168 protein-coding genes, 2 tRNA genes and 1 pseudogene are annotated in these 190,842 nt (G+C 45.7%); 110 read left to right on the top strand and 61 right to left on the bottom strand.

Features of this window, described 5'->3' with window-relative positions; translation table 11 throughout:
- Window positions 1–204 precede the first annotated feature (204 nt).
- On the bottom strand, window positions 205–816 hold the full coding sequence (locus H8698_RS12425; RefSeq protein ID WP_249313777.1) for a sugar O-acetyltransferase: 612 nt from the start codon (window positions 814–816) through the stop codon (window positions 205–207).
- 187 nt (window positions 817–1,003) lie between these two features.
- Between H8698_RS12425 and H8698_RS12420 the strand changes: the two genes are divergently transcribed.
- Window positions 1,004–3,073: a hypothetical protein gene (locus H8698_RS12420; protein WP_249313776.1), complete on the top strand. Its 2,070-nt coding sequence runs from the start codon at window positions 1,004–1,006 to the stop codon at window positions 3,071–3,073.
- A gap of 36 nt (window positions 3,074–3,109) precedes the next feature.
- On the opposite strand, the gene H8698_RS12415 is transcribed toward H8698_RS12420, so the two are convergent.
- Entirely contained in the window at window positions 3,110–4,147 is a 1,038-nt protein-coding gene (locus H8698_RS12415) for a tyrosine-protein phosphatase (protein ID WP_249313775.1), read from the bottom strand.
- A gap of 187 nt (window positions 4,148–4,334) precedes the next feature.
- On the opposite strand from H8698_RS12415, the gene H8698_RS12410 reads away from it, so the two are divergent.
- The 3 genes from H8698_RS12410 to H8698_RS12400 all read left to right on the top strand — a co-directional run bounded on the left by H8698_RS12410 (window position 4,335) and on the right by H8698_RS12400 (window position 8,937).
- On the top strand, window positions 4,335–5,732 hold the full coding sequence (locus H8698_RS12410) for an NCS2 family permease (protein ID WP_249313774.1): 1,398 nt from the start codon (window positions 4,335–4,337) through the stop codon (window positions 5,730–5,732).
- Between the two features lie 167 nt (window positions 5,733–5,899).
- Complete coding sequence (locus H8698_RS12405) at window positions 5,900–7,015, top strand: trypsin-like peptidase domain-containing protein (RefSeq protein WP_249313773.1); 1,116 nt, start codon at window positions 5,900–5,902, stop codon at window positions 7,013–7,015.
- A 23-nt stretch (window positions 7,016–7,038) separates the two neighbouring features.
- A complete protein-coding gene (locus tag H8698_RS12400; protein WP_249313772.1) occupies window positions 7,039–8,937 on the top strand; it encodes a copper amine oxidase N-terminal domain-containing protein in 1,899 nt (632 codons plus the stop codon).
- A gap of 72 nt (window positions 8,938–9,009) precedes the next feature.
- Here H8698_RS12400 and H8698_RS12395 read toward each other — a convergent pair whose 3' ends face one another.
- The gene (locus H8698_RS12395; RefSeq protein ID WP_249313771.1) at window positions 9,010–9,693 is read right to left on the bottom strand and encodes a TIGR00266 family protein; all 684 of its coding nucleotides are present in this window, start codon (window positions 9,691–9,693) and stop codon (window positions 9,010–9,012) included.
- 129 nt (window positions 9,694–9,822) lie between these two features.
- Here H8698_RS12395 and H8698_RS12390 point away from each other — a divergent pair, with 129 nt between their 5' ends.
- From H8698_RS12390 to H8698_RS12310, 17 genes are all read left to right on the top strand, one after another.
- On the top strand, window positions 9,823–10,071 hold the full coding sequence (locus H8698_RS12390) for a TM1266 family iron-only hydrogenase system putative regulator (RefSeq protein WP_249313770.1): 249 nt from the start codon (window positions 9,823–9,825) through the stop codon (window positions 10,069–10,071).
- A gap of 84 nt (window positions 10,072–10,155) precedes the next feature.
- Window positions 10,156–11,574, top strand: coding sequence for a [FeFe] hydrogenase H-cluster radical SAM maturase HydG (hydG, locus tag H8698_RS12385; protein WP_249313769.1), 1,419 nt, complete (start codon window positions 10,156–10,158; stop codon window positions 11,572–11,574).
- A gap of 11 nt (window positions 11,575–11,585) precedes the next feature.
- On the top strand, window positions 11,586–12,788 hold the full coding sequence (hydF, locus tag H8698_RS12380; RefSeq protein ID WP_249313768.1) for a [FeFe] hydrogenase H-cluster maturation GTPase HydF: 1,203 nt from the start codon (window positions 11,586–11,588) through the stop codon (window positions 12,786–12,788).
- Window positions 12,789–12,834: 46 nt separating this feature from the next.
- Window positions 12,835–12,996: a rubredoxin gene (gene rd, locus H8698_RS12375; protein ID WP_177679534.1), complete on the top strand. Its 162-nt coding sequence runs from the start codon at window positions 12,835–12,837 to the stop codon at window positions 12,994–12,996.
- Window positions 12,997–13,027: 31 nt separating this feature from the next.
- Window positions 13,028–13,633 carry a flavin reductase gene (locus H8698_RS12370; RefSeq protein ID WP_177679536.1) on the top strand — a complete coding sequence of 202 codons (606 nt, stop codon included), beginning with the start codon at window positions 13,028–13,030 and terminating at the stop codon, window positions 13,631–13,633.
- 72 nt (window positions 13,634–13,705) lie between these two features.
- Entirely contained in the window at window positions 13,706–14,872 is a 1,167-nt protein-coding gene (locus H8698_RS12365) for an FprA family A-type flavoprotein (RefSeq protein WP_249313767.1), read from the top strand.
- 127 nt (window positions 14,873–14,999) lie between these two features.
- A complete protein-coding gene (locus H8698_RS12360) occupies window positions 15,000–15,299 on the top strand; it encodes a YerC/YecD family TrpR-related protein (protein ID WP_177679540.1) in 300 nt (99 codons plus the stop codon).
- Window positions 15,280–16,401: an ATP phosphoribosyltransferase regulatory subunit gene (locus tag H8698_RS12355; protein ID WP_249313766.1), complete on the top strand. Its 1,122-nt coding sequence runs from the start codon at window positions 15,280–15,282 to the stop codon at window positions 16,399–16,401. Before H8698_RS12360 ends, H8698_RS12355 begins: the two co-directional genes overlap by 20 nt.
- Entirely contained in the window at window positions 16,388–17,023 is a 636-nt protein-coding gene (gene hisG / locus H8698_RS12350; RefSeq protein ID WP_177679544.1) for an ATP phosphoribosyltransferase, read from the top strand. The genes H8698_RS12355 and hisG overlap by 14 nt, the downstream gene beginning before the upstream one ends.
- Window positions 17,024–17,029: 6 nt before the next feature.
- Window positions 17,030–18,319 carry a histidinol dehydrogenase gene (gene hisD, locus H8698_RS12345; protein WP_249313765.1) on the top strand — a complete coding sequence of 430 codons (1,290 nt, stop codon included), beginning with the start codon at window positions 17,030–17,032 and terminating at the stop codon, window positions 18,317–18,319.
- A 12-nt stretch (window positions 18,320–18,331) separates the two neighbouring features.
- Window positions 18,332–19,408, top strand: coding sequence for a histidinol-phosphate transaminase (gene hisC / locus H8698_RS12340; protein ID WP_249313764.1), 1,077 nt, complete (start codon window positions 18,332–18,334; stop codon window positions 19,406–19,408).
- Window positions 19,405–19,995: an imidazoleglycerol-phosphate dehydratase HisB gene (gene hisB, locus H8698_RS12335; RefSeq protein WP_177679807.1), complete on the top strand. Its 591-nt coding sequence runs from the start codon at window positions 19,405–19,407 to the stop codon at window positions 19,993–19,995. The genes hisC and hisB overlap by 4 nt, the downstream gene beginning before the upstream one ends.
- Window positions 19,996–20,640 (top strand): imidazole glycerol phosphate synthase subunit HisH, encoded by a 645-nt coding sequence (gene hisH, locus H8698_RS12330; RefSeq protein ID WP_249313763.1) that lies wholly within the window; start codon window positions 19,996–19,998, stop codon window positions 20,638–20,640.
- On the top strand, window positions 20,637–21,362 hold the full coding sequence (gene hisA / locus H8698_RS12325) for a 1-(5-phosphoribosyl)-5-[(5-phosphoribosylamino)methylideneamino]imidazole-4-carboxamide isomerase (protein WP_249313762.1): 726 nt from the start codon (window positions 20,637–20,639) through the stop codon (window positions 21,360–21,362). Before hisH ends, hisA begins: the two co-directional genes overlap by 4 nt.
- Window positions 21,359–22,117: an imidazole glycerol phosphate synthase subunit HisF gene (gene hisF, locus H8698_RS12320; RefSeq protein WP_249313761.1), complete on the top strand. Its 759-nt coding sequence runs from the start codon at window positions 21,359–21,361 to the stop codon at window positions 22,115–22,117. The genes hisA and hisF overlap by 4 nt, the downstream gene beginning before the upstream one ends.
- Before the next feature lie 23 nt (window positions 22,118–22,140).
- On the top strand, window positions 22,141–22,788 hold the full coding sequence (gene hisIE, locus H8698_RS12315; RefSeq protein WP_249313781.1) for a bifunctional phosphoribosyl-AMP cyclohydrolase/phosphoribosyl-ATP diphosphatase HisIE: 648 nt from the start codon (window positions 22,141–22,143) through the stop codon (window positions 22,786–22,788).
- Window positions 22,785–23,618 carry a histidinol-phosphatase gene (locus H8698_RS12310; RefSeq protein ID WP_249313760.1) on the top strand — a complete coding sequence of 278 codons (834 nt, stop codon included), beginning with the start codon at window positions 22,785–22,787 and terminating at the stop codon, window positions 23,616–23,618. Before hisIE ends, H8698_RS12310 begins: the two co-directional genes overlap by 4 nt.
- Before the next feature lie 44 nt (window positions 23,619–23,662).
- On the opposite strand, the gene H8698_RS12305 is transcribed toward H8698_RS12310, so the two are convergent.
- The 5 genes from H8698_RS12305 to H8698_RS12285 all read right to left on the bottom strand — a co-directional run bounded on the left by H8698_RS12305 (window position 23,663) and on the right by H8698_RS12285 (window position 26,712).
- On the bottom strand, window positions 23,663–23,893 hold the full coding sequence (locus H8698_RS12305) for a KH domain-containing protein (RefSeq protein ID WP_177679654.1): 231 nt from the start codon (window positions 23,891–23,893) through the stop codon (window positions 23,663–23,665).
- A 37-nt stretch (window positions 23,894–23,930) separates the two neighbouring features.
- Window positions 23,931–24,176, bottom strand: coding sequence for a 30S ribosomal protein S16 (gene rpsP, locus H8698_RS12300; RefSeq protein ID WP_177679656.1), 246 nt, complete (start codon window positions 24,174–24,176; stop codon window positions 23,931–23,933).
- Window positions 24,177–24,279: 103 nt separating this feature from the next.
- Window positions 24,280–25,620, bottom strand: coding sequence for a signal recognition particle protein (gene ffh, locus H8698_RS12295; protein ID WP_249313759.1), 1,341 nt, complete (start codon window positions 25,618–25,620; stop codon window positions 24,280–24,282).
- 21 nt (window positions 25,621–25,641) lie between these two features.
- On the bottom strand, window positions 25,642–26,010 hold the full coding sequence (gene ylxM / locus H8698_RS13445) for a YlxM family DNA-binding protein (protein ID WP_346726848.1): 369 nt from the start codon (window positions 26,008–26,010) through the stop codon (window positions 25,642–25,644).
- Between the two features lie 102 nt (window positions 26,011–26,112).
- Window positions 26,113–26,712 (bottom strand): TetR/AcrR family transcriptional regulator, encoded by a 600-nt coding sequence (locus tag H8698_RS12285; RefSeq protein WP_249313758.1) that lies wholly within the window; start codon window positions 26,710–26,712, stop codon window positions 26,113–26,115.
- A 218-nt stretch (window positions 26,713–26,930) separates the two neighbouring features.
- On the opposite strand from H8698_RS12285, the gene H8698_RS12280 reads away from it, so the two are divergent.
- The 6 genes from H8698_RS12280 (at window position 26,931) to H8698_RS12255 (ending at window position 35,737) form a co-directional block, all read left to right on the top strand.
- Window positions 26,931–27,635 carry an ABC transporter ATP-binding protein gene (locus tag H8698_RS12280; RefSeq protein WP_177679664.1) on the top strand — a complete coding sequence of 235 codons (705 nt, stop codon included), beginning with the start codon at window positions 26,931–26,933 and terminating at the stop codon, window positions 27,633–27,635.
- Between the two features lies 1 nt (window position 27,636).
- Window positions 27,637–29,949 carry an ABC transporter permease gene (locus H8698_RS12275; protein WP_249313757.1) on the top strand — a complete coding sequence of 771 codons (2,313 nt, stop codon included), beginning with the start codon at window positions 27,637–27,639 and terminating at the stop codon, window positions 29,947–29,949.
- Window positions 29,950–29,968: 19 nt separating this feature from the next.
- On the top strand, window positions 29,969–31,408 hold the full coding sequence (locus tag H8698_RS12270; protein WP_249313756.1) for an efflux RND transporter periplasmic adaptor subunit: 1,440 nt from the start codon (window positions 29,969–29,971) through the stop codon (window positions 31,406–31,408).
- Complete coding sequence (locus H8698_RS12265) at window positions 31,405–33,873, top strand: S-layer homology domain-containing protein (RefSeq protein ID WP_249313755.1); 2,469 nt, start codon at window positions 31,405–31,407, stop codon at window positions 33,871–33,873. The genes H8698_RS12270 and H8698_RS12265 overlap by 4 nt, the downstream gene beginning before the upstream one ends.
- A 154-nt stretch (window positions 33,874–34,027) precedes the next feature.
- Window positions 34,028–34,720, top strand: a complete 693-nt coding sequence (locus H8698_RS12260; protein WP_249313754.1) for an iron-sulfur cluster assembly scaffold protein — start codon at window positions 34,028–34,030, stop codon at window positions 34,718–34,720.
- Between the two features lie 18 nt (window positions 34,721–34,738).
- Window positions 34,739–35,737, top strand: a complete 999-nt coding sequence (locus H8698_RS12255) for a GGGtGRT protein (RefSeq protein WP_249313753.1) — start codon at window positions 34,739–34,741, stop codon at window positions 35,735–35,737.
- A 185-nt stretch (window positions 35,738–35,922) separates the two neighbouring features.
- Here the strand turns inward: H8698_RS12255 and H8698_RS12250 are convergent, their stop codons facing one another.
- The gene (locus H8698_RS12250) at window positions 35,923–36,762 is read right to left on the bottom strand and encodes a radical SAM protein (RefSeq protein WP_249313752.1); all 840 of its coding nucleotides are present in this window, start codon (window positions 36,760–36,762) and stop codon (window positions 35,923–35,925) included.
- Window positions 36,759–38,822 carry a pyruvate formate lyase family protein gene (locus tag H8698_RS12245; RefSeq protein WP_249313751.1) on the bottom strand — a complete coding sequence of 688 codons (2,064 nt, stop codon included), beginning with the start codon at window positions 38,820–38,822 and terminating at the stop codon, window positions 36,759–36,761. The genes H8698_RS12250 and H8698_RS12245 overlap by 4 nt, the downstream gene beginning before the upstream one ends.
- Before the next feature lie 167 nt (window positions 38,823–38,989).
- Between H8698_RS12245 and H8698_RS12240 the strand changes: the two genes are divergently transcribed.
- On the top strand, window positions 38,990–39,787 hold the full coding sequence (locus H8698_RS12240) for an AraC family transcriptional regulator (protein ID WP_249313750.1): 798 nt from the start codon (window positions 38,990–38,992) through the stop codon (window positions 39,785–39,787).
- 28 nt (window positions 39,788–39,815) lie between these two features.
- On the opposite strand, the gene H8698_RS12235 is transcribed toward H8698_RS12240, so the two are convergent.
- Window positions 39,816–40,622 (bottom strand): AraC family transcriptional regulator, encoded by an 807-nt coding sequence (locus H8698_RS12235; protein ID WP_249313749.1) that lies wholly within the window; start codon window positions 40,620–40,622, stop codon window positions 39,816–39,818.
- A 129-nt stretch (window positions 40,623–40,751) separates the two neighbouring features.
- On the opposite strand from H8698_RS12235, the gene H8698_RS12230 reads away from it, so the two are divergent.
- Entirely contained in the window at window positions 40,752–41,936 is a 1,185-nt protein-coding gene (locus H8698_RS12230; RefSeq protein ID WP_249313748.1) for a sn-glycerol-1-phosphate dehydrogenase, read from the top strand.
- A 36-nt stretch (window positions 41,937–41,972) separates the two neighbouring features.
- On the opposite strand, the gene H8698_RS12225 is transcribed toward H8698_RS12230, so the two are convergent.
- On the bottom strand, window positions 41,973–43,556 hold the full coding sequence (locus H8698_RS12225) for a hypothetical protein (protein WP_249313747.1): 1,584 nt from the start codon (window positions 43,554–43,556) through the stop codon (window positions 41,973–41,975).
- A gap of 21 nt (window positions 43,557–43,577) precedes the next feature.
- Window positions 43,578–44,009: a copper amine oxidase N-terminal domain-containing protein gene (locus tag H8698_RS12220; protein ID WP_249313746.1), complete on the bottom strand. Its 432-nt coding sequence runs from the start codon at window positions 44,007–44,009 to the stop codon at window positions 43,578–43,580.
- Window positions 44,010–44,201: 192 nt separating this feature from the next.
- On the opposite strand from H8698_RS12220, the gene H8698_RS12215 reads away from it, so the two are divergent.
- Entirely contained in the window at window positions 44,202–45,497 is a 1,296-nt protein-coding gene (locus H8698_RS12215) for a hypothetical protein (RefSeq protein ID WP_249313745.1), read from the top strand.
- Between the two features lie 142 nt (window positions 45,498–45,639).
- On the opposite strand, the gene tet(40) is transcribed toward H8698_RS12215, so the two are convergent.
- Window positions 45,640–46,860, bottom strand: coding sequence for a tetracycline efflux MFS transporter Tet(40) (gene tet(40), locus H8698_RS12210; RefSeq protein WP_024407615.1), 1,221 nt, complete (start codon window positions 46,858–46,860; stop codon window positions 45,640–45,642).
- Window positions 46,861–47,146: 286 nt separating this feature from the next.
- Complete coding sequence (gene tet(32), locus H8698_RS12205) at window positions 47,147–49,066, bottom strand: tetracycline resistance ribosomal protection protein Tet(32) (RefSeq protein WP_003505402.1); 1,920 nt, start codon at window positions 49,064–49,066, stop codon at window positions 47,147–47,149.
- A 508-nt stretch (window positions 49,067–49,574) separates the two neighbouring features.
- Between tet(32) and H8698_RS12200 the strand changes: the two genes are divergently transcribed.
- From H8698_RS12200 to H8698_RS12175, 6 genes are all read left to right on the top strand, one after another.
- A complete protein-coding gene (locus tag H8698_RS12200; protein WP_003505401.1) occupies window positions 49,575–50,030 on the top strand; it encodes an XRE family transcriptional regulator in 456 nt (151 codons plus the stop codon).
- A 213-nt stretch (window positions 50,031–50,243) separates the two neighbouring features.
- Window positions 50,244–51,011 (top strand): class I SAM-dependent methyltransferase, encoded by a 768-nt coding sequence (locus H8698_RS12195; protein ID WP_003505400.1) that lies wholly within the window; start codon window positions 50,244–50,246, stop codon window positions 51,009–51,011.
- A 204-nt stretch (window positions 51,012–51,215) separates the two neighbouring features.
- Window positions 51,216–51,662: an RNA polymerase sigma factor gene (locus H8698_RS12190; RefSeq protein ID WP_003505338.1), complete on the top strand. Its 447-nt coding sequence runs from the start codon at window positions 51,216–51,218 to the stop codon at window positions 51,660–51,662.
- The gene (locus H8698_RS12185; protein WP_003505336.1) at window positions 51,652–51,855 is read left to right on the top strand and encodes a helix-turn-helix domain-containing protein; all 204 of its coding nucleotides are present in this window, start codon (window positions 51,652–51,654) and stop codon (window positions 51,853–51,855) included. Before H8698_RS12190 ends, H8698_RS12185 begins: the two co-directional genes overlap by 11 nt.
- A gap of 624 nt (window positions 51,856–52,479) precedes the next feature.
- A complete protein-coding gene (locus tag H8698_RS12180) occupies window positions 52,480–52,878 on the top strand; it encodes a plasmid mobilization protein (RefSeq protein WP_002569238.1) in 399 nt (132 codons plus the stop codon).
- Window positions 52,850–54,472 carry a relaxase/mobilization nuclease domain-containing protein gene (locus H8698_RS12175; protein ID WP_002569237.1) on the top strand — a complete coding sequence of 541 codons (1,623 nt, stop codon included), beginning with the start codon at window positions 52,850–52,852 and terminating at the stop codon, window positions 54,470–54,472. The genes H8698_RS12180 and H8698_RS12175 overlap by 29 nt, the downstream gene beginning before the upstream one ends.
- A 55-nt stretch (window positions 54,473–54,527) precedes the next feature.
- Here H8698_RS12175 and H8698_RS12170 read toward each other — a convergent pair whose 3' ends face one another.
- Window positions 54,528–54,746 (bottom strand): hypothetical protein, encoded by a 219-nt coding sequence (locus H8698_RS12170; RefSeq protein WP_178085375.1) that lies wholly within the window; start codon window positions 54,744–54,746, stop codon window positions 54,528–54,530.
- Between H8698_RS12170 and H8698_RS12165 the strand changes: the two genes are divergently transcribed.
- From H8698_RS12165 to H8698_RS12140, 6 genes are all read left to right on the top strand, one after another.
- Complete coding sequence (locus H8698_RS12165; protein ID WP_002569236.1) at window positions 54,658–54,870, top strand: hypothetical protein; 213 nt, start codon at window positions 54,658–54,660, stop codon at window positions 54,868–54,870. The genes H8698_RS12170 and H8698_RS12165 overlap by 89 nt on opposite strands.
- Window positions 54,860–55,609 carry a phage replisome organizer N-terminal domain-containing protein gene (locus H8698_RS12160; protein WP_002569235.1) on the top strand — a complete coding sequence of 250 codons (750 nt, stop codon included), beginning with the start codon at window positions 54,860–54,862 and terminating at the stop codon, window positions 55,607–55,609. The genes H8698_RS12165 and H8698_RS12160 overlap by 11 nt, the downstream gene beginning before the upstream one ends.
- The gene (locus H8698_RS12155) at window positions 55,606–56,460 is read left to right on the top strand and encodes an ATP-binding protein (protein WP_002569234.1); all 855 of its coding nucleotides are present in this window, start codon (window positions 55,606–55,608) and stop codon (window positions 56,458–56,460) included. Before H8698_RS12160 ends, H8698_RS12155 begins: the two co-directional genes overlap by 4 nt.
- Entirely contained in the window at window positions 56,457–56,645 is a 189-nt protein-coding gene (locus H8698_RS12150; protein ID WP_002569233.1) for a transposon-encoded TnpW family protein, read from the top strand. The genes H8698_RS12155 and H8698_RS12150 overlap by 4 nt, the downstream gene beginning before the upstream one ends.
- 111 nt (window positions 56,646–56,756) lie before the next feature.
- Window positions 56,757–58,367, top strand: a complete 1,611-nt coding sequence (locus H8698_RS12145) for a recombinase family protein (RefSeq protein ID WP_002569232.1) — start codon at window positions 56,757–56,759, stop codon at window positions 58,365–58,367.
- Window positions 58,368–58,469: 102 nt separating this feature from the next.
- The gene (locus tag H8698_RS12140) at window positions 58,470–59,558 is read left to right on the top strand and encodes an SGNH/GDSL hydrolase family protein (protein ID WP_249313780.1); all 1,089 of its coding nucleotides are present in this window, start codon (window positions 58,470–58,472) and stop codon (window positions 59,556–59,558) included.
- 43 nt (window positions 59,559–59,601) lie between these two features.
- Here the strand turns inward: H8698_RS12140 and H8698_RS12135 are convergent, their stop codons facing one another.
- Together H8698_RS12135 and H8698_RS12130 are read right to left on the bottom strand one after the other, a co-directional pair.
- Window positions 59,602–61,131, bottom strand: coding sequence for an ATP-binding cassette domain-containing protein (locus tag H8698_RS12135; protein ID WP_249313744.1), 1,530 nt, complete (start codon window positions 61,129–61,131; stop codon window positions 59,602–59,604).
- A 233-nt stretch (window positions 61,132–61,364) separates the two neighbouring features.
- A complete protein-coding gene (locus H8698_RS12130) occupies window positions 61,365–63,041 on the bottom strand; it encodes a heparinase II/III family protein (protein ID WP_249313743.1) in 1,677 nt (558 codons plus the stop codon).
- A gap of 172 nt (window positions 63,042–63,213) precedes the next feature.
- On the opposite strand from H8698_RS12130, the gene H8698_RS12125 reads away from it, so the two are divergent.
- From H8698_RS12125 to H8698_RS12080, 10 genes are all read left to right on the top strand, one after another.
- Window positions 63,214–63,540 (top strand): ArsR/SmtB family transcription factor, encoded by a 327-nt coding sequence (locus tag H8698_RS12125; protein WP_249313779.1) that lies wholly within the window; start codon window positions 63,214–63,216, stop codon window positions 63,538–63,540.
- Between the two features lie 22 nt (window positions 63,541–63,562).
- Window positions 63,563–63,784 (top strand): cation transporter, encoded by a 222-nt coding sequence (locus tag H8698_RS12120; protein WP_249313742.1) that lies wholly within the window; start codon window positions 63,563–63,565, stop codon window positions 63,782–63,784.
- Between the two features lie 23 nt (window positions 63,785–63,807).
- On the top strand, window positions 63,808–65,646 hold the full coding sequence (locus H8698_RS12115; RefSeq protein WP_249313741.1) for a heavy metal translocating P-type ATPase: 1,839 nt from the start codon (window positions 63,808–63,810) through the stop codon (window positions 65,644–65,646).
- A gap of 190 nt (window positions 65,647–65,836) precedes the next feature.
- A complete protein-coding gene (gene rsxC, locus H8698_RS12110; RefSeq protein WP_249313740.1) occupies window positions 65,837–67,189 on the top strand; it encodes an electron transport complex subunit RsxC in 1,353 nt (450 codons plus the stop codon).
- On the top strand, window positions 67,176–68,150 hold the full coding sequence (locus tag H8698_RS12105; protein WP_177679784.1) for an RnfABCDGE type electron transport complex subunit D: 975 nt from the start codon (window positions 67,176–67,178) through the stop codon (window positions 68,148–68,150). Before rsxC ends, H8698_RS12105 begins: the two co-directional genes overlap by 14 nt.
- Before the next feature lie 3 nt (window positions 68,151–68,153).
- A complete protein-coding gene (locus H8698_RS12100; protein ID WP_249313739.1) occupies window positions 68,154–68,729 on the top strand; it encodes an RnfABCDGE type electron transport complex subunit G in 576 nt (191 codons plus the stop codon).
- 1 nt (window position 68,730) lies between these two features.
- Complete coding sequence (gene rsxE / locus H8698_RS12095; RefSeq protein WP_249313738.1) at window positions 68,731–69,339, top strand: electron transport complex subunit RsxE; 609 nt, start codon at window positions 68,731–68,733, stop codon at window positions 69,337–69,339.
- Complete coding sequence (gene rsxA, locus H8698_RS12090; protein WP_177679787.1) at window positions 69,340–69,924, top strand: electron transport complex subunit RsxA; 585 nt, start codon at window positions 69,340–69,342, stop codon at window positions 69,922–69,924.
- A 23-nt stretch (window positions 69,925–69,947) separates the two neighbouring features.
- Window positions 69,948–70,766 (top strand): RnfABCDGE type electron transport complex subunit B, encoded by an 819-nt coding sequence (locus H8698_RS12085; RefSeq protein ID WP_249313778.1) that lies wholly within the window; start codon window positions 69,948–69,950, stop codon window positions 70,764–70,766.
- Window positions 70,767–70,955: 189 nt separating this feature from the next.
- Window positions 70,956–74,324: a carbohydrate-binding protein gene (locus H8698_RS12080; protein WP_249313737.1), complete on the top strand. Its 3,369-nt coding sequence runs from the start codon at window positions 70,956–70,958 to the stop codon at window positions 74,322–74,324.
- Between the two features lie 66 nt (window positions 74,325–74,390).
- Here H8698_RS12080 and H8698_RS12075 read toward each other — a convergent pair whose 3' ends face one another.
- Complete coding sequence (locus tag H8698_RS12075; RefSeq protein ID WP_249313736.1) at window positions 74,391–75,428, bottom strand: sialidase family protein; 1,038 nt, start codon at window positions 75,426–75,428, stop codon at window positions 74,391–74,393.
- A gap of 132 nt (window positions 75,429–75,560) precedes the next feature.
- Entirely contained in the window at window positions 75,561–78,773 is a 3,213-nt protein-coding gene (locus tag H8698_RS12070) for a GDSL-type esterase/lipase family protein (protein WP_249313735.1), read from the bottom strand.
- 259 nt (window positions 78,774–79,032) lie between these two features.
- Between H8698_RS12070 and H8698_RS12065 the strand changes: the two genes are divergently transcribed.
- A complete protein-coding gene (locus H8698_RS12065) occupies window positions 79,033–80,370 on the top strand; it encodes an MATE family efflux transporter (RefSeq protein ID WP_249313734.1) in 1,338 nt (445 codons plus the stop codon).
- Window positions 80,371–80,376: 6 nt separating this feature from the next.
- Here H8698_RS12065 and H8698_RS12060 read toward each other — a convergent pair whose 3' ends face one another.
- The 5 genes from H8698_RS12060 to glgB form a co-directional block, all read right to left on the bottom strand.
- Entirely contained in the window at window positions 80,377–82,785 is a 2,409-nt protein-coding gene (locus H8698_RS12060; RefSeq protein WP_249313733.1) for a glycogen/starch/alpha-glucan phosphorylase, read from the bottom strand.
- A 16-nt stretch (window positions 82,786–82,801) separates the two neighbouring features.
- A complete protein-coding gene (gene glgA / locus H8698_RS12055; RefSeq protein ID WP_249313732.1) occupies window positions 82,802–84,223 on the bottom strand; it encodes a glycogen synthase GlgA in 1,422 nt (473 codons plus the stop codon).
- 100 nt (window positions 84,224–84,323) lie between these two features.
- Entirely contained in the window at window positions 84,324–85,436 is a 1,113-nt protein-coding gene (gene glgD, locus H8698_RS12050) for a glucose-1-phosphate adenylyltransferase subunit GlgD (protein ID WP_249313731.1), read from the bottom strand.
- A 54-nt stretch (window positions 85,437–85,490) separates the two neighbouring features.
- Entirely contained in the window at window positions 85,491–86,699 is a 1,209-nt protein-coding gene (locus H8698_RS12045; protein WP_249313730.1) for a glucose-1-phosphate adenylyltransferase, read from the bottom strand.
- Between the two features lie 17 nt (window positions 86,700–86,716).
- Entirely contained in the window at window positions 86,717–88,699 is a 1,983-nt protein-coding gene (gene glgB / locus H8698_RS12040; protein ID WP_249313729.1) for a 1,4-alpha-glucan branching protein GlgB, read from the bottom strand.
- Window positions 88,700–88,948: 249 nt separating this feature from the next.
- On the opposite strand from glgB, the gene H8698_RS12035 reads away from it, so the two are divergent.
- Window positions 88,949–90,817 carry a glycoside hydrolase family 13 protein gene (locus tag H8698_RS12035; protein WP_249313728.1) on the top strand — a complete coding sequence of 623 codons (1,869 nt, stop codon included), beginning with the start codon at window positions 88,949–88,951 and terminating at the stop codon, window positions 90,815–90,817.
- Between the two features lie 149 nt (window positions 90,818–90,966).
- Window positions 90,967–92,430, top strand: coding sequence for a M23 family metallopeptidase (locus H8698_RS12030; RefSeq protein ID WP_249313727.1), 1,464 nt, complete (start codon window positions 90,967–90,969; stop codon window positions 92,428–92,430).
- Window positions 92,431–92,506: 76 nt separating this feature from the next.
- Here the strand turns inward: H8698_RS12030 and H8698_RS12025 are convergent, their stop codons facing one another.
- From H8698_RS12025 to H8698_RS12015, 3 genes are all read right to left on the bottom strand, one after another.
- Window positions 92,507–93,577: a uroporphyrinogen decarboxylase family protein gene (locus H8698_RS12025; RefSeq protein ID WP_249313726.1), complete on the bottom strand. Its 1,071-nt coding sequence runs from the start codon at window positions 93,575–93,577 to the stop codon at window positions 92,507–92,509.
- Window positions 93,578–93,890: 313 nt separating this feature from the next.
- Entirely contained in the window at window positions 93,891–94,037 is a 147-nt protein-coding gene (locus H8698_RS12020; protein WP_177677364.1) for a hypothetical protein, read from the bottom strand.
- A gap of 67 nt (window positions 94,038–94,104) precedes the next feature.
- On the bottom strand, window positions 94,105–96,450 hold the full coding sequence (locus H8698_RS12015) for a SpoIIE family protein phosphatase (RefSeq protein ID WP_249313725.1): 2,346 nt from the start codon (window positions 96,448–96,450) through the stop codon (window positions 94,105–94,107).
- 231 nt (window positions 96,451–96,681) lie between these two features.
- On the opposite strand from H8698_RS12015, the gene H8698_RS12010 reads away from it, so the two are divergent.
- The 5 genes from H8698_RS12010 to H8698_RS11990 all read left to right on the top strand — a co-directional run bounded on the left by H8698_RS12010 (window position 96,682) and on the right by H8698_RS11990 (window position 100,003).
- Window positions 96,682–97,818: a glycoside hydrolase family 27 protein gene (locus tag H8698_RS12010; protein ID WP_177677368.1), complete on the top strand. Its 1,137-nt coding sequence runs from the start codon at window positions 96,682–96,684 to the stop codon at window positions 97,816–97,818.
- The gene (locus H8698_RS12005; protein WP_177677370.1) at window positions 97,815–98,006 is read left to right on the top strand and encodes a hypothetical protein; all 192 of its coding nucleotides are present in this window, start codon (window positions 97,815–97,817) and stop codon (window positions 98,004–98,006) included. The genes H8698_RS12010 and H8698_RS12005 overlap by 4 nt, the downstream gene beginning before the upstream one ends.
- A gap of 119 nt (window positions 98,007–98,125) precedes the next feature.
- Window positions 98,126–98,503 carry a GntR family transcriptional regulator gene (locus H8698_RS12000; protein ID WP_249313724.1) on the top strand — a complete coding sequence of 126 codons (378 nt, stop codon included), beginning with the start codon at window positions 98,126–98,128 and terminating at the stop codon, window positions 98,501–98,503.
- Window positions 98,496–99,197, top strand: a complete 702-nt coding sequence (locus tag H8698_RS11995; protein ID WP_177677374.1) for an ABC transporter ATP-binding protein — start codon at window positions 98,496–98,498, stop codon at window positions 99,195–99,197. Before H8698_RS12000 ends, H8698_RS11995 begins: the two co-directional genes overlap by 8 nt.
- Entirely contained in the window at window positions 99,191–100,003 is an 813-nt protein-coding gene (locus tag H8698_RS11990; RefSeq protein WP_249313723.1) for a hypothetical protein, read from the top strand. Before H8698_RS11995 ends, H8698_RS11990 begins: the two co-directional genes overlap by 7 nt.
- A gap of 62 nt (window positions 100,004–100,065) precedes the next feature.
- On the opposite strand, the gene H8698_RS11985 is transcribed toward H8698_RS11990, so the two are convergent.
- Window positions 100,066–100,866: an AraC family transcriptional regulator gene (locus H8698_RS11985; protein WP_249313722.1), complete on the bottom strand. Its 801-nt coding sequence runs from the start codon at window positions 100,864–100,866 to the stop codon at window positions 100,066–100,068.
- A 134-nt stretch (window positions 100,867–101,000) separates the two neighbouring features.
- Between H8698_RS11985 and H8698_RS11980 the strand changes: the two genes are divergently transcribed.
- From H8698_RS11980 to H8698_RS11955, 6 genes are read left to right on the top strand one after another with little or no spacing between them, the layout of a single operon-like run.
- Entirely contained in the window at window positions 101,001–102,332 is a 1,332-nt protein-coding gene (locus H8698_RS11980) for an oxidoreductase (RefSeq protein ID WP_249313721.1), read from the top strand.
- Window positions 102,333–102,350: 18 nt separating this feature from the next.
- Window positions 102,351–103,106 (top strand): 3-ketoacyl-ACP reductase, encoded by a 756-nt coding sequence (locus H8698_RS11975; protein WP_249313720.1) that lies wholly within the window; start codon window positions 102,351–102,353, stop codon window positions 103,104–103,106.
- A 17-nt stretch (window positions 103,107–103,123) separates the two neighbouring features.
- Window positions 103,124–105,070, top strand: a complete 1,947-nt coding sequence (locus tag H8698_RS11970; protein WP_249313719.1) for an FAD-binding protein — start codon at window positions 103,124–103,126, stop codon at window positions 105,068–105,070.
- Window positions 105,063–105,821: a sugar phosphate isomerase/epimerase family protein gene (locus H8698_RS11965; RefSeq protein WP_249313718.1), complete on the top strand. Its 759-nt coding sequence runs from the start codon at window positions 105,063–105,065 to the stop codon at window positions 105,819–105,821. The genes H8698_RS11970 and H8698_RS11965 overlap by 8 nt, the downstream gene beginning before the upstream one ends.
- Window positions 105,822–105,834: 13 nt before the next feature.
- A complete protein-coding gene (locus tag H8698_RS11960) occupies window positions 105,835–106,644 on the top strand; it encodes a sugar phosphate isomerase/epimerase family protein (RefSeq protein WP_249313717.1) in 810 nt (269 codons plus the stop codon).
- 21 nt (window positions 106,645–106,665) lie between these two features.
- A complete protein-coding gene (locus tag H8698_RS11955) occupies window positions 106,666–107,631 on the top strand; it encodes a Gfo/Idh/MocA family protein (RefSeq protein ID WP_249313716.1) in 966 nt (321 codons plus the stop codon).
- A 36-nt stretch (window positions 107,632–107,667) separates the two neighbouring features.
- On the opposite strand, the gene H8698_RS11950 is transcribed toward H8698_RS11955, so the two are convergent.
- The 7 genes from H8698_RS11950 to H8698_RS11920 are packed head-to-tail and all read right to left on the bottom strand — an operon-like array spanning window position 107,668 to window position 112,323.
- Complete coding sequence (locus H8698_RS11950) at window positions 107,668–108,387, bottom strand: PHP domain-containing protein (protein WP_249313715.1); 720 nt, start codon at window positions 108,385–108,387, stop codon at window positions 107,668–107,670.
- On the bottom strand, window positions 108,384–108,710 hold the full coding sequence (locus H8698_RS11945; protein ID WP_249313714.1) for a DRTGG domain-containing protein: 327 nt from the start codon (window positions 108,708–108,710) through the stop codon (window positions 108,384–108,386). Before H8698_RS11945 ends, H8698_RS11950 begins: the two co-directional genes overlap by 4 nt.
- A 20-nt stretch (window positions 108,711–108,730) precedes the next feature.
- Window positions 108,731–110,014: a [Fe-Fe] hydrogenase large subunit C-terminal domain-containing protein gene (locus H8698_RS11940; protein ID WP_249313713.1), complete on the bottom strand. Its 1,284-nt coding sequence runs from the start codon at window positions 110,012–110,014 to the stop codon at window positions 108,731–108,733.
- Between the two features lie 36 nt (window positions 110,015–110,050).
- Entirely contained in the window at window positions 110,051–110,476 is a 426-nt protein-coding gene (locus H8698_RS11935) for an ATP-binding protein (RefSeq protein ID WP_249313712.1), read from the bottom strand.
- 4 nt (window positions 110,477–110,480) lie between these two features.
- The gene (locus H8698_RS11930) at window positions 110,481–110,831 is read right to left on the bottom strand and encodes a hypothetical protein (protein WP_249313711.1); all 351 of its coding nucleotides are present in this window, start codon (window positions 110,829–110,831) and stop codon (window positions 110,481–110,483) included.
- 34 nt (window positions 110,832–110,865) lie between these two features.
- Complete coding sequence (locus H8698_RS11925; RefSeq protein WP_249313710.1) at window positions 110,866–111,576, bottom strand: CpsB/CapC family capsule biosynthesis tyrosine phosphatase; 711 nt, start codon at window positions 111,574–111,576, stop codon at window positions 110,866–110,868.
- A gap of 18 nt (window positions 111,577–111,594) precedes the next feature.
- On the bottom strand, window positions 111,595–112,323 hold the full coding sequence (locus H8698_RS11920) for a polysaccharide biosynthesis tyrosine autokinase (protein ID WP_249313709.1): 729 nt from the start codon (window positions 112,321–112,323) through the stop codon (window positions 111,595–111,597).
- A 200-nt stretch (window positions 112,324–112,523) separates the two neighbouring features.
- On the opposite strand from H8698_RS11920, the gene H8698_RS11915 reads away from it, so the two are divergent.
- Both H8698_RS11915 and H8698_RS11910 read left to right on the top strand, forming a co-directional pair.
- On the top strand, window positions 112,524–112,913 hold the full coding sequence (locus tag H8698_RS11915) for a Fur family transcriptional regulator (protein WP_249313708.1): 390 nt from the start codon (window positions 112,524–112,526) through the stop codon (window positions 112,911–112,913).
- Between the two features lie 57 nt (window positions 112,914–112,970).
- The gene (locus H8698_RS11910) at window positions 112,971–113,522 is read left to right on the top strand and encodes an NADH peroxidase (protein WP_177680218.1); all 552 of its coding nucleotides are present in this window, start codon (window positions 112,971–112,973) and stop codon (window positions 113,520–113,522) included.
- Window positions 113,523–113,786: 264 nt separating this feature from the next.
- Here H8698_RS11910 and H8698_RS11905 read toward each other — a convergent pair.
- From H8698_RS11905 to H8698_RS11830, 15 genes and pseudogenes are all read right to left on the bottom strand, one after another.
- Window positions 113,787–114,101 (bottom strand): annotated as a pseudogene (locus tag H8698_RS11905) (helix-turn-helix domain-containing protein); the annotation flags it as partial.
- A gap of 265 nt (window positions 114,102–114,366) precedes the next feature.
- The gene (locus tag H8698_RS11895) at window positions 114,367–115,764 is read right to left on the bottom strand and encodes an aminotransferase class I/II-fold pyridoxal phosphate-dependent enzyme (protein WP_249313707.1); all 1,398 of its coding nucleotides are present in this window, start codon (window positions 115,762–115,764) and stop codon (window positions 114,367–114,369) included.
- Window positions 115,765–115,771: 7 nt separating this feature from the next.
- Window positions 115,772–117,178: a hypothetical protein gene (locus tag H8698_RS11890; RefSeq protein ID WP_249313706.1), complete on the bottom strand. Its 1,407-nt coding sequence runs from the start codon at window positions 117,176–117,178 to the stop codon at window positions 115,772–115,774.
- Window positions 117,179–117,196: 18 nt separating this feature from the next.
- Window positions 117,197–118,399: a hypothetical protein gene (locus tag H8698_RS11885; protein ID WP_249313705.1), complete on the bottom strand. Its 1,203-nt coding sequence runs from the start codon at window positions 118,397–118,399 to the stop codon at window positions 117,197–117,199.
- Window positions 118,400–118,418: 19 nt separating this feature from the next.
- Window positions 118,419–119,381, bottom strand: coding sequence for a 2-dehydro-3-deoxygalactonokinase (locus tag H8698_RS11880; RefSeq protein WP_249313704.1), 963 nt, complete (start codon window positions 119,379–119,381; stop codon window positions 118,419–118,421).
- Window position 119,382: 1 nt separating this feature from the next.
- Window positions 119,383–120,039, bottom strand: coding sequence for a bifunctional 4-hydroxy-2-oxoglutarate aldolase/2-dehydro-3-deoxy-phosphogluconate aldolase (locus tag H8698_RS11875; RefSeq protein WP_249313703.1), 657 nt, complete (start codon window positions 120,037–120,039; stop codon window positions 119,383–119,385).
- Between the two features lie 11 nt (window positions 120,040–120,050).
- Window positions 120,051–120,902 (bottom strand): deoxyribonuclease IV, encoded by an 852-nt coding sequence (locus H8698_RS11870; protein ID WP_249313702.1) that lies wholly within the window; start codon window positions 120,900–120,902, stop codon window positions 120,051–120,053.
- A 14-nt stretch (window positions 120,903–120,916) separates the two neighbouring features.
- The gene (locus H8698_RS11865) at window positions 120,917–121,264 is read right to left on the bottom strand and encodes a histidine triad nucleotide-binding protein (RefSeq protein WP_177680225.1); all 348 of its coding nucleotides are present in this window, start codon (window positions 121,262–121,264) and stop codon (window positions 120,917–120,919) included.
- A gap of 18 nt (window positions 121,265–121,282) precedes the next feature.
- A complete protein-coding gene (locus H8698_RS11860) occupies window positions 121,283–121,801 on the bottom strand; it encodes a shikimate kinase (RefSeq protein WP_249313701.1) in 519 nt (172 codons plus the stop codon).
- Between the two features lie 14 nt (window positions 121,802–121,815).
- Complete coding sequence (locus H8698_RS11855; RefSeq protein ID WP_249313700.1) at window positions 121,816–122,808, bottom strand: CAP domain-containing protein; 993 nt, start codon at window positions 122,806–122,808, stop codon at window positions 121,816–121,818.
- An 18-nt stretch (window positions 122,809–122,826) separates the two neighbouring features.
- Window positions 122,827–123,885 (bottom strand): 3-isopropylmalate dehydrogenase, encoded by a 1,059-nt coding sequence (leuB, locus tag H8698_RS11850; protein ID WP_249313699.1) that lies wholly within the window; start codon window positions 123,883–123,885, stop codon window positions 122,827–122,829.
- Between the two features lie 15 nt (window positions 123,886–123,900).
- Window positions 123,901–124,386: a 3-isopropylmalate dehydratase small subunit gene (locus tag H8698_RS11845; RefSeq protein WP_177680229.1), complete on the bottom strand. Its 486-nt coding sequence runs from the start codon at window positions 124,384–124,386 to the stop codon at window positions 123,901–123,903.
- 14 nt (window positions 124,387–124,400) lie between these two features.
- Window positions 124,401–125,663, bottom strand: coding sequence for a 3-isopropylmalate dehydratase large subunit (leuC, locus tag H8698_RS11840; RefSeq protein WP_249313698.1), 1,263 nt, complete (start codon window positions 125,661–125,663; stop codon window positions 124,401–124,403).
- 22 nt (window positions 125,664–125,685) lie between these two features.
- Window positions 125,686–127,845, bottom strand: coding sequence for a ferrous iron transport protein B (gene feoB, locus H8698_RS11835; RefSeq protein WP_249313697.1), 2,160 nt, complete (start codon window positions 127,843–127,845; stop codon window positions 125,686–125,688).
- Window positions 127,842–128,075, bottom strand: coding sequence for a FeoA family protein (locus H8698_RS11830; protein WP_177680232.1), 234 nt, complete (start codon window positions 128,073–128,075; stop codon window positions 127,842–127,844). Before H8698_RS11830 ends, feoB begins: the two co-directional genes overlap by 4 nt.
- Window positions 128,076–128,375: 300 nt before the next feature.
- Here H8698_RS11830 and H8698_RS11825 point away from each other — a divergent pair, with 300 nt between their 5' ends.
- Window positions 128,376–128,747, top strand: coding sequence for a helix-turn-helix domain-containing protein (locus H8698_RS11825; protein ID WP_249313696.1), 372 nt, complete (start codon window positions 128,376–128,378; stop codon window positions 128,745–128,747).
- 20 nt (window positions 128,748–128,767) lie between these two features.
- Here the strand turns inward: H8698_RS11825 and H8698_RS11820 are convergent, their stop codons facing one another.
- The 5 genes from H8698_RS11820 to H8698_RS11800 are packed head-to-tail and all read right to left on the bottom strand — an operon-like array spanning window position 128,768 to window position 133,737.
- Complete coding sequence (locus H8698_RS11820; RefSeq protein ID WP_249313695.1) at window positions 128,768–130,078, bottom strand: O-antigen ligase family protein; 1,311 nt, start codon at window positions 130,076–130,078, stop codon at window positions 128,768–128,770.
- Window positions 130,023–131,126, bottom strand: a complete 1,104-nt coding sequence (locus H8698_RS11815; protein WP_249313694.1) for a glycosyltransferase — start codon at window positions 131,124–131,126, stop codon at window positions 130,023–130,025. The genes H8698_RS11820 and H8698_RS11815 overlap by 56 nt, the downstream gene beginning before the upstream one ends.
- Window positions 131,127–131,140: 14 nt before the next feature.
- Complete coding sequence (locus H8698_RS11810; RefSeq protein WP_249313693.1) at window positions 131,141–132,334, bottom strand: glycosyltransferase family 4 protein; 1,194 nt, start codon at window positions 132,332–132,334, stop codon at window positions 131,141–131,143.
- Between the two features lie 16 nt (window positions 132,335–132,350).
- Window positions 132,351–133,100, bottom strand: a complete 750-nt coding sequence (locus H8698_RS11805; RefSeq protein WP_249313692.1) for a GNAT family N-acetyltransferase — start codon at window positions 133,098–133,100, stop codon at window positions 132,351–132,353.
- Between the two features lie 4 nt (window positions 133,101–133,104).
- Window positions 133,105–133,737, bottom strand: coding sequence for a sugar transferase (locus H8698_RS11800; protein WP_249313691.1), 633 nt, complete (start codon window positions 133,735–133,737; stop codon window positions 133,105–133,107).
- Window positions 133,738–134,025: 288 nt separating this feature from the next.
- Here H8698_RS11800 and H8698_RS11795 point away from each other — a divergent pair, with 288 nt between their 5' ends.
- The 7 genes from H8698_RS11795 (at window position 134,026) to H8698_RS11765 (ending at window position 145,459) form a co-directional block, all read left to right on the top strand.
- Complete coding sequence (locus tag H8698_RS11795) at window positions 134,026–134,496, top strand: hypothetical protein (RefSeq protein WP_249313690.1); 471 nt, start codon at window positions 134,026–134,028, stop codon at window positions 134,494–134,496.
- Window positions 134,497–134,602: 106 nt separating this feature from the next.
- Complete coding sequence (locus H8698_RS11790; protein WP_249313689.1) at window positions 134,603–136,147, top strand: S-layer homology domain-containing protein; 1,545 nt, start codon at window positions 134,603–134,605, stop codon at window positions 136,145–136,147.
- Between the two features lie 124 nt (window positions 136,148–136,271).
- Window positions 136,272–137,924 (top strand): S-layer homology domain-containing protein, encoded by a 1,653-nt coding sequence (locus H8698_RS11785; RefSeq protein ID WP_249313688.1) that lies wholly within the window; start codon window positions 136,272–136,274, stop codon window positions 137,922–137,924.
- A gap of 6 nt (window positions 137,925–137,930) precedes the next feature.
- Window positions 137,931–140,072: a Tex family protein gene (locus tag H8698_RS11780; protein ID WP_249313687.1), complete on the top strand. Its 2,142-nt coding sequence runs from the start codon at window positions 137,931–137,933 to the stop codon at window positions 140,070–140,072.
- A 161-nt stretch (window positions 140,073–140,233) separates the two neighbouring features.
- On the top strand, window positions 140,234–141,346 hold the full coding sequence (locus H8698_RS11775; RefSeq protein ID WP_249313686.1) for an ABC transporter ATP-binding protein: 1,113 nt from the start codon (window positions 140,234–140,236) through the stop codon (window positions 141,344–141,346).
- An 89-nt stretch (window positions 141,347–141,435) separates the two neighbouring features.
- Window positions 141,436–144,411, top strand: coding sequence for a carbohydrate-binding protein (locus tag H8698_RS11770; RefSeq protein ID WP_249313685.1), 2,976 nt, complete (start codon window positions 141,436–141,438; stop codon window positions 144,409–144,411).
- A gap of 133 nt (window positions 144,412–144,544) precedes the next feature.
- The gene (locus H8698_RS11765) at window positions 144,545–145,459 is read left to right on the top strand and encodes a nucleotidyltransferase family protein (RefSeq protein ID WP_249313684.1); all 915 of its coding nucleotides are present in this window, start codon (window positions 144,545–144,547) and stop codon (window positions 145,457–145,459) included.
- A 101-nt stretch (window positions 145,460–145,560) separates the two neighbouring features.
- On the opposite strand, the gene H8698_RS11760 is transcribed toward H8698_RS11765, so the two are convergent.
- Window positions 145,561–145,636: transfer RNA gene (locus H8698_RS11760), tRNA-Thr, on the bottom strand.
- A gap of 408 nt (window positions 145,637–146,044) precedes the next feature.
- On the opposite strand from H8698_RS11760, the gene H8698_RS11755 reads away from it, so the two are divergent.
- The 4 genes from H8698_RS11755 to H8698_RS11740 all read left to right on the top strand — a co-directional run bounded on the left by H8698_RS11755 (window position 146,045) and on the right by H8698_RS11740 (window position 152,727).
- Window positions 146,045–148,510 (top strand): hypothetical protein, encoded by a 2,466-nt coding sequence (locus tag H8698_RS11755; protein WP_249313683.1) that lies wholly within the window; start codon window positions 146,045–146,047, stop codon window positions 148,508–148,510.
- A 222-nt stretch (window positions 148,511–148,732) separates the two neighbouring features.
- A complete protein-coding gene (locus H8698_RS11750; protein WP_177680350.1) occupies window positions 148,733–148,927 on the top strand; it encodes an alpha/beta-type small acid-soluble spore protein in 195 nt (64 codons plus the stop codon).
- 217 nt (window positions 148,928–149,144) lie between these two features.
- Window positions 149,145–152,525, top strand: coding sequence for a carbohydrate-binding protein (locus H8698_RS11745; RefSeq protein WP_249313682.1), 3,381 nt, complete (start codon window positions 149,145–149,147; stop codon window positions 152,523–152,525).
- A 126-nt stretch (window positions 152,526–152,651) separates the two neighbouring features.
- Window positions 152,652–152,727: transfer RNA gene (locus H8698_RS11740), tRNA-Lys, on the top strand.
- Window positions 152,728–152,858: 131 nt separating this feature from the next.
- Here H8698_RS11740 and H8698_RS11735 read toward each other — a convergent pair.
- Genes H8698_RS11735 through H8698_RS11725 form a run of 3 tightly spaced genes read right to left on the bottom strand, consistent with a single transcriptional unit; the run spans window position 152,859 to window position 154,753 of the window.
- Entirely contained in the window at window positions 152,859–153,953 is a 1,095-nt protein-coding gene (locus H8698_RS11735) for a tyrosine-type recombinase/integrase (protein ID WP_249313681.1), read from the bottom strand.
- A gap of 16 nt (window positions 153,954–153,969) precedes the next feature.
- Window positions 153,970–154,395 carry an ImmA/IrrE family metallo-endopeptidase gene (locus H8698_RS11730; RefSeq protein WP_249313680.1) on the bottom strand — a complete coding sequence of 142 codons (426 nt, stop codon included), beginning with the start codon at window positions 154,393–154,395 and terminating at the stop codon, window positions 153,970–153,972.
- A 28-nt stretch (window positions 154,396–154,423) separates the two neighbouring features.
- Window positions 154,424–154,753 (bottom strand): helix-turn-helix domain-containing protein, encoded by a 330-nt coding sequence (locus tag H8698_RS11725; RefSeq protein WP_177680345.1) that lies wholly within the window; start codon window positions 154,751–154,753, stop codon window positions 154,424–154,426.
- 372 nt (window positions 154,754–155,125) lie between these two features.
- Here H8698_RS11725 and H8698_RS11720 point away from each other — a divergent pair, with 372 nt between their 5' ends.
- Genes H8698_RS11720 through H8698_RS11700 form a run of 5 tightly spaced genes read left to right on the top strand, consistent with a single transcriptional unit; the run spans window position 155,126 to window position 156,795 of the window.
- On the top strand, window positions 155,126–155,347 hold the full coding sequence (locus tag H8698_RS11720; protein WP_249313679.1) for a hypothetical protein: 222 nt from the start codon (window positions 155,126–155,128) through the stop codon (window positions 155,345–155,347).
- Window positions 155,331–155,498, top strand: coding sequence for a helix-turn-helix domain-containing protein (locus H8698_RS11715; RefSeq protein WP_177680343.1), 168 nt, complete (start codon window positions 155,331–155,333; stop codon window positions 155,496–155,498). The genes H8698_RS11720 and H8698_RS11715 overlap by 17 nt, the downstream gene beginning before the upstream one ends.
- 17 nt (window positions 155,499–155,515) lie before the next feature.
- On the top strand, window positions 155,516–155,779 hold the full coding sequence (locus H8698_RS11710; protein WP_249313678.1) for a hypothetical protein: 264 nt from the start codon (window positions 155,516–155,518) through the stop codon (window positions 155,777–155,779).
- Window positions 155,780–155,784: 5 nt separating this feature from the next.
- Window positions 155,785–156,051: a hypothetical protein gene (locus H8698_RS11705; RefSeq protein ID WP_249313677.1), complete on the top strand. Its 267-nt coding sequence runs from the start codon at window positions 155,785–155,787 to the stop codon at window positions 156,049–156,051.
- Window positions 156,052–156,795 (top strand): hypothetical protein, encoded by a 744-nt coding sequence (locus H8698_RS11700; protein WP_249313676.1) that lies wholly within the window; start codon window positions 156,052–156,054, stop codon window positions 156,793–156,795.
- Window positions 156,796–156,869: 74 nt separating this feature from the next.
- On the opposite strand, the gene H8698_RS13440 is transcribed toward H8698_RS11700, so the two are convergent.
- Window positions 156,870–157,061: a DUF6774 domain-containing protein gene (locus H8698_RS13440; RefSeq protein ID WP_346726847.1), complete on the bottom strand. Its 192-nt coding sequence runs from the start codon at window positions 157,059–157,061 to the stop codon at window positions 156,870–156,872.
- A gap of 345 nt (window positions 157,062–157,406) precedes the next feature.
- Here H8698_RS13440 and H8698_RS11695 point away from each other — a divergent pair, with 345 nt between their 5' ends.
- The 25 genes from H8698_RS11695 to H8698_RS11575 all read left to right on the top strand — a co-directional run.
- On the top strand, window positions 157,407–157,784 hold the full coding sequence (locus tag H8698_RS11695) for a hypothetical protein (RefSeq protein ID WP_249313675.1): 378 nt from the start codon (window positions 157,407–157,409) through the stop codon (window positions 157,782–157,784).
- Window positions 157,777–158,175 (top strand): hypothetical protein, encoded by a 399-nt coding sequence (locus tag H8698_RS11690; RefSeq protein WP_249313674.1) that lies wholly within the window; start codon window positions 157,777–157,779, stop codon window positions 158,173–158,175. Before H8698_RS11695 ends, H8698_RS11690 begins: the two co-directional genes overlap by 8 nt.
- Complete coding sequence (locus H8698_RS11685; protein WP_249313673.1) at window positions 158,162–158,530, top strand: HNH endonuclease; 369 nt, start codon at window positions 158,162–158,164, stop codon at window positions 158,528–158,530. The genes H8698_RS11690 and H8698_RS11685 overlap by 14 nt, the downstream gene beginning before the upstream one ends.
- Before the next feature lie 49 nt (window positions 158,531–158,579).
- Window positions 158,580–158,861, top strand: coding sequence for a hypothetical protein (locus H8698_RS11680; RefSeq protein WP_249313672.1), 282 nt, complete (start codon window positions 158,580–158,582; stop codon window positions 158,859–158,861).
- 291 nt (window positions 158,862–159,152) lie between these two features.
- Entirely contained in the window at window positions 159,153–160,037 is an 885-nt protein-coding gene (locus tag H8698_RS11675; RefSeq protein WP_177679982.1) for a rolling circle replication-associated protein, read from the top strand.
- A gap of 199 nt (window positions 160,038–160,236) precedes the next feature.
- Entirely contained in the window at window positions 160,237–160,797 is a 561-nt protein-coding gene (locus tag H8698_RS11670) for a helix-turn-helix domain-containing protein (RefSeq protein WP_177679983.1), read from the top strand.
- A 33-nt stretch (window positions 160,798–160,830) separates the two neighbouring features.
- The gene (locus H8698_RS11665) at window positions 160,831–160,998 is read left to right on the top strand and encodes a hypothetical protein (protein ID WP_177679984.1); all 168 of its coding nucleotides are present in this window, start codon (window positions 160,831–160,833) and stop codon (window positions 160,996–160,998) included.
- Window positions 160,999–161,269: 271 nt separating this feature from the next.
- Window positions 161,270–161,551: a hypothetical protein gene (locus tag H8698_RS11660; RefSeq protein WP_249313671.1), complete on the top strand. Its 282-nt coding sequence runs from the start codon at window positions 161,270–161,272 to the stop codon at window positions 161,549–161,551.
- Window positions 161,552–161,563: 12 nt separating this feature from the next.
- On the top strand, window positions 161,564–163,285 hold the full coding sequence (locus H8698_RS11655; RefSeq protein WP_249313670.1) for a portal protein: 1,722 nt from the start codon (window positions 161,564–161,566) through the stop codon (window positions 163,283–163,285).
- Complete coding sequence (locus H8698_RS11650) at window positions 163,285–164,715, top strand: phage terminase large subunit (protein WP_249313669.1); 1,431 nt, start codon at window positions 163,285–163,287, stop codon at window positions 164,713–164,715. Before H8698_RS11655 ends, H8698_RS11650 begins: the two co-directional genes overlap by 1 nt.
- Before the next feature lie 568 nt (window positions 164,716–165,283).
- Complete coding sequence (locus H8698_RS11645; protein WP_177679988.1) at window positions 165,284–165,592, top strand: hypothetical protein; 309 nt, start codon at window positions 165,284–165,286, stop codon at window positions 165,590–165,592.
- Between the two features lie 22 nt (window positions 165,593–165,614).
- The gene (locus H8698_RS11640) at window positions 165,615–166,775 is read left to right on the top strand and encodes a hypothetical protein (protein ID WP_249313668.1); all 1,161 of its coding nucleotides are present in this window, start codon (window positions 165,615–165,617) and stop codon (window positions 166,773–166,775) included.
- A gap of 387 nt (window positions 166,776–167,162) precedes the next feature.
- A complete protein-coding gene (locus H8698_RS11635) occupies window positions 167,163–168,128 on the top strand; it encodes a N4-gp56 family major capsid protein (protein WP_249313667.1) in 966 nt (321 codons plus the stop codon).
- A gap of 172 nt (window positions 168,129–168,300) precedes the next feature.
- The gene (locus H8698_RS11630; RefSeq protein ID WP_249313666.1) at window positions 168,301–170,250 is read left to right on the top strand and encodes a hypothetical protein; all 1,950 of its coding nucleotides are present in this window, start codon (window positions 168,301–168,303) and stop codon (window positions 170,248–170,250) included.
- 231 nt (window positions 170,251–170,481) lie between these two features.
- On the top strand, window positions 170,482–172,044 hold the full coding sequence (locus tag H8698_RS11625; RefSeq protein WP_249313665.1) for a protein kinase family protein: 1,563 nt from the start codon (window positions 170,482–170,484) through the stop codon (window positions 172,042–172,044).
- Between the two features lie 119 nt (window positions 172,045–172,163).
- Window positions 172,164–172,508 (top strand): type II toxin-antitoxin system RelE/ParE family toxin, encoded by a 345-nt coding sequence (locus tag H8698_RS11620; protein WP_177677431.1) that lies wholly within the window; start codon window positions 172,164–172,166, stop codon window positions 172,506–172,508.
- The gene (locus H8698_RS11615; RefSeq protein ID WP_249313664.1) at window positions 172,509–172,820 is read left to right on the top strand and encodes a helix-turn-helix domain-containing protein; all 312 of its coding nucleotides are present in this window, start codon (window positions 172,509–172,511) and stop codon (window positions 172,818–172,820) included.
- Between the two features lie 161 nt (window positions 172,821–172,981).
- Entirely contained in the window at window positions 172,982–178,738 is a 5,757-nt protein-coding gene (locus H8698_RS11610; protein WP_249313663.1) for an LPD3 domain-containing protein, read from the top strand.
- 218 nt (window positions 178,739–178,956) lie between these two features.
- The gene (locus tag H8698_RS11605) at window positions 178,957–179,088 is read left to right on the top strand and encodes a nucleotidyltransferase domain-containing protein (RefSeq protein ID WP_249313662.1); all 132 of its coding nucleotides are present in this window, start codon (window positions 178,957–178,959) and stop codon (window positions 179,086–179,088) included.
- A gap of 487 nt (window positions 179,089–179,575) precedes the next feature.
- Window positions 179,576–180,412 carry a hypothetical protein gene (locus H8698_RS11600; RefSeq protein ID WP_249313661.1) on the top strand — a complete coding sequence of 279 codons (837 nt, stop codon included), beginning with the start codon at window positions 179,576–179,578 and terminating at the stop codon, window positions 180,410–180,412.
- 728 nt (window positions 180,413–181,140) lie between these two features.
- Window positions 181,141–187,098, top strand: a complete 5,958-nt coding sequence (locus H8698_RS11595) for an RHS repeat-associated core domain-containing protein (protein ID WP_249313660.1) — start codon at window positions 181,141–181,143, stop codon at window positions 187,096–187,098.
- Between the two features lie 14 nt (window positions 187,099–187,112).
- A complete protein-coding gene (locus H8698_RS11590; protein WP_249313659.1) occupies window positions 187,113–187,568 on the top strand; it encodes a DUF4829 domain-containing protein in 456 nt (151 codons plus the stop codon).
- Between the two features lie 270 nt (window positions 187,569–187,838).
- Complete coding sequence (locus tag H8698_RS11585) at window positions 187,839–189,215, top strand: RHS repeat-associated core domain-containing protein (RefSeq protein WP_249313658.1); 1,377 nt, start codon at window positions 187,839–187,841, stop codon at window positions 189,213–189,215.
- A 205-nt stretch (window positions 189,216–189,420) separates the two neighbouring features.
- Window positions 189,421–190,104, top strand: a complete 684-nt coding sequence (locus tag H8698_RS11580) for a hypothetical protein (RefSeq protein WP_249313657.1) — start codon at window positions 189,421–189,423, stop codon at window positions 190,102–190,104.
- A 223-nt stretch (window positions 190,105–190,327) separates the two neighbouring features.
- Window positions 190,328–190,842, top strand: a 515-nt coding sequence (locus H8698_RS11575; RefSeq protein WP_249313656.1) for an RHS repeat-associated core domain-containing protein, incomplete at its 3' end; no start/stop codon positions are given.

The following is a 190,842-nucleotide window of genomic DNA, read 5'->3' as shown; positions in this document are numbered from 1 at the left end:
CAAAAAGTAACGTGGCGCCTACGCTGTTCGCTTGTAAACGCGCTCACGACGCTTTGGCTTGCTAACAACTTTTTGCGGGTGCGCCTGCGGCGTAAAAGATATCTAAATTGTTCACTATTTCCAACAAAGCGAACACACCTTATGACGTGCTCTTTTTCGTTATACAATCAAGCCGACGCGGATTAAACGCATCGGCTTTAATTTTTACAAATTTGCTAAATCAATTTTTCTGTTTTTAAAGTAATATTCTTTGTCGTGTTCATTAATTTTACGCAGTATCCTGCAAGGATTTCCAACGGCAACAACGTTGGGCGGCAAATCCTTTGTTACAATACTCCCTGCGCCGATAACAACATTATCTCCGATAGTAATTCCCGGTAAAACTATTACACCTGCGCCAAGCCAGCAGTTTTTTCCGATATGTACCGGTGCATTATATTGATATGCCTTTTCTCTCAGTTCAGGCAAAATCGGGTGTCCCGCCGTTGCAATGGTAACATTCGGCCCAAACATGGTATAGTCCCCCACGTAGATATGCGTATCGTCTACCATAGTTAGATTAAAGTTTGCATAAATATGATGTCCCCAATGGCAATGCGCACCGCCAAAATTTGCATGGAACGGTGGCTCAATATAACAACCGTCACCGATTTCGGCAAACATTTCTTTCATCAATTTCTGCCGTTTTTCAAACTCAGTTGGACGTGTCATGTTAAAGTCGTAAAGCCGGTCAAGGCATTTTGTCTGCCGCTTCAAAATTTCATCGTTTCCGGGCAAATAAAGCTCTCCCGTGTGCATCTTATCTTTCATACTCATAGCTCAGTTTCCTCCAAATATAGGGTTATAAATCATATTCCGTCTTTTCATGTTTTAATTATCTTAACACAGATACCATTAAAATGCAAGCTTGCATATGGAGATAGCAACTATAACATTGCAATCCCTGCTTCTATGTGATATAATGCCTTTAAATGTAGACGACAAACAGAAAGGCTGTGTAAAAATGCATAAAAACCGATTTTGTGCCCCTATGATGCTTATGATGGACACCGGTATGATTACGGAAGAGGGCGCGCTTGAAGCAGCAGTAAAAGACATTGCAGAGCACGGGTTCGATGCCGTTTGTATGGAATTTCGAAACTGCATTTTGTCGGAGTCAGACCCCTTAGGCAGAAACGCCATGGAACGTGTGTGCGCCGCCGCAGAGGCAAACGGGATAGACGCTGTAAAAACAATTCCTGCACAGATGACAGATTGTGTGCGCAAGGATCCGACTATAAGGCGCCGAATTTCAAAGGCATGTCATGCCCGTGTGACAGACGGGTATTTTCGCGCTGACCTTCCGACAGCAAAAGGTAAGGCTGTAAAAATTATAAAGGCATTTTTTACAGACGGCGCGGTTAAGGACGTAACAAATCAGATAAATTGCCGCTTTGAGCTTGACGCACAGCCGTATATGCAAGGATTGTATCAAGAAGACGGAACGCTTCTTATCTATGTGGAGTTTGAAACCGACGAAATTGATTATGCCTATGAGGGCATAAAAACTTACATAGAACGCCATATTTCCCTTTACGACGGGCTGACCCTTTCGGGCTTTGCCTTGGATGAATTTGGTGCGGGGACAAAGCTGGAGCACGTATACCACACAGGGGAATGGTTTTTAAATCGTTTTTATAAGGAATTTGGCTACAGCTTTCAAGATGTGATTTATAAAATGGACACACCGGCACCCGGCGCGGCAAAGGTGCGGCATGACTATTATTACTTAACATATCTCCTTACATATGAATTTCAAAAAACAGTGCGGGACAGCTTTGAAAGGCAGTTTGGAAAAGAGATTTTCATTGGATTTCACAACACCTGGTGGGGCGAGGGAAACTCCGGCGATTTGTGGGCCGGAAATATTGGCTATTTCGGCCTGACAAAAGCGTTAAGCGGCGGTTTTGTGGACGCGCAGTATGACGCGCAGAGAACCATGCTGTCTATGACGTTGCTCAGCGAATCCTTAGCAAAATATTCCGACACGGGAATCGCCTATAACATGTGCTGGGACAGGTTTCCCAACCACGAAAAAATGGACTATTACCACCGCTACCTTGCCATGCGCAACGTCCGCTGGATTGGCCACGGATATGGCAGGACCGGCAGTTTCGGTCCGGGCTATCCCCATCACAGCACTTGGGAGGACGCAAAAATATGCACTATGAGGGAACGGAAAATGCAAGCGTTTTACAATGGCGCAGTATCGAAACCGAAGGCGGCGTTATTATACCTTTGGCAAGGGCTTTCCTATTTTAATGACAGTTCCATTCACTTTCACCGGCTGGGTATGAAAGCGTTGCTTGAAAAGGTGCAGCTTGCAGGAAATGAGCTTGACGTAATTTGCAGGTTAGACGAAGACACAGCAGACTATGACGTGCTGTTCCTGTCCTGGCCCGCCATGCTTCCCCAGGGTATGATGGAAAAAGTGGAACAATTGGCAGAAATGGGGAAACAAATCATTTTCATTGGAACGCCTGTATTTTGTGACACCGCAGGAAACGACTTGTCAAAACGATTTGAAACCCTCACCGGGTGCAAAGCCGGGGAACGGACTGCGTATGCCCAGGATTATGAATATGCTGCAAATGATTTGTGGTTTACAAAGCATAAAATTCCCATGCAGATGTTTCCGCTTGAGCCGAAATTGGCGGAAACAGTTGCGGCAATAAACGGCACTGTGTGCGGAGTAAAAAAGGGCAGCGTTTCGTTTTATTCCTTTGAGGCGGCGCTGACAGAAACGTTTGACAGTATCCTCCGTATGCTGAAAGTAAATCAAAATCCGTTTGTGCAAGACGGTGTGCTGTCAAAGCTGGCATATGGAGATGGATTTGAGATTTTCTGCCTATGCGGCATTTGGAGCAAAAAAATAACGGGCACGTTCTCCTTTAAAGGCCATGAATTTCAAGTAGATAACGCAGATTTTGTGGGGATTAAGGTATATGATAACGGTGCCGTAACCATTGCCGCACCTGCAAATTGCACTGTTTTTGTGGACGGTGAGAAAATAACGCCGGATATCATTGTTTAAAAAACCCGGGCTGCAAATAAAAGCAGCCCGGGTTTTTCAGTCTTCCGTCAATATGCTCCGTATGGTTTTTAGCTCCTGCTCCATAATTCCAGCGGAACGGAGAAAATTTTCACTTTTCTGGTTCACGGTGTCTCCCGGATAGGCGTCCAAAGCCTTTAAAAATGCCTGAAACAGCTCGGAATTCCGGCTGCGCTCTCCCCATATGGAAAGGGACGTCAGCTCATAGTCCAAATATAAATCGTTTTCCGCCATGCCCAAAATCGCACAGAGCAGAAAAATCAGCGTTCCGGTTCTGTCGGCACCGCCCCAGCAATGAATGTAAAACGGATAGTTCTTTTTATCAGTAAACAGCTGGAAAACCTTGCGGCAAACGTCCTTTTCGCTGTCTGACATAAATTCGTCATAGGCTTTCACGGGAATGAGGCAAAAATGAATATCCGGCCCAAGCGCGGAACAGGTGACCTTCCCAACTGCCTCGCCCCGCAAATCCAAATCGGTTTTCATGTTCAGGTCATGCAGCAAGGTGTTTTTGCCGGAAGCTGTGATGATGTGGTGAAACTCCATTTCACAGCCGCGAAACACAAGCCCTTGCCGGATTCGTTTTCCACCGGGCAATGGCCAGCCGCCAATGTCCCTCACATTGCTCAAGCCTCCGACGCCAATCCAGCGGGGCGGCGTAAGCGCGGTGGTAAAGCAGTATGTATCGGATGCGCAGACGGTTTCTCCGTTTTTCAAAGCACAAACCCTCCAATAATAAGTCTGCCCCAATAAAAGATTGTAAACTTTAACCGTGCCACTGCATCCGCGGAAGGTTTTTTTAGTTTGAAAGTTCTGATCCGCAGAAAGCTCAAGCCAGGTTTCAAAATCGTTGTCTTCATCAAAATCAGCCGACCAGCAAAATGATACAGGCGCAGGATTCGTGTTGTCGTCCCCCTGCTTTACAAGGTTCAGCCAGTCAATTTTTAAATTTTGACCGGCGTCTCGTTTGCCGGCAGTTTCCATAAACGTCTGCTGTGCTTCTGTCGTCTGGCTTACCACCTGGCAGTTTGCCGGTTTTTTTAACAAAATCTTCATACCAATGAAACCTCCCTCAAAGTTGTTTTATCATACCACAATTTTATTTTCCTGTCAACAAACAATCAAAATTGTTAATTTTTCACAAAATTCCAGCAATATTTTCTATTACAAAGCTGTTGAAATCCGTCGTAAAATATGTTATACTTTTCCATGTCATAAAAAATTTACAAATGGAGTTGAGAAAATGGAAAAGTTTTTTAAGCTGAAGGAACACAACACAACGGTAAAAACAGAAATTGCCGCTGGTATCACCACTTTCATGGCCATGGCCTACATCTTAATGGTGAACGCCGGCATGTTCTCTGAGCTGGGTGTTGTGTCGTACAATGCAATTTACATTGCAACTGCGATTTCAGCCGTAATCGGAACCTTGCTCATTGGCCTTTTGTCAAACCTGCCCTTAGCGCAGGCTTCCGGCATGGGACTAAACGCATTTTTTGTCTACACAGTTTGTATGGGCATGGGCCTTACCTATGCCAACGCACTGACCTTGGTCCTGCTTGACGGTATTGTCTTCATTCTTTTAACCGTTACAGGATTAAGAAAGCTTATTTTCGACGCAATCCCCAAATGTGTGAAAACAGCCATTCCGGTAGGTATTGGTCTGTTCATTGCATTCTTAGGCCTTCAAAACGCTGGCCTGATTGTAACAAACCCGTCCACAGCAGTATCTTTAGCCTCCTTTAATCTTTTAAACGGAACTGCAACATGGGCAACGGTTATGCCCTTGCTGGTAACAGTGTTTGCTGTTATTTTGATTGCTGTTCTTGCATCTAAAAAGGTAAAAGGTGCGGTGCTGTGGGGCATTATCGGCGGCTCTGTTTTATACTACGTTTTAGGTTTTACCATTCCTGGCTTTTATGACGGATTTGTTCAAAGCCTTTCGTTTAACCCGCTGACCGCATTCGGCGATTTCGGCAGCCAGGCATTCGGCAAGGTGTTTACAGAAGGATTTGATTTCAGCGCCTATCTTGCCGGCCATTCCATGGAAAGCCTTGTTATTTTGATTATTACAACCGCTTTGGCATTTTGCATGGTGGACATGTTCGATACGCTGGGCACACTGTTCGGCGCATGTTCACAGGGTAACTTGTTGGATGAAGACGGCAATGTTCCCAACATGAACCGTGCAATGCTGGCAGACGCCATTGCAACCACAACTGGCGCAATCTGCGGAACGTCTACAGTAACCACATTTGTGGAATCCTCTGCAGGCATTGCTGAGGGCGGACGGACAGGCCTTTCTTCCATTGTTACTGCCATTGCGTTTTTTATTGCCATGTTCTTAAGCCCCATTGCAGCGCTCATTCCCGGCAACGCAATTGCTGCTGCACTGATTTATGTCGGCGTTTTAATGGCAAGCGGTGTGTCGAAAATCGACTGGAAAGAAGCAGATTTTGCTGTTCCTGCATTTTTAACACTGGCAATTATGCCTTTTGCCTATAACATCAGTTATGGTATTGCATTCGGCCTCATTTCCTATGTCTTCATCAAACTGTTCACAGGGAAGACAAAAGAAATCAATGCCGGAACTTGGGTTATTTCTGTTTTGTTTGCAATGATGTTCTTCTTAACGCATTAATCATTTTTTAGGACAGCCGAAAGGCTGTCCTTTTTTTATTTTTCTTTAGCCAAAGACAAAAACAACCGCAAACGCGGTTGTTTTTTTGTATATCTGTGACAAAAAGGCTTTACACTGTGACAATGATGTGATATAATGTAACCAATTTTATTGAAAAGGGGGATTTAATGGTGAAAACAGCATTAAAAGCGCTTTTGGCTGTGACGATTTGTGTGACATGTTCCGTGGTTGTTTTAGCGGCAGACAGTGTTTCGGTTTTTGTAAACGACCAGCCAATATCTGCGGAAGCGTTCATTCAAGACGACAGTACATACGTTCCGCTGCGTGCCGTGAGTGAGGCGCTGGGCGCAAAGGTAGAATGGGACGGGAGCACCCGCAGCGTTTATATAGAAACGTCGGAGGAAACTGTTGTTCCCAACATAATTGAACAGGTCAGCAGCAGCGTAGTTGCCGTTGTAGGAAATTATGTGGGGGCAGGAGCGGCGTCCTACAGTGAATATTACTCGTTTGGCACTGGCGTAATTATCAAAAGCGGCGGCGTAATTTTAACAAACGCCCACGTGGTGCGGGACATGGAAAATCTTACGGTAATTTTTAAAAACGGTGAAAGCTATTCGGGCATCGTGCAGTATCGAGACGACGTTTCCGATATTGCAGTGGTGAAAATTGACAAGCTGGGCTTAACGCCCATTGCCATAGGTTCTTACGACGATCTGCGCGTGGGCGAAACCGTCATTGCAATTGGAACGCCGCTGTCGCTTACCATGCGGAACACCGCAACAAAGGGCATTGTCAGCGGAAAAGATGTTTCTGTTCCCGGCGAGCACTTTGCATTTTTGCAGTCAGATGCGGCAACCAATCAGGGAAATTCCGGCGGTCCGCTGATTAACCTAAAAGGAGAGCTGGTGGGGATTAATTCTATGGGTGTGCAAAATGCCGACGGCGTTTCCTGGGCCATTCCCTCCGACACGGTGCAGTATGTTTTAAAACAGTTTGAAACCAATGGCAAGGTGAATTATCCCGATTTGGGCGTTACCTTTGAGCAGTCGTGGGAGGCGAACATCGGACTGCCCACAACGAAGGGGCTCAGCGTGAAGTCCGGCGCAAACGGCGGTTTGGCGCAGGGGGACGTGGTGACGCAAATCAACGGCATTTTGGTGCATTCGTTCACTGAGCTGCACGAAGCATTAAAAGACACCTATACCGCTGGGGACATTTCCGTAACAAGAATTCGCGGAGATGCTGAAGAAGTTGTTCAAGTGACGCCGTCACTGAAAAATTAAATTATAAGAAAAGAGGGGTTTGTATGAAAAGAAAGTTATTAAGCGTAATTGTTGGGTGCATCCTGTGCCTTTCGTGCTTTACAGCATTTGCAGACGGCGCGGAAAAAGTGGAAATTCAATTTGCTGTCGGCGACAGTGTATTATCCATCAACGGCCAGAACATAGAGGTTGAAACGCCCTATATCGTTGGCGAAGGCACCACGCTGGTGCCGCTGCGCGTAATTACAGAAGCGTTTGGCGCCCAGGTGGATTGGGACGGTACAACGCAGAAAATTACGTTAACCTATCCCGACGTAAACATTGTTTTGCACATTAACAGCAAAGTCGCCCAGGTGAATGACCACAATGAAACTTTGCCCGAGCCGCCAGCCTTGAGTGCAAATGGCATTACCATGGTTCCGCTGAGGTTTATTTCTGAAACCTTTGGCGCAACCGTTGGGTTCGACGGGGCAACCAGCCGTGTAACCGTAACGAAAGAAGCCATACATAACGATACGGTACAGGGAAAAACAGAACTGGCCAAAACCGGAGACAGTTATTTTAAATGGAGCATTGATACCCCGAAAAACATGTCTATTGACTATAGAACGTCCAACGGCGATTCGGTTTTTTATATGGACGGATATGAAAACCGGTTCAGCGTTACGGCAAATTATAGCAACCCAGAAAAGGGGGATATTCAGGAAGCATTAAGTAACTTAAAGGATTTGGCGGCGGGAACCACTTTAATGAAAGCGGAAACAGGCAAGGACAGTCAGGGTAACGAATTTGCCCATGTAAAATGCAAATCCAAGGAAGAAAACGTTGAACTTAAGATGATTTATACCAAAAAGTTTGATTATATCGTTTCATCTGTTGTGTCATTAGACACGCCGAAAGAGGATGTTGCAAAAATTGACGAGTTGTTTCACAGCTTCAGTACGTGGGACGGCTCAGGCGAAGACGTTTATAATTTGTCTACAGTAGATCCCGATGGCTATTACTTATATGAAAACAACAAATTTAAACTCTCGGTGCGTGTTCCTGCCTATCTTTGCCTAAACGAGAACAGCCAGGAGGAAAATGTTTTGGAATTTAAAAGCAAAAGCTATGAACATCAGAACAGCAGATGTAGTATTGCGATTTTTTCCAAAACAGAAAACTGCACGGCAAAAAAACTTGCGGATTTAGACAAAACCTCGAATTGCGGCCGGCTGAACCCGAATTTAACCACATTTGAACAACTGCAAAATTATACTATTTCCGGTATCAGCGGGCTGCGGTATGGATATACCGTTAAAAACTCTGTGAATGATGACAAATCGTTTGCCGATGTTTTCTTTGAACTGGGCAATTATGTGTACAACATTGCGGTGGAAACCAGCGAAAAGGATACGGCAATCATTGAGCAAATTCTTCCCACTTTTAAAGTGGAAAAATTAAGCCGAGATGAAATCGGCGACATGATGCGCAATGACCCCGACTTTTCAAGGCCGCTCAGAGTGGATTTAAAATCAGTTTCTTTTGAACTTCCGGGTTCATGGCAAGAAGAAACCAATCAGGATATCTCTGATAAATCCGGACGGTATTCGGCATTTGACAGAAATACCGCTTCGCTCATTATGTTCGAAATTTATGCTAATGAAACTGCTGTGCCGGCAGCAACGGTTATGAACTATGTGAAAGATTCCATGCTGAAAGACTCAGCATTTAAAAACACACTGATAGACAAAGTGGAAGGAGTTACTTTAAACGGCGTAACGTTTCAGAAAATGCAGCTTAAATCGGTAAGCGACGACGGAGAAATCCTTTATGCTACAATTTATATCGGTGTTTCCAAGGGAAAAGTAATCCAGATAACGTTATTGGAGCCGGAACTTTTTTATAGCGGCAAAACAGGATTGAAGGTATCTGAAGTACTGACCAATATGACAGTAAAATAGCGTTAAAATAAATGTAACCTCATATACTCCTTATCGGAGTATATGAGGTTTTTTACTGAATTTTGTTTTCAATCAGTTTGATTTTTGTGGCACAAAGGGAATAATCCGCGATGCAAGCTCGTCAATGGCCATGGTCTGCAGCCAAATTTTACCAGGACCGGTAAGCGTGGTGAGCGCCAGGCCCTCGCCGCCGAACAGCAGGTTTTTAAACCCTTTTACAAATTCTACCGAATAGGTAACCGTGCCTTCAAAGGCCGCAACGTTGCCCGTATCCACCTTATAGGTTTGGCCGGGGGCCAAGTCAATTTCGCGGATGGAGCCGTCCAGCTCGCAAAACACCTTGCCGTTGCCCTTATACCGCTGAAGCAAAAATCCCTCTCCGCCAAAAAGGCCGCCCTTAATCCCAACAGTAAAGTCGGTGGTTATTTCAACGTCTGGCTCTGAGCAAAGGAACGCACCTTTCTGCGCCACAATTTCATACCCGTTGCCGATTTCAAACATTTTAATTTCTCCCGGAATGGTGGCGGAAAACGTAATCTCTTGTCCGTCGGTTCTCGCGGTGTAGGTGGCAATAAACAGCGAATCCCCCGTTAGCAGGCGACCTAAACCCTTTAACACACCGCCTTTGGCGTTGGTCATCATGTCAATTTGGTCCGTCATCCAGCACATGCCTCCAGACTGGGTGCAAACGCTTTCCCCGCGGGAAAGCTTCATGGTTACAGCGGGCAGATTGCCGCCCCAGATTTCATATTCCATTGTTTCAACCTCCCTGTTAAAATTTTTTAAATTTTTATGTTTCTTTCGTGAAAAAATAGACAAAACATGTTTTATATAGTATAATATAAATGAAATAGATTGTCAATATGAGTTGAGGGAGCAGTGCACATGGAAACGAGAGTGGCGGTCATCGGAATTGTAGTGGAAAATGAAAACTCCGTGCAGGAACTAAACACTGTGCTGCACACCTATGGAATATATATTATCGGAAGAATGGGCATTCCTTACAGGGAGCGGGGCGTAAATATTATCAGCATTGCGATCGACGCGCCGGAGGAGGTTATTTGTGCGTTATCGGGTAAAATCGGAAAGCTTCCCGGCGTCAGTGCAAAAACCGCATATTCCAATTTAAAGTAATAACCCCGGCCAATGCCGGAATTATATAAAATTTAACTGACGGGAAAGAGGGTTCTGACCCGGAAGAAAGGATGTTTTTTTATTATGTATAACCCAAAATCGTTAAAGGCGGAGGAGTTCATCGACCACAACGAGGTAGAGGACACTTTAAACTACGCCGAACAAAACAAAAACAATGTGAAACTGATTGATGAAATTATTGAAAAAGCAAAGCGGCGCAAGGGCCTTTCCCACCGGGAGGCGTCTGTGCTCATGGCCTGTGACCTTCCGGAAAAGATTGCGGAGTGCTACGACTTGGCAGAGCAGATTAAAAAAGATTTTTATGGGAACCGAATTGTAATGTTTGCGCCCCTTTACCTATCCAACTACTGTGTGAATGGGTGCGTATACTGTCCCTATCACATGAAAAACAAACACATTGCCCGCAAAAAGCTGACACAGGAGGAAATCGTCCGCGAGGTGACGGCCCTGCAGGACATGGGGCACAAGCGCCTGGCGATTGAAGCGGGGGAACACCCGGAAATCAACCCAATCGAGTATATTTTAGAAAGCATCAACACCATTTATTCCATCAAGCATAAAAACGGCGCAATCCGGCGGGTAAACGTGAATATCGCAGCCACCACCGTGGAAAACTACAGAAAGCTAAAAGACGCGGGAATTGGAACGTATATTTTGTTTCAGGAAACCTACCACAAGGAAAGCTACTTGAAGCTTCACCCCACAGGCCCCAAGCACGACTATGCCTACCACACCGAGGCAATGGGCAGGGCCATGGAAGGCGGCATTGACGATGTTGGCCTGGGCGTTTTGTTTGGCTTAGAACTTTATAAATATGAATTTGCAGCGCTTTTGATGCATGCAGAGCATTTAGAGGCAGTTCACGGCGTTGGACCTCATACCATCAGCGTTCCCAGGATAAAACGGGCGGACGACATCGACCCGGACATGTTCGACAACGGCATTGACGACGAAACGTTTGCAAAAATTTGTGCCCTGATCCGCATTTCTGTTCCCTACACGGGCATGATAATCTCCACCAGGGAGAGCAAGGCCGTGCGCGAAAAGGTGATTCGCCTGGGCGTTTCCCAAATCAGCGGCGCTTCCAAAACCTCTGTGGGCGGATACAGCCAGCCGGAACCGGAGGAGGAAAACTCCGCCCAGTTCGACGTAAGCGACCAAAGAACGTTAGACGAGGTTGTGAAATGGCTGATGGAGCTGGGCTATATTCCGTCGTTCTGCACAGCCTGCTACCGCGAGGGCAGAACGGGAGACCGGTTTATGAGCCTTTGTAAATCCGGCCAGATCGCAAACTGCTGCCACCCCAACGCGCTGATGACGCTGAAAGAATTTTTAATGGACTATGCATCAACCGAAACCCGAAAAATTGGCGAAGCGCTGATAGCGGCTGAGGTAAACAATATACCGAAAGAAAAGGTGCGGGAAATTTGCCGCGACCATTTAGAAAAAATTGAACACGGCATCCGTGATTTCAGGTTTTAGGAGGGAGCGCTGTGGGACTGAATAACACCCCCTCCGGCGAGCGGATTCACATTGGCTTTTTCGGCCGCAGGAACGCAGGCAAATCCAGCGTGGTGAATGCAGTGACGGGGCAGGAGCTTTCCGTGGTTTCAGACACCTTGGGCACCACAACAGACCCAGTTTATAAATCCATGGAGCTGCTTCCCATGGGGCCGGTGATGATAATTGATACCCCGGGGTTTGACGACAGCGGCGATTTAGGCGCCCTGCGTGTGAAAAAGACAAAGCAGGTGCTGAACAAGTGCGACGCGGCGGTGCTGGTAATTGACGGCACAATAGGACGATCCAGCTGCGACAGCCAGTTGCTCGCCATTTTTAAAGAAAAAAATATTCCTTATGTGATTGCATATAATAAACAAGATCTTGCAAAAAAACAAGACCTTGCGGAGAATGAAGTAAGCGTAAGCGCAGAAACAGGCCAGGGGATTTTTGAGCTGAAAGAAACAATTGCCCGGCTGATTAAAACAGATGCAGACACAAAACGGATTGTGGGCGACCTGATTTCCCCGGGGGACACTGTGGTTTTAGTGACACCAATCGACGCTGCCGCCCCCAAGGGCAGACTGATTTTGCCCCAGCAGCAAACCCTTCGCGACATTTTAGACGCAGACGCTGCAGCGGCAGTGGTCAAGGAAACACAGCTAAAAGAAACGCTGGAAAATTTAAAAACACCGCCGTCTTTAGTGATTACTGACAGCCAGGCCTTTGGTTTTGTGTCAAAAATTGTGCCGCAGAATATTCCTCTTACATCTTTTTCGATTTTAATGGCAAGATATAAAGGATACCTAAAAGGTGCGGTACACGGCGTGGCAATCATAGAAAGCTTAAAGGACGGCGACACAGTTTTAATTGCAGAGGGCTGCACCCACCACCGCCAGTGCGACGACATTGGCACGGTGAAAATCCCGGGGTGGCTGAAGTCCTACACAGGCAAAGAACTTACGATAAAAACCGTTTCGGGAACAGAATTTCCGGAGGATTTATCCGGGACATCCCTCATCATTCATTGCGGCGGATGCATGCTCAATGAACGGGAGGTGCGCTTTCGCATGAAGTGCGCAGAAGACGCCGGCATCCCCATGACCAACTACGGCGTGGTGATTGCCTACATGAAAGGGATTTTGCCCCGCAGCTTAGAAATTTTGCCGGACATTGCAAAGGTTTTAACCAAATAACCAAAGCTTATTTTAAATTTATTTTTTATAACAGGAGGTTTTTCTAATGGAAAAATTTGTATGCGACGTATGCGGTTATGTCTACGACCCGGAGGCTGGCGACCCGGACAACGGAATTGCGCCGGGAACATCATTTGAAAACTTGCCGGAGGATTGGGTTTGTCCTCTTTGCGGCGTAGGCAAAGACCAGTTTTCAAAAGCGGAGTAACACAATTACCAACATCGAAAGGGGGACGCAAATGGACAACAGCGCATTTTTTAAAATCGGATATGGCCTGTATGTGCTCACAGCGGCAGAAAACGGCAAGGACAACGGCTGCATTGTGAACACCGTCATTCAGGCGACGAACACGCCGAACCGGCTGGCGCTTGCTGTAAACAAGCAAAACTACACCTGTGAAATGATTTCACATACAAAGCAATTCAACATTTCAGTGCTCTGTGAGGGAACAGACTTTAACATGTTCAAACGGTTTGGGTTTCAAAGTGGGAAAGACACGAATAAATTTGAGGGCTTCAACGACGTGAAACGAAGTGAAAACGGCGTTTATTATGTCACGAAGACCACCAATGCATATTTCAGCGGAAACGTTACCAACGAGATTGACATGGGAACACATCTGCTTTTCACTGCAGATGTTTTAGAGGCTGAAGTGCTTTCAGAAAGGGAAACGGTAACCTATACCTATTACCAAGACCACATCAAGCCAAAACCGGAAGAGAAAAAGGCGGCAAAGGGCTGGCGGTGTAAAATCTGCGGCTATGTCTATGAGGGCGAGGAACTGCCCGAAGACTTTGTTTGCCCCATTTGCAAGCACCCTGCATCAGATTTTGAAAGAATTTAACCCATCTGCGCCCATGCAACTGCGTTACTTTGCATGGGCGCTATCGTGATAACAGTCAGGAGGATTCATACAGTGACAAACAGACAAATAACCGATTCTATTTTTTATGCAGGAGTAAACGACAAAACTCTTGATTTGTTTGAAAGCCAATATGTCGTGCCAAACGGCGTGACATATAATTCATACGTGATATTAGACGACAAGTGCGCCATTATGGACACGGCGGATAAGCGTGCGTCAACGGAATGGAAACAAAACATAACAGAAATACTCGGTGACAGGAAGCCGGATTACTTAGTGGTTCTGCACTTAGAGCCGGACCATTCTGCAAACATTCAAAACATATGCGAGCATTACCCGGACATGAAGCTCATACTCAGCGCAAAGGCCAAGGCCATGCTGCCGCAGTTTTTTGATGAGGATTTAACAGACCGTTGCATTGCTGTAAGCGAGGGAGACGAGCTCTCCTTAGGCCGCCACACCTTAAAATTTATTATGGCTCCAATGGTGCACTGGCCTGAGGTCATGGTTGCCTATGAAGCAAGCGAGAAGATACTTTTCTCAGCCGACGCATTCGGCAAATTCGGCACGCTGGACACCCAGGAAGACTGGACGTGCGAAGCCCGGCGGTATTATTTTAATATTGTGGGGAAATATGGCGCTCAGGTTCAAACATTGCTAAAAAAGGCAAAAACACTGGAAATTGAAACAATTTGTCCCCTTCACGGCCCTGTTTTAACGGAGGACTTAGAATATTACATCGGAAAATATGACCTGTGGAGCCGTTACGAACCGGAGGACGACGGCGTTTTCATTGCCTGCGCGTCGATTCACGGAAACACCATGAACGCCTGCAGAAAGCTTTCCGAAATTTTAACGGAAAAAGGCGCAAAAAAGGTTGTGGTAACAGATTTAGCCCGGGACGACATGGCCGAGGCCGTTGAAGATGCATTCCGCTACGACAAAATTGTGTTTGCGGCAGCAAGCTACGACGCCGGCGTGTTTCCCTGCATGGAGGAGTTTCTTCACCACTTGAAGGCAAAAAACTTTCAAAACAGAAAAGCCGCCATTGTGGAAAACGGCTCATGGGCGCCGTCGGCAGGCAAAGTAATGCGCACCATGCTGGAGGGCATGAAAAACATTTCAATTTGCGATAACGCGGTGACAATGAAAACTACCATGAAAGAAAACACCGTAAACGAAATGGAACAACTGGCAGAGGAGCTGCTGGCAAAATAATCTATATTTATTTGGCGGAAACAAATTTGTTTCCGCCTTTTTTGTTAAATTTATGAAAATCGGGTTGACTTTAGCGATTAACTGTGCTATCATATTAGTGTGCTAAAGCGATAAAGGAGGCGGAAAAATGGAAAAGTTTCAGACAAAACTGACGGATAATTTGTTTCACGCAGTGTTAAGCCTTAAATCTGTGGAGGAATGTTATAAATTTTTTGAAGATGTCTGTACGATTAAAGAAATTCAGGAAATTGCCCAGCGGCTGGAGGTCGCGCGGCTTTTAAAAGAGGGAAGGGCCTATAACGACGTGGCGAAGGAAACAGGAGCCAGCACGGCTACCATCAGCCGCGTGAACAAGTGCATTTCCTACGGCAGCGGCGGATATACAATTGTATTGGAGAGATTAAGCAATGAAGCAGACAGCAAATAGTGCAAAAAGCGGCCCGGCAGCCTTGCAGGGGCTAAAAGAGCTTTACCGCGAATTTGGCTATACCCAGTTTAAAATGAGCAAGTTTGAAGAGTATGACACCTATGTGCAGATTAAAGACTTTTTAATCAGCGACAAAGTCATCACGTTTACCGATACCAACGGAAAACTGCTGGCAATGAAGCCGGACGTTACGGTGTCTATCATAAAAAATTCAGACGACGCACAAACCTTTGTGCAAAAGGTTTATTATAACGAAAACGTGTACCGCGTATCCGGCGGCGCCCACGCGTTTAAAGAAATTATGCAGGCGGGACTGGAGTGCATTGGCAGTATTGATACCTATAATATTTGCGAGGTCATTATGCTTGCGGTGAAAAGCCTGGAATTTATCAGCCCGAACTTTGTGCTGGACATTTCCCACATGGGGTTTGTATCGGGCTTTTTGTCTGCGGCGGGCTTTACCGCGGAAGAAACAGCGGCAGCTTTAAACGCGGTGAGCGAAAAGAACGTGCCGGAGCTTGTCAATGTCTGCGAGAAAAAGGGCCTCTCAAAAAAACTGACAGAAAAAATTACCGGACTTGTTTCAGTTTATGGGCCGGTGAAAGACGTGATAAAAAAACTGGACCAGCTTTGCATCAATGACGAAATGAAAGCGGCAGCGGATATACTTTCTGCCATTTGCGACGCACTGACGGAATGTGGGCTGGACGATAACGTGCAGCTGGATTTTTCCGTGGTGAACGACATGAACTACTATAACGGCATTGTGTTCCGCGGATATATAGAAGGAATTCCGGCAGGGGTTTTAAGCGGCGGACAATATGACAAGCTGATGCACAAAATGGGAAAATATGCCGATGCCATTGGATTTGCCGTGTATTTAGACCAATTAGAACGCCTGGTGGGAGGCGAAGACGGGTTCGATGCAGACGTTCTGTTAACGTATGACGATACCTGCACCCCTGCGTCGGTGCTGAAAAAAGCCCGGGAAATTACGAAAGCAGGCGAAACCGTTTTGGTGCAGAAAAACGCACCTGACAAAATCCGGTGCAGGAAGAAAATCGTATTAAAAAAAGGGGGCACTCAGGTTGAAAACGGTTAACATCGCCCTGCCCAAAGGCAGACTGGGGGAAAAGGTTTTAAACATGTTAGACCAGGCAGGCTTTTCGTGCCCCGAAACAAAGGAAAACGACCGGCGCCTGATTTTTGAAAGCGAACAGGCCGGCATTCGATATTTTTGGGTGAAGCCCTCCGACGTGGCTATTTATGTTGAGCGCGGTGCGGCGGATATCGGCATAGCGGGAAAAGACATTTTGCTGGAATATAAACCCGATGTGTATGAACTTCTGGATTTGAACATCGGCGTGTGCCGCATGGCTGTGGCGGCGAAAAAGGGTTTTCGCGACCACACAGACAGAACCCTTCGCGTGGCAACAAAATTTCCCAACATTGCAAGGGAATTTTATGAGAAAAAGGGACGCGACATTGACATTATCAAACTCAACGGCTCCATTGAACTGGCGCCGATTTTAGACCTTTCCGATGTAATTGTGGACATTGTTGAAACGGGAACGACGTTAAAAGAAAACGATTTAGAACCCACAGAAACGGTGGTGCCGGTTTCCGCAAGGCTGGTTTGCAACAAGGCGAGCTTTAAGTTTAAAAACAGTCAGATAAAAAAGGTTATGAACGCGTTAAAGGTTCAGTGTGAGGAAACGAGGTAAAAAACAATGATACAGATTTTAAATTATGATAAAATTCGCTGTGACAAAATTACCCGCGACGAAATTTTTGCGCAGGCAGAAGAACAGACGAACGTGGCAGATGTGGTTTCGGAAATTATCAAAACCGTAAGGGAAGAGGGCGACAGCGCACTTTTTGCCTACTGCGAAAAGTTCGACAAAGCCGTTTTAGACAGCCTTGAGGTGCCGCAAAGCGAGATAGATGCAGCCTTTGCGCAAATGGACGAAACCTTTATCAAGGTGCTTTCCGAAGCGAAGGAAAACATCACACAGTTCCACTCCCGCCAGGTGCGCAGCAGCTTTATTATCAACGAAACAGACGGCGTGGTAACGGGCCAGAAGATTATTCCAATCGAAAAGGTCGGGCTTTATGTGCCCGGCGGCACGGCGGCCTATCCCTCGTCGGTGCTGATGAACGCAATTCCGGCAAAAATCGCCGGAGTAAAAGAAATTGTTATGGTCACGCCGCCCACCGGCGGAAGCGTGAATCCCGCCATTTTAGCGGCGGCAAAAATCGCCGGGGTAGACCGCGTTTTTAAAATCGGCGGCGCCCAGGCCGTGGCGGCGCTTGCCTACGGAACGGAGTCTGTTCCGAAGGTGGACAAAATTGTCGGCCCGGGCAACGCCTATGTTGCCGAGGCAAAACGCCAGGTGTTCGGCAGGGTGGCAATTGATATGATTGCCGGTCCCAGCGAAATTTTAGTTGTCGCGGATGAAAAAAGCAATCCAAAATATGTGGCGGCAGACCTTTTATCCCAGGCAGAGCACGACAAAAACGCCAGCGCCGTGCTGATTTGCACGAGTCAAGAATTGGCTGTTGCTGTGCAGCAGGAAATTGAAATGCAGCTGTCTTCGCTCCCAAGGGAAGAAATCGCCCGGGCGTCTATTGAAAGCAATGGGAAAATTATTGTGACAAGCTCCATTGCAGATGCAATTTCCGTAGCCAACGAAATTGCTCCGGAGCACCTGGAGCTGTGCATGGATAATCCCTTTGATTATTTAGATAAAATTAAAAATGCAGGCTCTATTTTTATGGGCCGGTTCTGCCCCGAAGCGCTGGGGGACTATTTTGCAGGCCCCAACCACACCCTGCCCACCAGCGGCACGGCACGGTTTTCAAGCCCGCTTTCGGTGGACGATTTTGTGAAAAAATCTCAATATACCTATTATACGGATGAAGCGTTTTCAAAAATTGCCGACAAGGTGGCATATTTTGCAGAAAAAGAGGGGCTTTCGGCTCATGCAAGAAGCGCAACCGTGAGAAAAAGCAAGCGTTAAGGGGGCGTTTTGATGAGCAGATTTTTAAATGCGTGCTATCAGGGGCTTGAAGCCTATGTTCCCGGCGAACAGCCTACCGACATGGCGTATATTAAATTAAACACCAACGAGTCGCCTTTTCCCCCGTCAGATGCGGTAATTGCGGCGGTAACGAAAGAGGAAACGGAAAAACTGCGGCTTTATCCCGACCCGGAGTGCGGCGCGCTGCGTGATGCGCTGGCCGAAAGCTTTCACACAAGCAGGGAAAACATATTTGTTTCCAACGGGTCGGACGATATTTTAAACTTTGCGTTCATGGCCTTTGCAGGTTTGGGTGGAAAAGCGGTTTTTCCCAGCATTACATACGGTTTTTACAAAGTTTTTTCCCAGCTCCACGGCATAGACTATGAAACGATTTCGTTAAATAAAGATTTTACCATCAGTCCGGAGGACTATTATCATAAAAACGCCCTTGTGGTAATTGCAAACCCCAATGCGCCGACGGGGCTGATGTTATCCACAGAGCAGGTAGAAGCGATTGTAAAAAATAATCCGGATAACGTGGTTTTAATTGACGAGGCATACATTGATTTCGGCGGAACGTCCTGCGCGCCGCTGGTGAGCAAGTATGACAATTTGCTGGTGGTTCAGACCTTTTCAAAATCCCGCAGCTTAGCCGGCGCACGGCTGGGCTTTGCCGTGGGGAACAAGGATTTAATTGCGGATTTAGAAAAAATAAAATATTCCACCAATCCCTACAGCATTAACCGTCTGTCGCTCTTGGCAGGTGCCGCGGCGGTAAATTCCCCGGCATATTACAAAGAAAAATGCGGCGAAATTGTAAAAGTAAGGGAATTTGCCAAAGCAGAATTAAAAAAACAAGGCTTTTTCGTAACCGATTCCGCGGCAAACTTTTTGTTTGTGAAAAAAAGGGGCGTAAGCGGAGAATATATTTACAGAAAACTGCGGGAAAAGGGCATTTTGGTGCGCCATTTTAATACGCCGGAAATCGCGGATTTTAACCGGATTACCGTGGGAACAAAAGAGCAGATGAATGCGCTGATTGAAGCTTTAAAAACAATAGAAAAAGAAAGTCAGGTGGAACAATGAGAACAGCAAAAATCGAACGGGCAACCGCGGAAACGGACATTTCGCTTTCGCTGAATTTAGACGGAACGGGAAAATGTGAAATTCAGTCCGGCTGCGGATTTTTAGACCACTGTTTAACGCTGTTTGCAAAACACAGCGGATTTGATGTAACGCTTGCCTGCAAGGGAGACACTTATGTTGACTTTCACCACACGGTGGAAGACGTGGGCATCTGCCTGGGAGAGGCGTTTTCTGCGGCCATTGGCGACATGCGCGGCATTTGCCGTTACGGCCACATGCTGCTGCCCATGGACGAGGCGCTGATTTTGTGCGCAGCGGACGTATCCGGCCGGGGCGTTCTGTGCTTTGACTTAGATATTCCCGCAAGCAAGGTGGGAGACTTCGACACAGAGCTGACAGAGGAATTTTTCCTGGGCTTTATCCGAAAATCCAACATTACGCTGCACGTAAAGCAGCTTAGCGGAAAAAATTCTCACCACATCATTGAAGGCAGCTTTAAAGCCTTTGCCCGTGCCCTTCGCATGGCCGTGGCAATAGACGAAAAAAACAAAGATGAAATTCCGTCTACCAAAGGGGTTTTGATTTAGATGATTGCAATTATTGATTACGGCGTTGGGAATTTGTTTTCGCTGAAAAGCTCGTTGGATTCGCAAAAGATTGATTCGGTTGTGACAGGCGACAAAGCAGTTATTAAGCAATGCGAAAAAATTATTCTGCCCGGCGTGGGCGCGTTTGCCGATGCGGCGGAGAGCTTAAAGCAATGTGGGCTCGACAAGGTTTTAATAGAAGAAGCACAAAAAGGAAAACCCATTTTGGGAATTTGTTTGGGCATGCAGCTTTTGTTTGACAAAAGCTATGAATATGGCGAGCATGAAGGCTTAGGGCTGATTTCGGGAACTGTGCGCCCCATTGCCGACGTAATTCCAAAGGGGCTTAAAATTCCCCACATTGGCTGGAACGCCCTGCATTTTCCGAAACACAAAGCAAAAAGCCCACTTTTTCGTTATGTGAACGAGGGCGAGTTTGTTTATTTTGTCCACTCGTATTACTGCGCCGACTGCGAACAAAGCGTAATTGCCGCGGCGGAATACGGCGCGCCTTTAACTGCGGCGGCGGCGGACAAAAACGTGTTTGGCTGCCAGTTCCACCCAGAAAAAAGCGGGGATGTGGGCATGAAAATTTTAAGGGCGTTTCACGAGCTTGGCGCACCGGGAAAGGAGAGGCACAAATGATTATTCTTCCGGCGATTGATTTATTTGAAGGCGCCGCTGTGCGGCTTCTGCGCGGGGACTACAACAATATGACGGTTTATGAAAAACAGCCGGAAACGGTTGCCCAAAGGTTTGAGGCCGAGGGGGCGACCCATATTCACATTGTGGATTTAGAGGGCGCAAAAACAGGCGGCACACCGAACTTAGAAACTGTGAAGCGGATTGTAAATTCCACGTCGCTGTCGGCGGAAATCGGCGGCGGAATTCGGAATTTTTCTGTCATTGAGCAATATTTAAACGCGGGGGTAGACCGGGTGATTTTAGGCACTGCGGCGGTAACGGAGGAAGGCTTTGTGGAAACCGCCGTTCAGAACTTCGGCGATAAAATTGTTGTTGGCGCAGACATAAAAGACGGGTTTGTGGCAATTCGCGGCTGGACGGAAAACTCCAAATTCACCTGCGGGAGCTTCTGTGAAAAAATGCAGAACACCGGAGTAAAAACTTTAATCTGCACCGATGTTTCCAAAGACGGGGCCATGCAGGGCACAAATTTGGCGCTTTACAAAGCGTTAACGGAAAAATATCAAATGAACATTATTGCCTCCGGCGGCGTTTCCAGCTTAGAAGATATTAAGAATTTAACGAAGACCGGCGTTTACGGCGCCATTATCGGTAAGGCCTATTACACCGGAGCAGTTTCGATTCGAGATGCTGTAAACCTTGCGGAAGGCGGTGCAGTATGATTACAAAACGCATTATTCCCTGCCTGGACGTAAAAGACGGCAGGGTGGTGAAGGGCGTAAATTTTCAGGGCCTGTCCGATGTGTCTTCTCCTGTGGAGCTGGGAAAATACTATAGTGACAGCGGGGCCGACGAGCTGGTGTTTTATGACATCACCGCGTCGGTTGAGGGCAGGGCCCTGTTTACCGACATTTTAAAGCAGGTTGCCTCCACCATTTTCATTCCTCTCACCGTGGGGGGCGGGATCAATACCCTCGCGGATTTCGACCGCGTGCTAAAATGCGGGGCCGACAAGGTCAGCGTTAACTCGGGTGCAATTAAAAACCCGTCGCTCATTGAGGAGGCGGCCAAGCGGTACGGCGACCAGTGCGTGGTTTTAAGCGTGGACATAAAGCGTGTAGACAGCGTGTTTCGCGTGTTTCAAAACGGCGGGCGGGAAAATACCGGTTTAGACGCCCTTGACTGGATTCGGCATGGCGTGGACATGGGCGCAGGGGAAATCGTGGTCAATTCCATTGACACCGACGGCGTGAAAAAGGGATTTGACATCCCCATGCTAAAAGCCGTGTTAGACATTGTAAACGTTCCGGTAATCGCTTCCGGCGGTGCCGGCGGAATTGACGATTTTGTGCAGCTTTTTCAAAAGCTTCCCGCAATCGACGCAGGGCTTGCGGCTTCTATTTTCCACTTCGGGGAGGTTACAATTCCAAAGCTGAAGGAAACCCTGCGGGATAACGGAATTGCCGTAAGGCTGTAAAATAAAAGGAGGATTTTGTGTTGATTCAGATTGACGAATTAAAGTTTGACGAAAAGGGGTTAATTCCGGCCGTCGTGGTGGACGCGGAAACAAACAAGGTTTTAACCCTGGCATATATGAACAAGGAGAGCTTAAAAATTTCAATGGAAAAGGGGCTCGCCTGTTTTTGGAGCCGTTCGCGGAAAGAATTGTGGCTGAAAGGGGAAACCTCAGGAAATTACCAGCACATTGTCTCCATCACGGCGGACTGCGACCGCGACGCGCTGACCGTTTTGGTGAAGAAAGACGGCCCGGCTTGCCATTTGGGAACAGACTCCTGTTTTAACGATTTGGTGTATGCGGGTGAAACGCCGCCGGCATTCTCGCTGGAAGGATTAATGCAGCTGATTGCAGGCCGCAAAACAGACAAAAAAGAAGGTTCCTACACCACCTATCTGTTTGAAAAGGGGATTGATAAAATTCTGAAAAAGGTGGGAGAGGAGTGCACAGAGGTTATCATTGCCGGCAAGGGAAATGACAAAAAAGAAACAGTTTATGAAATTGCAGATCTTTGTTACCACGTTATGGTCTTAATGATTGAAATGGGAATCAGCTTAGAAGACATTCACACTGAGCTGGCCTCCCGCCATGTGATTGACAAAAAGGTGAAGCAGGAGAAAATGACGAAATGATGGTAACGTCTAATTTTCACACACACACAACATACTGCGACGGAAAAAGCACGGCGGAGGAAACGGTTCTGGCCGCAATTGAGAAAGGCATGACGGCGCTGGGCTTTTCCGGCCACGCCTATACGCCCTTTGACGCAAGCTATTGCATGAGCTTGGAGGACACGGCAAAGTATCGGGCGGAAATCAACCGCTTAAAACAAAAATATGCCGGGCAGATTGACATTTACTGCGGTTTGGAAATGGACTATTTTTCGGAAGCCGATACGAACGGGTTCGACTTTTTAATTGGTTCGGTGCACTATGTGAAGAAAAACGGAGCATTTCTTTCTGTGGACGGTTGTGCATTTCAAGAAAACGTGCACTGCGGTTATCACGGCGACTATTACGCTTTTGCAGAGGATTATTTCGCCCTGGTTTCCCGTGTGGCGGAAAAAACAAAAGCGGACATTATTGGCCACTTTGATTTAATCACCAAATTTAACGAGGGGGAAAAACTGTTTTCGGAAAGCAATCCCCGTTACGAAAAGGCGTGGGATGCGGCGCTTCGCGCGCTGATTCCATCTGGCAAACCCTTTGAAATCAACACTGGGGCCATGCAGCGGGGATACCGCAGCTCGCCCTACCCAGCAGTGCCGATTTTGAAAAAAATTCAGGAATATGGCGGAAAAATTATAATTTCAAGCGACTGCCACCAGGCAGACGCGGTGGACTTTGCATTTGACACGGCCATAGAGTTTGCGAAAAAAAGCGGATTTCAATCGGCCTATACGTTGGCGGGTGCACCCAAAGCGCCCCTTTCCCTTTCTGAATTTTCGTTGGCACGGTTATAAAAAACAAACAGCCCGGCAAGCAAAACCGCTTGCCGGACTGTTTTTTATTGAACAATTTCCACTACAACGTGTTTGTTTTCACGGTTTGCAGCGGCTTTCATCACAGTTCTGATGGACTTTGCAATTCGTCCCTGTTTGCCGATGACTTTTCCCATGTCAGAGTCAGCGACCTTAAGTTCCAGAACAACTGACTGTTCGCCGTCGATCTGGTTAACGGAAACGCCGTCGGGCTCATCCACCAATGCTTTCGCAATCACTGCCAATAATTCTTTCATTTTTTTCTCCTTTTAGTGTTTCCCGCAGAACCTACAATTATTTTGTAATTCCGCTTTTTTTCAAAAGAACTTTCACAGTATCTGTCGGCTGTGCGCCGTTGCCAAGCCATTTTTGTGCTTTTTCCGCATCAATTTTAATGTCGGCAGGCTCTGTTAAAGGATTGTATGTGCCGATTTCTTCGATAAATCTGCCGTCTCTGGGATACCGGGAGTCAGCAACAACCACTCTGTAAAAAGGAGCTTTTTTCGCACCCATTCTTCTCAGTCTGATTTTAACTGCCATGTTTGTTTCACCTCCTGCAATTTGTTGTGTATGTTAAAAAATAACAAGCATAATCAATTGGGGAACTCCCCTTGATAATCCCCTGTTTTACTTTAATTATTTTTTATTTGCGCTTTTTCTTCTTTTTCAATTTGCGCATTCCCAAACCGCCGCCGGAAAACTGTTTCATCATCTGCTGCATCTGTTCAAACTGCTTCAGCAAAAGGTTCACGTCTGAAACGTTGTTCCCGCTGCCCGCGGCAATGCGGCGCTTGCGGCTGGCATTGATGATAGACGGGTTTTCCCGCTCGCGCATGGTCATGGATTTAATAATGGCTTCCACCCTGTCCAGCTTTCGCTCATCAATATCGGCATTGTCAATGGCCTTGGCGTTCACGCCGGGAATCATCTTCATAATCTGGGTCAGCGGCCCCATTTTTTTCATCTGCTGCATCTGGGCCAAAAAATCGTCTAAATTAAAGCTGTTATGGCGGATTTTGTCCTCCAGTTTGGCCGCGTCTTTTTCGTCAAAGGCGGCCTGTGCCTTTTCAATTAAAGACAGCACATCGCCGCTGCCTAAAATTCTGGAGGCCATTCTGTCTGGGTGGAATTCCTCAATGTCGGAAAGCTTTTCGCCAACACCGGCAAACTTAATGGGCTTGCCCGTAACCGCCTTAACCGACAGCGCCGCACCGCCTCTTGTGTCGCCGTCAAGCTTTGTCATTACCACGCCGCTGATTTCTAAGCGCGCGTTAAAGCTTTCGGCAATGTTCACGGCGTCCTGCCCTGTCATGGCATCAATTACAAGCAAAATCTCATCGGGGTTCACCGCGGCCTTAATGTCTTCCAGCTCCTGCATCAAATCGTCGTCAATGTGCAGGCGGCCGGCGGTATCAATAATTACAAAATCGTTGCCATGGTGTTTTGCGTGCTCCAATGCCGCAGTAGCAATAGAAACGGCAGAAACCTGTGTGCCCATTTGAAACACAGGAATGTCAATCTGCTTACCCACAACCTCCAGCTGTTTTACAGCCGCAGGACGGTAAATATCGCAGGCAACCAAAAGCGGGCGTTTATTGTGTTTTTTTCGCATAAATCCGGCAAGCTTAGCGCAGAAGGTGGTTTTACCGGCACCCTGAAGCCCCGCCATTAAAACAATGGTAGGCGGTTTCTTTGCAAACTCAATCCGGGCGCTGTCGCTGCCCATCAGCTTTGCAAGCTCGTCATTCACAATTTTTATAATCTGCTGTCCTGGGGTGAGGCTCTCTAACACGTCGGCCCCCACAGCGCGCTCAGACACATTGCCAATAAAGTCTTTCACGACTTTATAGTTTACGTCTGCCTCAAGGAGTGCCAGCTTAATTTCGCGCATCGATTCCTTAATATCTTTTTCCGTTACAACGCCCTTGCCTTTTAGCTTTTTAAGCGCCGCACCCAGCTTTTCCGACAGGTTTTCAAATGCCAAAATCAACCGCTCCTTTCATGGTCATAGCTTATCGGTAATGGAGGAAAGCTTTTCCCCAATCTGGTTTACCGCTTTTAACAATTTATCGGAATGAATGTATATTTGAATGTAGGTCTGCAAATCATGAAACATTTCCTGAATAACAACAATGTCGCCTTTTACATCTTTAAACCGTTTTGCCAGCCCCAAAGAGTCCTCAAAATCGTGAAGCTGTTTTTCGCCCCGCTTGATGGAATCGCGCACGCCCTGGCGGCTGATTCCCAGCGGCTCTGCAATTTCGGCCAAAGACAAATCCTCGTTATAATAGAGGTCTATAGCCCGTGCCTGCTTTTCCGTCAGCAAATCGCCGTAAAAGTCAAGCAAAACAGCAATAGACAAATCTTTTTCCATAAAACTTCACCTCAAAACGGTTTGGTGTAAAGCTCTAAACCTAAACACCTGTTCTATTTTACATCAATTTCATCTGTTTGTCAATAGGCTAACACAAAAAACTTATGCTGTTTCAAAAATGCCGTCTAACACGTGGGACAGGCGCAGCAAAATTCTTGTAATTTTTTCTTCCTTACTGCTGTCTGTTAAATAATTTGTATAATTGTTTTCCGACAGCCAATTGATGGTTGCCATCACCGCCGAGGCATAAAGCGTGCCGGAATAGTCGGCGAATTCATGGGGCAGTTCGGGATGAAGGGCTTTTAAAAACTCCACACAGCTTTTTTTCAGCAATACGCCAAAATCTTTGTATAGGCTGATGCTGTCTGTTTTGACTTTAAGCAGCGCCTCAAAGGTGTCTTTTTCGTCTAAAATGTAGTCATACATCTTTTTCGTAATGCGGACCAACTCATCGTGATTGTCCATTTGAAACGGTTCTTCCAAAATGTTCCGCGCCCCGTTTAAACACGATTTGCAAAGCTGTTTGGCCAAATCATATTTGTCATCGTAATACCGGTAAAAGGTAGAACGGTTAATCAGGGCGCGATCTAAAATATCTTGCACCGTAATGTCGTGAAAATCTTTCTCATTTAAAAGGGAAACCATTGCGGATTTAATATTCCGTTTTGTTTTAACCACCCTCAGGTCAATCTTTTCATTCATATTGTTCCGTCCCTTTCTATTATTTTCTTTCTGTATATCATACTATATTCCGGAAAAATATGCAACTATTTGTATCAAACGCAACGATTTAATCGTTAATATTGTGTTAATAGCTATATAAAATCAAACAAATTGTTTCATAACATACAATACGATAAAAACTGTTGATTGAAAAATTGTCCCGTCCACTTTAAACTAAAACTAAAGGGGGCGGACGCATGGAAACGGCAATTAAAATTTCTGACATGGTCAGAGAATATACCATGGGCGAAACGAAAATTACGGCGGTGGACCATATCAGCTTTGAAATCCCAAAGGGAGCCTATACCATTATTTTGGGAACGTCAGGGGCGGGAAAGTCCACGGTGTTAAACATTTTAGGCGGAATGGATTCCCCCACCAGCGGAAGCGTTTCGGTTTTGGGCAGCGAAATTTCGGGCTATGGAAAAAAAGAACTAACGCAATATCGCCGGAACATGATTGGGTTTGTGTTTCAGTTTTATAATTTAATGCCCAACCTGTCTGTTTTAGAAAATGTTGAGCTGGCAAGCCAAATTTGCAAAAACCCGCTGGACGCAAAAGAGGTGCTTTCCATGGTGGGGCTATCCCAGCGGCTTTCTAATTTTCCCTCCCAGCTATCCGGCGGGGAACAGCAGCGGGTGGCAATTGCCCGCGCCCTGGCGAAAAATCCCCAGGTGCTCCTCTGTGACGAGCCCACAGGCGCGCTGGATTATAAAACAGGAAAATCTGTTTTGGCCCTGCTTTATAACATTTGCAAAACCAGCGGAAAAACTGTTATTGTCGTTACGCACAACGGCGCGTTAGCGCCTACGGCAGACGTTTTAATCCATATGAAAAGCGGCCAGATTGAGGCTTTTGAGAAAAACGACAACCCAATCCCTGTTCAGGAGCTGGAGTGGTAATATGTTTTGGAAAAATTTCAGGCGGGAGCTCATCTTTACAACCTCGCGGCTTGTGTCCGTTGTTGTGATTGCGGCTGTTGCAGTTTTAATGTTTGTTGCGCTGTCCGGCAACACCTATAATGCGGAGCGGATTGCACAGCAATATTTTAAGAAACAAAACGTCGCGGACCTTTGGGTGACGGGGGTGGGGTTTGACCGCGCCGATTTCAGAAACGTTTCGAAAATTGATGGTATAAAAGACGTTCAGCCGCGCACCACCATTGACGCGGAAAGCCGCGATTTTGCAAACATTACCCTTGCACTTTACGCGGTGCCGGACGAGATGAATATGAATATTCCCTACATAGTGGAAGGCGAAACCTTAAGCAGAAGCCGGGACATTATGATAAGCGATGAGTTTGCCCGGGCGAACGGGCTTTCCGTGGGCGATTTTTATGAGGTGAAGCTAACTGCCACCGGCGATGTTTTAAAGCTTTATGTGTGCGCTCTGGTGAAAAGTCCGGAGTGCATGCACCATGTCAGCGGCACCAATCTGACGCCGGATTTGGCGTCTTACGGGTTTGGTTACATCAGCGAAGACGCGCTTGCACATTTAACAGGCAAAAACAACTATAACCAGATTTGCGTAACTGTAACTGACGGTGCAGATTTAGAAAATATAAAGGCTGAATTAAGCGATTGTTTAGGCACAAAGCTGGTAAACATTCTGGCATTGGAGGACAACATCAACGCCTATGAGCTTTTGGAGCTGACAAACAGCATTAAAACCATTGTGATGGTGTTCCCCTTAATATTTTTTGCGGTAGCGGCGCTGATTATGTTTTCCACCATGAGCCGCCTGATTGAAAATGCACGGCAAACCATTGGAACCTTTAAGGCCCTGGGATACGGTGACGTTCAAATTATGTGTTACTACCTTTTTTATGCGGTATTGGTGGTAATTTTAGGATATATCATTGGGGTGCTGCCCGCCCGGGCACTGTCCGGGGTGGTGCTTTCCGCCCTGTTTGGCAGTGTAGATATGCCGCCGCACGAAATTTTATATTCCCCCAGCGCGCTGGTTATCTCTTTTGTAATTACCTTTTTGGTCTGCATCGGCACCGCCTATTTTGCGGCAAAAGGTGCGCTTTCGGAAACGCCGGCGGAATGTATGCGGCCAAAACCGCCGAAAAAAACAAGAAAAACCTTGCTGGAACAAATTCCCCCGGTGTGGAACAGACTGGGGTTTAACACAAAATACATCTTCCGCAACATCATGCGGAATAAATCGAAAATGGCAATCTGCATTGTGGGTATCACCGGCTGTATGACCCTTGTGCTTACAGCTTTGGGGATTAACGACTCTGTCAGCAGCTTTATCGACCGGACGGAAACCAAACTTCAGAAATATGACCTGATGGTGACGTTAAACGGTACAGTGACAGAGGCGCAGTATAAGCATTTGGGGTATTTGCCCCAGGTGGAGGACTCCCAGTATGAAATGACAATGGGGACAAAAATTTACTCGCGGAACAACTTAGAAACGGTTTATTTCAGAGTGACGGACGACCAGCTCCATTTAAAACTGCTGGACTTAAACGGGCCGGAAACCTACGACATGCCAGTAGACGGCGTTATTTTAGGCGACGACACCGCCAAAGACCTTGCTGTTATGCCCGGCGACGAGGTTCAAATTAAATTTACCGGGGACAACCGCTATTATCCCATGCGCGTCGGCAAAATTATTCGGGGCGCCGACGGGGCCTATGTTTCAAAGACCTATTGGAATACCTTGGGAAAACCCTATACCCCCAACACCGCATATCTGAAAACGAATGATTTGGAAGCGGTTCGCAACAGGGTTGAGGATTTTGATTTTGTGGCGGGCACGGAGGACAAGGCGGCAGTGATGACATCTTTGCGCAACCAGGTGAAAGCAATCACCTCCATTGTGTATCTGTTGATTCTGTTCGGCGGCATTTTGGCCTTTGTGGTGCTTTATAATTTAGGAATTATGAGCTTTTTTGAGCAAATCCGCTCTTTGGCGACCTTGCAGGTGCTGGGCTTTTACGACAAGGAAACCAAACGGCTACTGTTAACAGAAAACATTATTTTCACTGCGGTAGGCGTAATTTTAGGCGTTCCCTTGGGAAAAGCCCTTGTGGGTGCCATTTTGGGCTCCATTGAAATGGTAAAGCTGGACGTGGCAATTGCCGTTTTGTCCTATTTTGCCGCGGGCGCCTTAACGCTTGTTTTTGCGGTGTTGGTCAACAGGGTTTTGGGCAGCAAAATCAAAACCATCGACATGCTGGGGGCATTAAAAAGCGTAGAGTAATGGGAAAGGAAGATTGTTTATGAAACAGAAAAAATATATGGCGGCGATTGCGGTTGGGCTGGCTTTCCTGCTGGCGGCAACGGGCTGCGGCAAGGAGAAAGACACAGAAACGGTGAAGCTTACAAAGGGAACGCTCCAAACAACTGTAAGGGAAACGGGCACAGTTGTATTTGACGACAGCTACACCATAACGCCCCTGTCAGCTGGGAAAATCCTTTCGGCTGACTTTGAGGAGGGCGACACTGTCACAAAAGGCCAGGTGTTATATACGGTGGATTCGGTGGATCTGTCCAACTCGATCGAACAGGCGAAGGTCAATCTCGACAAGGCAAACGAGGCCCTAAAGCAAAGCCGGCGGGCGGCAGCGGATTTAACCGTTAAAGCAAAGGCTTCGGGCTTGGTTACCGCGGTATATGTCCATGTTGGGGACTATGTTACGCCGGGAACAAAAATTGCCGACATTGTGGAAAACAACACGTTGAAGGTTACGCTTCCGTTTTCTGTGCCGGAGGGAGCCATTTCCGAGGGGGAAAGTGCCATGCTTACGCTGCAGAGCGACGGGTCTGTTGTTTACGGCACGGTGGAAAAGGTGTATGAATCCGGCCAGGGGTTTTCCGGCACCACAAGGGGTGTGAATGTTGAAATTACGCTAAATAACCCCGGCGCGCTGAAAAAGGGCGACTCGGTGGTTGCCGCCGTCGGCGGTTATGCGTCTTTGTCCGCCGCAACGCTTTTCAGCCTAACGGAACAGTCGGTTTATTCCACCCAACAGGGCGAGGTGAAAACCCTGTCTCTTAGGGAGGGCGCCCGCATAAGCGCCGGCACAGCGGTTATGACCATTAAAAACGACGCTGTGACAAACGCTGTGAACAACGCACAGCTCAGTGTGAAAGAAATTCAAACCAACATTCGGCAGCTGCAGGAAAAGCTTTCCGACTATACGCTTACCTCGCCGATTGACGGCATTGTTATTGAAAAAAAGATGAAGGAGGGCGACATTGCCCAGCCCGGTCTGGCTCTGGTAACGCTGGCCGACAACGGCAGGCTCTATGTGGACGCCGAAATTGACGAACTGTTTATTCATGAAATAAAAGAGGGGCAAAGCACCAGCGTCACGGTTTCGGACAATGGGCAAATGCAGTACACAGGCCGCGTAAAACGGATTGACGACGCCGGCACGGAGGAAAACGGCGTGACGTATTACACTGTTCGGATAGAACTGGACGATTTTACAGGACTGATTTCCGGCATGAGCATGGACGTGTGCATCAACACCGGCGAAAAGGATACACAATACCTCCCAATCGGTGCGGTGGCCGGGGGCAAGGTTCGTGTGAAGGATGGGAACAAATTTGTTGAGAAAGAGGTTCAGACAGGGATAAAAACCGATTTATACATTGAGGTTATAAGCGGGATTGATGAAGATATGGAAGTTTTGGCTGGAGGCGGTAGCAAATGAACAGGAAAAGAATAGCCGCATGTCTTCTGTCTGTGGCTGTTTTGGCGGGAACGGTTTCCTTTGTTTCGGCACAGGAAAGCACCGCGGCGGATACAAAAGCGCTGCTGGGTGCATTGGGCATTATGCAGGGGGACGACACCGGCAATTTTAACGACGGCGGGGCGCTGACGCGGGAGCAGTTTGCCAAAATCGTTGTGAGAATAGCGGATAAAGATTTTATTCCCGCAGGCGGCATTGCGCCCTTTTTTGACGTGCCGCACACCCGCTGGTCGGCGCCGTTTATCGACAGGGGCGTAACATTGGGTTATTTTAACGGTTTTCCGGATGGCTCTTTTCAGCCGGAAACAGAGGTGCTGCCGGAGCAGGTGTGCAATGTGGTGCTGAAAATGCTGGGGCGCGACGAAAGCAACGCCGGGGGAAACTGGGCGCAGTCTAAGGTGGCTGCGGCAGGCCGGCTGGGCCTGCTTGAGGGCGTAACCTATGTGATCGGGCAGCCCATTTCCAGAATTGACACGGCAAAAATCATTCAAAATGCCTTATTTACTCAAATGAAGGACTCAAAAGTTTATCTGATTGAAAAAATGGAGTGTTCCTATTTAGAGGACGTGGTGTTAATCAGCGACAAAAATACACAGTCGGGCTATGTTACAACCACTGCCGGCGTGTTTAAAAAGGCAGGGGCGGTTGGCCAGGAGGATTTGCGCCTGCGGGGAGATCTTGTTGTGGGAAAGGCAAACGAGGTAATTGCATTTTTCCCTGCAAATCAGACCTGCCGGCATGATGCACTGAAAGAAATTTATCCGGACAAAATGGTGCTTGTAAACAGCGAGCAAATTACGCAGGAGTTTTATGTAAATGCAGATACCTGCATCTATTTAGGCGGCAGTGCGCTGACCTTTGGCAAAGGCTTTTCCTCTGTGCCGAAGGGCGCTGACGTATGGCTTTACTACGATGAATATGGCACGTTAGAATATATTTTTGCAGAGGAGAGCACAGCGGCAAGCCAGAAAACGTTTGTCATTAAATCTGTATTGGACGACGGCATTACAGCTTTTGGACACAGCGGGGACGAATATGTGAAAATTGACAACGACACGGTTGTGTATGAGGGAACGCTTGCCTCGGCTTATGCACAGGCGGCAGGAACGCTCTCATTGGGCGACAAACTCACTTTTCATGAAAATGAAAGCGGAGTTTTAAAATATATCACCTTGGAACGAAACGCCATATCAGGGCCGGGATATGTGGAAGCCTTTACCGTAAATTCCGAAACGAGGGTTATCCGGGACGGACTGAGCGCGAAAAAAGGTGACGTTCTGTCAACGGACATTTGTTATTATGTAGACGGCGCAGATGTGTTATTAGCATATTCTAAAAGCATTACCGGCGTATATGAAAACGCATATCCCACAAAGGACAGCATTGCACAGGTGGAGGTTTCCGGCAAAATCTACGACGTTACGGAGCGGAGCGCTAAATCCAAGCTGTCGTCAGACGGGAACATCCCCTTTGGCGACACCGTTACCCTGCGGTTCGGCAAAGACGGAGGCGTGGCGGATGCAGTTTCGCTGAATGAAAGTGATACCTTATCGGGCGTGCTTCTCTCCTGCGCGCCGTCTGTTCGGGTTGACGCGGCGGGAAACACTGTGTCGGAATACCGGGCAAAAATTTTTACACTAGCCGGCGAAACGCAGGAGTTTGCTGTGGATAAGGACGAAACGTTGCTGAACGGATCTCCTGTCACCATATCATTTTCAAACGGAAAGGCGGCCTTGTCTGCTGCAAACAAAAAAAACGAGGTTTCGGGCACGTTTCATTGGCAGGCAAAAAAACTGGGCAACTATGTGTTGTCAAACGACCTTAAAATGATTGACGCCGCAATGAAAACGGACTATTCCAAAGCGAAAGCAAAAAAAATTTATCCCCAAAGAATTGACGGGGCGCACTTCAGCGAAAATGACATTCTGCTTGCAGAAGTGACAGACGGCGCTGTGACCGGCCTTATTTTAAATGATTATACAGGCGACCTGCTGCAATATGGAGTTGTTTTAAAGGCGCAGGGTTTGTCTTTCGGCACCAATGCCGCCGGAAGCTACAAGGTGAACATCGGCGGGGCGGAAACCGAGCTTGGCAGCAGCCAGAAAAAATTTAACGTATCCACGGGGCAAAGCATCAGCATAGATACCGACGAAAAAAACGGCGTGGTGTCGTTGAAGGCGCTGAATCGTCTCGAAGAAGCGGTGAAGTCCATTAACAATTCGTTTGTATATACAGCCTCCGGTGCGCACCGCCTGGCGGACAATGCGGTGATTTACCGGGAGATTGCAAACTCAGAATTGTCTACAGGCGTTAGGTTTGAAGTTATTTCAAAAGAGAATGTCGATTTTACGAAAAATGTAACTGCTTATTACGACAAAAAAGAAGCCGACGGCGGGCGCATTCGCGTTGTTGTCGTGCGTAAATAAATTCAATTTTGCTTTTTGCCCAAAAAGGAGAAAAAACACATCTGTTTTTTCGTCTATTTCACAGCCGAAGAAAATTGACAAATTTTTCGCACTGTGGTATAATTTATAAGGTATGACAACTGTAAAAAATGTTATTGAAAGGAGCAAATTTGTCATGAAATATTCCGCTGAAGTAGAGAGCATGTGCCCTTTGGCAAAAGGCGCATATCATGGCCCGGCACCCATTCCCCAGGAGGGAAAATGGACCCAGGCAAAAGAAATTAAAGACATTTCCGGCCTGACACACGGAATTGGCTGGTGTGCACCCCAGCAGGGAACCTGTAAGCTGACGCTTAACGTAAAAGAGGGAATCATTCAGGAGGCCCTGGTTGAAACCGTTGGCTGTTCGGGTATGACCCACTCCGCAGCAATGGCTTCGGAAATTTTAATTGGGAAAACCATTTTAGAGGCACTCAATACCGACTTGGTATGTGATGCAATTAATACAGCAATGAGAGAACTGTTCCTCCAAATCGTGTACGGCCGCACACAGACCGCGTTTTCTGAAGACGGGCTTCCCATCGGCGCAGGCCTTGAAGACCTGGGCAAGGGTCTTCGTTCCCAGGTTGGCACCACCTATGCCACACTGGAAAAGGGCCCCAGATATTTAGAGCTTGCCGAAGGGTATATTACCAAAATTGCTGTGGACGAAAACGATGAAATAATCGGCTATAAATTTGTTCACTTAGGCAAAATGATGGAAATGATTGCCAAGGGCATGGACGCCAATGAAGCTTTGGAAAAAGCAAGCGGACAGTATGGCAGGGTTGACGATGCGGCAAAGCTCATTGACCCGCGTCACGAATAATAAAGGAGGGAATCGTAAATGGCTTTATTTGAAAGTTATGAAAGAAGAATTGACCAGATTAATGCAGAATTAAATAAACACGGAATTCAGTCTTTGGAAGAAGCAAAACAGATTTGCGACGACAAGGGAATTGACGTTTATAATCTCGTGAAAAGCATTCAGCCCATCTGCTTTGAAAATGCCTGCTGGGCTTACATAACCGGTGCGGCTATTGCCATTAAAGAAGGCTGCACAAAGGCTGCCGACGCGGCTGAAAAAATTGGGCTTGGGCTTCAGTCTTTCTGTATCCCCGGCTCTGTTGCAGACGACAGAAAGGTTGGCATTGGCCATGGTAACCTGGGCGCAATGCTCCTTCGTGACGAAACAAAATGCTTTGCATTTTTGGCTGGACACGAGTCTTTTGCAGCGGCTGAGGGCGCAATTGGTTTGGCAAGAAGTGCCAACAAGGCAAGAAAAGAAGATTTAAAGGTTATTTTAAACGGCTTGGGCAAAGACGCGGCGCAGATTATTTCCAGAATTAACGGCTTTACCTATGTGCAGACAAAGTTTGATTATTATACAGGCACTGTAACCGTTGTGAAAGAAACCGCATACTCTAAAGGCGAGCGGGCCAAGGTTCGCTGCTACGGCGCAGACGACGTGCGCGAAGGCGTTGCCATCATGCATTTAGAGGGCGTGGACGTTTCCATCACCGGCAACTCCACGAACCCCACACGCTTCCAGCATCCTGTTGCAGGCACCTATAAAAAAGAATGCATCGAACAGGGCAAAAAATATTTCTCTGTGGCCTCCGGCGGCGGTACGGGAAGAACGCTGCATCCGGATAACATGGCAGCCGGCCCCGCTTCTTACGGCATGACAGACACCATGGGCAGAATGCATTCTGACGCACAGTTTGCAGGCTCGTCCTCCGTTCCGGCTCACGTTGAAATGATGGGCTTGATCGGCGCAGGTAACAACCCGATGGTTGGTATGACCGTTGCAGTTGCGGTTGCGATTGAAGAAGCGATGAAATAAATTTTATTAATAGCAAAACAGCCGCTGATATATGTGATGTTTTTAAGGACAGTTAAAAAAAGGATAGAAACGATTTGATTTCGTTTCTATCCTTTTTTTGCATAGCATGGGGTTGCACCCGTCGGATATAAGATTTTGGAATTAGCGCAACGTAAGTTTCCTGCTTGTTCCAGAACAGGACAAATTTATGATTCGTCAATTCCATTGATTGCATTCAGACCATAACTTTTTAAGATATTCACCGCGAGCTGTACATCTTGATATAATGTTTCTGCAACAGGAAGTGTGTTTACCATATTAAGTGCTTTATATCTTGAGCCGGAAAAGTGATGATACTGTAATACTTTTACTTTAATGATTCCTTTCAGATCTTTCAAAAACGACCCAATTTTATCGGACTCTTTGTCATTATATCCTTTTACAAAAGGATATCGAACTTCAATTTTGCAGTTGTTTTCACATAGAAATTTCAAATTTTCTAAAATTATGTAATTATCCTGAGTTGTACACTTTTTGTGAACATTATTATCAATGGCTTTTATATCATATAAAAATTTATCTGTATAAGGAATGATTCTTTTTAATACTTCATTGTTGACGTATCCGCAGGTATCAATATTAACGCTAATTCCATTTTGAAAAAGCTCTCTTGATAGAGCCGTTGCAAAATCCGATTGCGCAAGACATTCACCACCCGATAAAGTAACTCCGCCGCCGCTGTTTTTATAAAATTCTTTCTCTTTCATTAATTCATATACGAGTTCATCAACTTCGTATTCCTGTCCAAAAACCATAATTGCCTGTGTTGGACAATATTTTGCCGTTATTTCGCTTTTGACGTGATTACATAATCCACAATTCATACATTTATTTTCAAAAAAAGCAATTTGTTTGTTAAAAGATATGCTCTCGGGATTATGGCACCAAATACACTTTAGAGGACAACCTTTGAAGAAAACAGTTGTACGCAGACCATCCCCATCGTGTATTTCCATTCTTTTAATACCTGAAATTACGCCCTTCATTTGAATGACCTCGCTATAAACTCTTCTTTTTCTTTATCACTTAACGAAGAGAATAAAACATTCCAGCCGCAAAGCCTTACCTGTAAATTTGGATATTTTTCAGGATTCCGCTTTGCATCTTTTAAAATTTCTGTATCAAGCACATTATAGTGTACTGCAAATCCGCCGAATTCGAAATAAGTTTTCAGAGTTGAAACTAACGATTTTAAACCATTTTTCCCTTGTACTGCAGATAAAGGAAGGTCAATATCAACGATTGCACCGTTAGGAGTATTTACGGTATCAATTGTATTTAGTGACATCAAATGTGCAGTGGCTCCCATTTTATCCGCACCAAAACTTGCAGATGTATTTTGTGAAAGAGGTTCTCCTGAGAGTCTGCCGTCGGCAGATGCTGCAGTTTTCTCACCAAAATCCCAACGCCAGTCAATTGAAAAAAGTCCTAATCTGTATTTTCCGCCTTTGACATTTGGCTTCCCATTTATTGTTTCCGATAATTTATCTACGATTGATTTTGCCATATGATCTATTGTTTTATTACCGTTTCCAAATTTAGGATATCGATTTTTTATAAACAGCCTCATAGGTTCTTTATCTGTCCAGTTTGATTTTAAAATTTCTGTAAGTTCTTTTATTGTCATGAGTTTATCCTCAAAAACCGCCTTTTTGATTGCCGCAAGTGAGTCGACTGCCGTAGCAAGCCCTAATGCATTAACGGAAGAATTACAATATTTTGCGCTATTATCACAGTACAAATCACCGCCTTTTTCCAAAGAAGACGTATAGGTTGCTGAAAGAATTGGCGCTGAATGAATACTGTTATAATGTTTCTCAAACAAATCAGTACATTTCATTGCACAATTACATAAGTAAACAAGTTGGCGTTCAAATTCAGCATATAAGTCGTTAAAATTATTAAAATTGCTATCGGTTTCAAGTCCTATAGTTTTAGATGTTAACATATCTTTTCCACCGTTTAAAGCAAGTTCCAACGCTTTTGTAATATTTACTCTTGCATTACATGAGCAAGTAAGTTCATTGTAGCCGCCACACTCATAACAACCTACAACGTGGTAATTTGTAGCATCGCTGTGTTCTATACCTAATTTTTTTAAGGAGTCAATAACCTTTTTGTCTGATAAAAAGACAATGCTGTTGTTGCCACTGCGAATCCCATTAAAAGCAGATTCAATAATATCAGACGGCGTATTATCAGAGCACAGTATATGTAATTTAGTGTTGTTTGTATGAGCAAACTTATATGCATCCAAAAACAAATACGACAATTCATTGATTAAATCATTTCCGTTAATATCCGTTCCACCAATGGCGAACGGTATATTAGAAGGAGCCTCTAATCTGTCTATTTCCTTAATGAAGTCCATAATCAATCTTTTTGATTTATCAATATTCTCGTTCTTATAATAAGGAAAATATAGTTTATCAAGTCTGCCAAGTGTTCTTAAATATGTTCCCTCAAACATATGTTGAAGAACATAATAGACAATGGTGGTCTGAAGCGCCTCGTAGAAACTAGACGGAGAATTTTTACAGAGATATAAAAGTGCATTTGCCATTTCTGTTTTTCCGTTCTGCAAAGCAGCTTCGGCACAACGTTTCATAAACTTAAGCGCAGCGTCATATACTTTGATCGTATTATTGAAAAATCTGCGTTTTTTATCATCTGTTGCATATCTTTCATAATACTTTTTCAATTCTGTTCTAATTCCATATACGCCCAGAGAAATAACCCTTTCCCATTCGGCTGTTGTGTGACTGATATCAAATGTACCGGTAAATGCCAATGCGTTGCATCCGTCCGAAAGCTTATTTTTTTTTAGCTCCTCATCATATATAACCGCTCTTTTCCATGCAATCTGATTTAAAATTCCTTTGCAATTCACATTTACAAAAAAACGATTATTTTCTGGAACTGTAATTTTACAATTATCAAGCAGATAAATAATAATTTTACAATCTGCTTCCAATACATCGCATGCATCTTTTTTGCTTGAGTGCCGCTCTGCATAATCCAATAACTCTTTTCTTGCTAATGGCATAAATCTTACCAACTCCTTTTGTTACAATTGTATAATAACAGAATTATATTGTAAATATGAATTATCAAATAATTTATACTTTTCGAAACTTTAGATAAAATTTATGTTGATTTTCTCAGTATCTTATGATAAAATTTTATACAAATAAAAGAAAAGAAGACGATGTAATGGAACTTGATATAGTCGAAAATAAATTTAGTATTAGGCAAATTATAGATGTGATAAAAGCAAAGAATGAACATATTCGCAAATTACTTACCGTTAAAGACAGACACAGCGACGCATTTGTATATGTTATCTCGGGAAGCTGTACATATAACTTTAATGACAATCAAGAATTCACTGTAAATGCCGGTGATATATTTTATCTTGCTCACCACGCCAACTATACAATGTATATTCATTCAGACGAATATCAATTTATATTTTGTGATTTTGAGTTCGAAAACCATGATTTAAAAAAAAGTAATATTTATGCACCCAGTAACGCATCTTATGCAGAGAATACCTTTAGGAAACTTTTATACATATACACACATCATACAAGTATTTCCTTTTTTGAGTGTATGTCCATTTTATACGATATCTATGGTATTATTGCACTAACTGCAAGCACGAATTATATGAGCAATTCTATAAAAACAAAAATAACAGAAGCAAAAGAATATATTGATACTCATTTTAATGATTTGTCACTGAGTATTTCCGTGTTAGCAGATAATCTTGACATAAGCGATGTCTACTTTAGAAAGCTTTTCAAAAGTCAATATAATATGTCTCCATCGAAATATATAAACGCAATTCGAATAAATAATGCACAAAGACTTATGAAACATTCTTTTTTATCTTTAGAAACTTGCGCTCTTAAAAGCGGTTTTTCTTCTCTGCAATATTTCAGTCGAGTTTTTAAAAAAATGGAGGGCATATCTCCCGGAAAATATAGAAAAGAAAAGCTGAATGATTAAAATTTTTCAGCTTTTCTTACTGTTTTCTTTATTTAGCCAGGGGGCTGTTACGATACCTCCTGCGGTACTCCGTGGGAGTAATTCCCTCAAGGCGTTTAAAGCTGGAGCTAAAGTAAGAAAAACTGCCAAACCCGGTTGACAAGGCAATTTCAGAAAGGGCAGAATCACTGCCGGACAAAAGCTTTTTTGCTAACGACAGCCGCCGCTTTAAAATATATTCCCCCGGCGTCATGCCCACGGTCCTTTTAAACTTGTGGCAAATGTGATATTTGCTCACAAACGTGTGCTTTTCAATGTCGTCCAGCGTGATTTTCGCCGTAATGTTCTGGTCAATGTAAGACAGCACCGAGGAAATTATTCCGCCAAAATCAGGTGAAACCTGGGAGGCAGAAGCTGTGCAGGCTGAAAAAAGAGCAAGCAGTGCGCCGGCAAACAGAAGGTTTTTGTGTTCCTTTGCGTTGTAAACAGACTCAAAGTCTCTTTCAACCCGTTCGGCAGCCAGAGAATCAAGACGCACTGCGCCCTTTTGCAAAAGCATGGGCAGCAGTTCCGGCTCTTTTGCGGAGGCAAGCAATCTGTTGAGATATTCTTTGGGCAGATTTAAAATGGTTCTTACATATTCTGTGCCAGTGTCCGGCGTAACGCTGTGCACGTCCTCTCCGTTGATTATGTAAAACGTGCCGGGCGTCAGCGGAAATAACCTTGCGCCAATCATTACGCGCCCGCGTCCGTTCGTTACGAAAAGCAATTCAAATTCGTCCGGATGCACATGTTTTTTTCCGGAAAGCTGGTTAGGCCCTGACTGCCGGTAAATAAATTTTTCGTAATGTTCCATAAAACCGCCTCCTTCTTAAAATTTTATCACAAAGCAAATAGAAAAGCAATATTTTTAAAATATGTGCCAATATTAAGATATTATTTTCAGAATAATAAAATTAAAATAAAAGGGAAAGGAGTGTTGTGCATGCTCGAAATGGAATGCAGCTGCGTACAAAAAAAACATACCGCACCGGTGAAAACCGTAGAGGTTGGAGAACACGCAGTTGAAAAAATAGGCGAAATTCTGTCAGAATATAAAAGCATATTTTTAGTAGCGGATGAAAACACCTTTCAGGCCGCGGGGAAGCGGGCAGAGGCGCTATTAAAAGAAAAAGGGATATTATCCCACACCTTTCTTTTAGAGGCGGGGGCGCTCCCCACCGACAAGAACGTTGGACGGGTTCTGATTGAAGCAGGGTGGGACGAAGATATCTACGACATTAACCACTTTTCCAATAACCCGGACTTTATTTTGGCCGTAGGCTCAGGCTCTGTAAACGACATTTGCAGAATGGTAAGCTACCGGCTGGGGATTGAATATGGAATTTTGGGCACCGCTCCGTCTATGGACGGGTTTGCGTCGGTGGTTGCACCTTTAATTGTGGGGAACAAAAAAATTGTTTATACCTGCTCCATTGCACGCCACATCATCATTGATTTAAACATTGCCGCCGCAGCGCCGAAAGAGCTGCTTATGGCCGGCGTAGGCGATATGATTGGAAAGTATATAGCCATTTTAGACTGGGAACTCTCCCGTATGATGACCGGGGAATATTACTGCGAAAAGGTGGCCGATATGGTAATTCAGGCCACAAAAACTTGTATTGAATCCTCTGAAAAGCTGTTTGAACGCGATATTCATACCATCAAAAACACAGTGGACGGACTGATTTTGTCAGGCCTGGGCATTGCATATACCGGCAGTTCGCGGCCGGCCTCCGGCACCGAGCACATGATTGGGCAGACCTGGGAGGTTATGGATTTGGAGGAGGGCAAAACGCCTAACCTTCACGGCATTGAGGTGGGTGAGGCCACCTTTGCTGCTATGGTGATGTATGAGCGGCTTTACAGGGAAACCCAGGACGAAACGGTGAAAGCATTAATTAAAAAATATTTGCCGCTGTTCTATGAAGTGGAAACGCTGCAAAAAACGCTGAGGCTACCGTTTACGGTAACAGACAAAAAACGGTATGTAGAAGGCGTGCTGCGGGGGCGCACCTTCCGCGAACGTTACACCCTTTTAGAATATCTGCACCGGTTCGGAAAACTTGAGGATTATGCCGAACAGTCCTATGACGAGGTTATGAAAAAGTATTGCCTTAACAAATAAAAAAGCATACCGCCTTTTGGCGGTATGCTTTTGATTTTAAGAATAAATTAATTCAAAGAAATGAAATGGAACGTATGCTTTCCCATCATATAGATATGGCTGGACCTCTTTTTCATAGGAGGCTCCATTCGTAAGCAACGATCCGCCGGCAAGATAAGTAAACGCTGTTTTTTCCCCATTTAACAGAATATCTCCTGTAATCATGTTATAAATTTCCTTGTAAACCGGTTCGTGATATTTGACGGTATCAAGGGAAATGCTAATTTCATGTTTTTCATCATTTGTTTCAAAAACAAAGTTGCCGTTCTGAAAACGATACTCAATTCCTAATATTTCAACAATTTGGTCAACGTCTACAAAAATATTGCTTTTATACTCATATGCTTCAATCGCATCAATTTTGTAATGCTTTCCGTCAATGATCAAATCCGCAACGCCTATCGTGGAGCAAATGGAACTGTATTGGGAAAGAGCCATATCCTGAAAGCTGTTATAGGAAATGGCAAAGTCAAACTGATCGGTTGCATACATCAATTTACAGCTTGTAGCGCCGTGCGGTCCGCCAAAAGGGTAAAGATACACATAGGGCTGACCAAAGTCTGAGTTTTCCGGGTTTGTCACCTCTCCCAGTTCAACAGTGGTATAGCCGCTGTGAAATATTCCGTCCTGCACAAGACCACCCCTTTTCATAGCATGCAGCAGATACCGTACTTCGCCCTGCTTTGCAAGATAAGTGACGGCGTTTTCATCCTCACGTGTGTCTAAAACTTCAAAGTTATCAGAAACATACTGTTTGGCTTCTTCATAAGTCAGCATTTCAGCCAGGTCTTTTGTGTGCTTGTAAAGAGTATGGAACTGGAACTGAGCAACAAATCCGCCTTCGCCATCCAACACAAGATTTCCGGCGTATTCGCCGTTCATATAAACAGGCTTGATTCGATAAGCATCACGCAAGAAGTTTTCTGAAAACTCCGTTTCCAGTGTGCACTGGTAGGGATTTAGCTGGTCGAACGAACAGGAAAGCTGATCGTCTTTCAAGAAAAATTTCAACTTATAGTTGGGGAAATGATTCAACCAGTCAAAGTCATCTTGTAGGTAGGTCTCAAGCGAAACTGTGCGGTTTGTCTCATCCCATTTAAAATTACATAAATAATTAGAATAACCAAACTGAAAATTCTGGCTTGTTTCGTCCACGGTTCCTAAATCTTCAATACACACTGCTGTTCTTCCGCCGATGTTATAGCCGGGAACCTCATGGCCATTGAAGTACACCTGAATGTCGGTGGCATAAACGTTTCCTAGTATAGTGCCAGTCTGTCCGCGGGGAGCATCGTAACTGCCAAAGCCTTTTCTTCCGTCGCTTGATACGGTGAGCATCCGCTTCTCGTCATTATAGCTCCAGATAAACCCGTAACTGCGCTCGTTATGTTCCCAGTCGTACAAATCCTCAACAAGAATAGCCGTCTTACCGCCAATGTTATACGAGTCAATTTGCTTGCCGTTTACATAGGCTAAAATGTCCGTAGAATAAATGTTACCAACAACAGTTTCCGCCGCTGAGACCGCAGAAACGGAGTTCAGAAAAAGAAATACCAAAATCAGAGACAAAAGCTTTTTCATTTTCACCATCTCCGTAAAAGATTAATATTTATAAATTGCCACTTCCCGATTTTCCGGCACCCAGTACACTTCGCAGTGCAGGCTTTCCGCAATGGCGCGGATGGGTACCATGGTTCTGTCGCCAATGATTCTGGCAGGCACGTCTAAGGTGATAACATCACCGGGAACAAACAGCTTGTCCGAACCGATTTGAAGGCTTACAACCGTGCCGTCCGGCCCTTGAGCGTGAACGGTGCTGGTACTTTCGTCCCATAAAATGGAGGCGCCTAAAGCCTCCAAAGCGGCGCGCATGGGGACCAGCGTCCGGTCATCTACAATTTGAGGCGGCACGTCACAGGCCACCGGGCTGCCGTTAAAGGTCAGTGTAATAGGCGTTTCCTCTGCAGATGCCGTGAAAACGAACAGGGAAGCTGCTACTGTAATCGTTAATAAAAGAGCTATAATTTTTTTCATAAAAAACGTCACCTTTCTATCCTTTGTTATACTACTTATTATAAGCGCGGGGAGCCATTGTGTCAATTGTAATTATTTAAAAATGTCCGATTAATGTCCGATTTAGATAAATTTATGTCCGAAATTGGTATTGAAGTATAAAGAACGCCATTGTATACTAAAATTAATTTTAAAGAGAGAGAGGGATGCAAAATGAAAAAAATTGCTGTGATGTTTTTGTCGTTTTTTATACTGATTTCCTGGCGCATATCCGGCTTTGCGGCGTCATCTAAGGCGCATGATGAACAAGGCTGGTTTGCAAATAGTTTTGAGTCGGCGGCAGATTTATCAGATGCAAAAATCAACCTAGCGGGAAATACCTTTGAAACCCCGGGCGCCGCTGATACTGCAGGCGCAATGAACATGCAGTTTCGGGCAGACAGGAAAAACTATCAGCCGTCAATCGGGCTGAAAAATTTAATGTTTACGCCGGGCCGGGAATATGTTTTGAGCACATGGATCAAATTTAACAACGCTGAAGTGATAAAAGCGCCCAAACTGCGGTTTATGCTGTTTTATACCAGAAGGGACAACCCGGATATGTTGGTCTATAAGGATGCCGCACTGAGTGAGATTTATACAGACCGCTTTGAAACTGCGGCAATGATTGATATGTCGCCGGAGGATGCGGGTCTTGTTTCTGCCGACGGGACGTGCACACCGGGCTGGCACAAGGTTTCCATTCCATTCACGCCGCAGTCGCAGATGCTTTGGAACGCTTATATGGACGAAAGCAAAATGGCAGAATATAAAGCACAAATTCTGTTCCGGTTCGGTGCGGTATCCGATGCGGTAAACGACCCCAGGAATTTTACGGAGGACTATGTGTCTTCAATTAATGCGGAGGCAGACACGCCCGAATACTATAACAGCCTTTACATGGACATATCCTTTGATGATTTAACAATAGAGCCGAAGGAGCCGGAAGAAAAACCCTCCTTCGGCATACAAAACGTGACCAGCAGCGCAGAAGGCGCGCTTTTTATGGGACAGACCATCACGATTCATTCTGATGTGGCCGGGAGCGGCCCCGTTAAAACCGTGGTTACCCGAATCTGCCAGGAAAAGGACGGAAAAAAAGCGGCGGTTTGCACCTTAAACGGTCTGCCTGGGGAGGCTGTGCGGTTTTCTGTGCCGGACTGTGCTTTTGGCAGCGAACTGAGCGCAGAGGTAATGGCAATTTCTGAAGACGGCGCGGTATCGCAAAAGGAAACACTTGTGTTGGGAACGGTGGAATATGGCGCCGCAGCTTCGCTTTTGAAAAAGGGGGATGCCGTTGAATGGAGCGTCACAGGAAAAAGCACAAGCGGACAGTTCGGAATGGGAACTGCCATTTTAGCGTCATACGACGCAGCAGACCGTCTGGTAGCTGTTGCGTGCAGCAATGTGGAATTGAGCGGAACAGCAACACATGCGACAGTGCCGGAAGACAATGCTCATGTACGGTAAAGTATCACAAGAAAATTATGTCGAATTGACAGCCGCCTCCGCTATACCGAATAAGGAAATAAAGAGTCCTCAAATTTTGCGCTACTAAATGAAGACGAGCGGAAGTAATCTCCCGCTCGTCAGTAAACTTAACTATGCCATATCAATCCCGCTTCTTTCCCGCCACCGGCACTAAGAACAGCGCGGGCAACAGCAGGAAAGCGGTACAGACCAGCCCCCAGGGTATGGACACCTGCTGGGCTACCAGCCCCACAATAGGCCCGCCGATGATCTGCCCGAAAGAGTCCAGCTGTCCGCTGGTGGAAAAGACTGTGGCGCGCATTTTCTCATCCACATGGTCGTTCATCCAGGCGGCCAGCACAGGCTCCTTGATGGTGCGCATAAGCCCCGCCAGCAGGAACACCAACAACATGAACCAAAAGCTCCGCCCCACCGCGAAGAGAACCAGGCACAGGATATACCCGGCGCTGGTGGACATGACCACACTGGTTCGGCTGACAGTCCCTTTTTTCTCCATGCGGGCGATGAGCAACTGAGAAGCCAGAATACCTAAGCCGTTGCCGATAAGACTGATAACACCGAACCAAGTGACGCTGTTCAGCGGCCCGATAACGGGTATTACCGTGTCATCCAGAAAATGAGCGGTGGAGAGCCGGTCAAAGCCTTCACTGGCAAGTCCCCCGCATAGTGTGATTGCTAAGAGCGCCAGCAACACAGGTGCGCCTTTCACAAAGCCCAGGTTGAGCTTGAACAGGCAGACAAAGTCTTTAAGCAAGCCCTGCCGTTCCTCAATAGCAGGGGAGAAGTTGGTTTCTGGCATGATGCGAACCATCACCAGCCCCAACAACAAGCACAAACTGCCCCCCAAGATGACAGGCATTTGCAGGTTTATGTTTCCCAGCAGTGTGCCCAGCACCACGCCCAGAACGCCGCCGATTTGCCCCATTTGACTGCCCCGCAGGAACACCTTGTCTATGGGTTTGTCCTCTTCCTCCGAGGCAATCCACGCCTCCAGAGCGCCGGTGATGAAGGTATCACCGCAACCCCAGACAACCTGGGCCAGCAGAACCGGCGCGAACCACGGTAGCGCACCCTCCATCAGAAAGCCCAGGCCGTAGAGGAACATTCCAATCAGCACCGAGCGCCGACGGCTATACAAATCCGCCACCACACCGGTGGGTATCTCGAACAGAAAGCAGGAGGTCTCCAGAACCGTCCCTACCAGGACAAGCTGGAAAGCATCCAGCTGCACCACCTCCAGGTGGTACACGATGGAAAGCACTGTGGACATAGAAACCGCCAGGGAACAGACAAATCGGAACAGCAGGTAGACAGAATATGCCTTTGAATTTTTAGCAAACATGAAGTTACATTCTCCTAGTATAATAATGGTGTAGTCAAGAACGACTACTGGTTAATAGTTACAAAGTCCAATCTAATAAATCTATATAGATATAACGGAAGGAGGAGTTCCCCCTCCATCAGAAGTTATAGGACATATTTACCGTGTCTGAGGTTTCCTTAATGCACCAGACAAAATATAGAGGTATAATCACTGAAGGCAGGATCATTGACGTTTCCTCCTTGGGAGCCGGCCTTCTGGGATATTTCGCAATAGCCAGCAATGAACGCTTGCATTGCGCAAGACGTTACATTATCTTCTGAAACATATGCCGGATCTTGTCTAAACGGCTGTTCGGGCGGCGTGGCTGAAATACAGGCTCGCCGGAAGTTTCCTGATACCCTTTTAATTCTGTAATGCAGACACTTCTTCCATTTGTATAAAAATTCAGATCATTCCTATATTCACCGATACAACGGGCAGGGATTTCACCCTTAAAAATAACTTCATCTTTTTCAAGTCTGGTTGATTCAATGATTGCGCAATACTTTGGTGCATCATTATAAGCCCGTGAAAGATATTCCTGCGGTGCAAAAAGGGTAAAGGAAAGGTATGGTTCCAACAGTTGTGTCCCTGCTTTTTTCAATGCCTGCTCCAACACGACAGGCGCAAGAAAACGAAAATCAGCGGGGGTGCTGACCGGGCTGTAATAAACTCCATAATCAAAACAAATTTGGCAGTCTGTCACTCCCCAGCCATATAAGCCCTGCTCCATTCCATAACGCACACCCTCCATGACGGCATTTTGAAAACTTTGGTTTAAATAGCCGAGAGATACCTCGCTTTTATATTGTGTTCCGCTTCCAACAGGAAGCGGTGTTACAGTCAAACCAATAGATGCCCAAAACGGATTCGGCGGCACTTCAATATGAATCGTGCAGCTCGCTTTTTTTTGCGGTCTTTCCAGATAAATAACCGAAGGCTCTTTCATAGCCACGCCCACATGATATTTTTCTTCTAATAGCGAACAAATAACTTCTAACTGTACTTTTCCCAAAAAAGATAACATAATCTCATGGGTAACAGTATCAATGTCAAAATGCAAAAGAGGGTCTGTATCAGCAATCTCTGCGAGGGCATTTAACAGGGCTTCCCTTTGCTCCGGCTTTTGCGGCTCTACCGTTGTCCGAAGTAATGGCATGGGATTATCAATCCGTGTTTTGTGAGGCAGGAGTTTTTCATTTCCCAGGATATCGTTCAGTTTCAAAGTATCATCAGCTAAAATAACAATTTCTCCCGGACAGGCATGGTCAGCCGGGACGATTTCACCATTTGACGGAATACACATTTCTGTAATCTTTATTTTTTCCTTTTTTGACAGCAGCAGGGTATCCCGTAAATGGAGCGTCCCATGATACAGGCGTAAATAAGAAAGCCGTTTTTTCCGCTCTGTATACTCAACCTTAAAAACATATCCACATAATTCAGACTGAATATCGTCCGTTTCTGTAATGAAAGTTTCTATAATCGCTTCAATCAGTTTTTCTGTTCCTAAATTGTCTTTTGCACTCCCATGATAAACAGGAAACAAAGAGCAGCATCTGGTTCTTTTGCACTTTTCATATTGTAATTCCTGTATATCCAAAGAATCCTCTGCAACATATCGTTCTAATAGTTCATCGCTTCCGGAAATAATCATATCCCATTTGTCTAAATCAGAAATATCGGTCATGGTTATCTTTGGCGACAGGGAAACCTCCTGCATGACAATCATATCACTGGTAAGTTTATCTTTAATGCTTTGGTAAACACACTGCAGGTCGATCCCATTTTGGTCTATCTTATTTATAAAGATAATTGTCGGAATGTCCATTTTCTGAAGCGCATGGAATAATATACGGGTTTGTGCCTGTACGCCGTCTTTTGCTGAAATGACTAAAACAGCTCCGTCAAGGACAGATAAAGAGCGGTATGCTTCGGTTAAAAAATCCATATGACCGGGAGTGTCCACGATATTGATTTTATAATCATTCCAATAAAAAGAAGTAACCGCTGTCTGAATGGTAATTCCCCGTTGCCGTTCCAAAATCATAGTGTCTGTTCTTGTGGTCCCTTTATCCACGTTTCCCTGTTCCGCAATCGCTCCACTGGTGTATAGCAGACTTTCTGTCAATGTAGTTTTTCCTGCGTCTACATGGGCCAGAATGCCGATATTGATTATTTTCATGTGATTGTCCTCCCTTTACAGCCCCAAAGGGCATAAAAATCCCCAGCAGTAAAATACTTTTACCACTGGGGATTCTAATTTGCGGACATACACATATACAGCATACACCTATTTGTGATTGCTGTTTTTTGAATATGTCAAAATTGATAAGGCAAAAGTATTCTTAAATTGGGTACAAAAAACCAAGCCCCCACAAAAGGAGCTATCATAATTCTTTGTTCCCACTATTTGATTATAGTTTTATTTAAGAATACCTTGCCGCATATTTTTTACTCCTTTTCTGGAATGAAGCTATTATATCACATCAGTTTTAGGAAAGCAAGTACTTAAAAGAAATTTTTCTTCCCCTTATATGTAACAATCATACCGGCTTCCTGGTGTTCAGAATGGTTTCTGCTGTCTGCTGTGGTGTTTGATTGGAATTGTCCAGCCAAAAGCCGATCCGTGGTGTTGTCTGCATAAATGTATCGTATATTGATAAAATCAGCATCAGAGAGGAGGAACCATTTTGAACCAGAAACAGACGGATATTACAACAGGAAAGCAAATACGTCATCTGCGAACACAATCGGGAATGACACAGGAAGAACTGGCTGGGGAATTGAATGTTACCCGGCAGGCGCTATCGAATTGGGAGAGAGATGTTAATGAACCCGATTTAAATACGTTGAAAAAAATTTGTTTTCTTTTTGGAGTCCACATGGACGATTTTGCGAAGGAGGTAATAACAAAAATGGAAACATGTGAAAAAAAAGAGAAACGACAATTTAATAAGTATGATATGGCAATTGGACTTTTTTATGGTGTCGGGATATTTCTTGGCATTGGTATTTTCTTTGTTGGCGGTTTTATGACAATGTCGGGTGCAGGGTGGGGAGCATCACTATTTGGCGGTGGCTGTTTTTCTCTTGTATTTGGCTTGATATGCCATGCAGTTATTACATTGAGAAGAAATGACAAATGATGACATATCCTGCTTTCTAGACTTTTCGGTCATATCGCGTAAAAAAGCCGCTGCTTTTGGCTTTCCAATAGCGGCGGCAAAGGGAAATATCCTTTGAATACCTTACAGAAGAAAAGTTTTGCAGCATTATAAAAATAAAAGCCTATACCATTTTGGAAAGAAAAGATACATAATAGTCAAGACGGCAACAATCAGAAGTTATGGAGGGTAACAATGGAATATAGTAAGGAAGATTTAATGGAAGCAAAAAGGCAAATTTTGGGAGTGGGAGAGAACATGGGAACAGAGGAAAGTAAAAAAATCTGGGAGAAAAACGCACAATTTTGGGATAATGCAATGGGTGACAAATCTAATGAATTTCACAGAGAGGTAGTGCGTCCCAAAGTAACGGAACTTCTATCTCCTAATCCTGCGGATTACATTTTGGATATTGCGTGTGGCAATGGAAATTATTCTTCGTATCTTGCACAAAGAGGCGCTTCGATTGTCGCTTTTGATTACAGCAAAAAAATGATAGAATTGGCTAAAAGACGGCAATCACAATATGCAAAACAAATTGAATTTTGTGTAGCGGATGCGACCAATAGAGAAAGTATATTAGAATTAAAAAGAAATCGAGCCTTTACGAAAGCAGTTTCTAATATGGCAATTATGGATATTACGGATATTGAACCACTTCTTATGGCTGTTTATGAACTGTTGGAGGAAAGCGGAATTTTTGTCTTTGCAACGCAACACCCTTGTTTTATCACGTTGACTGAAAAATATATGACACCGCACAGTTACTATGGTATAGCGATTGAAGGGCAACCGGAGGAGCAGATTTATTATCATCGTTCCATACAAGATATTTTTAACCTTTGTTTTAGAGCTGGATTTGTCATTGATGGATTTTATGAAGAATGTTTCAAAAACAACAAAGAAATTCCTATGGTAATGATAGTAAGGCTTAAAAAGGTAAAACGTGATAGCTTAAAATAAATTCAAGTTTGCCGGATAAATAGCAAACCTGGCCGAGCCAGTCAACGGTCAAGATGAACGGGCTTCGCCCGCCGTTGACAGCCCCGCCCGGTTTTGCAGTTAGGCAGTCAAGGAGCGACAGCCTAAAGTGCTGCCGCCCCTTACTATCATAAAAAGCAACTACTAACCAGCCACAGCCCTTTTGGGAGGAAAGGGGGATTTTCCATGACCTGTACAGAAGAATATCGGGAACATATCGAGTACACTTTCCATGCCTTTTGCAAAGTCGTTATCCGAAATGCAACGATCAACGCAGCGAGGACACGGAGCAGGAAGCACAAAAGAGAAATATCCCTTGAATACCTCACAGACGAAAAGCACTACCCTTTAGGCACGACAGATGAATATTTCCAAGCCCCGGAGCCGGACGAGGAATACATACTTACCCTTTGCGGCGATACGGTCATTTTCAGCAGCGGCTTACTTGCGGAAGCCCTGTCACGGCTGGACGAACGGGAGCGGGAAATGATTTACCTGTCCTTTTTCAAGCGTATTCCACAGCACGAAATTGGCAGACAGTACGGGCGCAGCCGCAGCACAGCGGGCTACCATATCCGAAAAGTCCTACGGCAGCTCCAAGCGGAAATGGAGGGAATGGCATATGAGAAATAATAGGCTTCTCCCCTATGAAACAATCGTCCAAGCCACCAGCGGGGAGCCGGAAGCGGTGGGAACTGTATTGCAGTATTACCGCCGCCGCATACAATGTGCCGCCCGTGTGAATGGACGGGTAGACCAAGATACAGAGGACTACATCACCCAGACGCTTCTCACAGCTATTTTCAAGTTCCGCTTTGGGAGATAGCCCTACCGCCTACAACTGAATAACCGCCGCTTCGCCGGCAACCAGAAAGCAGTAAATCTATTCAACAGATTTGCTGCTTTTTTTCGTTCCTGTTTGGCATTTTTGAAAATCCCCAGTATGAAAAAACAAAAGGGAAAATTGCCGCCGCAGTTGGCAAAATCCCTTACTTATCCGTGGAGGGTATCAAAGAAAAAAATACTGCCATTGTCCGCCTTTTTCGGCTTGCGTGGTGTTGTAGGGAATAAGGGGAAATTCTAAAAATCTCCGTCCATTTTGCTTTGCGTGGTGTTGTAGGTAGTGAAAGGAAAATTTTCAAGATATGCCGGAATAGCGGGTAGCAAAGCCCTTTTGAAACGTCTTGTTAGCGGAAAGTACGGAAGCCGGGGAACGCCGGAGTTTTTCAGAGCAAGATTCTACCGCAGTACCAAAATTCGCTTATCGCTCATTTTGCCCCTGCGGGAATCTTGTTGGGGAGTGCCTTCCCCAAACCCTGCTTATGCGGCTTACGCCGCTGGAAAATCCCTCAAAATAATTTTTCGGATTTTTCAAAAACAGTTCCGCTTTACACCCTGTTTTTCTCCTATTAGTGAGAGGACACCACGCACAGCCGAAGGAGGTTTTACCATGCGAAAACGATATAACACGCCGCACCGCAGCCGGGTAGTCAAGACACGCATGACCGAGGAAGAATACGCCGAGTTTGCGGAAAGGCTTTCTGCTTACAACATGAGCCAAGCCGAGTTTATCCGGCAAGCCATAACCGGGGCAGCCATACGCCCCATCATAACCGTTTCCCCCGTCAATGACGAGTTGCTTGCCGCTGTCGGGAAGCTGACCGCCGAATACGGCAGGATCGGCGGCAACTTAAACCAGATAGCCCGGACGCTGAACGAGTGGCACAGCCCCTACCCGCAGCTTGCCGGGGAGGTACGGGCGGCGGTTTCCGACCTTGCTGCCCTAAAGTTTGAAGTCTTGCAGAAAGTGGGTGACGCTGTTGGCAACATTCAAACATATCAGCTCTAAAAATGCGGACTATGGCGCAGCGGAAGCCTATCTCACATTTGAGCATGACGAGTTTACCATGAAGCCCACCCTTGATGAAAACGGGCGGCTGATACCGAGGGAGGATTACCGCATTTCTTCCCTCAACTGTGGGGGCGAGGATTTCGCTGTTGCCTGTATGCGGGCTAATCTCCGCTATGAGAAAAACCAAAAACGGGAAGATGTGAAAAGCCACCACTATATCATCAGCTTTGACCCACGGGACGGGACAGACAACGGCTTGACCGTAGACCGGGCGCAGGAGCTGGGCGAGCAGTTCTGTAAAGAGCATTTCCCCGGACACCAAGCCTTAGTCTGCACCCACCCGGACGGGCATAACCACAGCGGCAATATCCATGTGCATATCGTCATCAACTCCCTGCGGATTTATGAAGTCCCGCTTCTGCCCTACATGGACAGACCAGCCGACACACGGGAGGGCTGCAAGCACCGCTGCACCAACGCCGCTATGGAATATTTCAAGAGTGAAGTCATGGAGATGTGCCACCGGGAGGGGCTTTACCAAATCGACCTCCTAAGCGGCAGCAAGGAACGGATAACCGAACGGGAATACTGGGCGGCAAAGAAAGGACAGCTTGCCCTTGATAAAGAGAACGCTGTCAGAGAAGCCGCAGGACAGCCGACCAAGCCCACCAAGTTTGAAACGGACAAGGCGAAGCTGCGCCGGACGATACGGCAGGCACTTTCCCAAGCTGGCAGCTTTGACGAATTTTCTTCCCTTTTGCTGCGGGAGGGTGTGACCGTCAAGGAGAGCCGGGGGCGGCTTTCCTACCTCACGCCGGACAGGACAAAGCCTATCACAGCCCGGAAGCTGGGGGACGATTTTGACAAGGCTGCTGTCCTTGTCCTGCTTACGCAGAACGCCCACAGAGCCGCCGAACAGAGCAAAGCCATACTCGAATACCCTGCCGCGGTTAAAAAGCTGTCACAAGGGGAAAAAACCACAAAAACCACCCCGGCAGACAACACCTTGCAGCGCATGGTTGACCGGGAAGCCAAGCGAGCCGAGGGCAAGGGCGTGGGCTATGACCGCTGGGCGGCAAAGCACAACCTAAAGCAAATGGCAGCTACCGTTACCGCCTATCAGCAGTACGGCTTTTCTTCCCCGGAGGAACTGGACGAAGCCTGTTCTGCCGCCTATACCGCCATGCGGGAAAGCCTTACAGAGCTGAAGCAGATGGAAAAGACGCTGAACGGGAAAAAGGAGCTGCAACGGCAGGTGCTTGCCTATTCCAAGACCCGCCCTGTCCGGGACGGGCTGAAACAGCAGAAAAACGCCAAAGCAAAAGCAGCCTACCGTCAGAAGTACGAAAGCGACTTTATCATAGCAGACGCAGCCGCCCGCTATTTCAGGGAAAACGGCATTTCCAAGCTGCCGAGCTATAAAGCCCTGCAAGCAGAGATTGAAACCCTTATCCAAGAGAAAAACAGCGGCTACAACGATTACCGGGCAAAACGGGAGGAATACCGCCGCTTACAGACTGTCAAGGGCAATATCGACCAGATTTTACACCGGGAGCGCAAGCCTGTGAAAAGGCAGGAACAGGAACGATAAAAACCGCCCCAAAATGTACCCGAACCTATACAGAACAAGGGGGCTGCCCCGTACCCTATCCGCAAATACCAAAGGATTTTTTAACGGGCTTATAGGGCAGAAAAAACCCGAAAATGATACCGAGATGATACAGAATTACCGCCGATACCGCCACACCAGCGGAAACGGCAGAAAGGAGCGCACCCATGCCAAGAATGAGCAAGAAACGGCGGCTGGAATGGTCTTTTTTCCTGCGGCAAGTGAAAGTCGGGAATTCCACCTGCGATCGTATCACATACAATGACCTCTGCCGGGGCTGTACCCATAGCTGCAAGCAGAGCTTCCGGGCGGTTATCATACTCTGCCCCCACTACTACTCCAAACGCCGGAAAAAGGAGGACAGGGACAATGGCAGATAACCGCAAGTATTACTACCTCAAGCTGAAAGAGAACTTTTTTGACAGCGACTCCATTGTGCTGCTGGAAGATATGAAAGACGGGATTTTATACTCCAATATCCTCTTGAAGCTGTACTTAAAATCGCTGAAAAACGGCGGGAAATTGCAGCTTGACGAGCATATCCCCTACACAGCGCAGATGATAGCGACACTGACCCGCCACCAGATAGGGACGGTTGAGAGGGCTTTAGAGATTTTCCGGCAGTTGGGGCTTGTGGAGCAGCTTGACAGCGGGGCTTTCTATATGACCGACATTGAGCTGATGATAGGACAGTCCTCTACCGAAGCCGAGCGGAAACGGGCTGCAAGACTGGAAAACAAGGCACTTTTACCGCCCCGGACAAAAGGCGGACATTTGTCCGACATTCGTCCACCAGAGATAGAGATAGAGTTAGAGAAAGAGATAGAGATAGAAAAAGAGAGAGAGGGAGAAACGGGACACCCCGCCCCCGCCGCTTATGGCAGATACAACAATGTGATACTGACCGATACAGAGCTTTCCGGGCTAAAAACAGAGTTGCCCGACAAGTGGGAGTATTATATTGACCGGCTTTCCTGCCATATCGCTTCCACCGGGAAACAGTACCACAGCCATGCAGCCACCATTTACAAGTGGGCGCAGGAGGACGCTGCCAAAGGCAAGGCTGCCCCGAAACAGGGCATACCCGATTATTCATGCAAGGAGGGCGAGAGCTTATGAAAAACGGAATTGAAGCTATGATTACGGACATTACAGCCACTACCGCCGAAGCGGAGGACTACACAGGCGAGGACGGGCTTTTATACTGCGGTAAGTGCCATACGCCCAAAGAAGCCTATTTTGCAGAGGGAAAGACTTGTTTCGGGCGTGACCGCCACCCGGCAGAGTGCGACTGCCAGCGGGCAGCCCGTGAAAAGCAGCAAGCCGCCGAAAGCCGACAGAAGCACCTTGAAAAAGTGGAGGACTTGAAACGCCGGGGCTTTACCGACCCTGCTATGCGGAACTGGACATTTGAGCATGACAACGGCAGAAACCCGCAGACCGAAACCGCCCGCTTTTATGTGGAGAGCTGGGAAACCATGCAGGCTGAAAATATCGGCTACCTGTTTTGGGGCGGCGTGGGGACGGGAAAAAGCTACCTTGCCGCCTGTATCGCCAACGCCCTTATGGAAAAAGAGGTTGCCGTCTGCATGACAAACTTTGCAACGATACTGGGTGACCTTGCCGCCAGCTTTGAGGGCAGGAACGAATATATTTCCCGCCTTTGCAGCTACCCTCTGCTGATACTTGATGATTTCGGTATGGAGCGAGGAACAGAATACGGGCTGGAACAGGTTTACAGCGTGATTGACAGCCGTTACCGAAGCGGCAAGCCGCTGATCGCCACGACCAACCTCACGCTGGAGGAATTGCAGCACCCGCAGGACACGCCCCACGCCCGTATCTATGACAGGCTGACTTCCATGTGCGCCCCCGTCCGCTTCACGGGCAGCAACTTCCGAAAGGAAACCGCACAGGAAAAGCTGGAACGCTTAAAGCAACTGATGAAGCAGCGAAAGGAGAGCCTATGACAGAAACGAAACAGACAAGCACCACCAAAACAGACCGCCGCCCGGACTGTGTGACGGAAATCCGCATGGGCAACTCCGTCCTTACCGTTTCCGGCTTCTTCAAGCAGGGCGCAACCGACACCGCAGCCGACAAGATGATGAAAGTGCTGGAAGCGGAAGCTGCTACACAAAAAACGGCGATTTGACCGACCATAAAGAAGCAGATTTGACGCTTTTGCCGCTATACAGACAGCCGCCCCATGTGGTACAATCAAGGTACGGAATAGTGGGGCTGGCTGTCGGAAACGGAGGATTTTATGTTAAGACAGACCAACCAACAACCAATTACCGCCCTTTACCCAAGACTATCCCATGAGGACGAGCTGCAAGGCGAAAGCAATTCCATTTCCAATCAGAAGCGTATCCTTGAAACCTATGCAAAGCAGAACGGCTTTTCCAATCTGCGCTGGTACACGGACGACGGTTATTCTGGTGCGAACTTTCAAAGACCCGGTTTTCAAGCCATGCTTGCGGACATTGAAGCCGGAAAAGTCGGGACAGTTATCGTAAAGGATATGTCGAGGTTAGGGCGAAACTACCTGCAAGTGGGAATGTACACGGAAATGATTTTCCCACAGAAAGGTGTCCGCTTCATCGCTATCAATGACGGAGTGGACAGCGCACAGGGCGACAATGACTTTGCCCCGCTGCGGAATATCTTTAACGAATGGCTGGTGAGAGATACGAGCAAGAAAATCAAAGCAGTAAAACGCTCAAAAGGCATGAATGGCAAGCCCATCACAAGCAAGCCTGTGTATGGCTACCTCATGGACGAGGATGAAAATTTCATTATTGACGAGGAAGCTGCACCCGTAGTCAAGCAGATATACAACCTCTGTCTTGCCGGGAATGGTCCGACCAAGATAGCCCGTATGCTCACAGAGCAGCAAATCCCCACGCCGGGAACGCTTGAATACCGCAGGACGGGCAGCACCCGCCGCTACCACCCCGGCTATGAGTGCAAGTGGGCGACCAATACCGTAGTGCATATCCTTGAAAACCGGGAATACACAGGCTGTCTGGTAAATTTCAAGACAGAAAAACTTTCTTACAAAGTCAAGCACAGTGTAGAAAATCCCCCGGAAAAGCAAGTGATTTTCGAGAACCACCACGAGCCTATCATAGACACCCAAACATGGGAACGGGTGCAGGAGCTTCGCAAACAGCGCAAACGCCCAAACCGCTATGATGAAGTGGGTTTGTTCTCCGGCATACTGTTCTGTGCGGACTGCGGCAGCGTGATGTATCAGCAGCGATACCAGACGGACAAGCGCAAGCAGGACTGTTATATCTGCGGCAACTACAAGAAACGCACCCATGACTGTACGGCGCACTTTATCCGCACCGACCTCTTGACCGCTGGTGTACTCTCCAATCTGCGGAAAGTGACCAGCTATGCGGCAAAGCATGAAGCCCGGTTTATGAAACTCTTGATTGAGCAGAACGAGGACGGGGGCAAACGCAGGAACGCCGCCAAGAAAAAGGAACTGGAAGCCTCCGAGAAACGCATAGCCGAGTTATCCGCTATCTTCAAGCGGCTGTATGAGGACAGCGTGACCGGGCGCATATCAGACGAGCGTTTCACAGAGCTGTCGGCAGACTATGAAGCAGAGCAACGGGAGCTGAAAGAAAGAGCCGCTGCTATTCAAGCGGAGCTTTCCAAAGCACAGGAAGCCACCGTGAACGCAGAAAAGTTTATGAATGTTGTCCGGCGGCATACCAGCTTTGAAGAACTTACCCCTACTCTGCTGCGGGAGTTTGTAGAGAAAATCGTTGTGCATGAGTGCAGCTATGACGAGAACAAGACCCGCAGACAGGACATTGAGATTTATTATTCTTTTGTTGGCAAGGTGGACTTGCCCGAATAACCGCCCGACCTATCCGACACAATGCGCAAGTGCCGGATAGGAACGGCAAAATTTTTTACACTTCTATTACTTCTTTATCGCACATCAGTAAATACTGCGGTTATGAAACTGTTTTTGTGGAGAGGAAAAGACCTAACATCCATGCAGCCACTTTGCAGAGAGCAGGAAGTTGTTGTAAATCCCTTTGCCGGAAAGGACAAAATCAACATTGTCTACTTCGGCGGTTCCATCACCGAGGGCGTAGGCGCCAGCGAGCGGGAGGAAACGTGTTACCGTGCCCTCGTAGGAAAATATTTTAAAGAAGCCTATCCGGATATTGAAGTAAACAATGTGCATCAGGGCGTTGGCGGAACCGGTTCCGATTACGGACTGATACGCTTAAGCCGTGATGTTATCAGCTATTCGCCGGACCTGGTGTTCATTGAATTCGCAGTGAATGACAACGGCAGGGACAGCAGACTGGAAATGGAAAGCATTGTAAGGACGCTGGGCAGCCTTGAGAAAGCACCCTATATCGTCTATTTATACACCACCCGGAGCAGCTTTGCCGATGTAAAACCCTACCATGTGCAGGTAGGGGATTACTACAGTATCCCCCAGATTGACTTACAGCAGGAACTGAAAGAACAAATTGCGGCAACAGGAAATCCCGTTTCCTATTATCTTCCGGACAGCGTTCACCCGTCGGATGCAGGCCACGCGGTTTATGCAAATAAAATCATTTCGTGCATGGAGTCCGGAATGTATTATAAAAAGCCCCATGTTACGGAAAACAAATTGGTGGCGGCCAGCGGTGAAACCAAAATTAATGCTGTTGCCGCAAAAGATGCGCACCTTACCGGCACATGGAGCACGGCAACCGGCAACTTTAACCGTCCCTGCATTCTGTCCGGCCAGGCGGGGGATATGGCAGAGTTCACTTTTACAGGGAACTTCTTTGGCTTAGAAAGCGGTTTAAACGATGACGGCGGTAAATATGAGGTCTATGTGGACGGAGAACTGTTCCATCAAGACCACTGCTATTATGCAAACATTCATTATAACCACTGCAGGTTTGGCTGCGCTTCTTTCACTCTCGAAAACACAGAACATACCGTTACGGTAAAAGTCCTTGGTGAAAAGGGGAACGACGCGGCAAGCGGCACAAAGGTTTGCCTGTTTCATTTGTTCTATGGTGAGATCAAGCGATAATTGTAAAGTCCCGCGCCTCATTTTGATTGGCGCGGGACTTTTTTTATTTTTTTACCAACCCATCTTTCGTCAGTTCATATACCGAGGTGCAAACCTCGCGGATAAACTTTCTGTCGTGGGAGACGCTGATAATTGCCCCGCGGAAGGCTTTTAAAATATCCCGAATGACGGGGTTTGACAGGGGAGAAAAGTTTCGTGTGGGCTCGTCTAAAATTAAAACGTTATTTTCGTCTAAAATCATTTTCAGAAAATAAAGCTTTGCCTTTTGCCCGCCGGAAAGCTCAGATGTGGCGTGGCTCATTTCGTCTGCCGTGAACTTCACACTGCCAAGAAACGTCCGCACCTTTGTGATTTCGTTTTTGTCCCCGGTTTTGCACAAAAATGCAACGGGAGTGAGGGAGCCGCAAAGCAACTCGTCATAGTTTTGGGGCATATAGGCGGCCTGAATGTCGGTGCGTTCTAAAAGCTCACCTGCTATTATTTTCAGCAGCGTAGTTTTTCCCGCGCCGTTTTTTCCGGTAATACAAATCTTTTCGTTTCCTGAAACAAACAGACGAATATTTTTTGCAAGCACTGCTTTTTCCGCCGTCAGCTCGTTTAACGAAAAATCTAAAACGGTTTTTCCGCCCGGCACAAAGGCCTGCTCGCTGAAGCTTGCCATAATTGCCTCCTCCGACTCAGGAAGCTTTGTTCTGTTTTCATACTCCTTTGAAAAGCGGTGTTCCAACGATTTTACCGCTTTCATTTTCTTTTTTAAAAGCCTGCCGCCGTGGGGGTCGCCGCGGGATATTGCGTTTTGCTGATGCTCCACCTTAGACTGGATTTTTAAAAACCGCTCCTGCTGTTTTTCATAGTCGCTTTGTTCTTTTTTTGCCACCTGCTCCTGATGAGAAAACTTTGCCGTTCGCTCCTCAATATACTGTGCGTAGGACGTTTTTGCAACAGTCCAGCGAGACACGGTTTTCCTCCGGATTTGCTCAATATGAATGACTGCGTTTGCCGTCCTCTCAATGAGCGTTTCGTCGTGCGACACAAACAGAACCGGGATTTTGCTTTCTAAAATGAACTGCTCCAGCCATGCCAGCGTATCCATGTCAATGTCGTTGGAGGGTTCGTCCAGCAGTAAAACGTCCGGCTTTAAAATAAGAATTTTCGCCAGCTGAAGCTTTACCGTTTCACCGCCGGAAAGGGTGTTAATTTTCTGGTCTGAATAGAAGAACGCAGGCTTTAAGCCCAGCAAAAAGGCGATGTCTGCTAATTCCTTAGGCGTTTGGTCAAAAAACGCCGGCAGGGAGCACAGATATTCATACACCGTTTTCCTGCTTTCCTCTGTCTCCAGTTCCTGGGCCAGATAGCCCAGCACCAGATTATTTTTGATAATTTCTCCCGAAAATTCTGCATAATCGGATACCAGACGTTCGTCGTAAATCAGCTTTAACAGCGTTGATTTCCCGTTTCCCTCCTCACCGATAATTACAGCTTTATCCCCCTGGTTTAAGGTAAACGCAAATCCGTTTACGATCTCCCGCAGGTCTTTTTTATGGGTAATGGTAAGATTTTTTATCTGCAGCATTGTCAATCCTCCTTTAACAAAAAATCTGCTTTCGGCATTGCCGAAAGCAGATAAATGCACAGATAAAAAGCCCCTTTTGGGCAAGGCGCAGGCATAATCCAATCTTTCGGCAACAAACATAAGCTTTGCCCTTTTGCAAAGCCCTTGTCACATAGAAAAATTAGATTAGTTCTGCATTGTTTCACCCATTTCTGTTTTTGATAGTTTCATTATACAAGATAACCCTTTGGTTGTCAATATGAAAACGCAAATTCTGCCTGAAACATAAAGCCGGTTTGCGGAGGAAGTACGAAGTCGATGAGATAAACCGTAGCACTGCCGCCGCCTCCGTGCTCAAGATGCCGCTGTGTTGTAACTGTTGGCGTGCCGGTTTCAGCAGTGATTCGCAAATTCCCGATTTGAACCGTGTTTTCCGTTATTTCCGGCTTGATCCTCGAAACAAACCGTTCCGTAACGGGAACAGGGCGGTAAAACGAAAATTCGTCGTTCAGCGTAACCGCGTTTTCTGAAAAACCAAAGCGTCGTTTTATGTGTTTGATTGCGTCTGTTTGATAGGCGTGTGTCAAATCAATGCAAATTCCATTTTCCGTTTTGCAAAGCGCGGCGAAAAATTCTGCGCCTTCCCGCTGGGCTTCGCCGCCTATAATGGGAACGCCGTGACCCAGTGAAGAGTTGCACAAAATGGAATACCGGGTATCGGGCTCAAAATATTGCCGGGTATATTCCCCGCAGCCCAAGTCGCAAACAAGCTGGCCGCTTTCGTCTGCAAGAATAAAGCTGCCCAGGTCGTTGTGGTTGTGGGGCTCGTCGTTGGTGCCGCCTTTTGCGGCAAAGGCATAAGTTTTGTTTCGCATTGTGAACCAGGCAGAGTCGGCAAATAAACACGACCCTGCGCTTTCGCCTGAAATCAATTTTTTGTTGTAAAACAGGAACGAAAAAGAAAACGCTCCCCATCTGCCGCAGGTGTCTAAAATGCTGTGATTTACTTTTTTCGGAATGATAAAATCGTCGCCGAATTCCGCTTTTAAAAAGTGTGTCAGCCCCAGAATATAGCTGCTGTTATCCGAGCCGTCTGCAAAGCTTACCGTCACGCTGCCCTTTAAAAACATCTGTTGCTGAAATTTTGCAATGGTTTTTACCTGCGGAAGCGCAAGCAAATTATCTGTTCCGTCAGAAAATGTCCGCAGGTGGGCGGCATAGTAGCAGAAATATCCAAACCCATAGTTCCAGTAACCAAGCCCTTCGCGGCACACCCCGTCGGACTTGTAGCTGGAAAGAAACGTCTTCATGGCCCCGTCAATCCGCGGCTTAACCGCGTAAAAAAGCTCCGGCCGCTCATACAGGAACGTAATGCCTACGCTGCCGGCGCACACCGCCGCCCAGTTGTTTGGAAACGACTCCCACCAATACCGGCCGGCATAAAAGGACTTTATAATCCGCCGGTCAAGCTCAAAGGTAATGCGGCTAACCATTAGCGGAGAAAGCCGGCCGGAGAACATGGATTTCATTTCACTTAGGCAATAACCCGTTTCCGCTGCGAACAGGTCAATAAACTCCGGCACATAGCTGTTTCTGTCTGGAACGTGGGCAGGCAGTGCCCAGGAATATTCGTCCAAAACCGCCCAAATGGTGTTTTCTAACTGTTTAAAATATGGTTCATTGTCAGGATAGATTTTGCACAGCACCGCCAAAATGTCCAGCCGTCTGCGGCGCAGGAAATACCCTTCTTCATACTCTTTTCTGCTGCCCGTTTCAAAAAAAATGCAGTAGTCTGAATAGGTTAAAAGCGAAAGCTCGCCGGTGCAGTTTTTTTTATATAACGCAGTCAGTTCCTCCCGCAAAAACTGATAGTCGTCACACTCCCGCACCTTTTTCCAAAATTCGTTGTTATTTAAGTTTGAAAATTCCATTTCTCACCGCTCCTCTTGAATAATTTAAAAAAAATATATCACAAATTCTAAAAAAAGTAAATAAAATACTTGACAAATCATAGAATATCATATATAATAACAATTGAACAAATGAGCAAGTGTTGAGGTGATAAAAATGGAAAATGAAAAGGAACTGGAAAATCAAGACTTTATGCACGCGCACAACGACACGGTGGAAAAGGTGAAAAACAACATGCCGGAGGAGGAGCTGCTCTACGATTTGGCGGAGCTTTACAAGGTTTTTGGCGACACCACCAGAATTAAAATATTATATGTGCTGTTCGAGTCGGAAATGTGCGTGTTCGACATAGCACAGCTTTTAAACATGAGCATGTCGGCCATTTCGCACCAGCTTCGGGTGCTGAAAACCTCCAGCCTGGTGAAATATCGGCGGGACGGCAAAACGGTGTTTTATTCCCTGGCCGACGACCACGTGAGAACCATTATTGGAATGGGTATGGAGCATATTGAAGAATAAAAAAAGTGAAAGGGTGGTAATTGTGAAAAAAACATTTCTTTTAGAGGATTTAGACTGCGCGCACTGCGCGGCAAAAATTGAAGACGCTGTGTCTAAAATTGACGGGGTGGAAAAAGCCACAGTCAATTTTTTAAAGTCTAACATAACGGTGGAGGCGCCCGAGGAAGCGTTTTCTGTCATTATGAAAAAAGCGGCGAAAGCGGTTTCTAAAATTGAGCCCGACTGCACCATCAAGGGCGTTTAAATGGAAAGGAGAGGTTGCAGCGCATGACGAAAAAACAAAAACGTCTATTGGGCAAAATAATTATAGCATTAGCACTGTTCATTCCCTCGCTGTTCGTTCAAAACGTACCGGTTAAATTTGCGCTCACTGCGCTGGCCTTTTTCGTTTGCGGCGGCGAGGTTGTGCTGCGGGCGGCAAAGAACATTGCCCGCGGCAATATGCTTGACGAAAACTTTTTAATGTCCATTGCAACCATTGGCGCGTTCTGCATCGGCGAATTTTCTGAGGGCGCCGCGGTTATCATGTTCTACCAGGTGGGAGAGCTTTTTCAAAGCCTTGCAGTTTCCAAAAGCCGCAAGTCTATTTCCGATTTAATGGACATTTGCCCTGAGCATGCAAATGTGCTGCGGGAGGGCGAATTTGTCAGTGTTGACCCGTCGGAGGTTTTGGTCGGAGATATGATTTTAATAAAGCCGGGCGAAAAAATCCCTGTGGATTGCTGTGTGATTGAGGGCCAATCTGACATCGACACCAGGGCCATTACAGGCGAAACGGCCCTGGCCCCGGCTGGGGAGGGCGACAAACTCATCAGCGGCAGTGTAAACTTAAACGGCGTTTTAAAGGCCCGCGCCCTGTGTGAGTTTCAAAACTCGGCGGTTTCCAAGATTTTAGAGCTGGTGGAAGCAACCAGTGAACGGAAGAGCCAATATGAAAGCTTCATTCACCGGTTTGCAGTTATCTATACCCCTGTGGTTGTGGCCTGCGCCGTGCTTTTAGCAATTGTGCCGCCGGTACTTGGCGGCGGCTTCACCATGTGGCTTGCGCGCGCGCTCACCTTTTTGGTGGTATCTTGTCCCTGCGCACTGGTTATCTCTGTGCCGCTGTCCTTTTTCGGCGGACTGGGCCGTGCATCCTCCATGGGGATATTAATTAAGGGCTCAAACTATCTGGAAGCATTAAAAAAATGCCGTGCCATTGTGTTTGACAAAACCGGTACCCTTACGTCCGGCGGTTTTTTTGTCACCGAAGTGAACCCTGAGGTCACCCAAAAGGAGGCGTTGTTAAAAATTGCGGCATCTGCCGAAAGCTTTTCAAACCACCCGGTGTCTGCCGCTGTGAAAGAGGCCTATGCAGGTGAACTTTTGCAGGCAGAGGACGTGGCAGAACTGGCGGGCAGGGGCGTTTCGGCTAAAATCAACGGCAAACAGGTTTTAGCCGGAAACAAAAAGTTAATGGAAGAATATAAAATTGAATATAAAGAAAGCAGCGCTGTGGGAACGGTAATTTACGTTGCTCAAGACGGGCAGTTCTTAGGCAGCATTGCGGTTGCAGACAAAGTGAAGGACAACGCAAAAGAACTGATTCAGCGGTTAAACGACTTAGGAATTCACAAAACGGTAATGCTTACCGGCGACCGGGAAAACGCCGCAAAAGCCGCAGCAGAAGAAATTGGCATTTCAGAATATCATGCTGAGCTATTACCCCAGGATAAAGTTGCCTTGATGAGCAAAATAATATCGGAAACAAACGGCAAGGTGATTTTTGTAGGCGACGGCATTAACGACGCGCCGGTGCTGGCCATGGCAGATGTTGCCATCTCCATGGGGGCACTGGGGTCAGACGCCGCCATAGAAGCCTCAGACATTGTTTTAACCGACGATAATTTAATGAAAATTCCCGCCGCCATAAAGCTTGCGGGCAAAACGGTGGCAATTGTAAAACAAAATGTGGTACTGGCAATCGGCGTAAAATTTGCGGTATTAATTTTAAGCGCTTTTGGATTTGCCAACATGTGGGCAGCGGTATTTGCAGATGTGGGCGTGGCGGTAATCGCCATTTTAAACGCCATGCGGATTATGAATAAACGGCTTACAAAGCTTTAAGGAAAAGCGGGGAGCAGAATCCCCGCTTTTTTTATAACTTGTCGAATTTTTAACAATTTTTGTTTCAAAATAAAGAAACAGAAAAAGTGAAAAAGTTTGGCTTTTTTATTTGATTTTTGCATAGGATTATGGTATGATGAAAAAGGAATTTAGCAATGATACATGAAAGCTGCGGAAAGGAAGTAACGGAATGAAGCAATTAACCTTTTCGGGCGGAATCCATCCGGCTGGCAACAAGTCTGGAACAGAAAGAATGCCGCTGATGGAGCTTAAGCCGCCCGAACTTTTATATTTCCCGCTGGGGCAGCACATTGGCGCGCCCCTGACGCCAACCGTTAAGGTGGGGGACACGGTTTTGAGAATGCAGAAGATAGCAGACACGAAAAGCTACATGTCTGCGCCGCTCCACGCGTCGGTTTCCGGCCGCGTGAAGGACATTGGCCTTTACTTAAACCACACCAACACCAAGGTGCCCACAATTGTGATTGAAAACGACGGGCAGGATACCCCGGCGGAGCCGTTAACGAACAAAAACCCCGACAATATGTCGCCGGAAGAAATGCGGCGCATAATTCGCGAGGCGGGCATTGTGGGCATGGGCGGCGCAGGATTTCCCACCCATGTGAAGCTATCCCCTCCGCCGGATAAAAAAATTACACATCTCATTGTAAACGGGGCGGAGTGCGAACCCTATTTAACGTCGGACAGGCGTGTTATGCTGGAAATGCCGGACGACGTAATGGGCGGTTTAAAATACCTTATGCGCCTGCTTGATTTAAACGAGTGTTTTATCGGAATTGAGGACAATGCAAAAGACGCCATTGCAAAGATGCGCGAAAAGGCAGGCGCAACGCCTGGTGTAAACGTGTTAGAGCTGAAACAAAAATATCCCCAGGGCTCAGAAAAGCAAATTATCAACGCCGTCACCGGAAAAGAAGTTCCCATGGGCGCTCTGCCTATGGATGTGGGCTGTATTGTCATCAACATCGGAACGGTGGCGGAAATCTACCGCGCGTTAAGCCAGGGGATTGCCCTGCACAGGCGGATTGTTACGGTGGCGGGAGATGCGGTGAAAACCCCGTCTAACATTTATGCAAGAATCGGAACACCGTTCCGCAGGCTGACAGACGCGGCAGGCGGATTTATAAAAGACCCGCACAAAATTATTATGGGCGGCCCCATGATGGGCATTGCCAGCGCATCGCTGGACGTTCCTGTGGTGAAAGGTACCTCCGGCCTGTTGGTGTTCTCAGAGCGCCAGGCACACATAGACAAGGAGAGCGCGTGCATTCGCTGCGGTAGGTGCGTTGCGGCCTGTCCTATGCGGCTCATGCCCACCACGCTGGACTTATACAGCCGGAAAAACGATTTAGATGCTTTAATTCAATATAATATTATGAACTGCATGGAATGCGGAAGCTGCACCTATGTCTGTCCGTCAAAACGGTATCTGGTACAGTCGATCCGAATGGGAAAGCAGAGAATAACCGCCCGCAGGGCAAAAGAAAAGGCAAAGGAGGCAGAAAAAAATGGATCACTTTAAAACGGTGTCATCGTCGCCGCATATCCGTTCCAACGTAACAACGGCCTCCATCATGCGTGATGTTTGCATTGCGCTCCTTCCTGCGCTGGTCTGTTCTGTCATTTACTTCGGCGTCCGTGCTGCTTTTATAACGGCGCTGTCAGTCATTTTCTGCGTGGGCTTTGAGTTTTTGTGGCAGAAAATTACAAAAAAGGAAGTTACCATTTCTGACGGAACTGCGGTGGTAACGGGAATGCTTTTGGCGTTTAACCTGCCGGTTGCTGTTCCCTGGTGGATTCCGCTCATTGGCGCATTTGTGGCAATTATCATTGCAAAACAGTTTTTTGGCGGCGTGGGCAACAACTTTATTAACCCTGCCTTAGCAGGACGTGCGTTTCTTTTGGCCTCCTGGCCGGTGCTGATGACAAAATGGGCCGCGCCGTTTTCCACAGGGTTCAATGTTGCCGACGTGGTGAGTTCGGCAACCCCGCTGGCAATTTTAAAAAGCCCGGCGGCAGGCACGCTGCCCCCGGTTTCCGATTTGTTTATCGGAAATATCGGCGGCTGTATCGGCGAAACCTCAGCCATTGCACTGCTTTTGGGCGGGGCATATCTGGTGTTTCGGAATGTTATCAGTCTTAGAATTCCTGTTACATATATTTTAACCGTGGCGGTTTTAACCTTTGTGTTCCCCAGCCAGGGCCTATCTAATATCAACAGCATGCTATACAACATTTTGGGCGGCGGTTTAATGCTGGGCGCAATTTTCATGGCGACAGACTATGTAACCTCCCCGATAACAAAAAACGGGCAGCTCATTATGGGGCTGGGCTGTGGAATTTTGACCTTTGTAATCCGGCGGTTCGGCGGCTATCCCGAGGGTGTGAGTTATTCAATTCTTTTAATGAACGTGGCAACCCCGCTGATTGACAGGTGGACGCAGCCAAAAACATACGGCGCACGAACGGAAAGGAGACGGTGAGGCATGCAGAAAAACGAAAATCCCGTTGTCCTTTCGGCGGTGCTTTTGGTTATCTCCTTAGTGGTGGCACTGCTGCTGGCATTTACAAATTCAGTTACAAAGGACAAAATAAAAGAAAACACCATAAAAGAACAAAACGCGGCAAAGCAGGAGGTATTGCCCGCAGCCGCGGAATTTAACGAAACGGAATTCACAGATGACACAGGGCTGGTAAAAGCTGTTTTCGCGGGAAAAGATTCCGGCGGCAGCCCGGTTGGCTGGTGCGTAAACGTCACCCCTTCCGGATACGGCGGCGAGCTGGACATTATGGTGGGCATTTTAAACGATGGCACCGTTTCCGGCATGAAAGTGGTCTCCCATTCTGAAACGGCAGGCCTGGGCGCAAAAGCGGCGGAAAGCGGATTTTCTTCTCAGTTTACAGGTAAAAAAACCGACGAACCGCTGTCTGTTATTAAAAACGGTACGCCAAAGAATAACGAAATTGTGGCGATTTCCGGCGCAACCATTACCAGCAACGCGGTGAAAAACGGTGTGAACGCGGCGGTTGATGCTGTGAGAAAATTGAACGGGGGTGTGTGACATGGGCAACATAAAAGAGCTGACCAAAGGGCTTTTAAAAGAAAACCCAATTTTTGTCCAGTTTTTAGGAATGTGCGCCACCCTGGCCGTTACCACCAGCGTAATCAACGGCATTGGCATGGGCCTTTCCACCACGGTGGTTTTGGTTGCATCTAACATCATCATATCTTTGCTGCGAAACTTCATTCCCAACAAAGTCCGCATTGCGGCATACATTATCGTCATTGCCGGCTGCGTAACGGCGGTGGAAATGGCGCTGAATGCGTTTGCACCGGCAATTTCAAAATCATTGGGCATTTTCATTCCACTCATTGTGGTAAACTGCATCATTTTGGGCCGGGCCGAAGCATTTGCCTCGAAAAACAGCGTGGGTAAATCCGCTTTGGACGGAATTGGAATGGGCTTAGGCTTTACGCTGGCGCTGGTCATTTTAAGCTCCTTCCGCGAAATTTTGGGCAACGGCACATTTTTTGGAATCCATCTGTTCGGCGAGGGATTTCAGCCGGCAACCATTATGATTTTGCCGCCGGGGGCGTTTCTTATGCTGGGTGTGATTTTAGCGGTGATTCATCTCATTTCAAACAAGAATAAAGAAGGGGGCGGCAAATAAATGGAACTGTTAACAAAGCTGGTGCTCCTTTCCCTTACAACAATTTTGGCAAACAACTATGTTTTGGTAAAGTTTTTAGGCATTTGCCCGTTTCTGGGTGTTTCAAAAAAGGTTGGAACCGCTGTGGGCATGAGTGTTGCCGTAACCTTTGTTATGACAGTGGCCTCTGCCGCAACCTATTTCATTCAAAAGTTGTTGGTGCATTTTCAAATTGAGTATATGCAGACCGTGGCGTTTATTTTAGTAATCGCCGTGCTGGTGCAGGTGGTTGAAATGGCAATCCAGCGGTTTTCACCGGCGCTTTACAGCGCATTGGGAATCTATCTTCCCTTAATCACCACCAACTGCGCAGTTTTGGGCGTTGCGCTCTTAAACGTGCAGGAGGGCTACGACTTTGTGTACACCTTAGTTTACAGCTTTTCAGCGGGACTTTCGTTCATGCTTGCAATTGTGTTGTTTGCAGGCGTGCGCGAACGGTTAGAAACGGCAGATATTCCAAAGCCTCTGCAAGGATTTCCCATTGCGCTTGTCACAGCAGGCCTGATTGCAATGGCATTTTTAGGATTTTCTGGCATGAGCTTTTAAGGGAGGGGTTAATATTGGGAGCAATGATTCAACCGATTTTAATACTTGGCATTATGGGCGCGGCGTTCGGCATTTTGCTGGGTGTGGCCGCAAAAGCCTTTAAAGTGGAAAAAGACGAACGAGTGGAAAAGGTGTCTGACCTTTTGGCCGGCGCAAACTGCGGCGGCTGCGGCTATGCCGGCTGCGGGGCCTTTGCCGAGGCGCTGTGCGCAGGCAGAGCAAATTTAAGCGACTGCCCCAGCACGAAGGCAGAGAGCAAAGACCGCATTGCCGCCATTTTAGGCGTTTCCACTGGGGCGGAGGACCCGAAAGTGGCCATGGTTATGTGCAGCGGAAACTGCAACAGCGCGGTTTTGCACTGCGAATATGAAGGTATAACAGACTGCATTGCCGCATCCCGCTACGGCGGGGGAGACAAGGCCTGCAGCTTTGGCTGCATTGGCTACGGCAGCTGTGCAGATGTGTGTCAGTTCGACGCCATTCATGTGGTGGACAATGTTGCGGTGGTAGACAGGGCGAAATGCACGGCCTGCGGCATGTGTGTGGACATCTGTCCCCAGCACGTGATTGAGCTTGTGGAGTTAAAACAGCGGACGTTTGTAAAATGTAAGTCGCACGACAAGGGAGCGAGCCTGAAAAACATCTGCTCGGCAGGCTGTTTGGGCTGCCGCATTTGTGAAAAGAGCTGCCCGAAGAACGCAATTAAGGTTACGGATAACGTGGCCCGCATTGATTATGACCTTTGCGTGAACTGCGGAATTTGCGCAAGCAAATGTCCTAGAAAAATTATTGATTTTACCAGGCCGGACGGTGTAAAGCCCTATGTAAAGGAAGAAGCTTAATCTGCGGCGTGAAAACGAACGTTTTCACGCCGCTTTTTTATTTGTCTAATTGACGGGAAAATTATCATAATATTGTGAAAAACTAACAAAAAATAAAATCATTTCATGTGAACACTTGACAAAAATTCCCTAAGTGATATAATAACGATGAGGGAATATCAAATTATAAAATAAAGGGGAGAGTAAAAAATGAAGAGAACATTAAAAGTCATTGCATTGCTGTTAAGCCTTGCAATGGTGCTATCGGTTTGTGGCATGCTGACAGTTTTTGCCGAAGGCGAATATACGGTTAAAACAGGCACAAACAACATGATTCGGATTGAGAATGCCGCGGAACACCTTGAGGCTGCAGCCGGTGTTGCCCGCACCTATGAATTCAATGTGCCGGCAGACGGCGAGTATTATGTTATTTTGGGCAAGGCGCTGAAAGCAGACGCAGAAGGCAAATATGACAAGGGAATTCCTTTGTCCCTTAAATTTTATCAGGATGCAGAGCCAGACGGGCAGGTACTTGATTACACGCTGAGCGACGGCGTTGAAGAGCATGTTAACTGTCCGGTAGAACGTGTTGGCAACAACATTGCTATGAGCGTTGCTTTAACAGAAGGAATTTGGAAATTAGATTTAACAGCTGAAACAGAAACAAACTTTTATTATATTGAGCTGCGCGATACGCGCCTTCAAATCGCAGAGGAAAAGAATGTAATTTCTCCGTTCGATTTTAACGGCGGGAACTTAGACCCTATGCATGTAAACGAGCAGGTTGCGTTCGGTTATAAACAAACACCGCCGCCGGAAGAATATACGCTGGTGGGAAATTATTTAGACGACAGCATATTCGACCAGTCCACAACGGACAGTTATAGAAAATACAGGTTCATTCATATCAAAAACGGCTGCGACGCGCAGTATGAGCTGGATGTGAAAACAGCAGGATATTATCAGATTTCTGCTTTTCTAAATTTATGGACTAAAACATATCCTACAACCACAACGCTAACGGTTAATGTAGACGGGAAAACGGTTTCCGACCTTTCTTACATCAAAGAATCCAACGAAACGCCGGATAAGCTCATTCCGTCAAGAACCATTTATCTCTCGGAAGGCAGTCATACCCTGCAGCTTGCAAACAATTCCAGCTGCGGCGCATATGTTTATTACATAACGGCGGAGCAGGTTGACCCTAATAAGGTGGTTAAGGTCGACGATAACCTCACCAGAATTGAATTTGCTAAAAATGACAACGGTGCAACGCTAAACAGCACCGACGGCCTTTCTGTAACCAAGACTTTGGACTTAATTGGCGGCACCTATGCAGTATTTGTAAAAAAACCGGTTGAATTTTATGGCTCGGAATGTGTTTATGATGTAACGTTCAGCCAGAGCAGTGTAGAAGCATCTCATGTCAGTGTTGCGGCGGCAACCAACACCGACAGCAAAAATAAGGGTTTTTCTTATGAGAGGGTTGGCGATGCCAAAGGCACTATCTTTGCCGTTCCGGACGGCAGCGTAGAGTTCACGCTGGCAGTTTCAAAGGACTGTGATGTGGAATACATCGATATCCGCCGTTTGGATTTGCCTCTTACCGGAGGCAAGCAGGCAATTGCTGTTGCAGACTTTTCATATGTAAACGCGCTGACAGATGCCCACTGCTCACAGCAGTTCGGTACAGGCAAACCCGAGCATGTTTTATTGGACTATCCGGTAATCGGCGACTATTTCTCAAGTAAAATTACACCTGCACAGAAATATTTTCCGATTCACTTATCTCAGGGGGCAACCGTAGGCTACACAGTTGACGTTGCACAGACCGGCTGGTATCAATTCGGCGTTTTAATTAACACCTATAAATCTAACGGTATGCTGGCGCTTTATGCTGACGATAACTTGGTTGATTCGGTTACCTACGCATACACTATCGATCCCCAGCCGAACTTGGCATACACATACAATGCGGTTTACCTCACGGAAGGAAGGCACACAATTAAGCTTGCCGGCACAGTGGGAGGAATTTACCTCTATCGCTTTACGACCGAAAAATTGGAGGGCGACCCGGTATATGAATTTTCCGGCGGCTCGGCAACAGTGATGCAGTCGGGCATGAACTCAGAAGCGAGCATGGAGGGGGAATTCCGCGTTTTAAACGCAGGCGACACCGTGTCCTTTAAACTGAACAATTCCTATACAGACCCCCAAGGCAAAAATGAATATGAATTAAAGCTGGCCGTAGACACTTCAGCTGTATCTGACGCGGCTTTAGACATTAAAATTGGTGAAACACTTTACGAAAACATTTTAATAGGCGGAAAAAATGGAGAGGTAAGCGGTGGAACTATTGTTTTGCCTGAAGGTGAAAGTGAAATTGTAATTACCTCGAAATCAGAAGGAATAAAATTTAAATCGTTTAGTGTGGTTGAAACGGTTATCACGTCAAACGAAAATGGAAATACCATGCTTTCATTCCTTCGTGCGTCGACCATTTCCGAGGGCGTAACGCCCGATGCGGCAGGCAGCGCATCTTTTACAGCAGAACAGTTTGTGGAATTTGACGTAAACGTTGTGGCAGACGGAACTTATATGGTCCGCATGAAAGCAAAATCTCCCCAGACGGGATTCACGGTTTATGTTGACGACGTCGACTACACAGATAGCCAATATTTAAACACGGAAGATAAATCGTGTGTAAACAATTCAAAAAATAACGTGATGTTAAAGAATGCTGCAACCAATATCAGTCTGACAAAAGGGATGCATAAGATTAAAATTGTTTTCCATGATGTAGACAGCGAAGCCGTTACGCATAAGGTAGATGAAATTTATTTAAGACGCTTGGACAAAACGGTCAGCAGCACGGCACCGATTCAGCTTGGCACATGGGATTATAAAACAATTAACATTCCGCCTTACTGGAGCCTGCCTGCACAGGTGGGTCAGGGTTCTACCTATAAGGGAGACGAATTGTATAATAACATTGTGTTTATGGGTGAGGTTGCAGTAACTTATGAGTTTAATGTTGCAGAAAGCGGATTTTATAAAATTTCCAATTTTGGATGCGGCCCAGACGGGGCAACCCAGATGAGCAGCTATTCCATTGACGGAGGCATTAAAACCAGCGAAACAGAATTTGCATACATTGGAGAAGGCGGAGACAAAATTGTAGAAAACATATATCTTGACTACGCATTTTTAACAGAGGGAATGCACACGTTAACAATCTATGCATCTGCTCCTTCTGCTCAAGCAGTCCGCATGAATATGACAAAAATTACATGGGTATCGGATATTTCCGAAGTGCGGTACGACAGGGATAACAGAATCGTTTCCTTTGCATCGTCGCAGCTGGACTTAACGGCAGACGCAACTCTTTACATTGCGGCGTATAACGGAAGCCAACTGGTTGGCATCAACATGGTTGATGTAAAAGCCGGAACAAAGGCAATTAAGCTTTCTGCAATGGTGAAATCAGCGCCGAATAAGGTTAAGGTTTTTGCATTTGATGCAAACTTAAAACCGCTTTTAGCGGCACTTGAAGCTTCCGGAGAAGATATTATTCAATAAAAAACTTACGTTTTATAAAAAAGGGGCGGCAACATGCCGCCCCTTTTTTTGTGTGTGAATAAAATATTAATGCGTTTCAATGACCACGTCACTTTCATAAAAGCTATATCCGCGAATTTGTGCTTTTGGCGCGTCGTCCACAATGTAGTTGACAACATAAACTTCGCCGTCGTCAAACTGCACCCAGCCTGTGTACCCCAAGTCGGAAACACTGCTTCTGTCATAATCTAACGGCATAATTCGAACAGACTGCTGGCTGCGTTCCGTGTTCTTAGCGCTTTCTTCATCCAAAAAGGCGGCAAATACGTTTTGTGTCCAGGCGCCCAGCCAACCCTTTCCTCCCTGCAAAAACCGATGGGTGATCATGATATTGCCGCTCTTTAAGAACCCGGCGGTTGGGCGGTGGCAGCCGGGAATGGGCACGTTAAACACGCCTTCCCAGGTTTCACCGCTGTCGTGGGAAATAGATTTCATGCAGTCGTAGCCAAGAAAGGAATTTTCACGCATAAAGGCCACCAGCGTTCCGTCGTGACACTCAATAATAGACACCTCGCACAAGTGGTATCTGGGGTCGGACGCGACCGTAACAGGCTTCGACCATGTTTTTCCGTCGTCGTCGCTATAAATTAAAAACTGTTCCAGCTTTTCTGTTTTTCTGCTTTTAAACTGACCCCCTAAGATTAACCGGCCCGACTTCAATTGAAGAAGTCTGTCCGGCACAATTGCGCAAAAGGGAATAATCTCAGGCTCGCCCCAATCGGTGCCCTCTGTGTCGCTGCGCCAGATATAAATTTCTGAAGCCCGGTTTTCTTCCTGCAAAATCCGGTCGCAGACAATGGCCAGACTGCCGTCGTTGAGTTTTGAAATCCGCGCACAATTAAAGAAGTGGTCTTTTGGTGTAAATGCAGTCAGTGGTTTTTTGGCAGACCAGGTTCTTCCCCGGTCACAGCTTTCGGTTAACACCAAACGGGAGTTTTCCCGGTCGCCGTGGTGCGTACATTCCGTAAACACACAAATTAGCTTGCCTCCGTTGGTTAAAATCACATCCGGCCATGCCTCGTAGACAGAATCATCCCGGCTTACCGTAAATTTTTGTATCGGCATCAACAAAACCTCCTTTTTGCCCTTCATTATACCAAAATAAAAACAAAAAACTTTGCTTAGATTGCCAATTATTTTGTTCAAATTGCGAAAGAAGCCGCACTAAATTATTTAGCGCGGCTTCTTGTTTCAATCTTATTTTAAATAGGATTTTAAAGGTACGTTTGTTTCAGAAAGCAGCATTGCAACGGCCTCCGACACGAATTTTGCACCGTCGATATTCACATGGGTACGGTCAGGTGTGTTTTCAATATAGTCCCATTTACCCTGGGGAATTGTTTTGCCGGTTTCCTCTTCAATCCGGTGAAATGCTGTTTCAGAGAGGTAATAATAGTCAAAGGTTTGTGTGGTTTTCGTTTCGGAATATTTACCGTCTTCATAAATCCAGAGGTTGGTTAAATAGGTGTTTAAATCAAGGAACGTAACGCCGCAGGCCGCCGCAGTTTCGCGCATTGCTGCAGACCGTTCTATCAGCGCCGCCGCAGACCATTCTTTGCATTCAGGAATGGTGGAGACTAAAATCGGCGTTGCGCCTTTCGCCTTAACTGCTTCGCAATATTCTGTCAGGTTTGCCTTATACTGCTCAATGGTAGTGCCTTTTCCGGTTTCAGAAATGTTGTAAAAATCGTTTAAGCCGAAGTTGATGAACACAAAATCACCCTTGTTCAGCGCGTTTTCTATAGGAGTCCAGAAACCGTTGGTTTTAAAGGTTTTTGAGCTGGTGCCGCCAACGGCCTTGTTAATCACATTTATATTTTCGTTAAATTCCTCGCCGAAATAATAGCCCCAGCCCTGCTGCGGGAAGCTGTCGGCGCCGTATCCCACACAAACGGAGTCACCCATGAGAAAAACGTTGATTTTTTTATATTTTACCGTGGTAATTTCCTTTGCAGAAATCACTGGCTTCATTGACGCAATGGAGTCCCACACAAAGACCTTGGCGCTGTCCGGCGCCTGGGCAGATTTAATTTCAATTGAAACATTATTTGCATTTAAAATCGCTTTTTCAGCAAGGCCTGTGAGCTTTCCGTCCTTATAAATTGCGGCAATGGCCGTTCCTGAAACCGCTTCGTCAAAGCTTGCATTGACGATTGTTGATTGGGCATCAATGATCATATTTTCTTGACTGCTTTTGGTGAAGGAAATAGCATACAGCCGCACGGTGCCGTCTTTATACGTTCTCTTGTTGCGGTAAATTTTAATGGTATGCAGCCCTTCTGTTAAGAACATGGGTTCTGTGCTTTTAGCCTCTGCCACGGAATTTTCCGGCGTGCCGACTGCGTAGAAAGGATATACGTCATCCACCGTAAACTCAATTTCAGCGGTGTTGTTGCTGTTCGTAAAATATGCCGCAAAGTCGTAATATCCGGATTCCTCCGCGTTGACAAGGTAGGTGTACGTGCCGTTGTCATGAGCAATTACGTTTCTTAGGTCTTTGTATATTCCCCTGGCATAGGACTGAATTTTCTCCGAGTTGCTCTGCCAATACTGTGTGGGGAAGAACCACGCGGCACCTACGTTTGTGTAAGACTGAAAATCCCATGCGGGAATCACGGTTTCATATGCAATATCATTTTTCAGAACTGCATCAGCCCGCCGCAGTTCAAAGGAGGCGAAGGACACATAGCTGTTCGCAGTAATTTGGAACGTGTGTTCGCCCGGCGCAAAGTGAACAAGTCCCTGGGTCAGCTTTTTGTTCATCTGGTTCTGTGCTGTCTGGACGTTGTGCGCAACCGTCGTATCCTGATACATTACGTTGGTTACGTCTTCGCCGTCTGCATAAACTGTAAATGAAGTTTGCGGCATGGTGGCGTTTGTGTAAAGGGTGTAATAGCCCTCGTCTGCAATTTGGAATGTCAGACGAAAGCTTCCCCCGCCGGAAAGCGCGTAATTGCCGGTCTTCGGCTCAATGGCAGACCACCCCTCGAATTTTCCGCATTTTAAGGGAACCGGTGTTACAATAGCGCCTGCCTGGATTTGAATGGTTTCTCCCGTGTTTTCCCCCAGAACAGTATCGGAATGGGAGATGAGCTCCATCGCCTTAAACTGAAAGCCGTCTGTTTTCGAAGTTATGGTTAAGGTGTGCACGCCGGCAGACAGCGTTTCGTTTGTAAACAGTTTGCCCGGGCCGGTAAGCGTTACGTCCTGCGGTGCATTTTCGTCTATCTGATAAGACAAATCTGCCGGGGCGGACACATTCAAATGGGACATATAAAGGTCAATTGCCTCTGCCCCCGTCACTTTAAAGGATGCAGTTACCGACTCGCCGCTGTCTATGGAAACGATTCCGTTTTCGACTGTGGCTGTTTGTGTAGAAAAGTCACTGTATTGTATTGATTTTGGAAGTGTTTCCGCATTCACAATGATGGGTTCATCCGTGCCTTCAATAAGAATGTCATGAATATACAGGCCGCCTGTGGGAGTGAAGTTTAGAGTGTGTTCTCCTTCTGTGAGATGGACTACGCCCAAATCGTTCCATTTTTCTTCACCGGAATTGCTTCCCTTTATAATTGTTAACGTTTCTGTAGGGGAAGTGTAAAGCATGTTCCCGTCAAGATTCGTTTTAAAATATACATTTTTTTGTCCTGCATCAGAACCTGACCAAACAAAGGCTGTTGCCCGCGCCTGCAGCTTATAGTTTTGCGCTTTCGTTACATTGAATTTATAGGTCACAGTTTGTCCGCTGTCCACATGGATCTGACGGGTGTTTACCGCATCGGGATAGCTGTTGTAATATGCATATCCCTCCGACAGCGGTTTTCCGCCTTTCAGTTCGCCATTTACATGGTTTGATGCTGTGACAGAAGCGTAGTCATTATAGTCGACGGGGTTTATTCCCTGTTTTGTGCCGTCAATTTCAATGTCGGTGCCCCGCAAATCAAAAAACGTAACGGTTGTGGCGCTTGCCGCCGTTAACGAAACCGTGCAGAGGCCTTTGTAAAGATACACGCTGGAGGATCTTTTTTTCGCCGATGCCCCAACGCGAATATAGTTATATGTATAGCTTGCGGCATTCTCGTCTGTTGCGCCGACTGAAACGGAATAATCCGCCTCTTGGCCGGTAAGTGTGCCGCTTTGGGTAAAGATGGCAGAAAACGCATTTGGATTTGCATCGCCCCGGTTTAAAAATATGGCATAGCTGCCGCTTTCCGGCACGGTAAACGACAGTGTTTTTGGCGTTTCGGCTTCAAGCGTTTGATTTCCTGCCGTGAGGTCAACCCGTAGAAAGGTTTTTGAAATAAGGGTTTCGGTTGTTTCGCCCTCTGCAAAGGAAATCATTGCAGAACAGCTTGTGATGATTACAAACACCGATAAAAGTGTTGTCAGCAGTCTTTTTGTGGTTTTCAAATCTCTCTCCTCCTTAATTTTTGTATTTTTATTATAGCACAATTTAAAATAATTGCATAGATTTATTTGTAGTATTTTGAGCGGTTTGGCTAATATGCATAAATTTATTAGTAATATTTTGTTTATATTGACAGCTGAAAAAAAACATGGTACAATAGAGTCAATAAAATATTTACCGCCGGGTAACGTCTTGCCCATTCCGTTAGGCCACAGAAGGAATGGAGGCAAAGGCGTTTATTTTTTTGTCAGGAGGTTTTTTATGAATAACAAAACATATTTTTTTCAATTTTTTCAGTATGCATCTTTCAATGTGCTTGGAATGTTAGGCCTGTCCTGCTACATTTTGGCCGACACCTTTTTCATTTCAAAGGGATTGGGTGCAAACGGGCTGGCCGCGTTAAACCTTGCCATTCCGGTTTACAGCTTTATTCACGGCAGCGGATTAATGCTTGGCATTGGCGGCGGCACCAAATATGCAATTTTGAATGGAAAGGAAATTCGGGATTTGGCAGACGAAACGTTTACAGCGGCCGCAAAGTTAACGGCGGCTTTGTCAATTTTTTTCGTTTTGCTGGGAATTTTCTTTTCAGGAGCGGCCGCCCGTTTTTTAGGCGCAGACGATGCGGTTTTTCATATGACCAAGACCTATTTGCAGGTTATTTTGCTGTTTGCCCCAATGTTTATGCTGAACAACTTGCTTTTGTGTTTTGTAAGGAACGACGGTGCGCCGCATCTTGCAATGGCGGCCATGCTCGGCGGAAGCTTATCGAACATTGTGTTAGACTATGTTTTTATTTTTCCGCTTAACATGGGAATTTTTGGCGCGGTGCTGGCAACGGGTCTTGCCCCGGTTGTGAGCCTAATGATTTTGTCGCCCTTTTTCATTCGGAAACAAAACCGGTTTCATTTTATAAAAAGCAGGTTAAGCAGCACATGCGCGCTGGCCTCAGGCATTTTGTCAAGCGGCCTGCCGTCTCTTGTTACAGAGGTTTCTTCGGGAATTGTCATCATTGTTTTTAACATCATTATTTTAAAGCTTCAGGGCAATATCGGCATCGCGGCATATGGCGTTGTTGCGAATCTGTCCTTAGTGGTAATCGCAATATACACAGGAATTGCCCAGGGTGTTCAGCCCATTTTAGCGAATTGTCACGGTGTGGGCGACCGCGCCGGCGTGCATGTAGTTTTGCGCTATGCATTGATCGCTGCGGCAGCGGTTTCAGCCGTTGTTTATGCCGGTGTGTTTTTTGGCGCAGAACAAATTGCAAAGATTTTTAACAGCGGACACAACGCGCTTCTGCAGGCCATTGCGGTGCGGGGATTAAAGCTTTATTTTACCGGGTGCCTGTTTGCCGGGGTTAATATTATTCTGTCTGTCTACTTCACCTCAACCGAAGTTCCGCGGCCGGCCCACGTAATTTCTCTTTTGCGCGGGTTTGTCATTATTCTGCCTATGGCGTTTTTATTATCGGCGGCTTTTGGCATAGACGGCGTGTGGTGCGCCTTTCCCGCAACGGAACTGATGGTAAGCGTCATTGGATTTGCCTGGTATTTTAACAAAAAAAGGCGGAGCAAGCTGCTCCGCCGTAGGGTTTAAAATTGATTATTGCACCGGTTTAACGTGCCAAATATGGTTTGCATAGTCTGTCACACTGCGGTCTGACGCAAAAATGCCTGCATTTGCAATGTTTTTTAGAGACATTTGCGTAAAGCGCGCCTCGTCCCGGTAGGCTTCCTCCACACGCCTGTGAGCGTCGCAGTAGGACGCAAAATCCGCCAGGTTCATGTAGGGGTCGGAATACATTAAATAGTGATACAGGCTGTCAAAATTTTTGCCGCCAATTCCGCCGGATTTGATAAATTCTAAAACGTCCCGGATAGACTGGTTTGCGTTATAGAAGTCTTCCGGACGGTATCCCCTGTGATACAGATCGTTTACTTCCTGGGTAGAAAGTCCGAAAATAAAAATGTTTTCCGGGCCTACCGCCTCATAAATCTCAACGTTTGCGCCGTCCATGGTGCCCAGCGTCACTGCGCCGTTAATCATCAGCTTCATATTTCCTGTGCCCGAGGCCTCCTTGCCCGCCTGGGAAATCTGCTCGCTGATGTCTGCCGCGGGTATGATAATTTCGGCCAGCGAAACCTTATAGTCTGCAATGAACACCACTTTCAAAAAGTCCCGAACGTCCGGGTCACGTTCAACCATGTCGGACACGGCGCAGATTAAGCGGATAATTTCCTTTGCCATAAAATACCCGGCAGAGGCCTTTGCCGCGAAAATATAAGTTTGGGGCAGGGGACGAAAGCCCTGGAATTTGATTTTCCGGTATAGGTCGATGATTTGCAGCACATTCAAAAGCTGGCGTTTATACTCATGCAGCCGCTTTACCTGCACATCGAACATGGAGTCGCAGTTTACCTCAATGCCATTTTTTTGGGCAATATAATCTGCCAAACGCTTTTTGTTTTCTTTTTTAATTTCCCGCAAGCGGGAAAGAACCGCTTCGTCATAATAAAATTCGTTAAATTTTTCAATGTCGGACAGGCTCTTTTTAAAGCCGCCGCCGATTTTTTCAGTTAATAGCTGGGAAAGGAGCGGGTTTGCCTGGCACAGCCAACGCCTGTGGGTAATGCCGTTTGTAACGTTGGTGAACTTGTCGGGATAGACAATATTAAAATTGTGAAACGTGTCGGTCTTTAAAATGTCTGAATGCAGTTTCGAAACGCCGTTTACACTGTAAGAACCTGCGATGCACAGGTTTGCCATTTTCACCATTCCCTCTGAAATAATGGCCATTTTGTCGATCGACGCGGAGAGCTCCGGATGGTTTGTATAAATAAACTGGCAGAACCGGCGGTTAATTTCTTCAATTATGGAATAAATGCGGGGCAGGTGGGATTTAACGAGGTCTATGGGCCATTTTTCCAGCGCCTCGCTCATAACGGTGTGGTTGGTGTAGGCTAGGCTGTTTGCCGTAATGTCCCATGCCGCGTCCCACACATAGCCATAGTCATCCATTAAAATGCGCATCAGCTCCGGCACGCACAAAGACGGGTGGGTGTCGTTTATGTGGATCACCGCTTTATCGGGAAAGCTTTCAAAGGTGCCGTATTTTTTATAGTGTTCTTTCGTAATTTGCTGCAAAGACGCGCTGACAAAAAAGTATTGCTGTTTTAAGCGCAGGGATTTACCCTCTATTTTGTCATCTGCGGGGTAGAGCACTTTCGAAATGGAGCTTGCAATCGCCTCGTTTTCTGTGGATTTTACATATTCGCCCTTGGAAAACAAGTCCATGTTAAAGCCGCTGGTGCTTTTTGCGCTCCAAAGCCGCAAGGTGTTCACGGCTTCCGTGTCGTATCCGGAAATAAACAGGTCATAGGGCTTTGCCATTACGCTGACATAATCTGTGTGCTCGGTGGTTAAGCCCTTATCCGTCCAGTGCTCTTTAATGTTGCCGAAAAAGTGCACTTCAATCTCCTCGTCGGCTCTGGGGTTCAGCCAATATCCCGCCTGGTCAATCCAGCTGTCGGGGAACTCGTTTTGCCACCCGTCAATAATCACCTGTTTAAAAATGCCGAATTCATAGCGGATGGAAAAACCGGTAATGGGGTAGGAAAGCGTGGTCATAGAATCCATATAGCAGGAGGCCAGCCTTCCCAAGCCGCCGTTTCCCAGCCCGGCGTCCGGCTCCATCTCATAAAATTCCTCAATGTCAAAGCCGTATTCCGCCAGAAACGCTTTGATGTCGTCTTCCGCCTCCAGGTTCCAGAGGTTATTTTTCAGTGACGTGCCCACCAAAAATTCCATCGACATATAATAAACCTGTTTTGCTTCCTGCTCTTTTACCTTTTTGCTGTATTCATACCGTTTTTCCGCCAAAATCTCATTGGTTGCCGTAAGCACCGCTTCATAAACCTGGCGTTTGTTGCCATTTTTTATGTTATTTCCAAAGTTGACTTCCATAATCTTTTCAATGCTTGTTTTCAGCTTTTGCGATACATGATTTTCCATAGGCTATTTTCCTTTTCTATAAAAGTTGTTGATAAATTTCAATATATTCTTGCGCCGGTTTTTTCCAGCTAAAGTCGCCGCTCATAGCGTTTTTGCGGAGCGCGCGCCACATGGGTTTGTTGTGGAACAGGTCGATGGCGCGCTTTACGGCGTCTAACATGTCATAGGCGTTATAGCTTTGAAATGTAATGCCGTTGCCCGTTTTTGTGACCGGATTAAACGCCTCCACCGTATCCTTCAGGCCGCCGGTTGCGTGTACAATCGGAATGGTGCCATAGCGCATGGCAATCATCTGCGAAAGCCCGCAGGGTTCCATTTTCGACGGCATTAAAAACAAATCTGCTCCGGCATAAATTTTTTGTGCCATCTCGGCAGAAAAGCCGATGTAACCCCGGACTTTATCCCGGCAGGAGTGCTCCCAGGAATAGAAGAAGCTTTCATAGTGGCTTTCGCCTGTGCCCAGGGCAATGAGCTGCATGGGCAGGCCGGAAAGCTCGTTCATTACCTCGCAGAGCAAATCAATTCCCTTTTGCGATGCAAGCCGGGTTACCATGCCGATTACGGGAATGTCGTTGGACTGTTCTAAGGCCATTTCCTTTTGCAGCTGCTTTTTGTTAAAGGATTTAAACCGGATGGTTTCGTAGGTATAGTTTCTTGCAATGTGCGGGTCGGTGGCCGGATTAAAAACCGTGGTGTCAATTCCGTTTACCACGCCCCGGAGCTTATATTTTCTTGGGTGGAGAATATTGTGAAGCCCAAACGAAAATTCCGGGCTTAAAATTTCATCAGCGTAGGTCTTGCTGACGGTTGTCACCATGTCAGCCGCTTCAATTCCGCCTTTTAGCAGATTTATGTCGCCGTCATACAGAAGCAAAGAACGGTAATTTATGTCCAGCCCAAATATGCTCCCCAATATAATTGGATTATATTTTCCCTGAAATTCGATATTATGTATCGAAAGTACAGTTTTAATGGATGCATACCGGCTGTCGCTGCGGTAGAATGCGTTTAAATAAACAGGCAAAAGCGAAGTTTGCCAGTCGTTTATATGAATGATGTCCGGAAAAAAATCTACCATGTTCAGCATATCTAAAACGGCTTTTGAGAAAAAGGCAAACCGTTCCGAGTCGTCATATTCGCCGTAAACGTTGGGGCGGCTGTAGTATTGCTCGTTGTCAATAAAATAATATATAACCTTTCCCACGGTTGCCGTAAAGACGCCGCAATAGGTTTTTCTCCAGCTGATGGACACATCAAAGCTACCCAAAAATTTCATTTGGGTTTTTAACGTGTGGTCAATGCAGGTGTATAAAGGAAGAATTACGCGGGCGTCTACGCCCTCCTCAGCCAGGGCTTTCGGAAGAGCGCCGCACACATCACCCAATCCGCCTGTTTTTATAAACGGGGCAGCTTCTGATGTTGCAAACAAAACTTTCATTGGTATCACTCCCAATATTTCAATACTTTTATTTTAAGTGAATTGCAATTTACTGTCAATTCGAAAAACAAACAAAGAACCATTTTTATAACGCGGTTTATTAAACAATTTTACCTTTGTGAATTACCACCGGCAGCGTGTCGCAGCCGGACAAGGTTTTGTTGGCGGTAATCCGCACGTTTTTATCCGATATAACGCTGTTTAGAGATGAATTTTCTTCAACAATGGTGTTTTGCATGACCACGGAGTTATGAATGCGCGCGCCCTTTTCAATCCGAACGTTTCTAAAAATAATGCTGTTCTCCACCTCGCCGTCGATTACGCACCCGTCGGCAATATAACTGTTTTTCACATTGGCGTTGTCGCCGTATTTTGTGGGAACTGTATCTTTAATCCGTGTTAAAATCGGCTGGTCGCTGTTAAAAATTTCGTGTCTTATGCTACTATTTAGCATTTCTAAATTAGAGGACAGATATACCTCTAAGCTGTCAATCAATTTGCAGTAGCCCGTGTGCTGATAGCCAAATATGTTCAGCTCGTTTAATTTTTTCGTAATAACATCTTTGCCAAACGCTTTCCAGCCATAGGTTACGCCCCAGTCGATCAACTCCCGCAGGAGCGATTTTTTTAATAAAAATATATTTAAAGCAACCGTCTTTTCATTGGAACCGCTGGCGGTGTGAACCAAAACGTCGCTTATTTTTCCGCTTTCTTCTAACCGCAGCTCCATGTCATTGGACTTCGGCACAGCCTGTTGGCACAGCACAGTTAAATCCGCGCCGTTTTTTTGATGGGCTTCAAACACCTTGTTAAAATCTAAGTTGATTACCATGTTAGAGTCCGCAATGATGCAGTATTCCTCCAGCATGTTGTCTATATAGCCGTGGACGCTTCTTAAAATATCAAACTGGTTGTCGCTGTATTGAATGGAGTCGTTTGCAAAGGGAGTGAGGATTTTAAGCCCGCCGTTTTTGCGGTTCAAATCCCAGTCTTTTCCCCAGCCTACGTGATCCATCAGGGAGCCGTACTTGCTTTTTGTGATAATCCCGATATCTCCCACCCGGGCGCCCACCAACGACGAGAGCATAAAGTCGATTAAACGGTATCTTCCGCCAAACGGGATCGATGCAAGCGTTCTTGCATTTGACAGCTCATTAATTTTGCTGTCGCTGTTATCATACGTATCAGTGAATAATATACAAAATGCATTCATACTAAAACTCCGTTTCCGCCGCTTCTTTTCTGCGGCTATATTTTTCGCTTATTTTCATTTCCCCTGGCCGGGCATTAACATTTGTTTCGGAAGCACGACCTCGCCGGAACGCACCACTGCGCCCTGGCCGACAACGGCAATGCCCCAGTTGTCCCTGTCTGGATAGTCTTCCGGCGGAGCGCCGACAACGGCGCCGTCTTCAATTACTGCGTTGTCTGCCACAATGGCATAGCGCACCTTAGCACCCCTGCCGATTTTGGCGCTGCGCATTACAACCGAATAGCAAACCTGAGCATCTTCTTCTGCGGTTACGTCAGAAAACAGAATGGAGTTGTTCACAATGGCGTCTACCTCACAGCCTTCTGTGATCATGGAATTTTTTAAAACCGCGTGAGAACCCACATACTGCGGCGTGGTCATGGAATGGCGGCAGTAAATTCTCCACAGGGGGTCGCTTAAGTTTAAAGAGATGGTGGGGTTTAATAAATCCATATTTGCTTCCCATAAGTTGTTAATGGTTCCCACGTCTTTCCAGTAGCCGTCAAAGGGATAGGCAAACATGCGCTCGCCGCAGCGAAGCATGGCGGGAATGATGTTTTTGCCAAAGTCATTTGCAGAGCCTTCACTGTGTTCGTCCTCGATCAAATATTTTTTCAATTTTTCCCAGGTGAAGATATAAACGCCCATGGAAGCCTTGGTGGACTTCGGCTGTTTGGGCTTTTCTTCAAATTCATAAATGGAGAGGTCGTCTTTCGTGTTCATAATGCCATATGCCGAAGCTTCATCAATGGGAACGTCCATCACGGCGATGGTGGCGTCGGCCTGCCGCTCTTTGTGGAACGCAAGCATTTTTGCATAGTCCATTTTATAAACGTGGTCGCCGGATAAAACCAGCACATAGGACGGGGAATATTGCTCAATAAACTGCATGTTCTGATAAATGGCATTTGCCGTGCCTTTATACCACTGCCCGTCGTCCCCCGTCACATAGGGGGGCAGCACCTGAATTCCGCCGTTCATGCGGTCTAAATCCCAGGGCTGGCCAGTGCCGATATAGGCATTTAGCTCCATTGGTTTATACTGCGTTAAAACACCCACCGTGTCAATGCCGGAATTAGAGCAATTCGACAGCGTAAAATCAATTATCCTGTATTTGCCGCCAAAGGGCACTGCCGGCTTGGCCCTGTTGTTTGTTAAAACAAAGAGCCTGCTCCCCTGTCCGCCGGCCAGCAACATTGCGATCATTTCTTTTTTTATTGCCATGACAAAAACCTCCTGTTTTATTTCTGTTTGGTCTTTCTTTTTTGTTTGGTTTTTTTTGCGGGCTCTTTCAAGCTTTTTTCAGAAGCGCTTGCTAAGTCCTTTGAAACCGGCTTTGCTTTCCGATTAACCGGTTTTTTCTTGAACAGGTAAATGGTGGAGAAGGGCGCAAGGTTTAGTGAAATAAAATATTTTTGCCCGTGCATTTCGCCGCTTTTCGCCGTAACCTTTCCATTTTGAATTCCGCTGCCGCCAAACGCAGCTGCGTCGCTTGTAAACACCTCGGTGTAATTGCCGCGGCTGGGAACGCCGATTTTATAGTCAGTGTAATGAACAGACGAAAAATTTGAAGCAGCCAAAACCATATTGCCCTCCTTATCCCGCCGGAAAAAGGCAAGGACGTTGTTAATCGCGTCGTCAACGTCGGCCCATTCAAAACCTTCCCAGGTAACATCTAATTCCCACAGCGCCGGGGTTTCTAAATAAAACCGGCACAACGCTTTTGTATATTCTTGCTGCTGTTTGTGGGTTTTATAGGCAAGCAGGTTCCAATCTAACTCCTGTTCTTCGTTCCATTCAATGAACTGGCCGAACTCCGCACCCATAAACAACAGTTTTTTGCCGGGGTGTGCATACATATAGCCAAGATAGGCCCTAAGATTTGCAAACTTTGCGTCATCCTCCCCGGGCATTTTTGAAAGCAGCGATTTTTTGCCGTGGACCACCTCGTCGTGAGAAAGGGGAAGAATAAAGTTTTCGGAAAATGCATATGTCATAGAAAAGGTGAGCTTGTTGTGTACGCCTTTGCGGAAGAACGGGTCCTGCTCCATGTAAAGAAGCGAGTCGTTCATCCAGCCCATGTTCCACTTAAAGTTAAAGCCTAAGCCGCCCACATCAACCGGATAGGTAATCAGCGGCCACGAGGTAGACTCCTCTGCAATCATCATCACGTTCCCAAACGCCTCAAAAACACGGGAATTTAATTTTTGCAGAAATTCCTTTGCCTCTAAATTGCCGTTGCCTCCGAACTTGTTGGGCGTCCATTCCCCCTGCTTTTTGCCATAGTCCAGATAGAGCATGGAGGCAACTGCGTCTACCCGCAGTCCGTCAACATGATATTTTTCAAACCAGTAGCAGGCGTTGGAAATTAAAAAGCACCGAACTTCATTTTTCCCATAATCGAAAATCCGGGTGCCCCAGTCAGGGTGTTCCCGCTTTTTAGGATCTTCATATTCATAGCAGCTGGTGCCGTCAAAATCGCTGAGACCATGGGCGTCTTTCGGAAAATGAGCAGGGACCCAGTCTAAAATAACGCCGATGCCTGCCTGGTGGCATTTGTCCACAAACGCCATAAAATCTTTTGGCGTTCCATACCGGGAGGTGGGGGCGAAGTAACCCGTTACCTGATAGCCCCAGGATTTATCGTAAGGATATTCGCTGATGGGCATCAGCTCTATGTGGGTAAACCCCATGTCTTTTACATAGGGAATGATTTCGTCCGCCATTTTGTCGTAGCTGAAAACGCTGCCGTCTTGATACCGTTTCCACGAACCAAAATGCAGTTCGTAGATGTTCACAGGCTTGTCAAACAGGCTGCCCCTGCGGCTGTTCATCCATTTTAAGTCTTTCCAGCAATAGCCGGACAGGTCATATACCTTTGAGGCTGTGCCCGGACGGGTTTCGCTGTGAACGGCATAGGGGTCGGCTTTATAAAGCGTGTCGCCGTTTTGTGTTTTTATAATAAATTTATAGCAATCAAATTCTTGAATTCCGTCGATGATACATTCAAAAATGCCGCCCTGGGTAATTCTGTGGGCTTCATATTTGTCTTCCGCCCAGCCGCAGAAGTCGCCTGTTATGAAAACCGCGCTTGCGGCAGGAGCCCAGACACGGAATGCACACATGGTATCGCTGACAAAATGTGCGCCCAAATAGTCATAGGAACAAAAATTGGTCCCTTCGTGAAATAGATATTCTGCCAGGCTGTTGTCGCTGTTGTTCATAGTTTGTATCCTCCGTTTGGTGTGTCTGCAACAAATATATATATCTTAGTATATCATAAAATAATTTAAAATAAAAGTAATTTTTGTAGAATATTAATAATTAAATTAAAAATTTTACATAGTTTTTATAAAGAATTAACAATTAAATTGTCGGCCGCAATCTCTGTGCCAGCATATATGGTTGACAAAACGGCATAATAATAGTATTCTTTTTATATAAAATTTTATCCTAGAGAGATGTGACGATATTTGGAACGAATTATTTACAATTCAAAAAATAAAATTTATAAAAATCCTTTCGGCGCTTTGCCCACAGAAGAAAGCTGCACCTTTTCCATCGACATTTTAAAAAGCGAGGAACCGCTGGAGGTGTTTTTTTCGTACCGGAAAGACGCGGCTGCAGATCCCTGCTATGTAAACATGGACTATGTTTGCGAAACGGGTGACTATCTGCGTTTTTCATGCCGGCTTTCATTTTCAGCAAGCGGTCTTTATTTTTACCGGTTTGAGTTTTCTTATCCGGGCGGAAAACGGTTTTGCGGAAAAAAAGACGGCACCGCTTTCATAGAAGATTGGCTGGATGAATGGCAGCTGACGGTTTATGACAAAGGCTTTCAAACGCCGGAGTGGGCAAAGGGGGCAGTGATGTATCAAATCTTTCCGGACAGATTTTGCCGCAGTGATAATTATATGCCGCAGACCGCAAAAAATGAACGGAAAATTCATGAATCCTGGTTTGAAGTGCCGGATTTTATTTATGACAATCCGGAATATAAAGGAAACGATTTTTTTTGCGGCAATTTAAAAGGGATTGCGGAACGGATCGATTATATCAAATCCTTAGGCGTTGACGTGATTTACTTAAATCCCATTTTTGAAAGCCCCGAAAATCACCGTTACAGCACGGCAGACTACACGAAGGTTGACCCCTATCTTGGAACAAATGAAGATTTTAAAGAGCTATGCTCCCGTTTCCGGGAGGCTGGAATCCGCGTGATTTTAGACGGGGTGTTCAGCCACACCGGTGCAGACAGCATTTATTTTAACAAATTTGGCCATTACGATTCGATCGGCGCGTGGCAGGGAAGCGCATCTCCCTATTACAATTGGTATCAGTTCAACGACTCTGAAATTGGTTATGACTGCTGGTGGGGATTTGAAACCCTGCCCAACGTCAACGAAACCGAACCGGACTTTTTAAACTTCATCACCGGAGAAGAGGGGGTGCTTTCCTACTGGCAGGACCTGGGCGCTTCCGGCTGGCGGCTAGACGTGGCGGACGAACTGCCGGACGGATTTTTAGACGCTTTAAGAAACCGTGTGAAACAAACCGATCCCGACGCACTGATTATCGGCGAGGTGTGGGAGGATGCAACCAACAAGTTTGCGTATGGTGTACGCCGGCGGTATCTTTTGGGAAACCAGCTGGACAGCGTGATGAACTATCCCTGGCGAAACGCCGTTATCGACTATGTAAAGACCGGCGGCGCAAAACTGTTTTGCAGCCGGATTACAGAAATTATGGAAAATTACCCCGCGCCGGTGCTAAACTGTTTGATGAACATTTTATCTACCCACGACACAGAGCGGATTATCAACGTGCTTGGCGTTACCCACAACGTGGCTCACAGCGAGGCCGCGGAGTATCATTTAACGGAAGAAGAATATAACCGGGGAAAGGCGGGCTTCATGGCGGCGGCATTTTTGCAGTTTGCTCTGCCGGGAATTCCCAGCATTTATTATGGTGACGAGGCAGGGCTTACCGGTTTTCGGGACCCATATTGCAGAATGGGCTTTCCTTACGGCCGCGAGGATTTTGAGCTGATTGATTTTTTTCAAGGCCTGGGAAAGTTAAGAAAACAATACCGGGAGGATTTTTCTATGCCCGCAGAATGTTTTGCTGCCGGGGAACACACGGTAATTTTCACCCGTGGCGCCTTGCTGTTTGCGATAAATATGGGTTCTTATGAAGAAATTGTGAAATTAAGCTCGGATTTTGTAACAATTTATGGGGGAGAACACATCAATTTCCAAAATAACATGCTTGCCCTGCCGGAACACACCTTTGTAGCTTTGAAAAAAGAGGGGCAAAATATGGTTGAGAATAAAGAAAAATAGACGTAATTTGCGAGTTCATAATTAATTTACAAAATAGCCCTTGATTTTTTATTTAATATATTGTATATTATATGTAACAACTTCGTAATAATTTTGTTATTATTACATATACTGTTACTGTAATTAAAAAAACGAGGGTGATTCATTCAATGATTCAGAATACTGAACGGGCACAGACCACAAAGGTCATACAGGTGCCGAAAAAGTATTACAGCGCAAACGAACCAATGGGCGCGAAGGACAAAAATGGAACAAACCATACAGAAATTCAAAAAAGAAATTGGATTTTTAACAGAAAGAAGCTAAAAATTTTTGCCGGAACAACTGCGGCAATTGCAGGCACAGCAGTAGCCTGTGCGGTAGTTGCTTCCTCCTTTTCACTGGGCTATACGGTAAAGGTGGACAACACAGTAGTGGGAACAGTGGCGGCGAAAAGCGAGTTTTACGAAGTGCTGGACGAAGTGAAAACCGAGGTGAAAGACATTGCCGACGTGGAGTTTGAGCCCAGCGGAAAAGAGAGCTTTCAGGTGGAACTGATTAAAAAGGACAGCTTTACGGAAAAGGAAGAGCTTGCGGAGAATTTAAAATCCACCTCTGAGGAAATGACAGAAGGTTTTAGCATCACATATGACGGTGTATATTTCGCGGCGCTGCCCACTCAGGAGGATGCGGAGCGTTTGCTCGAACAGTATTTGGCGGGCTTTACCGCAGGCAACGAAAACGTTACGGCAGAATTTGCACAAGAGGTGAAAATAACGCCCACACATGTGGTGAAAGATACGGTTAAAACGGCAGACAGCGTGTATGCAGAGCTTTTGGCGGGCAAATTTGTGTCCTATGAGGTGCAGGATGGTGAAAGCTTAGAAGACATTGCGGCAAATTTTGATACCACAGCTGAGAGCATTTTAGCGGACAACCAGCTTGCAGACCAAACAAGCCTTGCGGGCCAGACGCTGAAAATTTATACCGGCGAGCCAGTTTTGTCGGTTAAAACCGTAGAACATGTTAACGGGGAGTTTGAAATTCCGTTTGCAACCATATCAAATGAAGACGACACCCTCTATCAGGGCAAAACGGAAGTTGACACCGAGGGTGTAAATGGGTTAAAATTTGTTGATTCTTATATTACGAAAATTGACGGAGTTACCGTTGAAGAAACCGTATTGAAAAACGACATTTTAAAAGAGCCTGTAACACAGGTAGAGCGGGTGGGAACGAAAGAGCTTCCGCCGTCTGTAGGAACGGGAGAATTTGCAGTGCCAACCAGCGGAACGCTGACCTCGCCCTTTGGTGCAAGATGGGGCAGAATGCATGCCGGCATTGATTTGGGCGCTTCTACCGGCACGCCGATTTATGCGTCGGACAACGGCATTGTGACGGAGGCGCAGTTTAAAAATAACGGATATGGAAACTTTATCTCCATTGACCACGGGAATGGATTTGTGACATATTACGCCCACTGCTCTGAGATTTTAGTATCCCCCGGCGACGTGGTGGCAAAGGGCGATTTAATTGCAAGAGTCGGCAGCACGGGCAGAAGCACCGGGCCGCACCTGCACTTTGAAGTCCGGGCAGACGGCGAAGCGCAGGATCCCATGAATTATATAAAGTAAATAAAAGAACCGCTGACAACATAAGTCAGCGGTTTTTTTACGAAAATACAGTATAATTTGTGTAAACCACAAAGGCTTAATAAGTTCCCAGCTCTAACGCCTTTTCAACAAAATAGCAATAGCTCTCGTAATTCACCGTTTTGGGAATGGAATGGTCGCTATGTATAATATAGTTAAATCCCTGTTTCACAATTGGGAGCTTCGCTTCCAGTTCTTTTAAAATAACTTCCCGGTCGTTGCTGTAAAGAGCACGAACATCCAAGCCGCCCATAAAGGCAATTTTATCTCCGTAGAGCTCGTGCAGCTTTATTAAATCCATTCCGGCCTTAACCTCCAGCGCTTGCAGGCAGTTAATGCCGGCGTCAATCATATCCGGAAGCAGGGGCTCAACAAAGCCGCAGGAGTGCATAATAACCGGCAAGTTCAGGCTTTTGGCATAGTCAATGGTGTAAATGTGGCCCGGCTTGATGATTTCGCGGTACATGTCCGGGGACATAAACGGGCTTCCTTTATATCCCATATCTTCATAGAACCAAATACCGTCGGGGTACCCCTCCTGCTCAAAGAGCATTTTTTGCAGGTCAACGGTGAGCTTGGCATAGGTGTCTACCATATCTGTTACCCAATCCGGATCAAGCGCCATGCCGACCAACATGTTTTCGTGCCCGCAGACGGGGTGTATGCACTCAAATACGTTAACGCCGCTCCATACGAAAAAACGACCTGCCTCTTCGGCAGCTTTTTTTGCGTTCCGATACCCCTCAAAATTGATTCTCCGTGGGTCCGGCGTGAGCATGGGTTTAAGCTTTTCCCAACCCTCCCGGTCTTTTACGTTAAAGTCAACATGCTCCGGCGTAGAGTCGTGCAGCTTGTGGCGGCGCAGAATTGCGCCGTTCCCGTCCAGCAGGGTAACGGTATCTTCGTTTTCAGAAATGACCTTTGTTTCAAAATTGAAATCAGCAACAAGATTAAATGCCCAAAAGGTCTGTATGTCGTAGCCAAAATGGTCTTCAAAGGGTTCGCCGTTATTTATATGTCCTTCAGCCGTCCAGGCCTTGTATGTATCGTCCCAAAAATGTTCAAACAGCCCGACCCGGTCCACCGGCTGATGATTTAAAATTCGGGTAATTCGTTCTTTTCCTGTCAAAATTAACTCCCTCTTTTCATAGAATTTCAATATTATTTCACTGTTTTTTATTATAGCAGGCAAAGAAAAAAACTGCAACCGATATGAAAACAAACATAAAATAATACAAAATTTTAAAAAATATTTCTATTTTAGGAAAAATAAAAACACCCCGCCGGGATGTCCCGGCGGGGTGTTATGTATCAACTCTTTATCCTAAGTATAGACTTTAAAATTCCTGTGATAACTTTTGGAAACTGTAGGACAACCACCTTCAAGAACACCGCCCCTTTCTGTGCGTTTTGATATATGTAATAAATTTATAAGGAGAGAGCTAACCACAAATCTTGCAAAATGCAATGAAAATGAGCATGATGCCTTCGATAACCACCAACCAAAACGGAGGGAGCAGAAGACCTGCGAAAATTCCCAAACAGAACGCACCGCAAACCAACGCCCAAATTTTATACTTTAAACGCATCTGCCGTGCCTCCTTCACTTTCTTTACTACATTATATGAAGCGGAGGAAAAAGTGTTATTGTTTTTTTTACATATTTTCTGAAACTGCGCAAACAGCAACCGTCATATCATCATATGCGATCCCGTCGGTGTATGACAGGGCGGCGTTTAAAATGTTGTCCGCCAAAACCTTTGCACTGCCGGTAAAGCCTTCTGCAATATCAAAGATTTCGTTGTGGTCGGGGCTGTCTAAAACGTCTGTTATGCCGTCTGACGCCATGATGAGATAATCCCCCGATTTCATATACCGCATGTCATAGTCGGGCTCAAGTCCCTGCACCAAACCGGCAGGAAGAGACGAGGCATAAACCGTTTCGTTGCCGGAGGCGGTTTTAATATAGGAGTTTGCCGCACCGGTTTTTACGAACTCCATGGAACCGGTGTATAAATTTACAATGCACAAATCAATGGTGGCAAAGGTGTCGCGGTCAGCGTTCATCATTAGAATGTTGTTGATGAGCCTTACGCAGGTTTCTTTGTCAAATCCGGCTGAAAGCAGATTTTTAGCAAGCTGTGCGGTAATGGAGCTTTGAAAGTGGGCCTTTTCGCCGCTTCCCATTCCGTCAGACAAAATAACCGCGGTTTTTCCGTTCCCGCAGGGAAAGGATAGGGCAACGTCTCCGCTGCCGCTGGATTTATCCCGTGTGGCCGAGGCAACGGCAATGTCGGTTACAAACCTGGTCTGCTGGGAAAATTTTAAATGGCACACGTCGTCGCTGCATTCCCGGTTTTCACGCAGCATAGGAACCTCCAACACCTCCGACACGGCGGCGGCCACCGTTGTTGAGCAAACTAAGTTCCGCCCGCAGCTCACTTTGTCCATGGTAACGGTGAATCCGTCGCCGGCGCTTACATTAATTTTGTTTGCTGAAATTCCGCGCCGGTCTAAGGCCGTGGCAATTTTATGCTCCAGCTCCGGCTCACAGTTCATCTGCTCGGCAAGGCTTGTCTTCATGTTTTTTAAAATCATAGAAATGTTGTTAAACTGTTCCGCCACCAACCGCTTGCTTTCCATTACCCTGCCTGCCCACATGCGGGTAATCTTATAGGCCTCATAGTTTTTGTTCAGTTCCGATACAAACGGTTCACACCGGATGCACATGTCTGAAAATTCCTGAGGCACGTCGTGCTTGCTAATGGAATTTTTCCGTTCCATTGTTTTATACATTGCGTTCATATAAGACAGGGTATCGTCCCGGTTTTTGTTCCAGCAAAACTTGCATAGAGTGCACTTTTTGCAAACTGTGTCGGCGGTGTTGTCGAAAATTACCCCGTGCGTTTCGCCGTTTTGCTCCAGCAGAGAATCCAGCACATCGCGGAACACCACGCTGACAGAGTCGATGGAGTTTATGGTCTGGGTCATTTTTGTTTCCACCGCATTGCGAATGCGGTCGCCGGCAGCTGCTTCCTCTTTTGCCTTAATAGCCAAAGCGCCAAACCGGTTTAAAAACTTGTCGGGAATGAATAACAAAATCAGCGTTGCAAGGGCCACATAAGATACGGTTATAATTCCGTTGGATTCCGGGCACATGAGCATGGTGGCGGCAAAGCTGGTAACGGCAAAAGCCGCCGCCGCTCCAAATTTGCCATACCGTTTGACAAAGCCTGAGGCCAGGGCAGACAAACAGTAAATGCAAACGGTTTGCGGCGGATAAACGCTGGCAATTCCCAAACACAGGCCAAACACAACGCCGGCAGGACAGGAAACAGAAAAACCGCAGGAAACGCTCAGCGCTAAAATTACGGTAATCGCTAAAACATGGGCAAACGGAAGCATGTTATCAATCAGGGCCACGCTCAAAACCACAGTGCCGCAAAGAATTACCAGGCTAATGGTTTCTGCCGACTCGAAGATCCGCCGCCTGGGACTGGTGCGTACTAACAGCGCCGCCTTGTCAAAAGCAAAATAAGAGAGGCAGGCCCCGCCGCACTCTGCTAAAAGCAGCAGCGTGTCGTAGGCGAAAAATCCTTCGGCTATCACATAAATCATGCCGTTAATGAACAGCGCGCCGGAACAGATAAGCGCGGGAAATATTTTTTTGCCGGAAAGCTCTTTGGAAAAAATGGCGCTAATTGCGGCAATAATTAAAATTGTACCGCCATATTTAAATGAAAATGTGGTATATCCCACAGAAAGGATACCAATCACCGCACACAACACATAGGCCGGGCGCCTGCGTTTTAAAAACACCGCCGCAAAATAAGCCGCTCCAAAGGGGGATACTAAATATCCCATAAAGCATATTCTGCATAGAAGCAGCAAAAACACGTTTTCAATTATTTCCATTTTGTCGAGCTTGGAAAAAACCTCGCCGATACCGGTGTTTCGAAAGAGCGTCCCCGGCCGGGTATAAGTGTTCAGTTCATTTTTCATCTTATGTATGCCTCCAAATGTAAATTTATTTCCATTATATACCATTTAATTTGAAAAAATTGTAAATATTTGACAGCGAATAGAAGAAACTTTTCGACAAATTCCCTCTTAATTTGGAGTCAAAGGCAAAAAAGCAACATTTTGACATGTTTAATCAACATTCTTCCATTTTATATAATAGGAAACTGTAATATACTGTCCTTACAATAAACGATATAGGGAGAGATGAATATGTTGGCAAAAACACCGCCCATGGGCTGGAATTCATGGAACACCTTCGGACATAACATTAACGAAGACATTGTGCTGGAAATTGCAGACACAATGGTGGAAAAAGGCTACAAAGATGCAGGTTATGAATATGTGGTAATTGACGACTGCTGGTCTTTAAAGGAACGGAGCCGGGATGGAAAGCTCATTGCCGACCCGGAGAAATTTCCCCGCGGCATGAAATATGTGGCAGATTATGTCCATAGCAAGGGCTTAAAGTTTGGAATGTATTCCTGCGCAGGAATGAAAACCTGCGGCGGATACCCCGGCAGCTATGGACATGAATATGCAGACGCAAAAACCTTTGCAGACTGGGGCGTGGACTTTTTAAAATATGATTTTTGTTATTTCCCCAAATCGGGAAATGCACAAAATGCGTATTTAACTATGAGCATGGCCCTAAAGGCCTCCGGCAGGGAAATTTTGTTTTCCGCCTGCAACTGGGGACATGGGGAGCCATGGAACTGGATGCGCTCTGTGGGCGTGCATATGTATCGCTCCACTGGCGACATTTTCGACTCTTACAAATCGTTTTCCGATATTATTTTAAGTCAGGAGGACAACTGGAGCATGTCTGCCCCCGGGTGTTTTAACGACCCGGATATGCTCATTGTCGGCATGTATGGAAAGGGCAATGTGGGAATTGACAGCGGCTGCTCAGACACGGAATATGAGGCGCATTTTGCATACTGGTGCATGGCCGGGGCCCCGCTGATGATGGGCGGCGACATTCGGAATATGAATTCTTTCAGCGAAAAACTTCTGAAAAACCAACGGCTTATCGCTATTGATCAGGACGAGGAGGCAAGGCCGCCCTATATGGTACATTCCAATGCCATTTGGGACAACGACAGGGTTTACATTAAGCACCTTGCAAACAACCGTTTTGCTATTGCATTTTTTAACGGCCACGACACGGAGATGCATCCGGCCTTTAGCCTGCATGAAGCGGGTATTCCGTTTTATACCGGCGTAACCCTTGATTTTACCGATGCTATCACCGGGGAGCATATTGGCGTAATTGATCAGGATGCATTTTCCTGCAATGTGCCGGCTCACGGCTGCCGAGTGTTCACGGCGGAGTTTGCCGCGCGATGAGTGGGTGCTTAAAATGCGGCCGGGAGCTTACGCGAGATGAAATTGGCCTGCATAAAAAAATGGTGAACCGCGGCGCACAGTCTTTTCTGTGCATCGACTGTCTGGCCTCCTATTATCAAGTCAGCAAACAAGGATTGGAAGAAAAAATAAGGCAGTTCAAGGAAATGGGCTGCACCCTGTTTTCATAGAAAAAGCGCAGATGTAAAAATCTGCGCTTTTTTTTAAAAAAGTACTTGACAAACAAATTGTATTATAGTATTATTGTATTAAGCAATTAATACAGAAGTACAAAACAGGAGGTGATACCATGAACTGGGAATTTAACAATGACAGGCCAATCTATACACAGATTGTAGAACAAATAAAGCTGTTTATCGTGTCCGGGGAAATTGCGGCTGGGTCGAAGCTTGCCTCTGTCCGTGAGCTGGCGGCAGATGCCGAGGTGAATCCAAATACCATGCAGAAGGCCCTTTCCGAGCTGGAACGCATTGGCCTTATGCATGCCAACAGAACAAGCGGAAGATTTATAACGGAGGATAACGCCATGATTTTAAAGGTAAAACAGGAACTGGCAGAAGAAAGCATTCAGGTTTTTTTGCAGAACATGAAAAAAATCGGTTACGACAAGACGCAAACAATCTCGTTGATTGAAAAATATGATAAAGGAGAGGAAATACATGAGTGATATTATTTTAAGCTGCAATAATTTAAGCAAGTTTTATGGGCAATATCCGGCGCTTCAAAACCTGGATTTTCAGTTAAAGCGGGGGCGCATTGTGGGGCTTTTAGGTCCCAACGGAAGCGGAAAAACAACGCTGATTAAAATTGCAAACGGACTGCTTACCCCAACCAGCGGACAGCTGCTGATAAACGGAAATCGGGTGGGCATTGAGAGCAAAAAGGCGGTGTCTTATCTTTCAGACTGTGTTTGCCTGCCGGAGTGGATGCGGGTTTCAGAGCTGATTGCATTTTATAAGGATTTTTACGACAACTTTAATGCAGACAAAGCATATACCATGCTGAGAAATTTAAACATCGACGAATCGCTTCGATTGAAAACGCTGTCAAAGGGCACAAAAGAAAAGGTTCAGCTCATTTTGGTGATGAGCCGCGAGGCAGACCTGTATCTGCTGGACGAACCCATGGGCGGCGTTGACCCTGCAACCCGGGACTATATTTTAAACACCATCATATCCAATTATTCCGAAAACTCCACTGTGGTGATTTCCACCCACCTGATTTCTGATGTGGAAAAGGTTTTAGACGAGGTGCTGTTCATCAACAAAGGCGAAATTGTGCTGCAGGACATGGTGGACCATATCCGCGACGAGCAGGGAAAAAGTGTGGACACTTTATTCCGGGAGGTATTCAAATGTTAGGGAAATTATTAAAATATGAATTAAAGGCCAGCGGCAGAATGCTGCTTCCCATTTACGGCGCTGTGCTGGTGATGGGCATTATTTCATCGCTGTTTTTAAGAACGGCGCCAGACATGAACTGGGATAATACGATTATGACCGTTCTCACAATGGTTTCCATTATCCTGTTCTTCGGGCTGATTTTTGCGGCCCTTTGTCTGAGCTTGGTTATTTCCATTCTGCGGTTTAAAAAGAACCTTTTGGGCGAAGAGGGATATTTAATGAACACTCTGCCGGTTTCTACCTGGCAAAATATTGCTGCAAAGGCGATAGTCGCAGTGCTTTACCAGATTATCAGCCTCATTGTGGCAGTGTTTGCAGGATTTTCGTTCACAATGGTGGGAGCCAACGTGTCTTTCGTAGAGATTTTTGGTTCTGTGATTGACGCATTTCGCGAGATATTAAGCCAAATGGGCGGTGTTTTCTGGCTATACGCAGTGGAAATTTTGGTAATCATGCTCATTAGCACGTTTGGCTCTAACATGATGATTTACGCCTCCATGAGTGTGGGACATTCTATGAATTCCCACAAGGTGGTATCATCGGTTGCGGTATTTCTGGGATTTTACATCGTCAGCCAAATCATCAATTCGTTTTTACTGGCAGGCGGAGCATACTTCTACGCCCTTGCGGGATCCTATTCCCTCAGTGAGCTATACCGTCCCCAGCCGGCTATTTTGGCGATATTAGTATTAGAAATTGCCTATCTCACGGCATATTTCTTTATTACAAAATATTTCTTAAAACGCAGGCTGAACCTGCAATAAATAAAAAATGCACTCCATCCAAAAGGCATGGGGCGCAGGCAATTTTGCCTGCGCCCTGTGCTTTATTTATTTAAGCGGAAATCTTTTGGCAGTAATTGATAAACGCTTTTAAAACTTTTAATAAAATTGCTGTGATTGGAAAAACCGGCCTTTTCAGCGATTTGTGAAACCGGCAAATCTGTGTTTAACAGCATAAGCGAGGCCTGTTTTAGCCGGACTGAAATTAAATATTGTTTGGGGCTTAAGCCGGTGAGCGCTTTAAATTTATGAGAAAGATAAAAATTGCTGATGAAAAATTCTTTGCTCAAAGCGTCAATTTTAATATCTTCATAAAAGTACTGGTCGATAAACTGCTGAATTTTAAAAATTTTATCTTCTGCGGGAGAGTGCGAACCGGCAAAACGCTCCGGGTTGTGCTTTCGTATGAGTGCCAAAAGCTCCATAATGCAGGCGAGCACCAAATCGTTTGCATATTCATCGCCGGTGTTATAAGAAATGATGTTTTGAAAAATGCGGACTGCGGCGTTTTGAAATGGGGTAATATCAAAAACATGAACAAAATTTTGAGGATGGTTTTTTAAAATAGACAGCAGGCGGGCGTCCTGCAAACAGGCATCGGTGGTCGGAACATGAAGGGTTACGCAAAACCGCTTATATGATGGATGCAGCTGCTTCACGGAATGTTGTTCCAAGTTGCTGATAAAAATAAGGTTGTTTTTACTCACCGTATATTCCATGCCGTTAATCGTAACTTGTGCAGCGCCGTCCAAAACGCAAATCAGCTCATATTCGTTATGAAAGTGAATTTCCTTGTGGTAGCTGACGGTATCGTCAAAGTAGGAGGATATCACAATGTTTTGCATTATAAAACAATCCTTTCAAAAAAAGCAAATTTTACTGAATTTTAAGCAAAATATATGATTGCACTTCTAAATTTGATGTGCTATGATTATAGCATCAAAGATAAAACTTGTCAACTGTTTGGAGTGAACGCAAGTTGAAATATGAACCATTTCATTATTCAAGTTTAAAGGAACTGAAAGCAAAATTTGATGAATATTCCCTTCCGTTTTATGCACAGGAGAATACAGATATTTTGTTTGAAAAGGTGAAAACGGGCAGTTGGGAGCTGAAAAACAGATTTGTTATTCAGCCCATGGAGGGGTGCGACGGAACGGCCGCAGGCGAACCGGGCGAACTGACAAAGCGGCGATATCACAGGTTTGCCGAAAGCGGGGCGGCCCTTATTTGGATGGAAGCCGTTTCTGTTGCAGCCGAAGGCAGGGCGAATCCGCGGCAGCTTTACATCTGCGGCAAAACGGCGGACTCCTTTAAACGGCTTACAGAGTCTGTGAAGGAAATCTGCATGAAGCAAAACGGGTTTGAACCTATGGTAATTCTGCAGGCCACACACTCTGGCCGGCAGTCGAAACCCGGCGGCAGCCCCGCCCCGGTGATTGCATACCATAACCCGGTTTTTGAAAAGGAACATCTGCTGAATCATGATTGCATCATTTCAGATGATGCTTTAAAAAAGTTAGAAGAGCGTTTCGGATATGCGGTACATTTGGCGCAGATGGCCGGATTTGACGGGGTGGACATAAAATGCTGCCACGGATATCTGGCAAACGAGCTGCTTTCTGCATTTTCCCGCCCTGGCGCCTATGGCGGCAGTTTTGAAAACCGCACCAGATTTATTAGAAACTGCATAGCAAACGCAAACGCGGCGGTTACAGGAAATTTCATGGTGACATCTCGGCTGGGCGTGTATGACGGTTTCCCTTACCCCTATGGGTTTGGTGTAAAAGAGGGCGAGGGCACAAAGGTTTGTGCAGACGAGGCCGTGCAGCTTGTGGGAATTCTGCACAATCAGCTGGGCGTAAATATCATAAACATCACTGCGGGAAACCCCTATGTAAACCCACATGTAAACAGGCCGTATGACAGCGGAGGCTATATCCCTGATGAACATCCTTTCGTTGGCGTTTCAAGAATAATCGCCTATGCCGGGCAGATTCAAAAGGCATATCCGAAAATGGCCGTTGTCAGCTCAGGATATTCATACTTGCGCCACCTTGCGCCCTTTGCTGCCGCAGGAGCAATAGAAAACGGCCTGTGCACCATGGCAGGCTTTGGCAGAACAGCCTTTGCCTATCCGCAGTTTATTGCGGATTTAAAGAAAAACCGAAAGATGGATCCCAAAAAATGCTGTATCACCTGCAGTAAATGCACCCAGCTGATGCGGATGGGAACAGTTTCCGGCTGTGTCGTACGCGACCGGGAGGTTTATTTGAAATTGTATCAAGAAGCGTGCAGCGCAGAGAAATAAAACAAGGGAGGTAGATTCATGCAAACTGCAATTATCACAGGATCTGCAAGCGGCATTGGAAATGCTGCTGCCCGCCTGTTTTTGGCAAAGGGATGGCGGGTAGTGGGGGCGGACCGAAGAGAAAGAGAAACGATTGTGCAAATGAAACAGCAATTTGCAAATTTTATTCATGTTCAGGCCGATATTTCAGACGAAGACGGCAGACGGCACATTTTAAAGGCAGCGGAGGCCGGCAAAAATGTTGTTAAAGCGCTGGTAAACGCGGCTGGAGTTGCTCCCAAAAACCGCTGCGACATTTTGGAGATGACAGAAGAAAGTTATGATTTTGTAATGAATATTAATACAAAAGGCACCTTTTTCTTAACGCAGCTGGTTGCAAACCATATGATTCAAAATGCTGGCTCTGCCGACGAGGCAAACGGAGCAATTGTCAACATATCCTCGCTGTCCGCCTATACAAGCTCAACAAGCCGCGGTGAATATTGCATTTCAAAGGCCGGGGTATCCATGATAACCAAACTATTTGCAGACCGCTTAGCGGAATTTAACATAACGGTGAATGAAATTCGACCGGGAATTATTGCAACCAACATGACAAAACCAGTAACTAATAAATATGATGCACAAATTAAAAGCGGCCTTCTTCCTTTGGCCCGGTGGGGCCGGCCTGAGGACGTTGCAAAAGCAGTGTATGCTTTGACAGACGGGAGCTTCCCATACACAACGGGGCAGTCGATTGACGTTGACGGCGGGTTTCACATCAGGCGTCTTTAACCGAAGGAGGGATGAAGGTGCAGCGCGGACAGATTGAATTTTCAGGCAAACTGCTTACGTTGTATTCGGTTGATACACTCATTGTTGGCAGCGGCTGCGCAGGATTAAACGCTGCAGACAGTCTTTTCGATTTTGGCCATCAAGACATTGCGCTGGTGACCGAGGGAATAAACATGGGAACTTCACGAAATACGGGAAGCGATAAGCAAACCTACTACAAACTGTCGTTGGCGTCGGGCGAGAGCGATTCTGTGTCAGAACTGGCGCAGACGCTGTTTTCCGGCGGGGGTGTTAACGGCGATACCGCCCTGGCCGAGGCGGCCTGTTCGGTGCGGTCGTTTATAAAGCTGGTGAACCTGGGGGTTCCGTTTCCCACAAACCGCTATGGTGAATATGTGGGTTATACTACAGACCACGACAACAGAAAACGTGCCACCTCCGCCGGCCCCCTGACGTCAAAATTTATGACTGAGTGCTTAGAGCAGTCGGTACGCAGAAAGCAAATTGAAATTCTGGACGAAACCATTGTTTTTAAACTGCTGGTAGAGGATGGTGCGGTGAGCGGTGCAGCAGGATTTGATAAAAAGAAAAATGAGTTTGTAATGTTTCGCTGTAAAAACATTGTGCTTGCAACCGGCGGGCATTGTCAAATTTATAAAAACACCGTTTATCCGCCGGGACAGACTGGAATGACGGGAATGGCCCTGGAAGCCGGTGCCGAAGGCGCAAATTTGCAGGAGTGGCAATATGGAATTGCATCTGTTGATTTTAAGTGGAATCTCTCCGGCACCTACCAGCAGGTGATGCCTCGTTATATTTCAGTGGACGAAAACGGAACAAAGCGGGAATTTTTGCCCGGCTATTTGAAATCCGTGGCCGACAGCGTAAATTTTGTGTTTTTGAAAGGATATCAGTGGCCTTTCGACACCGAGAAAATTTGTGGTTCCAGCGTAATTGATTTCATTGTTTATAACGAAACGGTAAATAAAAACAGAACCGTTTATTTAGATTTTACATGTGAGCCAACCGCCCTTTTAAACGGATTTGGCGATTTGTCCCAAGAGGCATATACCTATTTAAAAAGTTCCGACGCACTGATCAAAACCCCCATTCACAGGCTTTTAAAAATGAACCGCCAAGCTGTTGAGCTTTTTTATCGTCAAGGCATAGATCTTAGCCGTGAGCCACTGAAAATAACGGTGGCCGCACAGCATACAAACGGCGGCCTTGCCGTTGACGAAAATTGGGAAACGAACATTAAAGGACTTTATGCCGTGGGGGAGGCCGCCGGTACTTTTGGGACTTACCGGCCGGGCGGCACAGCGCTGAATGCAGCACAGGTTGGGGCGCTGCGCGCGGCGGAACATATTGCATATGCTAAAGAAACAAGAGTTTTGAAAGCCACGGAAGCGTATAAGCAAATTGCAATGGAGCAGGGGATGGATGACTTTTTCAGGCTGACCGCTGCAAATTCCGGCAGAGGAAATGTTGGCTTTAAAAAAACGTATGAAGCGTTACAGGCGGAAATGAGCAGATGTGCTTCTATGATACGAAACATGATTGAGATGGAACGCCTGAAAGAAGCGGTATCCTCAGAGCTTTGCAGGTTTTGGCAGGCGGCGGAAGGCGTTTCTGCTGACGATATACCTGCGTGTTTAAAATACCGGGATATGCTGATTACCCAAACGGCGGTGTTGGACGCAATGATTTTTTCGGGCAAAAAAATGGGCAGCAGGGGCGGCGCACTTGTTTTAAAAGACAGCAAAACTTTTTGGAGCGCAGCAGACATTTTGCATCTGGCCCCAAAAAGCAGCAACGCCTTTTGTGACAAAATTATATATACAACATACCGGCAAGCAGGGGCAGACAGCCGCATGGAAGACGTTCGCCCCATTCCTAAAAGTGACAATTGGTTTGAAACGGTTTGGAACGAATTTTTAGAGAGGAGAGGGAAACATGCTTAAATCAGGCTTGGTGTCAGTTTCGTTTCGGGGTCTTGCGCCGGAAGAGGTTGCAAAAGCAGCAGTTGCGTCACAGTTGGAAGGAATTGAGTGGGGAGGCGATGTTCATGTGCCCCCGGGCGATTTAGAGCGTGCAAAGCAGGTGCGGGCAATCACAGAGCGGGCGGGTCTTGAGACCTTTGCATACGGCTCTTATTACAGGGCGGGAGAAAATGAAAATCCAAAGCAGGATTTTTTACCCTATTTAAAGACGGCGGAAGTGCTGGGAGCGCCGTCTATCCGTGTATGGGCCGGGACAAAGTGGTCCTGGCGGGCGGACGAGGCATATGTAAAAAAAGTCGTGGAGGACACACAAATTATTTGTGATATGGCAAAGGAACGTCATATAAAAATCTGCTATGAATACCACGGCTGGACGCTGACAGACAACCGGTTCAGCGCGGTGGATACTGTAAAGCTTGTACAGCGGGATAATCTGTATCTTTATTGGCAGCCGAACTTTGCTTTAACAGAAGATGAAAACCGGCTGGCCTTAAAAATGGCGCTGCCGTATCTTGACCATGTGCATGTGTTTTACTGGGACGCTAACGAAGCCAAATTTCCGCTAAGCCAGGGGAAAACGCTCTGGAAAAGCTTTATAGATATTGTAAAAAGCGATGGGAAACGCCATGGCTTTATGCTGGAATTTTTGAAGGATAACAGCACGCAGCAGTGCGCGAACGATGCACATACATTAAATTCATTATTAATTTAGGAGGAAGGAAAACATGAAATTTGTGGGACACACAATGGGCACGCCGGATTTAACGGTAGAAGAAGCAATTGCGCTTTATCAAACAATCGGCCTTGACGGTATTGAAATCGTCGCGCAGGAAGGCGGTGCATTTTCGATTGGCGACCAAGAAGAAAAAATTGAAACCATTTTAAGCGCAGCAAAGAAATTACCAGACGGAGTGGTAACGCTTACGCCTTACTATTGGGACATTAACAACATTGACCCAAAAATTGCGGAAGAAAACATTTGCGGAATGAAAAAGGCCATTGACCTTGCAAAAAAAATGGGCGCAGGCTTTGTACGGGCTTACGGCGGCAAGGAGGAAGCCGGCGGAACCCGGGAAGAAAACTGGAACAATGCGGTAGCGGCTATGAAAGAAATCGGCAGATATGCCAGCGGCACGGGCGTTACCGTTTTGGTGGAAAATCATCCGGGAACAATGACCAGAACAGGCGAAAACACTTATAAGCTGATTAACGAAGCTGGATTTGACAGCATCAAAGCACTGTATGACCCGGCGAACGTTCTTCATGACACAGAAGAAGACTGGAAGGATACCTTTGAGGTTCAAAAAGACATTATCGGATATGTGCATGTGAAGGATTATTATATGGAAGGTACGGAGCGTAAGGCCTGTGTTGTAGGAAAGGGAATTGTTCCCTGGAGTGAAATTATGAAAAAGCTCTCAGGCTATCGGGGTTATTTGTCTTTTGAATATGAAAAACGCTGGTATCCTGACCAGCTGCCCGATGCGGAAACAGGCGTAAAAGAATGTGTTAATTATATAAAAAGCTTATTGTAAAAAGCAGATTGGAGAATTGATATGTTAAATGTAGGAATTATTGGCTGCGGCGGAATCGGACGGCTGCACGCCAACGCATATTCCAAATTAAAGGACGTAAACCTCTTAGCGCTGATTGATACGGATATCGGCCGCGCGGAAGCGCTGGCAGCGGAATTTGGCGGGACCGCTTATCCGTCGCTTGACGGTGTAAGAGAAAAGCTGGACATCGTAAGCGTTGTTACACCGCCTGCAGCGCATTTTGATATTGTGATGGATTTGCTGGACAGAGGCATTGCAGTTTTTTGTGAAAAACCGCTGACCATGGATGTTTCACAGGCAAAAGCAATTGAGAAGAGAAGCAATGAAACAAAAATCCCGGTGGGAATCGGTTTTAAAATGCGTTATGAACCGATTTTTCAAAGAGCAAAAGAGCTTGTTCCCGAACTGGGCAAGGTTTTCGCAGTATCGGCTGTGAAAAACCAGCCCTTTGACGACGACCCCAATCGGCAATGGATTAAAAAGACGGGCTGCATGTATGAGCTTTCTGTTCATGATTATGATTTAATTCATTGGATTTTAAACACCGAGCCGGCCGCAGTTCGGGCGGAGCTGGATTATTCCTTGGGCTGGGAACGGGAAAATCAGGCCTATCTCACTGTGGATTATTTCGGCGGCATAAAGGGGCAGCTCATGAGTTCTTATTCTACCGGTACCGTGTGGACAGGATATGATTTAGCCTTAAGCTTTGTTGGAGAAAACGGCTACATGCGAATTGAACGGCCTGACAGAATTGTTATGAACACAAACGGATACCGCGTTGAAACCGTTGAGCCTCTCGGCGGCATGGACGTGTTTGTAGTTCAAATGCAAAATTTTGTTGATAAGGCGCTGAAAAAAGAACCTTATTTCCCGAATGCTGCAGACGGCGCGCTGAACACCATTTTGGTGGAAGCGGCAAACCGGTCCAACAAGGAAAAGAAAGAGGTATTATTAAACGATATGTAACAAAGGACCGCGATAACCGCGGTCCTTTGTTTTATTTTAATCAAGGGGAGACGACAGCTTTTTAATCAGCGCTGCCGCCGTTGGCTCTTCAAGGTCAATTGGGTTTTGGGTTTCGTAAAACGAGTCGAGATAGTGGGAATCAGAATTTGTAATTATGTGGTACTTTGAAAGGTAGGGGAACTTAAAAAGCGCCTCCTCTTTCGATATGTTTTTTGAAAGCTCCACCGTGGTAAATCCCAAATCCTCCGGCACGGTTCCCAAATTGGAAATGACGCTGTAGGCGGTTTTATCCACATGGGCAGGAAAGATGGCCGCGCCGAAGCTTCGCGCCGCCGGCGCCGCGTCGTAAATAGAGCAGGAGGCGGCTGTAACCAACAATAACTCTTCCGTTCCGGTGGGCTCGTCCTTTTCGTTTAAATAGAGCTGGTCGCCGAAAATCTTTGGTTTATTTTGAATCGGCAGCCGGTACTTGTCTAGCCAGCTGTTAAAGCCTGCCGCCTTTTCCATCGTGGGAAACAGGCAGACAAAATGCGCTTCTTCCGCCGTTTCGAGCTCCATTCCCGGCACAACGGTAATGGGCAGGTTTTCCGCAGCCTTCATAGCGGCTTCCACGTTTCCGATACTGTTATGATCGGTAATGGCAATGATGTTTAAGCCGCAGAGCACCGCCATATTTACAATGTTATTGGGCGTCATATCGTTGTCGCCGCAGGGGGAGAGAGCGGAATGAATGTGTAAATCGCAGTAGCAGGTCATATCAATTCACGGATTTTGCAGGCCAATTCGTATGCGGAATCGGAAGATTTTAAAATTGTCACGCCCTGCAGTTTTGCTTTTTCTATCGTATCCTTGTCCGGCTCCATTCCTTCCACAACGATAATACAGGCAGCTTCCGTTAACACTGCCACCGCATCAATATTCACATTGGTCTGCACGGTGAGCCAAACGTTCCCTTCCTCCGCCTTCGACATAACCACGCTCAGCATATCTCCGATATAGCAGCCCGTAATTTCCGTATCTGCTTCCGCAAGGTTTACAGGCTCTAGCCCAAGCTTTTCTTTTAATTCACGAACCAGCATCACGTTTCACTCCTTCAATTTCATGATTGGTCCTTTTGCGTCAGCTTTGAAAACCGTTCCCGCATTTTGTAAATACAGTCGGTTTCCACAGCCGCGCCGCGGACAATATCCTCTGCCAGGCACTTGCAGGTAGGCGACCCGCAGGAGCCGCAGTCTGTCTGCGGAAGCCTGGCGTAAATCATTTCAATTTGTTCCAGCTTTTGCATGGCAACGGAAAAGTCCTCATCTAAATGAAGAATATCCCGATACAGCACCGGTTTGTTCCAGTCAAGCTCTTCCTCGCATACAGAAACCGGTCTTCTTGGAATATTTTTCCTGCCCTGCGCCTTTGCAATTTCCACAACACGCATTTTAGCAACATACCCATTTTCAACGGTAAGCGGGCCGCTGACACAGCCGCCGTTGCAGGAAAGCGCTTCTATAAAATCAATGTCTAACGTTTCGTCGTCTTCAATTTCTTCCAAAAGCGATATAATGCTGTCAATTCCGTCGACAGACAGACACCGCCCTTTGCCCAGCGCCTTAATTTCGCCGCCGATGCGCGCCCAGCTAATGCCTTCTAACGAGGAGTTGCTTAAGGGTTTCACCTCTGTCAGCTTTCCTAAAACCGGCAAAAGACGCATATACACTTCTTTAATTGACAGCACACCGCTGATGGGCGATTCTACTAGGCCTATGGGATTGTGCACAGTGGTGGCTTTGGCCGCACAGGGGGAAATGAAAAATATGCCAATGTCTTCCGGTGCAATGCCGGTTTTTAAAGCCGCTTCACGCCGGGCGGCAATGGCTGCCGCTTCAACGGGGGCAATCACAGGCAGGATGTGGGAAATCAGGTTGGGAAACCGCACCGTAATCAACCGCAGCACTGCCGGGCAGGCCGAGTTAATAATGGGCTTTTCCAGCTTTCCCTCCTCCAGCAGTTTTTTGGTGTAATCGGTAACAGCCTCCGTTGCCTTAGCCGTTTCATAAACGTCGTCAAATCCAATGTGCAAAAGGCCGTTTAACACATAATTAATATCCCTCAGATTATTAAACTGCCCATACAGCGTAGGGGCAGGAACGGCAATGTTATATTTAAATTTATCCAGCTCAGCAAATGTGTCCATCACCGCCTGTTTGGCGTGGTATGGGCAAACCTGAATGCATTCGCCGCAGTCGATACACAGTTCTTTTATAATTTTTGCTTTGCCGTCGCGTATCCGGATTGCTTCGGTGGGACACCGCTTCAGGCACGCAGTACAGCCTTTGCATCTGCTTTCGTCCAGGGTGACGGAATGATACAGCTGGTCATTGCTAAAACCCATGAATGACACCTCCAATGTTTTAAATCGGTGCTTTCGTTATGCAATATAAATTACAATCTCAACGGTGGTGCCCTCCCCCAAACGGGAGGCAATGTTGAGCTCGTCGGAATATTTTTTCATGTTGGGAAGGCCCATGCCTGCGCCGAAGCCCAGCTCTCTGGCCTCGTCAGTAGCTGTGGAGAAGCCCTCCTGCATGGCCTGGTCAATATCGCGGATTCCCGGGCCGTGGTCTGTAAACGTAATAATGAGCTTATCGGTGGTGATTTCAACATCCGCTGCGCCGCCTTTGCCGTGAATTACGGTGTTAATTTCCCCTTCATACATGGAAATTGCGGCTTTCCGGATAATATCCGGTGCAACGCCAAGCTGTTTTAGAACCTTTTTTATATTGCTGGAAGCCTGGCCGGCAATGGTAAAATCAGAACCGTTAATGTCGTAGTGAAGCTTCAGGTTCTGGGACATCGTTCTATTCCCCCTTGCCGGAAAGGCCATTTGAATAAAGTTCTCCGCAGGCCACATACAGTGGGGTGTCGGTTGTAAAAACCACCATGTCAAGTTTTTCGGCAAGCGTTATCACGTCTTCCCCGGGCATTTTTCCGCGGACAAACACAATTACTTTAATGTCCATCATTTCCGCTGTGCGGATTACCTGCGGGTTCACCAGACCGGTTAGCAGCAACGCCTGGTTTTTTACAAATGCCAGCACATCGCTCATCAAATCGCAGCCGCAGGCGGATTTCACTTCAATGTCTTCCCAGCCGGTTACGGAGGTAATTACCTTTGCTTTTAGAATTTCCTGCACTTCTTTTAGTTTCATAGCGTTTTCTCTCCTCACAAAATCGGTTATTCAGTCATGATAAATTTAATAGTTGTTTCGATTTTTCAAAAATTTCCCGAAGAAACGAGCCGCCAAGATGTTTTGTCATTAGCGACATGGCGTGGGAAATATCAGCCGGGCGTGAAGTCAGGTTGTGACAGTCTGACCCTATGGCACAAATCAGCCCCTCCCGAGCCAGGACCTTGATGATGCGTTTTCCTGAAAAGGTTAAAAACGAGGGCGCGTTCATTTGAAACTTTGCGCCGACAGAGACGAACTGGTCCAGCTTTTCAATTTCTTTCGGTTTGTTTAAATAGCGTTCAATGTGAGCCATAACCGGCGTTACATTCTGTTTGGCTATGATATTATATACTTCCTGAATGTGCCATTTATTCCATGCAGGAAAAGGAAGTTCCAGCAAAAGCAGGTCAGTTCCTTCAATGCACAGTTTTTCCAAATCGTTGTTTTCGGAAAGCCCGCCGTAAAGGGGCACCTCTGCCCCGCAAAGCAGCGTTGGAAATGTGCCGCCGTCTTCCTCCATCGCTTTTTTCAGCAAAGCATATTTGCTGTTCCGCCGCGCACAAAAATCTGGAACCGGCTCCCGTGTCAGGAAATGCGGTGTGAGTAACACAGTCTGGGCGCCGCTTAGATGCGCGGCTTTCAGCATTTCAAGCGATTCGCCAACGCTTTTTGCGCCGTCGTCCATTTCCGGCAGAATGTGAGTGTGAAAATCAATATACCTCATAACGCATTCCCTCAGTTTTTAAGACTCCTCGTAATAGTAATATCCCGAATAGTCTTTCGATTTTTTCTTTTTCCGGTTTGTTTCAATTGTAATAAAGCCCAGCACCTTTGCATTGGCAAATTTTAAAGCTGACAGCGCCTTTTGAATTTCTGTGGTTAAGCTGACACCGCATTTGCAGACAAAAATAACGTTTTCCACAAGCTGTGCCAGGGCCAAAGAATCTGCAACAATGTTGACAGGGGGCGTGTCAAACAAAATATAGTCATATTTTCCCTTTACAAATTCAATAAAGCTTTTCATTTTTTTTGATGAAAGCAACTCTGTGGGGTTGGGGGGGAGGTTGCCCGCCGTAATACAGTCGAGGTTCAAGTCGCTGAGATGGTTGACAATGGCCTCCAGTTCGCAAAACCCTCCCAGGTAATTCGCCAGCCCCTCTTTATTTTTAATATTTAAGTAAGTATGAATTCTTGGGCGGCGAAGGTCTGAGTCAATTAAAAGAACGCGGGATTCCGTTTGGGCCAGGGAAACTGCAAGGTTGATGCAGGTTGTTGTTTTTCCCTCGGCAGCCAAAGCTGAGGTCATAAACACACATTTCCCGCCGTCTATGTCGGCCAGCGCATACATTAAATTCGTCCTTGCGCCCTTTAACGCTTCAGACAATGCAGGGCTGGAGTTTTTTGTTATTAAGTCCGCATCGGACAAAACATGCCTTCTGTGGTTTTTTATCATAAAATCGGGCAATCGCACACAATACACTCCTTAATCTTAGTATAAAATAATTACATATAAGTTTTTATAATTACAGTACTTTATATTATAGCAGAGTATTTGACATTTTTCAATAAAATAAAAAAATTTTAAAAAAATGCTTGACAAAAGAATTTGTATGCATTATAATAATCTTGAAATTAAAAATAATTATTATTATTGTTTTTGGGAGATGAACTATGAACTTTTCAAAACAGAGGGAGTCCATCCTGAATTATTTAAGAAATACCAAAGAGCACCCCACGGCGGAGCGCATTTATGCCGACTTAAAGCCGTCGCTTCCGAATTTAAGCTTGGCCACTGTTTACAGAAATTTGGGCCGGCTTTGCGAAACGGGAACGGTGGTTCGGCTTTCCACAGGGGATAAAACCGACCATTTCGATGCTGATACCTCAGACCATCAGCATTTTGTCTGCACCTCGTGCGGAACGGTTTCCGATATGTTTTTCGAGCTGCCGCAAGAAATTTTAAACCAAAACCTCAGCGATAACTTTGTAGCAAACTACTATAAACTCTATGTTTACGGCATATGTAAAGATTGCAGCGAAAAGCAAAAGAGAAACGCATAAATTAACTTTGTTTTTTATATTTTATTAAATAAATTTTTTATTATGGAGGTAACGATTATGAAAAAATTTGTATGTCCAGTATGCGGTTATGTTCACGAAGGTGACACCCCCCCTGAAAAATGTCCCCAGTGCGGCGTTCCCGGTTCTAAATTCACAGAAATGAAAGATGAAGCCTTAAATTTTGTTTGTGAACATGTGATTGGCGTAGGCGCAAAAGATAAAATCGACGCTGAAGTTTACGAAGGATTAAAGGCAAACTTTGAAGGCGAATGCACAGAGGTTGGCATGTATATTGCAATGGGCCGTCAGGCAATCCGCGAAGGTTATCCCGAAATCGGCGAGTTCTATATTCGGGCTGCGTGGGAAGAGGCAGAGCACGCTGCAAAATTTGCAGAGCTTTTAGGTGAAGTTGTTTGCGCCGACACAAAGAAGAATCTTCAGATGAGAATGGAAGCAGAGTGCGGAGCAACAGCAGGCAAGCTGGAAATTGCAAAAAAGGCAAAGGAGCTTGGCTACGACGCAATCCATGACACGGTTCATGAGATGGCGAAAGACGAAGCAAGACACGGCAAAGGCTTTGAGGGTATGCTCAAAAGATATTTTGGCTAATCGCAAATACAAACAGATAGGATTAAATAAGCTTTGAAAGCCGCTTGAAACAAGGCTTTCCGGTAAAACAGACACGAAACACGATTAACTGATTTCGGTTAATCGTGTTTTTTATATTTACGTAAAAGATTGAAAAGCATATCCTGTAATATCTTTTGCATAAAATTCCTCATTTTATAAGGTGAATTTTTTTATATTGAAAGAAATAAAAAACGTTATTGCGGCTTCCAAATATGCCGCCAGTATTTCAGATTTAATATTATATTATAAGACAAACGGCAGTAACTGCGTCTGACAAAAGTTAGCGAATGCCCGTCTGATCAAGAGGCATTGGGGCAAGATGAATATTGAAAAAATCATAAGCGCTCCTGCATGGCCTACATGCATTTTAATATTTTTCTGTGTTTTTTTAACCTGTTCTTCTTGTTTTTTCTGTTTCAGAACATAATTTTCCGGCTCAACCAGTTCAGAAATGTTCATTTCAAACAAAGCGGCTAATCCTGCCAAATTTGCCGCTGTCGGGGTGCTTTTTCCCGACTCCCACTTTGCCACAGCCTGTCTGCTGATACCCAATTGATCCGCAACATATTCTTAAGATAACTTTAGCTGCATGCGCCGGGCTCTAATATTTTCGTTTAATGCTATGATGGAGGCCTCCTTTTGCTTTCATAATACACCAAAAGCCCGGTTGCATGCCACCAACTATTCCGCAACTGACAGTTGCTTACACGAAAATTTAATATATCGGCTTCAAATTTCCGACGCTTACAAGGTTCAGATACAATAATTGTAAGGGTAGTTGCGCTGCCTGTAGAAACTGGGGCAGTTTGTTTTGCAGCGGCATTTACTTTTTTCGTACCCATATTTTATTGTCTAACAATCCTTTTGTGCTTTTCAGCGGTATTTTTGCCTGTGAAAAGTCCTCTGCTGTTTCAATAAAGCGCCGGTCAATCCGCTCGCCGGGCACAATCAGCGGTATGCCCGGGGGATAGGCCCAAACATATTCTAAACATTCCCGCCCCTCGCTGCAGGAAAGCGGCACAAACTCGCCGCACCTTTGGCGGGCGGCGGAGGGCGTTTCCTGCATTTGGGGAAGCACAATCTCTTTTTTTGCGCCAACTTCGGTCTGCAAAACCGGAACTTCTGCATCAATTTCCTTTAGTGCCGCGGCAAATTTCATCAGGTTTTCTTTACTGTCGCAGATGCTGGATATGGCTAAAATATAATCAATTCCTGTCATTTCCACTTCGATGTGAAATTGATTGCGCAAAATGTCTGCAAGTCCGATACCGGTAAGCGCGGTGTTTTTTGTGGATATAATCAGTTTGCTGAAATCGTCATATTGGAGGACAGACAGCGCCTTTAAATCATTTGTTTCTTTATAAAAGAACGACAGGTTTTCATAAAGAGCTGAAAACAAAGCTTCCCCGTCCTGCGAAATGAACCGCAGGCACGCATCGATTGACGACAGCAAAACATAACTGGGGCTTGAGGTTTCAAAAATAGAAAGCGCCTCGCTTATTTTGTTTTTGTCAACGGCATCGGTGCAGATGTGTAAAAGAGCGGTTTGCGTCAGCGCAGGCATGGTTTTGTGTAGGCTCATTACAACGGCGTCTGCGCCGGAGGAAACAGCACTTGCACAAAACCGGGGTGAAAATCCTAAGTGCGCCCCGTGGGCAGAGTCCACCAAAAGCAGAGCACCATTTTCGTGGCAGACTGCGGCAATGTTTGCTATGTCGCTTATAACCCCTTCATAGGTGGGGGAGGTTACAATCACAAGCCGAATGCTGCGTTCCGCACACAGAGCGCTTTTAATGGCTTCCGGCGTAATTTTTCCGCAAATTCCGAATCCGTCGGGTTCCGGACACACATAGTGCGGATAAAGCCCCATCAGCTCCACTGCGTGAAACACCGATTTGTGGCAGTTCCGCGCAATTAAAACATGGGAACCGAAGGCTGCCAAAGCATGCACTGCGGCCAAAATTCCGCAGGTGGAGCCGCCGACTAAGGGAAAGGCCGCTTTCGAGCCGTAAAGCGAGGCCGCCAAAGCAGCCGTTTCCTTTAAAACGCCGTTCATGTCGTGTAGGTTGTCAAATCCGTCAATTTCAGTTATGTCAATCTCATACGGAAGGGATGCTTTTAACAGGCGCGTATTTCGTTTGTGACCCGGCATGTGCATGGGGACAGCAGTTTCGTTATATTCCGTCAGCCGGTTCAGCAGCGATTTTTCTGTTTGTTTCATGGCTTAATCAATGTTCGAATATGTCCGCGTCTGTAACTGATTTTACAAAGTCAGTTAGATTTACCGCACCGGACACATCGGGAAATGCATATTCCACGTTTTCTGAAAATGCTGCGGTTTCTTCTGCTGAAAAGAGAATTTCGCCGGAGAATACGTCCTCATTCCAAGGATTCGGCACATTGGAAAGCGAACTTTTTCCGCCGGAGACCGACTTAATTCCGTCGGCCGTTACCGTTTCTGCAGCGGTCATTTCCATTTCAAAGCCGTCCATCACGGCGTCAAATTCCGCGCGCTCCTCCTCGCTCATTTCAGGAATCATCGGTTCTAAGCATTTTAAGTATGTATTTTTGTCAATTTTATAGGCATATGTTTTCAGCCCGTTGTTTTCCGTAACGGTGATGTTTTCATCTGACATAAGCGTAACAAACATGTCAATCATGTCAATTGGGTTGGCGTAATAAGTTGCGGTTTCAAAGCAATAATCCACAATAAAATTGCCTAAGGTTATGCCATTGTTCAGCAACAGCCGATAAGATGGGGGAAAGTTATCTGTGGTTACCCATTGGTCCATTAACAGTTCAGTTTGTTCCGGGTATTCGTAGGAAAAAGCGTACTCCTCTTCCTGCAGCAGCGCCTTTGTCAGGGTTTTGCTTTTCAAATAAACTTGCTGCCCGTCCGTATAAATTTCTATCGTTTCGGATTTGGAAATTTCATCGTCATCGATGTTGAGGTGGAGCAAATTCATCAGACCGCTGTTGGATGTGATGACCTTTGAATATGTTTTATTTCCGCTTTTAGCAGAAACCGTTTCAAAGTTAATTTCTCCGGTTCCCGAAAGGCCAAACAGCTTGCTGGAAAGGTTCATTGTCATGTTACCCGTTCCCTGGGAGGTGTAGTTTTTGTCCCTGGTTAAGCCCATCATTTCGTTAAACAGCGTCAGGCGCGCGTCCGTTTGCTCCGCTAATGCCTGCTTGCCGGCGGAAGAGTAAATGGAAACAGTGCTGGCAGATTCATCTACGACAAGCCCTGCATCTACAACAGAAGCGAGTGCTTCTGCATTATAATAGGAAATATACAGTTTATCATAAATATTTTGGGCATAGAAATAACCGAGATAGTCTTTAAATTCATCATCCTGTACAACAGTTGCACCACCGTAGCCGGAAACTGCAAAAGTAACGGTTATATCGCCTTTTTTTGACTCCACTATGCCGGTTTCAGCATGAAACGCTGTTTCATATCCCAATGCATCGGCAATGGAGGTGTAGCGGTAAAGGCTGCCGTTATACCCCGGCTCGCTGGGAACAGTAACACCGTCGACGGTAATGGTGTAATTAAATGAGTCTTCTGCAAATACTGGACTTGTACCCAGCACGAGAAGCGCCGCAAGAAATGCCGCAAAAAACTTTTTCATGTTAACCCCTCCTGATTTTTAATCAAAATTATACCATAAATCAAGTCTGTGAGATTCATGCAATGTGGTCGGTTTTCCGTGGGAATCTGCAAATGGATAAACGGTTACATAAACTTCATTTTCTAAATCACCTAGCAGAATTCCAACGGTTCTATTGTCTTGCGCCGCCCATTCGCTAAGCTTTGCATAGCCGCCGGTCTTTTTCACTGCATAGACGAGGTCGTTTTTATTTTCGTCATTCAACAAAAGGACGGTATAGTTGTCGTTGTCAATTCTGTCCTTCAATTCATATTTTTCGGTTAAGAACGCCATTGCCTCATCATAGGTCTTAGCAGGTGTCTTTACAGATGCGGCAAGGGAAATTGCGGCTGCAGGGTCGTCAAGTTGCAGATAGGTTCTGTCAGTTTCTATGTCTTCATCCCAAACGGCAACGCAGGTGCCGATTTCAGTCCGGCTGCCGCCAATGTCCAAGTATAGGGGCGACATTACATATTTTTGATCGCCAAATTCTTCCGTGTAATAATAGGTGTAGGCGTCTTCGACTGAATCTGTTCGAATTCCGTTCACCGACGGGAAAATAGAACCCCAGGGAACGTCGTCGTCCGCCGTAGCGTAAAGTACATTGTCAGCAAAGGTAAACGCCACACGGGAAATGTGGTTGCCCAGCATGTCGTCAATGTTGTTAAAATAGCTATAAAGCGAAATTGTCTTTTCCGCCGGGTTCCAAACATGATATGCCAAATATTTTGAATAGCCGTAAGTTTCGTGGGGGCTGTCCGCAGTGTCGCCGATTTCTTCAATGCAAATTGCGGTTCTTCCGCCAATGTTATAGCCTGTAACTTCTATTCCGTTATACGTCACCTTAATGTCGGTCTGATAAACGTCGCCCAGAATTTGACCGGTCTGGCCTCGGGGAATTGCACCGTGCTCCTGCCACGGCAGATAAAAATATGATTCTACAGATAAAAGCCGCTCTTCGTCGTTATAATCGTATGTATATCCATAATTCCAGTCGCCCAAATCCTCTGCAATTACAACGGTTTTGCCGCCAATGTTATAAGCGTCAATGGGCTCGCCGTTCACGTAGGTCAAAATGTCGGTGGAATAAATGTGGCCAATAACGCCGCCGTCGGCGCTTTCGCTGCCGTCTGCGGCGAAAGCGCCTGTGCCGGGCAGCAAAAGTGTCAGCGCCAGAATCATAACGGATAGTTTCTTTTTCATTTGATTTCCCTCCTGTTTTTTATTCTAAATAAAACAATTCCAATACTCCATAAACGGTGGAAAGATTCACCGCTTCGTCGCTTGCCTCAATTACCTCACAGCGGGTATAAGTTTTTAACAGATGTATAAAAACGCCTCTTAACGGGTCGCTGCCGCCTACCAAAACCTTAGTTTCCGGTGTAATTTCACCCAGCGCCTGAATGTCTGAGGCGAGCACAGCGCCTGCAAAAAAGTTTGCCCGCTCGTTTTCTGTTAAATTTGTAAAGTTATGTATCAGCCTCACGCGGAAAGCGGCATCGCTCAGCCCGTGGGCCCTGCTATATTCAAACCCGGCATTTAAACATTCGGGCACAATGTTAGAAATGAGCGGCTTAGGTAAGCTGTTATTCAAAATGGTGTGTTCCGACAAAGCGGCCAAAAGCTCGCCGCCTAGGGTTGTGCGGCAAGATAAAATTTGCCCCTCATTTCCCACCGCCACAAATTTTGTGTGGGAGCCAGGCAGAACAGCCGTAAACGGCGGTTTTACTTTTAAGAGCTTCATCAAGCCAAACAGCTCGGTTTCTTCGCCGCGCATCATGTCCATTTCATTTAAATTGGCAAGGCTTTTAAAATCCGTATTGTTTTTTACACCCGGGATAAACGTAATGGGAACGGACACAACATCGGAAAGCAAAACAGTTTTTGCATGTTCTTTCAGGCACAAAGGCGTTGCCGGCGCGGTTACGTGGGGCACCTCGCAAAGCCCCAGCTCCGAGGTAATCATGCCGGAGGCAAAAACCGCACTGATATCCTGCTCTTTTAACGCATTATCGGACAGAAGCCTGCAAATTCCGTTCTGAATGCTTTCTTTTAAAATTTGATTACTTCCTGTTTTTGCAGTGTCGCCGGCCCCGGCGTTTATTTTTATGCTGTCTTTTACCGTTTCTCCGTCAACTAAGTAAATTCTGGTGTTGGTGGTGCCTGTGTCGATTGTAAGAAACATGTTAACACTCCTGTGACGCGGCCTCTACATATTGTTTTGCCCGCTGGGTAATTTTTGAAAACGCGCCGGATAAAATAAGTTCTTTGTTCACTAAATCGCTGCCAACTCCCGCACCAACTGCACCCGCTTTTAAAAAGGCAGGCAAATTTTCAGCAGTAACGCCGCCCACAGCCAAAAAACGGATATGGGAAAGGGGAGCGGCTAAGTCTTTTACATATCCGGGCCCCATTCCGCCCACAGGGAAAAGCTTCACAAAGTCGGCCCCCCAGCGGTGGGCCTCCTCACACTCGGTGGGCGTAAACGCCCCCGGCATGGACACCAGACCACACTGGGCAGTTTTTTGAATAACGTCTTTATTCACGTTGGGCGAGATAATATAGCGCCCGCCGGCCTCTTTCGTCATCACAACCTGCTCCGGCGTTAAAACGGTTCCTGCCCCAATCATTAAATCTTTTAAAAAGCGTTCGTTAAGCTGCCGAATGGTTTCAGCCGTTTCAGCATGGGTTTCGGGCCTTGCTGCGTCGTAGGTAATTTCCATGCAGGCAATTCCGCCCAAAATAAACGCTTCAGCAGTTTTAAATATATTCTCCCGGTCAACGCCGCGCACAATGGTAATAATTTTATGAGCAAGCACATGTTCAATGGTTTGTTCCTTCATTTTGTTTCTCCTTATGCTTTTGCAGCGGGCTTGTCCGCTCTTAAATCTTTCAGCATGGCAATTTCTTTTGCATAGCCCTCCAGCTCGTTTGGCGTTTCCAAATAAAAGGGCAGCCCACAAAGCTGGGGGTGGTTGATGATGCGGGCAAACGCCTCTGTTCCAATCGACCCGCCGCCAATTACCTCGTGCCGGTCCTTATGGCTCTCAAAGGGGTTTTTGCTGTCGTTTATATGAACGGCCCGCAGACGGTCAATTCCAATCACCCGGTCGAACGCAGACAGCACGCCGTCTAAATCGTTCACAACGTCATACCCCGCGTCATGAACGTGGCAGGTGTCTAAGCACACGCCAAGCTTGTCCTTTAAGTCCACCCGGTCGATAATTGCTTTCATTTCTTCAAAGCGGCTGCCTACCTCGCTTCCCTTGCCGGCCATGGTTTCCAGCAAAACTGTTGTGGTAAGCTCAGGCGTTAACAGCTCATTTAGCTGGGCGGATATTTGTTCAATCCCCGTTTCAATGCCCTGTCCAACATGGCTTCCCGGGTGGAAGTTATAAAGGTTTCCGGGAACGGCTTCCATGCGCCGCAAATCGTCTGCCATGGTGTTTTTTGCAAATTCGCGGATCTTTTCGTCCTTCGAGCAGGCGTTTAACGTGTAGGGGGCATGGGCCAAAATAATGCCGATGCCATGTTCCCGGCTATATTCTAAAAATGCGTCAATGTCTGACTGGTCTAATGCTTTCGCCGTTCCCCCTCTGGGATTTCTGGTGAAGAACTGAAAGGTGTTGGCGCCGATACTCACCGCAGTTTTCCCCATTGCCAAAAAACCTTTTGAAGCTGAAAGGTGACATCCAATTGTAAACATATTCAATCCCTCATTTATACTAAGTTTGTAAATTCGCTGCCGGCCAGAAGATGAAAATGCAGGTGGAACACAGTTTGTCCTGCGTTTTCGCCGCAGTTGTTGATAATTCTATATCCGTCGTCTGCAAAACCCAAATCCTTTGCAATTTTCGCCGCGGTTAAAATGATATGTCCAACTAAGGCTTCATGTTTTTGTTCTAATTCATTTGCACAGCAAATGTGTTCCTTGGGAACAATTAGAATATGCTCTGGCGCGGCGGGTGAGATGTCCCGGAACGCGTAGACCAAATCGTCCTCATAAACCTTGGTTGACGGGATCTCACCGTGAATAATTTTACAGAAAATGCAGTTTGTGTCGCTCATCTTTTGTTGTCCTCCTTGTCAGTTCATCAATGGTTTAATTTTTTCAATTACAGTTTCCACAACAACGTCTATGTTTCGGCTGCCGTCAACGTCAACGGTGATGTCACAGCCGGAATAATCCTTTTCCCGCTGGGCCAGAATTTGTGAGATTTCGTTAACGGATTTTCCTGAAATTTCCAGCCGTTTATTGTGCGAATTTTTCGTGTTTTCATAAATGGTTTCGGGCTTTGCCCTGAGCCAAACCAAAATTCCGTTTTCAGAAAGAAGCGCCCTGTTCCGTTCATCAGAAAGGGTTGAGCCGCCTGTGGCAATTAAAACATTTTTGTTTTCACATATATTTGTAACGGCAAACCGCTGGGCACCCTCAAAATATTTTATGCCCTTTTTCGTAATCACGTCGGCTACCGGCATGTTTTCACACCTTTTAATATATTCATCCGTATCGTAAAAATCCAGTCCCAGCCTGCTTGCAACCCGGCGCCCAATGGTCGTTTTACCGGTGCCCATAAATCCGACTAAAACAATGTTTTTGTTCATAAGCCCTCCAAAAATTATCTGAAAAAGTTTTGCGTAAGATAGGGAACGTCCTCTTTAGAAAATGCAACACCGGTACCAAGTGCTGTGTAGTCCGCCAGGATGTTTTTTCTGTGTCCCTCTGAATTCATCAAAAGCTCGTGCATATAAAGGGTGTTTTGCGCGCCCATTGCAATGTTTTCACCCACCACCTTAAATCTTACGCCGCCGGCGTGCGCTCTGTCTGCAACGGTTCCGCCGGAAAGGTCGGTGTGGTTAAAATAGTTGTTTTCCGCCATTTCCTGAGAATGCAAAAGCGCAACATTAGCCATGCCCTGGTGAAACGAAAAGGGGGGCAGCCCCTCCCGAACGCGAAGTGCGTTCGTCACATAAAAATTTTGCTTTTCAAAGCTTTCCTTAAGCTCCGGGCTTTGATTCGCATATAAACGGTCATAGCTCAGCTCGGTGTTATATTCTATTATATTGACAGATGTTACCGAATTATTCTTGAATACGTCATAAAAAAAGGTAACATACAGGCTTCCGGTGTGAAACAGCTCCATGTTCGTCTTATCCGCGTTTAAGCCGTTCATAATATATTTTGTGTTGCCCTTGATAATAAAATCAATGGGTTTTTCAAAGGTTAAGTTCACGTCGGCGGCGCTTGAACCAACACAAATGCCCCGGAACGAAAACCGCGGCGAGTTGGTGTAAATGGCCACAACCCGTTCGTTTTGAATGCCGATTTGCATATAGTTTTTAAAATTTTCATGAAAAATATTCCACACAAACCCATATTCGCTTACCTGTGTGTCCACAGGGTCGCCGAAAGCGGACAAAACGTCGTCATAAGACATGCCGATGGATACGCTTCGGTTTCCCTCATACAAAACGTCTGCTGCGTTGTTTTTCTGAACGGTATCTCCTGCAAAATTCTGTTTTAATTCATATAGAAAGCGTTCTGTGTCAAACTCTGAAAACGTGATGATAGACAGAGCAAGGGCCAAGGATATGACAATTTTTTTCAGCATGTCTTTTCTCCGCAATAATTATTTGATGCAGTCTGCAATAAGCCTGCCCATCTCGGCTGTGCCGATATATGGTTTATCGTTATCTTTTATATCGAACGTGCGCCAGCCGTCTTCTAACACGCCGTTTACCGCACGTTCGATTGCTTCTGCCTCTGACGCCAGGCCAAAATCCAATTTCAGCATCATGGCGCAGGATAAAATTGTGGCAATTGGATTGGCTTTATTTTCTCCCGCAATGTCCGGCGCAGAGCCGTGAATGGGTTCATACATGCCCGGGCTGCTGTCTCCTAAGCTGGCAGAGGGCAAAAGCCCGATAGAGCCGGTGATAACCGAAGTAAGGTCGGATAAGATGTCGCCGAACATGTTCGTTGTCACAATCACGTCAAACTGCGACGGATTCGTGGCAATCTGCATGGCGGCGTTGTCCACGTACATGTGAGACAGCGCAACGTCGGGAAATTCCTCCTGCTGCACCCGGCTTACAATACTGCGCCACAGCTTAGAGCTTTCCAGCACGTTTGCCTTGTCCACGGACACAACGCACCCTTTCCGTCCGCGGGCGGAAAGAAAAGCTCTGCGTGCAATGCGCTCTATTTCAAAGTCTGAATATTGTTCAACGTCAAAGGCCGAAACGGCGTCTTTCCCCCGTTTGCCGAAATAAATGCCGCCGGTAAGCTCCCGCACCACCAAAATATCCAGCCCGTTTTGCACCAGTTCCTGTTTTAAAGGGGAAGCTTGTGCAAGACAGGGGGTTAAGAGCGCAGGCCGCAGATTTGCATAAAGCCCCAAGGCTTTTCGCAAAGCAAGCAGTGCGTCCTCCGGCCGGCGGGGTGCACTGTCCCACTTTGGGCCGCCAACAGCGCCCAATAAAACGCTGTCAGCAGATTGGCATTTTTTTAGTTCTTCCGCCGGCAACGGGTCGCCAAACCGGTCAATGGCCGCGCCGCCGGCACACACCTCGGTATAGGCAATTTCATGGCCGAACACGGAAGCAATTTTATCGAGCACCATTTTTGCGGCTTGGGTAATTTCCGGGCCGATGCCGTCTCCCGGAATCACTGCAATGTGCATTTGCATAAAATATCAGCTCGCTTACTTTTGGTTTTTTAAATATCCAATTAAACCGCCGCACTTTACAATTTCCTGCATGAAATCAGGATACGGCGCGGTGTCATATTCTGTGTTCTGGGTTAAATTTTTTATTTTCCCGGAGGTTACATCAACAAAAAGCTCGTCGCCGTCGTTTATTTCTCCTGCCCGGGCGCACTCTAAAATGGGAAGCCCAATGTTAAAGGCGTTCCGATAAAAAATTCGGGAAAAACTGATGGCAATTACGCAGGAAACGCCGCTGGCCAAAATGGCAAGGGGCGCGTGCTCCCGCGATGAGCCGCAGCCGAAATTTTTACCGCCGGCAATCATTTTGCGCGACTTCAGTTTTTCCTGAAATTCCGAATCCAGGTCCTCCATGCAGTGCAGCGCAAGCTCGCCGCTGTCGCTGGTGTTTAAATACCTCGCCGGGATGATGACGTCGGTGTTAATGTTGTCGCCATACCGGATTACTCTGCTCTGAAATTCCATTTGACCACCGCCTTTTATATCGTTTTTCTGCCGGGAACTGCAATTTTGCCTTCTATGGCAGACTGTGCGGCAACCGCCGGCGAAGCAAGATAAACCTCGCTGTCCGGGTGTCCCATCCGTCCCACAAAGTTTCGGTTGGTGGTGGATACACACCGTTCTCCGCTGGCTAAAACCCCCATGTGTCCGCCCAGACAAGGCCCGCAGGTGGGAGGGCTCACCACTGCGCCTGCTTCTATAAATGTTTGAACAAGCCCTTCTTTTACGGCCTGCAAATAAATTTCCTGGGTGGCGGGAATGATAATTGTCCGCACAGCAACGTGGTTACCGGAAAGAATGGTTGCTGCCGTGCGCAAATCACTGATGCGCCCGTTGGTGCAGGAGCCAATCACCGCCTGGTCAATGGAAATGGCGCCAAGCTCAGACGCTTTGCGCACATTGTCCGGCAGATGCGGAAGAGCAACCACAGGCTCTAAAGCGGACAGATTGATTTCATATTCTAAAACATATTCTGCATCCTTGTCCGGCGCAACCCTGCAGTATGGTTTGCCGTTTGCGTGCTCGAACAGATAGTCCTCTGTTTTTTCGTCCACAGGGAAAATTCCGTTTTTCGCCCCGGCTTCAATGGCCATGTTCGACACCGTGAAGCGGTCGTCCATGGACAGGGAGGCTATGCCGCTGCCTGAAAATTCCATTGACCGGTACAGTGCGCCGTCCACCCCGATTTGTCCGATAATGGTTAAAATAAGGTCTTTGCCGCTGACAAATTCAGGCAGACTGCCCGTTAAGTGAAACCGTATGGCCTCGGGCACCTTCAGCCACACTTTCCCCGTGGCCATGGCCCCGGCCATGTCGGTGCTGCCAACGCCTGTTGAAAACGCACACAAAGCGCCGTAGGTGCAGGTGTGGGAATCGGCACCGATAATCAGGTCGCCCGGCAGGGCCAGTCCCTGCTCGGGAATCAGTGCGTGTTCAATGCCTGCGCGGCCTACGTCAAAATAGTTTGTAATCGCGTGCCTGTGGGCAAATTCCCGCATTTTTTTGTTCAGCTGGGCCGATTTAATATCCTTATTGGGTGTAAAATGGTCGGCCACCAGCGCAATTTTGGTTTTGTCAAACACGGTTTCACAGCCGATTTTATAAAATTCGTCAATGGCCACCGGCGCGGTGATGTCGTTTCCCAAAACCAGGTCGGTTTCCGCCATAATCAGTTGCCCCGGCCGCACCTGGCTTTGGCCGGATTTTTCAGCAAGAATTTTTTGTGTTATGGTCATTCCCATATGTTACACCCCTTTTAATCCGTTATTTTTGACAGGTAACGCCCTTTCCGCACTTGCTGCAGTCGCCGCCGCAGCCGTGCCGTTTGCTTCTGACAGACGACACCACAGCCACGGCCAACAGCACAGCAATAAAGCCGACCACAACAATGTCTGCGGTGGTGGAGCCGCCGCCGGAAAACAGAATTCCTGCAATTTTATAAACAATAAATGCCACCAGATATGCAATTCCGGTCTGATATGCCGCCGCTAAAACCGCGCCTTTTAAAGAGCCCATTTCCCGTTTTGACGCGGCAAAGGCCGCAACACAGGGCATGTAAAGAATGGTAAACGACAAAAACGCAATGGCAGCAGCCGGAGAAAACATTGCAGCAAGCGCACCGGAAAGCTGCGCGTCTGTGGCGCTTCCCGTTAAAATCGTCAGCGTGCTCACCACGGTTTCCTTTGCGGAAAGGCCGGTGATGAGCGCGGTAGAGGCCCGCCAGTCGGTAAATCCCAGCGGCGCAAAGATGGGCGCTAAGAATGAGCCGATGGAGGCAATCATGCTTTGGGACGCATCTTCCACCATGTTAAGCCGCGCGTCAAAGTTCTGCAAAAACCAGATGACAATGGAGGCAGCAAATATAATCGTAAAGGCCTTTTTTAAAAAGTCCTTGGCCTTTTCCCACATGTGAATGAAAACGCTTTTGGCAGAGGGTAGCCGGTAGGCCGGAAGCTCCAGCACAAAGGGCGTGGGCTTTCCGCGGAACACGGTGTTTTTCAGCAAAAGGCCCGACAAAACCGCCACCAGAATCCCCAGTACATACATGCTTAAAAGCACCAGCGCCGCATGGCCGGGAAAAAATGCCGCAGTAATCATGCCATAGATGGGCAGCTTGGCGCTGCACGACATAAAAGGTGTCAGCACAATGGTCATTTTTCTGTCCCGCTCAGAGGAGAGCGTTCGCGTAGACATGATTGCCGGAACACTGCACCCAAATCCAATGAGCATGGACACCACAGACCGGCCCGACAGGCCGATTTTGCGAAGAAGCGTGTCCATCACAAAGGCTACCCGGGCCATATAACCGCTGTCTTCTAAAATTGATAAAAAGAAAAACAGCAGAACAATAATCGGCATAAAGGATAAAACGCTGCCAATGCCCGCCAGCGCCCCGTCAATTACCAGGGAATGAACCCAGCTGCTGACACCGGCGAAAGACAGCAGGTTGTCCAGCCAGCCTGAGGCAACGCCGATCAGCTGTTCTAAAAGATTTTGCAATGGCGCTCCGATCAGGGTGAAGGACAGATAAAAAATTAACAGCATTACGCACAAAAAGATGGGAATGCCAAACAGCTTGTGGGTTAAGACCCGGTCGATTTTTTCTGAGCGGATTTGTTCCTGTGTTTCCCCGGCCTTCGTTGAACAGGTGGCGCAAAGCTTTTCGATATAGTTATAGCGCATATCGGCCAAAGCGGCCTCACGGTCGGTGCCCAGTTCCTCCTCCATCTCGCGGATGAGGTGCTCGACTACGTGTGCGTCGTTTGCCGGGAGGTTTAAAGCCGATTTTATCAGCTCGTCCCCCTCAATGAGCTTCGTGGCCGCAAACCGCGGGGGATAGCCGCTGTTTTCTGCGTGATCTTCAATTAAATGTGCAATGGCGTGCAGCGCACGGTGAACGGCGCCGTCGCAGAAGTCGAATTTTTTTGGGGGCTCGTTTTTCTCAACAACTTTAATAATGGTTTTCACAAGTTCGGTAATGCCTTCATTTTTCCCGGCGGAAATGGGCACAACCGGCACGCCTAAGTTTTGCGAAAGCTTTAAAATGTCGATGGTGTTTCCGTTGTGGCGCACCTCGTCCATCATGTTTAAAGCAATGACAATGGGAATTCCAAGCTCCATAAGCTGGAGGGAAAGATAGAGGTTGCGCTCTAAGTTTGTTGCGTCTACAATATTAATAATGGCGCACGGGTGTTCTTTTAAAGCAAAGTCCCGCGTGACAATTTCTTCCGAGGTATAGGGGGAAAGTGAATAAACGCCGGGCAAATCCACAACGCTGTAATCTTTATATTTTAATAAAACACCTTCCTTTTTTTCCACCGTCACGCCGGGAAAGTTCCCCACGTGCTGGTTTGAGCCGGTCAGCCGGTTAAACAGCGTGGTTTTTCCGCAGTTCTGGTTGCCGACTAAGGCGAGATAGTTCATGAATTTATCACCTCTGTGATTTCAATTTTTGCCGCGTCTTCATGCCGGATGGTCAGCACATAGCCGCGCAAATAAAGTTCAACCGGGTCGCCTAAGGGCGCAACCTTGCGGACGGTTATCTTCGTCTTTGGCGTAAGGCCCATGTCCAGCAGTCTGCGTCTTAAGGCACCCTCGCCGTTTGTTGCCACAATCGTGCCGCTTTCGCCCGGTTTTAATTTATCCAATGTCATGCTGTTTGCCCCTTTAGAAATTAATATATATCTAACATTATATGTGAAAAAACAACGAAACAGAATTGGTACTTTACACATCTTTATTTTATCATCTCGGCAATATGATGTCAAGGCGGCGAAGGGGCAAATGGGCAATGTCACGAAAAAAACATAAAATGTTTCAATTTTAAGATGAACAAAAAATTAGCGGATTTCGTATTGATTTTATACAATTTTACTGATATACTTAAAATCATCAAAATGATTTAGAATTTTATCATTTTTGACAAATTTTTCAGAAAGGAGTAAAAAGGGATTGTGAAAGAATTAGAGAGCACTGTCTTTTCGGCAAATTTAAGAAAGCTGAGGATGTCACGTGGTATGACGCAAGGCGAACTGGCAAAGAGATTCAATATCTCCAGAAGCTGCATTGCAAATTATGAATCAGAGAAAAGACAGCCCGATCACGAAATGATTCGGAAAATTGCAGATTATTTTGATGTGAGCATCGATTTTCTTTTGGGAAGAAGCTCAGTGAAGATGACTGTACCCGACAGTGACGAAATGTTTAAGCTTCAGCAGATTGGCAACGTTTTAGACTTCGGGGACAAGCTGGACCTCAGCAATGCAGAGCCCAGGGTAAAAATTGCATTGATTGAGTTTTACAGTTATTTAACCACGATAATGTAGCTTTTTTTAGCAGTTTTTCGTCAGCGGATGGAAACGGAAAGATTTTTTTTACAGCCGATGAAAAAACCGCTGGTGAACCAGAGAAAAAAATACGTGATACCGGGGCCGAACGGCGCGCGTTCCTCAAAAAGGCAGTTGATTAAAAATGCAATGGAGGCTGCCTTTAAAAACAATACATACGATTTTGGAACCGGGCCATTTTTAAACAGAGTCGCCGTGCGCAGGGGGACAGCCGCAAAAATGAGAAGCGGCAGCGCGGAAACAACTCCGAAAGAGAGCAGGGCAGCTAATGGCAGCGACTCGATGTAAGTGCTTCCGCTTCCGAAAAACGGGGCATTTGGAAAATTTGCCAGAAATATGAGAGTAAACTGTTCTGAACGCCCAGAGGTAATTTCGTTTACGCCTAAAGATGCGCGGTTGTTAAAAATAATGTTTCCAATTACCAGTTCGCGCAAGGCCGGTATGACAAGGACAAGCAGAACTGCCAAAAGAACAGCAATGATAATGTAAAGGCGTTTTCGCCTATTCTTTATCACACACACATACCACACAACCAAAGCGGCCGCGAGTCCAATGATGGACGCGCGGCTTTTTAAAAGCACCATAAAGCCGATAAACAACACCAAAAGCAGTGTGTTCAGTTTTACATTTTTAATAATTTTTAAAAACATGATACAGCAAACCGCTGTTAAAATGATCGGAGCCAGGGAGTTTTTGCGGGAATAAACATAGGTTTCAGCCGAGAGCCAAATTCCTGAAAAACTGGTTATGATGGTGTAAATGGATATGAAAATGGCACAGAGGACATAGACCTTAGCGCCGGTAAGAATCAGTTTTTTTCCCGAAACAGCGCCGGCCAGCGACCCTGTTAGGAATACAAACGCAGAGAGGTTTGCCGAATAGGTAATTGGCGAACACAGATAACCGGAAAGGTTTCCTTTCACCAGACCGGTTAAAAATGTGAGTAAATCAAAAATTAAAATGGGACAGAGGAAAAACAACGTCTCCCGCTGCAGCTTAAGGCGCGACTTTGCGGCAAAAAAAAGAAACGCCATGAACCATAGCAAAATAACCGCGGCACGGACAAGCCAGATTTCAGACAAAAAATCAATCTGCGACAGAACAGACACCATACACAAAAAGGCGAACAGTTTTTTTGGCGTAAGGTTTTTAAAAAATTCTGCAATCCGGGGGAACCGCCTGGTAACACCGTTTACGGCAGGGGCAAGCCTGGTCTGCAGAAAAGCGGAAAACACATCTAATAAGGATATGATGTTATCTGCCCATGAATGTATCAATCGCCTGTATGTGGTCGCGTACCTCGTTTTCAATCGTATACTCCTTTATAACAGAAAGGCTTTTTTTTCCAAAGCAATATCGTGTGTGGTCTGAAGATAATAAAAATGCAAGCCCTTCACGAATTTTCATCATATTGCCCTTTGGCACAATCATCCCGTTTTCCCCTTCTAAAATCAAGTCGGGCGCGGCGCCGCAGCTGTCTGTGGCAATTACCGGGAGCCCGTTTGCCATTGCCTCAACCAAAACCATTCCCCAAACGTCGGAATCAGACGGCATTACGAACACGTCTGCCGCGCGAAAGTAACGAACCAGGCCGCTGTAGGGTAAAAAGTCTATAAACCGCACGTTTTTTGCCCCCATGCGGTCAATAAGCTCCATATGGTAACGGTCGGCCGTTCCCCCCACAATGACGACTTCCGTGTCGGGAAAGTCTTTCGCCGCTTCAATTAATAAATCGTAGCGCTTTAAAGGCAGCAGCCTCCCAACGGACAAAACCATTTTTTTTGCGCAAATGCCCAGCTCTTTTCTTAATTTTATTTTTTCCGGCTCCGTGGGCGGCGCCGCTAACATGTCATTTTTAAAAAGGGACGTAAAATGATATTGTAAAATCTTATTTCGGTCTGCACCATAGTGAGTAAAATAGCCGGCTGCGTTTTTCCCGGTTCCCAAATACAGGGCGGCGCCCGAAATAAAATAGGTTTTTATCTTTTTTAAAAGCGGATGCTCCTTTGCAGGAAAACCGCCGTCTATGCTTAAAATATACCGCATGTTATGCCGTTTCATATACCTGATTGCAAGCATTTCGGTTGGTGTGCTGTATCCGCCGATGATTCGCACGTCGAAAGAATTGTCTTTCAAATAGTGCAGGACGTTTCGGGAAAAAGAAGCCGCCGCGCTGATTTTTACACCGCCTAAATAGAGTTCGCGAAAGTTTTCAGCGTTTCTGCTGCGCCAGCGCGCGTCCCTGTCGCCGGCGGTTTGGCGTTCATATAAAACAGTCAGGTTCACCTCTTTCCCCAGCTCGTTAAAAAAATCTACACGGTAAGGCGCCGGGAGGTTCGTAAGGTATAACACGTTCATCAAATTTCACCCATTCAATTTCCCATATATGTTTCTAGCAAATCTGCGCTTATGCCTGGGTTTAAACGCTCTTTAAAAAATAAATAGCCCTTTCGTCCCATTTCTTCCCGCATTTGAGGATTTTCGCACAGTTTTCTGGCAAACTGTTTAAATTGCGCAAGGCAACCGTTCTTACACCAAAAACCGCAGCCAGCCTCCGAAAGTAAGTCTTTTATATCGCTGACGTTATCGGTGCAGGCCAAAACTGCCAGAGAAAAATTCATATAGGAAAGAATTCGGGAGGGGAAGTTGGGAACCGTAAACCGGCTGTCTAAAAAAATCAGACCGACATCACATGCAGACAGCAATTCCTCATAATCACACCGCTTCAATTCGTTTAAAACCATAAAATTGTCCGCGTTGCTCAGCGCATGGCGCACATACTCGGTGTGCGTTCCCCGTCCAACGGCGAGAAAAAAGGCCTTTTCCATTTCGCAAATTTTTTTCGCGCACGCAATTAAGGCGTCTGGCGACTGAGGAAGCCCAATGTTTCCGCCAAATACAAAAATGGTTTTGTCCGCTGGCAGATGGAATTTTTCCCTGACAGACGCTTTCAAAATTGCCGGCATTTCAGAAACCGCCTTGGTATTGGGGAAAAAAACTACCTTGCCGGATACCGCCGGGTTGTGTTTTTTCATATATTCCATATTGGCTTTCGACATGCAGCCAATTTTGTCCGACACGCGGTAAAGCGCATTTTCCTGTCTTCTAAAATATTGAAATATGAAGCTGTTCTTTTTATAAATTCCCAGGTCTACGCCGTTTTGCGGAAAAATGTCCTTTAGCATTAAAAAGGACGATGCACCAAATCTTTTTTTCGCATATTGAACCGTTTTATAAACGGCAAGGGGCGGCGTTTCATACAAAATCAGGTCATACGTCCTGTTTTTCAAAAACCGCATTATGCCTCTTTTTAAGTGATGACTGAGCAAAAGGGTTGCCAGTCCTTTTTTTAAAAAGCCCACATTATATAGGTTTCCGGTGCGGACGCGAAGAACTTCCAAACCGCGCTCGGTTCCCAACTGCGCCTGTTTCTGCGTTTTTTTTCCATCCGCAACCACCACCGTCAGACTGTGTCCCCTGCGGGACAGCTCGCAGGCAAGGTCAGTATATATGGTGGCGCCGTTTTCAGGACGCGGGAAAACGGATGTAAGATAAAGTATATTCATGCAGACTTCATTTCCTTCAATTATTCCACATATGATATATATGGGTTTTTCTGTCTGTTTTAAAATTATTTTTTTTATAAAAGGCCAAAGCCGCGCTGTTGCGCTCCTGTGTGCCAACTAAAATTTTTGTCACGTTTTTTTCAGCACGAAACACGCCCAGCCGGCGCATCATTAAGGTTCCGATTCCCGTGTTCTGAAACGTTTTGCAGACGGATAACAGCTCAATGACTATGCTTTTTTTGTCGATGAAAGAAAGCAGCATAACACCGGCGCAGCGGCCTTGATATCTGCAAATACAAAAATACTTGTCCGGCCTGTTCTGAGCATTTTTCAGCCAGTTATAAAACACGCCGTCGGCCTTTTCCGTTGTAATGTGCTTGTCCTGATAAAAACGGGAATGGACGAACGAACCCTGCACAGCGTCAAACACATCGGGACTGAGGGGCATATTATTGTCCAAAACAACGGAATATCCCTCTTTTATTTCTAACGGCAGTGCAGAAACAGCCCCCTCAATGCCCGCAGGGTCTGAACTGCACAGCCGAATATTGACATCTGTTTTTATCGTATTGGGTAAGCTTAAAATTGTTTTTTCGTTGCCAATCAATGCATCCGGGTTGTGGATGGTGACAAACCGGTATTGCCTTGATAACCGAACCAGTTCTTTTGCGTCGTTATCCGACAGCGTCCCCGAAATATCAATGTTTGCACAGGGAAAGCCGAAATATTCTGTGTCCCACGCAAGACCGTGAACTGCAAATGACATTTTTTCACCCCTTCACAACAGTTTCCACCGTTGGACAGGGAGATGGAACGGCTGTATTGTAAATGTTTTTTGATTGAAACAAAGCTGTAACAGTTTTCAAAATAATTTTCATATCCATTATAAAGGAAACATTCTGGATATAAAAAATATCAAACCCAATCCGTTCCTTCCAGCTAATGGAGTTTCTGAAATAGGCCTGGGAATAACCCGTAATGCCGGGCCGCACCAAAAGCTTGTCGCGCTCATTGCCCACATAGAATTTTTCCTGAGAGGGCAAATCCGGCCTGGGCCCTACAAGGCTCATTTCACCTTTCAGCACGTTCAAAACCTGGGGCAGCTCGTCTAACGAAAACCGCCGAATCCATTTGCCGCAGGAAGTTAAGCGATAGTCGTCTTCTGAATTGTATGTAGAGCCGTCGGGATTGCGCAGATCGGGCATATTTTTTTTCATGGTTCTCAGTTTATACATTTTAAAAACTCTGCCGTTTTTGCCCAGCCGTTCTGCAAAATAGAAAGGCGTTCCGCCGTCGTCAAAAAAAATAACGACAGACAGAATTAGAGAAATGACCAAAACAAAGGGCAAAGCAATAAGAGAAATAATTATATCAAGCACGCGTTTAAACAAGAAACGGTACATTTTAAGTTACCTCCGGAGCCGGGAGATGCATGCAAACAAACTGCATACAACACCACATATTATCATTTGTCTTTATCATACCATAAGTTCAAAAAAAAATCAACAAATTTTCAAATTATACTTGATAATTTCATAGTCATAATATATACTATTAATAAAAACAGTGCTCTGCATGGCTGTAACAGAAAAATAATAAAAAAATATGGAATAAGAATTGACAATTGCAGCAATTCGCGATATAATAACATAAAACAGTGTCATTTGTTTATGCACTTAAGGAGGCCCGGCGTGAAAAAATCTACGAAAAAAAGACTCCTTATTGCAGGTATTGTTTTTGCTGTTTTGGTCATTGGCGGTGTTGTTGCGTTTAATGTGGCCGTAAACAAAATGTTTTCAAAAGTGACACAGACCATCAGCGACAGCGACCTGCTGAAAGACAATGGCAGCGTGGAGCTTCCGGTGGTTACCGAGGGGAATGATGCAGGCCCGGCAGAAAATCTTAAAATAAAGCTTGACGCCGAAACAATGAAACGATTAGAGTCGAAAATTTCTGTGAGCGACAAGTTTGCAGTGCTGTCCCTTCTGGCAAAGGCGCTGCCCTCTGAGGAATATTCCCGGCTTTTGTCTTTTGCAAAGGACGGAATCAGTCAGGAAGAGCTTACGCAGGCAATGCAAATTCTGCAGGAGAACCTAACGGATGAAAACAAAGAACAAATTAAACAATATTATTCAAAATACCTGCACTTGTTGGAGGAATAATTTTAGGAGGTAACCATGCCTCGCAAAATCGATTGGGGTATATCAGTATTTTGCTCATGGTTAAAATAAAAATATAATATTACAAAAATACGAAGGAGTGTTAAAAATGAAAAAGTTTCTTTGTGCCATTTTGACATCTGCCTTATTGCTTACGTCAGTAACTCCGGCGTTTGCGGCAGGTTCAATTGATGTGCCCGAAAGCAAAATTTCAGAGATTGTAACTGAGTTTTGTAAGTATATGCCAGAAGATCCAGGCCAGCGCATTCGAATTTGGATGGTATTTAAAGCATATATGGTTGACGGAACAAACGGCATTGACACAATTATTGCCGCTTTGAAAGGCGAACAAGATTTACCGGCAAACGATGACATGCAAATTATCTTTAATAAGTTTGTTGACCAGGTAAAAGATAAGTACAGCGATCAGTTTATCTTTTTACTGGAGCTTTATAAAAACACCAGTTTAAGTGCCAGAAAAGAATCTCTCGACAATTTTGGCAAAGATCCTGTAAACGGGGTGTTCGAGAAAACGCCTCTTGAGTTAAATGCTGAAGAAAAAGCTGCGGCAGATGCACTGTTTGACGCATATATCACTGACGATGCAGAAACAGGCTTAGATTTTCATGAAATTGACAGTGCAAATTTCTTGAACCTGATTACACCGTTTAACGGCCGTTTTAAAATGACAAATGACAGAAACGACGATTTTGTGCTTTCTACATATAGCAAGACCTTTGCTAAGGATCTTGGAAGTACATTGGAGTATTCTTCAATTAACGGTGTAGATGTAGAATCAAGAGGCACCGACCTTCAGAAAGGTTTCGATATTCTTACCGGTGTTGTAGAAATGTTTAACTCATTTTCTGACGAACAGAAAGACAATTTAAAGATTGTTCTTGCAAATGAAGATATTAATCTCTACAAAGAAGGTCAGTCAGCGGCAGAAAGACCGGCTGATGAAGAAGATCCGGATGATACGGATGATACGGATCCTACACGCCCCGGCGGTGGTTCAACAAGACCGAACAGACCGGGCACTTCTACGGATGATGAGTTTGTTTTGACAACGCCGACGTACAACACATCAAAACCGCTGTTTAACGATATGACATCAGGCAGCTGGGAAGTACCGTATGTCATGAACCTGACAGAGAGAAAAATCTTTATTGGTTATGAAGACGGTTCGTTTAGACCGAACATCAGCATTTCCCGTCAGGAAATTGCGGTTGCTCTGGTTCGTGCAATGGGTCTGACACCTGACGCTGCAGTGGCAGATGCAAACTCCGGATTCTCAGATGATGCTACGATCGCAGATTGGGCAAGAGGTTATGTAAATATTGCAGTTGAAAAGAAGCTCTTCACCGGTTATGATGACGGGGAATTTAAACCCACCCGCACAATTTCCAGACAGGAACTGATTACTGTTATTATGAGACTCACCGAAGACTCAGATGCTTCAACATCTATGACCTATACAGATGCAGCAGACATTCAAGGCTATGCAAGAGAATATGTAGGCAAAGCAACCAACCTTGGAATTGTCGGTGGTTATCCGGATGGCTCCTTTAAGCCTTTTAATGATGTAACAAGGGCAGAAGCCGCTAAGATGCTCTACAATGGTTTAGAATATTACACCTTTATGAGCAAATAATAGCTGAATTTTAAATGAATGAGACCGCAACGGATTGAAAACGCAATGACGTTTCATATTTAGTTGCGGTCTTTTTGCCAGATGAAACAAATATATGAAATAGGATTAGCAGAAAGGATAAATTATGAAAAGAATTATTTCTATTATACTTGCTGTTGTGCTGGTTATCATGCCGGCTGGCGTTATTTCGGGAGAAGATTCCGGAATTTTAGATTCGGTTTTAAATAAACTTGCAGAATATACAACGGAACAGCGTGACGGTTACATTAGTTATTTTCGGCCATTTATTACAACCGATACCGGTGTAAGCGCGGCCTTGCTTAACTTAGATTCCGGTGCTATGGACGGTATAATTCAAGAAATTGTCGGTGATTCCGTGGACAAGCCGACGTTAAGGAGGGTGTTTCAGTCCTTTACCTGTATTAAAGATGAAACAGGGATTCGGCTCACTTACGCCGATATTCTTCAAAAGAAAATTGAGCTGGAAAATGCTTCGAATGCAACGCTTAAGGGCATGGAAAAATTGATGAATGTTTTGTATAAGCGTTATCCGGCGGCAGAAAAAATCTTTACCGAGGACAGAATTACTGCCGGTGTTGTTGCAAATCTGTTTACCATAATACCGGAAATTAACGAAAGCAAACCGATGCTAAAATTTAAAGACGGCGAATTTGATGTAAATTTCGTCAGCCAAACATTTGCTGATGATTTCGATGCGGTTTGGGACGGCTATATCAGCAAGACAGGCAAAACCGTGACCTACCAGCAGATGGTTGACACGTTAGTTACCTTTTTAAACAGTAAAGTTCCGCAAAGCGACAAGTCCTCGGTGGCAACGGCCCTTGACGACCTTGGCGTTTGCAAGAAAGAATCCTCCTCCCAATCCGGCGGCGGAAATGGCGGCACGGGCGGCGGTGGAAATGGCGGAACTTCAGATAACAACAAGCCGGATGACACAAAGCCGACAGAAGAAGAAACCGGCAACTACACCGTTTTAGAATCTTATGACGGTATTACGGACGAGCTATTGGGTGGCGGATTTATTATTAAAACCAAAGCAGACACCGCCAATGTGATTGAAATTTCCACACAGGCACAAAGCCCCATGATTTATGAATTCAGCGGCGGAAAGCTTGTTCCGGTGAAATATTCCGTTCCGTCGGAAAAAGGAATATTAGCACAGGTGAAGGCAGACGGCGTTTATGTTGTAAAATCGCTATCCTATCCCTTTGCAGATGCAAACGGCTGGGGAAAAAGCTTTATTGCGGCGCTTTATAACCGCGGCATTATCAACGGCAAGAGCGAAACCGCCTTCGAGCCGGATGCCAGCATCACCAGGGAAGAATTTGTAAAGCTGGTGGTTGAGCTGTTTGATTTAAACGACACAGCATTAAAGGTTGATTTTAAAGACGTAGCTGAGGGAGCGTGGTACTATTCCTATGTTGCCAGCGCGTATGAAAACAACATTGTAAGCGGTATTGGTGAAAACATGTTTGGAACCGGCCAGAAGATTAAGCGTCAGGATATGGCAAAAATTATTAATACTGTGCTGGAAGCAAACGGAATCCGTGCAGACAAGGCAAGCAGTTCTGTGTTTAAAGATTACGGGACCATCAGCGACTATGCGAAAGACCACGTTCTTGCAATTTATGGACTGGGCATCATCTCGGGCGATGACAACGGAAACTTTAATCCAAACCAGTTCGCAACAAGACAGGAAGCGGCCAAGATGGTTTATGGCATGCTGACGGCATTTGTCAATTCATTAAAGGAGTAATTTGCATTGGATAAAATATTTAAGCAGCTAAAAGAGGAGTTTTCCCTGTCAGACAAGGTGATTTCTAACATAGTCACTTTAATTGACGAGGGCAACACCATTCCTTTTATTGCGCGTTACCGGAAAGAATTGACAAATTCTGCCGACGATGCACTGCTTAGAAAATTTTATGAGCGTCTGAAACAGCTTCGCGCCCTGGAAGAAAAGCGTGACGACATATTGAGGCTTATCGGTGAGCAGGGCGCGCTCACCGATGAATTAAAAGAAAAGATTGAAAAGGCTTCGACCCAGACAGAGCTGGACGATTTATACAGGCCATACCGTCCGAAACGCAAAACCAGGGCCTCTATGGCAAAAGAAAAAGGTTTGGAGCCGTTGGCAGATCTGATTTTGGCACAAACTGTCACGGAAGCGGAAGTGGAAAAGGCCGCGTCAGCGCTGGTGGGCAAGACCGTGGAGTCGGCAGAGGAGGCCTTTGCCGGCGCGCTTGATATCATCGCAGAAACCGTTTCCGACAACGCTCAGGTGAGGGCCTTTGTCCGCAGAAAAATTTGGAACGACGGATTTATGACGGTGAAAAAAGCAAAAGATGAAGACAGTACCTACGCCATGTATTACGACTTTCAAGAGCCGGTGCGGAAAATTGCCAATCACAGAGTTTTGGCAATCAACCGCGGTGAAAATGAAGGCTTTTTAAAGGTATCGTTAGACGTTGAAGACGCAGATATCGTGCAGGGTATTTCCAGGCTGTATGTGAAAAAGGACGGCACCGGCCGCCTTACCGAAATGGTGGTTTCCGCCGTGGAGGACGCATTAAAACGGCTGATTGCCCCATCTGTGAAAAACGAAATCCGCGTGGAGCTAACAGACCGGGCGCAGGAATCTGCCATTGATGTGTTTTCCGATAATTTGGGCCGCCTGCTCATGCAGCCGCCGGTGAAGGGGAAAATCGTCATGGGGGTAGACCCGGGCTACCGGACGGGCTGCAAAATTGCGGTGGTGGACGAAACGGGGAAAGTGCTCGACACAACCGTGGCCTTTTTTACACTGGAGCACCACGACAAGGAAAAAGCAAAAAAAATGCTGCTTAACAGGCTTGAAAAGTGGAACGTGGATGTAATTTCCATTGGGAACGGCACCGCGTCAAAAGAGTCTGAGTTATTTATTTCTGAGTTAATAAAAGAAACAAAGCACGAAGTGAAATATGCAGTGGTAAATGAAGCCGGCGCGTCTGTTTATTCCGCATCAGAACTGGGTACGGAGGAATTTCCGGATTTCGACGTTGCGCAGCGCAGTGCGGTTTCCATTGCTCGCAGGCTGCAGGACCCGCTTTCCGAACTTGTGAAAATTGAACCGAAATCCATCGGCGTGGGGCAGTATCAGCACGATATGAACCAGAAACGGCTCAGCGAGGCCCTTGCGGGAACGGTGGAATCCTGCGTGAACGCCGTGGGCGTGGATTTGAACACGGCGTCGGTGCCGCTGCTTTCGTATATTTCCGGAATTAATAAATCCATTGCGAAAAACATTGTGGCCTATCGGGAAACCGAGGGCAAATTTACCGAGCGCAAACAGCTGATGAAGGTAAAAAAGCTGGGAGCAAAAGCGTTTGAGCAGTGCGCTGGATTTCTGCGCATTACAGACGGGAAAAATCCGCTGGACGCAACACCTGTTCATCCGGAATCGTATCAAACCGCCAAACTGATTTTAGAAAAAACCGGCGCATCTGTGGTGTCCCTTGACCGGGGTAAGTTTGACGCAGAAATAAAAAAACTGGATTTAAAACGGATTTCAGAAGAAACCAATACTGGTGAAATTACCATAATGGACATTATCGAAGCAATTAAGAAGCCTATGCGCGATGTGCGGGACGATTTGCCAAAACCCATTTTGAAATCGGAACTGATGTCCATTGAAAACTTAAAGCCCGGAATGATTCTTACCGGAACCGTTCGGAACGTGATTGATTTCGGCGCGTTTGTTGACATTGGCGTCCACCAGGATGGACTGGTGCACATTTCGCAAATTTGCGCACGCTACATTCAACATCCCAAGGAAGTTTTGAGTGTAGGTGATGTGGTTTCTGTTAAGGTGCTAGCCGTAGACCTTGTGAAAAACAGAATTTCACTGTCAATGAAAGATGCTTAGTTAATTTGATTAGTTTTATGCTTTTATGCAAACTAACCAAATAAATTGCCAAAATTTTGTTCAATAATGGCCTAACAATCGGGCTGGAATTATGGTATAATTAATTTGTTACTAATTTTATGTGAAATAAAGTGAAAGTTAAATTTGGAGGTAGTTAAAAAATGGCAGGACTTAATCTCAAAGGCATTTACAAAAGATATCCAGGTGGTGTTACCGCTGTTGGTGATTTCAATTTAGATATTGAAGACAAGGAATTTATCGTTCTTGTTGGCCCTTCCGGCTGCGGTAAATCAACAACGCTTCGTATGATTGCCGGTTTGGAAGATATATCTGAAGGCGAACTTTATATTGACGACAAACTGATGAATGAAACGCCCCCGAAAGACAGGGACATTGCAATGGTTTTCCAGAACTACGCCCTGTATCCGCACATGACGGTGTTTGACAACATGGCGTTTGGTTTAAAACTTCGTAAAATGCCGAAAGAGCAGATTAAGCAGAGAGTTACAGAAGCAGCAAGAATTCTGGACATTGAACATTTGTTAGACAGAAAGCCGAAGGCTTTGTCAGGCGGTCAGCGCCAGAGGGTTGCATTGGGACGTGCCATCGTCCGTGAACCGAAGGTGTTCTTAATGGATGAGCCGCTCTCAAACCTTGACGCAAAACTCCGCGGACAGATGAGAGCAGAAATCAACAAATTACATAAAAGACTGCAAACAACCTTTATCTACGTTACCCACGACCAGACAGAGGCTATGACAATGGGAAGCCGTATCGTTGTTATGAAAGACGGTATTATCCAGCAGATTGACTCGCCTCAGGTGCTTTACGACAATCCTGTAAATATGTTTGTCGGCGGCTTCATCGGTAGCCCGACTATGGATTTTGTTGATGGCACATTGGAAAAGAAAGAAGACGGCGTTTACTTTACGTTTGGGAAAGCTTCTGTTAAGTTCCCTGACGGCAGAGCTTCAAAAATTATTGACAAGGGATATATCGGCAAGCAGGTTGTTATGGGCGTAAGGTCGGAAAATATCCGCGATGAGGAAGTTTATTTAAGCTCCGCACCCACTAGCGTTGTAGATGCGCATGTTGAAGTAACAGAGCTGATGGGTTCAGAAACCCTGCTTCACCTTACGATTGAAGGCGCATCCTTTATTGCCAAAGTTGATCCGAGATCTACAGCAAAAGCTGGAGACGATATTAAAGTTGCGTTTGACATGAACCGGGTGCACTTATTTGATAAGGAAACAGAACTTGCAATTTTAAACTAAGTTTTTTTATATTTAAAACGCAAAAATAAACAAACAGGAGGGCCTTTTCCTCCTGTTTGTTTCACTATAGGGAGAGAGGAGAAATTACTGTGAAAAAAAGATTTTTTACAATTTTTACGGCTGCGGCAATTCTTGTGCTGAATGCGATGGTTTCTATGCAGATAAGCGCGGAGGGGGATACGGTGAAAACCCTGGATAACGGCTTTTTAAGAATTGAACTTTCTGACGGTGCCTTCGCAAAAGACACGGCGCGTTCCTTTACATTCACCCCGGCCGAAAGTGGAACCTATGCGCTCTTTGCATTAAAAAACAATGGCGCATCAACAGCAACGGTTCAGGTGTCGGATGGCTCCTCAGCAATTGCTAGCTTTACGCACTACTGTGTGCAAAACTACAGTAATCCGGCCTATGTGCGATTCTACGGCAAGCAAACTACAAGTGACACGACGTCGGAATTGGTTACTGGTGAAGATAATCTTGCCCTTGAAGCGGGCAAACTCTATACCATAAGCCTTTCGTTTTCTGAAAATGCAACGGTAAATTACATTGATGTCAGGAAGCTTGAGCTTTCCATTTTATCTGACAAGGTATCTCTTTCCCCGTCGGACTGGATTGATGCAAATGTTGGAACCGTGCACGTTGACCAGCAGATGTCCGGCGGACGGAAAGCCGTTCCGGAAGGATACCCACTGGTGGGCGACTATACCTCTTCCCAGTTGACTAGCCCGGTGAAATCGTTTAGAGGCGTATATTTTACTAGCTCTAAATATTTAAAATATACCTTAGACGTGCAAACAGCAGGCTACTATACGTTCACGCCCAGCCTCAGCATCTATAACAACAGCAACATGGTTTCGCTGTACGCAAATGGTTTAGAAGACTCCGACAAGGTCGGTGAAATTTGCTATCTGAAAGACAGCGACACGGGCGTTGTGTCGAAATCGTTCCCGGCAGTTTATTTAAACGCCGGCGCAAATGATATTTATTTTCTGAATTTATCCGGCGAAGGATATTTCGACGGACTGACTGCCGAACGGAAAGACGCTTTAACAGTAAATGCCGAAGGGACTACGTTCTTGGCGTTGAATGAATATGCAGACGTCACACCACAGGAAAATGTTTCGGTTGGATCTGCTTCAAGCAACACGGCAAACGGTCTGGTGGGAGGCAAAAGCAAAGCGTTAAAATTTCTCGCCGGGACAGATGTGACATATACGTTTGATATTTTGGAAACAGGAACCTATTCTGTCTTGCTGGAAGCAAAATCTGCTCTTGGCGGTATCGAGACGTATTTTGACGGAAGTACTCAGAACGATACACATGCAATGTATATAACCAATGCGGCAAGCAGCCAGATGACGAAACAAATGCCCTGGACGCTCGTTTCGGGAAAAGAGCTTGAAGCAGGCACCCACAGCATAACACTTTCTTTCACGGTTGACACGGAAGTTTGGCAGGCTTGTGTAAAACGCACGGACATTGCCGTAAAACCAACCGGTAAGACAGTGATTGCAGCAAGATATGATTTTATTGATTACGTATCCGGCAACGACTGGTGGTCGCCCGCCGGACAGGTTCTTCAAGGCGGTAGTTTCAACATTGCAGGCAGCACCTATTATAATATTATTGCCTGCAATAATACATCGGGAGCATTAATTACCTATAAAGTAAATGTGAATGAGACAGGCTGGTATGACATGAGCCTATACCTAAACGGTTCGGCCGGCAAAAGCCTGGTTTGGTCTGTTTATGCAGACGGGTCAGATGCGGCGTCAGGAACTGCAACCTTTACGACCGCCGCGGCGGTGACAAAACACCCATTTGACAATGCGGTTTATTTAACGGCAGGAACGCACGCGCTCACGTTTAAAAAGACCTCCGGTGTGCAGGCGGACACCAGACTGTTTGCAATTGAACTTGAAAAAGTTCCCGCTGCTGCGGTGGACGTAGCAGCCAGCGGAAAAACGAAAATTCCCTTTGCGGCGGCAGTGAACAGCTCCGGCACCTCTATTTCCGGCGCAGACGTTGCGTTTGAAAACAATGGTTTTGCAGAGTTTAAACTCAATATTTCGGAAAAGGGCGACTATATGTTTTTCCTGACTTCCACACAGGGTGCCCCGGGAAGCGCGCAGGCGATTGTGGACGGGGTTAACAAAACTGACCCTATGTATGCAGAAACGGGGAACTTGGCTACACACACCGATAGACGCGAGATGAGAATCGTTGAGGATTCTGTAACGTTGGACCAGGGCGAGCATACGTTTCGGCTGGAATATGCAAACGGCGGCGTCTTTTCTAAGCTTGAAATCAGAAGAATTGATAAGATTTTATCGCCAAGCGGCATTACGCGCTTTGGCGCAAGGGAATATAAAACCGGAAATATTAACAACAAGGGCTGGTGGTTTGGCTACCAGGTTTGGGGTGACCAATATAAGGTAGACGGCGAAACCTACGACAATGCCGTGTTCCATTCCGGCGTGGATTTTACCTATGCGCTGAATGTAGAAAAAGCCGGTTTTTATAACGTCCGCCTCTTGCTGAACAATGACAATAGCGGCGACGCAAAAACTGCAACTGGAATAAAATTAAGTGTGGACGGCGGGGCGGCTTCAAATTCCATCAGCTATTCCTGCCCGTTAGCAGCATACACAGCACAAACGTTTGATGAAACAGTCTATTTGCCGGCGGGCTATCATACGGTTCAAGTCATTGCCGCAAATCCTGCGGCCGGCACAACGCGGATTGCAGCCGTTGAATTTGAAAAGGCGGACAGCCGCAACGCTGTAATGATAAACGCTTCTGCCGGCACCTGTACCTTTGATTTCGCTATAGAAGCACCTGCCGAGGGCGTTGTGGTTATGGCAGTTTACAGCGGCGAGGAATTGGTGGGCGTTGTTTCAATTCCGGTCACTGAGGAGGACACAGCTGTTTCAGAAACCGTGCCCTATACCGGCGGTCAGCCGGATTCGGCAAAGCTGTTTATTTGGAACAATCTGACGGACGTTACGCCTCTTGTAAAAAATATTACGGTTTTAAACACAGACGACAACTGGATTGTAAAATAAAGTATCATATAATCGCATTGCGGTGTGCACTCCGCAATGCGGTTTTTCTTTTTCGCTGGAAAAATTAACTTGAAAACGGCGTTGTGCTGTGGTATAATAGAATCCGAAATTTAATGAGAAAAGAGGCAAATTAATGGACACAACATTAGTAATTATGGCAGCGGGCATCGGATCCCGGTTCGGGGGCGGAATCAAACAGCTTGCACCTGTGGGCCCCAGCGGTGAAATTATTATGGATTACTCAATTCATGACGCATTGGAGGCAGGGTTTAATAAAATTGTCTTTATCATCCGCCACGATTTAGAAAAGGATTTTCGTGAGGTTATCGGCAATCGAATTGAAAAAATTTGTGATGTTTCCTATGCATTTCAGGAACTGGAGAATCTTCCTGGAGGTTATAAAACGCCGGCAGAACGGAAAAAGCCATGGGGAACCGGTCACGCAATTCTTTCCTGCAAGGGAATTGTTAAAACCCCCTTTGTCGTTATTAATGCAGACGACTACTATGGAAAAGAGGCCTTTGTCCGGGTGCATGATTACCTGGTTTCTGAAGAAGCAAGAAAAAATTCGTCCAACTACTGCATGGCCGGCTTCATTTTAAAAAATACGCTCAGCGACAATGGCGGTGTTACCCGCGGCATTTGCACGGTTGATGAAAATAACATGTTGGTAGACGTTGTGGAAACTTCCGATATTACCAAAATCCCCGGCGGTGCAGCGGTGCCGGCAGAGGATGGTACGCTTGTACCTATTGATGCTGAAAGCTATGTGTCTATGAATTTTTGGGGGCTTACACCGGAGTTTATTGACTGTCTGGAAGAAGACTTTATTCACTTTTTGTCTAAGGTGAAACCGGGAGACATGAAATCTGAATATCTGCTTCCTACCATCATCGACGATATGATAAAATCTGGAAAGGCCAGCGTTAAACTTTTGGAAACGAACGACAAGTGGTTTGGCGTTACATATAAAGAAGACGCGCCGGTTGTGGTTGAATCCTTTAAAAAACTGGTTGAAGCCGGCGTTTATCCGGAAAAGCTGATGTAGTTGTGTTATAAAGAAAAGGGAGAACCGCAAGGGTTCTCCCTTATGCAATAAAAAACGCATCTGCTTAAAAGCAGATGCGTTAAAAATGCGGCATTTGCCGATGGAGCTGCTGAGCGGACTTGAACCGCCGACCTACGCCTTACCAAGGCGTTGCGCTACCTACTGTGCCACAGCAGCATTTTTTACTGACGAATGTTATTTTACCACAATTTCAGCGAATTGTAAAGACTTTTTTTCATTTTTTTGCATGTAATTTGTGAATATATTGTCATAAATATACTATATGTAGTTTTATACAACTTGCACAAAAAAAAAATCAAAAAATCTTTCATATTACTATTGATTTTTTTGATTTTACCAGTTATAATTAATATTGTATAAATATATCATATTTATTTTAGAAATATTTGTACGAAGCGTATCCATACATATGGCTTTCAAAATTTTATATGAAAATGAAATAAAATTTACAAAAGCGAAAAGAGAGTGATGCGTAAAAATGTTTTCGTCCTTTCGGACGAGTTGCGGCAAAAAAGCCGCACAATTATTTTATTAAAATTAAATTAGTAAAGGAGAGGTAATGAAATGAAGAAAAAACTTGCAGTTTTATTGGCGTTCATGATGATTTTGAGCACCATGTGCAGTTTAAATCTTGTATCTGCGGAGCCAAGTGCAGACGCACCCGCATATGTAATAACGGCAGGACCTACGGAGAACAGTGATGGAAATGAAGCAGATGGTAAACAGTTGTTTTCGAAAGAAGACTGGAATGAAACGACATATGCTGGTTTATTCCCTCTGACGATATCGTTGGAGAATACGAAATCAGGAGCAGCAGGTCAGTTCTACATTAAATACGACAGCACAAAAGTAGAGCTCCAGGCATATGACAAGAAAGCGAAGGAATGGAGAGCAGCAGCAGAAGGAGACAAACCATTCTATACAACATACTGGCAAAGTGAAACAGGTGCATCTGCAGCGACACAGGGTTTTGATTTAAGTCAAAATTATGTGTTTACAGTATGGAACAGTGGAGAGGCAATTGATGCAGATGGATTAAATGCAGAAGATATACCAGCGGAGCTTGGTTGTTTTGTATTCAAACCTGTATCAGGCAAGACAGTAGGGGACTTTGACGAGAATACGTTTACGATAGGCTATGACGTAGACCCGGCAACAGTAAAAGTACAGACAGGTACAACATCTCCATTGTTTATAAAGACAGGAGACGGCGAGTTTGGTGTATCAGACGATACATATACCCGTCCTGCAATGAATATTGTATTTGGCTATCCAAATTCTACACCGGTAGCAAAATACATAGTAACATTCTTAAATGAAGATGGTTCTACATATCAGACATATGAAAAGAAAGTTGGAGAAACGCTTGCGGTTGCGGATTTTCCAGTGGTACCTGAAAAGAAAGGTTACACAGGAGAATGGGACGTAAAGACCAATATTACAGCAGCAGCAACGGTAAGGCCGGTATATACAAAAATTCCTGATGAACCAGACAAGCCAGACCCGAATGCACCCGCATATGTAATAACGGCAGGACCTACGGAGAACAGTGATGGAAATGAAGCAGATGGTAAACAGTTGTTTTCGAAAGAAGACTGGAATGAAACGACATATGCTGGTTTATTCCCTCTGACGATATCGTTGGAGAATACGAAATCAGGAGCAGCAGGTCAGTTCTACATTAAATACGACAGCACAAAAGTAGAGCTCCAGGCATATGACAAGAAAGCGAAGGAATGGAGAGCAGCAGCAGAAGGAGACAAACCATTCTATACAACATACTGGCAAAGTGAAACAGGTGCATCTGCAGCGACACAGGGTTTTGATTTAAGTCAAAATTATGTGTTTACAGTATGGAACAGTGGAGAGGCAATTGATGCAGATGGATTAAATGCAGAAGATATACCAGCGGAGCTTGGTTGTTTTGTATTCAAACCTGTATCAGGCAAGACAGTAGGGGACTTTGACGAGAATACGTTTACGATAGGCTATGACGTAGACCCGGCAACAGTAAAAGTACAGACAGGTACAACATCTCCATTGTTTATAAAGACAGGAGACGGCGAGTTTGGTGTATCAGACGATACATATACCCGTCCTGCAATGAATATTGTATTTGGCTATCCAAATTCTACACCGAAGCCGGTAGAACAGTTTACGGTAACTTTTGTGGCTGACGGTGTGACGGTTAACACAATTACGAAGAATGTAGGGGAAAAAGTAGCAGTATCCGAGTTCCCCGAAGTACCTTCTAAAGCAGGATTCACCGGAGCTTGGGATGTCAAAGAAGACATTACAACAACAACAACAGTTAATGCGGTTTACACACCGATTTCCACAGGTGATGCGAAGCTGAATGCAATCTTTACAGATGGCTTTAAAGTAGCAGACTTTGATGCGGATACGAAAGAATATAAAGACATTAAAGCATCAATTGGTTATGATAATTATGTAATTGCAGGATATGCTGATGCAGGCGTAAAAATCGAATACAGCATTGATAATGGTGCATTTGAATCTGCAAATAAAGAAAATGCGTTCTACTTCGATTTAGAAAGAGGTAAGGTGACGTCAGTTAAAATTAAGCTGACGAATGCAGCAAGTGAAGAAACCATTTATTCATTTGAAATTGTTCTTCCTGCAGCAGAGGTTTCTTACTTTGAAACATCAGGTTTTGAAATTGAAGGCTTTACGCCGGAAACAAAAGAATATACAGTAACACCTGATTCATCAGAAAAGTATATGCGTCTCTGGGGTAAAGGACCGGTTGATGATGACGGTATAAAATTTGAGTATGCAATCGGCGAAGCAACTGATACACCTGAAAGCAAAGACTATGAAGCTTTAGCAGTAAACTGCGATGCAAGAGAAAACGAATACTTTGAAGGCACGCCGAACTTTGATGTAAACTGGAGTGAAAAAGGCTTTGTAAACCTCTGGACAGAGGATGGTCTTTCCGGTAAAGCAATGTTCATTAAGGTAATCAGTGAAGGCGCTCCGGATAGTTATTATGTAATTAAGTTTCAGTAATTAAAAATAAGTTGTTTAAAAAAGGCGGTTCTGTTAATTAGAACCGCCTTTTTGTTGTTTAAAACTGCAGTATTTGCTTAAAATATAATGAACGCTTTTTTCAATTAAAATTTGTAAAAATATACAGACTTTTCCTTGTATTATCAAGTGAATATGGAACAAAATAAGGTTGTGACAAGGAGTTAAATTGTCGCAAATATTTGAAAAAAGGAGTGTTTAATTATGACAAGCAACAACAAAGCAGTTGTACCTGAAGCAAAAGAAGCTCTTGACAGATTTAAGATGGAGGTTGCGCAGGAAGTTGGCGTTAACTTAAAACAGGGCTATAACGGCGATATCACAGCTAGAGAAGCCGGTTCTGTAGGCGGTATGATGGTTAAAAAGATGATCGAAGCTTACGAAAACAGCATGAAATAAGCATAAAAACAGAGTTTTGGGGCGTTTTGTAAAATTTGCGTTTTACAAAACGCCCTTTTTATTTTAATTATTTTTCACAATTTTTGTACCTCGGTTTTGGTGAAACTGCTAAATATTAAATTTTTATTTTTTTAGACTTTTATTATATTTGTACATATGTTATAATAAAAAACAATGGTATATGATTTAAAATTACTAAATGTAAGGAGAGAAAGCCATGAAAAAGATTTTATCAACAGTTTTGGTATTTTCTATTGTATTTTTAAGTATGGTTATACCACAAGTTTCTGCGGCTGACGAATATGATGTAAAGTATTTAAGTGATAATTTCATCCGAATTGAAAACACAGAACCTGCATTTGAGGCAGGTGTTGCAAGAAGCTTTACCGTCGATATTCCTGCCGCAGGAGATTATGCAATTTTTGTTGGGCAGACCGGTCCTGTAAAAACTGCGATTCAAGCAGATTTTGCACAGACTGCAGAAGTTACGGGCGGTGACCCGGTTGCTCTCAGCGTGGGAGATCTGAAAACTGAATCGGACGGTTATAAAAATACATATTCCAGAATAGGCGCAGTCGCAGGGAAGTCTGAATCAGCAGCTTTATATGCCGGCGCGTGTACTGTGACCGTAACGTCAAGCGTTGCTGCAACAATTCCTTACATTGATATTAAATGCACCGATGTCACGCTGAATGGCGGCAAACGCGCCATATATCCCGGGGACTATACAACATATTCCTACGTGGGATATTATGGACATATTAATGGTGAAATGTGTGCAGGTGATAATCATGATTTGATTGCCGGCTATGATTATTGGGGTGATTTGTCAGATGCTACCCTCTCCGCCCCCTATGCAATAACAAGAAAAATTCATTTTAATGGCGGCACCAACGGCGTTTATACATTAAACGTAACGAAAGCAGGGAATTACAACCTGTCTATTTTGGCCAACTATTATGCGTATAATGTTTCAACCGAAGCTACAGAGGATAAAAGCGGTTCTATGGCGTTATTTTTCGATGATACAGAAATTTATACACATGAAGATACCATTCCGTGTAAAGCGAATGGCGGTACGAACGATCATTTACCTGATCATTGGCATAATCCAGGGACAATCTTTATTCCTGAGGGAACCCACACATTAAAAATTACATCAAACGGTTTTGGCACCTATGTAAAACATATTTTGTTTGAAGAAGTTGTTGAGAGTAACGACAAAATTGTAAACGTTGACAATAACTTGACCAGAATTGAGATAGACGCCGCTACAAAAACCATTGAGGACGGAGCTTTAAAGGTGGTTGAATTTTCGGTGCCCGTTTCTGGAAATTATATTTTTTATGTGTATAAAACAAAGGATTATGCAGGGACGATTTCAACAGCAATCATTAATAAATCCAGCATGGAGAATGTTTTTGCATATAACGATAAACTGTTAGCAGGGAAGCAATATGTTAAAGTTGGTAAATCTACCACACTGCCAGTTCTGTTGGAGCAGGACGTAAAATATGAACTGACTGTAGCTTCTAACGGCGCAGCAATTGACATTGATTATATCGACGTGATGTGTGTAGATCTGCCTGTGAACGGAAAAACCTCAATTCCATCTCATTACGCCGTTAATGTCTCTGACATGGACGACGGCCATTTAAATAACACCGACCAGGCGAAGAATATGCCAACTCCCGGATACGCCTTAATTGGCGACTTTAACAGCGAGCTGTTAAGCAGCCGCCGCGAAACTTTTCCTATTAGTTTGCACTTAGACAACGGAAAATGGATTGAATATAGTTTAGATGTGAAAACACCGGGGCTGTATAGTGTTAAGATTGTTGCGAATACTTATCCTTCAGGCGGGCCGGTAAAAGACAGTGAAGAAATAAAAGAAATTAATGAACAGTTAAAATATTCTGTAAATGGAACCCTGATTGGCACAGTGCCCTATAGCAACAACACGGCAGACGACCTTATCTTTACTATGCCGTCGGTATATCTTGGCGCAGGAAACCAAACAATTCGGTTTGACCACCCTGCGACACCGAAAATTGCCGGATTTTATTTTAAAGAAATTTTAATTGACCCCTCGACAGAGTCTAATATAATTGATGCAACAACATTGCCTGCAGAATTTAATGGAACCTCCATTTCTTCTATTACCGGCTCTACCTCTGGAAGAATGATTAACCTGAATGCGGGAGAAAGTGTTACGTTCAAATTTAAATCCGGGGCGTTTGATTCGGCGGATTTAAAGATGATAGAAAGCGCTGTACCCCAGAATGCGTCTGTGACATATGTAGTGGACGAGGAGGCTCCGCAAACTGTTACCATAAACCAGCTTGGAAAAATTTTTGAAGCAAAAGATATTGCAGAGGGGCCGCATACTATCACCATTACGTCAAATACGGCGGGAGTAGGAATTGCTAGGCTTTTGCTTTGTGAACATTCAGATGATGTTGCGCAGGGTACGACAATTGATGTGCCTGCAAGATCAATTCGAACAGCAATTGGATTAGATTACGGCGTTATTTTGGGAGGAACCGCAGTGGTGGATCCTGATAACGGTGTATATACCATAACCGGTCCCGGAGAATATCAATTTAAGCTGAACATTGCAGACGGCGGGTATTATACCATGTATGCAAATGCAATGATGTATCAGAATTCCTTTACAATTTCGATAGATGGTAATGATGTTACCACAAAAATGTATCAGGATACTTCCAATCCGAATAACATAAGAGACTCGTTGCCGGTAAAATTGAAACGGCTTTCGAATCCTATTTATTTAAATGCAGGAGAGCATGAGTTTATTATCCATGTATTAGACGGCAATTTTGCCGAGATTCACAATATGGAACTGCAGCGCACGGATGGCCCTATTTCAACAGATATAACAAATGAAACGATTATTCCCGCATGGAACCATTCAAGCTGGAGAAATTTATCCAACGGATGGTATTTCCCTCATCAGGACGGGCAGGGCGGTAAGCTTACCGTTGGTATTTACTCCGATTTGCGAAACATTGTTGTGGAAGGAAGTGCGGAATATACCTTTGACGTAACAGTGGAGGAAAGCGGATATTATAACTATGGTCTTTATTATACCAATCCTGAAAACCAGACGGTATTTCATTATGTCATTGATGATGTTACGTATGAATTGTCGGGAACATCAGGCAGTACAACTAAATTGTCTTCGACAGAGGCAATCTATCTGGAAAAAGGAAAACACACGGTTACGATTTCTAAAAAATCCAGCGCCGGCGGTACTGTAAGGGTGTTTGCGCTGACATTTGCCAAAAGTACAGGCAACGTAATTACGCTTGATACGGCGGCCTCAAAAGCAACATTTGAGGTTGATTTCGGAAAAACCGTTACAGGTACAGTGATCACAGCGCTTTATCAAGACAACCAGCTTGTGGGTGTTGTGACCACCAGCATTAATGAAAAGCAAAACGTTGTAGTTGGTGTTCCTTATAACTCTTCACCCGATACTGCAAAAGTCATGGTTTGGGGAAACCTAATCAACATAAAACCAATAGAAGGTGCGGCGACATATACGTCTGCTTCGCCTGAATGGAAAACAAAATAAACAGTTAATGAGAACCGTCCCGCAAATGCGGGACGGTTTCTTCAAAAAATATGAAAAAAATACTTTACAAATTAAAATAAATATGATATAATAAATTCTCGTTGAGTGGTTTAATTTTATCTATATGCACCATTAGCTCAGTTGGTAGAGCACCTGACTCTTAATCAGGGTGTCCGGGGTTCGAGCCCCCGATGGTGTACCACCAGAAAACCCCGCAGCCGTAAGGCTTGCGGGGTTTTGTTATTTTTGTCGTTCGGTTAAAAAATGGTGTTTGACTGAATTTTGACTGAATAAATATGTTTGACTGATTTTTTTGACTGAATATTTGACTGATTATTGGAAAGCGGATGTAAGTTTTTCTGTTATGTCGGCATCACTACGTTCGAGGTGTGTGTAGATGTCGAGCGTTACGGTGATGCTTTTATGGCCCAACAGGTATTGGGCGGTTTTGACATCGATTCCGGCGTAGTATAGTGTTGTGGCGTAAGTATGTCTTAACGTATGTGCGGTGAAAGTTGGTTTCATTCCGTCATTCATATAGTATGATGTTTTTTTCTGAATGGATGAAAACATACGCCGGAGCATGGATTTTGTGGCGATTTGGCCGTTTTGTGTGGTGAACAGGTAGTCGTCACAGGAGGTGACATATGTTTTCAAGAAGTCGCTTAGGCTTTTTGGCATTGGGACATCTCGGACACCGGCGTCTGTTTTTGTGTAATGATTGATTTCTGATACATTTTCTTTAAAGATTAAATTATCTTTTACGTGAATGATTCCTTTTTTAAAATCAATATTTCTTTTACGCAGTGCGAGGATTTCTCCACGGCGGAGGCCTGCCTGCCATCCAATCATAACAAAGGCGCGCTCTTTGGGCGTGTAGTCTGCATTTTTTATGGCGTTTTTTTCTTCTTCTGTTAGGGCCCGTTTTTCCTTTTTGTGAAATTTCGGTGCTTTGATACTTTTTGACGGGTCTTTAAAAATTAAATCGTTTTCTGTGGCAGCAGCAAAGATTTGGTGTAGGCACAGAACAAACAATTCGGTTGAGCGTGTTAAACCTTTGTTTGTTAGTTGGTTAACGGCTTGCTGTAATTGGATGGGCGTTATTTTTGATATTTTTAAATTTGCGATTTGCATTTTCAGCAGATAACGCCGGATGCAGCCTTCGTAAGCGGCGTAGGTGTTATAGCTTGCGTCGTTTTTATAGGTTGAAAGCCACTGATGAGCCCATTGTCCCAGGGTGATGTTTTTATCGTCAACAAGAATTCCTTTATTTAGCTGTGATTTAAACTCTGAAATTTTATTTTCCAACTCGGGAATTGTTTTTGCATAGATATTTTTATATTTGGGTTTGCCGTTATCCTGGAATCCAATTTTAATTTGTTTGACATATCTGCCGTCTGCACGTTTTTTATATTTTGATTTCGGCATAAAAATTCCTCTACAATTATACTTTTGTTAAAGAATTATGATTGAATGTTAATCCGCAGCAGTTTAAATAATAATTTAAGGCTGTTTTTATAAACAATTCGGGAAGTTCGAAGTAGTCGGCTAAGTCGTAGGTTTCGTAGATGCCGCTCACAACTGCCTCGTTCAGTTTCGAAAAGGGAAGTAGTGTTTTTATTGCCCACCGGTTCGCTCTTTCTTCCATTCTCCCCCGGTTATCAATTGTGCTGATTGTGTAGAAAGAACCTGTCATGCAGTGGCCCAGTTCGTGGGCAAGCACGGCTTTTTCTTCACGGCAAGTTTCAATTTTATCTATATCAATTGCAATAGAATCAGGAATGGATATAGACACAGCTTGCCGCATTGGAAAATAATCTACATTGATTGCGTTCTCGTCCGCAATCTCATATAACTCATATAAATTCATATTAATCCCCCCGAATTATACAAATAGTTTAAGAGTTTTTCTTTTTTAATTTTTTATATCTGATGTAGTCTAATACATCTTGTTTTTCTTCTTCTGTCATTTCTTTTACTTCCCCGTAAAGGGCAAAGTCAACGCCGGACAACTGTTCATCGATTGGCTGTGGATTATCTGTATTCCCCATAAGGTAGTCTTCGGAAACATTCAGATAGTCAGCAATTTTTTTTATTTTGTCTATTTTGGGAGATGATTTCCCACTTTTCCAATCACTAAAGACGGTAGGAGATATGCCGGTATCTTTAGCAACTCGATACGCAGTAAGTCCTTTTTCTTGTACGATTTTCACAAAATTATCATACATAATTTAGTCACCTCTCACAATATTAAGGAAATCCTAAATAATGTATTGACACTATTTAGGAAATCCTATATAATGTACCTGTACCCACCAAAGAGCAAACGAAAACGCACCGCTTTTGATAGCGGGTAAGTGTTATTTTATTGATTCGCACCTTTACTATAGCACAGCGTAAAAATTTTGTCAATGATGGTTACAGGAAAAATAGGATAACGCGCTGAAATTTGTAAAAACAAAAGTGTTAATCCCGACACGGCGCATGGTGACACTCCCCCTTTAAATCATCATGCAAACTCTACCTAAGCGCGTTATCTTGTTTTTACCTTAAAATGGTTTATTGATAAATTAATCATAAAAGACGAAAGGAGAAAAGCCATGACGGGAAAAGCGATTAAAATAAAGCTGCTGGAACTTGGCAGAACGCAGCTTGATTTGCTGGAAGAACTGAAAAAATATGGCTATCATTTGAAACCGCAGTTATTGTCGAGTTATATTACCGGGTATAAGCGCACGCCACAGAGCGCGGTTGTGCTTGACCTTGTGGGGAACATTTTAAAAGAGTGGGAAGGAGCGAATAAAAATGCCGAAGTACATTAGTTTGAAAAAATTTATGCAGATGTATGGAATTGGTCAGACAAAGGCTTATGAGTTGATGCACAGGAAGGGATTTCCGGCCAGGAAGATTGAGGGTCGATGGAAGATTGAACTTGCGAAGCTTGAGGAATGGGAAGCGACGTTTGATGAGTGAAACGGGAGGTGAGTGGTTTGGACTACCCGGAGATTAGGCTGAATTTGGGAAAAGCTGTGCTTTATAAAGAGAAAAAATATATTCTTTTAGGGAAGCGCGTGTTAAAGCAGGAAAATCCGTTTCTGCCGGCGCGGTTTGAGTTGGTGTTATTTAACAAGGAGCGGCAGTCGGCGCTGTTTGCGCCCATGGAGGAAGTGGAGCCTGCGGTTAAGATGTTTGGCTGGCGCAGTATGGCAGAGGACGCGGAGGCCGCTGTGCAGGAAGAAATTAAGAAAGGTTGATTACTGTGAAAAAGTATTTGAGAGATTTATATTGTCGCGTTGGCGGGAAACGGTTTGAAAAAGGTGTGAAGAACATGGTGAAACTGGTGGTGTTTGCATTTTTGTTTGCTTTGTTTGCAAACTTAATTTCGTCGTGTCAAAAAACAGAGCCGGAAATTTATGAAGTGCGGAAAAGCGGCGTTACATATCGCACGTCAGAAGCAAACAAGCGTTTGAAAGAACCGAAAATGCGAGAAGAATCAGTTTTTTTCATTGTTGAAGGAGAGCAATAGATGGAAATGACGGAGTTCGAAATTGTAAAAGATTATAGTGAAAGCGCTGACAAGGCCGCACAGATTGGAATTTTAGCAGACCTGAATCTGTGCAGCCCGGCAGATATTGTTGGGGTTTTGCAAAAAAATGGTGTTCCGCTGCCGGAGGACGTAACGAGTAAGCGATATAAAGAATTTCGCAGGCCAGCTGCCGGCAGGGTCGAGTGGAACGAGGAAAACATTGAACGGCTGCGCGGGTATGTTTTGGACAGGCTGACGCTTGACGAAATTGCGGAGCGGTTTGGGACAGGGACGACTGCCATATCGAAACAGATTGCAAAGTATGATTTGCGGGGTAAAAAAAGCAAGAAGGCGAAAGAATCAATTGATGATATATATATCAAACAGTTGGAGCAGCAATTAAAAGACGCAAAAGGAGAAAAACAGCGTATTTTGGCGGAGCACAATAAGGCGGTTGCGGACTATACAGAGATGATTGTGGGCTTTGAGGGAGAGTTGGAACAGGCAAAAGAGCGGTGTGAATGTTTGTGTGAGGAAATGCGTGGCATTTTGGAGGGCGGCGTTTTTTCTGAGATTCAGATGCAGGCGCGGAACATAAAAGGACTTGCGGTGCTCGGACTTTGCGCTGTGGGAAAGGACTGTGCGTTAGAAGGTGTTCGGGCGGCGTTTTTAAATATTACAGAATCGGCAGACGTGATTGTGGAAGAAGCGGACAAGACAGCAAGAGGTAGGAAATATGTGTAAAAATACAGTAAAGATGGATTGTTTTGGGTGCGGCCTGTTGGTTTGCCGGCGGCGGATAAAGATGAATTGCCGTTTTAGTTTTGGCTGTCGCCCTCCTCATCGTTTTCACACAATTCCCCAGCGGCAAGGATAGTAGCGAGGGAATCTCCCAGCTGAGTAAAGACTGCGGCGAGGATGGCCGTATCTTCTGGACTGAATGTTTTGGAGATGGCACAGGCAAGAGAAGATATTAAAGTTACTAATTCACATGGATTCAAAAAAATCACCCCGTTGCGGCCCCGTCGAAATCTTTGATTTCGGAAACGGCGCCCATGCAAGGCTTCCCCGCAAAACAAGCCACTTGCGGCGCAGATGAGCGGCTGGAAGCTACTGCTATCAGTATATGATGATTACGGCGTGGAGTGAAAGGAGCGGAATAATGGTAAAATGCGGCCAATGCGGGAAAAATGACCGAAAGGAAGACACGTATATCTTTGACGGACAAACTTACTGCCATGAGTGTGAAATACCACTTATCTATGCACTTGCTGATTATGGATTGATAGATATTGAATTTGAGGACTGCGAGAAAAAATGTATCCGAGTTCACGGATAGGAGAGGGGGACAAATAATGAGTAGATTAATAGACGCTGATAAGCTATACGATTACATATCTGACGTATTTACACAGTTTGGGTATGACGTTATGAGTGTAAAAGATGCGTTGGAAGCTGTGGAAAAAGCACCCACCGTAAATGCTGTTGAATTTCCGTGTAAGGTTGGGGATACAGTGTATGAACCAAGATGTGACAGGGGCTTTATTCAGGAATATATAGTAATTGCAATTCATTTCTCAAAATGCAGTACTTTGTATGGATGGGAACTAAAAGATGGAAAAGGTATTTATAGCAATACAAACGGATTTTCGGAAGATGCAATTGGCAAAACCGTATTTCTAACCCGCGAAGAGGCAGAACAGGCGTTGAGGGAGCGTGAAAATAATGGATAAATATGAAGTGGCAAAAGAGCTGATGAGATGTTTCCCGAACAGCTTTATAAACGCTGATGGGGAATTTGTTGCCCACAGAGACGCAAATGAGTATTTTATATTAGAAAATTGCAACTCTGTACTTGACGTGGAATGTAAGGTGCTTGAATGGTTTTCAAGGGCAGCGTTTAAAACAGAGCCATTCCCAACAAAGGCAAAAAACGATAGATTTCATAAGTTTATGCGCGGCGGTATTAATAAATTCTTGGGTACAAATTTTACGGCAGAAGATATGGAATTAATCTATACAAGGCTTGGAAACGGTATTAATCGCCCTTTATGCGAACGGTTTGTTGATTTCGAATATAGTATTGATGTTTTGAAGGGAGTGACCAGCAATGACAAACTATGAGCGCATTAAAAATATGAGTGTGGAGGGAGCGTGGATTAAAGTGAAAAGTAGGACGAAACAATTGGATATTACAAAAAAAGTGAAAGACGCGGTTTGGGCACGGGATGGAGGCAGCTGCATTTTATGCGGAAACCGGGAGGCAATGCCGAATGCGCATTACATACCGCGTTCCCACGGCGGGTTGGGGATTGAGGAAAATGTGGTGACGTTGTGCTGTCAGTGTCATTATGATTATGACCATACAGTAAGGCGTGAGGAAATTAAGGAGAAAATTCGGGATTATTTGAAAGAGATTTATCCATGTTGGAGCGAGGACGATTTGTATTTTAAAAAGTATGGGCTATATAGATTGTAAAAGGCGGTAAGTATAATTCCGGTATGCAGCAGGAACGGGGAGATTTAATATGTTCAAAAAAAAGAGAGGGATTCGGCTTTCCTATTATAAGCAGGGGCTTGTATATTTTTTGTGTGCAAATTTTCACAGTTTGCCGAAATCATATCGGGACTTAATTTGTAAATTGTGTGTCGATGTTGGCGGCGCTGATTCGGACGCGCTGTTTGCTCTTTTGACAAAGCCGGAGTTTTCGGTTAGCGGAATATCGATTAAATTTTATGTAAGCGAAAAAAAGCTTTATAATTTGAGAGAAAAATTTTATTTAGAGTTTTGGGAACGGATTTTTAAATAGATAAATAAAGACCCGAAACGGAGCGGCTTCCGCTAAGACGCGAAGCGCCAGGGCTCCCGCAAGGCGGCTTGCGCCTTGTGGGAAAGAGGAGGAGCAAGGGAACGGGCGAAATGCCCCCGAGGGGATAATAATGGGGCCCCCACGAAGCCAACGAAGTGGTGAGGCTTCGTGGGGAAAAGGAGCAGCAGCGAAGTGGACGAAGTTTTTGCGGTTTTGGCAAAAACGAGTAAACGTAGCTTGCTGCGACGCGGGCTTGTATGCAATATTAAATTAAGGACCGGAGTTGATATTGTGAGGAGTAAATATCGTGAAGTGAGGTATTTTTGCGGTGAATTTTTAGACGCGCAGTGTTTTCCCGTTTACAAGAAAACAAAATCGAAGCGGGGAAGGTTTCAGCCAACCGGTGAATGTCAGGCGCGGCTAAACGAAAAAAACAGCAGGCGGCATTTAACGCGGCTGGTGCATGCAAATTTTTGCAGCCGTGATTTGGCACTGCATTTGACCTACAAAGACGAGTGCATGCCGGAAACGGAAGATGCGGCAAAAAAGGATTTGAGAAATTTTTTTCGTCGGGTGCGGAGGCTGTATAAAGCCGCAGGAGTGGAGTTTAAATACATATCTGTTACGGAAAAGGGCAGCCGTTCTGGCAGGGTGCATCATCACCTGATTGTGACAGGCGGTGTAAGCCGTGACGACTTGGAAGCCCTTTGGACAGCTGGGAGAGCCAACACAAAGCGTTTGCAGTTTGACGATAACGGGCTGGTGGGGTTGTCGGTTTACATGACAAAGCAAAAGCTTTATTTTCGGCGTTATAACTGCTCGCGGAACTTAAAAGACCCGGACAAGACGAAAAAGGTGAGCGACCAGCGGGTGAGCAGGAAGCGTGCAGGACTTATTTGCAATTTTGAAGACCGGGAGAGTTTGGAAAAGCTCTATCCCGGTTATCGGCTTTTAGGCGTGGAATACATTATCAGCGATTTGACAGGCGAATATTACGCATATGTGAGGTTAAGGCGAATATGTGAGCGCCCAAAAGCCTTGAAAAGGGAGGGCCGCGAAGCGTTAGGGCTCCCGCAAAGCCCCCGGAGGGGAATAAGGCGTTGTGGGAAGAAGGAGCTTGCCGCGACGATGGCGCCATATTCGCAAAAAGTTGTTAGCGACAGCGAACCGTTGTGAGGGCGCTTGCAACCGAACAGGCGAGCCGAGCGTGACTTTTTGCGAAAGAGGAGGGACAATGGAGCGGTTGGAGGTTTTGCAAATAGCCAAACCGACTATAGCGGAATTTGTCCCGACGAGTTGCGAAAAAATGGCGGTAACAAAAGGGGTGCGGGGTGTAAACTGCGGATAGAATGAGTTTTCAGGAGGCGGTGTGGATATGGCAGATGAAATTGGCTCTAATTTCGGCCATGAAAAACGAGACGGCAAAAAAGGCCGGGAATCTCACGGGAAAAAAAAGAAAACTGCGCCTGGGAAAAAGGACAAGTATCACCGCTTTGTGGAGCCTAAGCTAAAGCTTATTCTGTGCTGGAAGCGTATGGGGTGGACCGATGAAGAGGTTGCGAAAAAACTTGGAATTGCCTATTCGACTTTTAAGATTTATAAGGGCAAATATGAGGCGCTTTCGGCCGTCTTACGCGCGGGCGCGGACGAGGCGAATGCCGAGGTGGAAAACGCATTGTTTGAAAAAGCCTGCGGCATGAAAGCCGTTGTGAAAAAGCCCGTTAAAGTGCGGGAAACCGTTTTCGAGAACGGGAAAAAGGTGAAAGAGATTGAGCGCATTGAATATGCCGAGGAAGAAGTGTTTGTTCCGCCTGATGTGACTGCGGATATGTTTTACTTGAAAAACCGTGTGCCGGACCGCTGGGGCGATAAACGTGAGTTAGTAGACGACGAAAGGCCGACTGGCATTATTCTTCTGCCTACGGCAGGAGAATAGGGCTCCCGCAAAGCCCCCGGAGGGGGAAAGGCTTTGTGGGATAGATGGAGCGCTGTCCAAATTTTAATTTGGGTAACAGCGCCCATGTCAAAACGTTCCAAGAGCGCAAACAAAGTGCTGCGCGATTGGCAAACGTTGACGGCTGAACCACAGCGGAGCAAGCGAAGTTTTTGCGGTTTTGGCAAAAACGAGCAGGCGTAGCTTGTGGTGACGCGCCTACGGCAGAAGAATAGGGTTCCCGCCTGCACTCGGAACGGGTGAAAGGCATAAGCCTTTTGGGAAAGATGGAGCGCTATCAAAATTTTTAATTTTGCAAATAGCGCCCATGTGATAGCGCCCCAAGAGGGCAAGCCAATGGCGCAGCCTGATTGGAACGGCGCGAACCACGGAGCAATGGCGAAATGGCGTGAGGAATTTTCGAAAGAAAATTGCGAACGGAGCTGAGTTTGCTCCGACGAGGAGAATGTAAAGCATGATTAAGTTTTTAAGGCCGAGAAGTGAAAATATGCGGGAAGTGGTGATGGTTCTTTGTGACGCCTTGAACCGGATTGAAAATTATGTGCGGGAGCAGGAGACGCAAAAGGCAGCGGCAGCGGCGGATTTGTCTGCTTTGGCTGCGGATATTAAGCTTTTGCGGGGAGATGTGGAAAGTTTGAGCGCAGAGCTTGATATATTGACAGCGACGGTGACTGGCTTGGAGAAGCGCATTGCCGATGCAGAGGACGACATTCGGGATATTTTTAGTCAGATATAGGAGTTTTTGCGTATGGATTTTGAGAAGATGAAAAGCTGTTATGTGCAATATCGCTCTTCTCTTTCCGGGTTTCGGGAGCGGGTGAAGCAGTCGCGGCTTTGGTTTAAACAGCAGCAGACGGAATATCAGGGAGGCTTTGCGGCAGGGGCAGGCCGTCCGAAGTCGCATAGCGGGCATATTTTTAACGCCATTCAGTATAAGCATGCGGATTTGATGGACAACTATCCTGCTGCAAACATTTTGCCCAGGGAGCCCAAAGACGAGGAAAGCGCAAAAGTTTTGACGGAGATTGTGCCCTTTATTTTGGAGCGGTGCGCCTTTAAACGGACGTATGACTTAAACCTTTACAACAAGCTGATTTCGGGCACGGCGGCTTATGGCGTGTTTTTTAATCCGGACGCGGAGGGCGGCCGGGGCGACATTGAAGTGAAAGACGTGGAGTTGTTAAACCTGACCTGGCAGCCGGACGCGGTTTCGCTTTCGGAATCGAAGTATATTTTTTATGACACGTTTATGGACGCGGAGGATTTTTGCGCGGTTTATGACAATTTAGAGGGCGTTTCGATGCAGATGCAGTATGACGAGCAGAAAGAGCTTGCCGGTGAGGACGCATATCGGACGGTTGTGATTACCGACGCCTATTATAAAAAGCTTGAAAAAGGCGGGCGGCGGATTTTACATTTTGCCCGGTTTTCGGGCAGCCGTGTTTTATTTTCCAGTGAGGACGAGGGGAAGCAGTTTCAAAACGGGTTTTATGCCCATGGGGAGTATCCCTTTATTTTTGATTTGTTAAATCCTGTTCCGGGAGAGCTGACCGGTTTGGGGCTTGTGGACGTGGCAAAGGACATGCAGGCGTATATTGACCGTTTGGACGAGGCCATTAACCGCAAGTGTTTGATTTGTGCCCAGGACCGGTATTTCTTTTCGGAGAACAGCGGTGTGAACGAAGATGAATTTTTGGACGTTTCCCGGCCGCTGGTGCATGTTCGGGGAAGTTTGGACGAGACACGGGCGGCTCCTTTGAATGTGGCCCAGCTGCCAAACTATATTGTGGAGCACAGGAACAACAAGATAGCGGAATTAAAAGAGATTACGGGAAACCGGGATTTTGCCCAGGGCGGGTCGAACGGCGGTGTGACGGCGGCCTCGGCCATTACGGCTTTGCAGACGGCTTCAGACAAGCTGGTGCGGGATAGTGTGACCTTTTCATATATTGCCTTTGAGCAGATGGTGCGTTTGGTGGTGGAATTGATTCGGGAGTTTTATGACGAGCCCCGGATTTTTCGCGTTACCGGGGACGACGGCAAGAATGAATATCGCTCTGTTTCTTCGGCGGAATTGTTTTCTGGCGGCGAGCGTTCTGTGTTTGATATATCGCTGACGGTGGAGAAGAACAATCCCTACCAGCGGGCAACCCACAACCAGCTGATTTTGGAATTGAACAATGCGGGGTTATTAAACCCGGACAATTTTGAAAATGCGTCGTTTATTTTAAAAAATTTGAATTTTGATGGAAAAGACAAGCTGATTCGGGATTTGGAAGAGCTTACGATGAAGCGCAGGCAGCAGGCGGAAGCTATGCAGCAGGCGCAATCGGGCGGAGAACCGCAGGGCGGAGCAGGTACGCCCCTTGTGGAAATTCCGATTGGAAATGAAGACGGTATGGCAGATAGCGGGCAGGACAGCGGTTTTGACGGCGGTACGCTTGTTGAAATACCGTTGGGGCAGAGCTGATGGAACGGATGTTTGGTTTGCGTGAGCAAAACGGAGGCAGCAAAATTTCGACAGGCGTGGTTTGGAAACCGCAGAAAAAGCAGATTGCATTTATGCGGCGGACAGAGGACGAAGTTTGTTACGGCGGGGCGGCGGGAGGCGGAAAGAGCGAGGCTTTGGTGATTGAAGCGCTGCGGCAGGTTGGGATTCCGCATTATCGCGCTTTGATTGTGAGAAAATCTTATCCTGAGCTTTCGGCTTTGATTGACAAGAGTTTTACCTATTACCCGTCCGCGTTTCCGGGGGCGCGGTATAACGCCCAGGAGCATGTTTGGCGGTTCCCGTCGGGGGCTAAGATTTCTTTCGGCTCGATGTATAACAAGCGGGACAAAAACAAGTATCAGGGGCGGAACTTTGATTTTATCGGCATTGACGAGCTGACCCATTTTACCTATGACGAGTTTGAGGCTTTGCGGTCTCGTAACCGCCCCCAGGGGCCCGGAACGCGGGTTTATATGCGTATGACCTGCAACCCCGGCGGCATTGGACACGGTTGGGTGAAAGAACGCTATATTGCTGGGAAAGAACCGCTGAAGCGGTACGTGCGGGAAATTTCGATTGAGGGAAAAAATTATTCTGTTTCTTCTTGTTTTGTGCCGGCAACGGTGTTTGATAATCCGTCTTTGTTAGACAACGACCCCGATTATGTGGCGCGTTTGGGAACGCTGCCGGAGGCTTTAAAAAAGGCGTTATTATACGGCGACTGGGATTCGTTTTCAGGGCAGGTGTTTACAGAGTTCCGCGACGATGCGGCCCACTATATTGACCGGCGGTTTACCCATGTGATTGCGCCGTTTGAAATTCCGAATACGTGGCGGCGGTATCGGTCGTTTGACTTTGGGTTTTCCCGTCCGTTTTCTGTTGGCTGGTGGGCCGCAGACCCGGACGGGCGGCTTTACCGGTATCGTGAGCTTTATGGCTGCACGGGAGAGCCGAACTGCGGTGTGCAGTGGTCGCCTGATGTGATTGCGGCAAAAATAAAAGAAATTGAGGACAAGTATGAGTCGGGGCGAACGATTTTCGGCGTTGCGGACCCTGCCATTTGGGACGATTCTCACGGGTCGGCCGGGTCGATTGTGAGTCAGATGGAGCGTTTCGGCGTTGTGTGGGAAAAAGGAAAGCATGACCGTATGGCTGGGAAGATGCAGCTGCACCGGCGGTTTCGGTTTGGAGAGGACGGGCGGCCTTATCTTTATGTTTTTAATACGTGCAAGGCCTTCATCCGCACGGTGCCGGCCCTTTGTTATGACGAGCTGGACGTGGAGGACGTGGACACAAAGGCGGAGGACCACGTTTATGACGAGACGCGGTATATGTGTATGGTGAATCCCATTTCCGTGCCCGTGGCCGAGGAGCAGAAGGAGTATATCTATAATCCGTTATCAGATTAGGGGGTCCCACAAAGCCCCCGGAGGGAAATAGGCTTTGTGGGATAGAGGAGAGACAATGGAGCGAAGGGAGGGTTTGCGAATAGCAAAACTGACAAAAGCAGAATTTGTCTCGACGAAATCCCCTTGGGGATTAGGGCTCCCGCCTGTACTCGGAACGGGTGCAAAGCCCCCGGAGGGAATAATAATGGGGTCCCCGCGAAGCGAATGCTTTGTGGGGAGAAGGAAGGGCAAGGAAACGTGCGGAGGTTTTGCGAATAGCAAAACGTAGCAAAGTGGACTTTGGCCTGACGCGGGAAAGAGGATGGAGCGCTATCAAAATTTTTAATTTTGCAAATAGCGCCCATGTGATAGCGCCTCAAGAGCGCAAGCAAAGTGCTGCGCGATTGGCGAGACGCGAACCGCTCAACAGCGGAGCAAGCGAAGCTTTTGCGGTTTTGGCAAAAACGAGCAGGCGTAGCTTGTGGCGACGCCCGTTGGCGGATTAACTAGAAAATGGCAAAACTTAACCTTACAAAGGTAAATATAACTTTACAGAGGGAGTTAATAAAAAATTGAGGAGGTTTTAATTATGGCAAAAGCAAAGACAGAAACAAAAGCGGAAGAAACGAATGTAACGGCAACAGGGACAGAGGAGGCCGAATCGTTTGAAACAGCGGCGGAAGACAACCGGGTGGACTATTGTTTGCCTATGAATTTGCTGACGAACGACGACACGATGGAAGCCTGTGTGAATGGTAAGGTTTATCAGATTCGGTGCGGAGAGACCGTGCGGATTCCAAAAGAACTGGCAGAGGTGTTGGACAATGCGATTGCGCAGAAAAAGAAAGTGGACGCAATGATTAAAGCGAGGGAGAAGAAATCGGTTGAGATTTCGTGAGGGGAAAGGTGGTAGCAGCGGTATGGAACATACTGAAAAAAACGTGCCGGAAAACGGCATGGAGCAAAATGAGGTTCAGGAAGAAAAACAAGAGGTTAGCAGCGAAAATTTGTTTGATTTGGTGGACAGCGGCAAATTAACGCTTGAGGAAGCAAATGAATTTATTGCGAACGAAAGCGCAGGGGTCCCGCAAAGCGGCAGCTTTGTGGGAAAAAGGAAGAATAACGGAGCGGGCGCTTTTCTTTCCGGCAGGGAAAACCGAGAAAGCGGAGTTTATTCTGACGCCGAGGAAGCAAATGAATTTATTGCAAGCGAAAGTGCCGGGGATTCGCCTGTGCCCAAAGACGGAAAAGACAAATTTTTGGAAAAAGAAGATGCGGAAAAGATAACCGCAGACGGCGAATCGGCTGAATTTGCCCAAACGCCGGAAGAGACGGGAGAAGCACAAAATGCGGGAGCTGGTGGAACAGAAGAAGGAAGTGCGCAGCCGTTTCGTGTGTTTCACACACAGGAAGAATATCAGCGGGTGTTTGACAACGCCTGGAACAAGCGATATGGTAAGATGATGCGGGAGCAGGAATCGAAAAATATGGAATATGATTCTTTGCTTTCTGATTTGGGCGACCTTTTGGGAGTTTCGAAAGAGGACGCACACAGAGAGCTTTCGCGCAGGAAACTGATGTTGGAAGCACAGCAGCGGGGTGAGGAAGACCCTGAAAGCTATGCGGCGGTGAAAGCCGCAGAGGCAGAACGCGACGGGTATAAAGCACAGCTTGACCGTCAAGCAAAACAGGCGCAGGCAAGGGAGGTTGTGGCGAACATTCGCCGGCAGGGGGCGGAGGTTTCGAAACATGACCCGTCTTTTGCATTAGACAGCGCCATGGAAAACCCGGAATTTGCAAAGATTGTGTTTTCTTTATATTCGCAGATGCCGGACAGAGCGGTGGAAGTGGCGTATCGTACTATTTATGGCGGCGCGCAGGCTTCCTCAGGCGGGCAGAAAGAGCCGTCTTTTACGGATTCGGCAAAGCAGTTTGGCGCGCAGGCTGTAAGGCCGGTTGAGGGCGGTGTTGCAGGCAGAGTGAAAGCGGAGCGAAAACCGCCGGATTTTGCCAAAATGAGTGATAAGGATATACTTGATATTCAGAATAGAGTGTTAAGAGGAGAAAAGGTAGAGTTTTAGAACAAAGTGAATGGAGCTCATTTTAGGGCTCCCGCAAAGCGAATGCTTTGTGGGAAGAAGGAAGGGCAAGGGAGCGGAGCGAAAGTTTTTTTGTAAGAAAAACTTGAGAGAAGCGGACTTTGGCCTGACGCGCGGGGAGAAAAGGTAGAGTTTTAAGGGAAAGAGAGCCCCCGCAAAACGCGTAGGGCTCCCGCCTGTACTCGGAACGGGTGCGAAGCCCCCGGAGGGGAACAATGGGGCCCCAAAAACGCGTTCTTAGCGCGTTTTGGGGAGAGGAGGAGCAACGAAGCGTTGTAAGAAATTTTCGCAAGGAAATTTCGAACGGAGCGTAGTTTGCTCCGACGAGAGAAAAGGTAGAATTTTAGATTTTAGAGGAGTGAGAACAAATTGGCAGATTATAAGACAAATACAACGGGGACAAGTACGTTAAGCCCCACAATTCAGACCTATTACGAAAAACAGCTTTTGGCGAATGCAAAGCCCAATTTGGTTCATAACCAGTTTGGACAGAAAAAGCCCATTCCAAAGGGAAGCGGCAAGAAGATTAATTTCAGAAAATTCTCGAAGCTGGCAAAAGCTACAACTGCTTTAACAGAAGGTGTAACGCCGGACGGAAGCAGCATGAACATTACAGAGGTTGAAGCAACTGTGAAGCAGTATGGCGCTTATATTACCACCTCTGATTTGCTGGAACTCTCGGCAATTGACCCGGTTGTGACTGAGAACAACAAGATTTTATCGCAGAACGCGGCGGAAACATTAGATTTTCTGACCGCACAGATTTTAGCGGCAGGAACCAACGTTTTATATGCCGGGGGCGGCGCTTCGCGTTCTGCTCTGACTGCTGCGGCGAACACCTTAAAGGTTTCGGACGTGAAGCGTGCGGCGGCGATTTTGAAAAACAACAATGCGTCTAAGATTAATGGAGCATATGTTGCTATTGTGCATCCCTTTGTTGGGTTTGATTTAATGAGTGACAGCGAGTGGATTGACGTGAAGAACTATGACAACAAGGATTTGTATGCCGGGGAGATTGGAACCCTTTATGGCATTCGTTTTGTGGAGAGTTCGGAGGCCACCGTGTTTAAAAAAGCGGGCGCGCCCACAACCAGCGGAAACGATGCCACGAAGATTGACGTGTTTGCTACCCTGGTGATTGGTGCGGACGCTTACGGCGTGACGGAGATTTCGGGCGGCGGCCTGAAAATGATTGTGAAGCAGCTGGGTTCTGGCGGTTCTACCGACCCGTTAGACCAGAGAGGCACCCAGGGCTGGAAAGCAACCCACACGGCGGAGATTTTAAACCAGCTGAATATGGTGAGAATTGAGAGTGCGGCCACAATGACCCTATAAGGGGCAGTGTGGCGATGGGGTCCCCGCAAAGCGACTTGAAAAAAGGGTTCCCGAAAAGCGCAGCTTTGTGGGAAAGAGGAGGAGCAAAGTGAACTTTGCTCCGACGAAGTGGCGTTAGGGCGGACGTTGGCCGTGTGCGGCGTCTGCCCTTTTTTACTAAGGTGGTGATTTTATGATTCTTCCGAAGATGCAGGGGAGCCGGGTTTCGGAAAAGGAAATTTCGGCGTTTTATGGGGTGAACCGCACGGCGAAGATTAATGATTTTCAGCTGTCGGAAATGAAAAACATGGATTGTGAGACGTTTCCGTTTGCAGCCACGCGCAAAAGCAGGGAGAAGATTTATCCGTTGGAGACGGAAACGCAAAGCGCTATGAGGCTGATTTGCGGCGACACAGATTTAGAAGACGATTATCTCGTTACAGGGATTACGCAGGACGGGGAGTTTATTTATCGGGGGGAGGAGGTTTCGGGAACCAGTGCGGTTGACTTTAGTGGCGTTTCTTATATGATGGAATATATGGGCGATTATGTTTTGTTTCCCAATATGGAAGCCATTACGGTTACGACGGAAGAGGAAAACGGAAAGCCTGCCTATTCGGCGGAGGTCAATACTGCTTCGGTTGCGGAACCTTTTGATAAAAAATTTAATGGGAGTAAAAGTTATAATTATTCCCACGAACCATTTGTGGTTGGCAACAATTCTATTCGTGTGAAATTTGAAGCTGATAGGCGGGGAAATTTGAATTCTGCCGTGCCGTGTGTGGAGTTTGAGAGCAGGTTTGCCGCGGGGGATTTTTATACTGGGCTTTCATTTAAGATGAATTTGTATTGCCGATATGGAAAGCTCGACGGAACAGTGCGTGAAGAATATCGCTGTCCGATTCCCGATGATGTTTATATGGTGATGGACCGGGTGTATTTCGTGGACGAAAATGAGAATGAAATTTTATATGGCCAAGACAATTTGGAGCCGTATTCTGAGTATTATATTTGTATTGATTTTTCGGCTTATACCATAACCGGCGAAAAGGTTTTAAATTTATCGCAATATTTTTTGGAAAATGCAATCATTCCCGAAGGAGAAGAAGAGCCTCGGCCCTCGATTTCAGGCAATTTTTGCGCTGGGTTTGTAGCCGGAAATGACAATTTGAATTGGTATTGGAACGACGTTGAGCTTCTGTTTATCAGCCCGCCCATGGTTTTTGGCGCGGCTTTTGGCGGGCGGCTGTTTGGCTGTGACACGCTGGGGGTTTCGGTTTATTATTCGTATGCTTCAGGTGAGCGGTATAACTTTAATCCGTCTGCGAGCGCGGGCGGCGCCGGATTTGTTTTAAGCGCAGATCCCGGAAAGTGGACGGCCATGTGCGCGTTTAACAATGCGCTTTATGTATTTAAGCGGGACGCCATGTATCGGATTTATTCCTCTGACGGGCTGGCCTTTTATATGGAGCGCATCGCGGATGTGGGAGCGACGGGGAACGAGGCAGTTTGTGTGGTGGACAATGTAATGTATTTTCTGTCTTCAAACGGGCTGTATGCGTTTTCGGGGTCTTACCCTCAGCCGTTGCCGGATTCGTTGGGGCGGACATATTTAAGGGGCGTTTTGGGCGGAGATAACGGAAAATTATTCTGCTCGCTTGCGTGGAAAGAAAATGAAGCTTTTAAGCGGGAGCTTTGTGTGTATCACATTGACAAAGGGATTTTCAGTGTGCATGACGACTTTGCCGCGAAGCAGTTTGTTTGGTTTGGCGGAGAATTGTATGCGCTGGAAGAAAGCGGCGTTGTGTGGCGCATGGATAGCGTGCGGGAAGCAGTGGAATTTTGTTTAGACACGAAGCAATATTTTTTCTCGTTTCAGAAAAAGTCAATGAACGCGGCGCGGATTTATTTTGAGTTTGACCCGGTAGGCGACGACGGGTATTTTGAAATTTTGGTTTCGGCAGACAACGGGGAATTTGTTCCCGCTGCGCCAAAGATTGCGAACGGGCGTGTGCGGTATGTGCCGATTAAGTTTCGGAAATGTGATGAATTTTGTATTCGCATATGCGGAAAAGGGATTTTTACACTGAAAGGGATTTCGTTTGCGCTATATCAAGGAGGAGACGTTAAGCAAAATAAGTAATTTGCTTAACGAGCCCGCCTGATGGGGCCCCCGCAAAGCCCCCGGAGGGGAATAGGCTTTGTGGGGAGGAGGAACGGCAACGGAGCGCAGGGAGGTTTTTGGTTTTGAAAAACCGACGGAAAGCGGACTTTGACGTGACGCGGAGGAGACGTGAAGCAAAACAGGTAGTTTGCTTGAAAAAATTACGGATATAGCGGACTTTGACTCGACGAGTAAAGGAGTGATTTTGTGATGCGGAGTTATGAGGACGAATTGAAGAAACAGGGTAAAAGTGTTGTTGAGGCGAGTAATCCTGCGGCGGCGTTTGAACCGAAAACAGTGGAAAACGATGTGCAGGCAAACGTTGCCCGGAAAAAGCCGGCAGGAGGCAATGCGCAGTATGTAAATGCTTTGACCGGGCAGCCGTCCTCCGTTCAGCCGGTAAATCCGGCTGGGGGCGGCGGGAAGCCGGCGGCGCTGGCGCAGGATATTACGGCCGGGGGCAGCGTGGGCCAACAGAATGGGAATGAAAATGCAGATTTTGGTGTGCGGAACTATTTGGAGCAAGAGCTGGGGATTGACGGCAAACGAGTTGGGTGGGACGGTGAAAATGTTACGTTTGACGGGAATCCCTTGATAAAAGCCGAGCGCGTTTCCGACGAGGGGCGTTCCTTTGTTGGTGATAAGTCCGCAGTGGACGCAGCGGTGGGGCAGTATGCCCAGGAGCACGGCATGGTGGCGGTTCGGGACTATGCAAACAGCTTAGGTACGCCCATGAATATTTCATGGAATGGGGATAACGGGACTGTTGAAATTAACGGGCAGGTTATGAAGCCGGATTTTATTTCGAATGGGAAAGCATATGTTTATAAAAACAAGCTGGATCAAATTTTAGAGAAAGCGGACAATGGTTTTCGCCGGAGCACGGACTATTTAAAGGACGCATATGACAAGTATGGCGGGGGCGTGGATGAGGCGTATAACGCTTTGATGAACTATGGGGATTTTTCGTATGACCAGAAGGGCGACCGCGCGTATCAGGATTTTATGGACGTTTACCGCCGGGCGGTTGAGGATGAATATAATACGAACATGGCCCAGGCGCGGTTTCGAACCGGTGGGCTTGCCTCCCCGGCCGTGATGAGCCAGGCGGCGGCAGTTCGGGCGCGGGCGTTAGACGATGCGGCAAAGTATGGGCAGCAGTATGAAGACCGGGCCTATGACCGGTGGAAAGACACACGTGACTTTAAAGCGGATGACCTTGCGACGGCGTGGGGTATGCTGGCGAATGAATATGGTTTGAATTCCGGCGCGAACAAGGAGGATATGGACGCATATTATACCCGGGTAAATGATGACAGGACAGGGCGGCTTTTTGAGCAGCAGCTGGAAAGCGGAAATTTAGATGTTAGGAAACAGAGAGATGATTTGATTACTTCGTTGTTAAATGGTGAGCTTGCGCGGAAGTATGCGCCGGGGTTTGCGGAAAATGAGTGGAAACAAGATGTGGCAGCTACAAATTCTGCAGAGCGCGCGGACAATATTGGGGCAATGTATGACGAGCCTATGGCGCAGGAAGACTATTCGCAGGCAGTGAATACGACAAAGGGCATGGAGCTTGCAAACGACACGGCGGCGAAAAATTTAAACTGGTTAGACGCTTTGAACGGAGTGGATTTGATAAGTGCGTTATCGGGCATTTTGGGCGAAGTGTATAACTGGCAAACGTTGAAGCAACAAACAGGCGTGACTCCGCAGGGAGCGGATAAATTGACTGAAATGGTTTTAAGTTACCTTGGAAGTTTGCCGAAATAACAAAACAGATTTTGCGTTGTGAAAAGCGGGCTGCTTGGCAGTTCGCTTATTTTTTTTGTGAAAAGGTGTTGACATACCCTATTAGATAGGGTATAATAATACTAAAGTTAGGTGATACTATGAAAAGAAAATTTGTGATGATGCCTGTGTTTGACAAGGTGTGGAAAGAAATGGGATTGACAGATGATGATTTGCAAGCCTTGCAGGAACAGCTTTTAGCAAACCCACAGATTGGTGACGTAATTTCTGGAACGGGTGGTCTTCGCAAAATGAGATTTTCTTTGCCGAACAGAGGCAAACGCGGCAGCAGCAGAATTATTTATATTGATTTTTGCGTTGTTGAAACGATTTATTTAATTTTTGCATATCCTAAAAATGAAAAGGATAATTTGAGTGCAGAAGAAAAACGCAATTTGAAAAAGTTGGTTGCGCGCATGAAAGAAACGCTTTCGGAGGTGTTTTAAGTGAACGTTTATGATGGAATTATGCAGGGGTTACAGGAAGCCGTGGACTATAACGAGGGCAAAATAAAAGCAAGAACAAAGACAATTTCGATTGAGCCGGTTCCTGATTTTGAAGCAAAAGAAATTAAAGACATTCGAAACGGACTGGGCATGACACAGGTTTTGTTTGCAGGGTTTATGGGTGTATCGATAAAAACCGTTGAGGCCTGGGAAGCTGGGCGGAATATGCCGGACGGACCTGCAAGGCGAATTCTTGCAATGCTTCAGGCAGACCCGAATTTGCCGCAGAGATTACACATTGTTGCAGAATAAATGAATCAATGGAATTGTGAAACAAAATCGTGTTGTAGAAAAGTTTTCGCACTGTGCTATATAAGCACAGTGCTTTTTTTTTGCGGAAAAATAAGCCGGTAAATAGCGCGTGGATTGTTTTAAACTTGGCGTATAGACATGTGAAAACAGGAGGAAGAAAGATGGACAAACAACAGTATGCGGCGGCGCTTGAAAAACAATATGGGAAATTATCGCAGTCGGAGCTGAGCGAACTAATCAGAGATAACGAGCGGAAGATTAACAGCGCGGAGCGGCCGGACATTGCTGCAGGGTATGCGCGGCAGAATCAATATTTGGCGAAGATGTATCGCAGCAAAAGCAACAGCGCAAACAACAGAAAAAATGACGCGAAAAACAATAATAGCAGCGGGAGCAGCAAAAGTAGTTCTAACAGTTTGTCGACCTCTTATTCTCCTCTCACGGGGCTGAAAACGGTAAACGAGCCGATATCGAGGATGAAGAACAGGACAAACAGCAGCGGGAAAAAGAGCGGCTCAGCGACGGGCGGCGGGAAAGCGGCAGACAGAAGCCCTGCGGTGTTTGGAGCGTATTCACCTGTTGCTGGTGTTCCTGACCCATTGGAGCGGCTTAGGAACAGGATAAGCGGCGGCACGAAAGAAGCGGCTGACAGTTATCGCGGCGGTGCGGCCCGGCGGAGGACGAATGTGCCTGCGGCAGGCAAAACGGTTGACCCTGTGACGGCGGATTATTTGTCGCGGATTTCGCAGTTAGCGCGTACGCTGGAGAAACACAGGCTTTCATCTGGAAGCGATTTTGACAAAATTTTATCTTTCAACAGGGTGTTGGCGCGGCAGGAAAAAGAAGACCGGGACAACGCTTATGAAAATGCGCTTTTGAAGCAGTTTGGTTCTTTTTCTTCATCACAGCTTCGGGAACGGATTGAACAAAACGAACGGGCGATTAGCGCTGCCAATCGCCCGGACGTTGCCGCGGGGTATGAAAGGCAAAACAAGATTTTGGCGCGCTGGATGTTGGAGAGACAGGCGAAGGAAAAGGCGGATTCTTTTCTTTCGCTGAAAAACAATGCCGATTTTAAGCAAACTGCAGCAGAGCGAAAGGCCGGTTTGCTTGACAGTGATTTTAAATATATTAACAATATTGATAACGAGCGCAGCAAAGCAAAAGCGGCGCGCGGTTTGAATGCGGGCATAAGCGGTGCAAGGCTTGACAATTTAGAGCAGCTGACGGCGGAAGAAACAGAAATTTATAACTATCTGCACAACACCCAGGGGAACCGCGCTGCAAAAGAATATCTTGACTATTTAGAGCCGGATTTAAATGCCCGGCGTGCAAAAAAGGATTCGGCCCGGGCAAAAGCATTTGCAAAGGAGCACCCGCATTTGTCGGACGTGTTTTCTGTTTTGGAAGCGCCGGCGCGGGCTGTGGGTTCTGCCGCTGCCGTTATAGACGATATTGCAGGCGCGGCAAATGGAAAAAAGGTTGATGTGAACTCGGTTTACCGTGCCGGAAGCAATGCGGTGGGGGCGGCCCGGGAGGTTACCAACAAAAAGTGGGAAGATAAAATAAACGTGAATTTGCCGGTTATTGGGAATTTGGGTTCTTTTTTACACGGCGCAGTGCTTTCAGGCTTAGACAGTGCAATGATGATGTTGACGGGCGGAGCGGTTGGAGGCGCTTTGGGAAAAACGGCGCAGGGCGCAGAAGCAATTGCCAAAGCCGTTGTTTCTGTTGGTCTGTCGTCGGAATTGGCGTCGAGTGAGATTGTGGCAAACAAGGCAAAAGGGTATTCGGATTTACGTGCTGTCGGGCTTGGGCTTGCCAATGGATTAACGGAGGCGCTTTCGGAAAAGTTTAGTCTTGATGTGATTATGAAAGGGAGTCCGAAAGGTGCGCTTGCGGCGATGGGACGTTCTTTTTTGGCGGAGGGGTCGGAAGAGGTTGCGTCTTCTGCGGCGAACATGGCCATTGACGCCATGGTGAACGGCAGCGATAGTGACATAAAGAAACGGATTGCAGAATATAAGCAGGCGGGGGAAGGAGATTTTGGTGCAGTTTCTAAGGCGCTTGCGGACTTTATTGTTCCTGAATTTTTAGCCGGCGGCCTTTCCGGCAGCGCCATGGGCGGCGTGCACTATGGAATGAGTGGAAAAAGCCAAAAGGCAGGCGGTAAAAACAGTGTTACGTTTGACGATATTGTGAACGCGGGGAAAGAACAAAGGGAAAACGTGCAAAACGGAACAGGGGCGAAAAATGGAGCGGATGACGGGATTTTGTATGCGATTAATTATGACGAAAACAATGTTCCGTTTGTGGAAGTGGAGAACGACGTTTTAGCAGGCTTGAATCAAAAAGAGAAACAGGCCAAGGTAAAAGAGATTTTAAAAGACAGGTTTTCGCAGGGCGTTTCTGTAGGAAATGAACAGATTCAGATAACGAAAAAGTCAAGAGATGAATTTTTAAATTCAAAATATACAAATACCCTTAAAAGAAAACAACCTTCTGTTTATGATGATAAACTACGTTCATCGGACAACCTTGATGAAATTGTTAAGGCTTCGCGTGACTATGTGGGCGAGGGCTTGAAACACCCAAGGAAAGACAGTATTCGTGAGTTTGCACGTGGTACAGTAAATTTGCGGGTTGGCGGAAAAGATTATTCTGCTGATGTTGTTGTTGGAACGAAATCCGATGATAGCCTTGTATTTTACGATTTAATTAATTTTAAGCCTGCAAAAATAAACGAAAGAGCACCCGTAACGAGAATGGTGAATAAAAATGATTCTACCAACTCATTAGACTGGAATGCTCTTTCTGATAGTAGTATACCACAAACCACAGAAAATTACAACCCCGAAATGCAAAAAAACAGTGATGAAAACGGACCAGTATATTCTGTGAATCCGGAGGGTGCAGAGCAGCGTGAGAGCCAAGCCCCTGCCATGCAAGAGAACGAGGCGGCGGTCGGCGGTAAGGCGCAGGAGGCGAGCATGGGGGCGTTTCGGCGTGTTGTTGAGGCGCTGGGGTATAAGGTGATTGATACGCCGAGAGCGGAGCGGGTTGATGCGATGTTGCAGAAGTATCAAAATGACTCCGAAAGCAGAAAGGCATTTTGGCAAGGACAACAGGGTTCCCGCAGCGTCCCCGGAGGGGAAAAGACGCTGTGGGATAAAGGAGGGGCAACGGAGCGGCAAGAGGTTTTTCCGACAGGAGAAACCGATAGAAGCGGAGTTTGGCCTGACGTTGATGGTTATGTGGATTATAAATTAGGAGAGGTGTATATAAACCCCAACGCGCAGAACCCGCAAAACGTTGTGATGAAGCATGAGCTGACCCACGTTATGGAGCGTGTGAGCACGAAATATTTAAAGCAGGCGAGCGACTACATAAAGACCACCCTGCCGGAAGTGTGGGAACGGACACGGGAACAGGTGATTAACAAATATGACCGTTTGGGGATTGATGTTTCGGAGCATTTGGAGTCGGAAACTATGGCGGAGATTGCGTCGGAATTTTCTACAGATAAAGCCATTAACCGGTATGGGACGAGTGCGCGGTTTTGCCGGAACATTTCGCTTTGGTTTTCATATATGGCGAAGAAAATTAAGTCTATTTTTGGCGATTTGACTGTGGCAGATAAATTGGAGATTGCCGCATATAAGTGGGAACAGGCGCTGAGACAGGCGGAAAAACAGGCGAAAATGGGCACAAATAGCGGAACGGACGGCGTTGTATTTTATGCCAGCAGTGATAAACGCAGTGCGTCTATTCGTGACCAACTAAAAGCGAACATGAAAAAAATTATGGCAATGCCGGTTGTGAAGCGAGTGACGTTTGATACGGATGTTGGAAGTGGTATTGAACAGCAAAAAAAGGATATGCTGAAACGTATTCAAAATATAGGAGATGGCAATGAGGCAGTAATAAATCGAAAGGGATTTGGCCCTGTTGAAGTTGGGTACCGTGAAATTAAAAGTGGTTTAAAATATCTTTCCACAAAAGAAGAAATCGCATCTGTTGACGCGATTTCGGATGTAATTCGAAATGGGATTCAGATTTGGTCGAATGACAACCACAAAGGGCGGGAATATCCGACATTTACCTTTGCCGCGCCGATTGAGTTAAACGGAAAACTTTATAGCATGGCGGTTGTGGTGAAAAGGACCAGCGCAAACAAATATAAGGTGCACAGGGTGTTGATGCCGGACGGGGCGGCATTAGAATTTTCGGAAGCCCAGAATAACGATATAAAAACAAAAGAAGCAGAGGCTACACCTAACCAGATGACCGCCCAAACGGACGGTGAGAGCCGGTCCATCACCTCTGCTTCTAATGAAGCAGAGGCTACTTTTACCCAGATGACCGCCCAAATGGACGGTGAGAGCCGGGCCATCACCTCTGCTTCTGATGACAGTGTATCACAAGATGCTGCAGCTGTCAATAACAATTTTATGCAGAATGAGGAAAATGATGCAACGTTAGATTTTTTACTTGCGGGAGAAAGGGCTAAAACACATGACCCGGCGGCATTGGACAAGGCCAAGCGGCTTTCGGCTTTTGGAGAAACGCCGCGGCAGATTTGGAAAGAAACGGGCTGGGTGAAAGGCCAAGAGGGCAAGTGGCGGTTTGAATTGGACGACAGCAAGATGAAGTTTCGGAAAAAGGACGGGAAGATTTGTGACGTTTTAAGGATTAGTGAATTGAACTTTCAGTCTATGACGGAGGGGTTAAGCGATGCGGAGTCGGACGAATTTTTACGGCTGCGGCAAGCGGCATCCCGCGGGGAGCTTTCTGCGCCTTTATCGGACGTGATTTCTTATGATTTGCTGTTTGAAGCGTATCCCGCTTTAAAAGAGGTTTTGGTGAAGTCGGACTATCATGCAATTGGAATGGGAAAAGCGGCGTTTGACCCGGGCACAAAAACAATTTATTTAAGCCCGCAGGCAAACGGAGCGAAGCTTCGGCAAACGCTGCTTCACGAAATTCAGCACGCGGTTCAGGACGAAGAAGGGTTTAGCTTTGGTTCTTCGCCGGATTATTGGAGGGAGAGAAGCGGCATTTCTGCTAAGGAAGCGGAGCGGCTCTATGAAAACACTGCGGGAGAGATTGAGGCACGGGACGTGGAGCGCCGGGCAGATTTAACGGAAGAAGAGCGGAGGGAAACGTTTCCCGCAAGCGCGGAGCCGAATGACGACGTGGTGTTTGCAGGGGAGGAAACAGGAAATGCATTCGTGCTGTATCATGCTGATAGCGCTGAATCAGATGCGGCAGGAATAATCTCCAAATTGAAAGAGCATTTACAAGACATTGCAAGGCAGCCAAAAGTATTTCATGTTAAAAAAAATGTTCTTGACGGGCTGGGGGAGAAAGCTTCGGAAGCAATTGGAAATTATTTTAACTCTATTGGAAACAAAGCAGTAAACCCGGAAATTGGAGTGGTTGAGCTTTCAAAACGCGGTGCAAAATCTACTGTGTTTCATGGAACAAGCAGTGAAAAGCTTAAAGCAGTTGGAGCAATTAAAGATGTGATTGAAAAAGGAACTATCTTTGATTTTGAAAAAAACTGGAAAAATCGTGGATATGACACATATCTTATAGCTGCCAACGGAACAGTTATGGGACAACCACGCGCATTGGGTGTTGTGGTTAAGGCTTATCCCGGAAGTAACATGAACAACAAATTTTATTTACATGAAGTAATAGAAATGGAGTTGACCCACCATCTTGACGCAGCCGCCGATAACGGCGTTACACACGTAAGCAAGTCAACTCCTATTGACAGTGTATCACAAGGGGAAACATCTGTCAATAGTTATTCTATGCAGACACAGGAAAATAATGCGTTTGACAGGATTTTGCGTATGTCCGGCGGGAGCAAAGAAAAGCGGATTACGTTTGACGATTTGCTGGAGGCGTAATTTTAAAAGAATGCAAAAAGAAAAAGGAAGTTGTATAAAGTCAAATATTTTTAAGTAAATACAGCATATTTATTTTAGATGAGGGAGCTTTTTGACACAATAATTGCTTTTTGGTTAAGATACTGATATAATATAACCATAAAATATATTTGCATAGAAGGTAGGGTAGGCTCATGTGCAATCAAAGCACGCTCAACGTTTTACTTAAGGAGGCGGGTGTGGGACTAAAAAATATATTCGGCAAAAAGCTTGAAAATTTTTTGCTTTATGGTTCGTATGCACACGGAGGTTATGACAGTGAATCTGATATTGACGTTTTTGCATTGGTAAATATGGATAAAACGGAATGATCGCGTTACCGCAGAACGGTATCTGCAATGGCGAGTGATATTGATTTAAAATATGTCGCTTTACTTTCTGTGGAATTGCAGGATAAGCCTACATGTGAACGATATCGGGAAGTCATGCCTTTTTATCGCAATGTGATCAATGAGGGAGTGCGTGTAGATGTATAATCAAGGAATTTCGGGTGGACTATCGTTCCGTGTGGCGATGCCTATTACAGGGTTAATCCATATGACATATGGGAAAGTAATATATAACGAAGAAAGACATTTAAAAATTTTGAATGAGATTCTAAATGAATAGGAATCATTTTATAAAGAACGAGACTGTTTTGGAAGAAGCCAAGTATTTCAAATGGTAACAAGTACATTAGAAAACTTAGGAGCGTTATTTAAGCACCCTGCATTTTCGGATGAAAATGAATTCAGAATTATTTAATCGATAATATACGGGAGTAAAAAAGGAAATTCATAAAGGAAAGTTGTGAAACGAATGATAAAATATGATGAGTATTATGTTGCATATTTAGATATTCTTGGATTTAAAGAATTATTAAGGACCGCTTCTTGCGAGTCTATATATCAAATTTTTGATATATTACATAAAAAAACACGAGGACATTTAAACCTAAATGGCGTTGAAATTCAAGCCTACCAGCATATACATCATACCATTCTTTCTGATAGTGTAATTGTTTATATTAAAGCAAGTGTGGAAGATGCGTTTGCTGTGTTAATTGACATTTGTAAGAACCTTCAAAGTTCACTTGCAAACAGAGAAGCTCCAATTTTGTTAAGAGGGGGAGTTGCCAAAGGTGCCCTTTTTCATGAAAACGATATCATCTATGGAGAAGGACTATCAAAAGCATATCTTTTGGAAAGTAATTTGGCAAAACATCCGCGTATAGTTTTTAGTGGTGAACTTTTGGAGGATGGTCTTAAAAATACAAAATATATGTTTGCAGAGATGGAAGGTCTTGTCAAACCATATAAAACGGATGATGACCGCTTATATTATATTGATTACTTAGAGATTAGCATGATGGGTATAGATTTAATAACATATTTTGACCAATTACAAGCAATGTGTAATTCGTATTTGAATAAGGAGATTGATGAAGGCTTACGCTCTAAATATTTATGGCTTTTAAGTAAAATTGAAAAGAAAATTGCAGTAATATCTTTTTTGCGAGAACATTATAGCAAAAAAGAAGAGGAAGAAGATAAACGAAAAAGCGAGGAATACAGTAAGCGATTTTCAATATATCCTAAACAATTTCATGTAAGACTTGTGGAGAATACCGATGAAGAGGAGCAAAATAATGGTTGAATCAAATATATCACAAGAAATATGGTCAATGGCAAGGGTTCTGACGGATAATGGCGTTTCCAACAGAGCAAAAGAAATACGCATTTTTCCTTTATTATGATAAAAGCCCTTGCGCCGAAACGCAAGGGCTTATCTTCCGTTGGGACTTCTTTATTTGGAAAGGTATTACCCCCGCACCTTATCTTCATCATTATTGTATCACGAAAAATTGAATTTGTCAATATTTGCGGTTCATAATGTTGAAATACGGAAGATATATTTTATTATATGCTCCGTATCTGCTATTATACAGCACTCTTTAGAATAAATCAACAACTTATGCAACTATCAACTTTACCACCGTAAGCAATCTATTTTACAATTTAAACTGGTAACTTTAGTGCAAATTACAGGTCTGCTTCTGATTTTGTGTAGAGTCCAAACAAGGGTAAAACATGGTGATGGCGGGGAGCGTTTTGCTCCCTGCTTTTTCCATTTAGCGAAGTAAGGCAAAAAAATTGGTTTCTTCGGCAGTCTTTTGATTATGGGAAAAAACAGGTGATAAGTGGGGGGTGGACTGCTGTATATTGATTGTAGATTGAATGTAAAGGAGGCTTTTCATTAGAAATCAAATGGATTAATTGAAAACTTAGTTGACAAATGAAAACACAAGTGATAGTATGAACACAAGGGGATGTAACGAAAGTATGCAAACGACGGAACAGGCAACGACAGAGGGAGGAATTATTATGAAAGAGAATGAGAGGGCAAGTTCATTTGCTCCGGAAGAAGGCGCAGGAATGGTTGACATTATCAACAACAACTATTCCTATTTGCCGCCGGAGCAGGCAAATGACGAGGCGCAGCCGTTTATGGCTGCTGCGCATCAGAGTATGGTGGGTGAGATGTCGGATGCGGCTTTGGCTTCGGCATCGGCTGACGAATCGGACTCAGTTTTTGAAGTGGACACGGTGAGTTCGCCCATGTATTTTGAAAGCGGGAACAACGATTCTGTTTCCTTGAAAACCGGGGATTTGATGTATGCAAAGTCTTTGTTTTCTTTTCCCGGCAGGAATGGTTTGGATTTGGATGTAGCCATTCGCTACAACTCGTCGGACGCGGTGAATACGGTGGACGAGTTTGAAGTTAAGGGAATTAGCAGCGAGCTAAATTACAGGCAGTTTGCCGCAGGCTGGATTTTTAATTTTTCGAACATTCATATTGCAAACGACAACATTAAGGAAGTTTATGGCTATAAAAAGAAGTATAGTTTATGTCTTGCAGATGGCGGCGCTTATGAAATTAATTCTGACCTTACCTTGAAAAATTACGATTTGCAGGACATGGTATTGACAGAAGATACTGCTAAGAATGAATATGTGTTGACATATGCAAACGGGCGTGTGGAGCGGTTTGACAAACAATATGGGAACATTGTGAGCATTACAGATAGATTTGGAAACGAGATTTGTTTTGAATATGGAGAAATTGCGTATTACAGCGGTTCGTTTTTCAGCTATCGGTTTGACGAAAATTATTGCAGCCGCAAGTTAAATGCCTTAAAAAGGATAACGGACAGCACCGGACGCGTGATTGATGTTGAATATGGCCATAGTGTAAAGTATTCCGGCAAGCGGATTGATTCGATTACGTTTCGGTTTGAGGAACAAGTTTTGGCGAAATTGCAGCTGGATACGATTGACACATCTAAGGGAAGAGCCTACATTTTGACCTCGGTTGAGGATGCGTCTGGATATCAAACGCGCTATGAATATGTTGAAAAGCAGTCGTTTCAAATGGATCGCTATGATTTATTTGATATTCGTTATAACCATATGGGGTCGTGTATACTTTTAGAAAAAGTGACGTATCCTACCGGCGGCTGGTCTGCTTATGACTATACAATTGCCCGAAGAATGTATAGCCAAAAGTTAATTGGCGGCGGTTATTTCTATGACTGGTATCAGGTGTATAAATTAAGCAGCAAAACCGATTCCTCGGGCTATAGAATCCGCTACAAATATGAAAATGATTATTCCGGGTATCCGTTCGGGTATATTCCGGGAGACAACGATACGCACGACCAGATTAATGCGGATATGCAGTACCATACGGTTGTTCAGTTTCCTGAATATCAGACGGTTTATACATTTGACCGGGACCACAACATGGTTCGGGAGCAGACCTATGATGCAGACAATTTGGTGACGCTATTTGCAGAGAGCGGAGGCAGTACCTCATGGAATGTGATGGTATATAATTCGCTTTATCGGGTAGAGGCGCAGCAGCAGGCCTTTGTTAACGATGATGCCAAACATAAATGCAGAACCGTTATCTATCGGACAGACGAAGAGGGAAACGTTGAGTTTTTAAATGTATTGGACAATAAAAAACTGAATATAAAAGCAGTGAAGACGGTTAACGGTTATATTTATATCTTCTCTAGCGGCGTTACAAATTATAATGATCTTGGAGAAAGTATAGGTGGGGAAAGCGGCATCATTGTTTATCGTTATAGCACGTATAATGATGTGATTGAACGGTTTGCTGTTCCGTACATCGGCAGCACCATTGACTTTTCAAAATTTTATTACAGCGGCACGATGTTCACCTATGACACATGCACAGCAAGCGGATTTCAGTCGATTCGGTTTGATCCGAATGCATCGCTTACAGAAGATCCCTGGAGTTCGATTACCAGCACGGCCATAACGACAAGTGCTGATATTACCTATTTATATTCGCAGGGCGGCAGTCTGTTTTATAGGGTAGGGAACACCAACACCATGATAAAATATACGCCTGCTACCTCTGCGGTTGTGACGAAAACAATTTCCGGGCTGTCCAGCGTATTGCGGGGTGCTGCCAGCTACAACAAGGCGTTTGTTTATTCGGATTCAACGCTTTATGAGGTAAATTACGATGCGGGGACATTAACCAGCCTGTGTACGTTGACCAGTTTGCCGGCGGGGGGCTTGCTCTATCCTGATACGAAGGACAATCTTTATTATTTAGTAAAAGAGAATGGATTGTATAACAAGGTGAATAAAATAACCATGTCTAGCCCCGGAGCGCCGGCGCTTTATGCGGAAAGGCTGTTCCCCACAAAAGAAGTTCGTGTAGTGGCAGGTATGACTTCGCTGCATATTGGGTTATTTTATAACAATAATTCCGGCGTTTTAAAATCCTTTGGGGGATTTGAAAAAGTAATTTTGACGGACAACACCGATTTGGTGTATAAAAAAAGCACGGAATATACGTATAACAGCTATAAGCAGCAGACCGGCAAGATATATAAAGTATATAAAGGCGCGAATGTGAAGCAGCTGTATTCGGAAAGTTATGCGTATGTAGACAAGCACGATGCGCCGCTTTATGTGACGGACAAGCTGGGCAACACAACCACCTATGAATATTCCAGTTCACCTTATTTTATTCCGACGAAGGTGACGCAGTATGCAGGGACGGCAAATGCGCTTGTTACGACCAATGTGCTTTCCAGCGACAAAAAGAAAATGGCGAGTACGAGCACGGCGTATGGCGACAGGACTCTTGATACGGCATATACCTATGATTCCACTTATCCGGGCAATGTTGTTGGCGAAACACTGACGGAAACAAGAAACGGTACAAGCAAGGTATTAAGGGATTATGCATATGAATATAATACCACATCGAGCGCAAACGGCAGAAACGCTTATGTAACCAAAAAGACAACGAAAAATATTACCGGATTAAACGCAAGTTTTGTAAGTGCAAATTTGGGGAATGCTGTGGTAACATATGAATATGACACCAGCGGGCGGCTGTTAAAAACAACACAGGACGACTTGAAAACGGTGAATACGTATCAGGCGAACGGCTGGATTTTAAGCGAAGAAGCGCCGAACTTTATGACGAAGGAATATACGTATACGTTAGGCAGCGGCGTGAACAAAACGGAGATTAAGTATGGGTTTAACGAGCACAGCGCGTATGGAACGTATTTAAATTCAAGCTGCACGTATGTAGAATATTACGATGATTTGGGCAGGGTGATAAAGCGGGCGGAACGGTATAAAGATTCGGCGTCGAGTGCAGAGAAGGAGCAAACGGTTTCTACGTTTGTTTATTACGGCCACCGGCTGTCAAACATTTGTGACGGAAAGGACAACAAAACAAGGATTTATTATGACCCCTATGACCGCGAAACAGTGAAAGAGGTTTTGAACGGCCTTTATACTGTGAATGGTCAGGAGCGCAGCTATGATGACTATGAGCTGACAACCAGCATAACAAACAAGTCGAGATATTACAGCAAAAAGTTTAAGGACATTACGTTTGACGTGGCCGGGCGCCCGGTGATGGAAAAGGCATATACCACACAGGACAGCTTTCGAACGACGCAGACGGTTTATGACCATATGGGGAATATAAGTTCTGTAACCGACCCGAAGGGTGTAACGACGACATATACCTATGACAAAATGGGGAATATGACGAAGGTTACAAATGGATTAAATCAGAGCACAAGCTATGAATATGATTCCTTTGGGAACGTGACGAAGCAGACGCTTCCCGGCGGCGGCGTGACGACGTACACTTACGACACGCTGGGGCGTTTGAATGTGGAAACAGATGCGCTGAACAAGAGCAGATATGTGTCGTATTACAAATTTGATGAAAGGCCGCTTAAGAGCAAAGACAAATCGGGGAACGTGACGCAGTATACGTATGATACTGTAGCGTTAACGTACACCGGGGGCTTGCTGCGCTCCAAGACGGTGGGCAGCACGACCATCAGCTACACCTATGACCACTGGCTGAATATTGCGGAGATAAACGACGGCGGAGAGATTACGAGCTACACGTACACCGGGAACAACCTTTTGCACACGAAGACGATGCCGGACGGGAAGACGATTACGTATGAATATGACAAGGCGAAGAATGTAGACAAGGTGACGGACTATTCCGGCAAGGTGACGAACTATTCTTATGACAATGCAAACCGGTTAGCGTTGGTTTGGGGAGATGGGGTTGACATATCGTATCAGTATTCGAACGCCCAGGGGTTAGTGAGCCGGGTGACGTATGGGTCGAGCAGCAATACGCAGGATTATACGTATAACAATGCAGGAGAGATTACACAGGTTACAAGAAAGATTGGTTCTAGCAGCGTGCCTTATAACTACGTTTATGATGACAACGGGAATCTGCTTCAGGAAACAGAAGACGGGGTTGTGGCCAATGCATATACGTATGATGAAGTAAACAGGCTGAAGACCTCGACGGACAAATTTGGCACAACGGCCACCTATGGTTTTAACGCAAACGGCAATATAACGTCAAAGGTAATGACATATGCACCGGCAACGAGTTACACGCTGACGAACGCAGGGGCAAGCTATGAGTTTACGAACATCAAATCACACAAGGTAACGATGATGTACAACGCGCAGAACCAGCTTCAAACGCGGTCGGAGTCTATCACCGGGACAACGGGAGGCGTGACAAAGTCGATGTCATCATCGGAATTGTGTACAGCGTATACGAACGACGGGTCGTTAAAGAGCAAAAAGGAAACGCTGGGAACGAATTTGCTGACAAAGAGCTATTGGTATAACGACCGGAGCCAAATGATTGCGTATAAAGAGAACAACGTGACGAAGGCGGAATATACGTATGACGCGGAAGGGTATCGCGCGTCGAAGACGGTGGGCGGCGTAACGACAAGGTTTTATTGGGACAGAGGGTTTACGGCAAACGAGTCCGACGGAACGAACTTTACCGCGAAGAACACCATTGGAGGCGGCGGGATTGTGTCAAGAAAGTTGGGCACGGCTACGCCGATGTATTTGATGAAAGACGTTCACGGTGACACGACAGCGGTTCTGCAAAGTGGCTCGACAGTGGGGACGTATGATTACGACGCGTTCGGCAAGCAGCTCACGAGCAGCGGGACGGCGGATAATCCGTATCGTTACTGTGGGGAGTATATCGACGGCGAGACAGGGTTTATTTACCTTAGAAACCGCTACTACGACCCGAGTATTGGGAGGTTTATCAGTGAGGACCCGTATTGGAACCCGGCGAATATGATTTATGGGGATAATGGCGAGCGGGGATTGCCTGATTTTGCGGCGATTGTGCAGAGTTCAAATTTGTATGTGTATTGCAGGAACAATCCGATTAATCGCGATGATATTTGGGGGTTGTATGATAGAGATAAGGCGGTAAGGTTTGCGAAAACATATTTTATTGAAAAAATATTTAGTAGTAATCATCCTTATTACCAAGGTCATGATTGCGCTAACTTTGTATCTTACTGTTTAAAAGCAGGTAAAGTGCAGCAAGATGATAATTGGTATATGAATTTTGTTATTGGTATAGCAGGAAAATATATTGGAAGTTGGTCCGCGAGTTGGACGGTTGCAAGTGAACAATACCGTATTTTTAGTGATCCAAGTTTTGGTTATAGTACCGGAAAATTTACAGTGTGGTCAGCATCAGGTGTAAAAATTGCGGCAAAATATCAAAATGTTCGCCCTGGCGATTTACTATATTTCTGTGATGAAAATGGTCAGCCAACTCATGCAACGATTATAACAGATGTAACGGAAACCGATATATATTATAACGCCCATTCAAATCAGCGGAATCACCAATCCCTAGCAGAGGTAATAGAAAATCCGGTTGTTATTATCAGAATGAATGACGATGCATAAAGGAGGTGTAAAGATTGAAATTTCGCGTGCTTATAATTATTTCTGTTCTCGTTTTACTAATTATTTTATGTTATACACTTTATATTCCAACTCGACCTCATGGCATGTCACCCGAAGAAACAGTAAACTATTATTTTGAGCAATATAACGATAAGAACATAAAAAAAATAAATTCTATAACCCATCCATCCCATAGATCAAATGGAGCAGAATTGGATTTTAATAAATTAATATCGGTAAAGGTTATTAATTTACAAGAAGAAAAAGATTCAAACAAAATTTTCTTTGATTATAAAGAAGTTTATAGTTCCCCACCTTATCAGGTATCTATGGTAAGAGCAAAATATGATATACAATTTAAGGGTGAGTTTGGTTCAACCACTCGCAGTGGAATAAATGAAACAAATTTTTATTTAATAAAAAAACACGAGGACTCAGATTGGCTTATTGTTAGCATGGGGCTTGGTTAAGGGGACGCTGCCTAATTGTAACTTGATAAACACATTAAAAATTATTCTTTGGATGAACAAAGAACACAATAGGGTAGTCGTTAGACTACCCTATTGTTTCTATTATAGCCCCGATAAAAGATCATTCTCATTGAAAAGTAACATTGATTCCAATTGACATTTCATTATATAATTAGTATAATTATAGCAACGATTTACCACTGGCTGAATATTGCGGAGATAAACGACGGCGGAGAGATTACGAGCTACACGTACACCGGGAACAACCTTTTGCACACGAAGACGATGCCGGACGGGAAGACGATTACGTATGAATATGACAAGGCGAAGAATGTAGACAAGGTGACGGACTATTCCGGCAAGGTGACGAACTATTCTTATGACAATGCAAACCGGTTAGCGTTGGTTTGGGGAGATGGGGTTGACATATCGTATCAGTATTCGAACGCCCAGGGGTTAGTGAGCCGGGTGACGTATGGGTCGAGCAGCAATACGCAGGATTATACGTATAACAATGCAGGAGAGATTACACAGGTTACAAGAAAGATTGGTTCTAGCAGCGTGCCTTATAACTACGTTTATGATGACAACGGGAATCTGCTTCAGGAAACAGAAGACGGGGTTGTGGCCAATGCATATACGTATGATGAAGTAAACAGGCTGAAGACCTCGACGGACAAATTTGGCACAACGGCCACCTATGGTTTTAACGCAAACGGCAATATAACGTCAAAGGTAATGACATATGCACCGGCAACGAGTTACACGCTGACGAACGCAGGGGCAAGCTATGAGTTTACGAACATCAAATCACACAAGGTAACGATGATGTACAACGCGCAGAACCAGCTTCAAACGCGGTCGGAGTCTATCACCGGGACAACGGGAGGCGTGACAAAGTCGATGTCATCATCGGAATTGTTTACAGCGTATACGAACGACGGGTCGTTAAAGAGCAAAAAGGAAACGCTGGGAACGAATTTGCTGACAAAGAGCTATTGGTATAACGACCGGAGCCAAATGATTGCGTATAAAGAGAACAACGTGACGAAGGCGGAATATACGTATGACGCGGAAGGGTATCGCGCGTCGAAGACGGTGGGCGGCGTAACGACAAGGTTTTATTGGGACAGAGGGTTTACGGCAAACGAGTCCGACGGAACGAACTTTACCGCGAAGAACACCATTGGAGGCGGCGGGATTGTGTCAAGAAAGTTGGGCACGGCTACGCCGATGTATTTGATGAAAGACGTTCACGGTGACACGACAGCGGTTCTGCAAAGTGGCTCGACAGTGGGGACGTATGATTACGACGCGTTCGGCAAGCAGCTCACGAGCAGCGGGACGGCGGATAATCCGTATCGTTACTGTGGGGAGTATATCGACGGCGAGACAGGGTTTATTTACCTTAGAAACCGCTACTACGACCCGAGTATTGGGAGGTTTATCAGTGAGGACCCGTATTGGAACCCGGCGAATATGATTTATGGGGATAACGACACGTCAGAATTTAAATATTTAATAGACGAAACACAAGAAGTTATCCAAAATAAACTTACTCCCTGTATTAATCAAGATGATGATGACCAACAATTAAAAACGGATTTTTTCGAAATAAAATATGATGTTCCCGTAACATCCGTTTAAAACCTTAGCATATATAATATAAAAAAGCAGCCAGATCTAAAATCAATAAGACAAAGCTCTAACTTATATGTTTATTGTATGAATAATCCAATACGCAATTTTGATCCAGCTGGCAAAAGTGCAACTGTGATTGCGGGCGCTATATATGTGGTAACTGCTGTAGTTACAGTCGCTATTGTTTTTGCTGCTGAGCATACAAAATTAAATGGAAGCAAAAGTAGAACTAATGATAAACATACGAAACCAAGGCCTGGACGGCAAACGGAAAAGAAAAAACAAAAACAAAATTGGAAATCAAGAAGGTGAGCAAATGAATGATTATTTAAAGCTTTTAGAAATGTTAAAATCATCCCAAAGGTTGGTGTCCGTTTTTTCTGATATAGAGGAACCTTCCACATGTTCTGTTGGGTATATTCATCAATTTGATGAATGCTGGATGGCGATGGCGCATATTACACCGGAAGGATTTGAAGACGGATATATTTTTCGCAAAATAGAGAATATTTTTCGGATTGACTTTGACGGGGTATACGAAAAAAAAGTAGAATATTTACAGAATCAAAATCTGAAAAAACATGAGCAATTGAATTTATGCAGTGAAAAAGGTATTTTTGTTGCGGCTATGAATGAAGCGATGAGAACAAAAAAAATGATGGCGATAAATGTTTTAGGCGGTGATGATGTTATTGGTTCCGTTTACTCTATATCAGAATCATTTGTAACAATGCAAAAATTTACAGACTTTGGGGATGAGGATGGTTTAACTGTTATTCCACTTGAAGTTATTACAAAATTTAATTATGATAACTTAGATTTAAGGAGTATAAACTGCCTGAATAAGTATAAAAAGGACAGTTCTAATAACGGCACTTTGAAAGCAAAGAACTGATTACAGACATATTGATGGTGAGTCACGATGCAAAGGGGCGATTCTATTATTTTAACAAAGAGAAGTTAAGTTATTTTATTTGAATCACCCCTCGCGTCCTTTGGTTTGCGTTCAAAAATGATGATAGTTTATTTATAGTGGCGGGATTGTATTTAAAGGGATTTTTCGGCAACAGAATGAATATTCGAACGCTCAGGGGCTTACGAGCCGTGCGTCGAAGACGGTGGGCCTCGTAACCACTCACTATTATTGGGACAGGGGCTATACGGTAAACGAGTCTAAAGGGACGTCGTTTACGGCAAAGAACACCATTGGCAATGGTGGGATTGTGTCAAGAAAGGTGGGCACAGCGGCGCCGCTGTATTTGATGAAAGACGTTCACGGTGACACGACGGCGGTTCTGCAAAACGGCGCGACTGTGAGGACGTATGATTACGACGTGTTCGGCAAGCAGCTCACGAACAGTGGGACGGCGGATAATCCGTATCGTTACTGCGGGGAGTATATCGACGGCGAGACAGGGTTTATTTACCTTAGGAACCGGTATTATGACCCGGGTATTGGGAGGTTTATCAGTGAGGACCCGGGTATTGGGAGGTTTATCAGTGAGGACCCGGCAAAGAGCGGCTCTAACTGGTACGTTTATTGTGAGAATAATCCGCTGAAGTTTGTGGATCCAAGCGGGTTAGTTGCTGGAGAAAAGTTTCGTACTTTACAAGAGTTATCTAACGACTGGGG

This window comes from Congzhengia minquanensis (assembly GCF_014384785.1).
Taxonomy (GTDB): domain Bacteria; phylum Bacillota; class Clostridia; order UBA1381; family UBA9506; genus Congzhengia; species Congzhengia minquanensis.
The sequence above is the reverse complement of the archived record's forward strand: the minus strand, read 5'-3'. Positions and strand labels throughout refer to the sequence as shown.

Excerpts from the sequence above, each read along its gene's own strand:
- H8698_RS12425 (WP_249313777.1), bottom strand. The coding sequence starts at position 816 with ATGAGTATGAAAGATAAGATGCACACGGGAGAGCTTTATTTGCCCGGA.
- H8698_RS12420 (WP_249313776.1), top strand. The coding sequence starts at position 1,004 with ATGCATAAAAACCGATTTTGTGCCCCTATGATGCTTATGATGGACACC.
- H8698_RS12415 (WP_249313775.1), bottom strand. The coding sequence starts at position 4,147 with ATGAAGATTTTGTTAAAAAAACCGGCAAACTGCCAGGTGGTAAGCCAG.
- H8698_RS12410 (WP_249313774.1), top strand. The coding sequence starts at position 4,335 with ATGGAAAAGTTTTTTAAGCTGAAGGAACACAACACAACGGTAAAAACA.
- H8698_RS12405 (WP_249313773.1), top strand. The coding sequence starts at position 5,900 with ATGGTGAAAACAGCATTAAAAGCGCTTTTGGCTGTGACGATTTGTGTG.
- H8698_RS12400 (WP_249313772.1), top strand. The coding sequence starts at position 7,039 with ATGAAAAGAAAGTTATTAAGCGTAATTGTTGGGTGCATCCTGTGCCTT.
- H8698_RS12395 (WP_249313771.1), bottom strand. The coding sequence starts at position 9,693 with ATGGAATATGAAATCTGGGGCGGCAATCTGCCCGCTGTAACCATGAAG.
- H8698_RS12390 (WP_249313770.1), top strand. The coding sequence starts at position 9,823 with ATGGAAACGAGAGTGGCGGTCATCGGAATTGTAGTGGAAAATGAAAAC.
- hydG (WP_249313769.1), top strand. The coding sequence starts at position 10,156 with ATGTATAACCCAAAATCGTTAAAGGCGGAGGAGTTCATCGACCACAAC.
- rd (WP_177679534.1), top strand. The coding sequence starts at position 12,835 with ATGGAAAAATTTGTATGCGACGTATGCGGTTATGTCTACGACCCGGAG.
- H8698_RS12370 (WP_177679536.1), top strand. The coding sequence starts at position 13,028 with ATGGACAACAGCGCATTTTTTAAAATCGGATATGGCCTGTATGTGCTC.
- H8698_RS12360 (WP_177679540.1), top strand. The coding sequence starts at position 15,000 with ATGGAAAAGTTTCAGACAAAACTGACGGATAATTTGTTTCACGCAGTG.
- H8698_RS12355 (WP_249313766.1), top strand. The coding sequence starts at position 15,280 with ATGAAGCAGACAGCAAATAGTGCAAAAAGCGGCCCGGCAGCCTTGCAG.
- hisD (WP_249313765.1), top strand. The coding sequence starts at position 17,030 with ATGATACAGATTTTAAATTATGATAAAATTCGCTGTGACAAAATTACC.
- hisC (WP_249313764.1), top strand. The coding sequence starts at position 18,332 with ATGAGCAGATTTTTAAATGCGTGCTATCAGGGGCTTGAAGCCTATGTT.
- hisB (WP_177679807.1), top strand. The coding sequence starts at position 19,405 with ATGAGAACAGCAAAAATCGAACGGGCAACCGCGGAAACGGACATTTCG.
- hisH (WP_249313763.1), top strand. The coding sequence starts at position 19,996 with ATGATTGCAATTATTGATTACGGCGTTGGGAATTTGTTTTCGCTGAAA.
- hisA (WP_249313762.1), top strand. The coding sequence starts at position 20,637 with ATGATTATTCTTCCGGCGATTGATTTATTTGAAGGCGCCGCTGTGCGG.
- hisF (WP_249313761.1), top strand. The coding sequence starts at position 21,359 with ATGATTACAAAACGCATTATTCCCTGCCTGGACGTAAAAGACGGCAGG.
- H8698_RS12310 (WP_249313760.1), top strand. The coding sequence starts at position 22,785 with ATGATGGTAACGTCTAATTTTCACACACACACAACATACTGCGACGGA.
- H8698_RS12305 (WP_177679654.1), bottom strand. The coding sequence starts at position 23,893 with ATGAAAGAATTATTGGCAGTGATTGCGAAAGCATTGGTGGATGAGCCC.
- rpsP (WP_177679656.1), bottom strand. The coding sequence starts at position 24,176 with ATGGCAGTTAAAATCAGACTGAGAAGAATGGGTGCGAAAAAAGCTCCT.
- ylxM (WP_346726848.1), bottom strand. The coding sequence starts at position 26,010 with ATGGAAAAAGATTTGTCTATTGCTGTTTTGCTTGACTTTTACGGCGAT.
- H8698_RS12285 (WP_249313758.1), bottom strand. The coding sequence starts at position 26,712 with ATGAATGAAAAGATTGACCTGAGGGTGGTTAAAACAAAACGGAATATT.
- H8698_RS12280 (WP_177679664.1), top strand. The coding sequence starts at position 26,931 with ATGGAAACGGCAATTAAAATTTCTGACATGGTCAGAGAATATACCATG.
- H8698_RS12275 (WP_249313757.1), top strand. The coding sequence starts at position 27,637 with ATGTTTTGGAAAAATTTCAGGCGGGAGCTCATCTTTACAACCTCGCGG.
- H8698_RS12270 (WP_249313756.1), top strand. The coding sequence starts at position 29,969 with ATGAAACAGAAAAAATATATGGCGGCGATTGCGGTTGGGCTGGCTTTC.
- H8698_RS12265 (WP_249313755.1), top strand. The coding sequence starts at position 31,405 with ATGAACAGGAAAAGAATAGCCGCATGTCTTCTGTCTGTGGCTGTTTTG.
- H8698_RS12260 (WP_249313754.1), top strand. The coding sequence starts at position 34,028 with ATGAAATATTCCGCTGAAGTAGAGAGCATGTGCCCTTTGGCAAAAGGC.
- H8698_RS12255 (WP_249313753.1), top strand. The coding sequence starts at position 34,739 with ATGGCTTTATTTGAAAGTTATGAAAGAAGAATTGACCAGATTAATGCA.
- H8698_RS12250 (WP_249313752.1), bottom strand. The coding sequence starts at position 36,762 with ATGAAGGGCGTAATTTCAGGTATTAAAAGAATGGAAATACACGATGGG.
- H8698_RS12245 (WP_249313751.1), bottom strand. The coding sequence starts at position 38,822 with ATGCCATTAGCAAGAAAAGAGTTATTGGATTATGCAGAGCGGCACTCA.
- H8698_RS12240 (WP_249313750.1), top strand. The coding sequence starts at position 38,990 with ATGGAACTTGATATAGTCGAAAATAAATTTAGTATTAGGCAAATTATA.
- H8698_RS12235 (WP_249313749.1), bottom strand. The coding sequence starts at position 40,622 with ATGGAACATTACGAAAAATTTATTTACCGGCAGTCAGGGCCTAACCAG.
- H8698_RS12230 (WP_249313748.1), top strand. The coding sequence starts at position 40,752 with ATGCTCGAAATGGAATGCAGCTGCGTACAAAAAAAACATACCGCACCG.
- H8698_RS12225 (WP_249313747.1), bottom strand. The coding sequence starts at position 43,556 with ATGAAAAAGCTTTTGTCTCTGATTTTGGTATTTCTTTTTCTGAACTCC.
- H8698_RS12220 (WP_249313746.1), bottom strand. The coding sequence starts at position 44,009 with ATGAAAAAAATTATAGCTCTTTTATTAACGATTACAGTAGCAGCTTCC.
- H8698_RS12215 (WP_249313745.1), top strand. The coding sequence starts at position 44,202 with ATGAAAAAAATTGCTGTGATGTTTTTGTCGTTTTTTATACTGATTTCC.
- H8698_RS12195 (WP_003505400.1), top strand. The coding sequence starts at position 50,244 with ATGGAATATAGTAAGGAAGATTTAATGGAAGCAAAAAGGCAAATTTTG.
- H8698_RS12190 (WP_003505338.1), top strand. The coding sequence starts at position 51,216 with ATGACCTGTACAGAAGAATATCGGGAACATATCGAGTACACTTTCCAT.
- H8698_RS12185 (WP_003505336.1), top strand. The coding sequence starts at position 51,652 with ATGAGAAATAATAGGCTTCTCCCCTATGAAACAATCGTCCAAGCCACC.
- H8698_RS12180 (WP_002569238.1), top strand. The coding sequence starts at position 52,480 with ATGCGAAAACGATATAACACGCCGCACCGCAGCCGGGTAGTCAAGACA.
- H8698_RS12165 (WP_002569236.1), top strand. The coding sequence starts at position 54,658 with ATGCCAAGAATGAGCAAGAAACGGCGGCTGGAATGGTCTTTTTTCCTG.
- H8698_RS12160 (WP_002569235.1), top strand. The coding sequence starts at position 54,860 with ATGGCAGATAACCGCAAGTATTACTACCTCAAGCTGAAAGAGAACTTT.
- H8698_RS12155 (WP_002569234.1), top strand. The coding sequence starts at position 55,606 with ATGAAAAACGGAATTGAAGCTATGATTACGGACATTACAGCCACTACC.
- H8698_RS12150 (WP_002569233.1), top strand. The coding sequence starts at position 56,457 with ATGACAGAAACGAAACAGACAAGCACCACCAAAACAGACCGCCGCCCG.
- H8698_RS12145 (WP_002569232.1), top strand. The coding sequence starts at position 56,757 with ATGTTAAGACAGACCAACCAACAACCAATTACCGCCCTTTACCCAAGA.
- H8698_RS12140 (WP_249313780.1), top strand. The coding sequence starts at position 58,470 with ATGAAACTGTTTTTGTGGAGAGGAAAAGACCTAACATCCATGCAGCCA.
- H8698_RS12135 (WP_249313744.1), bottom strand. The coding sequence starts at position 61,131 with ATGCTGCAGATAAAAAATCTTACCATTACCCATAAAAAAGACCTGCGG.
- H8698_RS12130 (WP_249313743.1), bottom strand. The coding sequence starts at position 63,041 with ATGGAATTTTCAAACTTAAATAACAACGAATTTTGGAAAAAGGTGCGG.
- H8698_RS12125 (WP_249313779.1), top strand. The coding sequence starts at position 63,214 with ATGCACGCGCACAACGACACGGTGGAAAAGGTGAAAAACAACATGCCG.
- H8698_RS12115 (WP_249313741.1), top strand. The coding sequence starts at position 63,808 with ATGACGAAAAAACAAAAACGTCTATTGGGCAAAATAATTATAGCATTA.
- rsxC (WP_249313740.1), top strand. The coding sequence starts at position 65,837 with ATGAAGCAATTAACCTTTTCGGGCGGAATCCATCCGGCTGGCAACAAG.
- H8698_RS12105 (WP_177679784.1), top strand. The coding sequence starts at position 67,176 with ATGGATCACTTTAAAACGGTGTCATCGTCGCCGCATATCCGTTCCAAC.
- H8698_RS12100 (WP_249313739.1), top strand. The coding sequence starts at position 68,154 with ATGCAGAAAAACGAAAATCCCGTTGTCCTTTCGGCGGTGCTTTTGGTT.
- rsxE (WP_249313738.1), top strand. The coding sequence starts at position 68,731 with ATGGGCAACATAAAAGAGCTGACCAAAGGGCTTTTAAAAGAAAACCCA.
- rsxA (WP_177679787.1), top strand. The coding sequence starts at position 69,340 with ATGGAACTGTTAACAAAGCTGGTGCTCCTTTCCCTTACAACAATTTTG.
- H8698_RS12085 (WP_249313778.1), top strand. The coding sequence starts at position 69,948 with ATGATTCAACCGATTTTAATACTTGGCATTATGGGCGCGGCGTTCGGC.
- H8698_RS12080 (WP_249313737.1), top strand. The coding sequence starts at position 70,956 with ATGAAGAGAACATTAAAAGTCATTGCATTGCTGTTAAGCCTTGCAATG.
- H8698_RS12075 (WP_249313736.1), bottom strand. The coding sequence starts at position 75,428 with ATGCCGATACAAAAATTTACGGTAAGCCGGGATGATTCTGTCTACGAG.
- H8698_RS12065 (WP_249313734.1), top strand. The coding sequence starts at position 79,033 with ATGAATAACAAAACATATTTTTTTCAATTTTTTCAGTATGCATCTTTC.
- H8698_RS12060 (WP_249313733.1), bottom strand. The coding sequence starts at position 82,785 with ATGGAAAATCATGTATCGCAAAAGCTGAAAACAAGCATTGAAAAGATT.
- glgA (WP_249313732.1), bottom strand. The coding sequence starts at position 84,223 with ATGAAAGTTTTGTTTGCAACATCAGAAGCTGCCCCGTTTATAAAAACA.
- glgD (WP_249313731.1), bottom strand. The coding sequence starts at position 85,436 with ATGAATGCATTTTGTATATTATTCACTGATACGTATGATAACAGCGAC.
- H8698_RS12045 (WP_249313730.1), bottom strand. The coding sequence starts at position 86,699 with ATGGCAATAAAAAAAGAAATGATCGCAATGTTGCTGGCCGGCGGACAG.
- glgB (WP_249313729.1), bottom strand. The coding sequence starts at position 88,699 with ATGAACAACAGCGACAACAGCCTGGCAGAATATCTATTTCACGAAGGG.
- H8698_RS12030 (WP_249313727.1), top strand. The coding sequence starts at position 90,967 with ATGATTCAGAATACTGAACGGGCACAGACCACAAAGGTCATACAGGTG.
- H8698_RS12020 (WP_177677364.1), bottom strand. The coding sequence starts at position 94,037 with ATGCGTTTAAAGTATAAAATTTGGGCGTTGGTTTGCGGTGCGTTCTGT.
- H8698_RS12015 (WP_249313725.1), bottom strand. The coding sequence starts at position 96,450 with ATGAAAAATGAACTGAACACTTATACCCGGCCGGGGACGCTCTTTCGA.
- H8698_RS12010 (WP_177677368.1), top strand. The coding sequence starts at position 96,682 with ATGTTGGCAAAAACACCGCCCATGGGCTGGAATTCATGGAACACCTTC.
- H8698_RS12005 (WP_177677370.1), top strand. The coding sequence starts at position 97,815 with ATGAGTGGGTGCTTAAAATGCGGCCGGGAGCTTACGCGAGATGAAATT.
- H8698_RS12000 (WP_249313724.1), top strand. The coding sequence starts at position 98,126 with ATGAACTGGGAATTTAACAATGACAGGCCAATCTATACACAGATTGTA.
- H8698_RS11995 (WP_177677374.1), top strand. The coding sequence starts at position 98,496 with ATGAGTGATATTATTTTAAGCTGCAATAATTTAAGCAAGTTTTATGGG.
- H8698_RS11990 (WP_249313723.1), top strand. The coding sequence starts at position 99,191 with ATGTTAGGGAAATTATTAAAATATGAATTAAAGGCCAGCGGCAGAATG.
- H8698_RS11985 (WP_249313722.1), bottom strand. The coding sequence starts at position 100,866 with ATGCAAAACATTGTGATATCCTCCTACTTTGACGATACCGTCAGCTAC.
- H8698_RS11975 (WP_249313720.1), top strand. The coding sequence starts at position 102,351 with ATGCAAACTGCAATTATCACAGGATCTGCAAGCGGCATTGGAAATGCT.
- H8698_RS11965 (WP_249313718.1), top strand. The coding sequence starts at position 105,063 with ATGCTTAAATCAGGCTTGGTGTCAGTTTCGTTTCGGGGTCTTGCGCCG.
- H8698_RS11960 (WP_249313717.1), top strand. The coding sequence starts at position 105,835 with ATGAAATTTGTGGGACACACAATGGGCACGCCGGATTTAACGGTAGAA.
- H8698_RS11955 (WP_249313716.1), top strand. The coding sequence starts at position 106,666 with ATGTTAAATGTAGGAATTATTGGCTGCGGCGGAATCGGACGGCTGCAC.
- H8698_RS11950 (WP_249313715.1), bottom strand. The coding sequence starts at position 108,387 with ATGACCTGCTACTGCGATTTACACATTCATTCCGCTCTCTCCCCCTGC.
- H8698_RS11945 (WP_249313714.1), bottom strand. The coding sequence starts at position 108,710 with ATGCTGGTTCGTGAATTAAAAGAAAAGCTTGGGCTAGAGCCTGTAAAC.
- H8698_RS11940 (WP_249313713.1), bottom strand. The coding sequence starts at position 110,014 with ATGGGTTTTAGCAATGACCAGCTGTATCATTCCGTCACCCTGGACGAA.
- H8698_RS11935 (WP_249313712.1), bottom strand. The coding sequence starts at position 110,476 with ATGTCCCAGAACCTGAAGCTTCACTACGACATTAACGGTTCTGATTTT.
- H8698_RS11930 (WP_249313711.1), bottom strand. The coding sequence starts at position 110,831 with ATGAAACTAAAAGAAGTGCAGGAAATTCTAAAAGCAAAGGTAATTACC.
- H8698_RS11925 (WP_249313710.1), bottom strand. The coding sequence starts at position 111,576 with ATGAGGTATATTGATTTTCACACTCACATTCTGCCGGAAATGGACGAC.
- H8698_RS11915 (WP_249313708.1), top strand. The coding sequence starts at position 112,524 with ATGAACTTTTCAAAACAGAGGGAGTCCATCCTGAATTATTTAAGAAAT.
- H8698_RS11910 (WP_177680218.1), top strand. The coding sequence starts at position 112,971 with ATGAAAAAATTTGTATGTCCAGTATGCGGTTATGTTCACGAAGGTGAC.
- H8698_RS11895 (WP_249313707.1), bottom strand. The coding sequence starts at position 115,764 with ATGAAACAAACAGAAAAATCGCTGCTGAACCGGCTGACGGAATATAAC.
- H8698_RS11890 (WP_249313706.1), bottom strand. The coding sequence starts at position 117,178 with ATGAAAAAGTTTTTTGCGGCATTTCTTGCGGCGCTTCTCGTGCTGGGT.
- H8698_RS11885 (WP_249313705.1), bottom strand. The coding sequence starts at position 118,399 with ATGAAAAAGAAACTATCCGTTATGATTCTGGCGCTGACACTTTTGCTG.
- H8698_RS11880 (WP_249313704.1), bottom strand. The coding sequence starts at position 119,381 with ATGTTTCTTACAATCGACACAGGCACCACCAACACCAGAATTTACTTA.
- H8698_RS11875 (WP_249313703.1), bottom strand. The coding sequence starts at position 120,039 with ATGAAGGAACAAACCATTGAACATGTGCTTGCTCATAAAATTATTACC.
- H8698_RS11870 (WP_249313702.1), bottom strand. The coding sequence starts at position 120,902 with ATGTTTACAATTGGATGTCACCTTTCAGCTTCAAAAGGTTTTTTGGCA.
- H8698_RS11865 (WP_177680225.1), bottom strand. The coding sequence starts at position 121,264 with ATGAGCGACACAAACTGCATTTTCTGTAAAATTATTCACGGTGAGATC.
- H8698_RS11860 (WP_249313701.1), bottom strand. The coding sequence starts at position 121,801 with ATGAACAAAAACATTGTTTTAGTCGGATTTATGGGCACCGGTAAAACG.
- H8698_RS11855 (WP_249313700.1), bottom strand. The coding sequence starts at position 122,808 with ATGCTGAAAAAAATTGTCATATCCTTGGCCCTTGCTCTGTCTATCATC.
- leuB (WP_249313699.1), bottom strand. The coding sequence starts at position 123,885 with ATGCAAATGCACATTGCAGTGATTCCGGGAGACGGCATCGGCCCGGAA.
- H8698_RS11845 (WP_177680229.1), bottom strand. The coding sequence starts at position 124,386 with ATGGAATTTCAGAGCAGAGTAATCCGGTATGGCGACAACATTAACACC.
- leuC (WP_249313698.1), bottom strand. The coding sequence starts at position 125,663 with ATGGGAATGACCATAACACAAAAAATTCTTGCTGAAAAATCCGGCCAA.
- feoB (WP_249313697.1), bottom strand. The coding sequence starts at position 127,845 with ATGAACTATCTCGCCTTAGTCGGCAACCAGAACTGCGGAAAAACCACG.
- H8698_RS11830 (WP_177680232.1), bottom strand. The coding sequence starts at position 128,075 with ATGACATTGGATAAATTAAAACCGGGCGAAAGCGGCACGATTGTGGCA.
- H8698_RS11815 (WP_249313694.1), bottom strand. The coding sequence starts at position 131,126 with ATGAACGTGTTATACCTTACGAACCTCCCGGCGCCTTACCGTGTAGAT.
- H8698_RS11810 (WP_249313693.1), bottom strand. The coding sequence starts at position 132,334 with ATGAATATACTTTATCTTACATCCGTTTTCCCGCGTCCTGAAAACGGC.
- H8698_RS11805 (WP_249313692.1), bottom strand. The coding sequence starts at position 133,100 with ATGTCATTTGCAGTTCACGGTCTTGCGTGGGACACAGAATATTTCGGC.
- H8698_RS11800 (WP_249313691.1), bottom strand. The coding sequence starts at position 133,737 with ATGTACCGTTTCTTGTTTAAACGCGTGCTTGATATAATTATTTCTCTT.
- H8698_RS11790 (WP_249313689.1), top strand. The coding sequence starts at position 134,603 with ATGAAAAAGTTTCTTTGTGCCATTTTGACATCTGCCTTATTGCTTACG.
- H8698_RS11785 (WP_249313688.1), top strand. The coding sequence starts at position 136,272 with ATGAAAAGAATTATTTCTATTATACTTGCTGTTGTGCTGGTTATCATG.
- H8698_RS11775 (WP_249313686.1), top strand. The coding sequence starts at position 140,234 with ATGGCAGGACTTAATCTCAAAGGCATTTACAAAAGATATCCAGGTGGT.
- H8698_RS11765 (WP_249313684.1), top strand. The coding sequence starts at position 144,545 with ATGGACACAACATTAGTAATTATGGCAGCGGGCATCGGATCCCGGTTC.
- H8698_RS11755 (WP_249313683.1), top strand. The coding sequence starts at position 146,045 with ATGAAGAAAAAACTTGCAGTTTTATTGGCGTTCATGATGATTTTGAGC.
- H8698_RS11750 (WP_177680350.1), top strand. The coding sequence starts at position 148,733 with ATGACAAGCAACAACAAAGCAGTTGTACCTGAAGCAAAAGAAGCTCTT.
- H8698_RS11745 (WP_249313682.1), top strand. The coding sequence starts at position 149,145 with ATGAAAAAGATTTTATCAACAGTTTTGGTATTTTCTATTGTATTTTTA.
- H8698_RS11735 (WP_249313681.1), bottom strand. The coding sequence starts at position 153,953 with ATGCCGAAATCAAAATATAAAAAACGTGCAGACGGCAGATATGTCAAA.
- H8698_RS11730 (WP_249313680.1), bottom strand. The coding sequence starts at position 154,395 with ATGAATTTATATGAGTTATATGAGATTGCGGACGAGAACGCAATCAAT.
- H8698_RS11725 (WP_177680345.1), bottom strand. The coding sequence starts at position 154,753 with ATGTATGATAATTTTGTGAAAATCGTACAAGAAAAAGGACTTACTGCG.
- H8698_RS11720 (WP_249313679.1), top strand. The coding sequence starts at position 155,126 with ATGACGGGAAAAGCGATTAAAATAAAGCTGCTGGAACTTGGCAGAACG.
- H8698_RS11715 (WP_177680343.1), top strand. The coding sequence starts at position 155,331 with ATGCCGAAGTACATTAGTTTGAAAAAATTTATGCAGATGTATGGAATT.
- H8698_RS11700 (WP_249313676.1), top strand. The coding sequence starts at position 156,052 with ATGGAAATGACGGAGTTCGAAATTGTAAAAGATTATAGTGAAAGCGCT.
- H8698_RS11695 (WP_249313675.1), top strand. The coding sequence starts at position 157,407 with ATGAGTAGATTAATAGACGCTGATAAGCTATACGATTACATATCTGAC.
- H8698_RS11690 (WP_249313674.1), top strand. The coding sequence starts at position 157,777 with ATGGATAAATATGAAGTGGCAAAAGAGCTGATGAGATGTTTCCCGAAC.
- H8698_RS11685 (WP_249313673.1), top strand. The coding sequence starts at position 158,162 with ATGACAAACTATGAGCGCATTAAAAATATGAGTGTGGAGGGAGCGTGG.
- H8698_RS11680 (WP_249313672.1), top strand. The coding sequence starts at position 158,580 with ATGTTCAAAAAAAAGAGAGGGATTCGGCTTTCCTATTATAAGCAGGGG.
- H8698_RS11670 (WP_177679983.1), top strand. The coding sequence starts at position 160,237 with ATGGCAGATGAAATTGGCTCTAATTTCGGCCATGAAAAACGAGACGGC.
- H8698_RS11660 (WP_249313671.1), top strand. The coding sequence starts at position 161,270 with ATGATTAAGTTTTTAAGGCCGAGAAGTGAAAATATGCGGGAAGTGGTG.
- H8698_RS11655 (WP_249313670.1), top strand. The coding sequence starts at position 161,564 with ATGGATTTTGAGAAGATGAAAAGCTGTTATGTGCAATATCGCTCTTCT.
- H8698_RS11650 (WP_249313669.1), top strand. The coding sequence starts at position 163,285 with ATGGAACGGATGTTTGGTTTGCGTGAGCAAAACGGAGGCAGCAAAATT.
- H8698_RS11645 (WP_177679988.1), top strand. The coding sequence starts at position 165,284 with ATGGCAAAAGCAAAGACAGAAACAAAAGCGGAAGAAACGAATGTAACG.
- H8698_RS11640 (WP_249313668.1), top strand. The coding sequence starts at position 165,615 with ATGGAACATACTGAAAAAAACGTGCCGGAAAACGGCATGGAGCAAAAT.
- H8698_RS11630 (WP_249313666.1), top strand. The coding sequence starts at position 168,301 with ATGATTCTTCCGAAGATGCAGGGGAGCCGGGTTTCGGAAAAGGAAATT.
- H8698_RS11625 (WP_249313665.1), top strand. The coding sequence starts at position 170,482 with ATGCGGAGTTATGAGGACGAATTGAAGAAACAGGGTAAAAGTGTTGTT.
- H8698_RS11620 (WP_177677431.1), top strand. The coding sequence starts at position 172,164 with ATGAAAAGAAAATTTGTGATGATGCCTGTGTTTGACAAGGTGTGGAAA.
- H8698_RS11610 (WP_249313663.1), top strand. The coding sequence starts at position 172,982 with ATGGACAAACAACAGTATGCGGCGGCGCTTGAAAAACAATATGGGAAA.
- H8698_RS11600 (WP_249313661.1), top strand. The coding sequence starts at position 179,576 with ATGATAAAATATGATGAGTATTATGTTGCATATTTAGATATTCTTGGA.
- H8698_RS11595 (WP_249313660.1), top strand. The coding sequence starts at position 181,141 with ATGAAAGAGAATGAGAGGGCAAGTTCATTTGCTCCGGAAGAAGGCGCA.
- H8698_RS11580 (WP_249313657.1), top strand. The coding sequence starts at position 189,421 with ATGGAAGCAAAAGTAGAACTAATGATAAACATACGAAACCAAGGCCTG.